The 221,432-nt window shown below is 72.8% G+C and carries 217 protein-coding genes, 1 tRNA gene and 1 riboswitch (1 of these 219 running past the window's edge); of the genes, 117 read left to right on the plus strand and 101 right to left on the minus strand.

The window, feature by feature from the left end:
- Nucleotides 1–142: 142 nt before the first annotated feature.
- Entirely contained in the window at nt 143–682 is a 540-nt protein-coding gene (locus ACFYZS_RS27460; RefSeq protein WP_389017933.1) for a GNAT family N-acetyltransferase, read from the plus strand.
- 212 nt (nt 683–894) lie between these two features.
- Here ACFYZS_RS27460 and ACFYZS_RS27465 read toward each other — a convergent pair whose 3' ends face one another.
- From ACFYZS_RS27465 to ACFYZS_RS27490, 6 genes are all read right to left on the minus strand, one after another.
- Entirely contained in the window at nt 895–2,430 is a 1,536-nt protein-coding gene (locus ACFYZS_RS27465; RefSeq protein ID WP_389017936.1) for a type VI secretion protein, read from the minus strand.
- Complete coding sequence (locus ACFYZS_RS27470; RefSeq protein ID WP_030157141.1) at nt 2,431–3,849, minus strand: ATP-binding protein; 1,419 nt, start codon at nt 3,847–3,849, stop codon at nt 2,431–2,433.
- Nucleotides 3,850–3,868: 19 nt separating this feature from the next.
- The gene (locus tag ACFYZS_RS27475; protein WP_389017939.1) at nt 3,869–5,431 is read right to left on the minus strand and encodes an SCO6880 family protein; all 1,563 of its coding nucleotides are present in this window, start codon (nt 5,429–5,431) and stop codon (nt 3,869–3,871) included.
- Entirely contained in the window at nt 5,428–6,741 is a 1,314-nt protein-coding gene (locus ACFYZS_RS27480; RefSeq protein ID WP_389017941.1) for a hypothetical protein, read from the minus strand. Before ACFYZS_RS27480 ends, ACFYZS_RS27475 begins: the two co-directional genes overlap by 4 nt.
- A complete protein-coding gene (locus tag ACFYZS_RS27485; RefSeq protein WP_389017943.1) occupies nt 6,731–7,579 on the minus strand; it encodes a hypothetical protein in 849 nt (282 codons plus the stop codon). The genes ACFYZS_RS27480 and ACFYZS_RS27485 overlap by 11 nt, the downstream gene beginning before the upstream one ends.
- Nucleotides 7,580–7,655: 76 nt before the next feature.
- Nucleotides 7,656–7,964 (minus strand): hypothetical protein, encoded by a 309-nt coding sequence (locus ACFYZS_RS27490; protein ID WP_008742356.1) that lies wholly within the window; start codon nt 7,962–7,964, stop codon nt 7,656–7,658.
- A 405-nt stretch (nt 7,965–8,369) separates the two neighbouring features.
- On the opposite strand from ACFYZS_RS27490, the gene ACFYZS_RS27495 reads away from it, so the two are divergent.
- The gene (locus tag ACFYZS_RS27495; protein WP_389017946.1) at nt 8,370–9,089 is read left to right on the plus strand and encodes a hypothetical protein; all 720 of its coding nucleotides are present in this window, start codon (nt 8,370–8,372) and stop codon (nt 9,087–9,089) included.
- 89 nt (nt 9,090–9,178) lie between these two features.
- Here the strand turns inward: ACFYZS_RS27495 and ACFYZS_RS27500 are convergent, their stop codons facing one another.
- Entirely contained in the window at nt 9,179–10,015 is an 837-nt protein-coding gene (locus ACFYZS_RS27500; RefSeq protein ID WP_389017948.1) for a pentapeptide repeat-containing protein, read from the minus strand.
- Between the two features lie 68 nt (nt 10,016–10,083).
- Here ACFYZS_RS27500 and ACFYZS_RS27505 point away from each other — a divergent pair, with 68 nt between their 5' ends.
- The 4 genes from ACFYZS_RS27505 (at nt 10,084) to ACFYZS_RS27520 (ending at nt 14,588) form a co-directional block, all read left to right on the plus strand.
- The gene (locus ACFYZS_RS27505; RefSeq protein ID WP_389017951.1) at nt 10,084–10,878 is read left to right on the plus strand and encodes a thioesterase family protein; all 795 of its coding nucleotides are present in this window, start codon (nt 10,084–10,086) and stop codon (nt 10,876–10,878) included.
- Between the two features lie 61 nt (nt 10,879–10,939).
- Entirely contained in the window at nt 10,940–12,586 is a 1,647-nt protein-coding gene (locus ACFYZS_RS27510; RefSeq protein ID WP_389017954.1) for a serine/threonine-protein kinase, read from the plus strand.
- Nucleotides 12,587–12,662: 76 nt separating this feature from the next.
- Nucleotides 12,663–13,673, plus strand: a complete 1,011-nt coding sequence (locus tag ACFYZS_RS27515; RefSeq protein ID WP_389018476.1) for an NlpC/P60 family protein — start codon at nt 12,663–12,665, stop codon at nt 13,671–13,673.
- 216 nt (nt 13,674–13,889) lie between these two features.
- The gene (locus tag ACFYZS_RS27520) at nt 13,890–14,588 is read left to right on the plus strand and encodes a phosphatase PAP2 family protein (protein ID WP_389017957.1); all 699 of its coding nucleotides are present in this window, start codon (nt 13,890–13,892) and stop codon (nt 14,586–14,588) included.
- A 114-nt stretch (nt 14,589–14,702) separates the two neighbouring features.
- Here the strand turns inward: ACFYZS_RS27520 and ACFYZS_RS27525 are convergent, their stop codons facing one another.
- Complete coding sequence (locus ACFYZS_RS27525; protein ID WP_389017959.1) at nt 14,703–14,936, minus strand: hypothetical protein; 234 nt, start codon at nt 14,934–14,936, stop codon at nt 14,703–14,705.
- A gap of 437 nt (nt 14,937–15,373) precedes the next feature.
- Between ACFYZS_RS27525 and ACFYZS_RS27530 the strand changes: the two genes are divergently transcribed.
- Together ACFYZS_RS27530 and ACFYZS_RS27535 are read left to right on the plus strand one after the other, a co-directional pair.
- Nucleotides 15,374–16,207, plus strand: coding sequence for a hypothetical protein (locus ACFYZS_RS27530; protein ID WP_389017962.1), 834 nt, complete (start codon nt 15,374–15,376; stop codon nt 16,205–16,207).
- Nucleotides 16,208–16,348: 141 nt separating this feature from the next.
- Nucleotides 16,349–16,501, plus strand: a complete 153-nt coding sequence (locus ACFYZS_RS27535) for a hypothetical protein (RefSeq protein ID WP_362180578.1) — start codon at nt 16,349–16,351, stop codon at nt 16,499–16,501.
- A 15-nt stretch (nt 16,502–16,516) separates the two neighbouring features.
- Here ACFYZS_RS27535 and ACFYZS_RS27540 read toward each other — a convergent pair whose 3' ends face one another.
- Nucleotides 16,517–16,915: a metal-sensitive transcriptional regulator gene (locus ACFYZS_RS27540; RefSeq protein WP_389017965.1), complete on the minus strand. Its 399-nt coding sequence runs from the start codon at nt 16,913–16,915 to the stop codon at nt 16,517–16,519.
- A gap of 205 nt (nt 16,916–17,120) precedes the next feature.
- Between ACFYZS_RS27540 and ACFYZS_RS27545 the strand changes: the two genes are divergently transcribed.
- Both ACFYZS_RS27545 and ACFYZS_RS27550 read left to right on the plus strand, forming a co-directional pair.
- Nucleotides 17,121–17,741: a DUF47 domain-containing protein gene (locus ACFYZS_RS27545; RefSeq protein WP_030157116.1), complete on the plus strand. Its 621-nt coding sequence runs from the start codon at nt 17,121–17,123 to the stop codon at nt 17,739–17,741.
- Nucleotides 17,742–17,746: 5 nt separating this feature from the next.
- Entirely contained in the window at nt 17,747–18,748 is a 1,002-nt protein-coding gene (locus ACFYZS_RS27550) for an anion permease (protein ID WP_389017968.1), read from the plus strand.
- A 186-nt stretch (nt 18,749–18,934) separates the two neighbouring features.
- Here the strand turns inward: ACFYZS_RS27550 and pstB are convergent, their stop codons facing one another.
- The 7 genes from pstB to mshD form a co-directional block, all read right to left on the minus strand.
- Complete coding sequence (gene pstB, locus ACFYZS_RS27555) at nt 18,935–19,711, minus strand: phosphate ABC transporter ATP-binding protein PstB (protein ID WP_389017971.1); 777 nt, start codon at nt 19,709–19,711, stop codon at nt 18,935–18,937.
- Between the two features lie 30 nt (nt 19,712–19,741).
- Complete coding sequence (gene pstA, locus ACFYZS_RS27560) at nt 19,742–20,824, minus strand: phosphate ABC transporter permease PstA (protein ID WP_389017974.1); 1,083 nt, start codon at nt 20,822–20,824, stop codon at nt 19,742–19,744.
- Nucleotides 20,824–21,813 (minus strand): phosphate ABC transporter permease subunit PstC, encoded by a 990-nt coding sequence (gene pstC, locus ACFYZS_RS27565; RefSeq protein ID WP_376011839.1) that lies wholly within the window; start codon nt 21,811–21,813, stop codon nt 20,824–20,826. Before pstC ends, pstA begins: the two co-directional genes overlap by 1 nt.
- A gap of 127 nt (nt 21,814–21,940) precedes the next feature.
- Complete coding sequence (gene pstS, locus ACFYZS_RS27570) at nt 21,941–23,080, minus strand: phosphate ABC transporter substrate-binding protein PstS (protein ID WP_389017977.1); 1,140 nt, start codon at nt 23,078–23,080, stop codon at nt 21,941–21,943.
- Between the two features lie 329 nt (nt 23,081–23,409).
- The gene (locus ACFYZS_RS27575; protein ID WP_389017980.1) at nt 23,410–24,366 is read right to left on the minus strand and encodes a CHAD domain-containing protein; all 957 of its coding nucleotides are present in this window, start codon (nt 24,364–24,366) and stop codon (nt 23,410–23,412) included.
- Nucleotides 24,347–26,629, minus strand: coding sequence for an RNA degradosome polyphosphate kinase (locus ACFYZS_RS27580; protein WP_389017983.1), 2,283 nt, complete (start codon nt 26,627–26,629; stop codon nt 24,347–24,349). Before ACFYZS_RS27580 ends, ACFYZS_RS27575 begins: the two co-directional genes overlap by 20 nt.
- Before the next feature lie 272 nt (nt 26,630–26,901).
- Nucleotides 26,902–27,834, minus strand: coding sequence for a mycothiol synthase (gene mshD, locus ACFYZS_RS27585; RefSeq protein WP_389017985.1), 933 nt, complete (start codon nt 27,832–27,834; stop codon nt 26,902–26,904).
- Between the two features lie 175 nt (nt 27,835–28,009).
- Here mshD and ACFYZS_RS27590 point away from each other — a divergent pair, with 175 nt between their 5' ends.
- A complete protein-coding gene (locus ACFYZS_RS27590; RefSeq protein ID WP_389017988.1) occupies nt 28,010–29,824 on the plus strand; it encodes a bifunctional metallophosphatase/5'-nucleotidase in 1,815 nt (604 codons plus the stop codon).
- Between the two features lie 112 nt (nt 29,825–29,936).
- Here ACFYZS_RS27590 and ACFYZS_RS27595 read toward each other — a convergent pair whose 3' ends face one another.
- Nucleotides 29,937–30,719 (minus strand): alpha/beta fold hydrolase, encoded by a 783-nt coding sequence (locus ACFYZS_RS27595; protein ID WP_389017991.1) that lies wholly within the window; start codon nt 30,717–30,719, stop codon nt 29,937–29,939.
- Nucleotides 30,720–30,848: 129 nt separating this feature from the next.
- Here ACFYZS_RS27595 and ACFYZS_RS27600 point away from each other — a divergent pair, with 129 nt between their 5' ends.
- Nucleotides 30,849–31,418 carry a TetR family transcriptional regulator gene (locus ACFYZS_RS27600; RefSeq protein WP_389017994.1) on the plus strand — a complete coding sequence of 190 codons (570 nt, stop codon included), beginning with the start codon at nt 30,849–30,851 and terminating at the stop codon, nt 31,416–31,418.
- A gap of 104 nt (nt 31,419–31,522) precedes the next feature.
- Nucleotides 31,523–32,398 carry a phosphatidylinositol-specific phospholipase C gene (locus ACFYZS_RS27605; RefSeq protein ID WP_389017996.1) on the plus strand — a complete coding sequence of 292 codons (876 nt, stop codon included), beginning with the start codon at nt 31,523–31,525 and terminating at the stop codon, nt 32,396–32,398.
- On the opposite strand, the gene ACFYZS_RS27610 is transcribed toward ACFYZS_RS27605, so the two are convergent.
- From ACFYZS_RS27610 to ACFYZS_RS27630, 5 genes are all read right to left on the minus strand, one after another.
- Nucleotides 32,378–33,829 (minus strand): sensor histidine kinase, encoded by a 1,452-nt coding sequence (locus ACFYZS_RS27610; protein ID WP_389017999.1) that lies wholly within the window; start codon nt 33,827–33,829, stop codon nt 32,378–32,380. The genes ACFYZS_RS27605 and ACFYZS_RS27610 overlap by 21 nt on opposite strands.
- Nucleotides 33,826–34,578, minus strand: a complete 753-nt coding sequence (locus ACFYZS_RS27615; protein ID WP_389018002.1) for a response regulator transcription factor — start codon at nt 34,576–34,578, stop codon at nt 33,826–33,828. Before ACFYZS_RS27615 ends, ACFYZS_RS27610 begins: the two co-directional genes overlap by 4 nt.
- A gap of 54 nt (nt 34,579–34,632) precedes the next feature.
- Entirely contained in the window at nt 34,633–35,751 is a 1,119-nt protein-coding gene (locus tag ACFYZS_RS27620; protein ID WP_389018005.1) for a S1C family serine protease, read from the minus strand.
- A 131-nt stretch (nt 35,752–35,882) separates the two neighbouring features.
- Complete coding sequence (locus ACFYZS_RS27625) at nt 35,883–36,905, minus strand: LacI family DNA-binding transcriptional regulator (RefSeq protein ID WP_030157095.1); 1,023 nt, start codon at nt 36,903–36,905, stop codon at nt 35,883–35,885.
- Nucleotides 36,906–36,929: 24 nt separating this feature from the next.
- The gene (locus ACFYZS_RS27630; RefSeq protein ID WP_389018008.1) at nt 36,930–37,745 is read right to left on the minus strand and encodes a response regulator transcription factor; all 816 of its coding nucleotides are present in this window, start codon (nt 37,743–37,745) and stop codon (nt 36,930–36,932) included.
- A 457-nt stretch (nt 37,746–38,202) separates the two neighbouring features.
- Between ACFYZS_RS27630 and ACFYZS_RS27635 the strand changes: the two genes are divergently transcribed.
- The 13 genes from ACFYZS_RS27635 to ACFYZS_RS27695 all read left to right on the plus strand — a co-directional run bounded on the left by ACFYZS_RS27635 (nt 38,203) and on the right by ACFYZS_RS27695 (nt 48,127).
- Nucleotides 38,203–38,457 carry a MoaD/ThiS family protein gene (locus ACFYZS_RS27635; protein ID WP_030157092.1) on the plus strand — a complete coding sequence of 85 codons (255 nt, stop codon included), beginning with the start codon at nt 38,203–38,205 and terminating at the stop codon, nt 38,455–38,457.
- Between the two features lie 10 nt (nt 38,458–38,467).
- Nucleotides 38,468–40,261, plus strand: coding sequence for a hypothetical protein (locus ACFYZS_RS27640; protein ID WP_389018011.1), 1,794 nt, complete (start codon nt 38,468–38,470; stop codon nt 40,259–40,261).
- A gap of 99 nt (nt 40,262–40,360) precedes the next feature.
- The gene (locus ACFYZS_RS27645; RefSeq protein WP_389018014.1) at nt 40,361–41,071 is read left to right on the plus strand and encodes a DUF2993 domain-containing protein; all 711 of its coding nucleotides are present in this window, start codon (nt 40,361–40,363) and stop codon (nt 41,069–41,071) included.
- 162 nt (nt 41,072–41,233) lie between these two features.
- Nucleotides 41,234–41,317 carry a putative leader peptide gene (locus ACFYZS_RS27650; RefSeq protein ID WP_350206375.1) on the plus strand — a complete coding sequence of 28 codons (84 nt, stop codon included), beginning with the start codon at nt 41,234–41,236 and terminating at the stop codon, nt 41,315–41,317.
- Nucleotides 41,318–41,494: 177 nt separating this feature from the next.
- Complete coding sequence (locus ACFYZS_RS27655) at nt 41,495–42,340, plus strand: sulfurtransferase (RefSeq protein ID WP_389018017.1); 846 nt, start codon at nt 41,495–41,497, stop codon at nt 42,338–42,340.
- A gap of 65 nt (nt 42,341–42,405) precedes the next feature.
- On the plus strand, nt 42,406–42,696 hold the full coding sequence (locus ACFYZS_RS27660) for a DUF1416 domain-containing protein (RefSeq protein WP_046778630.1): 291 nt from the start codon (nt 42,406–42,408) through the stop codon (nt 42,694–42,696).
- 56 nt (nt 42,697–42,752) lie between these two features.
- Complete coding sequence (locus ACFYZS_RS27665; RefSeq protein ID WP_389018479.1) at nt 42,753–43,109, plus strand: DUF3099 domain-containing protein; 357 nt, start codon at nt 42,753–42,755, stop codon at nt 43,107–43,109.
- Nucleotides 43,110–43,243: 134 nt separating this feature from the next.
- A complete protein-coding gene (locus tag ACFYZS_RS27670) occupies nt 43,244–44,017 on the plus strand; it encodes a hypothetical protein (RefSeq protein ID WP_389018020.1) in 774 nt (257 codons plus the stop codon).
- Nucleotides 44,014–44,829, plus strand: coding sequence for a hypothetical protein (locus tag ACFYZS_RS27675; protein WP_389018023.1), 816 nt, complete (start codon nt 44,014–44,016; stop codon nt 44,827–44,829). Before ACFYZS_RS27670 ends, ACFYZS_RS27675 begins: the two co-directional genes overlap by 4 nt.
- On the plus strand, nt 44,826–45,752 hold the full coding sequence (locus ACFYZS_RS27680; RefSeq protein ID WP_389018025.1) for a hypothetical protein: 927 nt from the start codon (nt 44,826–44,828) through the stop codon (nt 45,750–45,752). The genes ACFYZS_RS27675 and ACFYZS_RS27680 overlap by 4 nt, the downstream gene beginning before the upstream one ends.
- A 275-nt stretch (nt 45,753–46,027) precedes the next feature.
- Complete coding sequence (locus ACFYZS_RS27685; RefSeq protein WP_389018028.1) at nt 46,028–46,600, plus strand: FABP family protein; 573 nt, start codon at nt 46,028–46,030, stop codon at nt 46,598–46,600.
- Nucleotides 46,601–46,692: 92 nt separating this feature from the next.
- Nucleotides 46,693–47,148, plus strand: a complete 456-nt coding sequence (locus ACFYZS_RS27690; protein WP_389018030.1) for a Fur family transcriptional regulator — start codon at nt 46,693–46,695, stop codon at nt 47,146–47,148.
- A 10-nt stretch (nt 47,149–47,158) separates the two neighbouring features.
- Nucleotides 47,159–48,127, plus strand: coding sequence for a YgfZ/GcvT domain-containing protein (locus tag ACFYZS_RS27695; protein WP_389018033.1), 969 nt, complete (start codon nt 47,159–47,161; stop codon nt 48,125–48,127).
- A 19-nt stretch (nt 48,128–48,146) separates the two neighbouring features.
- Here ACFYZS_RS27695 and dtd read toward each other — a convergent pair whose 3' ends face one another.
- A complete protein-coding gene (dtd, locus tag ACFYZS_RS27700) occupies nt 48,147–48,572 on the minus strand; it encodes a D-aminoacyl-tRNA deacylase (protein ID WP_389018036.1) in 426 nt (141 codons plus the stop codon).
- A 162-nt stretch (nt 48,573–48,734) separates the two neighbouring features.
- Between dtd and ACFYZS_RS27705 the strand changes: the two genes are divergently transcribed.
- The 8 genes from ACFYZS_RS27705 to ACFYZS_RS27740 all read left to right on the plus strand — a co-directional run bounded on the left by ACFYZS_RS27705 (nt 48,735) and on the right by ACFYZS_RS27740 (nt 54,100).
- Nucleotides 48,735–49,370, plus strand: a complete 636-nt coding sequence (locus tag ACFYZS_RS27705; protein ID WP_389018039.1) for an AmfC protein — start codon at nt 48,735–48,737, stop codon at nt 49,368–49,370.
- Between the two features lie 83 nt (nt 49,371–49,453).
- Nucleotides 49,454–50,698, plus strand: a complete 1,245-nt coding sequence (locus ACFYZS_RS27710) for a GNAT family N-acetyltransferase (RefSeq protein ID WP_389018042.1) — start codon at nt 49,454–49,456, stop codon at nt 50,696–50,698.
- Nucleotides 50,699–50,712: 14 nt separating this feature from the next.
- On the plus strand, nt 50,713–51,483 hold the full coding sequence (locus ACFYZS_RS27715; protein WP_389018045.1) for a putative protein N(5)-glutamine methyltransferase: 771 nt from the start codon (nt 50,713–50,715) through the stop codon (nt 51,481–51,483).
- A gap of 132 nt (nt 51,484–51,615) precedes the next feature.
- Nucleotides 51,616–52,113, plus strand: a complete 498-nt coding sequence (locus tag ACFYZS_RS27720) for a helix-turn-helix transcriptional regulator (protein WP_389018048.1) — start codon at nt 51,616–51,618, stop codon at nt 52,111–52,113.
- Between the two features lie 10 nt (nt 52,114–52,123).
- The gene (locus ACFYZS_RS27725) at nt 52,124–52,543 is read left to right on the plus strand and encodes a VOC family protein (RefSeq protein WP_389018051.1); all 420 of its coding nucleotides are present in this window, start codon (nt 52,124–52,126) and stop codon (nt 52,541–52,543) included.
- 51 nt (nt 52,544–52,594) lie between these two features.
- Nucleotides 52,595–53,005: a helix-turn-helix domain-containing protein gene (locus ACFYZS_RS27730; RefSeq protein ID WP_030858640.1), complete on the plus strand. Its 411-nt coding sequence runs from the start codon at nt 52,595–52,597 to the stop codon at nt 53,003–53,005.
- 26 nt (nt 53,006–53,031) lie between these two features.
- Nucleotides 53,032–53,610 carry a hypothetical protein gene (locus ACFYZS_RS27735; RefSeq protein WP_389018054.1) on the plus strand — a complete coding sequence of 193 codons (579 nt, stop codon included), beginning with the start codon at nt 53,032–53,034 and terminating at the stop codon, nt 53,608–53,610.
- A 142-nt stretch (nt 53,611–53,752) separates the two neighbouring features.
- A complete protein-coding gene (locus ACFYZS_RS27740) occupies nt 53,753–54,100 on the plus strand; it encodes a DUF2516 family protein (protein WP_389018056.1) in 348 nt (115 codons plus the stop codon).
- Between the two features lie 69 nt (nt 54,101–54,169).
- Here the strand turns inward: ACFYZS_RS27740 and ACFYZS_RS27745 are convergent, their stop codons facing one another.
- The 3 genes from ACFYZS_RS27745 to ACFYZS_RS27755 all read right to left on the minus strand — a co-directional run bounded on the left by ACFYZS_RS27745 (nt 54,170) and on the right by ACFYZS_RS27755 (nt 57,806).
- Nucleotides 54,170–55,471: a PP2C family protein-serine/threonine phosphatase gene (locus tag ACFYZS_RS27745; RefSeq protein ID WP_389018059.1), complete on the minus strand. Its 1,302-nt coding sequence runs from the start codon at nt 55,469–55,471 to the stop codon at nt 54,170–54,172.
- A 234-nt stretch (nt 55,472–55,705) separates the two neighbouring features.
- Complete coding sequence (locus tag ACFYZS_RS27750) at nt 55,706–56,767, minus strand: NlpC/P60 family protein (protein WP_389018062.1); 1,062 nt, start codon at nt 56,765–56,767, stop codon at nt 55,706–55,708.
- 226 nt (nt 56,768–56,993) lie between these two features.
- Nucleotides 56,994–57,806 carry a class I SAM-dependent methyltransferase gene (locus ACFYZS_RS27755; RefSeq protein WP_389018064.1) on the minus strand — a complete coding sequence of 271 codons (813 nt, stop codon included), beginning with the start codon at nt 57,804–57,806 and terminating at the stop codon, nt 56,994–56,996.
- A 251-nt stretch (nt 57,807–58,057) separates the two neighbouring features.
- On the opposite strand from ACFYZS_RS27755, the gene mshA reads away from it, so the two are divergent.
- Together mshA and ACFYZS_RS27765 are read left to right on the plus strand one after the other, a co-directional pair.
- A complete protein-coding gene (gene mshA / locus ACFYZS_RS27760) occupies nt 58,058–59,440 on the plus strand; it encodes a D-inositol-3-phosphate glycosyltransferase (RefSeq protein WP_389018067.1) in 1,383 nt (460 codons plus the stop codon).
- A complete protein-coding gene (locus tag ACFYZS_RS27765; protein WP_389018070.1) occupies nt 59,433–59,921 on the plus strand; it encodes a YbjN domain-containing protein in 489 nt (162 codons plus the stop codon). The genes mshA and ACFYZS_RS27765 overlap by 8 nt, the downstream gene beginning before the upstream one ends.
- 25 nt (nt 59,922–59,946) lie before the next feature.
- Here ACFYZS_RS27765 and ACFYZS_RS27770 read toward each other — a convergent pair whose 3' ends face one another.
- Complete coding sequence (locus ACFYZS_RS27770) at nt 59,947–61,230, minus strand: MDR family MFS transporter (RefSeq protein ID WP_389018073.1); 1,284 nt, start codon at nt 61,228–61,230, stop codon at nt 59,947–59,949.
- 164 nt (nt 61,231–61,394) lie between these two features.
- Between ACFYZS_RS27770 and ACFYZS_RS27775 the strand changes: the two genes are divergently transcribed.
- Nucleotides 61,395–62,153: a phosphoglyceromutase gene (locus ACFYZS_RS27775; RefSeq protein ID WP_389018076.1), complete on the plus strand. Its 759-nt coding sequence runs from the start codon at nt 61,395–61,397 to the stop codon at nt 62,151–62,153.
- Between the two features lie 271 nt (nt 62,154–62,424).
- Nucleotides 62,425–63,342 carry a hypothetical protein gene (locus tag ACFYZS_RS27780; RefSeq protein ID WP_389018079.1) on the plus strand — a complete coding sequence of 306 codons (918 nt, stop codon included), beginning with the start codon at nt 62,425–62,427 and terminating at the stop codon, nt 63,340–63,342.
- Nucleotides 63,343–63,446: 104 nt separating this feature from the next.
- Here the strand turns inward: ACFYZS_RS27780 and ACFYZS_RS27785 are convergent, their stop codons facing one another.
- Together ACFYZS_RS27785 and phoU are read right to left on the minus strand one after the other, a co-directional pair.
- Complete coding sequence (locus ACFYZS_RS27785) at nt 63,447–63,596, minus strand: hypothetical protein (RefSeq protein ID WP_199813613.1); 150 nt, start codon at nt 63,594–63,596, stop codon at nt 63,447–63,449.
- A 129-nt stretch (nt 63,597–63,725) separates the two neighbouring features.
- Nucleotides 63,726–64,403, minus strand: a complete 678-nt coding sequence (phoU, locus tag ACFYZS_RS27790) for a phosphate signaling complex protein PhoU (protein WP_385582929.1) — start codon at nt 64,401–64,403, stop codon at nt 63,726–63,728.
- A gap of 216 nt (nt 64,404–64,619) precedes the next feature.
- Here phoU and ACFYZS_RS27795 point away from each other — a divergent pair, with 216 nt between their 5' ends.
- Together ACFYZS_RS27795 and ACFYZS_RS27800 are read left to right on the plus strand one after the other, a co-directional pair.
- The gene (locus ACFYZS_RS27795) at nt 64,620–65,846 is read left to right on the plus strand and encodes a sensor histidine kinase (protein ID WP_389018084.1); all 1,227 of its coding nucleotides are present in this window, start codon (nt 64,620–64,622) and stop codon (nt 65,844–65,846) included.
- A 36-nt stretch (nt 65,847–65,882) separates the two neighbouring features.
- Nucleotides 65,883–66,563 (plus strand): response regulator transcription factor, encoded by a 681-nt coding sequence (locus ACFYZS_RS27800; protein WP_007265514.1) that lies wholly within the window; start codon nt 65,883–65,885, stop codon nt 66,561–66,563.
- Between the two features lie 85 nt (nt 66,564–66,648).
- Here ACFYZS_RS27800 and ACFYZS_RS27805 read toward each other — a convergent pair whose 3' ends face one another.
- A complete protein-coding gene (locus ACFYZS_RS27805; protein ID WP_389018087.1) occupies nt 66,649–67,329 on the minus strand; it encodes a DUF461 domain-containing protein in 681 nt (226 codons plus the stop codon).
- A 659-nt stretch (nt 67,330–67,988) separates the two neighbouring features.
- Between ACFYZS_RS27805 and ACFYZS_RS27810 the strand changes: the two genes are divergently transcribed.
- From ACFYZS_RS27810 to ACFYZS_RS27835, 6 genes are all read left to right on the plus strand, one after another.
- Complete coding sequence (locus ACFYZS_RS27810; protein ID WP_003953493.1) at nt 67,989–68,471, plus strand: CarD family transcriptional regulator; 483 nt, start codon at nt 67,989–67,991, stop codon at nt 68,469–68,471.
- Between the two features lie 246 nt (nt 68,472–68,717).
- Nucleotides 68,718–69,464, plus strand: coding sequence for a 2-C-methyl-D-erythritol 4-phosphate cytidylyltransferase (ispD, locus tag ACFYZS_RS27815; RefSeq protein WP_389018090.1), 747 nt, complete (start codon nt 68,718–68,720; stop codon nt 69,462–69,464).
- Nucleotides 69,454–69,984: a 2-C-methyl-D-erythritol 2,4-cyclodiphosphate synthase gene (ispF, locus tag ACFYZS_RS27820; RefSeq protein ID WP_389018093.1), complete on the plus strand. Its 531-nt coding sequence runs from the start codon at nt 69,454–69,456 to the stop codon at nt 69,982–69,984. Before ispD ends, ispF begins: the two co-directional genes overlap by 11 nt.
- A 97-nt stretch (nt 69,985–70,081) precedes the next feature.
- A complete protein-coding gene (cysS, locus tag ACFYZS_RS27825) occupies nt 70,082–71,482 on the plus strand; it encodes a cysteine--tRNA ligase (RefSeq protein WP_389018096.1) in 1,401 nt (466 codons plus the stop codon).
- 101 nt (nt 71,483–71,583) lie between these two features.
- On the plus strand, nt 71,584–72,555 hold the full coding sequence (gene rlmB / locus ACFYZS_RS27830) for a 23S rRNA (guanosine(2251)-2'-O)-methyltransferase RlmB (protein WP_123513824.1): 972 nt from the start codon (nt 71,584–71,586) through the stop codon (nt 72,553–72,555).
- Between the two features lie 158 nt (nt 72,556–72,713).
- A complete protein-coding gene (locus ACFYZS_RS27835; RefSeq protein WP_389018099.1) occupies nt 72,714–74,273 on the plus strand; it encodes a DoxX family membrane protein in 1,560 nt (519 codons plus the stop codon).
- An 84-nt stretch (nt 74,274–74,357) separates the two neighbouring features.
- On the opposite strand, the gene ACFYZS_RS27840 is transcribed toward ACFYZS_RS27835, so the two are convergent.
- The 3 genes from ACFYZS_RS27840 to ACFYZS_RS27850 form a co-directional block, all read right to left on the minus strand.
- Nucleotides 74,358–75,137, minus strand: a complete 780-nt coding sequence (locus ACFYZS_RS27840; protein ID WP_389018102.1) for an NDP-sugar synthase — start codon at nt 75,135–75,137, stop codon at nt 74,358–74,360.
- A 54-nt stretch (nt 75,138–75,191) separates the two neighbouring features.
- Nucleotides 75,192–75,605: a hypothetical protein gene (locus ACFYZS_RS27845; protein ID WP_030157024.1), complete on the minus strand. Its 414-nt coding sequence runs from the start codon at nt 75,603–75,605 to the stop codon at nt 75,192–75,194.
- Nucleotides 75,606–75,784: 179 nt separating this feature from the next.
- Complete coding sequence (locus tag ACFYZS_RS27850; RefSeq protein ID WP_099891170.1) at nt 75,785–76,873, minus strand: ABC transporter ATP-binding protein; 1,089 nt, start codon at nt 76,871–76,873, stop codon at nt 75,785–75,787.
- Between the two features lie 167 nt (nt 76,874–77,040).
- On the opposite strand from ACFYZS_RS27850, the gene ACFYZS_RS27855 reads away from it, so the two are divergent.
- The 3 genes from ACFYZS_RS27855 to ACFYZS_RS27865 all read left to right on the plus strand — a co-directional run bounded on the left by ACFYZS_RS27855 (nt 77,041) and on the right by ACFYZS_RS27865 (nt 78,734).
- Nucleotides 77,041–77,712, plus strand: coding sequence for a hypothetical protein (locus ACFYZS_RS27855; RefSeq protein WP_389018106.1), 672 nt, complete (start codon nt 77,041–77,043; stop codon nt 77,710–77,712).
- Nucleotides 77,713–77,754: 42 nt separating this feature from the next.
- A tRNA-Thr gene (locus tag ACFYZS_RS27860) sits at nt 77,755–77,832 on the plus strand.
- A 230-nt stretch (nt 77,833–78,062) separates the two neighbouring features.
- Entirely contained in the window at nt 78,063–78,734 is a 672-nt protein-coding gene (locus tag ACFYZS_RS27865) for a histone deacetylase (RefSeq protein ID WP_389018109.1), read from the plus strand.
- Nucleotides 78,735–78,789: 55 nt separating this feature from the next.
- On the opposite strand, the gene ACFYZS_RS27870 is transcribed toward ACFYZS_RS27865, so the two are convergent.
- Nucleotides 78,790–80,172, minus strand: a complete 1,383-nt coding sequence (locus ACFYZS_RS27870; protein WP_389018112.1) for an NAD(P)/FAD-dependent oxidoreductase — start codon at nt 80,170–80,172, stop codon at nt 78,790–78,792.
- A gap of 193 nt (nt 80,173–80,365) precedes the next feature.
- Between ACFYZS_RS27870 and ACFYZS_RS27875 the strand changes: the two genes are divergently transcribed.
- From ACFYZS_RS27875 to ACFYZS_RS27885, 3 genes are read left to right on the plus strand one after another with little or no spacing between them, the layout of a single operon-like run.
- Nucleotides 80,366–81,052: a DsbA family protein gene (locus tag ACFYZS_RS27875; protein WP_389018115.1), complete on the plus strand. Its 687-nt coding sequence runs from the start codon at nt 80,366–80,368 to the stop codon at nt 81,050–81,052.
- Nucleotides 81,053–81,057: 5 nt separating this feature from the next.
- A complete protein-coding gene (locus tag ACFYZS_RS27880; protein ID WP_389018118.1) occupies nt 81,058–81,951 on the plus strand; it encodes an aminoglycoside phosphotransferase family protein in 894 nt (297 codons plus the stop codon).
- 36 nt (nt 81,952–81,987) lie between these two features.
- Entirely contained in the window at nt 81,988–82,479 is a 492-nt protein-coding gene (locus ACFYZS_RS27885; protein WP_389018121.1) for a GNAT family N-acetyltransferase, read from the plus strand.
- A gap of 28 nt (nt 82,480–82,507) precedes the next feature.
- On the opposite strand, the gene ACFYZS_RS27890 is transcribed toward ACFYZS_RS27885, so the two are convergent.
- Together ACFYZS_RS27890 and ACFYZS_RS27895 are read right to left on the minus strand one after the other, a co-directional pair.
- Nucleotides 82,508–83,011, minus strand: coding sequence for an FBP domain-containing protein (locus ACFYZS_RS27890; RefSeq protein ID WP_389018123.1), 504 nt, complete (start codon nt 83,009–83,011; stop codon nt 82,508–82,510).
- A 68-nt stretch (nt 83,012–83,079) separates the two neighbouring features.
- The gene (locus ACFYZS_RS27895) at nt 83,080–84,072 is read right to left on the minus strand and encodes a zinc-binding dehydrogenase (protein ID WP_389018482.1); all 993 of its coding nucleotides are present in this window, start codon (nt 84,070–84,072) and stop codon (nt 83,080–83,082) included.
- A 98-nt stretch (nt 84,073–84,170) separates the two neighbouring features.
- Here ACFYZS_RS27895 and ACFYZS_RS27900 point away from each other — a divergent pair, with 98 nt between their 5' ends.
- A complete protein-coding gene (locus tag ACFYZS_RS27900; RefSeq protein WP_389018125.1) occupies nt 84,171–84,854 on the plus strand; it encodes a pentapeptide repeat-containing protein in 684 nt (227 codons plus the stop codon).
- A 56-nt stretch (nt 84,855–84,910) separates the two neighbouring features.
- Here the strand turns inward: ACFYZS_RS27900 and ACFYZS_RS27905 are convergent, their stop codons facing one another.
- The 4 genes from ACFYZS_RS27905 to ACFYZS_RS27920 form a co-directional block, all read right to left on the minus strand.
- Nucleotides 84,911–85,414, minus strand: coding sequence for a hypothetical protein (locus ACFYZS_RS27905; RefSeq protein ID WP_389018127.1), 504 nt, complete (start codon nt 85,412–85,414; stop codon nt 84,911–84,913).
- An 83-nt stretch (nt 85,415–85,497) separates the two neighbouring features.
- Complete coding sequence (locus tag ACFYZS_RS27910; RefSeq protein ID WP_389018129.1) at nt 85,498–86,670, minus strand: M4 family metallopeptidase; 1,173 nt, start codon at nt 86,668–86,670, stop codon at nt 85,498–85,500.
- Between the two features lie 179 nt (nt 86,671–86,849).
- Nucleotides 86,850–87,491, minus strand: coding sequence for a response regulator (locus ACFYZS_RS27915; RefSeq protein ID WP_389018132.1), 642 nt, complete (start codon nt 87,489–87,491; stop codon nt 86,850–86,852).
- On the minus strand, nt 87,488–88,726 hold the full coding sequence (locus ACFYZS_RS27920) for a sensor histidine kinase (protein ID WP_389018135.1): 1,239 nt from the start codon (nt 88,724–88,726) through the stop codon (nt 87,488–87,490). Before ACFYZS_RS27920 ends, ACFYZS_RS27915 begins: the two co-directional genes overlap by 4 nt.
- A gap of 238 nt (nt 88,727–88,964) precedes the next feature.
- Between ACFYZS_RS27920 and ACFYZS_RS27925 the strand changes: the two genes are divergently transcribed.
- On the plus strand, nt 88,965–89,531 hold the full coding sequence (locus ACFYZS_RS27925) for a heme-binding protein (RefSeq protein ID WP_389018138.1): 567 nt from the start codon (nt 88,965–88,967) through the stop codon (nt 89,529–89,531).
- A 42-nt stretch (nt 89,532–89,573) separates the two neighbouring features.
- Complete coding sequence (locus tag ACFYZS_RS27930; RefSeq protein WP_389018140.1) at nt 89,574–90,998, plus strand: M1 family metallopeptidase; 1,425 nt, start codon at nt 89,574–89,576, stop codon at nt 90,996–90,998.
- Nucleotides 90,999–91,260: 262 nt separating this feature from the next.
- Here the strand turns inward: ACFYZS_RS27930 and ACFYZS_RS27935 are convergent, their stop codons facing one another.
- Nucleotides 91,261–91,836, minus strand: a complete 576-nt coding sequence (locus ACFYZS_RS27935; RefSeq protein ID WP_030156998.1) for a TerD family protein — start codon at nt 91,834–91,836, stop codon at nt 91,261–91,263.
- Nucleotides 91,837–92,007: 171 nt separating this feature from the next.
- Here ACFYZS_RS27935 and arfB point away from each other — a divergent pair, with 171 nt between their 5' ends.
- Nucleotides 92,008–92,433 (plus strand): alternative ribosome rescue aminoacyl-tRNA hydrolase ArfB, encoded by a 426-nt coding sequence (gene arfB / locus ACFYZS_RS27940; RefSeq protein WP_389018143.1) that lies wholly within the window; start codon nt 92,008–92,010, stop codon nt 92,431–92,433.
- Between the two features lie 26 nt (nt 92,434–92,459).
- Here the strand turns inward: arfB and ACFYZS_RS27945 are convergent, their stop codons facing one another.
- Nucleotides 92,460–93,029 carry a flavin reductase family protein gene (locus ACFYZS_RS27945; RefSeq protein ID WP_389018146.1) on the minus strand — a complete coding sequence of 190 codons (570 nt, stop codon included), beginning with the start codon at nt 93,027–93,029 and terminating at the stop codon, nt 92,460–92,462.
- Between the two features lie 313 nt (nt 93,030–93,342).
- Between ACFYZS_RS27945 and cdgB the strand changes: the two genes are divergently transcribed.
- A complete protein-coding gene (gene cdgB, locus ACFYZS_RS27950) occupies nt 93,343–95,106 on the plus strand; it encodes a diguanylate cyclase CdgB (RefSeq protein WP_389018149.1) in 1,764 nt (587 codons plus the stop codon).
- 68 nt (nt 95,107–95,174) lie between these two features.
- A complete protein-coding gene (locus tag ACFYZS_RS27955) occupies nt 95,175–96,197 on the plus strand; it encodes a CBM35 domain-containing protein (RefSeq protein WP_389018152.1) in 1,023 nt (340 codons plus the stop codon).
- A gap of 70 nt (nt 96,198–96,267) precedes the next feature.
- Here ACFYZS_RS27955 and ACFYZS_RS27960 read toward each other — a convergent pair whose 3' ends face one another.
- The 3 genes from ACFYZS_RS27960 to ACFYZS_RS27970 form a co-directional block, all read right to left on the minus strand.
- Nucleotides 96,268–97,185 carry a 1-phosphofructokinase family hexose kinase gene (locus tag ACFYZS_RS27960; RefSeq protein ID WP_389018155.1) on the minus strand — a complete coding sequence of 306 codons (918 nt, stop codon included), beginning with the start codon at nt 97,183–97,185 and terminating at the stop codon, nt 96,268–96,270.
- Between the two features lie 116 nt (nt 97,186–97,301).
- Complete coding sequence (gene nagA, locus ACFYZS_RS27965; protein WP_389018158.1) at nt 97,302–98,453, minus strand: N-acetylglucosamine-6-phosphate deacetylase; 1,152 nt, start codon at nt 98,451–98,453, stop codon at nt 97,302–97,304.
- A complete protein-coding gene (locus tag ACFYZS_RS27970) occupies nt 98,453–99,385 on the minus strand; it encodes an ROK family protein (RefSeq protein WP_389018485.1) in 933 nt (310 codons plus the stop codon). Before ACFYZS_RS27970 ends, nagA begins: the two co-directional genes overlap by 1 nt.
- 211 nt (nt 99,386–99,596) lie before the next feature.
- Between ACFYZS_RS27970 and ACFYZS_RS27975 the strand changes: the two genes are divergently transcribed.
- From ACFYZS_RS27975 to ACFYZS_RS27990, 4 genes are all read left to right on the plus strand, one after another.
- Complete coding sequence (locus ACFYZS_RS27975) at nt 99,597–100,898, plus strand: extracellular solute-binding protein (RefSeq protein WP_389018161.1); 1,302 nt, start codon at nt 99,597–99,599, stop codon at nt 100,896–100,898.
- Between the two features lie 50 nt (nt 100,899–100,948).
- Nucleotides 100,949–101,185: a DUF3263 domain-containing protein gene (locus tag ACFYZS_RS27980; protein ID WP_030156982.1), complete on the plus strand. Its 237-nt coding sequence runs from the start codon at nt 100,949–100,951 to the stop codon at nt 101,183–101,185.
- A gap of 264 nt (nt 101,186–101,449) precedes the next feature.
- On the plus strand, nt 101,450–102,298 hold the full coding sequence (gene otsB / locus ACFYZS_RS27985) for a trehalose-phosphatase (protein ID WP_389018165.1): 849 nt from the start codon (nt 101,450–101,452) through the stop codon (nt 102,296–102,298).
- 134 nt (nt 102,299–102,432) lie between these two features.
- Nucleotides 102,433–103,038, plus strand: coding sequence for a hypothetical protein (locus ACFYZS_RS27990; RefSeq protein WP_389018168.1), 606 nt, complete (start codon nt 102,433–102,435; stop codon nt 103,036–103,038).
- Nucleotides 103,039–103,063: 25 nt separating this feature from the next.
- On the opposite strand, the gene ACFYZS_RS27995 is transcribed toward ACFYZS_RS27990, so the two are convergent.
- Together ACFYZS_RS27995 and ACFYZS_RS28000 are read right to left on the minus strand one after the other, a co-directional pair.
- Complete coding sequence (locus ACFYZS_RS27995; protein ID WP_389018170.1) at nt 103,064–104,503, minus strand: trehalose-6-phosphate synthase; 1,440 nt, start codon at nt 104,501–104,503, stop codon at nt 103,064–103,066.
- A 45-nt stretch (nt 104,504–104,548) separates the two neighbouring features.
- Nucleotides 104,549–105,499: a glucosyl-3-phosphoglycerate synthase gene (locus tag ACFYZS_RS28000; protein WP_389018173.1), complete on the minus strand. Its 951-nt coding sequence runs from the start codon at nt 105,497–105,499 to the stop codon at nt 104,549–104,551.
- A 218-nt stretch (nt 105,500–105,717) separates the two neighbouring features.
- Nucleotides 105,718–105,867, plus strand: a riboswitch (SAM riboswitch).
- Nucleotides 105,868–105,884: 17 nt separating this feature from the next.
- Between ACFYZS_RS28000 and thrC the strand changes: the two genes are divergently transcribed.
- From thrC to groL, 4 genes are all read left to right on the plus strand, one after another.
- Nucleotides 105,885–107,159: a threonine synthase gene (thrC, locus tag ACFYZS_RS28005; RefSeq protein ID WP_383517023.1), complete on the plus strand. Its 1,275-nt coding sequence runs from the start codon at nt 105,885–105,887 to the stop codon at nt 107,157–107,159.
- 33 nt (nt 107,160–107,192) lie between these two features.
- On the plus strand, nt 107,193–107,471 hold the full coding sequence (locus tag ACFYZS_RS28010) for a MoaD/ThiS family protein (RefSeq protein WP_389018176.1): 279 nt from the start codon (nt 107,193–107,195) through the stop codon (nt 107,469–107,471).
- A 383-nt stretch (nt 107,472–107,854) separates the two neighbouring features.
- Nucleotides 107,855–108,058, plus strand: a complete 204-nt coding sequence (locus ACFYZS_RS28015) for a cold-shock protein (RefSeq protein ID WP_005315736.1) — start codon at nt 107,855–107,857, stop codon at nt 108,056–108,058.
- Between the two features lie 366 nt (nt 108,059–108,424).
- Nucleotides 108,425–110,047: a chaperonin GroEL gene (groL, locus tag ACFYZS_RS28020; protein ID WP_389018179.1), complete on the plus strand. Its 1,623-nt coding sequence runs from the start codon at nt 108,425–108,427 to the stop codon at nt 110,045–110,047.
- A gap of 85 nt (nt 110,048–110,132) precedes the next feature.
- On the opposite strand, the gene ACFYZS_RS28025 is transcribed toward groL, so the two are convergent.
- The 3 genes from ACFYZS_RS28025 to ACFYZS_RS28035 are packed head-to-tail and all read right to left on the minus strand — an operon-like array spanning nt 110,133 to nt 111,387.
- A complete protein-coding gene (locus ACFYZS_RS28025) occupies nt 110,133–110,672 on the minus strand; it encodes a Uma2 family endonuclease (RefSeq protein ID WP_389018182.1) in 540 nt (179 codons plus the stop codon).
- A 14-nt stretch (nt 110,673–110,686) separates the two neighbouring features.
- On the minus strand, nt 110,687–111,022 hold the full coding sequence (locus ACFYZS_RS28030) for a helix-turn-helix domain-containing protein (RefSeq protein ID WP_389018185.1): 336 nt from the start codon (nt 111,020–111,022) through the stop codon (nt 110,687–110,689).
- Nucleotides 111,019–111,387: a type II toxin-antitoxin system RelE/ParE family toxin gene (locus ACFYZS_RS28035; RefSeq protein ID WP_389018188.1), complete on the minus strand. Its 369-nt coding sequence runs from the start codon at nt 111,385–111,387 to the stop codon at nt 111,019–111,021. Before ACFYZS_RS28035 ends, ACFYZS_RS28030 begins: the two co-directional genes overlap by 4 nt.
- A 111-nt stretch (nt 111,388–111,498) precedes the next feature.
- Between ACFYZS_RS28035 and ACFYZS_RS28040 the strand changes: the two genes are divergently transcribed.
- Nucleotides 111,499–112,098, plus strand: a complete 600-nt coding sequence (locus tag ACFYZS_RS28040; protein ID WP_389018190.1) for a phosphoribosylanthranilate isomerase — start codon at nt 111,499–111,501, stop codon at nt 112,096–112,098.
- A gap of 22 nt (nt 112,099–112,120) precedes the next feature.
- On the opposite strand, the gene ACFYZS_RS28045 is transcribed toward ACFYZS_RS28040, so the two are convergent.
- Nucleotides 112,121–113,764, minus strand: a complete 1,644-nt coding sequence (locus ACFYZS_RS28045; RefSeq protein WP_389018193.1) for a serine/threonine-protein kinase — start codon at nt 113,762–113,764, stop codon at nt 112,121–112,123.
- Nucleotides 113,765–113,853: 89 nt separating this feature from the next.
- Nucleotides 113,854–114,192 (minus strand): protease inhibitor I9 family protein, encoded by a 339-nt coding sequence (locus ACFYZS_RS28050; protein ID WP_389018196.1) that lies wholly within the window; start codon nt 114,190–114,192, stop codon nt 113,854–113,856.
- A gap of 381 nt (nt 114,193–114,573) precedes the next feature.
- Between ACFYZS_RS28050 and ACFYZS_RS28055 the strand changes: the two genes are divergently transcribed.
- Both ACFYZS_RS28055 and ACFYZS_RS28060 read left to right on the plus strand, forming a co-directional pair.
- The gene (locus tag ACFYZS_RS28055) at nt 114,574–115,755 is read left to right on the plus strand and encodes a S8 family serine peptidase (RefSeq protein ID WP_389018199.1); all 1,182 of its coding nucleotides are present in this window, start codon (nt 114,574–114,576) and stop codon (nt 115,753–115,755) included.
- Nucleotides 115,756–115,832: 77 nt separating this feature from the next.
- Nucleotides 115,833–117,233 carry a PQQ-binding-like beta-propeller repeat protein gene (locus ACFYZS_RS28060; protein WP_389018202.1) on the plus strand — a complete coding sequence of 467 codons (1,401 nt, stop codon included), beginning with the start codon at nt 115,833–115,835 and terminating at the stop codon, nt 117,231–117,233.
- On the opposite strand, the gene ACFYZS_RS28065 is transcribed toward ACFYZS_RS28060, so the two are convergent.
- The 3 genes from ACFYZS_RS28065 to ACFYZS_RS28075 form a co-directional block, all read right to left on the minus strand.
- Nucleotides 117,220–117,576, minus strand: a complete 357-nt coding sequence (locus tag ACFYZS_RS28065) for a Uma2 family endonuclease (protein WP_389018205.1) — start codon at nt 117,574–117,576, stop codon at nt 117,220–117,222. The two genes, ACFYZS_RS28060 and ACFYZS_RS28065, sit on opposite strands and share 14 nt — an antisense overlap.
- A gap of 138 nt (nt 117,577–117,714) precedes the next feature.
- On the minus strand, nt 117,715–117,972 hold the full coding sequence (locus tag ACFYZS_RS28070) for a DUF397 domain-containing protein (protein WP_389018206.1): 258 nt from the start codon (nt 117,970–117,972) through the stop codon (nt 117,715–117,717).
- Nucleotides 117,956–118,792 carry a Scr1 family TA system antitoxin-like transcriptional regulator gene (locus ACFYZS_RS28075; RefSeq protein ID WP_389018209.1) on the minus strand — a complete coding sequence of 279 codons (837 nt, stop codon included), beginning with the start codon at nt 118,790–118,792 and terminating at the stop codon, nt 117,956–117,958. The genes ACFYZS_RS28070 and ACFYZS_RS28075 overlap by 17 nt, the downstream gene beginning before the upstream one ends.
- A gap of 115 nt (nt 118,793–118,907) precedes the next feature.
- Between ACFYZS_RS28075 and ACFYZS_RS28080 the strand changes: the two genes are divergently transcribed.
- Nucleotides 118,908–119,126: a hypothetical protein gene (locus tag ACFYZS_RS28080; protein WP_229338428.1), complete on the plus strand. Its 219-nt coding sequence runs from the start codon at nt 118,908–118,910 to the stop codon at nt 119,124–119,126.
- Nucleotides 119,123–119,665, plus strand: a complete 543-nt coding sequence (locus ACFYZS_RS28085; protein ID WP_389018212.1) for a hypothetical protein — start codon at nt 119,123–119,125, stop codon at nt 119,663–119,665. The genes ACFYZS_RS28080 and ACFYZS_RS28085 overlap by 4 nt, the downstream gene beginning before the upstream one ends.
- Here the strand turns inward: ACFYZS_RS28085 and ACFYZS_RS28090 are convergent.
- From ACFYZS_RS28090 to ACFYZS_RS28105, 4 genes are all read right to left on the minus strand, one after another.
- Nucleotides 119,655–120,068, minus strand: a complete 414-nt coding sequence (locus ACFYZS_RS28090; protein WP_389018215.1) for a PIN domain-containing protein — start codon at nt 120,066–120,068, stop codon at nt 119,655–119,657. The two genes, ACFYZS_RS28085 and ACFYZS_RS28090, sit on opposite strands and share 11 nt — an antisense overlap.
- Nucleotides 120,065–120,337: a CopG family transcriptional regulator gene (locus tag ACFYZS_RS28095; RefSeq protein WP_389018488.1), complete on the minus strand. Its 273-nt coding sequence runs from the start codon at nt 120,335–120,337 to the stop codon at nt 120,065–120,067. Before ACFYZS_RS28095 ends, ACFYZS_RS28090 begins: the two co-directional genes overlap by 4 nt.
- Before the next feature lie 142 nt (nt 120,338–120,479).
- Entirely contained in the window at nt 120,480–121,070 is a 591-nt protein-coding gene (locus ACFYZS_RS28100; RefSeq protein ID WP_389018218.1) for a GNAT family N-acetyltransferase, read from the minus strand.
- A 26-nt stretch (nt 121,071–121,096) separates the two neighbouring features.
- Nucleotides 121,097–121,831 carry a DUF4232 domain-containing protein gene (locus ACFYZS_RS28105; protein WP_389018221.1) on the minus strand — a complete coding sequence of 245 codons (735 nt, stop codon included), beginning with the start codon at nt 121,829–121,831 and terminating at the stop codon, nt 121,097–121,099.
- Nucleotides 121,832–122,045: 214 nt separating this feature from the next.
- Here ACFYZS_RS28105 and ACFYZS_RS28110 point away from each other — a divergent pair, with 214 nt between their 5' ends.
- A complete protein-coding gene (locus tag ACFYZS_RS28110; protein ID WP_389018224.1) occupies nt 122,046–123,362 on the plus strand; it encodes a helix-turn-helix domain-containing protein in 1,317 nt (438 codons plus the stop codon).
- A gap of 51 nt (nt 123,363–123,413) precedes the next feature.
- On the opposite strand, the gene ACFYZS_RS28115 is transcribed toward ACFYZS_RS28110, so the two are convergent.
- The 3 genes from ACFYZS_RS28115 to ACFYZS_RS28125 all read right to left on the minus strand — a co-directional run bounded on the left by ACFYZS_RS28115 (nt 123,414) and on the right by ACFYZS_RS28125 (nt 126,921).
- Nucleotides 123,414–124,898, minus strand: coding sequence for a PTS transporter subunit EIIC (locus ACFYZS_RS28115; RefSeq protein WP_389018227.1), 1,485 nt, complete (start codon nt 124,896–124,898; stop codon nt 123,414–123,416).
- A 98-nt stretch (nt 124,899–124,996) separates the two neighbouring features.
- Complete coding sequence (murQ, locus tag ACFYZS_RS28120) at nt 124,997–125,956, minus strand: N-acetylmuramic acid 6-phosphate etherase (RefSeq protein ID WP_389018231.1); 960 nt, start codon at nt 125,954–125,956, stop codon at nt 124,997–124,999.
- Complete coding sequence (locus tag ACFYZS_RS28125; RefSeq protein ID WP_389018234.1) at nt 125,953–126,921, minus strand: MurR/RpiR family transcriptional regulator; 969 nt, start codon at nt 126,919–126,921, stop codon at nt 125,953–125,955. Before ACFYZS_RS28125 ends, murQ begins: the two co-directional genes overlap by 4 nt.
- A gap of 102 nt (nt 126,922–127,023) precedes the next feature.
- Here ACFYZS_RS28125 and ACFYZS_RS28130 point away from each other — a divergent pair, with 102 nt between their 5' ends.
- The 4 genes from ACFYZS_RS28130 (at nt 127,024) to ACFYZS_RS28145 (ending at nt 130,508) form a co-directional block, all read left to right on the plus strand.
- Nucleotides 127,024–127,401, plus strand: a complete 378-nt coding sequence (locus ACFYZS_RS28130) for a hypothetical protein (protein ID WP_389018237.1) — start codon at nt 127,024–127,026, stop codon at nt 127,399–127,401.
- A gap of 7 nt (nt 127,402–127,408) precedes the next feature.
- Nucleotides 127,409–127,678: a DUF4031 domain-containing protein gene (locus ACFYZS_RS28135; protein WP_030156937.1), complete on the plus strand. Its 270-nt coding sequence runs from the start codon at nt 127,409–127,411 to the stop codon at nt 127,676–127,678.
- 152 nt (nt 127,679–127,830) lie between these two features.
- Nucleotides 127,831–128,979 carry a hypothetical protein gene (locus ACFYZS_RS28140; RefSeq protein WP_389018240.1) on the plus strand — a complete coding sequence of 383 codons (1,149 nt, stop codon included), beginning with the start codon at nt 127,831–127,833 and terminating at the stop codon, nt 128,977–128,979.
- Nucleotides 128,967–130,508 carry a caspase family protein gene (locus ACFYZS_RS28145; RefSeq protein WP_389018243.1) on the plus strand — a complete coding sequence of 514 codons (1,542 nt, stop codon included), beginning with the start codon at nt 128,967–128,969 and terminating at the stop codon, nt 130,506–130,508. Before ACFYZS_RS28140 ends, ACFYZS_RS28145 begins: the two co-directional genes overlap by 13 nt.
- Here the strand turns inward: ACFYZS_RS28145 and ACFYZS_RS28150 are convergent.
- Both ACFYZS_RS28150 and ACFYZS_RS28155 read right to left on the minus strand, forming a co-directional pair.
- Entirely contained in the window at nt 130,498–131,709 is a 1,212-nt protein-coding gene (locus ACFYZS_RS28150; protein ID WP_389018490.1) for a Cmx/CmrA family chloramphenicol efflux MFS transporter, read from the minus strand. The genes ACFYZS_RS28145 and ACFYZS_RS28150 overlap by 11 nt on opposite strands.
- A gap of 56 nt (nt 131,710–131,765) precedes the next feature.
- Entirely contained in the window at nt 131,766–132,434 is a 669-nt protein-coding gene (locus tag ACFYZS_RS28155) for a hypothetical protein (protein ID WP_389018245.1), read from the minus strand.
- A gap of 117 nt (nt 132,435–132,551) precedes the next feature.
- Here ACFYZS_RS28155 and ACFYZS_RS28160 point away from each other — a divergent pair, with 117 nt between their 5' ends.
- Nucleotides 132,552–133,256 carry a copper homeostasis protein CutC gene (locus tag ACFYZS_RS28160; protein WP_389018248.1) on the plus strand — a complete coding sequence of 235 codons (705 nt, stop codon included), beginning with the start codon at nt 132,552–132,554 and terminating at the stop codon, nt 133,254–133,256.
- A gap of 89 nt (nt 133,257–133,345) precedes the next feature.
- On the opposite strand, the gene ACFYZS_RS28165 is transcribed toward ACFYZS_RS28160, so the two are convergent.
- Nucleotides 133,346–135,331 (minus strand): HelD family protein, encoded by a 1,986-nt coding sequence (locus ACFYZS_RS28165; RefSeq protein ID WP_389018493.1) that lies wholly within the window; start codon nt 135,329–135,331, stop codon nt 133,346–133,348.
- Nucleotides 135,332–135,749: 418 nt separating this feature from the next.
- Here ACFYZS_RS28165 and ACFYZS_RS28170 point away from each other — a divergent pair, with 418 nt between their 5' ends.
- Both ACFYZS_RS28170 and ACFYZS_RS28175 read left to right on the plus strand, forming a co-directional pair.
- On the plus strand, nt 135,750–135,935 hold the full coding sequence (locus ACFYZS_RS28170; protein ID WP_389018250.1) for a hypothetical protein: 186 nt from the start codon (nt 135,750–135,752) through the stop codon (nt 135,933–135,935).
- A 108-nt stretch (nt 135,936–136,043) separates the two neighbouring features.
- Nucleotides 136,044–136,919: a glycosyltransferase family 87 protein gene (locus ACFYZS_RS28175; protein ID WP_389018253.1), complete on the plus strand. Its 876-nt coding sequence runs from the start codon at nt 136,044–136,046 to the stop codon at nt 136,917–136,919.
- Here ACFYZS_RS28175 and ACFYZS_RS28180 read toward each other — a convergent pair.
- From ACFYZS_RS28180 to ACFYZS_RS28205, 6 genes are all read right to left on the minus strand, one after another.
- Nucleotides 136,821–137,102: a hypothetical protein gene (locus ACFYZS_RS28180; RefSeq protein ID WP_389018256.1), complete on the minus strand. Its 282-nt coding sequence runs from the start codon at nt 137,100–137,102 to the stop codon at nt 136,821–136,823. The genes ACFYZS_RS28175 and ACFYZS_RS28180 overlap by 99 nt on opposite strands.
- A gap of 57 nt (nt 137,103–137,159) precedes the next feature.
- A complete protein-coding gene (locus ACFYZS_RS28185; RefSeq protein WP_389018259.1) occupies nt 137,160–138,815 on the minus strand; it encodes a DNA repair helicase XPB in 1,656 nt (551 codons plus the stop codon).
- Nucleotides 138,816–138,880: 65 nt separating this feature from the next.
- On the minus strand, nt 138,881–141,439 hold the full coding sequence (locus ACFYZS_RS28190) for a tetratricopeptide repeat protein (RefSeq protein WP_389018262.1): 2,559 nt from the start codon (nt 141,437–141,439) through the stop codon (nt 138,881–138,883).
- 203 nt (nt 141,440–141,642) lie between these two features.
- The gene (locus ACFYZS_RS28195; protein ID WP_389018264.1) at nt 141,643–142,923 is read right to left on the minus strand and encodes an LPXTG cell wall anchor domain-containing protein; all 1,281 of its coding nucleotides are present in this window, start codon (nt 142,921–142,923) and stop codon (nt 141,643–141,645) included.
- A 308-nt stretch (nt 142,924–143,231) separates the two neighbouring features.
- Nucleotides 143,232–143,834, minus strand: a complete 603-nt coding sequence (locus ACFYZS_RS28200) for a DUF4291 domain-containing protein (protein WP_389018267.1) — start codon at nt 143,832–143,834, stop codon at nt 143,232–143,234.
- Nucleotides 143,835–143,876: 42 nt separating this feature from the next.
- Nucleotides 143,877–146,348 carry a helicase-associated domain-containing protein gene (locus ACFYZS_RS28205; protein WP_389018270.1) on the minus strand — a complete coding sequence of 824 codons (2,472 nt, stop codon included), beginning with the start codon at nt 146,346–146,348 and terminating at the stop codon, nt 143,877–143,879.
- 107 nt (nt 146,349–146,455) lie between these two features.
- Between ACFYZS_RS28205 and ACFYZS_RS28210 the strand changes: the two genes are divergently transcribed.
- Nucleotides 146,456–147,466: a hypothetical protein gene (locus ACFYZS_RS28210; protein ID WP_389018273.1), complete on the plus strand. Its 1,011-nt coding sequence runs from the start codon at nt 146,456–146,458 to the stop codon at nt 147,464–147,466.
- A 125-nt stretch (nt 147,467–147,591) separates the two neighbouring features.
- Nucleotides 147,592–148,245, plus strand: a complete 654-nt coding sequence (locus ACFYZS_RS28215) for an HAD family hydrolase (RefSeq protein ID WP_389018275.1) — start codon at nt 147,592–147,594, stop codon at nt 148,243–148,245.
- 12 nt (nt 148,246–148,257) lie between these two features.
- On the opposite strand, the gene ACFYZS_RS28220 is transcribed toward ACFYZS_RS28215, so the two are convergent.
- Nucleotides 148,258–148,509 carry a hypothetical protein gene (locus ACFYZS_RS28220; RefSeq protein WP_389018278.1) on the minus strand — a complete coding sequence of 84 codons (252 nt, stop codon included), beginning with the start codon at nt 148,507–148,509 and terminating at the stop codon, nt 148,258–148,260.
- Nucleotides 148,510–148,709: 200 nt separating this feature from the next.
- Here ACFYZS_RS28220 and ACFYZS_RS28225 point away from each other — a divergent pair, with 200 nt between their 5' ends.
- Entirely contained in the window at nt 148,710–149,093 is a 384-nt protein-coding gene (locus tag ACFYZS_RS28225; RefSeq protein WP_030012939.1) for a cold-shock protein, read from the plus strand.
- Between the two features lie 80 nt (nt 149,094–149,173).
- Here the strand turns inward: ACFYZS_RS28225 and ACFYZS_RS28230 are convergent, their stop codons facing one another.
- The 4 genes from ACFYZS_RS28230 to ACFYZS_RS28245 all read right to left on the minus strand — a co-directional run bounded on the left by ACFYZS_RS28230 (nt 149,174) and on the right by ACFYZS_RS28245 (nt 152,779).
- Nucleotides 149,174–150,049, minus strand: coding sequence for a 1,4-dihydroxy-6-naphthoate synthase (locus ACFYZS_RS28230; protein ID WP_389018280.1), 876 nt, complete (start codon nt 150,047–150,049; stop codon nt 149,174–149,176).
- Nucleotides 150,036–150,770 (minus strand): futalosine hydrolase, encoded by a 735-nt coding sequence (locus tag ACFYZS_RS28235; protein ID WP_389018283.1) that lies wholly within the window; start codon nt 150,768–150,770, stop codon nt 150,036–150,038. The genes ACFYZS_RS28230 and ACFYZS_RS28235 overlap by 14 nt, the downstream gene beginning before the upstream one ends.
- A 13-nt stretch (nt 150,771–150,783) precedes the next feature.
- On the minus strand, nt 150,784–151,269 hold the full coding sequence (locus ACFYZS_RS28240; protein ID WP_030156903.1) for a hypothetical protein: 486 nt from the start codon (nt 151,267–151,269) through the stop codon (nt 150,784–150,786).
- Between the two features lie 136 nt (nt 151,270–151,405).
- Complete coding sequence (locus ACFYZS_RS28245; RefSeq protein ID WP_389018286.1) at nt 151,406–152,779, minus strand: MFS transporter; 1,374 nt, start codon at nt 152,777–152,779, stop codon at nt 151,406–151,408.
- Between the two features lie 380 nt (nt 152,780–153,159).
- Here ACFYZS_RS28245 and ACFYZS_RS28250 point away from each other — a divergent pair, with 380 nt between their 5' ends.
- From ACFYZS_RS28250 to ACFYZS_RS28270, 5 genes are all read left to right on the plus strand, one after another.
- A complete protein-coding gene (locus tag ACFYZS_RS28250) occupies nt 153,160–154,068 on the plus strand; it encodes a DUF3027 domain-containing protein (protein ID WP_389018289.1) in 909 nt (302 codons plus the stop codon).
- A gap of 114 nt (nt 154,069–154,182) precedes the next feature.
- Nucleotides 154,183–154,401 carry a hypothetical protein gene (locus tag ACFYZS_RS28255; RefSeq protein ID WP_030156898.1) on the plus strand — a complete coding sequence of 73 codons (219 nt, stop codon included), beginning with the start codon at nt 154,183–154,185 and terminating at the stop codon, nt 154,399–154,401.
- A gap of 132 nt (nt 154,402–154,533) precedes the next feature.
- Entirely contained in the window at nt 154,534–156,039 is a 1,506-nt protein-coding gene (locus ACFYZS_RS28260; protein ID WP_389018292.1) for a flotillin family protein, read from the plus strand.
- A gap of 50 nt (nt 156,040–156,089) precedes the next feature.
- Entirely contained in the window at nt 156,090–156,644 is a 555-nt protein-coding gene (thpR, locus tag ACFYZS_RS28265; protein WP_389018294.1) for an RNA 2',3'-cyclic phosphodiesterase, read from the plus strand.
- 210 nt (nt 156,645–156,854) lie between these two features.
- Nucleotides 156,855–157,844, plus strand: coding sequence for an aldo/keto reductase (locus ACFYZS_RS28270; protein ID WP_389018297.1), 990 nt, complete (start codon nt 156,855–156,857; stop codon nt 157,842–157,844).
- 70 nt (nt 157,845–157,914) lie between these two features.
- On the opposite strand, the gene ACFYZS_RS28275 is transcribed toward ACFYZS_RS28270, so the two are convergent.
- Both ACFYZS_RS28275 and ACFYZS_RS28280 read right to left on the minus strand, forming a co-directional pair.
- Entirely contained in the window at nt 157,915–158,499 is a 585-nt protein-coding gene (locus ACFYZS_RS28275; RefSeq protein ID WP_389018300.1) for a Uma2 family endonuclease, read from the minus strand.
- 107 nt (nt 158,500–158,606) lie between these two features.
- A complete protein-coding gene (locus tag ACFYZS_RS28280) occupies nt 158,607–159,290 on the minus strand; it encodes a GDSL-type esterase/lipase family protein (protein ID WP_389018303.1) in 684 nt (227 codons plus the stop codon).
- A gap of 76 nt (nt 159,291–159,366) precedes the next feature.
- On the opposite strand from ACFYZS_RS28280, the gene ACFYZS_RS28285 reads away from it, so the two are divergent.
- On the plus strand, nt 159,367–160,374 hold the full coding sequence (locus tag ACFYZS_RS28285) for a WD40 repeat domain-containing protein (RefSeq protein ID WP_389018305.1): 1,008 nt from the start codon (nt 159,367–159,369) through the stop codon (nt 160,372–160,374).
- Nucleotides 160,375–160,378: 4 nt separating this feature from the next.
- Here the strand turns inward: ACFYZS_RS28285 and ACFYZS_RS28290 are convergent, their stop codons facing one another.
- Together ACFYZS_RS28290 and ACFYZS_RS28295 are read right to left on the minus strand one after the other, a co-directional pair.
- A complete protein-coding gene (locus tag ACFYZS_RS28290) occupies nt 160,379–161,743 on the minus strand; it encodes an MFS transporter (protein ID WP_389018308.1) in 1,365 nt (454 codons plus the stop codon).
- 26 nt (nt 161,744–161,769) lie between these two features.
- Nucleotides 161,770–162,207, minus strand: a complete 438-nt coding sequence (locus ACFYZS_RS28295; protein ID WP_030156888.1) for a MarR family winged helix-turn-helix transcriptional regulator — start codon at nt 162,205–162,207, stop codon at nt 161,770–161,772.
- A 118-nt stretch (nt 162,208–162,325) separates the two neighbouring features.
- Here ACFYZS_RS28295 and ACFYZS_RS28300 point away from each other — a divergent pair, with 118 nt between their 5' ends.
- Nucleotides 162,326–162,508, plus strand: coding sequence for a hypothetical protein (locus tag ACFYZS_RS28300; RefSeq protein WP_030156886.1), 183 nt, complete (start codon nt 162,326–162,328; stop codon nt 162,506–162,508).
- 26 nt (nt 162,509–162,534) lie between these two features.
- On the opposite strand, the gene ACFYZS_RS28305 is transcribed toward ACFYZS_RS28300, so the two are convergent.
- Entirely contained in the window at nt 162,535–163,989 is a 1,455-nt protein-coding gene (locus tag ACFYZS_RS28305; protein WP_389018311.1) for an NCS2 family permease, read from the minus strand.
- A 150-nt stretch (nt 163,990–164,139) separates the two neighbouring features.
- On the opposite strand from ACFYZS_RS28305, the gene ACFYZS_RS28310 reads away from it, so the two are divergent.
- The 3 genes from ACFYZS_RS28310 to ACFYZS_RS28320 all read left to right on the plus strand — a co-directional run bounded on the left by ACFYZS_RS28310 (nt 164,140) and on the right by ACFYZS_RS28320 (nt 168,457).
- Nucleotides 164,140–164,445, plus strand: coding sequence for a DUF2530 domain-containing protein (locus ACFYZS_RS28310; protein ID WP_389018314.1), 306 nt, complete (start codon nt 164,140–164,142; stop codon nt 164,443–164,445).
- 105 nt (nt 164,446–164,550) lie between these two features.
- A complete protein-coding gene (locus tag ACFYZS_RS28315) occupies nt 164,551–167,019 on the plus strand; it encodes an HAD-IC family P-type ATPase (protein ID WP_389018316.1) in 2,469 nt (822 codons plus the stop codon).
- A gap of 10 nt (nt 167,020–167,029) precedes the next feature.
- The gene (locus ACFYZS_RS28320) at nt 167,030–168,457 is read left to right on the plus strand and encodes an MFS transporter (protein ID WP_389018319.1); all 1,428 of its coding nucleotides are present in this window, start codon (nt 167,030–167,032) and stop codon (nt 168,455–168,457) included.
- Nucleotides 168,458–168,485: 28 nt separating this feature from the next.
- Here the strand turns inward: ACFYZS_RS28320 and ACFYZS_RS28325 are convergent, their stop codons facing one another.
- The 4 genes from ACFYZS_RS28325 to serC all read right to left on the minus strand — a co-directional run bounded on the left by ACFYZS_RS28325 (nt 168,486) and on the right by serC (nt 174,643).
- Complete coding sequence (locus ACFYZS_RS28325; protein WP_389018322.1) at nt 168,486–171,662, minus strand: sacsin N-terminal ATP-binding-like domain-containing protein; 3,177 nt, start codon at nt 171,660–171,662, stop codon at nt 168,486–168,488.
- Nucleotides 171,663–171,802: 140 nt separating this feature from the next.
- Entirely contained in the window at nt 171,803–172,429 is a 627-nt protein-coding gene (locus ACFYZS_RS28330) for a class F sortase (protein WP_389018325.1), read from the minus strand.
- Nucleotides 172,422–173,225 (minus strand): hypothetical protein, encoded by an 804-nt coding sequence (locus tag ACFYZS_RS28335; RefSeq protein ID WP_389018328.1) that lies wholly within the window; start codon nt 173,223–173,225, stop codon nt 172,422–172,424. The genes ACFYZS_RS28330 and ACFYZS_RS28335 overlap by 8 nt, the downstream gene beginning before the upstream one ends.
- 296 nt (nt 173,226–173,521) lie before the next feature.
- Nucleotides 173,522–174,643 carry a phosphoserine transaminase gene (gene serC / locus ACFYZS_RS28340; protein WP_389018331.1) on the minus strand — a complete coding sequence of 374 codons (1,122 nt, stop codon included), beginning with the start codon at nt 174,641–174,643 and terminating at the stop codon, nt 173,522–173,524.
- Between the two features lie 85 nt (nt 174,644–174,728).
- On the opposite strand from serC, the gene ACFYZS_RS28345 reads away from it, so the two are divergent.
- Genes ACFYZS_RS28345 through ACFYZS_RS28355 form a run of 3 tightly spaced genes read left to right on the plus strand, consistent with a single transcriptional unit; the run spans nt 174,729 to nt 178,833 of the window.
- Nucleotides 174,729–177,458 carry an FAD-binding and (Fe-S)-binding domain-containing protein gene (locus tag ACFYZS_RS28345; RefSeq protein WP_389018334.1) on the plus strand — a complete coding sequence of 910 codons (2,730 nt, stop codon included), beginning with the start codon at nt 174,729–174,731 and terminating at the stop codon, nt 177,456–177,458.
- A 47-nt stretch (nt 177,459–177,505) separates the two neighbouring features.
- Nucleotides 177,506–178,462 carry a DMT family transporter gene (locus ACFYZS_RS28350; RefSeq protein ID WP_389018337.1) on the plus strand — a complete coding sequence of 319 codons (957 nt, stop codon included), beginning with the start codon at nt 177,506–177,508 and terminating at the stop codon, nt 178,460–178,462.
- A complete protein-coding gene (locus tag ACFYZS_RS28355; RefSeq protein ID WP_389018340.1) occupies nt 178,462–178,833 on the plus strand; it encodes a DUF1801 domain-containing protein in 372 nt (123 codons plus the stop codon). Before ACFYZS_RS28350 ends, ACFYZS_RS28355 begins: the two co-directional genes overlap by 1 nt.
- A 21-nt stretch (nt 178,834–178,854) precedes the next feature.
- Here the strand turns inward: ACFYZS_RS28355 and ACFYZS_RS28360 are convergent, their stop codons facing one another.
- Entirely contained in the window at nt 178,855–179,832 is a 978-nt protein-coding gene (locus ACFYZS_RS28360) for a helix-turn-helix transcriptional regulator (protein WP_389018343.1), read from the minus strand.
- A gap of 39 nt (nt 179,833–179,871) precedes the next feature.
- Between ACFYZS_RS28360 and ACFYZS_RS28365 the strand changes: the two genes are divergently transcribed.
- Nucleotides 179,872–180,324 (plus strand): hypothetical protein, encoded by a 453-nt coding sequence (locus ACFYZS_RS28365; RefSeq protein ID WP_389018346.1) that lies wholly within the window; start codon nt 179,872–179,874, stop codon nt 180,322–180,324.
- 58 nt (nt 180,325–180,382) lie between these two features.
- Here ACFYZS_RS28365 and ACFYZS_RS28370 read toward each other — a convergent pair whose 3' ends face one another.
- Entirely contained in the window at nt 180,383–181,996 is a 1,614-nt protein-coding gene (locus ACFYZS_RS28370) for an alpha/beta fold hydrolase (protein ID WP_389018349.1), read from the minus strand.
- A 372-nt stretch (nt 181,997–182,368) separates the two neighbouring features.
- Between ACFYZS_RS28370 and ACFYZS_RS28375 the strand changes: the two genes are divergently transcribed.
- The 7 genes from ACFYZS_RS28375 to ACFYZS_RS28405 all read left to right on the plus strand — a co-directional run bounded on the left by ACFYZS_RS28375 (nt 182,369) and on the right by ACFYZS_RS28405 (nt 191,344).
- Nucleotides 182,369–183,169, plus strand: a complete 801-nt coding sequence (locus ACFYZS_RS28375; protein WP_389018352.1) for a TIGR03084 family metal-binding protein — start codon at nt 182,369–182,371, stop codon at nt 183,167–183,169.
- On the plus strand, nt 183,166–184,995 hold the full coding sequence (locus ACFYZS_RS28380; protein WP_389018355.1) for an acyclic terpene utilization AtuA family protein: 1,830 nt from the start codon (nt 183,166–183,168) through the stop codon (nt 184,993–184,995). The genes ACFYZS_RS28375 and ACFYZS_RS28380 overlap by 4 nt, the downstream gene beginning before the upstream one ends.
- Nucleotides 184,992–186,590, plus strand: a complete 1,599-nt coding sequence (locus ACFYZS_RS28385) for an acyl-CoA carboxylase subunit beta (protein WP_389018358.1) — start codon at nt 184,992–184,994, stop codon at nt 186,588–186,590. Before ACFYZS_RS28380 ends, ACFYZS_RS28385 begins: the two co-directional genes overlap by 4 nt.
- An 8-nt stretch (nt 186,591–186,598) precedes the next feature.
- Entirely contained in the window at nt 186,599–188,566 is a 1,968-nt protein-coding gene (locus ACFYZS_RS28390; RefSeq protein ID WP_389018361.1) for a biotin carboxylase N-terminal domain-containing protein, read from the plus strand.
- On the plus strand, nt 188,563–189,735 hold the full coding sequence (locus tag ACFYZS_RS28395) for an acyl-CoA dehydrogenase family protein (protein ID WP_389018363.1): 1,173 nt from the start codon (nt 188,563–188,565) through the stop codon (nt 189,733–189,735). Before ACFYZS_RS28390 ends, ACFYZS_RS28395 begins: the two co-directional genes overlap by 4 nt.
- Before the next feature lie 248 nt (nt 189,736–189,983).
- Nucleotides 189,984–190,721: an enoyl-CoA hydratase family protein gene (locus ACFYZS_RS28400; RefSeq protein WP_389018366.1), complete on the plus strand. Its 738-nt coding sequence runs from the start codon at nt 189,984–189,986 to the stop codon at nt 190,719–190,721.
- Nucleotides 190,709–191,344 (plus strand): TetR/AcrR family transcriptional regulator, encoded by a 636-nt coding sequence (locus tag ACFYZS_RS28405; protein WP_389018369.1) that lies wholly within the window; start codon nt 190,709–190,711, stop codon nt 191,342–191,344. Before ACFYZS_RS28400 ends, ACFYZS_RS28405 begins: the two co-directional genes overlap by 13 nt.
- 96 nt (nt 191,345–191,440) lie before the next feature.
- Here ACFYZS_RS28405 and ACFYZS_RS28410 read toward each other — a convergent pair whose 3' ends face one another.
- A complete protein-coding gene (locus ACFYZS_RS28410; RefSeq protein ID WP_229338527.1) occupies nt 191,441–192,547 on the minus strand; it encodes a citrate synthase 2 in 1,107 nt (368 codons plus the stop codon).
- A 200-nt stretch (nt 192,548–192,747) separates the two neighbouring features.
- On the opposite strand from ACFYZS_RS28410, the gene pdxH reads away from it, so the two are divergent.
- The gene (gene pdxH, locus ACFYZS_RS28415; RefSeq protein WP_389018372.1) at nt 192,748–193,410 is read left to right on the plus strand and encodes a pyridoxamine 5'-phosphate oxidase; all 663 of its coding nucleotides are present in this window, start codon (nt 192,748–192,750) and stop codon (nt 193,408–193,410) included.
- A 377-nt stretch (nt 193,411–193,787) separates the two neighbouring features.
- Nucleotides 193,788–195,107, plus strand: a complete 1,320-nt coding sequence (locus tag ACFYZS_RS28420) for a PAS domain-containing protein (protein ID WP_389018375.1) — start codon at nt 193,788–193,790, stop codon at nt 195,105–195,107.
- 30 nt (nt 195,108–195,137) lie between these two features.
- Here ACFYZS_RS28420 and ACFYZS_RS28425 read toward each other — a convergent pair whose 3' ends face one another.
- Entirely contained in the window at nt 195,138–195,893 is a 756-nt protein-coding gene (locus ACFYZS_RS28425) for an SIS domain-containing protein (RefSeq protein WP_389018378.1), read from the minus strand.
- 210 nt (nt 195,894–196,103) lie between these two features.
- Here ACFYZS_RS28425 and ACFYZS_RS28430 point away from each other — a divergent pair, with 210 nt between their 5' ends.
- Together ACFYZS_RS28430 and ACFYZS_RS28435 are read left to right on the plus strand one after the other, a co-directional pair.
- Nucleotides 196,104–196,796 (plus strand): metal-dependent transcriptional regulator, encoded by a 693-nt coding sequence (locus tag ACFYZS_RS28430; RefSeq protein ID WP_389018381.1) that lies wholly within the window; start codon nt 196,104–196,106, stop codon nt 196,794–196,796.
- A gap of 324 nt (nt 196,797–197,120) precedes the next feature.
- Complete coding sequence (locus tag ACFYZS_RS28435) at nt 197,121–198,005, plus strand: alpha/beta fold hydrolase (RefSeq protein WP_389018384.1); 885 nt, start codon at nt 197,121–197,123, stop codon at nt 198,003–198,005.
- Between the two features lie 91 nt (nt 198,006–198,096).
- Here ACFYZS_RS28435 and ACFYZS_RS28440 read toward each other — a convergent pair whose 3' ends face one another.
- From ACFYZS_RS28440 to ACFYZS_RS28450, 3 genes are all read right to left on the minus strand, one after another.
- Entirely contained in the window at nt 198,097–199,767 is a 1,671-nt protein-coding gene (locus ACFYZS_RS28440; RefSeq protein ID WP_389018387.1) for a transporter, read from the minus strand.
- Complete coding sequence (locus tag ACFYZS_RS28445) at nt 199,764–200,606, minus strand: ABC transporter ATP-binding protein (protein WP_389018390.1); 843 nt, start codon at nt 200,604–200,606, stop codon at nt 199,764–199,766. Before ACFYZS_RS28445 ends, ACFYZS_RS28440 begins: the two co-directional genes overlap by 4 nt.
- Nucleotides 200,607–200,745: 139 nt before the next feature.
- A complete protein-coding gene (locus ACFYZS_RS28450) occupies nt 200,746–201,426 on the minus strand; it encodes a bifunctional DNA primase/polymerase (RefSeq protein ID WP_389018496.1) in 681 nt (226 codons plus the stop codon).
- Between the two features lie 220 nt (nt 201,427–201,646).
- On the opposite strand from ACFYZS_RS28450, the gene ACFYZS_RS28455 reads away from it, so the two are divergent.
- Complete coding sequence (locus tag ACFYZS_RS28455) at nt 201,647–203,026, plus strand: transcriptional regulator (RefSeq protein ID WP_389018393.1); 1,380 nt, start codon at nt 201,647–201,649, stop codon at nt 203,024–203,026.
- A 125-nt stretch (nt 203,027–203,151) separates the two neighbouring features.
- Nucleotides 203,152–204,546 carry a hypothetical protein gene (locus ACFYZS_RS28460; RefSeq protein WP_389018396.1) on the plus strand — a complete coding sequence of 465 codons (1,395 nt, stop codon included), beginning with the start codon at nt 203,152–203,154 and terminating at the stop codon, nt 204,544–204,546.
- Between the two features lie 36 nt (nt 204,547–204,582).
- Here the strand turns inward: ACFYZS_RS28460 and ACFYZS_RS28465 are convergent, their stop codons facing one another.
- Nucleotides 204,583–205,860 carry an ABC transporter substrate-binding protein gene (locus tag ACFYZS_RS28465; RefSeq protein ID WP_389018399.1) on the minus strand — a complete coding sequence of 426 codons (1,278 nt, stop codon included), beginning with the start codon at nt 205,858–205,860 and terminating at the stop codon, nt 204,583–204,585.
- 196 nt (nt 205,861–206,056) lie between these two features.
- On the opposite strand from ACFYZS_RS28465, the gene ACFYZS_RS28470 reads away from it, so the two are divergent.
- Together ACFYZS_RS28470 and purU are read left to right on the plus strand one after the other, a co-directional pair.
- On the plus strand, nt 206,057–206,503 hold the full coding sequence (locus ACFYZS_RS28470) for a hypothetical protein (protein WP_389018499.1): 447 nt from the start codon (nt 206,057–206,059) through the stop codon (nt 206,501–206,503).
- 28 nt (nt 206,504–206,531) lie between these two features.
- A complete protein-coding gene (purU, locus tag ACFYZS_RS28475) occupies nt 206,532–207,407 on the plus strand; it encodes a formyltetrahydrofolate deformylase (RefSeq protein WP_389018402.1) in 876 nt (291 codons plus the stop codon).
- A gap of 69 nt (nt 207,408–207,476) precedes the next feature.
- On the opposite strand, the gene ACFYZS_RS28480 is transcribed toward purU, so the two are convergent.
- Nucleotides 207,477–208,760 carry a maleylpyruvate isomerase N-terminal domain-containing protein gene (locus ACFYZS_RS28480; protein WP_389018405.1) on the minus strand — a complete coding sequence of 428 codons (1,284 nt, stop codon included), beginning with the start codon at nt 208,758–208,760 and terminating at the stop codon, nt 207,477–207,479.
- Entirely contained in the window at nt 208,757–209,335 is a 579-nt protein-coding gene (locus tag ACFYZS_RS28485; protein ID WP_389018407.1) for a sigma-70 family RNA polymerase sigma factor, read from the minus strand. The genes ACFYZS_RS28480 and ACFYZS_RS28485 overlap by 4 nt, the downstream gene beginning before the upstream one ends.
- A gap of 302 nt (nt 209,336–209,637) precedes the next feature.
- Between ACFYZS_RS28485 and ACFYZS_RS28490 the strand changes: the two genes are divergently transcribed.
- Complete coding sequence (locus tag ACFYZS_RS28490; protein ID WP_389018410.1) at nt 209,638–210,156, plus strand: EF-hand domain-containing protein; 519 nt, start codon at nt 209,638–209,640, stop codon at nt 210,154–210,156.
- Nucleotides 210,157–210,260: 104 nt separating this feature from the next.
- On the opposite strand, the gene ACFYZS_RS28495 is transcribed toward ACFYZS_RS28490, so the two are convergent.
- Both ACFYZS_RS28495 and ACFYZS_RS28500 read right to left on the minus strand, forming a co-directional pair.
- Nucleotides 210,261–211,532, minus strand: coding sequence for an acyltransferase family protein (locus ACFYZS_RS28495; RefSeq protein WP_389018413.1), 1,272 nt, complete (start codon nt 211,530–211,532; stop codon nt 210,261–210,263).
- A 128-nt stretch (nt 211,533–211,660) separates the two neighbouring features.
- Complete coding sequence (locus ACFYZS_RS28500) at nt 211,661–213,220, minus strand: class I adenylate-forming enzyme family protein (protein ID WP_389018416.1); 1,560 nt, start codon at nt 213,218–213,220, stop codon at nt 211,661–211,663.
- Between the two features lie 143 nt (nt 213,221–213,363).
- On the opposite strand from ACFYZS_RS28500, the gene ACFYZS_RS28505 reads away from it, so the two are divergent.
- From ACFYZS_RS28505 to ACFYZS_RS28520, 4 genes are all read left to right on the plus strand, one after another.
- The gene (locus tag ACFYZS_RS28505; protein ID WP_389018419.1) at nt 213,364–214,566 is read left to right on the plus strand and encodes an amidohydrolase family protein; all 1,203 of its coding nucleotides are present in this window, start codon (nt 213,364–213,366) and stop codon (nt 214,564–214,566) included.
- Entirely contained in the window at nt 214,566–215,720 is a 1,155-nt protein-coding gene (locus tag ACFYZS_RS28510) for an acyl-CoA dehydrogenase (RefSeq protein WP_389018422.1), read from the plus strand. The genes ACFYZS_RS28505 and ACFYZS_RS28510 overlap by 1 nt, the downstream gene beginning before the upstream one ends.
- A gap of 5 nt (nt 215,721–215,725) precedes the next feature.
- Nucleotides 215,726–216,628: an acyl-CoA dehydrogenase family protein gene (locus ACFYZS_RS28515; protein WP_389018425.1), complete on the plus strand. Its 903-nt coding sequence runs from the start codon at nt 215,726–215,728 to the stop codon at nt 216,626–216,628.
- A 353-nt stretch (nt 216,629–216,981) separates the two neighbouring features.
- The gene (locus ACFYZS_RS28520; protein WP_389018429.1) at nt 216,982–217,416 is read left to right on the plus strand and encodes an ATP-binding protein; all 435 of its coding nucleotides are present in this window, start codon (nt 216,982–216,984) and stop codon (nt 217,414–217,416) included.
- A 169-nt stretch (nt 217,417–217,585) separates the two neighbouring features.
- Here ACFYZS_RS28520 and ACFYZS_RS28525 read toward each other — a convergent pair whose 3' ends face one another.
- A complete protein-coding gene (locus ACFYZS_RS28525) occupies nt 217,586–218,251 on the minus strand; it encodes a response regulator (protein WP_389018432.1) in 666 nt (221 codons plus the stop codon).
- Nucleotides 218,248–219,426, minus strand: a complete 1,179-nt coding sequence (locus ACFYZS_RS28530) for a sensor histidine kinase (RefSeq protein WP_389018434.1) — start codon at nt 219,424–219,426, stop codon at nt 218,248–218,250. Before ACFYZS_RS28530 ends, ACFYZS_RS28525 begins: the two co-directional genes overlap by 4 nt.
- A gap of 148 nt (nt 219,427–219,574) precedes the next feature.
- Between ACFYZS_RS28530 and ACFYZS_RS28535 the strand changes: the two genes are divergently transcribed.
- Nucleotides 219,575–220,159 carry a hypothetical protein gene (locus tag ACFYZS_RS28535; protein ID WP_389018437.1) on the plus strand — a complete coding sequence of 195 codons (585 nt, stop codon included), beginning with the start codon at nt 219,575–219,577 and terminating at the stop codon, nt 220,157–220,159.
- 79 nt (nt 220,160–220,238) lie between these two features.
- On the opposite strand, the gene ACFYZS_RS28540 is transcribed toward ACFYZS_RS28535, so the two are convergent.
- Together ACFYZS_RS28540 and ACFYZS_RS28545 are read right to left on the minus strand one after the other, a co-directional pair.
- Nucleotides 220,239–221,027, minus strand: a complete 789-nt coding sequence (locus tag ACFYZS_RS28540; protein ID WP_389018502.1) for a VOC family protein — start codon at nt 221,025–221,027, stop codon at nt 220,239–220,241.
- 97 nt (nt 221,028–221,124) lie between these two features.
- A protein-coding gene (locus ACFYZS_RS28545; RefSeq protein ID WP_389018439.1) for a cyclase family protein crosses the window boundary here: on the minus strand, nt 221,125–221,432 show its 3' portion. 619 nt of this gene lie beyond the right edge of the window; the window shows 308 of its 927 coding nt (coding positions 620–927); its start codon lies off the right edge, out of view; the stop codon is at nt 221,125–221,127.

The raw sequence follows: 221,432 nt of genomic DNA on the forward strand, positions 1-221,432 counted from the left end.
GACCCTGTGGGAGAGTAGGACGCCGCCGAACAATCATTGTGGGAAAGCCCCGCACCAGCCCTTCACGGGTTCGGTGCGGGGCTTTTCTGCGTTTACGGGCACGTGGTCCTGTGATTGGATCCGGGGCATGGATCAGTTTGTGATGCGTGCAGTGCGTGCCGACGAATGGGAGAAGGTCAAGGAGCTGCGGATCGTCGCGCTCAGAGACCCGGCGGCGCCGGTGGCCTTCCTGGAGACGCTGGAGCAGGCCGAGGCCAGGGCGGACGAGTTCTGGCAGGACCGGGCGAGGGGCGCTTCGCACGGGCGTCATGCACGGCAGTTCGTGGCCGAGGCGCCGGACGGGGAGTGGGTCGGGTCCGTGACCGTGCTCGTCGAGGAGGGCGGGACCACCGATTTCTTCGAGCGCGCCGTCGAGCAGACGCAGGGGCACCTGGTGGGCGTGTTCGTACGTCCCGAGCAGCGGGGTACCGGGGTGACCGAGGGGCTTTTCGCGGCCGCGCTCGAGTGGGCCTGGTCGTTGGAGGGGCCGGCGCTGGAGCGCGTACGGCTCTTCGTGCACGAGGAGAATGCGCGGGCCGCGGCCTTTTACCGGCGCTTCGGGTTCCGGGCGACCGGGGAGGTACTGCCGGTGCCGGCGGACCCGGGGGCCAAGGAGTTCGAGTACGTGTTGCCGCGTCCCTAGGGGGTGTCCGCAAAGTAGCGCCGTGCGCCCGCAGGGCGCTCACGCGGCGTCCGGTGCGTGCTCTCGGTGTGCCGGGCGGAAGCCCGTGTACTGGACGTACTCGGGATTTCGCCCGGTGCGCCGAGAGCGCGTGCCGGGCGCCGCGGGGCAGGCGGGACTTTGCGGACACCCCCTAGCGCACCCCCTGGCGGACACCCCGGAGCGGACGCTCCCTAGTGCTGGAGGGCCGCCGCCTCCGGCCAGCGGTCGCGGGCCTGTTCGCGGCTGCGGCACAGGGCGAGCAGGGGGAGGGCGCCCTCCTGGAGGAGCTCCGGGAGCTGGGGGATCGGGGCCACGGCCGCGACGTCCTCCAGGACCAGGGTGAGTGGTGGGTCGAGCCGGCCGTGGGATGACCGTGCGGCCATGCGGCGGCCGTGCTCGACCACGCTCGCGGCGAGTGCGGTGAGCAGTGGCATCGCACCCGGGTGGGTACGGGGATCTTCCAGCGATTCGCCCACCAGGTAGAGGGTGCCCCCTTCGGCCACGAACGATGCCAGCGTCAGTGCATCTGTTCGGTTCGGGTTGCAGGCCTCGCGGATGTGGATCGACGTCAGGCAGGAGAGGGCACGGGCCGTCAGGTGCTGGGCCTGCTCGCGGCGTTCGGGGTGCGCGGTGAGGGCGCTCTCCAGCTCGCCGGCGGCGCCGGGGGCGGCTTGGGGGTGCGTACGGAGAATGCGGACCGGGTCCTGGGCGCTGTTGCCCTGGGCCCAGCGGTGCAGCTGCTTGAACGGGCGGTCGTCGAGGGCCGCGGCCTGCAGCCAGCTGCGCAGGAGCGTTTCCGCCGTGTCGGCGATGGCCGCGTCCATACGGGCCTGGGGGCGTACGGGGGCCAGGAGGGCGACGGCGCGGGCGGCGGCGGTGTCGCGGTCGGTGCAGGCGTCGGCGGGGTTCCAGTGCATGCGGGCCGGGGTGTCGCAGAGGTGCGAGGGGTCGTAGAGGAGGACCGGGCCGAGTTTGGCGCGGGCGTCCTTGGTCTCCGCCCAGAGGACGGGGGAGGAGGTCACGACCAGGGCCGCGCCCTCGGCTGCCGCCAGGGCCTGGAGGGCCAGGGGGTGGCGCTCGGCCGGGTGGCCGTAGGTCATGCGGGTGTTGCGGTCGCCATCGCCGTTGTCCGCGGCTCTGCCCCCGTGTCCCCGTGCCTCGAATGCCGGCGGGGCCGGATGGGGCACCGGGGCCGGTGCGGGCGGCGCGGGTACGTGGTGCGGCAGCGGCGGGGCGTGCTGCGGAGCGGTCGGGGTCGGGATCGTGGGGCCGGCGCCGATGGGGGCGCCGCCTCCGTGCCCCCGGGCCTCGAAGGCCGGAGGGGCCGGATGCGCCGCCGGGTGCGGATCGGCGGGGACGGGCGGCGGGCCCGGCTTGGCGCGGCGGGATCTGGTGCGGGCGATCACACCCATGACGAAGATCGTCAGCACGAGCAGGATCAGGAGCTGGCTGATGAACAGGCCCCAGAACAGGCCCCAGCCCGAGAGGGCCGACGGGGCCGTGTCGGGCCAGGCTCCCGGGATGTCGTGCGGTTGAGCTATCAGGGCGCGGACCGCGCCCGCGGTGCGGGTGAACGTGACCGTGGACGGCCAGGCGCCCTTCGAGAAGAGCGCGGCCAGGCCCGTCGACGTCCAGACCAGGGTCGCCAGGCCCAGGAGGAACGCCAGGAGGGCGATCAGGAGTCCGTCCGGGATGCCGCCCGGCTTGCCGTTCCGCTCGTCGTGCATTTACGCCACCGTCGTCGCCGAGCCCGGGCCGCCGTTGCGGTGGCGTTCCATGAGGAGGGCTCTTTCCTCCGCCTCCAGTTCGGCTGCCAGCAGGTCGTCGGGGAGCTGGGGCCCGGACGAGGACTCCGTCATGGCGCGGTCCGTGTAGACCAGGGGGCGTTCGGCCTCCGTGATGAGGTGTTTGACCACCTGGACGTTGCCGTTGACGTCCCAGACGGCGATGCCGGGGGTGAGGGTCGGGATGATCTCCACGGCCCAGCGGGGGAGGCCCAGGACGCGGCCCGTCGCCCGGGCCTCGTCCGCCTTCTGTGCGTAGATCGTACGGGTCGAGGCCATCTTGAGGATGGCCGCGGCCTCGCGGGCGGCCGCGCCGTCGACCACGTCGGACAGGTGGTGGACCACGGCGACGAAGGACAGGCCGAGGCGGCGGCCGAACTTCAGCAGGCGCTGGAACAGCTGGGCCACGAAGGGGCTGTTGATGATGTGCCAGGCTTCCTCGACCAGGAAGATGCGCTTCTTGCGGTCCGGGCGAATCCACGTGTGTTCCAGCCAGACGCCCACGATCGCCATCAGGATCGGCATTGCGATCGAGTTGCGGTCGATGTGGGAGAGGTCGAAGACGATCAGCGGGGCGTCGAGGTCGATGCCCACCGTCGTGGGGCCGTCGAACATGCCGCGCAGGTCGCCGTCGACCAGGCGGTCGAGGACGAGGGCCACGTCGAGGCCCCAGGCCCGTACGTCGTCTATGTCGACGTTCATGGCCTCCGCGGACTCGGCCTCCGGGTGGCGGAGCTGTTCCACGATGTCCGTGAGGACCGGCTGGCGGTCGCGGATCGTGTCGACGACGTACGCGTGCGCGACCTTGAGGGCGAAGCCGGAGCGTTCGTCGAGGCCGTGGCCCATGGCGACTTCGATGATGGTCCGGAGCAGCGCGAGCTGGCCGGTCGTGGTGATCGCCGGGTCGAGGGGGTTGAGGCGGATCCCGTCGTCGTTGGCGGCGATGGGGTCCAGGCGGATGGGGGTTATCCCCAGCTGCTGGGCGATGAGGTTCCACTCGCCGACACCGTCCTCGCCCTGGGCGTCGAGTACGACGACCTGGCGGTCCCGGAAGCGGAGCTGGCGCAGGACGTACGTCTTCTCCAGGGCGGACTTGCCGTTGCCGGACTCGCCGAGGACCAGCCAGTGCGGGGCCGGCAGCTGCTGGCCGTAGAGCTGGAAGGGGTCGTAGATGTAGCCCTTGCCGCTGTAGACCTCGCGTCCGATGATGACGCCGGAGTCGCCGAGTCCGGGGGCGGCGGTGGGCAGGTAGACGGCCTGCGCCTGCCCGGTGGAGGTGCGTACGGGCAGGCGCGTGGTCTCGACCTTGCCGAACAGGAAGCTGGTGAAGGCGTCCGTCAGAGCGGACATGGGATCTCGCATGGGCGGCACTTCCCTCCAGCTAGCGTCGGATGCCGGTGGCGAACGGCAAGGTGTTGACGAAGGCGCGGTGGTGCTCGCGGTCGCACCACTCCAGCTTCAGGTAGGACTTGCCCGCCGAGGCGCGGATGGTGCGCTTGTCGCGGGCGAGGGCCTCCGGGGATCGGGAGGACACCGTGATGTACCCGACCAGGTTGACTCCTGCCGCACCGCTGGCGAGATCTTCACCCCTCTGGTCGAGCCGGCCGTGGGCGGCGATGTCGCGGGGGTCGACGGTGCGGTTCATCTTGGCGGCGCGGCTGGCGTCGGCCTCGTCGTTGGTCTTCTCGGTGAGCATGCGCTCGATGGCCACCTCGGTGGGCTCCAGATCCATGGTGACGGCGACGGTGCGGATCACGTCGGGGGTGTGGACGAGGAGGGGGGCGAGGAAGTTGACGCCGACGGGGGTCATCGGCCACTCCTTCACCCAGGCCGTGGCGTGGCACCAGGGGGCGCGGGTGGAGGACTCGCGGGTCTTGGCCTGGAGGAAGGTGGGTTCCACCGCGTCGAGTTCGGCGGGCCAGGCGTTGCGCTTGGTCATGGCCTGGATGTGGTCGATGGGGTGGTCCGGGTCGTACATGGAGTGCACGAGGGAGGCGAGGCGGCCCTGGCCGAGGGGCTGGCGGACGCGGATGTCGGCCTCGGCGAGGCGGGCGCAGATGTCGGTGAGCTCGCGGGCCATGACGATGGCGAGGCCGGCGTCGCGGTCGAGCTTGCGGCCCTTGTGGGGGGTGCCGGCGCGGGCGATGGTGTGGGCCTCGGCGGCGAGTTCGCGCGTGTAGTGCATGCAGGCGACGAGGTACGCGCGGTGCTGCTCGGAGGAGGTGGAGACCATCGACTGGAGCTGGTCGTAGGAGTCGCGCAGCCAGACGGGGGCGCCCGCGTCGCCGCGCTGGGCGACGTCCTTGGCGTGGGCGTCCGGGTCGGCGGGGAGCGTACGGGCGAGCATCTGGAGGCGGGTGACGAAGCCGTCGCCGTTGGCCACGTGCTTGAGGAGGGTGCCGAAGCGGTCGACGAGGGCTTCCTGGTCTTCGCTGTCGCGCAGGCCGACGCCGGGGCCCTCGATCTCGATGGCGGCGGTGACGGTTCTGCGGTCGGCGTGGAGGAGGACGGCGATCTCGTCGGGGCCGAAGGGGGCGGCGAGCCAGTTGATCCGGCCGATGCCGGGGGGCGGGCCGACCTCGACCTCGCGGCCGTCGGCGGCGCGGACTCCGGCCTCCATGGCGGAGGAGCGGTACGTGGTGCCGCGGCGCAGGGTGCGCTTGTAGCTGCGGTTGATCTCGAACCACTTGTAGAAGGTGCGGCCCTTGTACGGGACGTACACGGCGGCGAGCGCGAGCATGGGGAAGCCGGCGAGGCTGACGATGCGCAGGGTGAGGTCGGGGACGAGCAGGCCGCTCATCATGCCGAGGAACGCGCCGACGATGATCAGGGCGATCTCGCCGCTCTCGCGGTTCTTGCCGACGATCGCGTTCGGCCGGGCCCGGCCGATGAGATACGTGCGGCGGGGCGCGATCGGGTGCAGCTGGTGTGACTGGGTCGTCAACGCCCGTCACCTCCTGTGTTCCTCGTACTCGATCCGGAGCGGGGCGCGGGTGCGGCGGAGGGTGCGGATCCGCCGCCGGAGGTGGGGCGGCTGCTGTGGGCGGCCACGCCTCCGGAGAGGGGGTTGGCGGGGCGGGGGGCGCTGGAGCCGCCGCCGTCTCCGCCGCCGCGGTGGGCGCCGCGGCTGCTGTGGGTCTTGATGCCCTGGGATACGAGGGAGGCCGGGGAGCTGATGACGGCGGCGGCCTGGGCGCCGTCGGTGGCCTTGCTGCGGTTGGAGCGGGCGGAGGCGATCTCGTCGCCGAAGCCGGGGACGAAGCGGTAGATCATCGCGGAGGCGAAGATCGCCAGGAGGATGATCGCGAGGCCGGAGACCACGGCGGAGAAGGCGTTGGGGCCCTTCTCGCCGGCGAGGGCTCCGGCGAGGCCGAGGACGATGACGATGACCGGCTTCACGAGGATGACGGCGATCATGATGCCGGCCCAGCGGCGGACGTGGCCCCAGAGGTTGCGGTCGACGAGGCCGGCGTAGACGACGACGCCGAGGAGGGCGCCGACGTAGAGGAGGGCGGCCCGGATGAAGAGCTCGAGGAAGAGGACGCCGGCGGCGAGGACGGTGACGAGGGAGACGACGATCAGCATGATCGGGCCGCCGCCGATGGAGTCGCCCTTCTTGAGGGCCTCGATGAAGGAGCCGAAGAAGACGTCGGTCTGGCCGCCGCTCGCCGAGGCGATGACTTCTGTGACGCCGTCGGTGGCGGAGACGACGGTGTAGAGGATCAGGGGGGTGAAGGCGGAGGCGAGGACGGTGAGCCAGAGGAAGCCGACGGCTTCGGAGATGGCGGTGGTGAGGGGGACGCCGCGGATGGCGCGCTTGGCGACGGCGAAGAGCCAGAGCACGAGGGTGAGGATGGTGGAGGCGGCGAAGACGACGGCGTACTGCTTGAGGAAGGCGCCGTTGGTGAAGTCGACGTTGGCCGTGCCGTTGACCGCTTTGCTGAGCTCGGTGACGATCCAGGCCGCGGCGTCGGCGCAGCCCTTGGCGAGGGAGGCGAGGGGGTTGAGGGCATCGGCCGGGTCGCTGGGCGCGAGGCCGGTGCGGGGGGCGCCTGCGGCGCCGTCGCCACGTTCGCAGTAGTCCTTTGCCGGGCCCCGGATGAGGTCGCAGGGGTCGTTGCTCGCCTGCGGGCTGGGTGTCGCGGACGGGTCGGGTGTGGGAGCGGCGACCGCGCGGGTGGCCAGGAGGACCGCTGTGGTCTGCAAGGCGGCTACGACGGCGGCGAAGGACAAGCTGCGACGGCTAGCGTGCATAGGTGAGCCCCCCGAACTGCGACACGGCGGCGGCCATCTCCTCGGCGGAGGCGGCCCTCTGGTCCCGGCCGACCGGGGCCGGGCCGTCCTTCTGCGTGAAGTCGGCGACGCGCCAGTCGCCGTTGTTCCAGCGGAGCTCGAAGGTGTTGGTGTACCAGCTCTCCGCGACCGGGTTCTTCGAACCCTCGCCCGCGAGACCGAACAGGGTCGAGTGCCAGACGGAGACGGTCGCGGCGTCGGTGGAGAACTTCTCCACCTTGGTCCCGACAGGACTCGTACGGGAGATGAACTGGAGGCCCTTCGGGGCCTTGCCGGCGGAGTCGAGGCCGATGCGTGCCAAGAACTGCCCGTCCGTGTAGACCCGGTCGAGGTCGCTCTGGCGCGCGGCGGCCACGTTCGGCACGTAGACGGCCTGGACGATGGCCTTTCTGCGGGCGCTGTCGAACATGCCGTCAGAGCCCAGTGCGACCGCGAAGTTGGCGGCGGCGGACTGGGCGCCCTGCTCGGTTTGGGCGAAACCGGAGGGGATTCCGCCGTTCTTGCCGTCCACCGGGCGGGTGCCTGTTGCCGCTGTGGAGGTGGCCGCCGGGGGGGATTGGTCGGCCGGGGTTTCGGGGGCGTCTCCGGATTGGTTGGCGAACGCGATCGCGGCGATCAGGAGGACCACCACGCCGACCACCGTGACCAGGCCGCGCGAGGCGCGCGGGGTGCGGCGGGGCGGGGCGCCGTACGGGTCGGAGGCGGAGTCGGGGAGGCGGGTGCGGGTCTGGCCCGTGCCGCCGATCTCGCCGTACCCGCTGCCGCCGGCGCCGCCGCCGTACTGGTCGTCGTTGCTCATTCCGTGTCCGCCCCCTCCGCCTCGTACGACGGTAGCGCTGGTTGTCTTCAGGTCCGGCAGCCGGTGGGCGGCCCGGCTAGACGGCCATTCCGTAGACGATGGTGAAGAGGGTGCCGAGGGAGCCGATGATGAACACGCCGGTGAGTCCGGCGACGATCAGGCCCTTGCCTTGCTCCGCGCTGAAGGTGTCGCGCAGCGCGGTCGCGCCGATGCGCTGCTTGGCCGCGCCCCAGATGGCGATGCCGAGGCAGAGGAGGATCGCGACGGCCATGACCACCTCGATCATGACCTTCGCTTCATTGCCGAGACTGCCGAACGGCCCCCAGTTCGGGGCGATTCCGCCGATGATGGTGGTGATGTCGCCCTTTTCGGCTGCCAGGATCATGTAACTCACCGCCCCTGTATGGGTAGTTCCGGTAGCCCGTGCCCGACGGCAGGGGTCACGCACTATCTTCGCTGATGAAACCGGCGTCGTACGTCGACTTGACGGCTCTCTTTACCCGATCTCCCGCCCTTCGACCCGTCCGTGCGCTCTGACCTGGGCACGGGCGGCGGGTACGCGAGAGAACATATGGTCACTCTGTGTATCACGGGGGGTGACCCCGGGCAATGATTGCCCTCTCGGCATGCGGGCGGCCGCTCGGGTGGCCGCCGTTCGGCGCAGTGTGCGGGCGTGTCGTTGGGCCGAGTCGCTGACGTTGGTCCGACATTCCGTCAGTCGTTCCATCCCTACGGGGGGTTGTGGGAGATGCTCCGGCCCGTTCGGTAGGACGACGCGAGGAGTGGACGGATGGGTTCCGCAGTGCATTTGGGTCGGCGTGCGTGGCTGGCCACTGGGTTTGCAGTTCCGCTGGCGATCGCGCTCGCGGGCACCTCGGTTCCGGCGATGGCCGCCGCCCAGGGGACGGGTGCGGCGATCGCGCCCGGCTGGAGCAGCGCCAAGTGTCCGGAGCCGGACGCGAGGACGTTGCCGGCCAAGGCGCCCGGCAAGGCTGCGAAGTCCGCGAAGTCGGCGAAGGCGGCCAAGGCGGCCAAGGCCAGGAAGGCGGCCAAGCCTGCGAACCCGTGCGGGCCGAAGGGGGATCGGGGGCCCCAGGGGCCCAAGGGCGACCGGGGTCCGAAGGGTGACCGGGGGCCCCAGGGGCCCAAGGGTGACCGGGGTCCGAAGGGCGACCGGGGCCCGAACGGGCCGCACGGGCCGTGCGAGGACATCGACACGACCCTGGGGCAGAGCGACACGGAGTTCAGCGCCGTGCTGCACCGGGGGCGGACCTCCTTGGGCGCACGGGAGACCTCCCCGGTCGGTTCGTACACCTGGAGGGACCTCACGACGCAGCTCAACCCGGGGCACCCGCGCAACGCGTGCGGGGTGTCGGTGAACACCGTGGGCTACACGGTCTACGTGAAGGTGCTGACGACCACGGGCGACGTGTTCGAGAACCAGTGCACGTACACGCCGGCGGCCGCGCTCACCTGTCCCTCGGGCTGGACGGCGATCATCAGGCCGTGACCGGCTGAGAGCGCGGGTGCCGGTGCCGGCAGCCGGCAGCCGGTGTCGGTGCCGGCAGCCGGCAGCCGGTGTCGGTGCCGCTGCCGGATCTACGCGGACCAGTGGGCGGGGCGGACCAAGGTCGACGGGATCTTGGTCGCCGCGTCGCCCCGGGCCGCGGCCAGCTGGGGCTGGGTCAGGAAGAGGGCGTCGCGCAGGTCCGCCCCGCGCAGGTCGGCGTCGCGGAAGTCGGCGCCGATGAGGTCCGCGAGGCGCAGGTCGGCGCCCTTGAGGTTCGCGGCGATCAGGTAGGCGCCGCGGAGGTTGGCCCCGCGCAGGTCCGCGCCCGCGAGGCGGGCGCCCATGAGGTCGGCCCCGCGGTGGTTCTTCTTGCGGGCCGGGGCCTTGGCGCGGGCCAGTTCGCTGGCGTGCAGGAGGAGCGTGTTGACGCGCCGGCGCAGCGCGTCGACGTCCAGGGCGGCGAGGGCGTCCGCGTCGGCCGCGGTCCAGCGAGCGGTCTCCGTCTGTGCGTCGCGCAGGTCCGCGTGGAGCGGGGCGGCCGCCGGGAGGGTGAGGGCCTCGGTGACGTAGAAGAGCAGCTCGTGCAGTTGCCGCAGGACCGGGAAGACCTCGTACATCGCGCGGGCCGTGCCGGGGTGGGTGCGCCAGTCACGGCCGCCGAAGGTGACCTGGGAGACCTGCTGGCCCGCGCCGAAGCAGTCGAAGACGGTGCAGCCCTGGAAGCCCTTGTCGCGCAGGCGGGTGTGGATGCCGCAGCGGAAGTCCTGCCGGAGGTTCTTGCAGGGGGTGCCGGCGGCCTTGTTCACGGCGAAGTCGTTGGACTTGGCGAAGGGCAGCGCGACGCAGCAGAGCGCGAAGCAGTTGGAGCAGTCCGCCTGCAGGACGGGCAGCTCGGGGAGGGCGGGCGTGGCGGGGTTGGAGGACACCCCTCCATTGTGACCGGTCGCGGGTGGGGGTCTGGCGGGGCGGGTTACCTGTGGGTAGCGTCTCGGTCATGGCGATCTCCGAGGCGTTCTTCGAGCGGGTCGATGCCGGGCGTTTCCTGGCCACCGAGTACACGCGCGGGCCGTGGGACCCGGGCTCGCAGCATGCCGGGCCGCCGGCCGCGCTGCTCGGGCGGGCCGTGGAGGAGCGGGAGGGCGCCCGTGCGGACATGCGGATCGCGAGGATCACGTACGACATCCTGCGGCCGGTGCCGATCGGTCCGCTGGAGGTCACCACCTCGGTGCTCCGGGCCGGGCGCGGTACCGAGGTGGTCGAGGCCGCCCTCGCCCCGGCCGGGGCCGCGCCGGTGATGCTCGCGCGGGCGCTGCGGATCCGGGTGGCCGGGGAGGCCGTACCGGGGGTGGCGCCGGGGCCGCAGCTGCCGCCGCCGGGGGAGGTGGGGCCGACGCCGTTCTTCCCGGTGCCGTGGGAGACGGGCTACCACTCGGCGATGGAGACCCGGTTCACCGAGGGCGCGTTCGTGGCGCTGGGGCCGGGCACCTGCTGGATGCGGATGAAGGTGGCGCTCATCGCCGGGGAGGAGACCAGGCCGCTGGACCGGGTGCTGGTCGCCGCCGATTCGGGCAACGGGATCAGTTCGGTGCTGGACTTCGGCCGGTACGTGTTCGTCAACGGAGACCTGACCGTGCACCTGCACCGCCACCCGGTGGGCGAGTGGGCCTGCGTGGAGGCCCGTACGAGCGTGGACGCGGCCGGGATCGGGCTCGCGGACGCCCGGCTGCACGACGAGAAGGGGCCCATCGGGCGGAGCGCGCAGAGCCTGTTCGTCGCACCGCGTTCCTGAGCTCGCGGTCCAGGTCAACCCGCCTGCGTGGTACGGGAGTCGGTGTGGCAGGCTCGTGCCGGTGGAGGCCCTGAGAGACGTCGATCCCGCCCGTATCGGGGCGCATGCGCTGCTGGCCCGGCTCGGTGCCGGAGGGATGGGGCAGGTGTACCTCGGGCGCTCGCCCGGCGGCCGCCTGGTGGCGGTGAAGGTGATCCGGGACGAGATCACCGGGCATCCGGAGGCCCTGGCCCGGTTCCGGCGCGAGGCCGAGACCGTACGGGCGGTGCGGTCGGCGTACACGGCGAACCTGATCGACGCCTCGCTGGCGGCGCCGCCGTTCTGGCTGGCGACGGAGTACGTGGCGGGGCCCACGCTCGGCCGTGCCGTGGCGGAGCGCGGGGGTTTGCCCGCGCAGACCTGCCGGCGGCTGTTCGCGGCCCTGGCGGAGGGGCTGGCGAGCGTCCACGCGTACGGGGTGACCCACCGGGACCTCAAGCCGCAGAACGTCATCCTGGGCGCGCAGGGGCCGCAGCTCATCGACTTCGGCATCGCGCGGGGGATCGGGGAGACCGCCCTCACCCAGGACGGGCAGGCGCCGGGGACACCGGGGTACACGGCGCCGGAGGTGCTGCTCGGCGCCGGGGCGGGGGCCGCGGCGGACGTCTTCGCGCTGGGCGCCACGCTCGCGTACGCGGCGACCGGGCGGCCGCCGTTCGGTACGGGCGCGGCGGCGACGGTGGGCTACCGGGCGGTGCACGAGCCGATCGACGTGGCCGGGGTGGAGCCGGGGCTGGCGGCGCTGATCGGGGCGTGCGTGGCGAAGGACCCGGCGGCGCGGCCGGCGCCGGCCGAGGTGATCGCCCGGTGCGGGGTGCGGGACGCGCTGATCGACGATCCGGTGTACCTGGGGCTGGGGGCGCTGGGCGAGGCCGTGCCGGTGCACGAGATGCGCACGCAGGGCCCGGGACTGCCGTCCGGCTACACGCCGACGCAGTACGCGGCCGCGGCCGCGGCGCCGGCGCCGGCGCCGCGCGCGGGGCGGCGTACGGCGTGGGCCGCCGCGGCGGTGGCGGTGGTCGCGGCGCTGTCCCTGGCCGCGTGGAAGCTGCTTCCGATCGACGGGAGCGGTGAGAAGGGGCAGGGCCAGGGCGGGGGCGCCGCCGCCACGCCCCCGGCATCGCAGGGCGTGGCCGCCAAGCCGCCCGCCGAGTACATCGAGGGCAACCAGATCTCGCGCTATGTGTGGCTGCCCTCCACCGATCCCGAACGCGCGGCGCACGGTACCGGCGCGTGCAACATCGGGGCGGAGCAGAAGCCGCCGGGCGCGGACCTGCAGACCGGCGCCGAGGTGTCGGGGAAGTCCGTGACCATCAGCATGCGCGTCAAGTACGCCGAGAACAGCAAGACCAAACCCGACCCGTACTACGTGTCGGTGGCGGTCAGGTCCCCGCACGACCTCGATCCGCAGACCGGGGAGCCCTTCCCCATGGACAACCGGGCGGTGGGCTTCACCAGCAAGCCGATCGACATCTACGGCAAATGGAACACGGGCGAGTTCCTGACGCTCACGTACCCGGACGATTTCGCGGAGCACGTCAACGGCAAGACGCGCCCCGGTGTGCCCCTGGCCAACGACCCTGGGGACTGGACGGTGGTCTTCTACCACGTCGAGGATGACCCTGCGAAGTACGCGAGCATCCACTGCACGGGCTTCCAAGCGGGCTAGTGGATCGGGCGACACGGGCGAATCGCACGTGAAAGCGACGGGGATGGGGGAGTGTTGACGGGTGCGCAGATTCTGGATGGCAGGCGGGATCGGGATCGGGCTGTGTCTGAGCTTCCTCGTGCTGATCGTGGTGGGGACGTACTCGGCCGCGGCCGGCCTCGCCGGGGCCGGGGCGGCCGGGGGCCGCGCGCTCGGGCTGGCCAAGGGGGCCGTGCCCGCCAAGTACCAGAACCTGGTGCAGAAGTGGGGCACCCTGTGCCCGGCCATGACCCCGGCGCTGCTGGCCGCCCAGCTGTACTCGGAGAGCGGCTGGAATCCGAACGCCGTCAGCCCGGCGGACGCCCGCGGCATCGCGCAGTTCATCCCGGGCACCTGGGCCGGGCACGGCATCGACGGGGACGGTGACGGCGACCGCGACATCTGGGACCCCAACGACGCCATCCCCTCGGCGGCTTCGTACGACTGCGAGCTGGCCAAGGACGTGGCGGGCGTGCCGGGGGACGCGACGAGCAACATGCTCGCGGCCTACAACGCGGGGGCGTACGCGGTCATCAAGTACGGCGGCGTGCCCCCGTACAACGAGACCCAGGGGTACGTGAAGGCCATCACGACCCTCGCCAAGAGCTTCGAGCGGCCCGTGGGGCGGGTGGCGCCTTCGCAGCAGGCGGCCGGGGCGATCTACTTCGCGCAGAAGCAGTTGGGGACCCCGTACCTGTGGGGTGGCAACGGGACGCCGGATCAGGACGGGCGCTTCGACTGCTCGGGGCTGACCAAGGCCTCGTACGAGTCGGTGGGGATCGAGCTGCCGCGGGTGGCCAACGACCAGTACAACGCCGGTCCGCATCCCTCCCGCGACGAACTGCTCCCCGGCGACCTGGTGTTCTTCTCCGATGATCTGACGAACTCCCGGGCGATCCATCACGTCGGGCTCTACGTCGGCGGCGGATACATGATCAACGCCCCGTACACCGGGGCCGTGATCCGGTTCGACAAGATCGACACCCCGGACTACTTCGGTGCGACGCGTGTCACCAAGGACGGGGCCGCGGCCCTGCCCGACCGGGCCGCCGACGCCAAGTCCTCGTAATCCCGCCACCATTGCCACGCTGCGTTAACCCGAGGCCCTGAGCTGCGACGATGAGTCTCTCTTGGATAACGTTGCCGTGATCATTCCGTGGAGAGTGGAACGTGGCGTTCAGAACGGGCGTTCCATGGACGCAGGCTTGATCAACGGGGGGGTTCAGGGGCGCACACCGCCGTGCGCCCGAGGGGAACCGCGCAAGGGCTAAGGGGCCGCATCGCCATGGCTGGACTCACAAACGGTGGGCCGAACGTGGACGTAAGCCTGCTGTACGACATCAACGGGCTGGCGCGGCACGCCCCGGCCTCGGTCGACCGGGCCGTCGGCCTCGTCGGCTCGTACGGGATCCCGCTGGCCCTGGTGCTCCTCTTCCTGTGGTGCTGGCACGGTACGCGCCGACAGGACGAGGCCGCGGCCGCCGAGTCGTTCGCCGCCCTCGTATGGGCCCCGCTCGCCGCCGCGCTCGTCCTCCTCGTCAACGTCCCGCTGCGCGCGTTCGTCGCCCGGCCCCGGCCGTTCGCCGCGCACGACGGCCTGGACGTGCTCGCCCCGTACTCCGGCCCCGGCGACTTCTCCTTCGTCAGCGGCCACGCGGGCCTCGCGATGGCCCTGGGCGTCGGCCTGTTCCTGGCCAACCGGAAGCTCGGGCTCATCGGGATCGGCCTGGCCCTCGCCGAGGGCCTGTGCCGGGTGTACCTCGGCGTCCACTACCCCACCGACGTCATCGGCGGCTTCGCGCTCGGCACCGCCGTCGTCCTGCTGCTCGCCCCGCTCGCGATGGCGCTGCTGACCCCGGTGGTGCGGGCGGTGGCCCGCTCGCCGCGCGTCGGCCGGCTGGTCCGCGCCAAGCGGCGCGCCCTGCCGCGTCCGGTGGACCTCGCGCAGCCGCAGGCCCCGCACGAGAGCGACCTCGCGGCGTAGGCCCGTCTCACGCTCGCCCGTAGGCGTCCCATACGGAGATCAGGACCGCCGCCAGCAGGCACAGGCCCGCTACGCCGAAGCGCAGGCGGACCGCCCTCGGGCGGGGGCGCGGGGTCACGGGTCGCCGCTCTCCGCGCCGTGGCCCTCCGAGTCCTCCTCGCGGCGGTACCGCGAGCGCAGCCACAGACCGGTGGCCACGGCGGCCGCGGTGGTCGCCCCGATGGCCAGGGCCACGTCGGCCGGGCCGTCCGCCGAACCCGTCGGGCGGGCCGAGGCCGCGGCGGCGGGCGTGAGCGTGATGAGCAGGGCCCAGAGGAGGGCGGCGACGCGGGGTGCGGGTCCTGGCATGCATCCAGGGCATCCGCTCCCGGGTGCCCCGGCCAGCCGGGCCGTCCGAACGGGCGACCCGCCGGGGCCCGCGCCGGCCCCGGGGACTCAGACCGCGGTGTGCCGGTCCGCGTCCCTGCGGGCCAGATCGCGGGAGCGGCGGGCCGGGCCTCTCCAGCCGCAAGTGCACGAGGCCAGGCAGAAAGCCCCCCGCTCGGCGGTGCTCGTGGTGTGGCCGGTGGGCCCGGTGGGTGGCCGCTCCACGGGTCGGGAGTGCGGCGCGACGTCAAGCGGAGGGACAAGCGACGCTTTGCTGTGCGAATCCACACCACCACGGTACCCGGGCGCGGAAGGGCCCGGGACGGCGGCGGCCCGTGACGGGAAACCCCGGACCTCGTTAACCGGAGCGGGTGGGGGCCTCGGGCAAGCAGCGGTCATGCGTTGGGGGTTGGCAGGCGATGGTGGTGCACCAGCACAGGCGGCGGCGCGGGCGTGCGGGTGAGGCGGTGCTCGCCCTCGGCATGGCCGCGACCGTGGCCGCGATGAGCGGGTGCCAGGGCGCGGACCGGGCCGACGGCCGGCCGCCCGCCGACGCGGCCGCGACCGTACGGGGAGCCGCCGACCGGCTGGCGCAGACCGGCAGCGCGCAGGCCCGTACCGCGATGGAGATGGCCACGGGCGGGACCCGGGTCACGATCCGCGGCGAGGGCGGGGTCGACTTCAAGAACCGGATGGGCCAGCTGCTGGTGATGCTCCCCGCGGACGCGGCCGGCAAGGACGAGCACCGGCCCATCACCGAGCTGCTCGTCCCCGGGGCCCTCTACATGAAGAACCGGGGCGCGGGCGTGCCCGACGACAAGTGGGTCCGGGTCGACACGACGGCCCTCGCCGACGGGAACCTGGTCACGGGCGGGGCCACCGATCCGCTGGCCGCGGCCGAGCTGCTGCGCGGCGTGCAGGAGGCGACGTACGTGGGCGAGACCGAGGTGGCGGGCACCAAGGTGCGCCACTACCGGGGGACCACCGACATCGGCCGGGCCGCGAAGAACGCCTCACCGGCGGTCAAGGGGGCGCTGGAGGCGGCGGCGAAAGGGTTCAGCAAGGACGCCGTCCCGTTCGACGCCTACCTCGACGAGGAGGGCCGGCTGCGGAAGGTCCGGCACCGCTTCAGCTACGTCAACAATGGCGTGATCGACGTCTCCTCGACCACGCTGCTCTACGGATTCGGGACGCCGGTGAAGGTCGTATTGCCCGCAAGCGGGGACATTTACGCCGGGAAGATCGCCGAGTAGCCGGCCGGACGGTGCCGGGGCGGGGCGATCGGGCCATGGGCCGGTATCCGGAAATGGTCCATCCGTGTCATGCGCACAGCGCCCCGCCCTCCCTACGCTGAGACGGCCCCTGACCGATGACGGCAGATCGAGGTGACACGCGTGACTCCCGCAGGCGCTACGACGGTGCAGGACCACGTGGCGCTCGCCGAGATCGAGCTGTGCGGCGAGCTGATCATCGCGGCGTCCGCGGCGGACGAGGAGCGGCTCAGCCAGGACCGGATCGACGAGGTCCTGATGGGGCTCGGGCTGTAGCCGCCGCCGTACCGGTCAGGTGCGCAGCAGGCGCGCGATCGCCTTCGTCGCCTCTTCGACCTTGGCGTCGATCTCGTCCCCGCCCTTGACGGCCGCGTCGGCGACGCAGTGCCGCAGGTGCTCCTCGAGCAGCTGGAGCGCGAAGGACTGGAGGGCCTTCGTGCTCGCGGAGACCTGGGTGAGTATGTCGATGCAGTAGACGTCCTCGTCGACCAGCCGCTGCAGACCGCGGATCTGGCCCTCGATCCGGCGCAGCCGCTTGAGGTGCTCGTCCTTCTGGTGGTGGTAGCCGTGCACCACGCCGGCGCCGGCGGCGGTGCCGCCTGCGGTGCCGGTGGCAGTGGCCGTACCGGCGGTCGTTCCGGTACCGGTGGTGACTTCGGCTCCGGAGCCCTCCGCCTCGATGGCAGTCATGCGTCCTCCCGTGGTCCGGATCGAGGGGGTGCATACCCCTCATGGGTATAGGGTACTGGGCCCCCGACGGCGCGTCGGGGGCCCGTGGTCCTCACTCTGCCTGATGGAGGACACTGGGGAACCGCCCGGAACCGCCGGTTAGCCCTGGCCGGGGGATGCGCCTAGCATCAGCCTGACCGAATCCAATGCACCCCGAGGACCTCACGTGCGATTTCGTCTGACCCCCAGGGAGACGAGCTTCTACGACATGTTCGCCGCATCCGCGGACAACATCGTCACGGGCTCGAAGCTCCTGATGGAACTGCTCGGAGCGGATTCCTCCGCCCGGGCCGAGATCGCGGAGCGGATGCGGGCAGCCGAGCACGCGGGGGACGACGCCACCCACGCGATCTTCCACCAGCTGAACTCCTCCTTCATCACGCCGTTCGACCGCGAGGACATCTACAACCTGGCCTCGTCGCTCGACGACATCATGGACTTCATGGAGGAGGCCGTCGACCTGGTCGTCCTTTACCAGGTGGAGGAGCTCCCGAAGGGTGTCGAGCAGCAGATCGAGGTACTGGCGCGCGCGGCCGAGCTGACCGCCGAGGCCATGCCGCACCTGCGGACGATGGACAACCTGACCGAGTACTGGATCGAGGTCAACCGCCTCGAGAACCAGGCCGACCAGATCCACCGCAAGCTGCTCGCACAGCTCTTCAACGGCAAGTACGACGCCATCGAGGTGCTGAAGCTCAAGCAGATCGTCGACGTGCTCGAAGAGGCGGCCGACGCGTTCGAGCACGTCGCGAACACGGTGGAGACCATCGCGGTCAAGGAGTCCTGAACCTCGTGGACACCTTCGCTCTGATCGTGACCATCGGTGTCGCGCTCGGTTTCACGTACACCAACGGTTTCCACGACTCGGCGAACGCGATCGCGACCTCCGTCTCGACCCGCGCGCTGACCCCGCGAGCCGCCCTCGCGATGGCCGCGGTGATGAACCTCGCCGGCGCCTTCCTGGGCAGCGGCGTCGCCAAGACGGTCAGCGAGGGCCTGATCGAGACGCCCCAGGGCAACCGGGGCATGTGGATCCTGTTCGCGGCCCTGGTCGGCGCGATCGTGTGGAACCTGATCACCTGGTACTTCGGGCTCCCCTCGTCCTCCTCGCACGCATTGTTCGGCGGCATGGTCGGCGCGGCGCTGGCCGGCGGCACCGAGGTCATCTGGTCGGGAGTCGTCGACAAGGTCGTCATCCCGATGTTCGTCTCGCCGATCGTCGGCCTGCTCGTCGGCTACCTGGTGATGGTCGCCATCCTGTGGATGTTCCGCCGGGCCAACCCGCACAAGGCCAAGCGCGGCTTCCGTATCGCGCAGACCGTCTCCGCGGCGGGCATGGCCCTCGGCCACGGCCTCCAGGACGCGCAGAAGACGATGGGCATCGTGATGATGGCCCTGACCATCGCGGAGCTGCAGACCGAGGGCTCCGAGATCCCGGTCTGGGTCAAGATCGTGTGTGCCGTGATGCTCTCGCTCGGTACGTACGCGGGCGGCTGGCGCATCATGCGGACCCTCGGCCGCAAGATCATCGAGCTGGACCCGCCGCAGGGCTTCGCCGCGGAGACCACCGGTGCCTCGATCATGTTCGGCTCGGCGTTCCTGTTCCACGCGCCGATCTCCACCACCCACGTGATCACCTCGGCGATCATGGGCGTGGGTGCGACCAAGCGGGTCAACGCGGTCCGCTGGGGTGTCGCCAAGAACATCGTGCTGGGCTGGTTCATCACGATGCCGGCCGCGGCCCTGGTCGCCGCCCTCAGCTTCTGGATCGTGGACCTGGCCTTCGTCGGCTAGAGCGCTTCGGCGGCCGGAACGCTTCGGCGGCCGGACGCAGGGATCGGGAACGAAAGCGGGCCGGCTCCCCCCACCCAGGGGGAGCCGGCCCTTTTCTTTCGCCTTGCGGTGGCACCGCCATGCAGCACCGCAGGACGTTCGGACCACGCGGCGGAGCCGCATGATGTCTCGTCGGAGGGCTTCGGCCTAGCCGAAGCGGCCCGAGATGTAGTCCTCGGTCGCCTGGACGGACGGGTTCGAGAAGATCCGGTCCGTGTCGTCGATCTCGATGAGCTTGCCGGGCCGGCCGACCGCCGAGAGGTTGAAGAACGCGGTGCGGTCGGAGACGCGGGCGGCCTGCTGCATGTTGTGCGTCACGATGACGATCGTGAAGCGCTCCTTGAGCTCGCCGATCAGGTCCTCGATCGCGAGGGTGGAGATCGGGTCCAGGGCCGAGCAGGGCTCGTCCATCAGCAGGACCTCCGGCTCGACCGCGATGGCGCGGGCGATGCACAGACGCTGCTGCTGGCCGCCGGAGAGGCCGGAGCCCGGCTTGTTCAGGCGGTCCTTGACCTCGTTCCAGAGGTTCGCGCCCTTCAGGGACCGCTCCACGATGTCCGTGAGCTCGGACTTCTTGAAGCTGCCGTTCAGCCGCAGGCCCGCCGCCACGTTGTCGAAGATCGACATGGTGGGGAAGGGGTTCGGACGCTGGAAGACCATGCCGACCGTGCGGCGGACCGCGACCGGGTCGACACCGGTGCCGTACAGGTTCTCGTCGTCCAGGAGCACCTTGCCCTCGACGCGGCCACCGGGGGTGACCTCGTGCATGCGGTTCAGGGTGCGCAGGAAGGTGGACTTGCCGCAGCCGGACGGGCCGATGAAGGCGGTCACCGAGCGCGGCTCCACGGTCATCGAGATGTCGTCGATGGCCTTGTGGGTGCCGTAGAAGGCGGACAGTCCGCTGACGTCGATTCGCTTAGCCATGAGGGGTCACTTCGCTTTCAAATAGTCGCGTCAGCGACCGGTCTTGGGGGCCTTCCAGCGGGCGATGCCGCGGGCCACCAGATTGAGGATCATGACGAAGGCGATCAGGACGAGCGCTGCGGCCCATGCCCGGTCGTAGGAGGCGTCACTGCCGACCTTGTACTGCTCCCAGATGTACAGCGGGAGCGAGGACTGAGCACCTTCGAAGGGGTTCGGGTTGATCAGCTGGGTACCGAAGACCAGCAGCATGATCGGCGCGGTCTCGCCGGCGATGCGGGCGACGGCCAGCATGAGGCCGGTCGCGATGCCGCCGATGGCGGTGGGGAGCACGACCTTGAGGATCACGCGCCACTTCGGGACACCGAGGGCGAGGGCGGCCTCGCGCAGCTCGTTCGGGACGAGCTTGAGCATCTCCTCGGTGGAGCGGACCACGACGGGCATCATCAGGATCGACAGCGCCATCGCGCCGGCGAAGCCGGACGGGCCGAAGCCGAGCGCCAGGTTCCAGGTCGTGAGGATGAACAGACCCGCGACGATGGAGGGGATGCCGGTCATGACGTCGACGAAGAAGGTCACGGCCTTGGCGAGCTTGCCGTTGCCGTACTCGACCAGGTAGACGGCGGTCAGCAGGCCGATGGGCGCGGCGATCGCGGCTGCCAGGGCGACCTGCTCGATGGTGCCGAGCAGCGCGTGGTAGACGCCGCCGCCCTGCTCGAAGCTGGTGACGCCGTTCATCGAGTGGCTGAGGAAGTCGCCGTCGAGGGCCTTGATGCCGCGGCTGACGGTGGTCCAGATCAGCGAGAGCAGCGGGATGACCGCGAGGACGAAGCAGACCCACACGAGGGAGGTCGCGACCCGGTCCTTGGCCTGGCGGCGGTTCTCGACGACCGCGCTGGCCGTGTAGGTGATCGCGATGAACAGGATCGAGGCGATCAGGCCCCACTGGATCTTGCTGTGCAGGTCGGCGACGACGCCGATGCCGCAGCCGAGGGCGATCGAGAGGACCGCGACGGCGGCCGGGGTCCAGCGGGGGAGGCCGCCCCGGGTGAGGCCGGCGGGAGCGGCGGACTTGGGGGCCCGGGCGGGCCGCTGGTCCTGGAGTGCGTGGCTCATCAGGCGTTCGCCCCCGAGAAGTCCTTGCGGCGAGCGATGATCAGGCGAGCTGCACCGTTGACCAGCAGGGTGAGCAGGAAGAGGACCAGGCCGGAGGCGATCAGCGCGTCACGGCCGAATTCGTTGGCCTCGTCGAACTTCGCGGCGATGTTCTGCGCGAAGGTGCCGCCGCCCGGGTCCAGGATGTGCCCGTTGATCAGGAAGCTCGGGGAGAGGACGGTCGCGACGGCCATGGTCTCGCCGAGGGCGCGGCCGAGGCCGAGCATCGAGGCGGAGATGACGCCGGAGCGGCCGAAGGGCAGCACCGACATGCGGATGACCTCCCAGCGGGTCGCGCCGAGGGCCAGGGCGGCCTCCTCGTTCATGCGCGGGACCTGCAGGAAGACCTCGCGGCTGACGCTGGTCACGATCGGCAGGATCATGATCGCGAGCAGGATGCCGACGGTGAAGAGCGAGCGGGCGACGCCGACCTGGGTCTTGTCGAAGACGTAGGTCCAGCCCATGTACTCGTCGAGCCAGAGGTTGAGGCCCCCGAGCTGCGGGACGAGGAAGAGGGCGCCCCAGATGCCGTAGATGATCGACGGTACGGCGGCCAGCAGGTCGACCACGTACGCGATGGGAGCGGCCAGCTTGCGCGGCGCGTAGTGCGAGATGAAGAGGGCGATGCCGACAGCGATCGGAACCGCGATGGCCATCGCGATGATCGAGCTGACGACGGTGCCGAAGAGCAGGACGGCGATGCCGAAGACGGGGGGGTTGGCCGACGCGTTCCAGTCGAAGGTGGTGAGGAAGTTGCCCTCGTTCTTCGACAGTGCGATCGAGGCACGGTAGGTGAGGAAGATGGCGATCGACGCCATGATCACCAGGAGCAGGATGCCGGATCCCTTGGAGAGACCGGCGAAGATCTTGTCACCGGCACGGCCGGTGGACCTTGCGCTCTTGGAGACAGGCGGAGCCTGGTCTATCTGGGTGGGTGTGGTGGAAGCCATGATCTTTCCGGTCTGGGTGGGGGGCCATGCCCCCTGGCGGCGGTGCACCGGATCCCCTGGGTGGAGGGGAGGGTCCTCGGGGCGGGGCCGATCGGACGGGATCGGCCCCACCCCCGAGGCTCAGTGATTAGGACAGCGAGTTGATGACTTCGCGGACCTTGGTGTTGATCTCGGCCGGGATGGGCGCGTAGCCGTTCTCGGAGAGGACCTTCTGGCCCGCGTCCGAGGCGGTGTAGTTCAGGAAGGACTTGACGGTGGCGAGCGTCTCGGGCTTGTTGCCCTTGTCGCAGACGACCTCGTACGTCACCAGGACGATCGGGTAGGCACCCTCGGCCTTGGTGGTGTAGTCGAGCTTCAGCGCCAGGTCGGAGCCGGTGCCGGCGATCTTGGCGGCGGCGATGGCCTTGGAGGCGGACTCGGAGGAGGCCTTGACCGGAGCGGCGGCGCCCGTGTTCACGTCGACCGTCTTGATGCTCTGCGAGGAGGCGTAGGACAGCTCGAAGTAGCCGATCGCGCCGTCGACGGCCTTCACCTGGGAGGCGACACCGGCGGAGCCGGTCGCGCCCTGGCCACCGGGGGCCGGCCACTTCTTGGCGGCCTCGTACGTCCAGGCCTCGGGAGCGGCGGCCTTGAGGTACTTGCCCAGGTTCTCGGTGGTGCCCGAGTCCTCGGAGCGGTGGAAGGCCTGGATGGCGGTGGGGGGAAGCGCGACGCCGGGGTTCAGCTTCTTGATCGCCTCGTCGTCCCACTTCTTGATCTTGTCGTTGAAGATGTTGGCGATCGTGGGGGCGTCCAGGTTCAGCTTGTCCACGCCGGCGACGTTGAAGCCGAGCGCGATCGGGCCGCCGACCATCGGCAGGTCGATGCCCTGACCGCCGGTGCAGATCTTCTTCGACTCCTCGACCGCCTCGGGCTTCAGCGCCGAGTCCGAGCCGGCGAAACCGACGGTGCCCTGGTTGAAGGCGACGATGCCCTCACCGGAGGAGGAGGACTTGTAGTTGACCTCGACGCCGGGGCAGGCGGCCATGTAGGCCTTGACCCACAGGTCCACGGCGTTCTTCTGGGCGGAGGAGCCGGAGGCAAGGAGCTTGCCCTTGGCGTCGCCGCACTTGATGTCGCCCGCGGCGGCGGCCGACGGCTGGCCGCTGGCGGCGCCGCCATCCTTCGTGTTGTTGTCCGAGCCGCACGCCGTGAGGACCAGGGCGCCGGACACGACAAGCGCCCCGAGGGCGGAGGCACGAAGCATGTTCTTGCGCTGAAGCTTCACTTTCGGGTGTTCCTTCCAGAAGCCGCCGGCCGCTTTCTGTGTCGGGGCGGCGTGCGAAGAGGACTACGTCGGATGCACGGCGTGTCATTCGATCTGGTGGACGACGCGCTCCGTGCACCACTGAAATTAGGCAGATCAGGTGAAGCGGCCGACCGGGGCAAGTGAACGGACGGTGAACCGTGGCGGACGGCCTGGTGTGGATGGCCGGGTTTGAGCCGGAGTGTCATCCGCCGTTGTCCCGTCGTTACCGTTATGTGACCCCCAAAGGGGTCGGTCCCCGGATCCGCCGCGGACCCGGGGGTGGCTGATTCTTTTCGGTCGCGGCCCGGTCAGGGGGCGGCGGCCGCCACCGGCTGCCACAGGCCCTGGAACGTGAACCGGGCCGCCTCCACCTCGTGCCGCTGGTCGGCGTGGAGCACGCCCAGGGCGTATGCCGTCGCGGGGGCGATCCGCGGGGTACGGGCCGCGGTGGCCGAGGCGGCCGCGGCCTCGGCGGCGTCGCGGTGGCGGTCCAGGGCCTCGCCGGCCGCCGCAAGCCGGGCCACGTCCTCGCCCAGGGCCTCCCGGGCGTAGCGGTGGACCCGCAGCAGCCGGCGCACCTCGTGCCAGGAGCCGTCGTGTTCGGCGTTGTACGGCTGGGACTCGGCGGCGTGCGGCAGCGCCGAGACGGCCGCCGCCAGCCGGGTGTGGGCGACCTCCGCCAGCGGGATCAGGACCTCCTCCACCCGCCCGCGGGCCGCGACCGGCTCCAGCGGCACCTCGGAGGCCAGTACGGCCACGGCGTCCGCGACCGCGTGGAACCGGGACGAGCCCAGCGCCTGCAGGGTCGCCGAGTGGGCGCGGGTCCGGGCCAGCGTGAGCTGCCGCTCCAGCAGGGCCCCGGCGCGCGCCGAGCCCACCGTCAGCGCGCCCGCGGCGGCCCGGGGCGCGGGCACCTCGGGGGAGCCCGACAGCCGGTGCAGCGCGTCCAGCAGCCGGGTCAGCCGGGCGGCGTACGCGTGCTCGTCCGCCAGGGTCGAGGACAGCCACACCAGCTCGGTGCGCAGCCCGTCGGCCCAGGAGGACTCGGTCACCACCCGGAAGGTGGACAGGGACCCGCTGATCCGGCGCGCAGCCCCCCGCAGGCTGCGCGCCGCATCGCTGCCCTCCGCGGCGTCGGCCCCGCTCTCCTCGTGGAGGCGGAGCCCGCGCAGGAAGGCGGTGGCCTGGGCCCGCAGGTACGTGCCGAGCACGTCACCCGCGGAGCCCTCTCCACGCGCTGTCAGGTCATGGTTTGGCAGAGCCACGCCGGCGCCTCCGGGCGTCTATGAGCATCTCCTGAACGTGCCGCAGCGGCTGGCCTTCGTGGTCCGTGCTGTGCCGGGTCCATTCGCCGTCCGGGCCCAGGTGCCAGGAGGAGGTGGCGTCGGACATGCCGGTCTCCAGCATCCGGTCCAGTGCCGCGCGGTGGGCCGGGTCGGCGACCCTGACCAGTGCCTCGATGCGGCGGTCGAGGTTGCGGTGCATCATGTCGGCGCTGCCGATCCACACCTCGGGCTCGCCGCCGTTGCCGAAGGCGAAGACCCGGGAGTGTTCCAGGAAGCGGCCGAGGATCGAGCGGACCCGGATGTTGTCCGAGAGCCCGGGGACCCCGGGTCGTACGGCGCAGATGCCGCGGACCCAGATGTCGACGGGCACTCCCGCCTGGGAGGCCCGGTAGAGCGAGTCGATGAGCGCCTCGTCGACGATCGAGTTCATCTTGAGGCGCACGTACGCGGGGCGGCCGGCCCGGTGGTGGGCGGCCTCCTTGTCGATCCGTGCGATCAGGCCGTCGCGCAGCGAGCGCGGGGCCACCAGCAGGCGGCGGTAGGTCTCGCGGCGCGAGTAGCCCGACAGCCGGTTGAAGAGGTCGGAGAGGTCCGCGCCGACCTGCGGGTCGGCGGTGAGCAGGCCGAGGTCCTCGTACAGGCGGGCGGTCTTGGGGTGGTAGTTGCCGGTGCCGACGTGGGAGTAGCGGCGCAGCGTGTCGCCCTCCTGGCGGACCACGAGCGACAGCTTGCAGTGGGTCTTGAGGCCCACCAGGCCGTACACGACGTGGCAGCCGGACTCCTCCAGCTTGCGGGCCCATTTGATGTTGGCCTGCTCGTCGAAGCGGGCCTTGATCTCGACGAGTACGAGGACCTGCTTGCCGGATTCGGCGGCGTCGATCAGGGCGTCCACGATCGGGGAGTCGCCGGAGGTCCGGTACAGCGTCTGCTTGATCGCGAGGACGTCCGGGTCGGCGGCGGCCTGCTCCAGGAAGGCCTGCACCGAGGTGGAGAAGGAGTCGTACGGGTGGTGCAGCAGCACGTCCCGCTCGCGCAGCGCGGCGAAGATGTCGGGCGCGGAGGCGGACTCGACCTCGGCGAGGTCGCGGTGGGTGCCGGCGACGAACTTGGGGTACTTCAGCTCGGGCCGGTCCAGGGAGGCGATGCCGAAGAGGCCGGTCAGGTCCAGCGGGCCGGGCAGCGGGTACACCTCGGCGGCGGAGACGTTCAGCTCCTGGACGAGGAGGTCCAGGACGGCGGGGTCGATGGACTCCTCGACCTCCAGGCGCACCGGCGGGCCGAAGCGGCGCCGCATGAGCTCCTTCTCCAGGGCCTGGAGCAGGTTCTCCGCGTCGTCCTCCTCGACCTCCAGGTCCTCGTTGCGGGTCACCCGGAACATGTGGTGGTCGAGGACCTCCATGCCGGGGAAGAGCTCCTCCAGGTGCGCGGCGATGACGTCCTCGAGGGGGACGTAGCGCTGCGGGGAGGCTTCCAGGAAGCGCGAGAGCAGCGGCGGGACCTTGACGCGCGCGAAGTGGCGGTGGCCGCTGACGGGGTTGCGGACGACGACCGCGAGGTTCAGCGAGAGCCCCGAGATGTACGGGAAGGGGTGCGCGGGGTCCACGGCCAGCGGGGTGAGCACCGGGAAGATCTGGTTCCGGAACAGCGTGAAGAGGCGGGCCTGCTCCTTCTCGGTGAGGTCCGGCCAGCGGATGAGGTGGATTCCCTCTTCGGCGAGCTGCGGGGAGATGTCCTGCTGGAAGCAGGCGGCGTGCCGGGCCATGAGCTCGCGCGAGCGGGTCCAGATCAGGTCCAGCACCTCGCGGGGCTGGAGGCCTGAGGCCGAACGGGTGGCGACGCCGGTCGCGATGCGCCGCTTGAGGCCGGCGACGCGGACCATGAAGAACTCGTCGAGGTTGCTCGCGAAGATCGCCAGGAAGTTGGCGCGCTCCAGGAGCGGGGTCGCCGGGTCCTCGGCCAGCTCCAGGACCCGCTCGTTGAAGGCCAGCCAGCTGCGCTCGCGGTCGAGGAAGCGCCCCGGGGGGAGCTCGTCGCCGTCCTTGTCGTCGTAGGCGTCCAGGTCGGCGTCGAGATCGGGCGCGAGGCCGGGCTGGATGCCGGAGTGCGGGCGGTGCGCGGCTATGGAGCCGATCCGCGCGGGCTTGGCCGCCGGGCCGGGGGCGGCCGCGGAGGCGTCGGCAGACGTGTGAGACGGGTGCTGGGCGGGGACCTCGGTGGGGCCTGCGCTGGGCTGGGGGCTCATGACTCCATTGTTCCGCGCAGGGGGCAGGACAGGCGCGTCGGACGGGTTCGCCGTCAGTCGGAGTCGGGGCTGCATGCGGGGAGAGTCGCAAGCGCGTATGAAGGTCCGGTGAATGCCGCATGGCTTCCAGGCTCCGGATGGTGCACGAGTACGTCTTTTACGTCGTTTCCGCGCCCGGAATGCACCAACGCATCCGCTGTGCGCGGGGGGAGCCGTGGTATCGCGGGTCGGGGGCCGCCCGCGGGGCGCCCCCGACCCTGCGTGCTGCCCGGCTAGCTCTCCGTGCGGTACATCAGGTCGACCTCGTGGGTGCTGAAGCCGAGGCCCTCGTACACGGCGAGGGCCGCCGGGTTGTCGGCGTCCACGTACAGCATCGCGGTGGGCAGGCCCGCCCCCGCGAGGTGGTTCAGGCCGATCGCGGTGAGGGCCTTGCCGAGGCCGCCGCCCTGGGCGCCGGGGCGGACGCCGAGCACGTAGACCTCTCCGAGCCGCTCCTCGGCGTGCACCTTCGTCCAGTGGAAGCCGATCAGCTCCCCGTCGCGCTCGGCGAGGAAGAAGCCCTTGGGGTCGAACCAGGGCTGCGCGATCCTGTCGTTCAGGTCCCGCTGCGTCAGTGAGCCCTGCTCGGGGTGGTGGGCGAAGGCGGCCGCGTTCACCGCGAGCCAGGCCGCGTCGTCCCGGCCGGGCACGAAGGTCCGTACGGTCACCCCGGCGGGCAGCGCCGCCTCGGGCAGCGCCGGCCCCTCCGGTCCCAGCGGGCGGCGCAGCTGGCGCAGCTCGCGGAACAGGGTCAGGCCGAGCACCTGTGCGAGGTGGCGGGCGGCTGACTTGCCGCCGTGCGCCCACACGCGGATCCGCTTGCCCGAGGCGGCCAGCAGGGCGGAGCCCAGCGCCCGCCCGTGCCCGCGCCCGCGCAGCGCGGGATGGACGACGAGCTCGGCGGCGGGGGCCTCCACCGGATCGGTGTCCTCCAGTTGTCCGTAGCCGGCGAGCCGGCCCTTCTCGGTGAGCAGGAAGTGCCGGATCCCCTCGCGGCGGCCGCCGCGCAGCTGGAGGCGGCCCTGCTCGGACACGGCGGTGGTGCCGTCCGTGCGCGCCGCGTCCTCGATGAGGGCGAGCACCGCGTCGGCCTGTTCCTCCGTCAGCTCGTCGAGGGTCTCAATCTGGCGTCCCGGCTCCAGGGCCGCTGCTGCGTCGTCAGTCATGCGTCGAGCCTACGACCGCGGGGGGCGGCCGCGGTGGTGTGCGTGCGGGGCAGCGACGGTGAGCCGTCTTCTACGTGTAACCAGTCCGACACCCGTACCCCCTGTCGTGCTACGCGCGTTGACCATAGGCTGCCGCCGACCTCCCGAGTTTTACCGCTGTCCAAAAGGGGACTAAATGTCAGCGACGCCACAACGGCACCGCCGAACCCGCCGGTTGACCTTCGCCGCCATCGCCGTCACGGCCGGTGCCGGAGCGATGGTCGCGGCCGCACTGCCGGCCGGTGCCGCGAGTGGTGGCGGTGCGGCCAAGAGCCGCACCGTCGACGTGCAGATGCTGTCGTTCAACGACTTCCACGGCACCCTGGAGCCCCCGCAGGGCTCTTCCGGCACCGTGACCGAGCGTCAGCCGGACGGCACCACCAAGGCGATACCCGCCGGTGGTGTCGAGTACCTGGCGACCAGCCTGCGCGAGGCCCGCAAGGGTCACGAGTACTCCGTCACGGCCGCGGCCGGCGACATGATCGGCGGCAGCCCGATGCTGTCCGGTCTCTTCCACGACGAGCCCACCGTCGAGGCCCTGAACAAGCTGAAGCTGGACGTCAGCAGCGTCGGCAACCACGAGTTCGACGAGGGCAAGGCCGAGCTGCGCCGCATGTCCTACGGCGGCTGCCACCCGGTCGACGGCTGCTTCGAGGAGGGCAAGGAGTTCACGGGCGCCGAGTTCAAGTACCTCGCGGCGAACGTCACGGACGAGAAGACCAAGCGTCCGATGCTGAACCCGACCTTCATCTGGCAGAAGGGGGACGTGAAGATCGGCTTCATCGGCGTCACCCTGGAGGGCACGCCGGACGTCGTCACCGCCGACGGGGTCAAGGGCCTGAAGTTCGGCGACGAGGTCGAGACGATCAACAAGTACGCCGCCGAGCTGAACAAGCAGGGCGTCAAGTCGATCGTCGCGCTCATCCACGAGGGCGGCCTGCCCGCCAACGGCGCCTACAACTACGACTGCGACGTCCCGGGCGCCGGCGCCGGCATCTCGGGCGCGATCGTGGACATCGCCAAGAACGTGGACCCGAAGGTCGACGCGCTGGTGACCGGCCACACGCACCAGGCGTACGCCTGCAACATCCCGGACCCGGCGGGCAACCCGCGCATGGTGACCTCGGCCGCCTCGTACGGCCGCCTGTTCACGGACACCACGCTCACCTACGACCGCCAGACCAAGGACATCGTCCGCACGGCGGCCCTCGCCCCGAAGCCGGTCAACAAGGTCGTCACCCGGACCCAGCCCAAGGCCCCGGACATGACCGAGCTGATCACCCGCTGGAACGCGCTGGCCGCCCCGGTCGCGAGCCGTCCCATGGGCTACATCTCGGCGGACATCGCGGGCCGCGGCTCCGAGGCCCCCGAGAAGCCGCTCGGCGACATGATCGCCGACGCGCAGCTGGAGGCCACGGCCCCGGCCGCCAAGGGCGGCGCGCAGCTGGCCATCATGAACCCGGGCGGCATCCGTGCCGACCTGGCCTACAAGGCCGCGGGTGGCGAGGGCGACGGCGTCGTGACGTACGGCGAGTCCTACACGGTCCAGCCGTTCAACAACCTGATGAACGTGGTGGACCTGACGGGCGCGCAGCTGATCACCGCCCTCCAGCAGCAGGTCAGCGGCACGGTCAACGGCCCGAACCCGAAGATCCTGCAGGTCTCGAAGGGCTTCACGTACACCCTGGACATGACGAAGACGGGCGCGGACCGCATCGTCGTGGACTCGGTGAAGCTGAACGGCGCGGCGATCGACCCCGCCAAGACCTACCGGGTCGCGATGAACGAGTTCCTCGCGGGTGGCGGTGACGGCTTCACCGTCCTGAAGGACCACAAGAACAAGCTGGTCGGCGTGCCCGACCTGGAGGCCTTCAACGCCTACCTGGGGAAGTCGACGGAGGCGGCCCCGCTCGCCCCGCCGGCGGCGGACCGCATCACGGTCGTCAAGTAACACCTGCCCGGTCTTCCACCGGCACCTGGTACGCCCGAAGGGGCGGTGGGCCTTCCCGGCCCGCCGCCCCTTCGGCGTGTCCGCCCCGGACCCCCGTACCGGAGCGGGGCGGTCACAGGCCCGCGAGGAACTTGCGGACGGCCTCGTGGAACTCCTCGGGGTGGGTGAACGGCAGGAAGTGCTCCGCGTCCACAGGCGTGTACGAGGTCCCGGGCCGGCGCGCGACCATCGCGTCGGCCGTCTCCCGCCCGAGCGTCTGGCTGCGCGTGCCGTGGACCAGCAGCGCCGGGCAGTGGCTCCCGAGCCAGGTGTCCCAGTGGTCGCCGCGGCAGGCCTCGGCGGAGTCGATCATGTCCTGCGGGTGGAAGGGCAGCCGCCAGCCGCCGTCGGGGAGCGGGCGCAGCGCCTGCGCGACGAACTGAGAGCCCACCGGCCCGGCCGCGGCGAGGAGTTCCTCGCGGGTGGGGGCGGTGTACCGCATGTCGCGCAGGAAGCCGAAGAGCGCTCCCGCCGTGTCGGGTTCGATCTGCACGGTGGCGTCCACGTTGACGAGGGCCGCGATCCGGTCGGGGTGGGCGGCGGCCAGGTGGTAGGCGTTGAACCCGCCGAGGGAGTAGCCGAGGACGGCGACGGGTGCGTCCAGGCCGAGGTGGTCGAGGAGCGCGACGGCGTCCGAGAGGTAGCCCTCGCGGGAGTAGTCGGCGGCCCGGTCGGAGTCGCCGTGGCCGCGCTGGTCGGGGGCGACGACCCGCCAGTCCTCGCCCAGGGCGTCGGCGAGGCCGGCGAAGGCGAGGCCTTCGGACATGCCGCCGTGCAGGGCGAGCAGCGGGCGGCCCGGGCCGCCGAAGTCCAGGTACGACAGTGTGCGGCCGTCGATCGTCAGCGTGTGGCGCATGGCGTGGCTCTCCCCTGTGGGTCATGCGTGACGGTGCGGTACGCGGATGAGCCTGCCAGGATTTGGGCAAGCGCGCAATACGTCTGTCTTGCGCGCTCGCCCAAAATCCGTCGCGGATACGATCCCGGCATGGGAAATCGCGAGGACCTGCTGGCCGGAGCGCGCCGCTGCCTGGAGGAGAAGGGCTATCTGCGCACGACGGTGCGGGACATCGCCGCGGCGTCGAAGGTGTCCATGGCCGCGATCGGCTACCACTTCGGCTCGCGCGAGGCCCTGCTCAACCTCGCCCTCTTCGCCGCCATGGACGAGTGGGCCGCCGGCTCCGGCCGGCTCGCCGGCCAGGGCGCGACCACCGCGGAGCGGTACGCCGACACCTGGGACCGCAAGATCCGCGACTTCGGTGACATGCGCTGGCTCTGGACCGCCTCCGTCGAGGCCTTCGTCCACGCCCAGTCCTCGCCGGAGCTGCTCGCCACCCTCGCCGACAACCAGCGCCAGGCCCGCCGCATGGTGGCCGCGCAGCTGCGCGGGGTCCCCGTCGACGCGGTCGCCGAGGAGGACGTACGGGCCCTCGGGTCGGTGCACATCGCGCTGCTGAGCGGGGTGATGGTGCAGGCGCTGACCGACCCGGAGCAGGCGCCGACGGGCCGGGAACTCGCCCAAGGCCTGCGCGCCATGGCCGAGTTGCTCGAAAGCTAGGGGCTACCGAAGGGTAGTAATGGCGCGTCCCGCACGCCAGAATCCCGGGGGCACCACCCCAGCGGAGGCTGGGAGTCCATCACCGGGTCGGCAAAGGGGCGGGCATGGCACTGGATCGTCGGGCATTTCTGGTCGGGGCGGTGGCGGCGGGCGCGGCCGCGGCCGCCGGACTCGGAGCGGCGGGGCCGGCCTCGGCCCGTACGCTCGGCACGCAGGACTGGATGGCCGGGCTCGGGGACGCGACCGCCCTCCAGCGGATGACGATCCCCGGCACCCACGACTCGGGCGCCACCAAGGGCGGGCTCTACGTCGCCTGCCAGAACACCTCGATCGCCCAGCAGCTCGACTCGGGGATCCGCTTCCTGGACGTCCGCTGCCGCGTCACCGGCGGCTCCTTCGCCATCCACCACGCGGCGTTCTTCCAGGACCTGATGTTCGGGGACGTCCTCGTCGCCTGCTGGAACTTCCTGGCCGCGCACCCCTCCGAGACCGTGCTGATGCGCCTCAAGCAGGAGTACTCGCAAGACAGCGACGCCACCTTCCGGGCCGTGTTCGACGACTACCTGAACAACCGCGGCTGGCGGCCCCTGTTCCACATCGCCGACACCCTGCCCACCCTCGGCCAGGCCCGCGGCAAGGTGGTCCTGCTCGCCGACAACGGCGGCCTGCCGGGCCTGCGCTACGGCGACGGCAACGTCTTCGACATCCAGGACGACTACAACACCGAGCCGTTCGCCAAGCGCGGCCGGATCGAGAACCAGTTCCGCAAGGCCGTCCAGCAGCCCGGGAAGCTGTTCGTGAACTACGTCAGCACCGCCGCCTACATGCCGCCGCGCTGGAACTCCGACCGGCTCAACCCGCAGGTGCACTCGTTCGTCGACGGGGGCGAGCTCGCCGGCCGGACGGGGCTCGGGATCGTCCCGATGGACTTCCCGAACACCCGGTCCGGACTGGTCGACTCACTCATACGGCACAACTGACGGCTGCCGCGGCTGCTCCGGCGGCGGCGCCGGGGCGCCCGGGATGCGGAGCACCGCCTCCGTGCCCGGGCCGCCGCCCGGGGCCGCCCGCAGCTCGACGCTGCCGCCCGCGCGCCGCACCGTACGGTCCACGATCGACAGGCCCAGCCCGCTGCCGGGCAGGGCGCGGGCCGAGGAGGAGCGCCAGAACCGCTCGAACACGTGCGGCAGGTCCTCCGCCGGAATACCGGGACCGTGGTCGCGCACGGTCAGCTCGCCCGCCCGCAGCGAGACCTCGACCGCGCCGCCCGGCGGGCTGAACTTCACCGCGTTGTCCAGGACGTTGACCACCGCCCGCTCCAGCGCCGCCGCCTCGCCCCGTACGTACCAGGGCTCGATCTCGTCCGTGAAGTGCAGCTCGGGGCCGCGCAGCCGGGCGCGGGACAGCGCGCTGTGCGCGATCTCGTGCAGGGCCACCACCTCCAGCTTGGCGGGCGGGGCCGCGTCCGGGCGGGACAGCTCCTGCAGGTCCCCGATCAGCGCGGCCAGCTCCGTCATCTGCGCCTTGACCGAGGCCAGCAGCTCCTTGCGGTCCTCGGGCGGGATGGCCCGGCCGGTCTCCTCGCTGCGCGCGAGCAGCTCGATGTTGGTGCGCAGCGAGGTCAGCGGGGTGCGCAGCTCGTGCCCGGCGTCCGCGATCAGCTGGGCCTGCCGCTCCTGGGAGGAGGCGAGCGCCGCCGTCATGGAGTTGAAGGACCGCGACAGGCGGGCGATCTCGTCGTCGCCCTCGTCGGGGATCCGTACGGTCAGGTCCTCGGTCCGGGCGATGTGCTCGACGGCGCCCGTCAGCTCGTCGACCGGCCGCAGCCCCGTACGGGCCACCCACAGGCCGGCGACGCCCGCGCCGGCCACCCCGATCCCGGAGACCAGGATCAGCACCCAGGCCAGGGTGGACAGCGGCTTGTCGATGTCGGCCAGCGGCCGGGCCACCGAGACGGCGAAGACCGGGGCGCCGGGCTCGGTCCGGGCCGCGAAGGTGTAGACGCGCATCCCGACGCCGTCGTCGGTCGTCGCGTCGTGCAGCGCCTTGGCCTTGAGGCCCGCCGCGACCCTCTTGTCCGTGTCCGTCACCGGCAGGTCGGTCTGGCCGCTCACCCAGCAGTGGCCGCCGTCCGCGGTGACGATCTGGACCGTGGCGTTCAGGTTCTCGGCGATGTCCCGCTGGGCCTGGGTCGGCGGGCGGGCCGGGCAGCCCTGGCGCAGCCGCTCCAGCACCTGCGCGGTCGGGTTGGTGGACATCAGGGACTGGTTCAGCTGGTTGCCCAGCTGGGCCTGCACCATCACCCACGACACCGCGGACACGGTGGCGACGGCCAGGGCCACGGCCGTGGCCACCAGCAGGGCGATGCGGGAGCGCAGCGGGAGCGCGCGGAATCTGGCCGCGGGGCTCACTCGGGACCTCCGGAGTCGCCGGCCCCGGCGGTGCGCAGGACGTAGCCCACCCCGCGCACGGTGTGCACCAGGCGGGGCTCGCCCCCGGCCTCGGTCTTGCGGCGCAGGTACATGACGTACACGTCCAGGGAATTGGAGCTGGGTTCGAAGTCGAAGCCCCAGACGGTCTTGAGGATCTGCTCGCGGGTCAGCACCTGGCGCGGGTGCGCCAGGAACATCTCCAGCAGCGTGAACTCGGTGCGGGTCAGTTCCACCTGGCGCCCGGAGCGGGTGACCTCGCGGGTGGCGAGGTCCATGCGCAGGTCGCCGAAGGCGAGGGTGTCCGTCTCCTCGTGGCCGTCGGCGCCCGGCCGCGGGGCGGCGTACGAGCTGCGGCGCAGCAGGGCGCGGACGCGGGCGAAGAGCTCGTCGAGCTCGAAGGGCTTGACGAGGTAGTCGTCGGCGCCCGCGTCGAGGCCGGTGACGCGGTCGCCGACGGTGTCGCGGGCGGTGAGCATCAGGATCGGGGTGGTGCTGCCGGAGGCGCGCAGCCGGCGGGCCGCCGTGAGGCCGTCCATCCGGGGCATCTGGATGTCGAGGACGATCAGGCCGGGGTCGTAGGAGGCCGCCTTCTCCAGCGCGTCGAGCCCGTCGACGGCGGTCTGCACGGCGTACCCCTCGAAGGCGAGGCTGCGGCGCAGGGCCTCCCGCACGGCCGGCTCGTCGTCGACGACGAGGATGCGGTGCGGGTCGCCTTCGGCCGGATTCATCTTCGGTCCCCCAGGGGTGGTCGTGATCGGTCGTACCAGGCTCGCACGGGTCGCCTAGTACGAGGTCCCGAAGCCGTCGGCACCGCCGTTGCCGCTGTCGCCGCCGCTGTTGTTGCCGCCGGCTCCTCCCGGGCCGCCCTTGCGGAGGGAGTCGAGGTCGGCCTTGATCGTGTTCACGGGGATGGCGAAGCCGAGGCCGACGCTGCCGGCGCCGGAGCTGTCGCTGGAGGGGGAGTAGATCGCGGAGGGCATGCCCACGATCTCGCCGTTCATGTTGACGAGGGCGCCGCCGGAGTTGCCCGGGTTGAGGGAGGCGTCCGTCTGGATGGCCTTGTACGAGGTGGTGTTCGACCCGGTGTTCCCGTTGAACTGCCGGCCGTCGTACGAGAACGGCCAGCTGCCGCCGCGCTGGCGCTGGGGCGACTGCTGCTCGGACTTGGGCACGTTCACCTCGCGGTTCAGGGCGGAGACGATGCCGCTGGTGACCGTGCCGGTGAGGCGGTCGGGGGAGCCGATGGCGACGACCTGGTCGCCGACCTTGAGGTTGTCGGAGTTGCCGAGCTTGGCCGGCTTGAGTCCTCTCGCGCCCTGGAGCTTGATCAGGGCGAGGTCCTTGGCGGGGTCGGTGCCGACGGTCTTGGCGGTGTACTTCTTGCCGTCGCTCATCGTCACCTGGATCTCGGTGGCGCCGTCGACGACGTGGTTGTTGGTGACGATCTCGCCGTCGGCGGTGACCACGACCCCGGAGCCGGTGCCCTGGCCGGAGCCGGTGCGGGTGTCGATCCGCACGACGGAGGGGCTGACCTGCTCGGCGACGCCGGAGACGGTGCCGGTGCTGGACTGCGAGACGTTGGTGCCGTTGATGCCGCCGCCGGTGCGGTCCTGGGCGGCGAGCAGCTGCTGGACGCCGGCGGCGGTGCCGCCCCCGATGACGGCGGCGGCCAGCGCCACGGCCGCGAGCAGCGCGACGGGCCGCTTGGCCCGGGCCGCGTGCGCGGGTCCTTCGGGGGCCGCCGGCGCCGGAGGCGGCTGGTGCGCTTCGTGCCATCCGGGCGCGGCCTGCGCCGCCGGCGGCGGGTAGGCGGGCGGCGGCGGGTAGTCCCCGAAGCCGGCGCTCTGGGTCGGGCGGTTCTCCTGCGGGTACTCGCCGTCGCGGCGGAAGCTCTCGGTCATGGTGATGACTCTGTCCCCGGATCATGAGAGCTTCCTGAGTCCCCGCTGAGAAGCCCGACAGAACCGCGTATGCCCGAAATAAGCCCGCACGGGGCCACCAGGGCCGAGCGGTGCGAGGGCTGCGTGGAGAATCAGCGGCAGCCGCAGGAGCGGCGGATCACCAGGGCCGACGGGAACTGCTTCAGGCGTTCGCGGCGGGAGCCGGCCACCCGCAGGGCGTCGTCCAGGACGAGGTCCACCGCGGCGCGGGCCATCGCCGGGCGGTCCGAGGCGATCGTCGTCAGCGGCGGGTCCGTCAGGGCCGCCTCCTTGACGTCGTCGAAGCCGGCCACGGCCAGCTCCCCCGGCACGTCGATCCGCAGCTCCCGCGCCGCCCGCAGCACGCCGATGGCCTGGTCGTCCGTGGCACAGAAGATGGCCGGCGGCCGGTCCGGGCCGGAGAGGACCTCCAGCGCCACCCGGTAGGCGTCGTAGCGGTTGTACGGGGCCTCGAAGAGGCGGCCTTCCGTCGAGCGGCCCGACTCCTGCATCGCCCGGCGCCAGCCCTCCACGTGGTCGGCGACCGGGTCGCCGACCGACGGGGTGTTCTCCACCCCGCCGATGCAGGCGACGTACTCGTGCCCGTGCTCCAGCAGGTGCCGGGTGGCGAGCTGCGCGCCCCCGATGTCGTCCGTGACGACCGCGACGTCGTCGATGGCCTCCGGACGCTCGTGGAGCAGGACGACGCGCGCGTCCCACGCCTCGATCTCCGAAGCCGCCCGCTCGCTCATGCCCTGGCTGACCAGGATCAGGCCCGAGACCCGCATCCCGAGGAAGGCCCGCAGGTAGTGCACCTCGCGCTCGTCCCGGTAGTCGGAGTTCCCGACCAGGACCATCTTTCCGCGCTCGGCGGCGGCCTGCTCGACCGCGTGGGCCATCTCCGCGAAGAACGGCTGCCGCGCATCGGGGACGATCATGCCTATGAGGTCGGTGCGCCGCGACGCCATCGCCTGCGCGACCCGGTCCGGGCGGTAGCCCAGCTCCTTGATCGCGGCGAGTACACGCTCGCGCGTGGCCGGGGCGACCGGCCGGGGTCCGTTGTTGATGACGTAGCTCACGACGGCGGTAGACGTACCCGCAAGTCGTGCAACGTCATCCCGCGTCACCTTGGCCACGCTCGGGAGTCTACGCGGGGTGACCTACCTCTGGGCAGGCCGTCCTGCCGACTGGACGATCACAGGAGGTTCCTCCATACGGGGGACGCCGGCCGCGGACTGGGCCGCCGTCTGCGCCGCTGCCTTGGCGGCCGCCTGGGCCGCCGCCTCCGCGGCCGCCCGCTCGACCTTCTCCGGCGTGACGAAGCGGTAGCCGACGTTGCGGACCGTACCGATCAGCGACTCGTGCTCGGGGCCGAGCTTCGCGCGCAGCCGCCGTACGTGTACGTCCACCGTCCGGGTGCCGCCGAAGTAGTCGTAGCCCCACACCTCCTGGAGCAGCTGGGCGCGCGTGAAGACCCGGCCCGGGTGCTGGGCGAGGTACTTGAGCAGCTCGAACTCCTTGAAGGTGAGGTCGAGGACGCGCCCCTTCAGCTTCGCCGAGTACGTCGCCTCGTCGACCGACAGGTCGCCGTTGCGGATCTCCATCGGGGAGTCGTCGGAACCGAGCTGCTGGCGGCCGGTGGCGAGGCGCAGCCGCGCCTCGACCTCGGCCGGGCCCGCGGTGTCGAGGAGGACGTCGTCGATGCCCCAGTCGGCGGTGACGGCCGCGAGGCCGCCCTCCGTCACGACGAGGATGAGCGGACAGCCGGGTCCGGTGGAGCGGAGCAGCTGGCAGAGCGAGCGCACCTGCGGCAGGTCGCGGCGGCCGTCGACGAGGATGACGTCCGCGCCGGGGGTGTCCACGAGGGCCGGGCCCTCGGCGGGGGCCACCCGCACGCTGTGCAGCAGCAGGCCGAGGGCGGGCAGCACCTCGGTGGACGGCTGGAGGGCATTGGTCAGCAGCAGGAGGGAGCTCATGCCCGACCACCTGCCCCTGCCCAGGTCGGGCGTTCGTACACGGTTCGCTGGTCCATCACGTCGGTTCCTCCTCGGTCCCGTCGAGGACGTTCGCGGTACTGCTTCGTACGTGGTGCGGTGTGGTGCTCCGCCGGGCCCCGCGCCCTGAGGTCCGGACGGCCACACTGTTCTCGGTCCGTTCAACGTGCTGAAAGCACAAAAGGACCCGGGGGCAACGTTGCCCGGATCCTCTCGCCAGCAGAATAGCCCACCCGCCGCTGCGTGGCCGAGGCTCCGCCCCCTCCGCTTCTGTGGTTCCTGCCACCCTTACGACCAGCTTATGCCCCGGTTTCACCGGATCGATGGACGTACGGGTGGCCGCCCGGGCGCACGCGGGGCGCGTGGAGGCACACCGGACCCGGCGGCCGGAGGGTTCATCATGGAGGCCGACGGTAGAGAGCCGACGATAGGAGCTGCAGTGGCAACCGGAACCATCCGCTACTGGGCGGCGGCCAAGGCCGCGGCCAAGACGGCGGAGGAGCCGTACTCGGCGCGGACCCTGGCCGAGGCGCTCGACGCCGTGCGGGAACGCCACCCCGGTGAGCTGACCCGGGTCCTGCAGCGCTGCTCCTTCCTCGTGAACGAAGAGCCCGTGGGCAAGCGCCCGCACGATGCCGTACCGCTGACCGAGGGGGGCACCGTCGAGGTGCTCCCGCCGTTCGCGGGCGGGTGAGCGGAAACCGATGAGCACTCCCGAGGAACAGCGGCAGCAGCAGCGCCAGGAGCCGGACCCGTACGGGACCCAGACCTGGCAGTCGGACACCTGGGAAACCGGCTACCAGCCGGTCCAGCAGCCGCCGGGCGCGCAGCCGGGCCCGCAGGCGGCGCCCGAAGGGTGGTTCCGCGACGAGGCTCCGGCCGCGGCGCAGGGGCCGGACCCGCAGGCGCAGGGCTGGTCCCAGGCGCCCCAGGTACCGCAGGCGCCCCAGGTACCGCAGGCCCCCGCGCCGTGGCCGGAGCCCTCCGGCGCGGAGCAGCCCGCCTACCAGCAGCCGGTCGCGCCCGAGGGCTGGTTCCGCGACGAGGCGCCCGCCGCCCCCGGCGCCCCGGCGACCGGCTGGGCGCCGGGCCCCGAGGCCCCGGCCGCCCCCGCGTCCGGCTGGCAGCCGGCCGGTGAGGCGCCCGTCGCCGGCTGGGCGCCGGGCGGCGGGTCCTGGGCCGAGGGTTCCGCCGCGGAACAGACGGCGTACCTCCCGCCCCAGCCGGCCGCCGCGGAACAGACGGCGTACCTGCCGCCCCAGCCGGCCGCCGCGGAGCAGACGGCGTACCTGCCGCCGTACCCGGGCCCCGGCGCGGCCGAGCCGCAGCCGCAGCCGCAGCCCGTGGCTCCCGAGGGGTGGTTCCGGGACGAGGTGCCCGCCGCGCAGGCTCCGGCCGCGCAGGCGCCCGCCGCGGGCGGCGACTGGGCGCTCGGCGGCACCGGCGCGGCCTGGGCCGACGGGTCCGCCGCCGAGCAGACCGCCTACCTCCCGCCGCAGGCCGCCGCCCCGGCGGGCGGCGCCGCCGAGGAGACCGCCTTCCTGCCGCCCTACCCGGGACCGGCCGCGGACGACCTCCGGCCGGCCGCCGGCGGGGCGCGGACCCCGGAGCCGACGGGACAGCCCGGCCCCGAGGAGCCGGCCGCCGGCCTCCGGGCCGAGGCCGCTTCCGCGGCTCCCGTACCCGCCGAGGGCGAGGATCCCGCGTACTCCCCGCCGACCCTCGGGGGGAACACGCTGCGCGCCGTCGATCCCGCCCAGGCGCGCGCCGAGGGGCGCTCGCCGATCATCGACCCCGGGCCGCAGCCGGCCATACTGACCGCCGCTCTCGGGCTGCTGCTGGCGGGTGCGGCCGCCGTCGGGGACTTCGCCCTCCTCGCGCCGCTGATCGTCCTCCAGGGGCTCACCGCGGCCGGCTGGTTCCGGCTCAACGGCATGTGGCCCGCCCGCCAGGGCATCGCCCTCGCCTTCCTCGGCGCCCTCGTCGCCGACGCGGCCGTGCTCGCCGTGGACGACACGTACGGCCCCGGCGCGATCATCGGCACCCTCGGCGCCTGGGTGCTGCTCACGCTGGTCCTCCAGCTGCGCAGCCACGCCGACCCCGACGAGCGGATGTACGGGCTGATGGCCTCCGTGGCCTCCGCCGCGCTCGCCATCGTCTGCGCCGGCTACCTGGCCGCCGGTTCCGCCGCCGTCAGCGTCGGGGCCGCGGCCGTCGCGGTCGCCGTGTTCACCCGCGCGCTGCCGCTGCCGACCCCGGCCTCCGTCGGCGTCTCGCTGGCCGCCGCCACCGGAGCCGGCATCGCCGTCGGCGGGCTGACCTCCGTCGGTGTCGGCGGGGCGCTGCTCGGCCTGGCCGCCGGGGTGTGCGCGCTGATCGGGCTGCGGGTGGCCGCCTACGACTACCCGTCCAAGTTCGTCCACATGACGGCCGGTGTCGCGCTGCCGCTGGCGGCCGCCGCTCCCGCCGTCTACCTGATCGGGAGGGTGGTCGGCTGACGCGGGGCGCGGGGCGGGCCCGGCCCCGGACCTGACGGCCCCCGTACGGCCGTCCATGGTCCACTAGAACGCACGTACCGGTCTACAGGGGGAGGGCACGTGCGGTTCCTGCGCGTCGTTGTGATCATCGGAGTGGTGCTGGGGGCGCTGTTCGCCGGCGTCGACCGCTGGGCGGTGAACTACGCCGAGAACCGGCTGGCCGAGCGCATACAGGCCCGCCAGGGGCTGGCCGGGTCCACGGAGGTGGACATCCACGGGTTCCCGTTCCTGACCCAGGCGCTCAGCCACGACCTCGACCGCGTCGACGTGAGGCTCAAGGGCGTCGAGGCGGTGTCGGACGGCCGCAAGACGCGGCTCTCGGAGCTCGACGCCGGCTTCCACGGCGTGAAGCTGAACGGGGACTACAGCGGGGGCACCGCGAAGCGGGCCGAGGGCACGGCCCTCGTCACGTACCGGGACCTGACCGAGGCCTCGCAGACCGGTGTGACGGTCACGTACGGCGGGGCGCCCGGCAAGGTGAAGGTGACGGCGGCCGTGGAGGTCCTCGGCCGGAAGCTCACCCCCGGCGTGGTGTCGACGGTCACGCTCGTGGACGCCCCCGGCGGCGGCAAGATGGTCCGCGTCCGGGCCGACGAGGTGCCGGGCGAGGGCCTGCCGGGGATCGAGAGCGCGGTCCGCAAGAAGACCGACTTCGACCGCCGGCTCGACAGCGGCCTGCCGTCCGGGCTGGGGCTCACCGCGCTGACCTCGGACGAGACCGGCGTACACCTCACGCTGAGCGGTACGAACGTGGTGCTGGCCGGATCGTGAGACGGCGCCGTCCGATCCGTAGAAGGGCGGGCGCCGCCAAGGCCCCCGGAGGCGGTGCGGCGGCCGCCCGGGCGCATATGCATCCCAGTATCCGGACGATCCTGTCTCGGAATATGACACACCGGTGACAGGGCGGCCGATTCGTCCCTACGATCCATGGCTATGAAGCATCAGCAGGCGGACCTCACGAAGCGACGGGCAGTAGACCTGTGTCGCGTCGCCGCCATGCTCTGTCGATCCATGTGACCTGTGAGCGCTTCCGCTCCATCAGCCGGACGACCGTCCTTCCCGCGTGACCGCACCGCAGCCGCCCCCTCCTGCCCGCTGACGCCTCCCCGCGCAGGGCCCGAGGAAGCCGCCCGCAGCGGTACGCACCAGGAGTACCCGCAGATCCCGCCGCACACTGCCCCGGAGGAGAACACCATGAGCCGCAGCGACGTCCTCGTAGACGCCGACTGGGTCGAGGCCCACCTGAACGACGCCGACGTCGTCATCGTCGAGGTGGACGAGGACACGTCCGCGTACGACAAGAACCACATCACCAACGCCGTCCGGATCGACTGGAAGCAGGACCTCCAGGACCCGGTCCGCCGCGACTTCGTGGACCAGGAGGGCTTCGAGAAGCTCCTCTCCGCCAAGGGCATCTCCAACGAGGACACGGTCGTCCTCTACGGCGGCAACAACAACTGGTTCGCCTCCTACGCCTACTGGTACTTCAAGCTGTACGGCCACCAGGACGTCCGCCTCCTCGACGGCGGCCGCAAGAAGTGGGAGCTCGACTCCCGCGACCTCGTCGACGGCACCGAGGTCCCCAACCGCCCGGCGACCCAGTACAAGGCCCAGCCGCAGGACGCCTCGATCCGCGCCTTCCGCGACGACGTCGTGGCTGCGATCGGCGTCCAGAACCTGGTCGACGTCCGCTCGCCCGACGAGTTCTCCGGCAAGCTGCTCGCCCCGGCGCACCTCCCGCAGGAGCAGTCGCAGCGTCCCGGCCACGTGCCGAGCGCCCGCAACATCCCGTGGTCGAAGAACGCCAACGACGACGGCACGTTCAAGTCCGACGAGGAGCTGACGGCCCTCTACCAGGCCGAGCAGGTCGACCTGGCGAAGGACACCATCGCGTACTGCCGCATCGGTGAGCGCTCCGCGCTCACGTGGTTCGTGCTGCACGAGCTCCTGGGCCAGGAGAACGTCAAGAACTACGACGGCTCCTGGACCGAGTACGGCTCGCTGGTCGGCGTGCCGATCGAGCTCGGCGCCAACAAGTAGTTCCGCCGGGTACGCGACGCCCGCCCCCGTAGACCGTACGACTCTCCAGGACAGGACAGAGAAACATGTGTGGAGCACAGATCGGCGGGCCCGACCTCGCCACGCTCAAGCCCGGTGAGACCGCCATCCAGGGCCAGGTGACCAAGAACGGCGAGCCCGTCAGCGGGTACGTGCGCCTGCTCGACTCGACCGGCGAGTTCACGGCCGAGGTCCCGACCTCGGCGACCGGCCAGTTCCGCTTCTACGCGGCGACCGGCTCGTGGACCTTGCGCGCGCTGGTTCCCGGCGCCCAGGCGGACCGCGCCGTGGTCGTGGCCGAGGCCGGCGGCGTGACGGACGTGGCGATCGCGGTCTGAGCACCGCACGCCTGAATGACCGGCCGAAGGGCCGCACCCCCGGGGGTTGGACGCCACTGGAACGGGGTGCGGCCCTTCGTGCCGTCGCGGCCCTTCGCGCCGTGCGCGCCGTGCGCCGGCGGCCCTACCCTGGAGGCATGTACGCCCGGCGGCGTCGCGCCTACTTCGTCCTCATGGGCGGATGCGTCTTCCTCTTCGTGTCCGCCTGGTCCTTCGTGCGGCTGTTCTCGGTCGAGGCGGCCGTGGCCCTGTGCGTGGTCGCCATGGTCATCCCGCCGGTCGCCGCGATGATCGCGAACCGGCGCGGCCCGGAAGACCGCTGGTGGGACGACCCCTCGGGCGACCCCAAGTCCGACGAGTGGTGGGACGAACTGGACGGAAAGCGTCGCAACGAGGACCGTCGCGAGGACTGAGGTGCGCGCGGGCGCGGCCGGGTTAAGGCCGAGATAAGAATGTGATCGGAGCATCTACAACCACCCCCGTTCTGTACAGGTCATCGGTGTGCACGGGTACTCACCCGGTGCCTCATGTCCTGTGGGGGACTTCCTTGGAACACGAACAGACCCTTCCCGAGCAGCCGGAAGGGGAGGAGACCGCAGTCCGCCGTCCGCGCGCCGGCCGCCGTACGGTCCTCCTGATCGCCGGCGCCGCCGTGCTCGGCGTGCTCGCGGGCACGGTCACCGGCTACGCGATCCAGTACGACCGCGAGCCCACGCCCCTGCCGCCGCTGGCGCAGCAGAAGATCGACCAGCCGAAGCCGCAGGCTCCGAACGAGTCGACCAGCACGCGCTCCATCAACGCCAACCGCTGGCACAAGACGGACGACGACCTGACGAAGCTCCTGATCGAGGCCCCCTCCGGGGCGAAGGTCACCTCCTCGGGCTACGAGTCTCCGGACGAGTTCTCCGCGGACTACTACAAGCAGCCCAACCAGGGCCTCGGCTTCCTGCTCCGCAAGGACATCCGGCGGATCGCCAGCCGCCGGTGGTCCGAGGACGACCGGAACTACATCTCGGTGCAGCTGTTCCAGTTCGCCGACCGCGCGGGGGCCGACGCCTACCAGAACGACAAGGACTACCTGGAGAAGAAGGAGTACGCGGGCAACAGGGGCAAGGACCTGCCGGGCGTGCCCGCGGCCTACGGACATCTCTGGATCGACTCCGAAGCCCATGAGAAGCCCGGCTACTACCCGGTCCGTTCGTCCCGGGTCATCGCCCGCCGCGGCGACGTCGTGATGGAGATCGAGTACACGAACAACCGCGGCGCCATCGACGAGAACACGGTCGTCGAGCTGGCCAAGCGGCAGTGGGAGCGCCTGTGAACGACCAGCAGAACGAGGACCCGACCGCCCCGGCGACGGACGGGACCCCGGCCCCGGTGGCGCCGCCGCGCGCGGCGAAGCGCAGGACCGTGGCGCTGGCCGCCGGCGCCGCCGCACTGACCGTGCTCGCGGCGGGCGCCCTCTGGGCGTCCGCTGCGGTCGCCGACGCCGACCGCAGCGCGCCGACCCGGTACTGGCTCGCCGCGGGCCCCACGCCCAGCGCCTCGCCGGAGCCGGTCCCGGCCGTGCCGTCGAACGGGCTCACCGGCAAGCTGATGCCGCTGCCGGTCAACTACAGCCTCGGCCCCGACATGGGCGCGGACGGCAACGACTTCTACGTGTCGGGCGAGCGGGCGATCGAGGCCTTCAAGGACGCGCGCTCCGGGCTCTCCGGCGCGCAGCGGGAGCAGCGGGACAAGGCGCTGGCCGACCTGAAGCTGAAGGGCATGGCCGGACGCAGCTACGGCAAGGACCACCTCGGGCTGGTGGCGGAGGTCCGCCTCACCCAGGCCGATCCGTCGGCGCTCGCCAAGTTCTCGGACGTCACCAAGAAGATCCTCGAACTGGTCGGCGACGACCGCCAGGCGCCGAAGGCGGACGGCTTCCCCGACGCCAAGTGCGCGCTGCAGAAGGTGGGCGACCCGGACGGGAAGGAGAAGGAGGAGATCGACACCATGTACTGCGTGGCGGTCCAGGGCGACGTCCTCGTGGACTTCCGGGCGTACGGGATCCCGCCGTTCTCCGCCACCGAGGTCGTGGAGCTGTTCAAGCAGCAGATGAACCACCTGAAGTCTCCCGGGGAGTCCGTGTGACCGAGCAGAACACCGCCGAGACCGCCCCGGTGGCCCAGACCTCCCCGGTGGCGGACACCGTTCCGGTGGCCGACACCGTGGCCGAGGCCGTCCCGGTGGCCGAGGCCGCCGTACCCGCCGCCGCGCCCAAGGACCGCCGCAAGCTGTTCGCGGCGCTGCGCTGGACGGCCGCCGTCCTCGTCTTCGCCGCCGTCGGCACGGGGGTCACGTACGGGATCGCCCGGCCGGAGCGCACCGACATCCCCGGCCTGTCCACCCGGGACGACGGCCGCTGGACGTACCCGACCCTGGCCAAGCCCGCCCTGCCCGCCGGCGCCCCGCTGGCCAAGGGCCCCGACAACAAGGCCGGGACGCACTACGCGCCGCTCACCGGCCTGCTGCTGCCCGCCCCCGAGGGTGCCAGGCCGGACGAGGGGGTCAAGACGGACAAGGACGGGGCCGTGTCCGTCGACGCCTTCCTGGAGGAGTACGCGCCGGACGGCCGGGCGAAGCTCAAGGAGGGCCTGGAGCACGAGGGGCTGCGCCAGATCGTCGGCCGGGGCTGGACCATGCCCGACGGCACGCGCACGCACGTCTACCTGCTGCGCTTCCACGCCGAGGGCTTCGTGGACGCCTTCCGCGGCTGCACCGTCAACATGCAGCTGGCCGGCGCGCCGGTCCTGGAGATGGACCTGTCCTGGAAGGACGTCAAGGGCAAGCAGCCCAGCCCGGAGCGGCCGATCGCCGGGTACGCCGGCGGCCTCGACGCCCGCCAGGTCAACCTGTACCAGGAGCCCCGGCCGGCGGGCGGCGACGAGCAGACCAGGCTCGGGTGCCTCCAGGCGGGTGACGTCCAGGGCGTGATCATCCAGACGCGGAAGTCCGGCGCGGCCACCGTTCCCTTCCACCAGACGGTGATCCTGCAGAGCCAGCTGCTGGGCTGACACCTGACGGGAAAAGCCGTGCGGCCTACCTCACGGAGTGCGCCGGTCCCCGGGCCAGTAGGCTTGGGGACCGGCCCCGTACACGCCCACATCACTTCGAGGAGCACCCCGTGCTTGAGGCATTCTTCACCTCCCTGCTGGTCCTGGTCTGCGTCGGCGTGCTCGCCTTCACCGGCCTCGCAGTGAAGAAGCTGTACCAGGGCCAGCGCTGATCCTCGGATCGGCCGCCGTCCCGGACCCGGAACCCCTCCCACAGATCGCCTGAGCAGCCACACATGATCCAGATCCCGTCCGACCTGAACCCGGGCCTCGTCCCCCTCGCCTTCCTCCTCGGTACCTGGGAGGGCGCGGGCGTCTTCGACTTCCCCGGTGAAGAGAAGTGCAACTTCGGCCAGGAAGTCGTCTTCAGCCACGACGGCCGGGACTTCCTGGAGTACACCTCCCACAGCTGGGCCCTCGACGCCGAGGGCAACAAGGTGCGGCCGCTGGAGTCCGAGTCCGGCTACTGGCGCATCGACAAGGACCGCAAGGTTGAGGTCGTCATGGTCCGCGACCAGGGCGTCGTCGAGGTCTGGTACGGCGAGCTCGCCGACCAGAAGCCCCAGATCGACCTGGTCACGGACGCCGTCGCCCGGACCGCCGCCTCCGGCCCGTACAGCGGTGGCAAGCGGCTCTACGGCTACGTGAAGAGCGACCTGATGTGGGTCGGCGAGAAGGCCACCCCGGACGTCGAGCTGCGCCCGTACATGTCGGCCCAGCTCAAGAAGGTCGTCACCCCGGAGGAGGTTGCCGAGATGGCGCGCAACCTCCCGGACATGCCGGACGACGGCATCGCCTTCTTCCGCTGAGGCCCGAGCCGGAGCCGAAGCCGGCAGACGGTGCGGGAAAAGGGGATCGCGGGCTCGGCCCGCGGTCCCCTTCGCGCGCTTACACTGGCCGGGTGGGGAGCATCGGAGACACCGAGAGTGCCGACTGGAAGAGCGACCTGCGGCAGCGCGGATACCGGCTGACCCCGCAGCGCCAGCTCGTGCTGGAAGCGGTCGACAGCCTGGAGCACGCGACGCCGGACGAGATCCTCGCCCAGGTACGCAAGACCGCCTCCGGGGTCAACATCTCCACCGTCTACCGCACGCTGGAGCTCCTGGAGGAGCTGAAGCTGGTCTCGCACGCCCACCTCGGGCACGGGGCCCCCACCTACCACCTCGCCGACCGGCACCACCACATCCACCTGGTCTGCCGCGAGTGCACCGACGTGATCGAGGCGGACGTGGACATCGCCGCCGAGTTCACCGCGAAGCTCCGCGCCACCTTCGGTTTCGAGACCGACATGAAGCACTTCGCGATCTTCGGGCTCTGCAAGAAGTGCGCCGCCAAGCACCAGGACGCCCCGTCGTAGGCTTGGTGGCATGACCAGCAGCCCCTTGCTCCATCTCCCCGGCGCCGTACCGGCCGAAGGCCGCGACGAGGGCGTCGCAGCCCACTACGGAGAGCTGTACGGCGAACAGCGCGCGCTCGCCGACGGCCGCGGTTTCGTCGACCTCTCGCACCGCGGAGTCGTCACCGTCACCGGACCGGAACGGCTGAGCTGGCTGCACCTGCTGCTCACCCAGCACCTGACGGAACTCCCGCCCGGGCAGGCCACCGAGGCGCTGATCCTCTCCGCCAACGGCCACATCGAGCACGCGCTCTACCTCGTCGACGACGGCGAGACCGTGTGGGCGCACGTGGAGCCCGGCACCCAGGAGGCGCTCGTCGCCTACCTGGAGTCGATGAAGTTCTTCTACCGCGTCGAAGTCGCCGACCGCACCGCCGACTTCGCCGTCGTCCACCTGCCGGCCGGCTCCATCGCCGAGCTCGCCAAGGAGCACCCCGTACGGGAGACCCCGTACGGCCGCGACGTCTTCCTGCCCCGCGCCGAGCTGGAGGCCTTCGCCGCCGCGCACGGCCCGGCCGCAGGCCTCCTCGCGTACGAGGCCCTGCGCGTCGAGGCGCACCGGCCGCGGCTCGGCCTGGAGACCGACCACCGCACCATCCCGCACGAGCTGGGCTGGATCGGCAGCGCCGTACACCTCCAGAAGGGCTGCTACCGCGGCCAGGAGACGGTGGCGCGCGTCCACAACCTGGGGAAGCCCCCGCGCCGCCTGGTCTTCCTGCACTTGGACGGCTCCGAGGTGCTGCTCCCGGCGCACGGCACGCCGATCCGGCTCGCCGCCGACGGGGAGGAAGGCCGCCAGCTGGGCTTCGTGACCACCGCGGTCCGCCACCACGAGCTCGGCCCGATCGCGCTCGCGCTGGTCAAGCGGAACGTGCCGGTCGACGCCCCGCTGCTGGCCGGCAACACGGCCGCCGCGCAGGAGGTCGTCGTAGCGCCGTGACGGCGGCGCCACGGCACCCCTAGATGTCGATGACGATGGTGAACGGGCCGTGGTTGGTCAGCGAGACGCGCATGTCCGCGCCGAACCGGCCCGTCTCCACCGTCGCCCCCAGCGCGCGCAACTGCGCGACGATCTCGTCGACCAGCGGCTCGGCGACCTCGCCCGGCGCCGCCGCGTTCCAGGTGGGGCGCCGGCCCTTGCGGGCGTCCCCGTAGAGCGTGAACTGCGAGATCACCAGCAGCGGGGCGTTCACGTCGCTGCAGGACTTCTCCGCCTCCAGGATCCGTACGGACCACAGCTTGCGCGCCAGCTGCGCCGCCTTCTCCGGGGTGTCGTCGTGGGTCACCCCCACCAGCACGCACAGCCCCTCGCCGACGATCTCGCCGACGGTCTCGCCGGCCACGACGACGCTCGCGCCGTCCACCCTCTGCACCACTGCTCGCATACCACCTGTGTATCAGGCGTGCACCCATCAGGGGCCGATCGGGTGGAGTGGGACTGCACCTGCACCACGGAGAGTGGCACGATGCACGCAGGCGGTGCTTCCCCCCGGTCCCACGGGCCGGGGGAGACCCCATGCACCGGTCGAGGGGACGGACACGTTCACATGAATACTTCTGGTACCTCCGTACCTGCAACACCCGTACCGGCATCATCCGCGGCCACCGCGACGGGCAGCGCGGTCCGACCACCCGCGCAGCGCACGGGCGGTGAGCAGGCGCCGACCACGCCCGCGACCGCGTCCGCCGCCGGCCCCGCCACCGCGCTCGGGCTGCCGGAGCTGCGTACGCTGCGCCGCGACGCGCAGCGGGACGAGGCCGATCTGAGCTACGTGCGCAGACTCCTCCAGGGCCGCATCGACATCCTGCGGGCCGAACTGGCCCGGCGCAGCGACCCGGAGGCCCCGGTGACCCCGGAGCCGCCGGTGGTGGACCGGCTCTCGGAGATCCTCGCCGACGCGCCCTCCAGCCGCAGCGCCTCCGCCCGGCACGTGACGCTCTGCACCCCGCACAGCGAGGAGTTCCGGCTGCTGGCCGCGGAGATGCTGTCGGACGTGGAGCTGTCGGACCTGGCGGCCCGCACCGACGGCGAACTGCACGACGCGATGGGCCGGTTGGTGGGGTACGAGCAGCAGGTCTCGCGGCGCCGGCAGCAGCTGCAGCGCACGGCGGACGACTGCAGTGCGGAGATCACCCGGCGCTACCGGGAGGGCGAGGCGCAGGTGGACGACCTGTTGGTGTAGCCCGCGGGGGTTGCCCGTCCGGCGTGGTCCGGCGCGGGTAATTCGCGCGACGAGGACCGGAGCGGCGGTTAGCGTGGCCGGTTATGAGTGCTGCCGTCCGGCCCATCGCCGAATCCGAATTCCCCGAATGGCTGCGAGCCGTGAACAGCGGCTTCCTGCGCCCTGAACCCGCCACCGCATCCGAGATCGCCCAGCGGGCCAAGCACACCGACTTCGCCCGCACGCTCGGCGCCTTCGACGAATCCACCGGCCGCTGCGTGGCCACCCTCCGCTCCTTCGCCCAGGAGCTGACCGTCCCGGGCGGGGCGAGCGTGGCCGCGAGCGCCGTCACCAACGTCGCCGTGCTGCCCACGCACCGCCGGCGCGGTCTGCTGACCCGGATGATGGCCGGCGAGCTGGCGGCCGCGCGGGCACGCGGCGACGTCGTGTCCACGCTGATCGCCGCCGAGTACCCGATCTACGGGCGCTACGGGTACGGGCCCGCCGCATCGATCGCCGAGTGGGAGATCGACGTGAGCCGCACCGGGCTCGACCCGCGCTGGTCGGGGCCCGCGGACGGCGGCCGCATCGAGCTGGTGGACGCGGCCGGGGCGCGCGCGATCGGCCCCGGGCTGCACGAGCGGCTGCGGGCGGTCTCGCCCGGCACGGTCGGCCGGAACGCGCGCTGGTGGAACCTGGCCACCGGAGTGGAGGAGATGGCCACCCGCCCCTACAAGGACAAGTTCCACGCCGTGTACCGGACGGCGGAGGGCGAAGCGGCCGGCCTCGCCGTGTACGGGGCGGACGACCACTGGACGGACGGGAAGGTCCCGCTCAACACCGTGCAGGTCAAGGACCTGATCGCGGTCACCCCGGAAGCGCAGCGCGCGCTGTGGCACTTCCTGTGCTCGATCGACTGGGTGCTGAAGGTCCGTACGGGCTACCGCGCCCCCGACGACCTCGTCGCCCGGCTGCTGCCCGACCCGCGCGCGGCCGCGATCGTGACGGCCTCGGACTTCCTGTGGGTGCGCGTGCTGGACGTCGTACGGGCGCTGGGCGCGCGGACGTACGCGGTGCCCGGGGTGCTCGTACTGGAGGTCGCGGACCCGGCCGGTCCGGCCGCCGGGCGCTACCGTCTGGACGCGGGCACGGGGGAGTGCGCGGCCACCGAGGAGCCGGCGGACCTGCGGCTCGACGCGTCGGCGCTGGGCTCCCTGTACCTCGGCGACGAGTCGGCGGTGCGGCTCGGCGCGCTCGGGCGGATCGTGGAGGAGCGGCCGGGGGCGCTGGCGCTCGCGGACGCGGTGTTCCGCACGGCGCGCCGCCCGTGGTGCCCGGACATCTTCTGAGAGAGACGGAATCAGTGACTTCGATTGTGGAAACCCTGCGGGCGGCGGGCTGCGTCTTCGCGGAGGAGGAGGCGGAGCTGCTGACGGCCGCCGCCGAGGACGACGGGCGGCACCTGGCGGACCTGGTGGCCCGCCGGGCCGGCGGTGAACCGCTGGAACACGTCGTGGGCTGGGCCGAGTTCTGCGGGCTGCGCATGCGGGTGGGCGAGGGGGCGTTCGTCCCGCGCCGGCGCACCGAGTTCCTGGTGCAGGAGGCCGTGGCCCTGGGCCGGCCGGACGCCGTCGTCCTGGACCTGTGCTGCGGGGTCGGCGCGCTGGGCGCGGCGGTGGCGGCGCAGCTGGGCCGCCGGGTGGAGCTGCACGCGGCGGACATCGACCCGGCGGCGCTGGCGTACGCGCGGCTGAACGTGGCCCCGTACGGCGGGCGGGTCCACGAGGGCGACCTGTACGCGGCGCTGCCGGACTCGCTGCGCGGGCGGGTGGACCTGCTGCTGGTCAACGCCCCGTACGTGCCGACGGAGGAGATCGGGCTGCTCCCGGCGGAGGCCCGTGACCACGAGCCGCTGACCTCGCTGGACGGCGGCCCGGACGGCCTGGACATCCACCGCCGGGTCGCGGCGGGGGCGCTGCCCTGGCTGGCCCCGGGCGGTCGCCTGCTGATCGAGACGAGTGCCCGCCAGTCCCCCCGTACGGCCTCGGCCCTCGCGGCGGCGGGCCTGGCGGTCCGCGCCGCGACCTCGGAGGAGCTGTACGCGACGCTGGCGATCGGGACGCGCGGGGTCTAGGCGGTGGGGCCGGCCGGTCCGGCGGGCCCGCTCCGGACAACGCGGCGGCGGGGCAAGCGAGTTGGCGGCGGGCTCCCGGCCGGCCGGGGGCACGGGCTCCCGCCGGCGCCGCGCCCGCCTTACGCTGGCAGGGTGACGCTCGATGACCTCAGACGGCTGCGCCGGGCCCGGGACATGATGGACCGCGAGTACGCGCGGCCCCTGGACGTGGCCGAGCTGGCGCGGGTCGCCCTGATGTCGCCGGGGCACTTCTCCCGCAGCTTCCGGGCCGCCTTCGGCGAGACCCCGTACAGCTACCTGATGACCCGCCGCGTCGAGCGGGCGAAGGCGCTGCTGCGGCGGGGGGACCTGAGCGTGACGGAGGTCTGCTTCGAGGTCGGCTGCACCTCGCTGGGCTCGTTCAGCTCCCGCTTCACCGAGCTGGTCGGCGAGAGCCCGAGCGCGTACCGGGCCCGCGGGCACGAGCCGGGCGCGGCCATCCCGGCGTGCGTCGCCAAGATCCTCACGCGGCCGGTCAGGAACGGCCCCGCCACGAGCGGGCCGGCGGAGAGCGGGCCGGTCGAGAGCGGGCCGGCCGAGAGCGGAGGGGCGCGGAGCGGCCCGGAAGCGGAATCCGCCGCCCGCGCTTAGCGTCGTTCGCATGGAAATCAAGCTGTCCCAGTGCTTCATCGCGGTCGACGACCACGACAAGGCGCTGGCCTTCTACCGCGACGCCCTCGGCCTCGAGGTGCGCAACGACGTGGCGTTCGAGGGGATGCGCTGGGTGACCGTCGGCTCGCCGGCGCAGCCGGACGTCGAGATCGTCCTCGAACCGCCGGCCGCGAATCCGAACGCCGCGCCCGCCGACCGGCAGGCGATGGCCGAACTGCTCGCCAAGGGCATGCTGCGCGGCGTGATCTTCTCCACCGACGACGTGGACGCCGCCTTCGAACGCATCCGGGCGGCGGGCGGCGAGGTCCTCCAGGAGCCGGCCGACCAGCCGTACGGCGTCCGCGACTGCGCCTTCCGCGACCCGGCCGGCAACATGCTCCGCTTCAACCAGCCCCGCCCGCGTGGGTGATTTTGCAAGCAGCTGCTTGCAATAGTTAGCAAGGTGCGGCAGGATCGGGGCATGGCATCGCTCAACGTCGGAAATCTCGGCGAATACCTCCGCGAGCAGCGGCGGCAGGCCCAGCTCTCGCTGCGGCAGCTGGCCGACGCGGCGGGGGTGTCGAATCCGTACCTGAGCCAGATCGAGCGCGGGCTGCGCAAGCCGAGCGCGGACATCCTGCAGCAGCTCGCCAAGGCGCTGCGGATCTCCGCGGAGACGCTGTACGTGCAGGCCGGGATCCTCGACGAGCGCGATCGCGACGAGGTCGAGACGCGGGCCGTCATACTCGGCGACCCGTCCATCAACGAGCGGCAGAAGCAGGTGCTGCTCCAGATCTACGACTCGTTCCGCAAGGAGAACGCGGCCGAGGCCGACCCGGCCGATCCGTCCGACCCGCCCGGCGGGGACGACGCGATGCACCCTACGAACTGAACTGTGATCCGGGAGGACCAGCCACCATGGCCATCGCCGATGACCTGAAGAAGACCCTCACCGACCCGACGCCGCTCTACTTCGCCGCCGGCACCGCCGACCTCGCGGTGCAGCAGGCCAAGAAGGTGCCCGGGCTCATCGAGCAGCTGCGCGCCGAGGCCCCCGCGCGCATCGAGGCCGTGAAGAACACCGACCCGAAGATCGTGCAGGAGAAGGCGCGCGAGGCGCAGGAGGCCGTCGCCGCCAAGTTCGCCGACGTGCTGACCGCGATCGACCCGAAGAAGCTCGGGGAGACCGCGCAGGACCTGGCGCTGCGCGGGGTCGGCGTGGCCGCCGAGTACGCGGTGCGCGCCAAGGAGACGTACGACAAGGTCGCCGAGCACGGCGAGCAGGCCGTGCGGACCTGGCGCGGCGAGGTCTCCGAGGAGATCGTCGACATCGCGGTCGCCGTCGAGCCGAAGCAGGAGCAGGTGCCGGCGCAGGAGCAGCCGGAAGAGCCCGCGGCCGCCGACGCCTCGGCCGAGGAGAAGCCCGCCGCCCGGCGCAACGCGGCCCGCAAGAACAACGTGAAGAAGGCCGCCGTCGTCTCCGGCGACGAGGGCTGAATCCCGGACGGGAATCGAATGGCGTGACGGCGGGCCGGGCACCAGTGGGGTGTCCGGCCCGTTGTTGTTCGGGAGGACCGCTCTGCCGGTAGCGTGGAGGCAGGCGGCATCAGGCGTGCGAGCGTGAGAAGGCGGTCAGGCGATGTTGATGAACGGGTTCGATAACGGAGTGCTTCCGTTGCTCGGGTTCGCCATGCTGGCACTCGCCGTCGTGGCCTTCGTCCTCGCGCTGCTGGCCCGCGAGGACGCGTACCGTGCCGCCGACAAGCAGACCAAGACGTTCTGGCTGGTCATCCTCGGGGTCACCGTGCTGGTGGACTTCTTCCTGGGGATGCTGTTCCTGGAGATCGCCGGTCTCGTGGCCACCATCGTGTTCTTCGTCGACGTGCGCCCGGCCCTCAAGCAGGTCTCGGGCGGCGGGCGGGGCGGCCGGCGCAGCGGCGGGAGCAGCAGCGACGGTCCGTACGGCCCGTACAACGGCGGGCGCTGAGCCTCCGGGCCCCCTGGGGGGCGTCGTCAAAGTCCCTTCTGGCCGGCGGGGCTACTTTGACGACACCCCCTAGGACTCGTTGCGCGAGAGCAGCACCACGGCCACGTCGTCGGTGAGCTCGCCGCCGTTGAGGCGGCGGGCCTCGGTGACGGAGGCCTCCAGCAGGCCCTCACCGCTCAGGCCGCGGTCGAGGTGCCGGTTGATCATCTCGACCATCCCGTCCTGCCCCAGCCGCTCCTTGCCCTCGCCGATGCGGCCCTCGATCAGCCCGTCGGTGTAGAGCATCAGGCTCCAGGTGCCGCCCAGCTCCACCTGGCGGCGCGGCCAGCGGGCCTTGGGCAGCAGGCCGAGCGCCGGGCCGCTGTTCTCGTACGGGAGGAGCTGCGCGCGGCGGCCCGGCCGGGATATCAGCGGGGCCGGATGGCCGGCCAGGCACAGGCCGGCGCGGCGGCCGTCGGGGGAGATGTCCACCGTGCACAGGGTCGCGAAGATCTCGTCGCCGGGGCGCTCCACCTCCAGGACCTCCTGGAGGGTCGACAGCAGGTCGTCGCCGCACAGGCCGGCCAGGGTCAGGGCGCGCCAGGCGATCCGGAGTTCGACGCCGAGGGCCGCCTCGTCGGGGCCGTGGCCGCAGACGTCGCCGATCATGGCGTGGACGGTGCCGTCGGGGGTGCGGACGGTGTCGTAGAAGTCCCCGCCGAGGAGGGCGCGGCTGCGGCCGGGGCGGTAGCGGGCGGCGAACCGGAGGTCGGAGCCTTCGAGGAGGGGGTTGGGGAGCAGGCCCCGCTCCAGGCGGGCGTTCTCCTGGGCCCGCAGTTTCGATTCTGCGAGCTTGTACTGGGCGATGTCCGCCCGTTTTCTCTCCACCGCGTAGCGGATCGCCCGGCTGAGCAGCCGGCCGTCGAGCTCGTCGCGGAAGAGGAAGTCCTGTGCGCCGACCCGTACGGCCTCGGCGGCGCGCTCGGCGTCGGCCTCGGCGGTGAGGACGAGCACGGCGTGGCGGGGCGCGATCCGGAGCACCTCGCGCAGGGTGTCCAGCTGGTCGACGACGGCGGTGCGCGAGCCGCCCGCCGTCGTGGATCCGGCGGCGGGGAGGGAGAGGTCGAGCAGGATGCAGTGCACGTCGGGGGTGAGCAGGCGTGCGGCCTCGGTGAGGTTGCGGGCGGTGCGGAGCCGGATGCGGTGCCGGTCGGCGTCGAGGATCTCGGGCACGGTCAGCCCGCCCGCGGGGTCGTCCTCGATCACCAGCAGGGTGAGGGACGCCTGGGGTGCGGTGGCGTGCGCGGCGGTGGCGTGTGCGGCCGTCGGCGGGGTTGCCTGAGCGCTCTCGGTGGCGGGGGTGTCCCTCTGCCGCGGTACGGGTACGGCCATCGTCTCCGGTTCCTTCCCTCCCCCCGAGGGTGCGTCCGGCAGACCCTAGCGGGCGGTGGCCTGGGAGCGGAATGGCGTTCTGCGCCAGGGCCGCAGGCATATGCCGTTATCGCGGGGGAAAGTCCGCCTCACTGAGTACCCACTGAATGAGAAACGTCACGGCGACGGCGATCGCCGTCCCGCCCACCGAGACGTCGTCCGGCCCTGCGGGGTTCCCTCACCTCGGGGCCGCGGTCACGCGTCGGGGCGGACCACTGCCTTGATCGGCATCGAGCCGGCGCCGGCCAGGGTGACGTTGCGGCCCGGGCGGGGGGCGTGGATCATCGCGCCGTCGCCCACGTACATGCCGACGTGGCTCGCGTCGTCGAAGTAGATGATCAGGTCGCCCGGCCGCATGTCCTTGATCGCGACCTTCGGCAGCAGCCGCAGCTGCTCCTGCGACGTGCGCGGGATGCCCTTGCCGGCCGCCCGCCAGGCCTGCGAGGTGAGGCCGGAGCAGTCGAACGAGGACGGGCCCTCGGCGCCCCACTCGTACGGCTTGCCCATCTGCGCCGTGGCGTACTGGACCGCCTTCTTCCCGGACTCCGACGCCGAGCTGTTGATCTCCTTCAGCACGCCGGTCGACAGCCAGGCGGTCTGCGCCTTGTACTGCGCTTCCTGCTCCAGCTGGATCAGCCGGGCCTTCTCCTCGGCCTGCAGCTTGCTCTCCAGCGACTCCGCCGACTTGATCTTCTCCTCGATCTGCTTCTTCGAGGTCTCCTGCTTGATCCGGTTGGCTTCGAGCTTCTCCCACTGCGCGCTCGCGTCCCGCGCGTACTGCTGCAAGTCGCTCTGCGTGCGGTTCATTTCGGAGAGCAGGTCCGTGGTCGCCTTCTCGCCCTGGCGGATGCGGTCCGCCCCGTCGAGGAACTGGCTGGGGCTGTTGCTCAGGGCCAGTTGCGCGCCGGCCGGCATCCCGCCCGAGCGGTACTGGGCGCGCGCGGCGGCCCCCGCGCGGTTCTTCAGGGCCGTGATCCGGTCCTGGCCGGCCACCACCTGCTTGGCGATCTCGACGATCTTGGCGGACTGCGCCTTGGTCTCGCTCTCCGCGAGGTTGTACGCGTCCGTCGCCGTGCCCGCCTGGCGGTACAGCTCGTCGATCTCCTTGCGCACCTGCTCAAGGGACTTGGCGCCGGGCTCGGGCATCGGCGTCGCCTGGGCCGTGCCCGTCATGGCCGACACCGCCAGCAGCGCCGTCGCACACAGCAGGGTGAGAGCGGACGCACCCCTCCATCGCCTGCGCTCCACGGTCCCCATGGTCCCCCCAAGGTGCCCCGAGTCGGATCCGGTATCAGATCTGACTATTCATCAGTAACTTTGCCCTGCCTTCGGGATGGTGCCACGAGTGGGTGAATTCCAACACCCTCACGGATGTCATCCCGATCTTGGCTCCGGTCGTGGATCCGGCCCCGCCCAGTCCCCCACACCCATCCCCGACGACTCAACGGGCCACCCCGGCGACCGGTTCCCCGCCGCGCCACATTCACCCCGCCGGGCGCAACGCCTCCCAGCGCACGGTCAGTTCCCCCTGCCGCCACCGCACCGGCCCGTCCGCCAGCGGCCAGTCCGCGGCCAGCGCCCGCGCCGTCCGGATCCAGCGCTGCCGTGCCCCGTACGAGGCGTACGGGGCGGCCGCCGCCCACGCCCGGTCGAAGTCGCGCAGGAACGCGTGCACCGGTTCCCCCGGAACGTTGCGGTGGATGAGTGCCTTCGGCAGCCGCTCCGCCAGGTCCGAGGGGCGCTCCAGAGAGCCCAGCCGGGTCGCGAACGTCACCGTGCGCGCCCCCTCGGGCCCGAGCGCCACCCACACGTGGCGCCGCCCGATCTCGTCGCAGGTCCCCTCGACGAGCAGCCCGTCCGGGGCCAGCCGCGCGCACAGCCGCTCCCACACCGCCGCCACCTGCTCCTCGTCGTACTGGCGCAGTACGTTCGCCGCACGGATTAGCGTCGGCCGGGCCCCGCCCTCCAGCGGAACCTCGAACCCGCCGTGCCGGAAGCTCAGCCCCTCCCGCTCGTACGGCTTCGCCCCCGCGACCCGCGCCGGCTCGATCTCGATGCCGACCACCCGCACCCGCGGCGCCGCCTCCCGCAGCCGGGCCAGCAGCTCCACCGCCGTCCACGGCGCGGCCCCGTACCCGAGGTCCACCGCGACGGGGGCCTCGGAGCGCCGCAGCACCGGCCCGTGCGTGGCCGCGATCCAGCGGTCCATCCGGCGCAGCCGGTTCGGATTCGTCGTCCCGCGCGTCACCGTGCCCACGGGGCGGCGCGGGGGCGGGGCGGCGGAGCGGGAGGACATGCGCCGAGCGTATGCGGAGCGCGCCCACCTGACGGAATCCGCCCCCCGGACGGGCCCCGGGCGCAAACGCCGGGGAAAAATGCTCGCTCCCCCGGAATGCGGGACGCGGCCATCCGGGTTGCACTCCTTGAAGGGCGCCCCGCGCGCTCCTTCCGTCATGCCCTGTCCGTGTCCGTCCGCGCCCCGCCGGTGGTCCCGTCCCTCCCACCGCGCGCCGTCCGAGTGTCGTCCGAGCGAGAGGAACTGCTCCCTTGAGCCAGTACGTGTCCCGCCTCGGCGGCAGCCTCGGCGGCCGCATCGCCGCCGCCCGCGGCACCCGCCACGATCCGCCGCGGCTGCGCCTGCCGGCCGTCGGCCACCACCGCAAGCCGCGCCGCGTGGCCATGCTCAGCGTGCACACCTCACCGCTGCACCAGCCCGGCACCGGCGACGCCGGCGGCATGAACGTGTACATCGTGGAGCTGGCCAAGCGCCTCGCCGCGATCAACATCGAGGTCGAGATCTTCACCCGCGCCACCGAGGGCGGCCTGCCGTCCGCGGTCGAGCTGGCCCCCGGGGTCCTCGTACGGCACGTGGACGCGGGCCCGTACGAGGGCCTCGCCAAGGAGGAGCTCCCGGCCCAGCTGTGCGCCTTCACCCACGGCGTCATGCAGGCCTGGGCCGGCCACCGGCCCGGCTACTACGACCTCGTCCACTCCCACTACTGGCTCTCCGGCCACGTGGGCTGGCTCGCCGCCGAACGCTGGGGCGTCCCCCTCGTGCACGCCATGCACACCATGGCCAAGGTCAAGAACGCCGCGCTCGCCGAGGGCGACACGCCCGAGCCCGCCGCCCGCGTCATCGGCGAGACCCAGATCGTGGCCGCCGCCGACCGGCTCATCGCGAACACCACGGAAGAGGCCGACGAGCTCGTCCGCCACTACGAGGCCGACCCCGGCAAGGTGGCCGTCGTCCACCCCGGCGTGAACCTCGACCGGTTCACCGTCGGCGACGGCCGGGCCGCCGCCCGCGCCCGCCTCGGCCTGCCGCAGGACGCCGTCATCCCGCTCTTCGCGGGCCGCATCCAGCCGCTCAAGGCCCCCGACATCCTGCTGCGCGCCGTCGCCGAGCTCGTCGACCGCGACCCGACGCTGCGCCGGCGCCTCTTCGTCCCCGTCGTCGGGGGGCCCAGCGGCAGCGGGCTGGCCAAGCCGGAGGGGCTCCAGAAGCTGGCCGCGAAGCTCGGCATCGCCGACATCGTCCACTTCCACCCGCCGGTCCGCCAGGACGCCCTCGCCGACTGGTTCCGGGCGGCGTCGGTGCTGGTCATGCCCTCGTACAGCGAGTCCTTCGGGCTCGTCGCGATCGAGGCGCAGGCCACCGGCACCCCGGTGCTGGCCGCCGCGGTCGGCGGGCTGCCCGTCGCCGTCAACGACGGGGTGACGGGGATCCTCGTACCCGGGCACGACCCGGTGGACTACGCGCGCGAGCTGCGTCGCTTCGTGGACGAGCCGGGGCTCGCGGACCGGATGGGCGCCGAGGCCGCCCGGCACGCCCAGTTCTTCGGCTGGGACACGGCGGCGAGCGGCACGGCGGACGTCTACACCGCGGCGATGCATGATCACCGCCGTCGCGTACGCTCCCACCATGGCTGACACCGCCGCGATCATCGAGAGCACGCTGACCGAGGCCGGACTGGGCTGGGAGAGCCCCGAGCCCGGCTCGTACGTCGTCCAGCTCCCCGGCACGCGCAAGCTGTCCACCACCTGCTCGCTCCGGGTCGGCCGGCACTCGCTGTCCGTCAACGCGTTCGTGATCCGCCACCCGGACGAGAACGAGGCGGGCGTCCACCGCTGGCTGCTGGAGCGCAACCTCAAGCTGTACGGGATGGCCTACGCGGTCGACGCGCTCGGCGACGTCTACCTGACGGCCCGGCTCCCGCTCTCCGTCGTCACCCCGGAGGACCTGGACCGGCTGCTCGGCACGGTCCTGGAGGCGGCGGACGGTGCGTTCAACACGCTGCTGGAACTGGGCTTCGCGAGCGCGATCCGGCGCGAGTACGAGTGGCGGGTCTCGCGCGGCGAGCCGACGCGCAACCTGGACGCCTTCAAGCACCTGACGCGGCCGGCGTCCTGAGCGAGGCCCGGGCCCGGGCCCAGGCCTAGGCCTCGGCGGCGGCCGGGGTCGGGACCAGGGCCGGGGCGGCCGGAGCCGACGCCGAGACCACCGGCGCGGGCTCGCTCTCGGCCAGTCTCCGCATCAGCAGCCAGTACCCCAGCGCCGCCACCGTGCCCAGCACGGCCACGGACGCCCAGAGCCAGCCCGCCCCCCACCGGTCGATCATGAAGCCGGCCATCAGCGGCGCCACCAGCGCCGCCACCGCCCAGGACATCGTGTACATGCCCTGGTAGCGGCCGCGCCCGTGCAGCGGGGAGAGCCGGGCGACCAGGCCCATCTGGGTCGGGGAGTTGACGATCTCGGCCAGCGTCCACACGCACACCGTCAGCCCCATGCTCCACACCGACCCGGCGAAGGCCGTCAGTCCGAACCCGTACCCGGCCAGCAGCGCCGAGACCACCAGCAGCTTCTGCGGGTCGCCCTTCTCGATGAAGCGGGTGACCGGGAGCTGCAGCAGCACGATCAGCACCCCGTTGACCGCGATGACCAGCCCGTAGTCCCCGGCGGAGAACCCGCCCGCGCCCATGGCCAGCGGCAGTCCGAACGAGCCCTGCGTGAAGATCAGCGAGATCAGGAACGACAGCCCGACCACGCCCATGAAGCGTCCGTCCCGCAGCACCGTCCCGAGCCCGATCTCCGGCTCGGCGGCCGCCTCCTCGGCGGCGGTCCGCTCCGGCCGCGACTCGGGCAGCTTCACGTACACGAGCACCGCGCAGACCAGCGTCAGCGCCGCCTCGCCGAGGAACCCGGCCAGGTAGCTGTACTCGGCGACGAAGCCCGCCGCCGTCGCCGAGACGGCGAAGCCGAGGTTGATCGCCCAGTAGTTCAGCGCGAAGGCCCGGACCCGGTCCTCCGGCCGGACGATGTCCGCCATCATCGCCTGCACCGCCGGGCGCGAGGCGTTCGAGGTCATGCCGACCAGCAGCGCCACCGCCGCGATCGCCGCCGGGTGCTCCATGAAGCCGAGCAGCGCCACCGAGAACGCCGTCGAGGCCTGGGCCGCCAGCAGCGTGGGGCGCCGGCCGAGGCGGTCGGTCATCACGCCCGCGCCGAGCGAGGAGACGACCCCGCCGAGCCCGTGCAAGGCCACCACGAGTCCCGCGAAGGAGGCCGAATAGCCGCGGTCCACGGTCAGGTACAAGGTCATGAAGGTGGCGACGAAGGCCCCGAGCCTGTTCACCAGGGTGCTGGTCCACAGCCACCAGAACTCGCGGGGGAGGCCGGCCACGCTCTCGCGTGCCGCACGTCTGAGACTGTCAGCGGACATGACGGATTCCCCCCGGTAATGTAAGTGGCTCTCCTGCTCATCGCACCCTACGGGTGGGGGGTGGGCGGAGGCCATCGGATTGACGCACACCGTCAATCCGCGGCCGGTCCGCGGCCGTGGACCACGCGCGCGAGCGCTCCCGCTCGTCCATTAGGCTCGTACGCATGGCCGACGCACCGTACAAGCTGATCCTCCTCCGCCACGGCGAGAGCGAGTGGAACGCGAAGAACCTGTTCACCGGCTGGGTGGACGTCAATCTCAACGAGAAGGGCGAGAAGGAGGCGGTCCGCGGCGGTGAGCTGCTCAAGGACGCCGGCCTGCTCCCCGACGTCGTGCACACCTCGCTCCAGAAGCGCGCGATCCGCACCGCGCAGCTGGCGCTCGAGGCCGCCGACCGCCACTGGATCCCGGTCCACCGCTCCTGGCGCCTGAACGAGCGGCACTACGGTGCGCTCCAGGGCAAGGACAAGGCCCAGACCCTCGCCGAGTTCGGCGAGGAGCAGTTCATGCTGTGGCGCCGCTCGTACGACACCCCGCCGCCGGCCCTCGAGGACGGCACGGAGTTCTCGCAGTCCGAGGACCCGCGCTACGCGACCATCCCGCCGGAGCTGCGCCCCAAGACGGAGTGCCTGAAGGACGTCGTCGTCCGCATGCTGCCGTACTGGTACGACGGCATCGTCCCGGACCTCCTCGCGGGCCGCACGGTCCTGGTCGCCGCGCACGGCAACAGCCTGCGCGCGCTGGTCAAGCACCTGGACGGAATCTCCGACGCCGACATCGCGGGCCTGAACATCCCGACCGGCATCCCGCTCGCCTACGAGCTCGACGCCGAGTTCAAGCCCCTCAAGCCGGGCGGCACCTACCTCGACCCGGCCGCCGCGGCCGCCGCCATCGAGGCCGTCAAGAACCAGGGCAAGAAGTAGTCCTGACGCACGAACGAGCCCCCTACCTGCTGGTTCTCGGCAGGTAGGGGGCTTCTCGCTGCCCCGGGCCGGGCTCGGCCACTGGTTGTCGTAGCAGCCGAAGACTTGGTCGCCCGGGTGGATCAAACGGTCACCTGCGCGGGTCAAGGAGCGGGTCGCCGGGGTGCGGGGTGCGGGGGGTGAGGGTCCGATGGGCACGCGGGCCGACCGGTCCCGCATTCCCTCGTCCTCCGCACGAGCCCCGGCTCACCGCGGGGAAGGAACTCGCTCCGTGAACCAGAAGCCCGTTTCCCAGCGCTCCCGCGCCCCCCGCCGGGTGCTCCTCGCCTCCGCCCTGGCGGCCGTGGCCCTCTCCGGCCAACTGCTCACCATGGCACCCGGGGCACTCGCGTACGACGGCCCCCACGGTGGGGGTGACAGGCCGGGCTCGGGCTCCGGCTCGGGCTCCGACGGCCCCCACGGCGGTGGTGACAGGCCGGGCTCGGGCTCCAAGGACAAGGAGCCGCAGGCGCCCACCGTCATCCACGGCCTGCGGGACTTCACCGCGGACGGGTTCTTCACCGCGCCCGAGGGCGTCACCTCGGTGCACGTCCAGGCCTGGGGCGGCGGAGGCGGCGGAGGCGGCGGCGGTGGCGGCGCGAGCGCGGAGCTGACGGGCAACGGCGGCCAGGGCGGCGGCGGCGGAGCCGGCGGGTTCACCTGGTGCGTCATCAAGGTGAAGCCCGGCCAGAGCTACACCGTGGACGTGGGCGGCGGCGGCGGAGCCGGGGCCGTCGGTCCCGGCGCGCCCGCGGGCGGCAACAACGGACAGCCCGGCGGCACCGGCGGGACCGGCAGCCCGACCACGCTGACCTCCTCGGCCGGCATCCAGCTCAGCGCCACGGGCGGCACCGGCGGTGGCGGCGGTGGCGGCGGCACCGCTACGACCGGCACCCCGGGTACGGGCGGCGCCGGCGGCAACGGCACCTGCAACAGCCTCGACGTGACGAACCGCACCGGGGCGAGCGGCCAGAGCGGCGCCCAGGGCGGCGTGGGCGGGGCCGCCGTCGACGGCATCGTGCAGCTGCCCGCGACGAACACGGGCGCGGGCGGCAACGGCGGTGGCGGCGGGGCCGGCGGCGGCACCACCGGCGCCGCGGGCAGCCCCGGCGGCGTGGGCGGCAACGGCTACCTCGTCGTGTTCTGGTAGGTCAGGCCGCAGAAAGGCCCCCTGCCTGCGGATCTCCGCGGGCAGGGGGCCTTCCCGTGCTGCCGGTGCCGTGACGGCCGGACCGCCGAACCGATTCGGCGGGGTCAGCCCCCGCACTGGCAGGGCGCGCCGGACTGGCAGCCGCAGCCGCAGCCGGAGCCGCAGCCGCAGGCCGCGAGCAGCGGGAGCCGCAGCGGTTCGGGCCGCGGCTGCTGCTCGTGCTCCGGGGTGATGGGGACGGGGGAATCGGGCATGGATCCTCCTCGCGGGCGGCGTGCGTGGCGTCTTACCGGTACGTCTCGTACGCAAGGCCTCTTACTGCCTTCGCCCTCATTCATGCCCAGCCGCACCGGCGCGTCAACGGCGCATTGGAGCAGAGCGCCTCAGACGCCCTCGACCACCGTCGGGGCCTGCAGCTCGTCCGCGTGCTCGCCCGTCACCAGGTAGACCACGCGCTTGGCCACCGACACCGCGTGGTCCGCGAAGCGCTCGTAGTAGCGGCCCAGCAGGGTCACGTCCACCGCGGTCTCGATGCCGTGCTTCCAGCGGTCGTCCATCAGGTGCTGGAAGAGCGTGCGGTGCAGCTGGTCCATCTCGTCGTCGTCCTGCTCCAGCTGGAGGGCCAGGTCGACGTCCTTCGTGATGATGACCTCGGCCGCCTTCGCCATCAGGCGCTGCGCCAGCTGCCCCATCTCCAGGATGGTCGCGTGCAGGTCGCGCGGGACGGCGGTGTCCGGGAAGCGCAGCCGGGCCAGCTTCGCCACGTGCTGGGCCAGGTCGCCCGAGCGCTCCAGGTCGGCCGACATGCGCAGCGAGGTCACCACGATGCGCAGATCGGTGGCGACCGGCTGCTGGCGGGCCAGCAGCGCGATGGCGCGGGCCTCCAGGTCGTGCTGGAGGTCGTCCACCTTCTGGTCGGCGGCGATGACGCTCTCGGCGAGCTTCAGGTCGGCGTCGAGCATGGACGTGGTGGCCCGCCCGATCGCGGAACCGACGAGCCGGGCCATCTCGACCAGGCCTTCCCCGATCGAGTCCAGTTCCTCGTGGTACGCGTCACGCATGGCTTGTCCCTCTCTTGCCTACTGCCTCTGCTGCCCGTGTGGGACGGGCCGGGGCGGCCTCGTGCCCCCACGTTGACACGTTGGGGCGCAAACGCGTCCGACTCCGGCATCACAAGTGAATCAACCCCGTCGCCACGGTGAACTCTGGGCGACGACTGTTCGAGGTGCCACCCGAACGGCTGTGGAAGTGCCATCGGGCCTGCTTAACCTTGAGGCATGGACGTGAACGCGGCGGTCGCCGCAGCTGCAGCGATCGCCGGTCTTTGCACCGGTGTGATCGCGATGCTGGCGTTCCGCTGGAGCGAGCGCGACCAGGCCCGCCCCACCCGGAGCTCCATGCGCCCCGACATCAACGCGGTGCTCCCGCCCGGCGTGGACACCGTCCTCTCCGTGCTCCGCTCCTCCGCCGTCGTGCTCGACGAGGGCGACGCGGTGGTCAAGGCCAGCTCGGCGGCGTACGCCCTCGGACTGGTACGCGGCGGCAAACTGGCCGTCGAGCCCATGCTCCACATGGCCCGCGACACCCGCCGCGACGGGGAAATACGCCAGGTCGAGCTCGACCTGCCCCGGCGCGGCACCGGCCGCGGCGAGGCGCTCGCCGTCTCGGCGCGCGTCGCCCCGCTCGGCTCCCGGCTGGTCCTGCTCCTGGTCGAGGACCTCACCGAGGCCCGCCGCATCGAGGCCGTACGGCGCGACTTCGTCGCGAACGTGTCGCACGAGCTGAAGACGCCGGTCGGAGCCATCTCGCTGCTGTCCGAGGCCGTCATGGACGCCTCCGACGACCCCGAGGCGGTCAGCCGCTTCGCCGGCCGCATGCAGATCGAGGCCGCCCGCCTGATCAACCTCGTACAGGAGCTCATCGACCTCTCCCGGGTGCAGAACGACGACCCGCTCGAGGACGCGGAGCCCGTACGAGTGGACACGCTGGTGGCCGAGGCCATCGACCGCTGCCGCCACACGGCCTCCTCCAAGCAGATCACCATGGCCGCGGGCGGCACCGCCGACCTGCGCGTCTGGGGCAACCGCGGCCAGCTCGCGGCGGCCCTCGGGAACCTGGTGGAGAACGCCGTCAACTACAGCCCCGCCCGCACCCGCGTCGGCATAGCCGGACGCAGGGTCGCGGCACCTGGGGGAGACTTGATCGAGATCGCCGTGACCGACCAGGGCATCGGCATCCCGGAAAAGGACCGCGAGCGCATCTTCGAGCGCTTCTACCGCGTGGACCCGGCCCGCTCCCGTGCCACGGGAGGAACCGGCCTCGGCCTTGCGATCGTGAAGCACGTGGCGGCCTCGCACGGCGGGGAGGTGTCCGTCTGGAGCTCGGAGGGTCAGGGCTCCACGTTCACCCTGCGCCTGCCGGAAGCAGCTGCTCCGGCACCCGCACCCGCGGCCGCCCCGGCCGCGGAGCCGGCCCCCGCACCAAGCCACCCCACCCCTGCCTGAACAAGAACCAGCCATTCCTGCCCCGGAGGTCCTTCCGTGACCCGAGTGCTCGTCGTCGAGGATGAGGAATCCTTCAGCGACGCCCTGTCCTACATGCTCCGCAAGGAGGGCTTCGAGGTCGCCATCGCCGCGACCGGGCCCGACGGGCTCGACGAGTTCGAGCGCAACGGCGCCGACCTCGTCCTCCTCGACCTGATGCTCCCCGGCCTGCCCGGCACGGAGGTCTGCCGGCAGCTGCGCGGCCGCTCCAACGTGCCCGTCATCATGGTGACGGCCAAGGACAGCGAGATCGACAAGGTCGTCGGGCTGGAGATAGGAGCCGACGACTACGTCACCAAGCCCTTCTCCTCGCGGGAGCTGGTCGCCCGCATCCGCGCGGTCCTGCGCCGCCGCGGCGAGCCGGAGGAGGTCACCCCGGCCGCGCTGGAGGCCGGCCCCGTACGGATGGACGTCGACCGCCACGTGGTCACGGTCGCCGGGGCCAAGGTGGACCTCCCGCTGAAGGAGTTCGACCTGCTGGAGATGCTGCTGCGCAACGCGGGCCGCGTCCTCACCCGCATGCAGCTGATCGACCGGGTCTGGGGCGCCGACTACGTCGGCGACACCAAGACGCTGGACGTCCACGTCAAGCGCCTGCGCGCCAAGATCGAGCCGGACCCGGGCGCGCCGCGCTACCTGGTCACGGTCCGCGGCCTGGGCTACAAGTTCGAGCCGTAAGCCCGCGGCGGCAGTGAGCACGCGCATACGAAAGGGCCCCGTCCGCTTCTGCGGACGGGGCCCTTCCGTACGTGGTGCCGCGGGCTCAGTGGCCGGCGCTGTGCGAGGGGGAACCCGACGGGGTGCCCGAGGCCGCACCGGCCGGGGTGCCGGAGGCGGCGCCCGAGGGGGTGGTGGCCGGGGAGCCGGAGGGGCTGCCGGACGGCGTGCCCGAGGCCGCGCCCGACGGCGTGGCGCCGGGGGCGGCGACCGGGGCCTCGGTCGGGCCGAAGCCCGCGTACATGCCGGCGTCCGGGACGACGAAGGCGGCGATCGGCACGTCACCCGCGGTGCTCAGCTGGAAGACGAGCTCCTGCGCGTTGCCCCGCTGCACGGTCTCGGCGCCCTCGATCACGGCGGAGGGGTTCCCCTTGCCGCCCAGGACGATCGAGCCGCCGGCCGGCACGGTGACCTTGGAGGCGCCCTCCGCGGGCTTCAGCACGACCTTGGCCTTGCCACCCGCGAGGGTGATGGCGTCAAGCGTCTGCGGCCGGACGCCGCTGTTGAAGACCGTCGCGGAGACGGCGGCCGGGCCCTTCTTGTCCTTCTCGCCCTGGGTGATCACCAGCGCGTTCTGGATCTTGATGTCGCCCTTGGTGACGGCGGCGTTGTCCGGCTTGATCTGGAGCGTCTCCGCGTTGTTGCCTGCACCGCAAGCGGCCAGCGAGGCGATCGAGAACACGATGGCAGTGGCGGCGAGGGCGCCGCGTCGAAGGCTGCGGCTCACGGCGGCGGCAACTCCTTGGACGTACGGAACGGAAGGGTGGGCAGTCTCGGAGCGGCCGAGGTAAAGCCGCCCTAAGGGTGTGTCAGCGCGCTTAGGTTACCGAGCCGCCGCCCCGCCCCCGCACCCGACCCTCCGCAGCGCACGGGCCGCCCTGCACCGGCTCCGCGATCTTCCATTCCCCCCGCGGTTCACCCGGCTCTTCCGGCTGCCGTTCCCCCGTCCTTCCGCCGTCCTTGCGTCCGGCACTTCCCGCGCCGTTCATCCGCCGATCATGTGCCGCCCGCATATCGTCCGCCGGCCCTCCGGTGATCAATTCCGGGATTCCTTCGAACGGCCCTCGGTGATCAATTCCGGATTGGGCCGGAACCGCTCCGTACGGGTGGTCGCCAGTCGAACGGAGTAGTTCGGTTTCCCGGCTTCGAAACCGGCAAAACGGGACGTACATCACACTGACGGGATCCGCGCCCGGGTGTAGCGTGGCCGTTTCGCCCGGTCCGCACAGCGCCTCCGACCTGCGAATACCCCCCTCCGGAAGCCCTTCGCAGCACGTTCGTGTCGCTGTTGTCAAGCCCCGAGATGTGCCCTGACCTGCGAAAACGCCATTCATAACAGTCAGTTCTCGTGTTACCCTGGATAGCCACGGAAGGGGTACCTGTCACATGACGTTCAAGGTTGGCGACACCGTGGTCTATCCCCATCACGGGGCCGCGCTGATCGAGGCCATCGAAACTCGCCAGATCAAAGGCGTGGACAAGACCTACTTGGTGCTCAAGGTCGCCCAGGGCGACCTGACGGTTCGTGTGCCTGCGGACAATGCGGAGTTCGTCGGCGTTCGCGACGTAGTCGGCCAGGACGGGCTGGACCGGGTCTTCGAGGTGCTTCGTGCACCGTATGCCGAAGAGCCGACGAACTGGTCCCGGCGCTACAAGGCAAATCTGGAGAAGCTCGCTTCTGGCGATGTCATCAAGGTCGCCGAAGTGGTGCGTGACCTGTGGCGTCGTGAGCGTGAGCGCGGGCTTTCCGCGGGCGAGAAGCGCATGCTCGCGAAGGCGCGCCAGATCCTGGTGAGCGAGCTCGCGCTCGCGGAGAACACCAACGAGGACAAGGCCGAGGCCCTCCTCGACGAGGTTCTCGCGTCCTGACGCGAGAAAACCTTCACACAGTTGTGCCGCGGTGCCCGATGACAAGCCCTCTCCTCCACGAGAGGGCTGTTGCCGGGCGCTGCGGCATGTCTGTACCCACACCTTTGCTGCACTTTTTCCACCGGCGTGCCGGGTCCTGACAGCCTGCTCGACCGGTCGTCACGGAAGGGGCGAGGGCGTCGCACCCGGCACCCTTCAGGCCATACCCATGTCGGCCGAAGTCACAAACCTGGCTCGGAGCTACTGATGTCTGACGAATCGCGCCCCCACCGCACCGCCGCGGTGATCCCGGCCGCCGGCCGCGGGGTACGCCTCGGTCCCGGCGCCCCCAAGGCCCTGCGGGCCATCGGCGGCACCCCCATGCTCATCCACGCCGTCCGCGCGATGGCCCGCTCCCGGGCCGTGTCCCTCGTGGTGGTCGTGGCCCCGTCCGACGGCGCCGCCGAGGTGCGCCGACTCGTCGACGAGCACGCGCTGCCCGAGCGGACCGAGATCCTGGTCGTCCCCGGCGGCGAGACCCGTCAGGAATCCGTACGCGCCGGCCTCGCCGCGCTCCCCGCGGACGTCACCTCCGTCCTCATCCACGACGCGGCCCGCCCGCTCGTCCCCGTGGACACCGTCGACTCCGTCGTCGAGGCCGTGCGCGAGGGTTCGCCCGCCGTCGTACCGGCCCTGCCGCTGGCCGACACCGTCAAGGAGGTCGAGCCCGGCGGGCCCGGCGAGCCCGAGCCGGTCGTCGCCACCCCCGAGCGGGCCCGGCTGCGCGCCGTGCAGACCCCGCAGGGCTTCGACCTCGCGACCCTCGTACGGGCGCACGAGGCCATCGCCGTCAACGGCGAGGGCGCCACCGACGACGCCGGAATGGTGGAACGGCTCGGCATCACCGTCATGGTGGTCCCCGGCCACGAAGAGGCCTTCAAAGTCACCCGCCCGCTCGACCTGGTCCTCGCCGAGGCCGTACTCGCCCGCAGGAGGGCCACCGATGCCTACTAGCCCCGCAGGTTCCGAGACGCCCGCCGGGGCGGCCGCCGGGCCCGTCATCCCGCTCGTGGGGATCGGCACCGACGTGCACGCCTTCGAGGCCGGGCGCGAGCTGTGGTGCGCCGGACTGCTCTGGGAGGGCGAGGACGGCCTCGCCGGGCACTCCGACGGCGACGTCGCCGCCCACGCCGCGTGCGACGCCCTCTTCTCCGCCGCCGGCGTCGGCGACCTCGGCGCGCACTTCGGGACCTCCCGCCCCGAGTGGTCCGGCGCCGCCGGCGTCACCCTCCTGGCGGAAGCCGCCCGCATCGTCCGCGCCGAGGGCTTCGAGATCGGCAACATCGCCATCCAGGTGATCGGCGTCCGCCCGAAGATCGGCAAGCGGCGCGAAGAGGCCCAGAAGGCGCTGGCGGCGGCCGCCGGGGCCCCCGTCTCCGTCTCCGGCACCACCACCGACGGCCTCGGCCTCACCGGCCGCGCCGAAGGCCTCGCCGCCATCGCCACCGCACTGGTGTACCGGACGAATTCCTAGCCGGACCGCACCCGGAGCACACCTCTTCCGCAACAAAGCACCCCCGCGCCCCGAAAGGGTCGCGGGGCACTGCTACGGGCCCACTACCCTGGATGCCGTGACTATTCGCCTGTACGACACCAGCGCCCGGCAGATCCGCGACTTCACCCCGCTCGTTCCGGGCTGCGTCTCGATCTACCTCTGTGGCGCCACCGTGCAGGCGGCCCCGCACATCGGGCACGTGCGCTCGTACCTGAACTTCGACATCATGCGCCGCTGGTTCACCTACCGCGGCCTCGACGTCACCTTCATCCGCAACGTCACCGACATCGACGACAAGATCATCGCGAAGGCCGAGCTCCAGGGCCGCCCCTGGTGGTCCATCGGCTACGACAACGAGCGGGCCTTCAACGACGGCTACGACGCGCTGGGCTGCCTCCCGCCCACGTACGAGCCGCGCGCCACCGGCCACGTGCCCGAGATGATCGAGATGATGCGCGCCCTCATCGAGCGCGGCCACGCCTACGAGGCCGACGGCAGCGTCTACTTCGACGTGCGCTCGTTCCCGGGCTACCTGGAGCTGTCCAACCAGGACATCGACGATCTGCGCCAGCCCAACGAGAGCGGCATCACCGGCAAGCGCGACCCCCGCGACTTCGCCATGTGGAAGGCCACCAAGCCCGGCGAACCCGACTGGGAGACCCCGTGGGGCCGCGGCCGTCCCGGCTGGCACCTCGAATGCTCCGCGATGGCGCACAAGTACCTCGGCAGCGCCTTCGACATCCACGGCGGCGGGCTCGACCTGATCTTCCCGCACCACGAGAACGAGATCGCCCAGGCCAAGGCCTTCGGCGACGAGTTCGCGCAGTACTGGGTCCACAACGCCTGGGTCACCATGTCCGGCGAGAAGATGTCGAAGTCGCTGGGCAACTCGGTGCTCGTCTCCGAGATGGTCAAGGCCTGGCGCCCCATCGTCCTGCGCTACTACCTCGGCACCCCGCACTACCGCTCGATGATCGAGTACAGCGAGGAGTCGCTGCGCGAGGCCGAGTCCGCGTTCGCGCGCATCGAGGGCTTCTACCAGCGCGTCATCGAGAAGGCCGGCAAGGCGGTCGACCCGGCCGCCGAGGTCCCGCCCGCCTTCGCCGAGGCGATGGACGACGACCTGGGCGTCCCGCAGGCGCTGGCCATCGTCCACACCACGGTCCGCCAGGGCAACAGCGCCCTCGCCGCCGACGACAAGGACGCCGCCATCGCCCGGCTGTCCGAGGTGCGGGCCATGCTCGGCGTCCTCGGCCTGGACCCCCTCGACCCGCACTGGGCCGGGGAGTCCGACCGCGGCGAGGACCTGCACGGCGCCGTCGACACCCTCGTACGCCTCGTCCTGGAGCAGCGCGAGTCCGCCCGGGCCCGCAAGGACTGGGCGACCGCAGACGCCATCCGCGACCAGCTCCAGCAGTCGGGCCTGGTCATCGAGGACAGCCCCACGGGACCGCGCTGGTCGCTCGGCCCGCGCTGAGCCCCCGGCACCCGGAGCAGTCCGACTGTGCCGCCCGGCGCTCCGGGCGGCACACTCTTCATACGTACATATCGCAGCATCAACGAAAACAGGTAGAGGTCATGGCCGGGAACAGCCAGCGCAGGAACCGCCGCACGTCCAACAAGAAGGGCGCCACGGTCGGCAGCGGTGGCCAGCGGCGCAAGGGCCTCGAAGGCAAGGGCCCCACGCCCAAGGCCGAGGACCGCAAGAAGCACAAGGCCAACCGCATCGCCAATGCCATGGCCCGGCAGGCCGCCAAGCGCCGCCCCGCCCCGCGCCGCGGCGGCCCCAAGGGCACCAGCGAGATGGTCGTCGGCCGCAACCCGGTCTTCGAGGCGCTGCGCGACGGCGTCCCCGCCACCACCCTCTACGTGCAGCAGTTCATCGACAACGACGAGCGCGTCCGCGAGGCCCTCCAGCTCGCCGGCGAGCGCGGCAACATCAACCTGATGGAAGCCCCGCGCCCCGAGCTCGACCGCATGACCAACGGGCTCAACCACCAGGGCCTGGTCCTGCAGGTCCCGCCGTACGAGTACGCGCACCCGGAGGACCTCACCTCCGCCGCCTACGACGAGGGCGACGACCCGCTCATCGTCGCCCTCGACGGGGTCACCGACCCCCGCAACCTCGGCGCGATCGTACGCTCCGTCTCCGCCTTCGGCGGTCACGGCGTGGTCATCCCCGAGCGCCGCGCCGCCGGTATGACCGCCGGTGCCTGGAAGAGCTCGGCCGGCACCGCGGCCCGCACGCCGGTCTCCCGCGTCACCAACCTGACCCGCGCCCTGCAGGACTTCAAGAAGGCCGGCATCGCCATCGTCGGCCTCGCCGCCGAGGGCACGCACGAGGTGCAGGACCTGGAGGCGCTCGGCGGCCCGGTCGTCATCGTGGTCGGCTCCGAGGGCAAGGGCCTCGGCCGCCTCGTGGGCGAGAACTGCGACTACCTCGTGCGCATCCCGATGCCGGGCGGCGCCGAGTCGCTCAACGCCGGTGTCGCCGCGGGCGTCGTGCTCTACGAGGCGGCCCGCCGCCGGGCCACCCGCGGCCGCGTCTGACCCCCGGGCGGCCCCGCCGCCTTGATCCACTTGGCTCATGGAACGTGACCCGTGAGCATGCCACCCCGCCCGATTCGGGCGGGGTGGCTTGATCTTGACGGGTCTCGGACACATCCCTGCTGTCAAGGCAGTGTCCTAAACACTGATCACTCGGTTAGATGAGTGTGGACACCAGAACGTCAGGGTTCGACGACCAGCCCGCGCTGAGCATGGTCAAGGTGCCGTGCGACCCCGCACAGGTCATCGTCAACCACGCCAGCTTCCGCGTGCGGCTCGCACCGAGCCCGAGCGCGCGTTCCAAGCCCGCGAACGCCCCCGGCCGCGTGCCCGTCCTCGGCGGCGCCGTGGTCGCCGCCGCTGCTGGCGCGGGCCGCCGCCGGGCCCCCGTCGTCTGGAGCGGCAAGTCCGCCCCCGGCGACACCGCCGCCATGGGCGGACTTCTCCAGGCCGTACGCGAACACGGGCGCGGCCACGAGGAGTTCGACGGCGGCGCCACCCAGACCATCCCCCGTGTCGACCTCGCCCACGACCTCGCCGAGGACACGCTGGCCACGCCGACCGTCATCGGCCAGCGCACGTACGGAGACCCGGACGAGACCCGTCCGCTGGCGCCCGTGCGCGACCTCCCGTACGACCCCCGGTACGGCGGCGCCGGACCGTACGACGGCCCCGGCGGCGGGCCCGCCGCCGACTCCCGCCGCGCCCCCTCCGACACCCGCGGGCAGGCCTCGTACTACCCCGGCCGCCGGATGAACCTCGGCGTCGTGCTGCTCCCGCTGCGCGTCTTCCTCGGCTTCATCTGCATCTACGCCGGCATGGGCAAGCTGTGCGACCCCGTCTACTTCGACGGCGGCGAACGCGGCTCCATGGTCACGTGGCTGCGCACCCTCCACCCGTGGGCGCTCGCCGAACCCCTGCGCGACTTCGCCCTCGCCCACCCCGTCGGGGCCGGGCTCAGCGTGGCCTTCCTCCAGGTCGTCGTCGGCGTGCTGACCGTCCTGGGCCTGTGGCAGCGGTTCGCCGCCTGCATCGGCGCCCTGCTGTCGGCCGCACTGCTGATGACGGTGAGCTGGAAGACCGTCCCCGCGTACGACGCCCCCGACATCATCTACCTCGCCGCCTGGAGCCCGCTGATCATCGCCGGCGCCCCCGTCTACTCCCTCGACGGCCGCCTCGCCGGCGAGGCCTGGCGCACCCTCGGGCCGCGCTCGGAGATCTGGCGGCTGCGGCGGCGGGTCCTGCGCCGCGGAACCATCATGGCCACCGTCGTCTGCGGACTCACCCTCCTGATCGGCTCCCTCCTCGGCGGCGCCGTCCGCTCCACCACCGTGGTCACCGTCCCCGGGCCCGGCCAGGCCCCCAGCAACTACCTGCCCGGCTCCCCGCTGCCGCAGGCCCCCGCCGACAAGCAGCCGCGGCAACAGCAGCAGCCCGCCACCCAGCAGCCCTCCAAGGCCGCCGAGCCCAGCGCCAGCGCCTCGGCGCCGGCCGCCAAGTCCGGGCGCGGCTCCACCGGTTCCACCGCCAAGGCGACCGCCGGCACCGGCTCGCAGTCGCCGACCGCGACCCGCGGCTCCGGCAGCGGCCAGAACTCGGGCAGCTCGCCCAAGCAGTCCACCCCGAAGCCGCCGTCCTCCAGCTCCGGCAGCGGAGGCGGCAGCGGCGGCGGGGACCCGGCCCCGAAGAAGCCCGGCCTGGTCGGCGGCCTCCTCGGCTGACGAGGCAACACACAGGGGCCCGGCGCGCACACGGCGCGCCGGGCCCCTTTCCGTGTTCCGCGGCGCCGATACCGCCGCACGGCCTCAGGAGCCGCTCTGCGCGGCCAACTCCCTTGCCGCCTCGGTCAGGTCCTTCGCCGTGTCGATGGCCCGCCAGTAGGCCCCCTGCGGCAGCGGGAAGCCCGCCAGCCGCCGCTCCCGGGCCAGCCGCGGGAACGTCGTACGCTCGTGGTCGCCCAAGTCCGGCAGCAGCGCCGCGAATTCCGGGCCGAAGACGTACACGCCCGCGTTGATCAGATAGGGCGAGGGCGGGGACTCGATGAAGTCCAGCACCTGCCCGAACTCGTTGGTCTCCACCGCCCCCCACGGGATCCGCGGCCGGGCCAGCGCCAGCGTCGCCGTCGCGCCCCGCTCGGCATGGAACTCCGCCATCTCGCGCAGCGAGAACCGGGTCCAGATGTCCCCGTTCGTCGCGTACCAGGGCCGGTTCGGGTACGGCAGGTGGCGGGCCGCGTACTTCAGCCCGCCGCCGCGCCCCAGCGGCTCCTCCTCCACCACCGTGGTCACCCGCAGCGGCAGGTCCGCCTTCGCGAGCCACTCCTGGAGCACCTCCGCGAGGTGCCCGCACGACACCACGGCGTCCGTCACCCCCTCGGCCGCCAGCCAGGCCAGCTGGTGCCCGATGATCGGCACCCCCGTCCCCGGGATCTCCACCATCGGCTTCGGCCGGTCGTCCGTATACGGACGCAGCCGCGAACCCTGGCCGCCCGCCAGGACGACCGCCTGAACAGGCGCCTGGGCGAGGGAGGCCGGGTACGCGGCCGCGGAAACGGAGGAGCGGGACACGGGGGGTACGTCGGTCATGGCCGCCACAGTAGAGGCCCCGACGCGGGGGAGAACGGCGACGCCCGTCAGCCGTCAGCCCATCGAGGCGACGCCGGTCGCGTACGCGGTGTCGCAGACGGGGCGCGCGAAGGACTGCGCCTTCGTCGGGCCGTACACGTCGACGGCGGCCCGGCCCAGCGCCCGCGCGATCCCCACGCAGTGCTCGGCCAGCGACGGGCGCCGGTCGACCTCCTGCTGGAGGTGCGTCAGGACGTCACCCGGCGCCTCGCCCTGCTGGAGCTCGCCCAGCAGCTTGTCGCGCAGCACGTCCTGCGCGGCGCGCGGCTTCGCGGGGACGGAGACGTCCTCGGCGGACGCGGTCAGGATCTGGGAAGGCGTGTTGTCCGCCCAGGGGACCATGGTGACCGCGAGGGTCCCGGACAGGACCAGGACGACGGGCAGGACCAGGGCGAGGGAACGGCCGATACGGCGGGCAGTGTGGGTCACGAGGGCGAGAGTAGCGCTCGGTGAAGATTTGGCGACATTTAGTCACCCGGTCGGGGGATGGTTCGACGTGGCTTTTCGAATTAAGGGTTGACGGGAGGGGCTGAATGGCCCGGTCTGCCCCGGATGGCGGACGGGGACGCCCCCCGAAAGGAGCGCCCCCGTCCTCGCACGCTCACGGGTCAGCCGGAGAGCCGCTCGCCCGAGGAGGTCGAGAAGACGTGGATCTCGCCGGCCCGCGGCACCACGTGCAGCGTCGAGCCCTTCTCCGGAACCTGGCGGCCGCCCACGCGCACGACGATGTCCTGCGCGCCCTCGGCCTCCGTGGTGCGGCCGTAGACGTAGCCGTCGGCGCCGAGCTCCTCGACGACGTTGACGGTGATCGTCAGGCCGCCCTCGGTGCCGATGTCGAAGTGCTCGGGGCGCACGCCGACCGTGACGGTGCGGTCGCCCGCGTCCGCGGCGGCGGACAGCGCCTCGCGCGACACCGGGACGACGCTGTCGCCGAACTTCACGCCGCCGTCGGCGATCGGGACCTCGACCAGGTTCATGGCCGGGGAGCCGATGAAGCCGGCGACGAAGAGGTTGGCCGGGCGGTCGTACATGTTGCGCGGGGTGTCGACCTGCTGGAGCAGACCGTCCTTGAGGACCGCGACGCGGTCGCCCATCGTCATGGCCTCGACCTGGTCGTGGGTGACGTAGACGGTGGTGATGCCGAGGTCGCGCTGGAGCGCGGCGATCTGGGTGCGGGTGGACACGCGGAGCTTGGCGTCGAGGTTCGACAGCGGCTCGTCCATGAGGAACACCTGCGGCTTGCGGACGATGGCGCGGCCCATCGCGACGCGCTGGCGCTGGCCGCCGGAGAGCGCCTTCGGCTTGCGGTCGAGGTACTGGGTGAGGTCGAGCATCTTCGCCGCGTCCTCGACCTTCCTGCGGATGGTCGCCTTGTCCTCGCCGGCGATCTTGAGCGCGAAGCCCATGTTGTCGGCCACGGTCATGTGCGGGTAGAGCGCGTAGTTCTGGAACACCATCGCGATGTCCCGGTCCTTGGGCGGCAGGTGGGTGACGTCGCGGTCGCCGATGCGGATGGCGCCGCCGTTGACGTCCTCCAGGCCGGCCAGCATGCGCAGCGAGGTGGACTTGCCGCAGCCGGAGGGCCCGACGAGGACGAGGAACTCGCCGTCCTCGATGTGCAGCTCCAGCTCGTCGACGGCGGGCTTGTCGCCGCCGGGGTACAGCCGGGTCGCCTTGTCGAAGGTGACAGAAGCCATGGTGATGAATCCCTTCTACCGGCAGGAACGTGCCGGACGATCCGAGTGGAAGGTCTAGTCCAGTAAGGAGGACTCCGCCCGACGCTACCCCGCGGCTCCCCGTCCTGTCAGCACCCCGGCCCCCGTGACTTCCGCCTCTGTCGCACCCGTCTGCTTGGCTGCACCCCATGAGCGTCCACGACCTGATCCGCGTCCTGCCCGACATCCCCACCCTCCGCGCCCGCTGCCGGGCCATGGCGGCACTGGAGTTGCTGATCGGCGGCAACGCGCAGGGCGGCTACTTCTCGTACGTGCCGGCCTGGGGCCCCGGCGAGGAGGTCGCGCTCATGGACAACGGCTCGGGCGACGAGTACGCCATCGCCTTCACCCCGGACGGTGTCTTCGCGCGCGGCTTCGACCACGAGTCCCCGATGAGCCCGTGGGGCGACGAGGAGACCGCACTGTGGCCCGGCCTGGTGGACACCGTGCCGGAGGTCTTCCGGCCGTGGGTGACGGAGCCCGCCTTCTGCGTCGAGGAGGGCGTGCTCCAGGCGACGGCGGTCTTCTGGCGCGAGACCTCCGACACCGCTTGGCGGGCGGGGCCGGTGGAGGTCCCCGCGGGCGCGGACGACGGCGCGGGGCACCTCTTCGCCGTCCTGGCGGCGGGTACCCCGGAGGCCTACCGCGCCTTCGCCGAGGACTATTACGAAACGACCCTCGACCCCGCGGCGATAGACCACGTCTGGAACCTCCGCCCCCTGACGCCCACCGTCCTGAAGGCCCTCAACCCCAACCTCACCCCCGCCCGTGCGGCCGCGGTGGTCGGCCGGATCGGGTACCCCGGGGGCGGGACAACGTGATGGCCCGGGGGATGGGCCGCTGTGTAAAGTGAGGGCGGTTACGCCTCCTTAGCTCAGTCCGGCCAGAGCAACGCACTTGTAATGCGTAGGTCGTCGGTTCGAATCCGACAGGGGGCTCCAATGAAATCCCAGCTCAGGTCTTCGCTGAGCTGGGATTTCGTGTTTCAGCGGATCTTGTGGCGGCGCCGGGTGCGGAGAGCACGAGCCGGCCGTGCACACCCGCACGGATACGACAAGACCGAAAGCCGCTCCGTGTCATGGTGACGACGACGCGGGGGACCGGCGCGTCATACGGCATTCCGTGAGGGCGGACCGATGGCGGCCCTCACCACATCCCCGAGGAAACGCGCATGACCGTGCACACCGCGGCGCCGCTCGACGGAGCGCCCTCCATTCCCGAGCGGGTCTGGTACGCCTCGTACGGGTCCAACATGCACATGGACCGCCTTGCCGCCTACATCGCGGGAGGAACGCCCCCCGGCGCCGCGCGGACGTATCCCGGCTGCCGGGATCGGCGGGCGCCGGAGCGGTCCGTGGCGGTGGAGTTGGCCGGCCGCCTCTACTTCGCGACCGAGTCACCCGTGTGGACGGGAGGTCGCGGGTTCTACGATCCGACCGCCCCGGGCCGTGCGCGTGGACGCGCGCACCTGGTGACCGTTGGTCAGATGTCCGACATCGCGGCACAGGAGATGTACGAGGAGCCGGGGGGCGACCTCGACCTGACGACGGTGCTCCGGGAGGGCCGCCACGAGGTCGGGCCGGGACGGTACGAGACCCTGATCTGCCCGGGCACGATCGAGGGCATCCCCGTGCTGACCTTCACGGCGCCGTGGACGCTCCAGGACGTGGACGTGCTCATGCCGTCCGCGGCGTACCTGCGGTACCTGGCCGGCGGACTCCTGGAATCGGGCCCCTGGGAGGAGCGGGACATCGCCGACTACCTGGCCTCCTGCCCGGGCGCCGCGGGCAACTGGACGGCCCGGCAGGTGCTGGGGCTGCTCACCGCGGGCACCGGCCGGTGACGACGGGCCCGCCGAAGGCCCCGGCCGGGTGGGCGGGGCCTTCGGGCGGTTCGGGTCAGTGGCGGCCCGAGATGCGGTTGGCCAGGCGGGCCAGGGGGGTTGTCGTCGGGGTGTGGGTGGCCGCTTCGCGGCGGTCCGCCTCGCGGTAGGCCGCGTAGAGGGCCTGGACTCCCAGCCAGCGGAAGGGTTCCGGTTCCCAGCGGCGGACGCGGTGGTCGACCCAGGGGAGGGTGGTGAGCTCCGTGGAGCCCCCCAGGACCAGGTCGCGCAGGGTGCGGGCCGCGAGGTTCGAGGTGGCCACGCCCGAGCCGACGTAGCCGCCGGCCCAGCCGAGGCCCGTCGTGCGGTCCAGGGTGACCGTGGCGCACCAGTCGCGGGGGACGCCGAGGACGCCCGACCAGGCGTGGGTGATCTCCACTCCCGTGAGGATCGGGAAGAAGGAGGTGAGGAGGGCGGTCAGGGACGTGATGGTCGATTGCTGCGTGGTGCCGTCCGTGTCCGTGCGGGAGCCGAAGCGGTACGGGACGCCCCGGCCGCCGATCGCGATGCGGTCGTCCGCGGTGCGCTGGGCGTACATGTAGGCGTGGGCCATGTCGCCGAGGGTGCAGGCGTCGGACCAGCCGATGCGGGACCACACCTCGGGCGGCAGCGGGGCCGTCGCGATCATCGAGGAGTTCATCGGGAGCCACGAGCGCTTCTGGCCCTTGAGGGCGGCGGTGAAGCCCTCCGTGCAGCGCAGGACGTACGGGGCGCGGACGGTGCCGTACGGGGTGATCGCCCGGCGGGGGGCGATTTCCGTGACGGGCGTGGACTCGTGGATGACCACGCCGAGGCGTTCGCAGGCGGCCGCCAGGCCCTTGACCAGTTTGAGCGGGTGGATGCGGGCGCCGTGCGGGGTCCAGCTGGATCCGACCGCGTCGGCGATGTCGATGCGGGCGCGGGTGTCGGTGGCGTCGTAGAGCTCGCGGTCGGTCTCGCCGAAGGCGAGTTCGGCGGTGTGGAAGGCCTTCAGGCGGCTCAGCTGGGCGGGGGTGCGGGCGACTTCGAGGACGCCGCCGCGGTGGATGTCGGCGTCGATGGCTTCCTTGGCGGCCACGTCGATGACCTCGGTGACGGTCTCGTTCATGGCCTGCTGGAGGCGGAGCGCCGCTTGGTGGCCGTGGAGTTCGGCGTACCGGTCGCGGCCGGCGATCCCGTTGTAGAGCCAGCCGCCGTTGCGGCCGGAGGCCCCGTAGCCGCAGAACTTCTGCTCCAGGACGGTGACGCGCAGGTCGGGGGCGGCGGTCTTGAGGTAGTACGCGGTCCACAGGCCGGTGTAGCCGCCGCCGACGATGACGACGTCGGCCGTGGCGTGGCCGGTGAGGGGGGCGCGGGGTGGCTGGTGGGTGGCGGTCTGATCTGTCGCGTACCAGAAGGAGATGCCGCCGTTGATCGTCATGGGGAGTTGGTACAGGGCGTTCCGGAGGGGTGTCCAGGTACCGGATGCCGGGTTTCGGGGTGCGAGAGGCGGCCTTTTGGCTGATGTGGCGGGGGCGGCGGGGTCCGTAGGGTGCCGGATGGGTGTTTTGTGCCGGTTCAGAGAGGTTTGTTGCGTGGTGGAGATACGGAGGGCAGGGCGTGCGGGGCGTGTCGTGGGAGCGGTCGTGGCGGCGGCCCTGCTCGTCGGGGCGGCGGCCGGCTGCGGCGCCGGGGAGGGGTCCGGTGCGGGGGGCGCGGTGGTGCGGACGAGCCCGATCGCCGGCCGCCTGGCGGAGCTGCCGGCCGCGGTCGACGGGGCGAAGGTCGTCGTCGGGGATCCGGCGGCGCCGCGTACGGCGCAGGTGCTGGTGGATCCGCGGTGCGGGTACTGCGCGAGGTTCGAGGGGGCGGGCGGTGAGGTGCTGTTGCGGCTGGCCGCCGAGGGGAAGGTGAAGGTCGAGTACCTGCTGGCGTCGTTCCTGGACCGGGGCGGGGCCGGTGGTTCGGTGCGGGCCGTGAACGCGCTGCGGGCGTCGGTGGAGGCGGGGAAGTTCGCGGAGTACCAGGCGGCGGTGTTCGCGAGCCTGCCGAAGGCGGGGTTCACGGACGGGCACCTGCTGGCGATCGCGGCCGAGGTGCCGGGGCTGCGCGGGGAGGCGTTCGACCGGGCGGTCGCGGAGCAGACGTACCGGGAGTGGGTCGGCGAGGCGGAGGAGGCGTTCGAGGCGACGGGGGCGCAGGGGACGCCGATGGTGCTGGTCGACGGGAAGCCGGTGGGGTCGAAGGACGGGGCGATGTTCGACGCGGCGGCGTTCGCGGCGGCGCTGGAGGCCGTCGGGATCGACGGTGCGGCAGCCTAGCTCCCATGGTGGAGATTCCGGACGGGCTGGTGCGGGCGCAGGTCGGGTACGAGGGGGACGCGGGGCGGGAGTTCATCGCCGGGCTGCCCGCGTGGGCGGCGGAGTTCCTGGAGCGGTGGGACCTTCGGCGCACCGGGCCGGGGATGCACGGGGTGACGGCCCTGGTGCTGCCGGTGGAGCGGGCGGACGGGTCGGCGGCCGTGCTGAAGCTGGGGCGGGTGGACGAGGAGAGCGTCGGGGAGCCGCTCGCGCTGCGCGCGTGGGACGGGCGGGGCAGCGTACGGCTGTTGGAGCACGACGCGGCGACCGGTGCGCTGTTGCTGGAGCGGCTGGACGAGCGGCGCCCGCTGTCGGGGCTGGCGGAGCGGGATGCGCGGCAGGCGGTGCGGGTGGTGGGGGAGTTGCTGGCGCGGCTCACCCGGGTGCCGGCTCCGGCCGGGGTGCGGGGGCTCGGGGGTGTGGTGGCGGGAATGCTGGAGTCCGTACCGGCGGCGCTGGAGCGGGTGGCGCGCGGGCGGGCGCGGGGGCTGGTGGCGGACTGCGCGGCGGCGCTGGCGGAGGTGGCGGGCGAGCCGGGGGACCGCTTGCTGCACTGGGACCTGCACTACGGCAACGTGCTGGCGGGCGGCCGGGAGCCGTGGTTGGCGATCGACCCGAAGCCGCTGGCGGGCGATCCGGGGTTCGAGCTGCTGCCGGCGATCCGGAACGCGTTCGCGGCGGACGAGGTGCGGTGGCGTTTCGACGCCCTGACGGCGGCGCTGGGCCTGGACCGGGACCGGGCCCGCGCGTGGACGCTGGGCCGGGTGCTGCAGAACTGCCTGTGGGACGTGGAGGACGGGGAGCCGGAGCCGGAAGAGGAGCAACTGCTGGTGGTGGAAGTCCTGCTGGGCCGGCGGTGACGGCCTGATCGGCAAGGCACCCCCTAGGCTGCTCGCATGATCCGTAGCGCTGTCGTCGAAGACGTTCCCGTCATCCACGCGATGATCCGCGAGCTGGCGGAGTACGAGAAGGTGCCGCACGAGGCGCGGGCCACGCCGGAGCAGTTGCGGGAGGCGCTGTTCGGGGAGCGGCCGGCGGCGTTCGCGCACATCGCGCAGACGGAGGACGGGGAGGCCGTCGGATTCTCGGTCTGGTTCCTGAACTTCTCGACGTGGCGCGGGGTGCACGGGATCTACCTGGAGGACCTGTACGTACGGCCCGGCGTGCGCGGCGGCGGCCACGGGAAGGCGCTGCTGGCGGAGCTGGCGCGGATCTGCGTGGAGCGCGGGTACGAGCGCCTGGAGTGGGCGGTGCTGAAGTGGAACGCGCCGACGATCGCGTTCTACGAGGCGTTGGGGGCGCGGCCGCAGGACGAGTGGTCCGTGTACCGGCTGACGGACGAGGCGCTGCGGCGGCTCGGCGCGGCGCCGGACCCGGTCCGGGGCTGAGGCCGCCGCGCCGGGTCCGGGCGCCGCGTCAGGCGGTGATCTTCGCCGTGAAGGAGTCGAGGTTGGCGCGGGTGCGCTCGACCTTCTCGGCGAGCGTGAGCGTCTCCTCGTACCGGCCCGCCCGCAGCTTCGGCTGGCGCTTGCCCCGGACGTAGAGGGAGCAGGCGAGGTCGGAGCAGACGTAGATCCCGACGGTGTTGCCCTCGCGGCCGCGGGCCCCGGCGAGGGGGGCGACCAGGAGGGAGACGCCGGAGGCGGCGTGCCCGGTGAGGCAGATCTGGCAGACGCTGGACTTGAGGGCGCTGGTGCGGCTCACGCCCGGGACGCGCAGGGTGATGCCGACGGGGGTTCCGTCGGCGTCCCGGCGCACGAGGTGGGCGCGCAGCGGCGCTCCTGGGTCGACCCAGCCGAGGAAGTCGAGGTTTTCCCAGGGGAGTTCGCTGAAGTCCAGCGGGAGCTTGAGGCGTGCCGCCTCGCCCTTCGTGCAGTTCACGAAGGAGGAACGGATCTGTTTTTCGGTGAGCGGGTCCACGTGGGTGGACGGTACGTGGGGATACGGGGCGCTGTCATCCGATATTGCCGGTGGGGGGCCGGTGCCCGTCAGGGTTCGAGGACGACCTTGCCGGTGGTGGCGCGGGTCTCCAGGGCGTGGTGGGCGGAGGCCGCTTCGGCGAGCGGGTAGCGCTGGAGGGCGGGCCGCAGCCGGCCGGCGGCGGCTTCGGCGAGGGCGCGGGTCTCGAGCAGGCGCAGGGGGTCTTCGCCGCCGGCGCGCCGGAGCATGGCCGGGCCGAGGACGTTCTCGGTGGTGATCCCGCGGGCGGTGAGGCGGGCGCGGTCGGCGTCGGTGAGCGGGATGGGGCCCGCGGACCAGCCGAAGACGAGGTGGAGGCCGCCGGGGGCGAGGAGGTCGAGGGCGGCGCGGGCGACGGGGCCGCCGACGGAGTCGAAGAGGACGGTGGCGCCGGCGGGGTGGGCTTCGCGTACGGCCCGCGGCCAGTCGGGGGCGGTGTAGTCGAGGGCGAGGTGGGCGCCGTTCGCGGCGGCCAGGGCGGTTTTGGCGGGGCCGCCGGCGAGGGCGACGACGGTGGCGCCGGCGTTCCGGGCGTACTGGACGAGCAGGGTGCCGATGCCGCCGGCGGCGGCGGGGACGAGGACGGTGGAGTCCGGTCCGAGGTCGGCGAACTGCAGGATCCCGAGGGTGGTGCGGCCGGTGCCGATCATGGCGACGGCCTGGGCGGGGTCGAGGCCGGGCGGTACGGGGTGCAGGCGGTCGGCGTCGGCGACGGCGTACTCGGCGTAGCCTCCGGGCGCGAAGCCGAGGTGGGCGACGACCTGGCGGCCGAGCCAGGCGGGGTCGGTGCCGGGGCCGAGGGCGTCGACGGTGCCGGCGACCTCGCGGCCGGGGACGGTCGGGAGCTCGGGGAGGGCGTGGACGGGGCTCCGCACGCCTTGGCGCAGGGCGGTGTCGAGGAGGTGGACCCCGGCGGCGGCCACCGCGATGCGGACCTGGCCGGGGGCGGGTACGGGGGTCGGGGTGCGCTCCAGGGTGAGGTTCTCGGCGGGGCCGAAGGCGTGGAGGCGGATGGCGCGCATGGTCTGCGAGGTGTCCATGGCGACAGGCTCCGACCTCAAGCATGGTTGAGGTCAAGGCTTCCGCGGGCGTTGTCAGTGGGGCGGGGGACGATGGGGGAATGGCGCGCAACGGACGGCAGGGGCAGCGGGAGACGGTGAAGGCGGCGCGGCGGCCGGAGGTGCGGCTGCCGGAGCTGAGCGGGTGGCGGGGCGGTGGGCTGGAGCCGGACGGGGACTACGACGGGCTGGAGTTCGCCGACCTGGATCTGGCGGGGCAGGAGGGGATCGGCGCCCGTTTCATGGACTGCGCGCTGCGGCGGTGCGCGCTGGACGGGACGGGGCTGGCGAAGGCCCGGATCCTGGACTCGGTGCTGGAGGGGGTCCGGGGGGTGGGGACGGACCTGTCCGGGGCCTCGCTGCGGGACGTGGAGCTGGTGGAGGCGCGGCTCGGCGGCGTGCAGTTGCACGGAGCCGTGCTGGAGCGGGTGGTGTTCCGCGGCGGCAAGATCGACTACCTGAACCTGCGGAAGGCGCGCCTGAAGGACGTGGTCTTCGACGGGTGCGTGCTGGTGGAGGCGGACTTCGCGGGTGCGGTGCTGGAGCGGGTGGAGTTCCGCGGGTGCGCGCTGCGGGGGACCGATTTCACGGGGGCGCGGATGGCGGACGTGGACCTGCGGGGGGCCGCGGAGCTGGGCATCGCGCGCGGGGTGGAGGCGCTGTCCGGCGCGGTGATCAGCCCGCCCCAGCTCTTCGACCTGGCCCCGGCCCTGGCGGCCCAGCTGGGCCTGCGCGTGCTCGCGTAACCCCGCCGGCCGGCCCGGGATCGGCTGCGCCCGGGATCGGCTGCGCCCGGGATCGGCTACGCCGGGACGCGGGGGAAGCGGGACTGGAGGGTCCAGATGACGGGGTTGTCGGCCAGGGTGTCGTGCATGTCGGTCAGGTCCGCGATCAGGTCGTGCAGGAAGTCGCGGGCTTCGCGGCGCAGCAGGCGGTGGCTGAAGGTCAGCGGCTCCTCCTCCGGCGGCATCCAGTCGGCCTCGATGTCCACCCAGCCGAAGCGCCGCTCGAAGAGCATGCGGTCGCTGGACTCGGTGAAGTCGAGTTCGGCGTACTGCCGGTTGGCGGCGCGGCTGCCGCGGGGGTCCTTGTCGAGCTGCTCGACGATGTCGCACAGCGCCCAGGCGAAGTCCAGTACGGGAACCCATCCCCAGGCTGTGGACACTTCCCGGTCCTTGGCGGTGTCGGCGAGGTAGACGTCCCCGCAGAACAGGTCGTGGCGCAGCGAGTGGACGTCCGCCGAGCGGTAGTCGGTCTGCGGGGGGTCCGGGAAGCGCCGGGAGAGGGAGTAGCCGATGTCGAGCACGTACCCGATGGTGTCACGGGTGCGGCGTGACGGTGTTACCGGTGCGCGGCGGTCCCTGTCCCGGCGGTGGCCGTGCGGCCGCGTCAGCGGACGTTGACGGCGGTCCAGGCGGCGGCGACCCTCCCGTACTCCGCGCTCGCCGGGCCGTAGAGGTCCGCGGCGGCCCTGAGGGTGGCGGTGCGGGCGCGGGCGTAGTCGGTGGTGGAGGTCATGTACAGGCTCAGGGCCCGGTACCAGATGCGGACGGCCTTGTCCTGGCCGATCCCGAGCAGCTTCGAGCCGTCGTACGTGGGGGAGTCGTACGCGATCTTGTTGATCTCCTTGGGGCCGCTGCCCTCGGCGAGGAGGTAGAAGAAGTGCCGGGCGGGTCCCGATGCGGCGTACGCGTCCAGGGTGCCGATGTCGCGTGACCAGTAGTCGCGGGAGTGGCCGTCGAGGCTGGGGCGGTCCATGCGGCGCAGGGGGCCGTCGGCGAAGACGCGTTCGCCGATGAAGTAGTCGCCGACGTCGGTGGTGTTGTCGGCGAAGAACTCGATCGCGGTGCCGAGGATGTCGGCGGTGCCCTCGTTCAGGCCGCCGGGTTCGCCGGCGGAGCCGAGGCCGGCGGTGGAGGCGATCACGCCGTGGGTGAGCTCGTGGCCGACGATGTCGAGGGTGGCGAGGGTCTTGCCGGTGACGGGGTCGTCGCCGTAGCTGGCGCAGAAGCAGCTCGGGTCGAAGAAGGCGTTGGGGTGGTTGCTGCCGTAGTGCACCCGGGAGGTGACGCCGGTGCCGTCGCCGCGGATGCCGTTGCGGCCGAGGACGCCCTTGTAGAAGTCCCAGGTGACGGCGGTGGCGTAGTGGGCGTCCACGCCCGCGGACTGGCGGTTGGCGGGGGTGCCGGTGCCGCCCCAGTCGTTGTCGGGGTCGGTGAAGAGGGTGCCGCCGCCGGTCTGGTTCATGGCGTCGAGGGTGCGCTGGTTGCCGCGGCCGGGGTCGCGGAGCTGGTAGGCGCTGCCCGTGAAGTAGGTGCCGAGGGGGACGGTGCCGGCGTGCTGGCTGTGGCCCGTGCCGGTGGCGGCGCCGGGACCGGGGCCGATTCCGCTTCCGATCCCGATCACGGTGCCGGCGGGGCCGCCGGCGCCGGTGCCGGCAGTGCCGTACGGGGTCCGGGCCGCGGCCGTCGCCGGGGCTGTCACCGCCGTGGCCGTCAGGACGGCGGCCGTCCCGAGGAGGACGGCGAGGCGGGTGCGGCGAGAGGACGTGGGGTGGGTCACTCGGGCTCCTTCGCGGTGGCCGGGGTGGCGGCGCGAGAGAGCGTGACAGGGCGGGGCCCGGCTTTGGCAGGTCTACGACAAAGTTTCCCGGGGATCCCGGAACGGTTGTCCGAACACGCCCCGCCCGGTGTCCGGATCCCGCCCCGCCGGCGCGGCGGCGGCCCGCCGCCGCGGGCCCGTCACGGCAGGAGGCGCTGCTCCTTGGCCACCGAGACCGCCCCCGCCCGGGTGTCCACGCCGAGCTTGTCGTAGATGCGGCCCAGGTGGGTCTTGACCGTGGCCTCGCTGATGAACAGGGCCCGGGCGATGTCCCGGTTGCCCAGGCCCCGGGCCAGCTGGCCCAGGATGTCCAGTTCGCGGTCGGTCAGCGTCGGGCGCGAGCCCCGCAGCTGGGCCATCACGCGGCTCGCCACCGGCGGGGAGAGCGTGGTGCGGCCCGCCGCCGCCGAGTGGATCGCCGCGAACAGCTCCTCCGGGCGCTCCGCCTTCAGCAGGTAGCCCGTCGCGCCCGCCGCGATCGCCCGGGTGACGTCCGCGTCCGTGTCGTACGTCGTCAGGACCAGGACGTGCGGCGGGTCGGTCACCGCCGTGATGCGGCGGGTGGCCTCGACCCCGTCGATGCCCTCCCCCAGCTGGAGGTCCATCAGCACCACGTCCGGGCGCAGCTTCGCAGCCAGGGCGACGGCCTCCTCGCCGCTGCCCGCCTCGCCCAGCACCTCGATGTCGGGCGCGCTGCCGAGCAGCGCCAGCAGGCCGGCGCGGACCACCGCGTGGTCGTCGCAGAGCAGGATCGTCGTCATCGGGCCGGTTCCGGTCGTCATGCGGGGGGCTCCAGGGGGATGGCCGCGGAGAGGACCGTGCCCTCGCCGGGGGTGGATTCGAGGGTCAGGGTGCCGCCGAGCTGCCGGACGCGGGCGCGCATCGCCGGGAGCCCGTGCCCGCGGTCGCCGGCCGCCTCCCGCGGCTCGGTGAAGCCCTCGCCGTCGTCCGCGACGTCCAGGACCACCTGGTCGCCCAGGAAGCTCAGGGTCAGGGCCGCGGTACGGGCGTGCGCGTGCTCCCGTACGTTGGCCAGCGCGCCCTGCGCGATCCGCAGCAGCGCCGACTGGACCCGGTCCGGGAGCGGGGCCGGGGTGCCCTCCAGGTGGAAGCGGACCTCGAGGTCCGGGCCCGCGTCGAGCGCGCGCAGCGCGTCCGCGAGGCCGCCGCCCCCTTCGAGCTCCGGCGGGGCCAGGTCGTGGACGAGGCGCCGGGCCTCCGCCAGGCCGCGCGCCGCGATGCCGGTGGCGGTACGGACGTGCGCGCGGGCGGTGGCCGGGTCGCTGTCCCAGGTGCGGTCCGCGGCCTGGAGCAGCATCTGCTGGCTGGACAGGTGCTGGGCGAGCGTGTCGTGGATCTCCATCGACAGCCGCTGCCGCTCGGCGAGGGTGCCCTCGCGGCGCTCGGTGGCGGCGAGTTCGCGGCGGGTGCGGATCAGGTCGTCGATCAGCGCGCGCTGGGACTCGGCCTGGCGCTCCATGTGGACGAAGACGGCGGTGGCCAGGGCCGCGATCGCGGGCGGGGCCAGCAGCAGGTTCGGGTCGAACTCGCGCGAGAGCTTGAGCTGGGCCGCCACCACGAACACCGTCAGCAGGGCCACCAGGACGATCGCGGCGCGGGGCGGCAGCGTGCGCAGGGCGGTGAAGAAGAGGGGGACGGCGCACCAGGCGAAGCTGGGCGCGAGGACGACCAGGACCACCCAGGCCGCCACCACCAGTCCGAGCCAGAGCAGCCGGCGCACGGTGGGCGCGGCCCCGAGCGCGGGCCCGAGCACGTACAGCAGGGCCAGCGTGATGCTGAGGGCGATGATCCACGGGGTGCTGGGCGAGCCCGGGTGGCGCAGCAGGAAGCGGGCCACCGAGGCGCCGAGGAGCAGGAAGAACGCCGTGTGCATGACGGCGGCCAGGGCCCGCGTGTCCGCCTTCCCGGGCGTCCCCGCGGAACCTCCCGGCGCTCCGAGCGCACCTGCCGCACCCGGCACCGGCGCCGGCGGTGGTACGCGGCTCACGTGGCTCACGGCGGGCTCCCGGGTCGGTGTCTGGCTCCTCCATCGTGCCTGGTCGTACACGATGGCGCCGACCATCCCATCCGTGCGCGCACCCCGGCCGCATCGACCGATCGGTTGACCCCCGGGTCAACCGGTGCGGCAGCCGGCGCGAGCCGGTACGCGGACGGGTCGGGGCCGGGTACGGCCCCAGGCTTGGAGCAGCAGGACGAGCCGACGTACTCAGCCGACGCACCCAGGAGCAGCAGACATGAACACCCGCACCCGCGTTCTCACCGGTACCGCCCTCGCCGTCGCGCTCGGCGCCGGGACCTTCGGCGCGGTCAGCGCCAGCGCCGCCCAGGCCGAGAGCGCCCCGGCCGCCGTCGCCGCCGCCGCCGCGAAGAAGGACGGCGGGGCGGACGAGAAGAACTTCACCACCACGACCCACCTCACCGTCGACGCCGCCACCCGCGCCGCGCAGGCCGCGCTGGACGCCGCGCAGAAGGAGAACCAGAAGGTGACGGTCGCGGTCGTGGACCGCAACGGCAACACCATCGTCACCCTGCGCGGCGACGGCGCGGGCCCGCAGTCCTACGAGTCGGCGCAGCGCAAGGCCTTCACCGCCGTGTCCTGGAACGCCCCGACCTCGGTGCTCGCGGGCCGCCTCGCCCAGACCCCGAACCTGAAGGACATCCCCGGCACCCTCTTCCTCGGCGGCGGCACCCCGGTGCAGGCCAAGGGCGCCCCGGTCGCCGGCATCGGCGTGGCCGGCGCCCCGAGCGGCGACCTGGACGAGAAGTACGCCAAGGCCGGCGTCGACTCCCTGGAGAAGTAATCACCCCGAAGTACGACATCGGGCCCGCATAGGATCGGGCGCGTGGATCACCGCCGCGCGCTCTCCCGCCTCGCCGCCGCCGCTCCTGCAGCCGCCGCTGCCGCCCTGCTCGCCCTCACCACGGCGTGTACGGCCGACACGGTGCAGGGGCGGCCCGGTGCGTCCGGGCTGCGGGACCCGTACTTCCCCAAGGCCGGCAACGGCGGCTACCAGATCGAGCACTACGACCTGGACCTCGGCTACGACCCGGCCGACGGGGAGCTGAACGGCACGGCCGTCATCACGGCCCGCGCGCAGCAGGGGCTCAGCTCCTTCAACCTCGACCTCGCCGGCCTGCAGGTCGAGGACGTCACCGTGCAGGGAACGGGCGCCCGGTACAACCGGACCGGCCGGGAGCTGACGGTGCGCCCCGCCAAGGACCTCAAGAAGGGCGAGGTCTTCCGTACGGAGATCGACTACCGCGGCAGGCCGAAGCCCATCGAGGACGCGGACGGCTCCAAGGAGGGCTGGATCGCCACGGCCGACGGGGCCGTCGGGGTCGGCGAGCCGATCGGGTCGATGGCCTGGTTCCCCGGCAACCACCACCCCAGTGACAAGGCCACCTACGACATCGCCTTGACCGTGCCCGAGGGCTACGAGGCGGTCTCCAACGGCGAGTTGGCCTCCCGGACGGTGGCCGGCGGCGGGCGGACGCGATTCGCCTGGCACAACCCGGAGCCCATGGCGAGCTACCTGGCCACCGCCGCGATCGGGAAGTTCAAGGTGACGACCGGCCGGACCCCCTCCGGGGTCGCCCTGTACGAGGCCGTGGCGCCGGCCGAGGCGGCCGCCGCCGCCCCCGCGCTGGCGAAGCTGCCGGAGATCGTGGAGTGGGGCGGCCGCAGGTTCGGCCCGTACCCCTTCGGGACGGCCGGGGCGATCGTGCTGCCGGCCGGTTCCCTCACGTACGCGCTGGAGACGCAGACCAAACCCGTCTTCTCCGGCGCGCCCGACGAGGACCTCGTCCTGCACGAGACGGCCCACCAGTGGTTCGGTGACTCGGTGTCACCGAAGTCCTGGAAGGACATGTGGCTCAACGAGGGCTTCGCGACCTACGCCGAATGGCTGTGGTCCGAGGACCACGGCGGGACCACCGCCCAGCAGCACTTCGACGCCTACCTCAAGGGCGACACCGACGTGGTCGACGACGCGGACGCCGACTGGGCCGCCTTCCCGCCCGCCGACCCGCCCAGCGCCAAGGACATCTCCGAGACCCCCGTGTACGTCCGGGGCGCGATGGTCCTCCAGCGGATCCGGCAGGAGGTCGGCGACGAGAAGTTCTTCGCCCTGCTGCGCGGCTGGGCCACCGACCACAAGTACGGCAACGCGAGTACGGCCGACTTCACCGCGTACGCGGAGCGGTCGACGGGGCACGACCTGAAGAAGGTCTGGGACGTCTGGCTGTACGGGGAGGGCCGGCCCAAGTAGGCGCCGGCGCCGCTAGGGGGTGTCGTCAAAGTCCCTTCTGGCCGGCGGCCCCGCCCTCGCGGGCGGACGAAGCTACTTTGACCGAGCTCGAAGAAGGCGTGGTCGGTGGCGTAGAGCGCGGCGATCTCGGTGAGGACCGGGCCCGGCAGGGCGCCGTCCACGGGTGCGAGCGGTTGCAGGATCACCTGCCGAACCGCAGCGAAGCCCCCTCCCCGGACGGCCGGGAGGGGGCTTCGCTGCGGTTCGGCAGGCGGGCTCAGCCTCAGACGTTGACGCCGAAGTCCTGGGCGATGCCGGTCAGGCCGGAGGCGTAACCCTGGCCGACCGCGCGGAACTTCCACTCGGCGCCGTTGCGGTAGAGCTCGCCGAAGACCATGGCGGTCTCGGTGGCCGCGTCCTCGGAGAGGTCGTAGCGGGCGATCTCGGCGCCGCCGGCCTGGTTCACGACGCGGATGTACGCGTTGCGGACCTGGCCGAAGTTCTGGCTGCGGGCGTCGGCGTCGTAGATGGAGACCGGGAAGACGATCTTGTCCACATCGGCCGCGAGGGTGGCGAGGTTGACGTTGATGGACTCGTCGTCGCCGGAGCCCTCGCCGGTGCGGTTGTCACCGGTGTGGACGATGCTCTGGTCCGGGGTGGACTTGTTGTTGAAGAAGACGAAGTGACCGTCGGAGACGACCTTGCCCATTGCGTTCACCGCGATGGCGGAGGCGTCCAGGTCGAAGTCGACACCGGTCGTCGTACGGACGTCCCAGCCGAGGCCGACCGTGACGGCGCTGAGGCCGGGGGCCTCCTTCGTGAGCGAGACGTTGCCGCCCTTGGACAGGCTTACTGCCATTTTGACTGGTGTCCCTTCGTCTTCAGATGGCCGCGAGATCGTGGCCAAGGTACCGCTGACCTTCATAACGCGGGGAGGGGGCCGGTAGGTTCCGCGCGGCGGAACAAGGAGGCGAAACGCGGTGGCGAAATACGGGTGACGGGCATCGCGCGGGGCGGGATCATGGGGGGCATGCCTGGTCCTCATGTCATCCGCGGTTCGGTCGTGCTCCCCGAGGCGGAGCTCGCCTGGCGTTTTTCGCGATCCTCCGGGCCGGGCGGGCAGCACGTGAACACGTCGGACTCGCGCGTGGAGCTCCTGTTCGACCTGGCGGCGACCAAGGCCCTGCCGGACGTCTGGAAGGAGCGGGCGCTGGAGCGGCTCGCCGCCCGGCTGGTGGACGGGGTGCTGACCGTACGGGCCTCGGAGCACCGGTCGCAGTTCCGCAACCGGGAGATGGCGCTGGTCCGGATGGCGTCCGTGCTCGCGGAGGCCACCGCCCCGCCGCCGAAGGCCCGCCGCGCCACGAAGATCCCCCGGGGGATCAACGAGCGCCGACTGCGGGAGAAGAAGGCCCGCGCCGAGACGAAGCGCGGCCGCACCGGCCGCGACTGGTAGCGGCGCCGCGCGGCGCCGTCGGCGGTTCAGCCCGCCAGATGGCGGTAGCGGCCGCGGAAGTACGTCAGCGGCGGGGAGTCCGGGGACGGGAGCGCAGCGGTCAGGACGCGGCCGATGACCAGGGTGTGGTCGCCCGCCTCGACGCGGTTCTCCGTACGGCATTCGAGGGTGGCCAGCGCGCCCGTCAGCAGCGGGGCCCCCGAGACCTCGCCGCGGCCGTAGGGCAGGTCCGCGAAGAGCAGCCGGTCGCTGATGCGGTTCTTCATCGAGAACCGGCTCGCCACCTGCACCTGGTGGTCGGCGAGCACCGAGACCGCCCACAGCGGCTGCTCCGCCAGCAGGTCGTCCATCCGGGAGCCCTCGCGCAGGCTCACCAGCACCAGCGGCGGGTCCAGGGACACGGACATGAACGCGGTCGCCGTCATGCCGACGTCCTCGCCGTCCGGGCCGGTCGGCGTCAGGGGCGGTTCGTGCGCGGTGATCAGGCACACGCCCGCCGCCAGTCGGGACATCGCGGCACGGAACTCGTCGTTGCTCACGCCCTCAGGATGAAGGGTGGCGGGGATGGGCACGGGTACAGGGGTCGTCTTCGGCACGTTCGGAACGCTAGTCTCGCCCTCCCGCGCCGCACATCGGGCCCGAGTCCGAGCCGCGTCCCGGCCCGTTGACCTAGGCCGCCCGGGGCTCGGGCGTATCGTTTGCTCCCGAGAAGGCCGGGGAGCGCTCCCATGTGACACGGCCCCCGTTGCCCACCTTTATTCATCTCATGTGACTTGAGTCACAGAGGGCAAGATTTGTTGACCCTGTGTACCTGCGGCACAGCTCACTGTGATTCAGTGGACGGGACACCGCAACGAAACGCCGATGACAAACCTGGAGTTGCTGTCGAGGTCTCGGGGAGAGCGAGCAATGGAGACCGAGTCGGAGCCGTACGTCCGTCTTGCGACCCTGCGGCAGCTTCACCAGGTGGTGGCCGAGCTCAACACGGCCAGGAGCCTGGCGGACACCCTGCAGACCGTCGTGGACGGCATTGTCGTGGGCCTCGGCTACGAACTCGCCTGTGTCAACCTCGTACGCCCTGACGGGGACCTCGTCGTCGCCGCCTTCGCCGGCGACCCCGCCGCCGAGGCGCTGATCACCGGCCGCGTCGGCTCCCGCGCCTCCTGGGAACGCCGTCTGACGATGGGTGAGAGCTGGGACGGGCTCCGCTTCATCCCGCACACCGAGGGCTGGGTCCTCCTCGAGGACGACGTGCCCCAGTGGCACACGGACGGACCCGATCCGCGCTTCGCCGACGAGTGGCACCCCGAGGACCGGCTCTACGCCCCCATGTACGCGTCCGGCGGGGAACTTCTGGGTGTCATTTCGGTGGACAGACCGCGCAACGGGCGCCGCCCCGGCGCGTGGGGGCGCGAGGCGCTCCAGATGTACGCCTTCCAAGCGGCGATTGCGATCAGCAACGCACGGCTGCGCGCCAACATGCAGCGGGCCCTGGTCCGACTGGAGCGCGAACAGCAGGCGCTGCGCGCGAGCGAGGAGTCCTTCCGGCAGGCCTTCGAGTACGCGCCCAGCGGCATGGCGATCGCCGAGATGGGCGGGGACCAGCACGGGCGGCTGCTGCGGACCAACGACGCGCTGTGCCGCCTGCTGGGCCGGCCCGCCTCCGTGCTGCGCCGGTACTCCTTCTCCGACCTGGTCCACCCCGAGGACATCGGGACCCTGCTGCGGACCTCCGCCGAGGGCGGCCGGGCCGAGCTGCGGCTCGGGCGGCGCGACGGCACGTATGTATGGGTCTCGCTGCGCAACTCCGTCGTCGCGGACGCCGCCGACGGGCCGCGCTTCCTGCTCACGCACGTCGAGGACATCGAGGAGCGCAAGCGCCACGAGCTCCAGCTCGCCCACCGGGCCAGCCACGACTCGCTGACGGGCCTGCCCAACAGCGCCGAGCTGCGCTCCCGCCTCGGGGCGCGGCTGTGCCGCAGGCCCCAGTCGGTCCGCGCCACCGCCGTGGAAGCGCTCGACGCGGCGTACGAGGGGCACGGGGCGCACGGCGGACACGGCGGACACGGCGGCGGGATCGAGGCGGGTGGTGCCGTCGGGGAGCACGGCTTTCGGCCCGACGCCTACCCCGAGCCCTTCGAGTACCCGGGCGCCCCGGTCGTGCCCGCACCCGGTGTCCCGGGGGTTCCCGGGCCCGGCGGACCCGGCGCGGGCCCGGGCCCGTACGACCACCACGTGCACACGGTCGCGCCCGCGACGGACGTCGACGACGGGACGAAGGGGCTCGCGGTGCTCTTCTGCGACCTCGACGGGTTCAAATCGATCAACGACCGGTTCGGACACCACACGGGTGACGCGGTCCTGATCGAGGTGGCCCGGCGGCTGACGACGGGCGTCAGGGACGGTGACACCGTCGCTCGGCTGGGTGGTGACGAATTCGTCGTCCTCGCGGACGGACTGGGCGCGGCCGACGCCGCCGACCTGGCCGTCCGGCTGCGCAACGCCATCATCCCGCCGATCCGGGTGGACGGCCGCGCGGTCCGTGTGGGCGCGAGTTTCGGCATCGGCTGGGCCAGCTGCGGGATGTCGGCGGACGAGGTGCTGCGCTCCGCCGACCAGCGGATGTACATCGAGAAAAGGTCCCGCTCCAAGGCACACCGCCGGGCCGGCTGAGGCGATCGGCCGCCCGTGGGTGCACGTGTTCGGGGTAGGCTCCCGTGGGTCGAAAGGAGTGACCTGCGATGACGACGCCCGCGAACCACGGCCCGAACAGTGGGGCGAACAAGCCCGAGGACGACGATCCGTTCGGCTATCTCTACGCGGACGGCCAGGCCGCCGGAGCCACCCCGCCCCCACCGGGCGGTGGATACGGCTACCCCGGCCCGACGGTCGGTGGGCAGCCCGGCGTGCAGCCCGGTGTCCCCCGTACCTCGTACAACCAGGTGCGCACGGTCGGTGAGCGGACGTACGGCGGCCAGCGCGGCGCCCAGGTTCCGCCGCAGCAGCAGCCGCCGGCCTACCAGGCCCAGTACCAGGCCCCGGAAGCCCTCCAGGCGGGCGGCTACGGGGTTCCGCCGCAGCAGGGGCAGACCACGACGACGATCCCCGCGCCGGGCGGCCACGGCGGCAGCGGCGGAGGCGCCGGCTCCAGCCGCAAGGGCATGCTCATCGCGGCGGTCGCGGTGGTCGCCGCGGTCGCGATCGGCATCGGCGCGGCCGTGACCTTCGGCGACAAGGACAAGGACAAGAACGACAAGGGCAGCGCGACGGGCGGGCAGCAGTCCGCGCAGCCGCAGAACTCCTCGTCGGCCCAGCCGAGCCCCTCGCAGTCCGCGGAGGCCCCGCTGCCCAAGGCGGACGCCTCGGGCGCGGGCATGTCCCTCACGGGCGGCGCGCACCTGGAAGCCACCGTCCCGGGCGCGAAGAGCGCGGGCGGCCAGTACGTGGGCGGTCTGAACGCCGCCGGTGCCGCGGCGACTTGGACCGTGGACGTGGCCAAGGCGGGCCAGTACAAGCTGAAGATGGTCTACGGGGTGCCCGGCAAGGACGCCAGCACCACGCTGACCATCAACGGCGAGGCCCAGTCCCGGCCGATCAACATGAAGAACTTCTCCGGGGCCAAGCCGGGCGAGTGGGACAAGGGCTGGACCAACACCTGGTCGCTCGTGACGCTCAAGCAGGGCACGAACACGGTCAAGATCTCGTGCGAGGCCGGGAACCAGTGCGAGGTCAACCTCGACCAGCTCTGGCTCGAGAAGGGCTGACCGGCCCGCCCGCAACGGCCGGGCCCCAGGCCGCGTCCAGGCCGTGTCTTTCGGATCAGGCCGGGACGGCCTAGCGCGCCGTCAGCTTCACCGACCCCCGTACCTCCTCGTAGGTGCGGGGGTCGAAGTCTCCCGCCGTCGGGGCGTGGACCGTGGCCGCCGAGAGGGCGACCGCGCGGGTCAGGCGGGCCGGCCAGTCCAGGCCCTCCGTGAGGGCCGACAGCAGGCCCGCCACGGCGGAGTCCCCGGCTCCGGTCGGGTTGCCCGTCAGGGCGCGCGGCGGGGCCGCCTCCCAGGTGCCCTGGGCGGTGGCCGCCAGCAGCCCACCCGGGCCGAGCGAGGTCACCACGGCGTGCGCGCCGCGGCGGCGGGCGTCGCGGGTGGCCTGGAGGGGCTCGCGGGAGCCGGTCAGCTCGGCGAGTTCGGCGGCGTTCGGCTTGATCATCTCGGGCCGGGCGGCGACCCCGCGGCGCAGGGCCTCCCCGCTGGTGTCCAGGAGGACCGGGACCCCGGCCGCGCGGGCGGCCCGTACGAGCAGGGCGTACGCGCCCACCGGCACGCCCGGCGGGAGGCTGCCGCACAGGGCCACCGCGGCGGCCCCGGCCAGCAGCTCCTCGTAGCGCCCGAGGAAGGCGGCCCATTCCGCGGAACCGATCAGCGGGCCCGGCTCGTTGAACTGCGTGGTGTCCCCCGAGGACTCGTCGACCACGGCCAGGGTGCGCCGGGTGGTGCCCGAGCAGGGGACCAGAGCGTCCGTCACCCGCGGGGCGCCGGCGAGCAGTTCGCGTACGACGGCGCCCGTGCGGCCGCCCGCGAAGCCGGTCGCGGTGACCTCGTGGCCGAGCGCGGCCAGCACCCGGGCGACGTTGAGCCCCTTGCCGCCGGGCCGCTCGCTCACTGCGGTGACCCGGTGCGAGGCGTGCGGAATCAGCTTCGGTACATGGTGGGTGACGTCGAGTGCGGTGTTGAGCGTCACGGTGAGGATCATGGCAGGCCCCGGTCTCGGTGTGTGCCGGGATCATGCCAAACAGCAGTGCGGGCGGCCCAGTCCCGCGGGCCGCCCGCTTCCCTCCGTACCCGCCCGGACCAGCGCCGCGGCCTTCGTCAGACCAGCGGGTCGACGATCCACTCGCCGCGCCGCATGACGCCCTTGACGTCGAACTCGGCGTCCAGGACGACCAGGTCGGCGTACTTGCCCGGCTCCAGCGAGCCGACCTCGTCGTACAGGCCGATCAGCTTGGCCGGATTGGCCGAGATCGCCTGCACCACGGACTCGACGGGCAGCTTGTCCAAGGTCACCGACCGCTTGAAGGCGGTGTCCAGCGTCAGCGTGGAGCCCGCGATCGAACCGCCCTCGACGAGGCGGGCCACGCCCTCCTTGACCTCGACCTCCAGCGGCCCCAGGTGGTAGATCCCGTCGCCGAAGCCCGCCGCGTCCATCGCGTCGGTGATGAGCGCCACGCGGTGCGCGCCCGCGTGGTGGAAGGCCAGCTCCAGCATCGCCGGGTGCAGGTGGGTGCCGTCGTTGATGAGCTCGACGGTGACCCGCTCGTCCTCCAGCAGCGCGGCGATCGGGCCGGGCGCGCGGTGCTCCATGCCGGGCATCGCGTTGTAGAGGTGGGTGGCGACGGTCGCGCCCGCGTCGATGGCCTGGCGCGTCTGCTCGTACGTGGAGTCGGTGTGGCCGATCGCGGCGATGACCCCGTGCTCGGCCAGCAGCCGTACGGAGTCCAGCCCGCCGGGGAGCTCGGTGGCGAGGGTGAACATGCGGGCGGCGCCGTGCGCGGCGTCGATGAGCTTGCGGACCTCGGCCGGGTCGGGGTCGCGGAGCAGGTCCTCCTTGTGCGCGCCCTTGCGGCAGGGGTTGATGAACGGCCCCTCGAAGTGGATGCCGGCGATCTCGCCCGCCTGCGTCAGTTCGGCGAGCAGCCCGGCGCGGCGGGCCAGTTCGTCCAGGTCGCCGGTGACGGTGGAGGCGACGAGCGTGGTGGTGCCGTGCTCGCGGTGGGTCCGTACGCCCTTGAGGACCTCCTCGGCGGTGCCGGAGGTGAAGGAGGCGCCGCCGCCGCCGTGGTTGTGCATGTCCACGAAGCCGGGGACGAGCCAGTGTCCGGACAGGTCGACGGTCCGCGCGCCCTCGGCGGCGCTGCCGGCGATGCGCTCGCCGTCGACGATGACGCGGCCGCCCGCCACGGTCCCGGTGGGCAGGACCACCCTGGCGCCGGAGAGAACGGTGCTGTGTGCGCTTCCGGACATCAGGCAGGTACCTCCGTGGCGAGTAGGTCCCAGGCGAGCAGCCCTGCGCCCAGGCATCCGGCGGTGTCCCCGAGGGCCGCCGGAACGATGTCGGGCAGCCGCTGGAACGTCACGCGCTCCTCGACGGCCTTCCGTAGTGGTGTGAACAAGGTTTCCCCCGCCTCGGCGAGCCCGCCACCGATGATCAGCGTGCGCGGGTCCAGCAGGGTGATCGCGGTGACCAGGCCGTCGGCGAGGGCGCCGACGGCGGCCTGCCACACCTCGCGGGCGCGCGCGTCACCGGACTCGACGGCCTTGGCGCAGTCCGCGGCGTCCGCGGCCGGGTCGCCGGAGGCGGCCGCCCAGGCGCGGCTGACGGCGGAGGCGGAGGCGAGGGTCTCCAGGCAGCCGTACTGCCCGCAGCCGCAGGCGGGGCCGCCGGGGCGGACCACGATGTGGCCGATCTCGCCCGCGTAGCCGTGGGCGCCGGCCTCGATGCGGCCGGCGATGCCGATGGCGCCGGCGATGCCGGTGCCCAGGGGGACGAACAGGAAGCGGTCGGCGCCCCGGCCGGCGCCGATGCGGCCCTCGGCGAGCCCGCCCGTGCGGACGTCGTGGCCCAGGGCGACCGGGATGCCGCCGAGCCGCCCGCTGAGCAGCTCGCGCATGGGCACGTCGCGCCAGCCCAGGTTCGCCGCGTAGACGGCGATCCCGTTCTCGGCGTCGACGATGCCGGGGACGGCGACGCCGGCCGCGACGGCGGGCACGCCGAAGCGCTCGCGGCCGAGCCCGGACAGCTCGGCGGCGAACTCCAGGATCGTCTCGACGACGGCGTCGGGGCCCCGGTCGCGGCCGGTGGCGCGGCGCGCCTCGTACAGCAGCGTGCCGTCGTCGGCGATGAGGGCGGCCTTCATCCCGGTGCCGCCCACATCGAGGGCGATGACGTGCTTCACGGCGTGTTTCACGGGTTTCACAGGTGACAGTCTCGCGTGCTCGGCGGGGAAAGGTCTAGTCCATTGGAGGGGATTGTTGAGCGGCCATACAAAATCGAAGGCCTTGGTCGGGCGACGAACCGGACACCGTGCGTTCCGGATGTGGACGAGCCGCCAAAGTGGTGTAGACCTTACGTGGATCGTACGTACAACAAGGGGTGGATCGAGAACTGTGAAGGGCCGTTACCTGAGCCTGGCCGCGACCGGCGCCGCGCTGAGCCTGACCGCCGCGGCACTGACCGGCTGCGGAGCCGTGGGGAGCCTCACCGGGGACAACGAGGTGACCCTGCGGGTCGTGGCGGCCGACTACGGGGACAATCCGCAGAACTCCTCGGCGGGCTACTGGAAGGACCTCGCCGCGGGCTTCCAGAAGGACCACCCCGGCGTCAAGGTCGAGGTCAGCGTCTACTCCTGGTCCGAGGTCGACGCCAAGGTCGCGGAGATGGTCAAGGCCGGCAAGGCCCCCGACATCGCGCAGATCGGCGCGTACGCCGACTACGCGGCCGCCGGCAAGCTGTACACGGCGGAGGAACTGCTCTCCGTCAGCACCGAGGCCGACTTCCTGGCGCCGCTCGCGGACGCGGGCAAGGTCCGGCGGGTCCAGTACGGCATGCCGTTCGTGGCCAGCACCCGCCTGCTCTTCTACAACGAGAAGCTGCTGACGGACGCCGGGGTCGTGCCGAAGGACGCCAAGGGCGGCTGGCAGCCGAAGAGCTGGACCGACCTGGAGGCCGCCGCGAAGAAGCTCAAGGCGGCGGGCGTGGCGACGCCGTTCGCGCTGCCGCTGGGCCGCGAGGAGGCCCAGGCCGAGTCGATGATGTGGATGCTCGCGGGCGGCGGCGGCTACACCGACAACGAAGAGGCGTACGCGATCGACTCCGCGGACAACGTCAAGACGTTCGAGTTCCTGCGCGACAAGATGGTCGGCCAGGGGCTCACCGGAGCGCTCGAACCGGCCAAGACGGACCGGCAGGCGGCGTTCGACGCCTTCACGCGGGGCGAGGTCGGCATGCTCAACGGCCACCCCACGCTGGTGAAGCAGGCGGCGGAGAAGGGCGTGAAGTTCGGCATGGTGGCCATGCCGACCGCCGACGGGACCGAGCACCCCACGATGGGCGTCGCGGACTGGGTGATGGCCTTCAAGAACGGCCACCGCAAGGAGTCCGGGAAGTTCCTGGACTACCTGTACGAGGCGAAGAACGTGACGACGTTCACCAACAAGTACGACCTGCTGCCGGTCACGACGACCGGCTACCGGGCCATGGACGCCAGTACGGGCGGCTCCGCCACGCAGCTCAAGACCTTCCTGCAGGCGCTGCCGAACGCGCGGCTCTACCCGGTCGGCAAGAAGTCCTGGGCCGGGGTGAGCGAGGACGTCAAGCAGAACATCGGCAAGAGCGTCCAGCCGGGCGGGCAGCCGGCGAAGGTCCTGGAGGACATCGCGGAGTCGGCGCGCAAGGCGGACGCGCAGTAGACCGGGGGCGCGGCCGGGGCGCTGTCGGAGGGCGGCGTTAATCTGGCGGTATGACGGACGACGTGGGGCTGACGGCCACCGAGGCCGCGGTGCTCGCGTACGAGGGACGCACCTGGCCCGGGCCCGGGGCCAAGGAGCGCGCGATACGGGAAGGGCTGGGGATGACCCCGGTCCGCTACTACCAGCTGCTCAACGTGCTGATGGACGACCCGCGCGCGCTGGCCCACGCCCCCGGCACCGTGAACCGGCTGCGCCGCATCCGCGAGGCGCAGCGGGCGAGGCGCTAGGGGGTGTCCGCAAAGTAGCGCCGTGCGCCCGAAGGGCGGTCCCGCGGTGTCCGGTGCGTGCTCTCGGTGTGCCGGGCGGAAGCCGGTGTACTGGACGTACTCGGGATTTCGCCCGGTGCGCCGAGAGCGCGTGCCGGGCGCCGCGGGGCAGGCGGGACTTTGCGGACACCCCCTAGGGGGTGTCTCGCCGAGGCCCGGCGGCGGGGCGCCCGGGGTGCGTGCGCGCCGTAGCCGTGGCCCGGCGGGGCCGTTAGGGTCGTCCGTATGGGGAGCCATCCGCACGACTTGCCGATGCCCGTCACCGCTGCCGGACGCGAGGGCCTCGAAGCCCTGCTCCGCGCACCCCGCCGTTCCGTGGTCGCGCTCGACTTCGACGGCACCCTCGCCGAGATCGTCCCCGATCCGGACCAGGCGCGGGCCCACCCCGGAGCCGTCCCGGCCCTCTCCGCACTCGCCCCCGAGGTCGACTCGGTGGCCGTGATCACGGGCCGTCCGGCAGGCGTCGCCGTGCGCTACGGGGGCTTCGCCGGAGTTCCCGGGCTGGAGCACCTCGTCGTCCTCGGCCACTACGGCGCCGAGCGGTGGGACGCGGTGACCGGCATCGTCCACGCGCCGGCCGAGCACCCGGGCGTGGCCGCCGTACGGGCGGAGCTGCCCGGGTTCCTGGACTCCATCGGGGCCTGGCGCGGCACCTGGATCGAGGAGAAGGGCCGGGCGCTGGCCGTCCACACCCGGCGCGCCGCCGACCCGGACGCGGCCTTCGCCGCGCTGCGCGAACCGCTGGCCGAGCTGGCGGCGCGGCACGGGCTGATGGTGGAGCCGGGGCGGGCGGTGCTGGAGCTGCGGCCGCCGGGGATGGACAAGGGCGTGGCCCTGACGGAGTTCCTGGCGGAACGGGACGCGGAGGCGGTCCTGTACGCGGGCGACGACCTCGGCGACCTCGCCGCGTACTCCGCGGTGGAGAAGCGCCGGGCCGACGGGCTGCCTGGGCTGCTGGTGTGCAGCGGCTCGGCCGAGGTGCAGGAACTCGCCGCCCGCGCCGATCTGGTCCTGGACGGCCCGTCCGAGGTCGTCGCCTTCCTGGCGGCCCTGGCCGGGGCCATCCGCTCCTGACGCCCGGGTGCCGCGCCCGCGGCGCCCGGTGTCCGGTACGCACGCACCCACGGGCCCGGGTACCCGGGTACCCAGCCGGTTTTTGAGTACGCGCGCTCATGATCCGCCGCCCGGCCGCTCCTATCGTCGACCGCATGGACACGGACCCGACCCCCGACACCGAGACCGCCGCGAGCACCCGCGGCTTCACCGGCTGCGCGGTGGCGCTGCTCGTCGCCGCCGTTCTGGCCCTCGTGGGAGCCACGGCGCTGGCCGAGATCGGGAAGGGCCTGCAGGGCGGCGGGCACCTCGACAACGGCGCCACCTCCGGCAGCGTGTCGGACCCGCTCGGCGCCGGCGCGACCGCCCGGTACATCGACGACCTGGAGGTCACGGTCGGCAGGCCGCGCCGCGAGGCCGGAGGCGCCTACCGCTTCACCGTCACCTACGCCAACGGCACCGACGAGGTGCTGAAGCCGGGCGGCGGGTCGAAGAGGACCGCCACCAGCACCATCGCCGACGCCCCCGTCGTCGTGCGGCCGGGCAGGTCCTCCGACGGCCACCCGTCCGACTCCACGCTGACCTGGCTCAACGAGGACGAGGCGGCCGCGGCCCTCATGCCGCCCCTGGCCGAGGGCGGCAAGCGGACCGTCCAGGTGAGGGTCGTGCCCGACAGGCGGGGGACCCCGGTCACGGTCGAGGTCCGCCCCCCGTCCGCGAGCTACCGCGAGAGCGCGTACTGGCAGTTCGACCTGGACTGACCCGGCCTGATCGGCAAGACGCCCCCTAGACCTCGCGGAGGGCGTCCAGCTGGGCCGTGAACCAGTCGGTCGGGGGGAGTGCCGTGGCGGCGGCGGCCAGGCGCTTCGTGCGCTCCAGCCGCTCACCCGCCGGCATGGACAGCGCCGCGTGCAACGCCCGCGCCGTCGCCGACACGTCGTACGGGTTCACCGTCAGCGCGTCCTCGCGGAGTTCCCCGTAGGCCCCCGCCCCGGTCGACAGCACCAGCGCGCACCCCGCGTCCGACACCACCGGGATCTCCTTCGCCACCAGGTTCATCCCGTCCCGGACGGGGTTCACCAGCGCCACGTCGGCCAGCCGGTACGCGGCCAGGGAGCGGGCGAAGTCGTCCTTCACCGACACCAGCACCGGCTGCCAGTCCTCCGTGGCGAACTCCTCGTTGATCCGGTCCGCCAGCTCCCGCACCGCCTGCGTGTAGGACCGGTACACCGCCAGGTCCTGGCGGGAGGGGTACGCCGAGGCCAGGTGCACCACCCGGCCGCGCCACTCGGGGTGCTCCGTCAGCAGCTCCCGGTACGCCAGCAGCCCCCGGATGATGTTCTTCGACAGCTCGGTCCGGTCCACCCGGACGATCGTCTTGCGGTCCCCGACCTCCGCGCGCAGCGCCGCCAGCTTGTCGCCGACCTCCGGCCGGTGCGCCAGCGCCCGCAGCTCGTCCTCGTCCACGCCCAGCGGGTACACGGCCACGTCCGTGTGGCGCGTGGGCCCGCCCGCCCTCCGGTGCTGAACCCCGCGCCGCGGGTCCCCGGTCGGGCGGGCCGTGCCGCTCGCGTCGTCGATGTGCGCGCCGGCCGTGAAGGCGTCCGCCCACGCCCAGGTGTGGAAGCCCGCGATGTCCGCCCCGAGCATCCCCCACACCAGCTGCGAGCGGATGTCGTCGGGGAGCATGCCCAGGAACTCCGGCGAGGCCCACGGGGTGTGCGTGAAGTGGCTGATCCTCAGATCGGGCCGCAGTTCGCGCAGCTCACCGGGGACCAGCGCCAGGTGGTAGTCCTGCACGAGCACGGCCGCGCCCTCGCCCGCCTCCTCGGCCAGCGCCACCGCGAAGGCGTGGTTGTACGCGACGTACGAATCCCACTGACGGCGGAACCCCGCGTCGAAGACCGGCTCGCGCGGGATGTCGTACAGGTGGTGGTGGGTGAACCACAGCACCGAGTTCGCGATGCCGTTGTACGCGTCGTCGTACGTCGTGGGATCGATGTCCAGCATCCGGACGCCGGGCTCGGAGACGCCCCGGCGGACCGCCTCCCGGTCCGCGTCCGACAGCGCCGCGCAGATCCACAGCGCCTCCGGCTGGCGGGCGAGGGCCGCGGAGAGGCCGGAGACGAGTCCGCCCCCGCCGCGCCGGGCCGTGAGGGTGCCGTCGTCGTCGAGTGCGTAGGAGAGCGGGCCGCGGTTCGCTGCAACGAGTACCTGGGAAGCCATGCGGCGAACCTAGCCCGGGGCCCGCCCGCTCAAACGTCAGTTCCCTCACGCCACCCGGCGGCCGGAGTACTCCTTGATCCCGGCCATCGGCGGACGCTCCTCGGTGTCCACGGGGTACGTGCGCGGCACGAACCCGTCCGGACCGCGCTCGAACTGCGTCAGCTCGGGCCGTGTCAGATGGCCGCGCGAGAGCCGCAGCTGAGCCGTCCGGTAGATCGCCGCGGCCATCCGGCCGAGCGCCTGGCCGTCCTGGTGGCGGTGGAGCCGTACGCCCACGTCCACCTGGGCCAACGCGTCCAGTCCGACGGTGTGCAGCGCGTCCACCAGCAGGCCGAGCTCGACTCCGTACCCGACGGGGAAGGGCAAACGTTCCAGCAGGGTCCGGCGCACGGCGTACTCGCCGCCCAGCGGCTGGACGAAGCCGGCCAGCTGCGGCCAGTGCAGATTGAGGAGGGGGCGGGCGACCAGCTCGGTGACCCGGCCGCCCTGGCCGGGGGCGTCCCCGAGCGGGCGGTCGTACATCGCCTTGACGAACTGCACGTCCGGCTCGGTCAGCAGCGGGCCCACGATCCCGGACACGAAGGCGGAGGAGAAGTCCCGCAGGTCGGCGTCGACGAAGCAGACCACGTCCCCGGTGGTCGCCAGCAGCGAGCGCCACAGCACCTCGCCCTTGCCGTGCGCGGCCGGGATCCGCGGCAGGATCTCGTCGCGGTGCACCACCCGGGCGCCGGCCTTCGCGGCCACCTCGGCGGTCCGGTCGGTGGAGCCCGAGTCGATCACCAGCAGTTCGTCGACCAGCGGCAGCGGCAGCCCGTCGATCAGATCGCGCCGGATCACCTCGACGATCGCGCCGACCGTCTCCTCCTCGTCGAGCGCGGGCAGGACGACGCTCACCGTGGTGCCGGCCGCCCGCTTGGCGGACAGCAGCTGGTCGAGCGGTCGGTCGGCCGCGGACCAGGAGCGGTCCGCGAACCAGCGCTCCACCTCTTCCAGCACGTTCAGCACTCCCTGCTCGTCCGTCGGTCGTCCGCCGGTCGTCCGTCACTCCTCGGCGGTTTCGGCCGAAAAGTGATCCATCTCGCGGTTCGGACGGCTGTCTCAACCACCCGGACCTTCAGTTACAGTCTTGAACAACGCGAAGGACCACCGCATGCCGGGGGTCCCCGCGCACAAACGCCCGGACGCGCCGCAGAGCGCGCGGCCCGGTGCCATACCGCTCATCCAGAGGGGCAGAGGGACACGGCCCGTTGAAGCCCCGGCAACCCTCCAGTCGGTTCTCGCGCTTGCTTGCAGCAGCGGGGTCCCCGGCTAGGGAAGGTGCCAATTCCGTCTCATGGCGAAGTGCGCCATGGGGAAGATGAGGAGAAAGGGCCTCGCCATCATGGCTGCACAGACTGTTGCCACCTCTGTCGATCTCGGACCTGCCACCGGCCTCTCGTGTCGTGAGTGCGGTACCCGTTTCGAACTCGGACCCATCTTCGCCTGCGTCGAGTGTTTCGGTCCGCTGGAAGTCGCCTACGACCTTCCCACCGGTGACCCCGAGGCGCTGCGCGCGGCGATCGAGGCCGGCCCGAACAACATCTGGCGCTACGCCCCGCTGCTGCCCGTCCCCGCCGACGTGGCCTCCAAGCCCAGCCTGAACCCCGGCTTCACCAAGCTCGTGGACGCGGCCAACCTGGCCAAGGAGCTGGGCGTCACCGGCAAGCTGTACGTGAAGGACGACTCCGGCAACCCGACGCACTCCTTCAAGGACCGCGTCGTGGCCATCGCCGTCGAGGCCGCCCGCGCCTTCGGCTTCACCACCCTGTCCTGCTCCTCCACCGGCAACCTGGCCGGCGCCGTCGGCGCCGCGGCCGCCCGGGCCGGCTTCCGCTCCTGCGTGTTCATCCCGCACGACCTGGAGCAGGGCAAGGTCGTCATGGCCGGTGTGTACGGCGGCGACCTCGTCGGCATCGAGGGCAACTACGACGACGTCAACCGCTTCTGCTCCGAGCTCATCGGCGACCCGCTCGGCGAGGGCTGGGGCTTCGTCAACGTCAACCTGCGCCCCTACTACGGCGAGGGCTCCAAGACGCTGGCGTACGAGATCTGCGAGCAGCTCGGCTGGCAGCTGCCCGACCAGATCGTCATCCCGATCGCGTCCGGCTCGCAGCTCACGAAGATCGACAAGGGTCTGCAGGAGCTGATCAAGCTCGGCCTCGTCGAGGACAAGCCGTACAAGATCTTCGGCGCGCAGGCCGAGGGCTGCTCCCCGGTCTCCACCGCCTTCAAGGCCGGCCACGACGTGGTCCGCCCGCAGAAGCCGAACACCATCGCCAAGTCGCTGGCCATCGGCAACCCGGCCGACGGCCCGTACGTCCTGGACATCGCCCGCCGTACGGGCGGCTACGTCGAGGACGTCACCGACGAGCAGGTCGTCGAGGCCATCAAGATCCTCGCGCAGACCGAGGGCATCTTCGCCGAGACCGCGGGCGGCGTGACCGTCGGCGTGACGAAGAAGCTCATCGAGAACGGGCAGCTCGACCCGGCGCTGACCACGGTGGTCCTCAACACCGGTGACGGCCTCAAGACCCTGGAGGCGGTGGCCGCGGACAGCGGGCAGACCGCCACCATCCGCCCGAGCCTGGACGCGTTCCGCGCCGCCGGCCTGGCCTGATCCACACCTGCAACCCGGAAAGGCAGTAGCGCCATGAGCGTCAACGTCCGCATCCCCACCATCCTGCGCACCTACACCGGCGGCCAGGCCGAGGTCACCGCCGAGGGCGCGAAGCTCTCCGAGGTCATCGCCTCCCTAGAGGCGAACCACCCGGGCATCGCCGCCCGCGTCCTGGACGACCAGGGCAAGCTGCGCCGCTTCGTGAACGTCTACGTCAACGACGACGACGTGCGCTTCGAGGGCGGTCTGGACGCGCTGACGCCGGACGGCGCGGGTGTCTCGATCATTCCCGCCGTCGCGGGCGGCTGCTGACACGCGAAAGCCCAGAATTACCCCCTCCGGTAAAAGCGGAGGGGGTAATTCTGCTTGGTTGGGCGCGGTAGAGTTGGGGAAGTCCCCTCCGCTGTTCTTGCCCGCCGCATATGAGCGGGTCGCGTGATGGTTGACATTGAGTCAATGTGCGAGTGCGGTATGGGGCTTTGGCGAGATATGCCGGGTCCGAGTTGCCCGGGAATATGCCAACTTTTCACTCTATTTCAATGTATCCCCGTGTCCAGAATTCTCGTCGGATTGACCTGTTGCAGACAGCAGCGGTGCAGATACATTCAGCCCCGGTCGAGGCGTTCCGGCGCAAGTTCTGACCCGGGACCGCGAAGTGCGGTCCTGCGCAAGGGCCAGTAATAGGGGAGTTAGGCATGGCTCAGGGCACCGTCAAGTGGTTCAACGCGGAGAAGGGCTACGGCTTCATCGCGGTCGACGGTGGTGCGGATGTGTTCGTCCACTACAGCGCCATCCAGATGGACGGGTACCGCACCCTTGAAGAGGGTCAGCGGGTCGAGTTCGAGATCTCGCAGGGCCAGAAGGGTCCGCAGGCGGACATGGTCAAGCTCGCCGTCTAGCCCCGGCGCGACCGACCACCGACGCATACACACGAAGGGCCCGTACCTCGGAGGAGGGGTACGGGCCCTTCGTGCTGCCCGGGATCCGGCCGGGGGTCCGGCCCGGGCGCGGGCCGGACGCGGGCCGGGCGTTCACCCAAGCCGCTTGCACTCGGAGGGGTCGAGTGCTAATCATTGGCGTTAGCACTCTCCTGGTGAGAGTGCTACTACACAGGACCGGGTCGGTGAGGCCCGCAGGGTCCGGCGGGAAGGAACCGCCGGGCACGCAGGCCGTCCGTCGCGGGCGCGGGCGCGGTCCGGAGCAATCCAACCCTCCCCTCGTACCGACGGTGCAGGGGGAACCCCAGTCCTGGAGGACCACTTCAGATGGCCAAGATCATTGCGTTCGACGAGGAGGCCCGGCGCGGTCTCGAGCGCGGGATGAACCAGCTCGCCGACGCCGTCAAGGTCACCCTCGGCCCCAAGGGTCGCAACGTCGTCCTTGAGAAGAAGTGGGGTGCCCCCACGATCACCAACGATGGTGTCTCCATCGCCAAGGAGATCGAGCTCGAGGACCCGTACGAGAAGATCGGCGCCGAGCTGGTCAAGGAAGTCGCCAAGAAGACGGACGACGTCGCGGGCGACGGTACGACCACCGCCACCGTGCTCGCCCAGGCGCTCGTCCGCGAGGGCCTGCGCAACGTGGCCGCCGGCGCCAACCCGATGGCCCTCAAGCGCGGCATCGAGAAGGCCGTCGAGGCCGTCTCCGCCGCCCTGCTCGACCAGGCGAAGGATGTCGAGACCAAGGAGCAGATCGCTTCCACGGCCTCCATCTCCGCCGCCGACACCCAGATCGGCGAGCTCATCGCCGAGGCCATGGACAAGGTCGGCAAGGAAGGCGTCATCACGGTCGAGGAGTCCCAGACCTTCGGTCTGGAGCTCGAGCTCACCGAGGGCATGCGCTTCGACAAGGGCTACATCTCGGCGTACTTCGCCACCGACATGGAGCGTATGGAGGCGTCGCTCGACGACCCGTACATCCTGATCGTCAACTCGAAGATCGGCTCGGTCAAGGACCTGCTGCCGCTCCTCGAGAAGGTCATGCAGTCCGGCAAGCCGCTGCTGATCATCGCCGAGGACGTCGAGGGCGAGGCCCTGTCGACCCTGGTCGTCAACAAGATCCGCGGCACCTTCAAGTCCGTCGCCGTCAAGGCCCCGGGCTTCGGCGACCGCCGCAAGGCCATGCTCGGCGACATCGCCATCCTCACGGGCGGCACGGTCATCTCCGAGGAGGTCGGCCTCAAGCTCGAGAACGCGGGCCTGGACCTGCTCGGCCGCGCCCGCAAGGTCGTCATCACCAAGGACGAGACCACGATCGTCGACGGTGCCGGTGACAGCGACCAGGTTCAGGGTCGCGTCAACCAGATCCGCGCCGAGATCGAGAACTCCGACTCGGACTACGACCGCGAGAAGCTCCAGGAGCGCCTCGCGAAGCTGGCCGGCGGCGTGGCCGTCATCAAGGCCGGCGCCGCGACCGAGGTCGAGCTCAAGGAGCGCAAGCACCGCATCGAGGACGCCGTTCGCAACGCGAAGGCGGCCGTCGAGGAGGGCATCGTCGCCGGTGGTGGCGTGGCCCTGCTCCAGGCCTCCGCGGTCTTCGAGAAGCTCGAGCTCTCGGGTGACGAGGCGACCGGCGCCAACGCCGTGAAGCTCGCCCTGGAGGCCCCGCTCAAGCAGATCGCCGTCAACGGTGGTCTCGAGGGTGGCGTCGTCGTGGAGAAGGTCCGCAACCTGACCGTCGGCTGGGGCCTGAACGCCGCGACCGGCGAGTACGTGGACATGATCGCCGAGGGCATCATCGACCCGGCGAAGGTCACCCGCTCCGCGCTGCAGAACGCGGCGTCGATCGCGGCCCTCTTCCTCACCACCGAGGCCGTCATCGCCGACAAGCCCGAGAAGGCCGGCGCGCCGGCCGGCGGCGGCATGCCGGGCGGTGACATGGACTTCTGATCGGCCCCCGGCTGATCGGCTGTTCTTCGACCGAGGGCGGCACTCCCCATGCGGGGGGTGCCGCCCTCGGGCGTTTCCCGGCCCCCTAGAAGCCGGTGGTGTCGAGCTCGAAGCCGAAGGGCTCCGGGATCTGCAGGGGCTTGCCGAAGGACACCGTCGTACGGGAGCGGTATCCGTTCGGAGAGGGGTCCCGGAAGCAGGTGATCTCCGAGTCCTGCATGTCGATGACCAGGTAGACCGGGACGAGCTGTCCGTAGACGTCCAGCTTCTCGGTCCAGTCGGCGTCCTTGGCGGAGGTGGACGTGAACTCGGCCACCAGGGAGAGCGCCGCTGCGTCCGCATGGCGGCCCTCGCCCTCGAAAGCCGATTCGTCCGCCACGAACAGGCTGAGCCCGTAGGCGCGCTCCGCTGCCGAGAACCGGAAGAGGAAGGGTGCGGTCTCCGCGATGTGGCCGTCCGGGGCGTGGCACTCCAGTTCTCGGCGCAGCGCGCGCAGCGGGCGGGAGCAGCGCAGCTCGGGCCAACGCGAAACGATGATCTTCCCTCGGGTGAGTTCGGCCTTGAACCCGTCCGACGTGTCCATCTCCTCGGCGGTGCGCAGGAGGTCCTCGAACGCGGTCAACATCGGGCGCCTTCTGCCTATGCCGCTCGGCGCGCGACGAACGTGACCTCTTCGTGGTCCTCGCCCAGGGCGATGTTCAAAGAGGCGTCCAAGGCGTGCGCGAGGCGACGCAGGAGGGGGAGCGTGGGTACGGCGTCGGCGCCTTCCACGCGGGAGATCTTCGCCTGGGTGAGCCCGGCTCGCTCGGCCAGCTGGGCCTGGGACAGCCCCAATGCCTTCCGGCGGTCGTACACGGCCTTGGCGAAGGCCATGGCCAAGCGGATCTCGGCCCTCTCGGCCTCGATCTCGGCAGGCTCGGCGTACTCGGTCGTGGCCTTCTTCTCGCGGGCCAGCTTCCAGCGGGCGTGGTTCATGACGCGTCCCCTTCCTCGCCGCGGCTGTACGTGGTGTGGGCCGGGCCGTGCTCCCTTTCGCACACGATACGGGCGGCCACGGCCCGGCTGACTTCGCTCGACTCGTGCATCCGCGTCTTGCGGAAGACCGTGAGCAGCACGATTCTCCGGCCCGGCGCGAACCAGTAGGCGATGCGAGTGGCCACGCCGTCCAGCGTGGGCCGCAGCTCGTAAACCCCGTCCTTGAGTGGACGGGCGAAGGGCATGGGAGTGAGGACTCCGTGGACGCTCAGCAGGTCCGCATACTCCTCGACCTTTCGGTACTGCCTGATCGGCAGCAGTTCGAGCCAGGTTCGCACCTCCGGCTCCACCTCGATCAGATGCATGCGGCGACCGTATTATGTCGTCGACGACATAATACGCGTCATCGGGATTACGTGACCCCTTCGCATGAGGTGGTCCTTCATCGTTGACGGGGGCTTTGGTTGACTGGGGGGATGAGCGAGCTGTTCGTGAAGATCTGCGGTCTGAAGACCGGGCCGGACGTCGACGTGGCCGTGGCGGCCGGGGCCGATGCCGTCGGCTTCGTCTTCGCCGCCGGGAGCCCCCGTACGATCGCCGCCGCCGCGGCGCGGGAGCTCGCGGCCCGGGTACCGGCCTCGGTGCTGACCGTCGGGGTGTTCCGGGGGCAGCCGGTCGAGGAGGTGCGGCGGCTGGCCGAGGAGAGCGGCGTACGGGGGGTCCAGCTCCACGGGGACGAGGGGCCCGAGTACTACGAGGCGCTGCGCGCCGAGGGCCGGACCCTGCTGCGGGCCACCGCCGAGCACGTGAAGCGCTGCGGGGAGTACGGGGAGGACCTGCTGCTGCTCGACGCACCCGACCCCGGCTCCGGCAAGCCGTGGAACTGGGGCTCCGCAGAGTTCACCGCCCCGGAGGGCCGCTGGCTGCTGGCCGGCGGACTGACGCCCGGGAACGTGCGGGAGGCCGTGGAGACCACCGGCGCCTGGGGCGTGGACGTGTCCAGCGGGGTCGAGCGGGAGCGCGGCGTGAAGGACCCCGCCCTGATCCGCGCCTTCATCGAGGCCGCCCGCGGCTGACTCCGCCGCGGGCGGGCCGCCGTCAGGCCGCGCGCCAGACCGTCATGTCCGCGGTGATCCAGCCGGGCAGGTCGGGCAGCCGCACGACCGGCTTGGTCTGGATCACGAGCAGTGCGACGTCTCCCGAGGGGTGCCGGACACAGATCTCGGTGCCGGGAGCCGATGCGGCCAGCGGGAGCGTGTGCTGGTTGGAGGCCTTCGTCATGAGGCCGCACGTGTCGAGGTTGCCGGTGCCGGGATCGGCGAACAGCTGGACGATCACGCTCGTGTCGCTCACCAGCTCACAGCTGTTCTTCTCGCAGTCCAGGCGGATGTCCCCCGTGCGGTCCTGCCGCTTGACCGGTTCCTTGATGCCGATCGAGGTCTTCTGGTCCAGCCAGACCTGGGGGTAGGGGAAGGGCGCGGGCGGCTTGGCGGCCTTGGGTGCACTCGATGCGGACCCGCCGGACCCGCTCGATCCGCCGGCTCCTGCTGCCCCACCGGCACCGGCGGATCCTGTGGCCTTGCCGCCATTCGCCGGGCCGGAGGACGTGGCCTCGGCCGCGCGCCGCTCGCGGGCCCGGTCCGCCGCGTCCATGACCGTCCAGGCCAGCCCGGTCAGCAGGACGGCGGACACCGTCACCACCGCGCCGACGATCAGAGCGGTACGCCGCCTGCGCACCCGCTGCTCCTCCGGCGTCAGCGGCAGCGTGACCGGCGGCTGCCAGGCCATCGGCGCCGCGTCCGGTGCCAGGGCGCGTGTGTGTACGGAGGTGGGGTGCGGGACCGGGGCCGGGACCACCGGCTCCGGTCCCGCCACCTCCCGCCAGACGGCGGGACCGCCGCCCGCGTCCGCGTCCTTGCCCAGCCGCTGCCTGCACCACGCCACGATCTCCGCCGGGGTGGCGCGATCGTCCGGGTCGGCTGCCAGACACCGGGCGATCAGCGGGCGCAGCGACTCCGGCAGCCGGGACAGGTCGGGCTCGGAGTGCACGATCCGGAACAGCACGCTGACGGAGGGGCCGTCCCCGTACAACGGCTCGCCCAGCGCGGCGAACGCCGCCGTCTGGCCCAGGGCGAAGACATCGGTGGCCGTCGTGGTCTCGCCCGCCAGCGCCTGCTCGGGGGCCATGTACTGGGGCGTGCCGATGGCGCTGCCCGTGGCGGTGGGCGAGGTGGTGCCGGATGCCAGCGAGATGCCGAAGTCGATGACCCGGGGCCCGTCGGCGGCCAGCAGTACGTTCGACGGCTTCAGATCGCGGTGCACGATCCCCGCACCGTGGATGACCTCCAGGGCCTCGGCCACCCCGGCCACCAGCCACAGCACCGCGGGCACCGGCAGCGGCCCGCGCCGGGCCACGGCCTCCGACAGCGAGGGCCCCGGCACGTACACGGTGGCCAGCCAGGGCGGCGTTCCGTCGACGTCGGCGTCGATCAGCTCGGCGGTGTACGCACCCCGGACCCTTCGGGCCGCCTCCACCTCCCGGCGGAAGCGCCGTCGGAACGCCGGGTCCTCGGCCAGTTCCGGCCGCACCACTTTGATCGCGACGGGGCGGCCGCCCCGGGTGTGCGACAGGTAGACCCGGCCCATGCCGCCCGCGCCGAGCCGGGCCGCGAGGCGGTATCCGGCAACGGTGTGCGGATCGTCCTCCCGCAGGGGCTGGAACACCTCGGTCGCGCTGTTCATCGGTCTCCCCCCGACTCCCCCGATCAACCGATGGGTTGATCATCCTCACCCTAAGTGGCGGGCGGGGAGCCGAGGCGGCCGGGCGCCCGTCAGCCGGCCGAGGCGGTGCCGTCCTGCTCGACGGTCTCGACGCCCGGCAGTGCGTGCAGGGCCACGAGCTGGGCGGGGCTGAGCGGGGCGGCGAAGCCGTGCAGGGTGGAGTCGTAGACGTGGACCGGGGTGGCACCGACCTGCCGCGCCACGTCGGCCGGGTCGAGGTCCCTGCTCACGGTGACGATGTACGTGGGGTGGTCGGCGGGGGCCGCGTACGGGGCCGCGTACGGGACCGGCTCGCGCACGGCGGCCGTGGCCGCCGACGCGGGCAGGGCGGAGAAGGCGGCGAGTACGACGACGGCTGCGGGCAGGGCCCGGCTCGGACGGGTGCGCATGGGGCGAGGCCATCACGTGCGACGCCGCAGGTCAACGACGTCGGCGGGGGTGGCGGGGGCACCGGGGGCGCACCTGCCGTGCGCTCCCTGGTGTGGGGGCGGGCCGTACGGGTGATCTTGCCGGAGTTCCGCGGGCCGTACGGGCCGCGGCCGCGCGGGGCACGGCCTTGACGGCACAGGGGGATAACCCTTTCTGCAGCTTGTGCGACAGGGCGTGTTGACGCGGGCGGCGGGCGATCGGCCGGGCGGGCGGCGGTGGTTCATGACGCGCCGGGGTGGCACCGATGGAAGGGAAGGCCGCCCTCGCAGACGCATTCGTCCTGGTAGGGGCGGTTCCTTCATGCCGACTTTCCGTTCCGCCCCCTTCAGGGAGTTCCTTCCATGCGCCTGCTCGCTCGCCTGGCCACCGCCGCCCTCCTGACCGTGCCCCCGATCGCGGCCGGCACGGCCGCCGCGGACACCCCGGAGCCGACCCCGGTGCCGCTGCACACCGCCGCGAACGCGGTGCCCGGCCAGTACATCGTGACCCTGGAGAAGGGGCAGGACGCGGCGAAGGTCGCGCAGAAGCTGGGCCTGAAGCCGACGTTCGTCTACTCGAAGGCGATGACCGGCTTCGCCGTCCCGCTGACCCCGCTCCAGCTGCAGATCGTCCGGGTGAGCCTCGGCGTGAAGTCCGTGGAGGAGGACGCCGCGGTCCAGTCCGTGCCGCAGCCGACCCGGACCCCGGGGACGCGGGCGCCGTCCTCGTCGTGGGGCCTGGACCGGATCGACCAGAAGGAACTGCCGCTCGACAACAGCTTCTCCACCGAGGGCAACGGCGCCGGGGTGACCGCGTACATCCTCGACACGGGCATCGACTACGCGCACGACGAGTTCGGCGGGCGCGCCACCTTCGGCTACGACGCCATCGGCGACGGGCGGCTGGGGGCGGACTGCCAGGGCCACGGCACGCACGTCGCGGGCACGGTCGCCGGCAAGACGTACGGGGTGGCGCGCAAGGCGAACCTGGTCAGCGTCCGCGTGCTCGGGTGCGACGGCAAGGGCACCTGGTCGGGGATCATCGCGGGCATGGACTGGGTGGCGAAGAACGCCAAGCAGCCGGCCGTGATGAACGCCTCCCTGGGCGGGGACCTGTCGAAGGCAGTCAACGACGCCGCGGACGCGGTCACCACCGCCGGTGTGCTGCCGGTCGTCGCGGCGGGCAACTCCGCGAAGGACGCCTGCGGCGTCTCGCCCGCGTCGGCCTCGCTCGTGGTGACGGTGGCGGCGACCAACGAGTGGGACGAGGAGACCTCCTTCTCCAACTGGGGCCAGTGCGTCACCCTCTACGCGCCCGGGCAGGCGATCGTCTCCGCGAAGCTGGGCGGCGGCAGCGTGGCCCTCGACGGCACGTCGATGGCGGCGCCGCACGTCGCCGGTGTGGCCGCCCTCTACAAGCAGGCGCACCCGACCGCCGCCCCGGAGGAGGTCGCCGAGTACCTGGAGCAGGAGTCGACCAAGGACGTCCTGAAGAGCCTCAGCCCGGCCTCCCCGAACAAGCTGCTGTACACCGCCGGTCTCTGACCGCCGGAGGGTTCCGGAGCGTCTGACGAACCCGGCCCGCAGCCCGTTCGCGGATAGGCTGCGGGCCGAGGGGGATCATGGACACGCCACCGCCGCTCGTGGAGCGGCTCCGGGACCACGTACGGCTGGCCGCGGCCTGCGCGCTCGGCGCGGTCGCGGTGCTGTACGCCGTCCTGTGCATGAAGTTGACCGTCGTGGACATGTCCGACGGCGCGTGCAGCTACGGCGGCTGCCCGCGCGGGCTGGGTCCGCTGGTGCTGTGGACGCTGGTCACCGGCCTGGCCGCGGGCGGGCTGTGGTCGTCGGTCGTGAAGGACCGCGGACACCGGTCCGGCGCCGGCTGGACCGTCGCCGTCGCCTTCGCGCTGCTCGCGCTGTGGCCCGGCTGGCTCGGCTTCTCCTGGCTGCGCGGCCCGCACATGGACCTCTTCTCGTACCAGGCCCCGCGGAGTTCGGCAGTCGGCAAGCCGCTCGGCTCCTGGGCGGGGCCCCCGGCCACGGGGTTCGTGGTCCGGGCCGGTGCGGACGGTGTGACCGGCTACGACGGGGAGGGCCGCCGCGGCTGGAGCCTGCGGGTTCCGGCAGGTGGGGCGGTGTGCGCGATGAGCGCGGACAGCCCTTCGGGTACCGGTCTGTTGACCTTCGCCACCGTGCTGGACGGCTGTGGTGGCCGCCTGGTGGCGGTGGACGTCACCTCCGGCAAGCAGCTCTGGACGACGAACATCCCGCACCTCGTGGGCCGGCCGGCTGCGGGAGGCTCCCTGGCCGTGACCGCGACCGCGGACGCCGTTCTCGCCTACGACCTGGCCACCGGCGCCGAGCGGTGGCGCTCCCCGCTGCCGGCGGGCGCCGTCGCCCTGGAGGTCGCCGCGGGCCCCGACCGGGTCCTGCTGCTGGCCCGGACCGACGCGGGAGTCGAGCTGTTCGCGCTCGGCGCCCGCACCGGCGCCGTCGCCTGGCGGTTCCCGATGCCGGTCGGGTACGAGTCCCCGCGCATCGTGTCGGCGTCCCCGGCCGCCGCCGTCGGGGACGGCCGCCTGCTGGTGTTCGACGAGGCGGGCCGCCCACGCGCGCAGTCGCGGGAGCCGTACGTCCCGACCACGGGCGAGACGGAGTGGCTGGTCGCGGACGACGTGCTGTACGCGTCGGTCCCGGAACGGGAGGAGCGCGAGGTCCTGGCGGCGTTCTCGCTCAAGGACGGCCGCCACCTGTGGACCCGCGACTTCGACGAGCAGTGGCGGATCCGCGCCCTGGCCGCCGACGGCCGGTCGGGCCGGATCGCCGTGGTCACCGAGGGCGCGTACACCCACCTCTGGCACCTCGACCCGCGGACCGGGAAGCCGGAGGGCGAGTCGACGGTCCTGCGGGGCCTGCGGCTGGGCGAGTCGTTCGTCCTCCACGGCAGGACGTTCGTCAACCTCGACGACGACACCCGCCTCCCGCCGATCTTCGACGTGGCCCCGACTATCGGCTGGTGAGGGACTGGGTGTCGAGGGTGATGCCCACGGGGGCGGGGATCTCGACGGTCGCGCCGTACGGGAAGGCTGGGTCGAGGCGGTAGGTGCCGCCTTCGGGCTCGCTGTGGACGGTCAGGGTGTCCTGGTCCCGGTCGATGAGGAGGAAGGCCGGGATGCCGGCCGCTGCGTATCCGTCCCGCTTCTTGCGGCGGATCCGCTGGTTGGCGACGGGGTCGCGGGAGGTCACCTCCAGCACCATAAGCACCCCTGCGGGATTGGACCACTCGCCGTGACCGGCCAAAGTCCCGAGGGGGGCCAGAGCGCCGTCCGCCCGCTGCTCCATGCACTGTCGCAGTACCCACATGATGATGGTTCCGTGGTCACCGTCGCGCGTCGGCTTGACCACCAGTCGTCCCCCGATGAATTAGAGCGTCACGGTTTCGGGCGCGCCGTGCTCAAGCGCCTCGAACTCATCGAGGGTCATCTCCACGTACGGCTCGGTTCAGCCGAGGCCGGCGATGAACGCCGTCCAGGCCGGGCCGGTGAAGGTGAGGTGGGGGCCGTCCAGGACCTTGGAGTCCCGGACGGGGACGAGGTCGGGGTGGCCGTCGGCGATTTCGAGGCAGTCGCCACCGCTGCCACCGCTGTACGTGGACTTGCGCCAGGTGGCCATCTCCAGGCAGCTGCCTCCGCTGCCGTCGCTGTAGCTGGACTTGTGCCAAACGGCCGCCGACAGATCGTAATCAGGCTGCTGTTTCACGTTGGTACCCCTCCGCTACGGACTCGATCAAGGCCAGCGATTGCGCGGGAGGCAGCGCACTGGCCGTGAGGAGATCGTAGGTCAGGAAGTGACGAGAGACCGTGGCGGGATCGTCGAACAGCTGGCCCGTACCGTTGCCTTGAACGTAGGCGAGCGTGGGTGCGTCCTCGAACGACATCAGCTGAAGCGAGCCGCCCATCGCTGCGTGGGCCCCTGCTTGAAACGGGATCACCTGGATGATGATCCGGTGCTCCCGGATCAGTTCCATGATGCGCCCCAGAGCCTCTGCCATGACGGTCGGCCCACCGACCTCGCAGCGCAGTACAGCCTCGCCGAAGACGCACCACAACAACGGGGTTGTTGGATCATGGAGCAGGGCGGCCCTGGCCAGCCGGTTCGTGACCAGCTCTTCGATCACCTGCCCTGGCGCCGTGGGCTGATACGCGCGACAGACGGCACGTGCGTACGCCTCGGTCTGGAGCAATCCAGGGATGGTCTGCGGCGCGTACTCCCGGATCCCGGTTGCCAGAGCTTCGGCCTCGGCCGCCGCCGCGAAGTGGTCCGGGTACTTGGACTTGGCCGCCGCCCCGCAGTTGCGGACGAAGAAGCCGTCCGTGCCCAGGATGTCGTCGATCTGCCGGGCGAATTCGATGTGCATCCGCCGCGTGCCGGCTTCGAGCTGGCCGATGAACGAGCCGCTGACGAAGAGGGGTTCGCCCAACTCGGCCTGGCTGAGGCCCGCGCGTTCGCGCGCCACCCGCAGTTCGGCGCCGAGCAGGGCGCGGGGTGAGGAGGACGGGTCGAGGTTCTTACCTGCCATGGCAACTCTCCTGGCAACACGTGCCGTTGTTGCGGTGTCCGTATGGAAAGGCTAGCGAGCGCGCCGCCACTCTGTGTGTCGAAGCCGAACACTCAGAGTAGAAAGGTGACATGTCATGGTGCTCAGTCCTCAGGAGCGGATGCAGGCCGCGGAGGAGGCCGTGCGACAGCTCAAGGACTCGCTGACCGGGGTCGGGGTCGTGTTCCCGTCCCTCGGGGTGGACGGGGTCTCGGCGGCCGGTACGTACGGGCTGCCGCTGGTCGATCTCGGCCGCTGCAACCTCGACACCGCGCTCCGGCTGGCCGCCGTGCTCCACGAGCGGGCGCACCCGTGATCGAGGGCGGGGCCGCCGAATGGGGCTTCGAACTCGGATGGAAGCTGCGGGGGCTGGAGCACGCCCTCCTCGGCAGTGGATGGAAGCGCGGGGGCAGGGGGCGCTCCATGCCGGGCGTGCAGCGGTTCACGCTGGTCCACTGGCCGGTGGGGGAGAGCACGCGGTTCGAGGACGCCCGCTACGACGGGCTGAAGAAGGAGCCGCCGCAGGGCTGTGAGGTCGAGGAGATCGGCGGGCGCTTCGGGCTGCGCTGCGAGCGGCCCGGCGCGCGGCTGCTGGAGGCGGTGGCCGAGCTGTGCGGGGAGGTCCGGGCCGGACACGGGCTGCTCATGACCGACCTCGGGATCGAGAGGCTGTGGGAGTGGTCGGCGGACGGCACGGACGGCTGGGGCGCGGAGATCGTGGGCCAGCTGCTCCTGATGGCCGCCGAGCGGGGCCCGCGCCTCGGCTACGGCGTCGATGACCTGGTCCGCTTCCTGCGGACCGCTGCCGGTTCGGGCCGTGACGGGTCGGGCCCCGCGGGGGTGGTCAGACCTTGACCGCGGCGAGGCGTTTGCCGCAGAGGGCCGTCAGGTCCTCCGGGTCGGAGGTCAGGACGGTGACCGGCCCGGGCGCCGCGAGCGCGGTCGCGGCGAGCATGGCGTCGATGGCGTGCTTGTGCCCGTGCAGTCCTGCTTCGCGGAGCAGGTCGGTGGCATGGTGGGCGATCTCCTCCGTGACGGGTTCGACCACCACGCGGGACAGCGCCCAGTTCAGTGCCGGCACGTTGATCTGCGGGTGGATCACCTCGGCGAGGGTGGCCGTGCTGGTGATGACCCGCAAGTCGTCGGCGAGGGCGAGGGCGAGCCACCGCGTGATCACGCGGTCCCGAAGTACGGCCTTGGCGAGTCCCTCGCTGTCGAGCACGAGCGTGCCGGCCGGTGTTGCCGCCTGACGGGTCATGAGGCCTTCCTCTCCGGCTGGCCGTCAGCGGTCTGCTCGGCGCGGGCGCGCCGCTGGATCTCGCGCGTCGCCTCGATCTCCTTCTCGGTGATGGGCCCGTGCTCCGCCTCGGCGACGGCGATGAGCTCGGCGAGGTTGTCGCGCTCGATCTGGCGGGTCACGGCGGCGGTGACGTAGGCGGATAGGCCGGAGGAGTCACTGAGTGCGCGAGCGGCCTCGGCGACGTCGCGGGGCATCGAGATCGAGTACGTCTGGGTGGGCTCGCTCAGGCCGCCCATGCGCCGTCCGATGCCACCGCCGTACCCGGCGTGTGGGGTGAGGGAATACATGTGCATAGGCTGATGGCATATGCCGACGCGCGGCGCGTTCACAGCCGTGCGTTAGCTCGATGGTGTGATCATGCGGCCGGCTTCAGGCGGGGACCGGGCCGTCCGTGCTCAGGCGGGCGTGGAGGTGTTCGTCGTGCCAGCCGTCCGCGTGGAGGAGCGCGCCGCGCATGGTGCCCTCCAGGGGGAAGCCGGCCTTCTCCGCGATGCGGCAGGAGGCCGGGTTGGCCACGGAGTGGGTGATCCGCAGGCGGTGCAGGCCGAGCTCCTCGAAGGCCCAGCGGCTGACCCGGTCCGTTGCAGTGGCCATGACCCCGCTGCCGCGGCCCGCCGGCAGCAGCCAGTACAGGAACTCCCCGCTGCCGCCCGCCAGATCGAGGTCGGCCAGGCCGATCAGGCCGACGGGCAGGCCGCCCGCCTCCGGGGCGATCGCCCAGATCGCGGCCTTCTCCGCCTCCCAGTTGGCGCGGTAACGCGCGATGCGCTCCTCGGCCCGGGCCTCGGTGAACCGGCCCGTGCGGTTCCAGTGCTGGATGTCCGGGTCCGTGCCGGAGGCGACCAGCGAGGGGGCGTCGTACGGCTCCCAGGGCCGCAGGAGCCACCCGCCCGGGAGCCCGAGCACGGTCTGGGGCAGCGCGCTCATCCGGCCGGGCGGGACGACGGGGGGTATCTCCATGCCGGAGAGTATGCCGAGGCTCCGGCTCAAGAGCCCAGCGCGTCCTCGATGTTCTGCTGCCAGTACGTGACCGTCAGCGAGCTGTCGTAGTAGACGCCCTTGGCCGGCAGGGGCGGGGTGGCGGACGCGCCGCCGCTGCTGTTGGGCGTGCGGCCCTGGAAGGCGATCGTGAGCTTCTGTCCGGTCGTTCCGCCCTCGCCGCTGCCGTCGGCCGCCGCCAGCATGGCCGCCGCGTGGCCCGACTGGCCGGGCGCGAGGGACACCACGGCCTGGGGGCGGGTCTCCTGCCGCGGGCCCGGGGCCCACTGCATCTCGTCGAAGCGGAGGACCGGGTAGTACGTCAGGTCGCAGGACTTCGAGCCGGTGTTCTTCACCGAGATCAGCATGTGGTTGAGCGGTCGGGCGACCGGCTGGACGGTCACCTCGGTGTTGGAGCCGTTGCACAGGACGCGGTTGCCCGCGGCGGCGGCCGGGTCCGACGAGCCGCCCTTCGCCTCTCCGGATCCGGAGCCGGAGCCGGTGCCCGAGCCGGTGCCCTTGCCCGTGTCGGTACCGGTCTTCGTGGAGCCCGGGGCGGGGGTGCTCGGGGCGGGGCTCGTGGCGCCCGTCGGCGAGGGGGTCGCCGTGGCGGAGTCCGAGGCGGTCGCGGCTCCTCCGTCCTTGAGGCCCGTGCCGTTCTGGCACGCGGTGAGGGCGAGCGCGGCGAGGGCGACGGCGGCGGCGAGACGTCGGGTCGTACGAGTGGTGCGGAGCGCGGTCATGGCTGATTGCCTTTCATATGGCCCGGCAGGGGCGGCGGTCCGTCGGGACCGGGGCCGGGGGCCGTGTGCTTGGATGACCTCAGCCTGTGCGGTGATCCGTCCCAGCCGCGGCACCCGAGGGGCGGTCAGGGACGCTGGGATGCCGAAGCAGGCTCTGAGCTGCTGAAACAGCTTGTTGCTGGGATGCGTGACGGGACACGGGGTGGGAGGAACGGTGTCGGAAGACACTGCTGATGCCGGGTTCGCCCGGCTGCTGCGAGAGCTGAAGGACCGGTCCGGGCTCAGCTACGGAACGCTCGCCAAACGGCTCCACATGAGTACGTCGACCTTGCACCGGTACTGCATCGGCGACGTGGTCCCCGCGGACTACGCACCGGTCGAACGGCTCGCCCGCCTCTGCAAGGCATCGCCCGAGGAACTCGTCGAACTGCACCGGGCCTGGGTGCTGGCGGACGCCAACCGCCCGCGCAAGGGCGGTGAGCCGGGCGGCAGGACACCGGGCGCGGAGGCGCCCGCAGAGACGCTTCCGGCGGAGTCGCAGGACCCGGCGGACCCGGCCGAGCCGCTTGTCGAGCCTGCCGGTCCTTCCGGTCCGCCCACGCCGAACGGGCGCCGCCGGATCCGCACGGCCGTCCTCGTCGGGATCGCCGTGGCCGTCGTGGCCGGGGCGGTGGCGCTCATCGCGTACCTGCCGACACGAGACGGCGACGTCCGGGAGCGCCCCGCCGGTGCCGCGTCCCTCGCGGACGGCGCGGGACGGCGTACGGACGGCGGGACGACGGGGGCGTCCGAGGCGGCACGGCCGGGAGCCTCGCCCTCGCCCTCGGACTCCGCGCCGGCGGCCGGCACCGCTCCCACCGCCTCGACCGCCCCCACCGCGAGCCCGTCCCCCGCCGGTCGCGGCGGCGACACCGCGTCCGGTACGCCGGTGAAGGTGACCACCCAGCCCTACACCTGGGAAACACCGTGCGACCAGCACTACCTGATCGAGAGGCCTCCGGCCCAGGTGTCCCCGCCGCCTCTGGAACGGGACGCGCCCGCGTGGGTGGGGGCGGTCGGAGCCGTCTCCGCGGGCGGGCAGTACGTCACGCTGACCCTCCAGGGCACCGGCAAGGACACCGTGGTCCTGGAGAGCCTGACCGTCCGCATGGCAGGCAAGCGTGCGCCGCTCGCCTGGAACGACTACGCCATGGGCTACCCGGGCGTCGGCTGCGGCGCCGGGGTGCCGACGCGCTCGTTCACCGTCGCCCTCGACGCCGTGCGCCCGGCCGTCGTACCCGAGGCGGGGCAGCCGAACTTCCCGTTCAAGGTGAGCGAGTCCGAACCGGAGGTGTTCTACGTCAAGGCCGACGCCTCCGCGTACGACGTGAGCTGGTACCTGGAGCTCGCCTGGTCGAGCGGGTCCCGCCACGGCACCGTCACGATCGACAACAGCGGAAAGCCCTTCCGTACCAGCGGTCACAACGGGCGGCCCGGCTACGAGTTCCCCCTCGGCGGCGACGGCTGGGTCCCTGCGGGAACGACTTCCTGACCGGCCGGACCGCCATGTCGGACGAGGGCGCAGGCGTAGGCGTCGGCGCCGTCAGGTCATCGCCGGTTCCTTGTCGGCGTCCGCGGTCGGGGCGGCGTCCGCCACGGGCTGCGGGTCGGTGTTGAGCTCGGTCAGCATCTGGCGCGTGAAGCCGAAGAAGTACGTGGCCGCGAAGCCCACGACGTAGCCGGTCAGCAGGCCGCCCGCGTAGATCGCGAGGTTCGGGCCCAGCCCCGAAGGCCCGTCCAGCAGCGGGAACAGGGCCCAGCCGGACGGCCCGATGGCCGTGGCACCGAAGGCGACCCCGAGCTGGTTGAACAGTCCGACGAACGCCCCGCCCGCCGCCCCGCCCACGCAGGCGGTGACGAAGGGGCGGCCGAGCGGGAGCGACACCCCGTAGATCAGCGGCTCGCCGACGCCCAGGAAACCCGCCGGGAGCGCGGACTTGATGGTGGTGCGCAGGGACCGGTTGCGCGGCAGCCGGCAGTACACCGCGAGGGCAGCGCCGACCTGGCCCGCGCCCGCCATGGCGAGGATCGGCAGGAGGGCGGTGTGGCCGGTCTGCTCGATGAGGGTGGTGTGGATGGGGATCAGCGCCTGGTGCAGGCCCAGCATCACGAGCGGCAGGAAGAGGCCGCCCAGGACGAGGCCGGCGAACGCGCCGCCGCCGGCGAGCATCCACGTGGCGAAGGAGCCGATGGCCGCGGCGACCTCACCGGCGAGGAACATCAGACCGAAGATCGTCACCAGTCCGGAGGCCAGGACGGTGAGGGTGGGGGTGACCAGGGCGTCCACCGACTCCGGGACCCACCTGCGGCACAGCTTCTCCACCCGTACGGCGAGGAACGCGGCCGCCAGGGCCCCGAGGACCCCGCCCTGGCCGGGGGAGAGGTGCTGGCCGAAGGCGTCGATCTTCGCGACCCCGGGGAAGACGATGATGGCGGCGACGGCCCCGCCCAGGATCGGCGTGCCGCCGAACTCCTTGGCCGTGTTGTAGCCGACGAAGACCGCGATCAGCGACATGAATCCGGAGGCGATCGCGGCGAGCGCCGGGACGACGGCCGGCAGCCAACCGGTGTTGAGCAGCACGCCGTTCAGGCCCGCGATGATGCCGCAGCCGATGAGCGCCGGGATCAGCGGGACGAAGACGTTCGCGATGCGGCGCAGGAACAGTTTCACCGGGGTGCTGTTGCGGGCCTTCTGCTCCTGCTTCAACGCGGCGCCCCGGTCGGCGAGTTCCCCGGCGGTGACCGGGGCCTGGGCGGCGCGGGGGGAGCGGCCCTCCTCGACCAGCGCCTCGAACTCCGGGGTCACCCGGGCGACCGTCCCCGGCCCGAGCACGATCTGGTACGTCTCGTCCTCGACGACGCCCAGCACCGCGGGCAGCGCCCGCAGCCCCTCGTCGTCGACCAGCGAGCGGTCGTTCAGCGTGATGCGCAGGCGGGTCATGCAGTGCGCGATCGAGCCGATGTTGTCCGGGCCGCCGACCAGGGGGAGGATCGCGGCGGCGGTGGCGCGGTTCTTGTCAGTGGACATGTGGTGATCGCCTTGCGTCGGGGAAACGGGGCAGTCAGCAGGTCGGCAGGTCAGCAGGTGGGCAGGTCGGCAGAACGGCAGGTCGGCAGAACGGCAGGTCAGAGGCCCGGGGCGGGCGTGCGGGCCAGGGCCAGGGCCTCGCGGAGGTGGCCGCGCGCGGCCGTGAGCAGTCCGGCCGCCGCCGGGCCGTCCACGCCGCCGAGCAGGACGAGTACGGCCTGCTTGACCTCGCCGCCGGTGGCGTCGAGCGCGGCCTCGATCTCCTCGTCCGGTGCGCCGGTGGCCAGCGCCACGATGCGGCGGGAGCGGGCGCGCAGCTTCTCGTTGGAGGCGCGCAGGTCGACCATCAGGTTCCCGTACGTCTTGCCGAGCCGGATCATGGTGATGGTCGAGACGAGGTTCAGTACGAGCTTCTGCGCGGTACCGGCCTTCAGCCGGGTGGACCCGGTCAGCAGCTCGGGCCCGGTGACCACCTCGATGCCGTGTTCGGCGGCCGCGGCGAGTGCGGAGCCGGCGTTGCAGGACAGGCCGACGGTGAGCGCGCCGCGCGTACGGGCGTACTCGACGGCGCCGATCGCGTACGGGGTGCGGCCGGAGGCGGAGACGCCGATGACGGTGTCGTCCGGCCCGATGTCCAGCGCGGCCAGGTCCGCGGCGGCCAGCTCCGCGGAGTCCTCGGCGCCCTCCACGGACCGGACCATGGCGCCGGGCCCGCCCGCGATCAGGCCGACGACCTGCGCCGGGTCGGTGTTGAAGGTGGGCGGGCACTCGCTGGCGTCCAGGACGCCCATCCGGCCGGCCGTGCCGGCGCCCGCGTACACGAGCCGCCCGCCGCGGGCCATCCGCGGCGCGATGGCGTCGATCGCGGCGGCGATCTGCGGCAGCCGCGCGGCGACGGCGGCCGGGACGGTGGCGTCACCGGCGTTCATGGTGCGGGCGATGTCGAGGGTGGGCAGCCGGTCGATCTCGGCCAGTTCGGGGCGGAAGGCCTCGGTGGTCAGGGTGTCGAGCTGGGCGCGGAGTGCGGCGTACGAGCCGTCGGCGTACGGGCCGGTCATGGGCGGGGGCTCCTGGCGGATCGGCGGGGGGCGAGTGCCTCGTACGAGGCGGCGAGCGCGGGGGCGGCGGTCTCGTACGTCCGCTGTGCGACGGCGACGAACAGGCAGTCGACGACGAGGAGCTGGCTGGTCCGGCTGGACATGGCGGCCGGGCGCAGCCGAGTCTCGCGGGCGGCGGAGGTGGCCAGTACGAGGTCGGCGTAGTGGGAGACGGGGGCGTTCGGGCGGCCGGTGAGCGCGATGGTGGTGGCGCCGCGCTCGAAGGCCGTGCGGAGGGGGTCGATCACGTCGCCGGTGGCGCCGGAGTGGGTGATCGCGACGGCCGCGTCGCCCGGGCGCAGCTGGACGGCGCCGGTGACGGCCAGGTGGGGGTCGCCGTGGGCGTGGGCGACGAGGCCGATGCGCAGCAGTTTCTGGGCCAGGTCCTGGCCGACGAGTGCGGAGGCGCCGACGCCGTAGATGTCGATCCGGCGGGCCGTCGCGAGCGCGGTGACGGCGGCGGCCAGTGCGGTGAGGTCGAGTCCGGCGGCGGTGTCGGCGAGGGTCTGGGCCTCCTCGTGGGCCAGTTTGGCGACGACGTCGGCGATGGGGTCGTCGACGGCTATGTCGGCGGTGACGGCGGGGGCCGCGCCGGACTCCTGCTGCGCGGCGAGCGCGGCGAGGGCCAGCCGCAGGTCGCGGTAGCCGGGGTAGCCGAGGAGGCGGGCGGCGCGGACGACGGTGGCCTCGCTGGTGCCGGTGCGCGTGGCGAGCGCGCCGACGGTGAGGCGGGAGCAGCCGGCGGGGTCGGCGGCGACGGTTTCGGCGACGGCCCGGACGGAGCGGGTCATGGAGGGGCCGAGCGCCCGGATCCGGGCCCGCAGGGCGCCGGGGGCGGGGGCATCGGCGGCCGGGGCATCGGCGGCCGAGGCCGGAGCCAGAGCCGGGGCCGGGGTGCTGGAAGTTTCCTTCACATCGCCGCTCACACCTGAAAGCTATTTTCGGGCGTGGGGGCCGTCAAGGCGCCATGAGCCCCCGTGTCGAAATGACCTTCGTCAGTGTGGGCCATACGGGTCCACAATGGGCGCATGGACCACGCGACCCCCCTGGAGCAGGCGCTGCACGTCGCCCGCGCACTTGTGCTCGCCGATCTCGCTGCGGGCGAGGTCGCCGACGCCGATGTCGTCTCCCTCGTCGAGGACTCGGTCACGCACCGCCGGTGGTGGGTGGAGCAGTGGCCGGAGGGGGTCGACTACCTCGCCGGGCTCGTCGCCCAGGACGTACAGGACGCGCTGCTGGAGAAGTACGGGCGCTGGCCGCTGTGCCCGGTCTGCTCACACGGCGATCCGCACGCGCTGGACGTGGAGCCGGAGTTGGGACCCGATCCGCACTGGGTGTGCGGCAAGGCAGGGGTGAAGGTCGCCGCGGTCGGCGGCCTCGGCCCCGTGTTCGGCGCCGGCCGGTGAGCCGACGGTGACGCTCTACATCGACCCGCCGACCTGGCCGGGCCACGGCCGCATGTGGTCGCACCTGGTCAGCGACGTCTCGTACGAGGAGCTGCACGCCTTCGCGGCATCGATCGGCTGCCCGGCGAAGGCGTTCGAGCGGGACCACTACGACGTGCCGTCGCACCGCTACGCGGACGCGGTGGGCGCGGGCGCGGTGGAGATCGGCAGCAAGGAACTGGTGCGCCGCCTGACGGCCGCGGGCCTGCGCCGCCCGAAGGGCCGCCCGGCGGCGTAGCGGGGCGGCGTAGCGGGGCGGATGCGCCCCGAAGGCGCGCTCCGGCAATATGACGGTCGGTCATATGCCGTGCGGGCAGGAGGATTTGCTGCATTAGGATGACCCGCGAATCTGCCACTCGCAGTTGCCTGAGGGGGATCGTGCGTCGGTCAGTGCTGTTCGTACACGGGACCGGAGTGCGGGAGGTCTCGTACAAGGAGACCTTCGCCGCCGTCCGGACCCGCCTTGACGAGATCCAGCCCGGGCTGGAGGTCCGCGGCTGCTTCTGGGGACGCGAGCAGGGGGCGTCGATGGCCCTGGACGGAGCCTCCGTCCCCCGCTACCGGCAGTCCCGGGGCGGCACGGCGGACGACGACGCCGAGATCGAGGTCTGGGGGGTCCTGTACGGCGACCCCTGGTACGAGCTCCGGCTGCTGGGCCTGGCGCCCGCTCCGTCTTCGAGCCTGGGTTTCGGGCTGCCGGCCTCCGAGGAGTTCCTCGCTGACGTCACCGAGTACGACCCGGCGCCCGAGGTGGTGGAGGCCTTTGACGCGCGGGGGCTTCTCGGGGACTTCACCGAGGCCTTGCGGGCCGTGGTGCGGGCGCCCGAGTTACTCGCCGCCGCTGCCACGGCGGACTCCGACGGGACCGAGCACCGCAGGACGGTGGCCCGGGCCGTGATCGCCATGACGATGAACCTCGCGGACGAACGGGGCGTGGAGGTCTCCGGCATCGTGCGCGACGAGCTCCTCGCCGAGCTCAGCACCGATCTGTACGCCGAGGGCCGTTCCGTCATGGGACTGCTCGGGAAGGTGCTCGCCAGGCCGGTGGGCCGGCGCGGCCGGTCCCGGCGCGGGGCCTGGAGTGACTCGGCCCTGCCCATGGTCGGGGACATCCTGCGCTACCAGGCCCGGGGCCAGGGCGTGCGCGACCACATCAAGCGGACCGTCGAGAACACCCCCGGGGACGCGATCACCGTCATCGCGCACAGTCTCGGAGGCGTCGCGTGCGTCGACCTGATGGTGCGCGAGCGGCTGGATCGGGTGGACCAGCTGATCACGGTGGGCTCCCAGGCGCCGTACTTCTACGAAATCGGCGCCCTGGTCTCGCTGGAGCACCCCGAGACGCTGCCGCCCCGCTTCCCGGCGAAGTGGCTGAACATCTACGACGACCGCGATTTCCTCGCGTACCAGGCCGCGGAGGTGTTCCCGGGCCGTGCCGAGGACCGCCCCGTCGACAACCGGCAGCCCTTCCCCTGGGCGCACACGACGTACTGGTCCAACCCCGAGGTGTGGGACGCGGTCGGCTCATGGCTGAGGTGACCGGCCCCGACCCGGCGCGCGTGCACGCCGTCGTGGTCGGCATCGAGCACTACCGGCACTTCGGGGGCAGGGACCTCGCGGGCGCTGCCGCCGACGCGATGCGGTTCGCCGTCTGGCTGCGCCGCCGCGGCGTGCCGGCGGAGAACATCACGCTGCTGCTCACCCCGGTCGACACCTCGTGGGCCGCTCTCAACGCGCAGGCGCTGGAGCACGACCTGCGGATCATGCCGGTCACCTCCCGCGACCAGATCATCGACAGGCTCGCCCCGTCGCAGACCCCGGCCGAGGGCGACGTCCTTTACGTCTACTGGGGCGGCCACGGCCTGCTGGACCGGGGCGACCGCAGGTTGCTGCTCTGCCCGGACGCCTCGGAGGCGGACCTGCGCTGCCTGGACTTGATGGACGTACGGGAATACCTGGCCCGGCCTGACGTGGCGCGCTGTCGCCGACAGGTCTACCTCGTGGACGCGTGCGCGACCTTCGTCCAGGACAACCAGAACGGGCCCGCCGTGATGGCGCTGCCCAGGGGCCGGCGGATCACAGTGGAGCAGTTCATGCTGCTGGCCGTCGCGTCCGGGCAGGCGGCGATCCAGCGCACCACGGGGCGGACCGGTGCCTTCTCGACCGCCGTCATGGACTGGCTGGAGAAGAACTCGCCCGGTCTCGACACCGACCTGGACGCGCTGGTGGCACACGTCAAGGAGCACTTCACCGGGTACCGGACCGGCAGGGGTGCCCGGCAGCTCCAGACCCCGGTGACCTTGGTGATCCAGCCCTTCGGGGGTGATGCGGAGATCCTGCAGGGGCCGCCGGCGGCCTCGGAGCCGAAGGCGTCGGCCCCGAAGGCGGCGCAGCCGGCGAAGCGGCGGGTCGCCCTCTGGGCGGGGGCCGCCGCCGTGGCGGTCGCCGCCCTGGTCGCGACGCTGGCGCTGAACGGCAGACCGGGCGGCGGTGCGGCCGGGCAGGCCGCGCCGGACGGCCGGACGGTGCAGCAGTCGACTCCCTCGGCCTCGCCCTCGGCCTCCGCCTCGCCGTCCGCCTCGTCCTCCGCGTCACCCCCGGCCGCGCCGTCGGCGAGCAGCATCGCGCCGGGTGCTCCGGCCCCGTCAGGGGCGACGACACCGCAGGCGCAGGCCGCCGGGGCGGGCGCCGCGGGAGGTACGGAGTCGTGCGCCGGCTTCCACACCGCGGATGATCCGAAGGTGAGCGAGCGGCCCTGCGTCGTGAAGGAGGGCACGACGGTCTCCATGCGCGCCTACGTCAGCGCCACCGTTGCGACCAAGGTGACCGTGTACCTCTGGCTGACCCTCAAGGACGGCAACAAATACCTGTATCCCACGGGTGGGCAGGCGAAGACCTGGACCCTCACCGCGGGCTCGGAACCCAAGGCGCTGACGGAACGGGTCGCTCTGTCGCTCACCCCCGGTACCGACTACGAAGTACACGTCAGCACCAAAGTCGAGGGTGCGACCGCGCCGAAGGTGACCAACCCGGAGGTGACCGGGCACGGGCAGTGGTTCACGTACTGACCGTGTCCACCGCCGAGGGGGCGGGCGAAGCCGCGACGATCCGGGTCACGGGCGGTGTACGCCGGTGCAGGCGCAGGGCGATCGCGCCCAGGGCGATGGCCGTCACCGTCATCGCCGCGCCCGCCCAGGCGGTGGCGGCGAAGCCGCGGCCGGCGTCGATCACCGTGCCGCCGAGCCACGGGCCGCCCGTGTTGCCCAGGTTGAACGCCGCCGTCGTGGTGGCGCCGGCCAGGGTCGGGGCCGCGCCCGCCACGTTGAACATGCGGGCGTTGAGCGCCGGCGCCGTGAAGAACGCCGAGACGCCCATCAGGAACGACAGGCCGACGGCCGCCACCGCCGAGGAGGCGAACAGGGCCAGCGCGACGAGGAAGAGGGTCGACGCGGTGATGCCCCACAGCATCACGCCGAACAGGTGGGCGTCGGCGATCCGCCCGCCGACGGTCGTGCCGACGAGCGCGCCGACCCCGAACAGCGCGAGCACCCACGGCACCCAGCCGGCGTCCAGCCCGGCGACCTCCGTCAGCAGCGGCGACAGGTAGCTGAAGGCGCAGAAGACCCCGCCCGCGGCCAGCGCCGTGACGCCGATCGACAGCCACACCTGGCGGTCGCGGTAGATGCGCAGCTCCCGGGCGAGGGTGGGGCGTACGGCGGGCCGCGGGATGTCCGGGATCAGCGCCAGGATGCCGACGAGGGCGACCGCCGAGGCCGCGCCCACCGACCAGAACGCGGACCGCCAGCCCAGGTGCTCCCCGAGGAAGGCGCCGGCGGGGACGCCGAGGACGTTGGCGATGGACAGGCCGCCGATCATGACGGCCATGGCGCGGGCCCGCTGGTCCTTGTCCACCATGGCGATGGCGACGGCCGCGCCGACCGCCCAGAAGCCGGCGCAGGCGAGCGCGGCGACGATGCGGGAGGCGAAGAGGAGCTCGTACGAGGGAGCCAGCGCGCCCGCCACCTGCCCGAGGCCGAAGAGGCTGATGAGGGCGATGAGGGTGGTGCGGCGGGGGAGCCGCAGGGTGGCCACCGCCAGCAGCGGCGCCCCGACGACCATGCCGATCGCGAAGGCCGATATGAGCAGGCCGGCCTGCGGGATGGTGACGTCCATGTCCCGCGCGATGGGCGGCAGCAGCCCCGAGAGCATGAACTCGCTGGTCCCGAGCGCGAAGACGGCCAGGCCGAGGACGTAGACGGCGACGGGCATGCGGGAGCGTGCTGCGGCGGAGGGCATGCTCTGCACGAACCGCCGCGAAGCGGATCTCATTCCCCGGCGGCGGGACCGGTGGTCAGGACGGCGAGCTCGGCGGCCAGGTTGCGGCGGGCCGGGGCCTCCCAGTGCGCGGCGCCGTACGGGGTGCGGAAGAGGCGGGGCAGGCCGAGCAGCTGGCGCAGTACGGCGGCCCGGCCGGCGCGGAAGGCGTCCTCGGGGACGAAGCCGTACTCGGCGCGGACGGCGGCGACGTACGCCGCGTACGCGTCGGGCGCGCCCGCGAGCACGGCCAGGTCGGCGTCGCAGAGCACCTCGCCGTTGGTGTCGCCGGGGGCGGGGTCGTGGGTGACGGTGAGCCGGACCAGGCGGGCCACCTCGGCGGTGCGGGCCGCGTCGATGCCGAGCTCGGGCAGGGCGCGCTCGGCGAGGGCGGCGCTGCGCTCCTCGTTCTCGGAGCGGTCGGGGCGGTAGACGGCGTCGTGGAACCAGGCGGCGAGCTCGACGGCGGCGGGGTCGGCGGCGTGCGCGGCCAGTACGTCGATCCGTGCGAGTACGTCGGCCAGGTGCGCGGTGGTGTGGTAGCGGCGCTGGGGCTCCGCCCAGGCGGCGAGGAGCCGGTCGGCGTACGGCTCGGGATCGTGGTCGGCGGCGGCGGCGCCGGCCGCGGCGGTGGTCGCGTGCCAGCGGGCGCGGAGCGGGGCGGTGTCCATGCGGTCCATGCGCACATTGTGCGGGTGGCGTGATTGTGCTGGTGGAGGGTGGGCGGAGGCCCGTACTCTAGATATTGGACTAGACCTATTTTCCATACCAGCAGCTTTCCGGAGGAGTGGGGCCCAATGAGCAACCGTGCAGTCCTGGAGGTGATCGCCCTCGACGTGGAGGACGCGGTCGCGGCCCGGGCGGGTGGGGCGGACCGCCTCGAACTGGTCACCGACATGGCCGCCGACGGGCTCACCCCGCCGCGCGAGACCTTCGCGGCGATCAGGGCGGCGGTCGACATCCCGCTGCGCGTGATGCTCCGTACGGCCGACGGCTTCGCGGCGGGCTCGGCCGCGGACGTGGAGCTGCTGGCCGCCCGGGCGCGGGCGCTGCGGGCGGAGGGGGCGGACGAGTTCGTCCTCGGCTTCCTGGCCCCGGACGGCGGCCCGGACCTGGCCGCGATCGAGGCGGTCGTGGGGGAACTGGACGGCTGCAAGTGGACCTTCCACCGGGCCATCGACCGGGCCGCGGACCGCGACCAGCTGCGCAAGGCGCTCGCGGAGCTGCCGGAGTCCGCCGGGCCGGACACGTACCTGACGGCGGGCTCGGCGGCCGGGGTCGACGACGGTCTGCCGGTGCTGCTGGCCGAGGCGGCGCGGCGGGGCGAGCCGGGGTACACCGCGCAGATCCTGGTGGGCGGCGGGCTGGCGCTGTCCCACCTGCCGGTGCTGCGCGCGGCGGGGATCGACGCGTTCCACATCGGCGGCGCGGCCCGCCCCGACGGCTGGACGGGCCCGGTCTCGGCGTCCGCGGTCGAAGACTGGCGCACCGCCCTGTCCTGACACCGGGGCCGCGCCCCGGAGCCCGGGAGGGGGGCGGCCGGGGCGTGCCTGCGGCCCCTACGACGGGGCCGGGGCGCGGCCCGCGGCCCCTACGAGGCCAGCGCCGGGGGCAGGGGATCCGCGTGGAGCAGGGTCAGGCCCGACACCGCGCGGGTGAGGCAGACGTACAGGCGCCGCAGGCCGGTGCGCTCGTCCGGCTCGCCCGCCACGATCGCGGCGGGCTCGTCCAGGACCACGTAGTCGTACTCCAGGCCCTTCGCCAGCGAGGCCGGGACCAGGGTCAGGCGCGACTGGGCCGTCGTCTCCTCGCCGGGCGAGAGGTACGCCATGCCCGCCGCCTCCAGCGCCCGCGCCAGCTCCGGGATCCGTGCGTCCGCCGCGATCAGGCCGATCGAGCCCTCGTGGCCGAGCGAGGCGCGGCAGGCCTCGATCACCGAGGCGGTCAGGTCCGAGGGGTCCGCCGCCGGCGCGACGAGCAGCGAGCCCGGCGTCTCACGCACCGAGGAGACCGCGGCCAGACCCGGCGAGATCGACGGCAGCAGCCGTGAGGCGTACGCGATCACCTCGCGCGGCACGCGGAAGCCGGCCGTCAGCTCCTCCAGCACCGCCTCCGGCTTGCCCAGGTGCGCCAGCGCCTCGTCCCAGCTGCGGGTGGCCCACGGGGTCGTGCCCTGCGCGAGGTCGCCCAGGACCGTCGCGGAGCCGGTCGTGCAGCGCCGCCCCACCGCCCGGTACTGCATCGGCGACAGGTCCTGCGCCTCGTCGAGGACGACGTGGCCCAGCGAGTGCGTGCGCTCCACCAGGTCGGCCGCCTCGTCGATCAGGACCAGGTCGGCCGCCGACCACTTCGCCGACTTCACGCTGCGGAAGGGCTTCGCCCACAGCAGCAGCTCCTGCTCCTCCTGCGAGAGCACCCCCTGCGCGTGCTCGGCCAGGAACTCCGCGTCCGACAGCAGGCGCAGCACCAGCTTCGCCGGGTCCACGGCCGGCCACACCGCCTTGACCGCGGCCTTCACGGCGGCTCCCCGGGCCACCGAGTCCTGGACGCGGTCGTCCGGCGCCTCGCCCGCCTGCTCCATCCGTACGAGCACGGTGTGCGCGATCCGCTGCGGCAGCGCGTCGCGGGCGGCGCCGTAGCGGATGTCCCGGTCGAGGAGTTCGGTCACGATCTCCTCCAGTTCGTACGCGGGCACCCGCCACCGGCGCGAACCGCGCACCACCATCAGCGGCTCGGCGGGCGGGGTGACGTGCGAGCGGACCGCCCGGCGCAGCACCTGCGCCATGCGGGCGTCGCCCTTGACCACGGCGGTCGCGGCGGCGTCGGTGCCGCGGATCTCCAGGCCGTCGCGGGAGACGAGGTCCTCGACGGTGGCCTGCTTGACCTCCAGCTCGCCCAGGGCCGGGAGGACCTGCTCGATGTAGTGCAGGAAGGAGCGGTTCGGCCCGATGACGAGCGTGCCGGTGCGGGCGAGCCGCTCGCGGTGGGCGTACAGCAGGTACGCGACGCGGTGCAGGCCGACCGCCGTCTTCCCGGTGCCGGGGCCGCCCTGCACGCAGACGGAACCGGACAGGCCGGAGCGGACGATCTCGTCCTGCTCGGGCTGGATCGTCGCGACGATGTCGCGCATCGGGCCGACGCGCGGGCGCTCGATCTCCTGCTGGAGCAGCTTGCTGACGGCGGCCGCCTCCGAGGGGTCGGAGAGGTGCTCGTCCTCGTACGCGGTGAGCTCGCCGCCCGTGTAGCCGAAGCGGCGGCGCAGGGCGATGTCCTGCGGGTCGTTCTTGGAGGCCCGGTAGAAGGGCTGGGAGACGGGGGCACGCCAGTCGATCACCATCGGATCGCCGTCGGCGTCGTGGACGTGGCGGCGGCCGATGTAGAACTGCTCGCCTTCCGCGCCCTCGGCGAGGTCCGCGCCGGGTGCGTGCAGGTAGTTGAGGCGGCCGAAGAAGAGCGGGGTGTGCGCGAGGTCGGCGAGGGCCTTGATCCGGTCGTCGATCTGGGCCTGGAGGACGATCGCGTTGACCCAGTTCGCGGTGACGTCGCGGATGTCGAGGGCCTCGACGTCCTCGCGCATGGCGCGCAGCGCGGCGCGGGAGGCGGTGAGGTGGGCCTGCTCGCGGGCGAGGGGGTGGGTGGCGGAGTCGCTGTCGATGCCGGTCTCGGGGGCGTGCGCGGACACGGGAATGCCTCCAGCTGCTGATCGGTACGGAACGATGCCCGCCGGTTTCCGTCCGGCGGGCGGCTCTCCCCGAAACGGCGGCGGGAGGCGGCAAGAGCGGAGATTGTAGTCAGCGCGGGGGCGCGGCGCGAACGGATTCCGCGGCGGGGAGTCCCTCTGGAGGGGTAGGCCCGTCCGGGTGTCGTACCGGGGGGTGTCAGACCTCGGGCAGAGCCACTAGGGGACGGCATGGGCCGGGAGGAGTAGGCGGGCGGCCCTGCGATTCCACCCGGAGACCGATGTGATATCCGGGACGAAAACGCACCATGGATACATGAGCACCGCAACCTTCACCCCGATCCAGGGCGGCCGCCCTAGCGGCGCCACCGCCACCTCCGACTCCCGCCCCCGCCACCTGGTGGGCAATGCCCTGCGCGCCGCGAAGGTCTTCGCCGCCGCGGCCGTGAGCGTGGTCGTCCTCGGTGAGTACGCCGAGGACGCGGGCGTCATACGCCGCTGATCTCGGCCCCCTGCCGCGCCCCGGGGCTGTCGTACGGCCGCCCGGGCCGGGCGGCGGGCTGGCCGGATAGCGGCGGGGCGCCCGCGGTGATCCACTAGGGTCACGCGCGTGACCCGGAGTCTCCCTTCCAGCCCCCCGACGCCGCCCCTGGTCGGCGTGCTGGTCGCGGGCTCGCTCCTCGTGCTGGGCGTGCTCTGCATCGTGGTGCGGATCCCGATCGCCGACGGCCTCGCCGCCGGGTTCAGCGCCGCGGAGTGGCGCCCTCCCGCCGCGTACCCGCCCTTCGCGGCGATCCTGTTCACCCCGGCCGCCTGGCTGCCCGCGGGCGTCCTGAAGGCCGTGTTCGTCCTCGGCAACGCCGCCCTGTTCGCCCTGCTGATCCTGATGTCCTGCCGCCTCGCGGGACTGCGGGCCCGGCCCGGGCCCGTCCTGGCCGCCACCATCGCCGGGCTGTGGGTGGAGCCGCTGTTCCAGAGCCTGCTCGCCGGGCAGATCAACCTGGCGCTGGGCTGCCTGGTCCTGTGGGACCTGCGCCGTCCCCGCGCGGCCCTCGGCAAGGGCTTCGCGCTGGGCACCGCCGCCGGGATCACCCTGACCCCGGCGCTGCTCATCCCGTACCTGCTGCTGACCGGCCGGATCCGGGCCGGGCTGACGGCCCTGGGCGCCCTCGCCGGGACCGCCCTGCTCGGGCTGCTGGTCCTCCCGCAGGACTCCGCCGAGTTCTGGGCCCGCCACCTGCCCGCCCCGGGCCGGACCCCGCTGCCGGACTGGCCGCACCTGTGGATCTGGGCCGTCCCGCTGCTCGCCCTCCTGGCCCGGGCGGCGGCCCGCCGCCGCCCGGAGCCAGGGCAGGACCTGGTCCCGGTCCCCATCCCGGTCCGAAGGTCACCCCTCGGGCAGCAGGATGTCCGTGTCGTCGAAGATCCTCAGTACCACGAGCAGCAGCCGCCCCCGCGACACCATGTACTCGGCCACGATCTGTGAGGTGAGCCGGATCTCGCGGTCCTGCTCGCCTGCTCCTATCGGCCGCGACAGCTCGGTGTACGGATCGCGCGCCAGGATCTCGACGGCCTTGTCGAACGAGGCGCGGCGCGACGGATCCAGCCGGTCCCGGTCACGTCCCGCAGACTCCGTGTAGAGGACGTCGTAGATCTCCTGATGCGTCATGCGTCTCTCCCTGCCGGATTTACGTCTCTTCCAGCGTAGTGCCAGGGCCCTGGCCGGTCAGTCCGTCGGGCCGTCGGTCGTCAGGAGTTGGTCGGCGTCCATGATGCGGTAGGCGTAGCCCTGTTCGGCCAGGAAGCGCTGGCGGTGGGCGGCGAAGTCCTGGTCGATCGTGTCGCGCGCGACGACCGAGTAGAACCGCGCCTCGTGGCCGTCCGCCTTCGGGCGCAGTACGCGGCCCAGGCGCTGCGCCTCCTCCTGGCGGGAGCCGAACGTACCGGACACCTGGATGGCGACCGTGGCCTCGGGCAGGTCGATCGAGAAGTTCGCGACCTTCGACACCACCAGCACGCTGATCTCGCCCTCGCGGAAGGCGTCGAAGAGCTTCTCCCGCTGCGCGTTGGAGGTCTCGCCCTTGATGACGGGCGCGTCCAGGTGCTCGCCCAGTTCGTCGAGCTGGTCGATGTACTGCCCGATGACCAGCGTCTGCTCGCCCTTGTGCTTGGCGACGAGCGCCTCGGTGACCTTCCGCTTCGTCGCCGTCGTCGCGCAGAAGCGGTACTTCTCCTCCGTCTCGGCGGTCGCGTACGCCAGCCGCTCGCTCTCGGTCAGGTTCACCCGGACCTCGACGCAGTCCGCCGGCGCGATGTAACCCTGCGCCTCGATCTCCTTCCACGGCGCGTCGAACCGCTTCGGGCCGATCAGCGAGAACACGTCCGACTCGCGGCCGTCCTCGCGGACCAGCGTCGCGGTCAGGCCGAGCCGCCGCCGGGCCTGGAGGTCGGCGGTGAACTTGAAGACCGGCGCCGGCAGCAGGTGCACCTCGTCGTAGAGGATCAGGCCCCAGTCCCGGGAGTCGAACAGCTCCAGGTGCGGGTAGACGCCCTTCCGCTTCGTCGTCAGGACCTGGTACGTGGCGATGGTGACCGGCCGGATCTCCTTGCGGGTGCCGGAGTACTCGCCGATCTCCTCCTCCGTCAGGGAGGTCCGCTTGACCAGCTCGTGCTTCCACTGGCGGGCCGAGACGGTGTTCGTGACCAGGATCAGCGTCGTCGCCTTGGCCTTCGCCATGGCCCCGGCGCCGACCAGCGTCTTCCCGGCGCCGCAGGGCAGCACGACCACGCCGGAGCCGCCGTGCCAGAACCCCTCGACGGCCTGCTGCTGGTACGGCCGCAGCGCCCAGCCGTCCTCGACGAGGTCGATGGCGTGCGCCTCGCCGTCGACGTACCCGGCCAGGTCCTCGGCCGGCCAGCCCAGCTTCAGCAGGGTCTGCTTGATCTGCCCGCGCTCGGAGGGGTGCACGGCGACGGTGTCGGGGTCGAGCCGGGCGCCGACGAGCGGGGTGATCCGCTTGGAACGCAGGATCTCCTCCAGCACGGGCCGGTCGGTGCTGGTCAGGACCAGCCCGTGCACGGGGTGCTTGGAGAGGGTGAGGCGGCCGTAGCGCGCCATCGTCTCGGCGACGTCGACGAGCAGCGCGTGCGGGACGGGGTAGCGGGAGAACTCGACGAGCGCGTCGACCACCTGCTCGGCATCGTGCCCCGCGGCCCGCGCGTTCCACAGGCCGAGCGGGGTGATCCGGTAGGTGTGGATGTGCTCGGGGGCCCGCTCGAGCTCGGCGAAGGGGGCGATGGCCCGCCGCGCCGCACCGGCGAGCTCGTGGTCGACCTCGAGAAGCAGTGTCTTGTCGCTCTGGACGATGAGAGGCCCGTTCACAAACGTCCCTTTCCTGCGGGGGGTGGCCGCCCGGGCGCGGACGGCCAAACCTCCAGTCTGCCGTATCAGGGGCCCGGTGTGGCGGGTCCCGATCCCCGGAGCCACTCGGGCAGCTGGCGCGTGCGCCATCTCCCGGTCTCCTCGTGCAGCCGCAGGGCCTGGGTGTGGAGGTACTCGTCGCCGGTTTCCCGGAAGGCGGCGGCGGACTCCCCGAACGCGTCCTGAGCCGCTGCGAGGCCGCCGGTGTGCCGCAGGGCCAGGCCGAGGTTGAGCAGGGCCTTCGCCTCGTGGTGGCGCTCGCCGAGCTGCCGGTAGAGGGCGACGGACTCCGTCTGGGCCCGTACGGCGTCCTCGTACAGGCCGGTCAGTTCCAGGGCCGTGCCCAGGTTGGTCAGCGCCATCGCCGCGGTGTGCGGGTCCCCGGTCCTGCGGCTCGTCTCGACCACCGATTCGAGCGGGTCGAGCGCCTCCGCCGCCCGGCCGGCCTGGATCAGGACCAGGCCCAGGTGGCTGCGCGCCTGGGCCGCCATGTGCTCGTCGCCCAGCGAGTCCAGGATCTCCAGGGCCTTCATGAGCCGGTCGACCGCCTCCTGGGGTCCGCGTCCGTCGCGGCCCATGGCGAGGGCCAGCCCGCTGTTGGCCAGGGCGAGACCGGAGCCGTACCGGTCCCCGGTCTCCTCGGCCGCGGCCAGCGCGTCTTCGTGGGCCTCGGCGGCGGCGCCGTACTGTCCCATGTCGCGCAGCACCATCCCCAGGTTGTTGAGGGCGGTGCCCTCGCCCCTGCGGTCTCCGGCCGCCCGGCAGATGGCGATGTCCTCGGCGAAGGCCTCGGAGGCCTCCGGGAGCCGGCGCAGGTCGTGCAGGGCCTTGCCGAGGTTGTTGTACGCCATGCCCCGGGCGCGCGGATCGCTGTCCGGCGGATAGCGGTCCAGGGCCTGCCGGAGCAGGTCGACCGCCTCCTCCGGCCGGTTCATCTGCTGGTGGGTCAGGCCGAGGTTGGTCAGGGTGGCGGCCGCGGCGAAGGGGTCCCCGTCCCGTTCGTGCAGGGCCAGGGCCTCCTGGTACGAGGCCGAGGCGGCGTCGAAGAGGCGCAGCTCGCGCCGGGCCGTGCCCAGGTTGTTCAGGATGCTCGACTCGGTGGCCCGCAGCACCGGATCCGGTGAGGCGCGGACGGCCCCGAGGGCGGCGACGGCCAGTTCGGCGTACTCGTCGAAGTGGCGGCGCAGGGAGTGGAATTCCAGCAGGGAGGAATGGAGTCGGACCAGCGCCTCGGGCCGGGCCAGCCCCGGTGCGGCGAGGGCCGCGGCGCGCAGGTTGTGGCGTTCGGCGTCCAGCCAGGCCAGGGCCGCGTCCCGGTCGGGGAAGAGGGGGTCGGGCGCGAGCCCGGCGTCCACGTGGGTGTCGGCGGCGTGGGCGCCCGCCAGGTAGTGCAGGTACAACCGGTCGGTGGCCGCCTCCTGTTCGCCCGGCTCGTCCCGGGTCCGCCGCAGTTCGTCCGCGTACAGGCGCATGAGGTCGTGCATGCGCCAGCGCCCGTACGAGGACCCGGGCTCGATGAAGTGCCCGCGGGCGAGGGGCAGCAGCAGGTCCTCCGCGTCCTGGGGCTCCGTACCGGCCAGTCCGGCCACGGCCTCGGTGGCCAGGTCGGGGCCCGGGTTGAGGGCCAGCAGCCGGAAGAGCCGGGCCTGCTCCGGCCCCAGGTGCCGGTACGAGAGGTCGAAGGCCGCGCGGACGGCGAGGTCTTCGCGGCTGAGCCGCTCCAGCCGGCGCCGGGCGTCGCCGAGGGCCTTCGCCATGGAGTGCAGCGGCCGCGTGGGGATGTCGGCCAGCAGGGCGCTGACGACGGAGAGCGCGAGGGGCAGCCGCCCGCAGAGGACCGCCAGCTCCTCGGCCGCCGCCGGCTCGTCGGTGACCCGGGTGTCGGAGGGGCCCACGACGCCGCGCAGGTTCCGTCCGATGAGGCCCACCGCCGCCTGCTGTCCGAGGACGGAGAGGTCGAGCACGCGGGCCCCGAGGTCGCTCAGGGTGTGCCGGGAGGTGATCAGTACGGGGACGGCAGGGTCGCCGGGCAGCAGGGGACGGACCTGGGCGCTGTCCATCGCGTTGTCCAGGACCACCAGGATCCGCCGCCCGTCGGCCGCGTAGGCGGCGAGGACGGACCGGTACAGGGCGGCCCGCTCCTCCACCTCCTGCGGGACGTGCTCGTGCGGGACGGCGAGGGCGCGGAGCAGGGATCCCAGGGCCCGGTGGGCGCCGACGCGCCGCCGCTCGTCGTAGCCGAACAGGTCGATGAACAGGACGCCGCCCGGCACGAGGTCCGCCTCCCCGAGTGCGCGGTGGGCCACCTGGACGGCGAGCTCGGTCTTGCCCACCCCGGGCAGCCCCGCGATCACCCGGCGGGCGGCGGGGGCCGCGGACCCGTCGGGCCGGAGCGCCGCGAGCAGGGCTTCCTCCTCCGCCTCCCGGCCCGTGAAGGCGGGGGACGGGGCGGGCAGGCCGGTCAGGGCGGCCGGGATGGTGGCCGGGAGCTGGAGGGTCACGTTGGCGCCCTGCACCACGGCGTTGAAGTACACCCCGCCGCCGATGTGGTTGCGGATGCCGTGCCTGTCATCTGAACCGGTCATACGTCCAACGGTAGGAGTCCGGCGCGCGGTTGGGGGGTGAATGATCGACTTTCCTTCGAGGCCGAACGGATCGGCCGCGGCCCGCCGGGCGCCGGGCCGCGCGGCCCGGTGAACGCGAAGGCCAGCTGAACGCGAAGGCCCAGTGAACGCCGAAGGGGCCCGGCACGTGGTGTGCCGGGCCCCTTCGCGGTTCAGCTCCTGCTTCAGCCGCGGACGGCGCGGCGGCGGCGGGCGCCGAGCCAGGCGGCGGCCCCGCCGAGGCCGACGAGGACGGCGGCCAGGCCGGAGTACAGGCCGGTGTTCGAGTCGGCGCCGGTCTGGGCCAGCGAGCCCGAGGCGCCGGTGGCCTTGGTGTTCGTGGTGGTGTTCGCCGCGACCGCGGTGGCGGAGGACGAGGCCGAGGCGGACGGGCTCGCGGACGGCTGCGTGGTGGCGGACTTGCTCGGGGTCGGCGAGGGCGACGTGGTCGCGGTGGCCGGGGCGAGCTGGAACTTCGTCTCGGCGCCCGCGAAGTCGTAGGTGTTGCCCTCGGCCAGGCCGACGCCCGCCTGCAGGGTGACGTCGGTGGCCTTCTTGTAGTCCGTGTTCGGGCCGAACGAGGTCCGCAGGTGCAGGACGCGCTCGCCGGAGGCGGCGCTGAAGCCCTTCGGGATCGTCGGCAGCGTGAAGTTGTAGGGGTCGGCGGTGCTCACGCCCTGCCACTTGCCGTCGACCAGCATCTCCAGCTGGAGGTTGGGCACCTTGACGTCGGTGCCGAAGTTCACGCCCAGCGAGGTGCGCAGCGCCGTGTTGAACTCGCCGTCCCCGGTGAGCCGGTAGCTCAGGTCCATCTCGCGGCACTGGAGCGCCGGGACGCCCTTGCAGTCGCCGACGTTCTTGAACGAGGTCTCCAGCTTGCCGGTCTTGACCGACGGGTCCGTCTTGAAGGCCAGGGAGGCGATGCCGCTCTGCGCCACCTCGCCCGCGTAGCTCGTGGCCCTCAGCGTGAAGTCGCCGTTGGTGGTCGGGTAGCTCTTGCCGAGGCCGATCGTGACCTTCCAGGTCATCTTGGCGCCGGCCGGGATCTCGAAGCCCTCGCCGCCCGACTTGCCCGCCGGGTGGAACATGCCCTGCCACTCGCCGTCCTGCTGCCCGATGAGGGACTCGGTCGCCGGCGCGGTCACGCCCTCGACCTTGAAGACGACGTCGCTCTGCTGGAGCGGGCTCGCACCGGCACCGTCCAGGAGCAGCCACGGGTGGAAGGAGCTGGGCTTGTCCGTGGTGTTGGTGGCCGTCAGCTCGAAGGTCTCCGTCGCACCGCCGCGGGTCAGCGGGCCGCTCGGCACCGGGGCGCTCATCGTCATCTTCAGTGCGTTGTGGTTGCCGTCCTCGGCCGGAGCGGCGTACGCCGACAGCGGCATCAGGACGGTACCGGCGACAGCGACGACGACGGCGGTGGCGGCCGCGGAGCGGAGGGTGCGGCGGGTGGTGGTGCGAGCGGACATGGTGGACTCCCCCCAAGGAATCACGAAGGCAGGCGAGCAGCGCAGAGCGGTGGCGGCCGGCAGGGCATACGGAAGAGGACGTGCGAGGTGCCGCGGCGGAGCGCCGGTGGCGGGTGGTGCGGGGTTCTCGCTCCGGCGCCGGTTCGACTTCCTCGGCCGCTTGCTGCGATGAACTGATCTTCACACATCGCGGATCACCAATCCATCGCCCGTGTGTCACCGCTCTGCAACAGGGGTCGCAGGGCCTTCCAACCCCTCTGAGCTGCGAAAACGATGCCTCGCATTCCGCTTTCGGACCCCGGCGCCCGTCACGCGCCCAGGTGCTCCAACGGCCCCGCCGGGTACGGGGTTTCCACCGGCAGCAGCGCCCGCGCCGCGGCCTCGTCCCCCGAGCGGACCAGGCCGTGGATCTCCCGGGCCAACGGGGTCACGTCGCGGATGGAGACCGTCCACTCGTCGGCGTACGCGCGCGAGGCCGGCCCGGACAGGCCCAGCTGGAGCGAGCGGTGGGCCAGCGGGTTCAGGTGCAGATCGCGCTCGGGGTCCCACTGGACGCGGGCGGGGGAGTCGCGCAGGGCCCGCTGCCAGGCCTCGTGGTCGGCGTGGGTGCCGTGTTCGTAGTGCGACAGGCAGGCGTGGCGCAGCGCGTGGTCGAAGCCCTCGCGGGTGATCTCGACGGCCAGCACCGTCTCCTGGTCGGCCTTGGTGGCCCAGCCGCAGCGGTACATCATCCACAGGAACGACGGCTTGATCCACGTCATCCGCTCCCGCTTCCAGGCGGGCGGGAACCGGCCGTCGCGCGCCGCGGGCAGCCCCAGTCCGGGTGCGTACGCCTGGTAGACGGTCACCGTGGTGTCGGTGTGCGCCGCCCTGATCCGCCGGTCGGGCCGATTGCCCCGTACTTCTCGCATGCGGCAAGGGTGCGCGGCCCGGACCCCGCGCCGCCAGCCCTTTTACATGTGCTCCTCGGCCAGTTCCGCGACCCCCGTGATCCGGTGCAGCGCGTACGTCCGCACCTCGTCCGCCGTGTGGTCGTACCCCGTGACGAAGCCGCCCTCCACCCGGACCGGGGCGATGACCCGCTGGCTCGCCGCGCCGTCCGCGTTCACGTACCCGATCCACACCGCCGACCCGGTCAGCGCGGCCGCCTGCACCGTGGCCAGGGTCTCCGCCGCGCTCGTACGCGGGAGTTCACCCGGCACCACGGTTGCCGCGGCCGGCTCCTTGCGCACCGCCGTCGCCGCCAGATCGCCCGCGCGGATCGCCCGTACGGCCGCCCCCAGCAGCGTCGTGTCCGGTACCGGAGGCCCGTCCGGCACCGGGACCGGCGCCGACCGCGCCGGCGTCCGGTGGGCGTCGGCCCGCGTCACCACCACGTCCCCGGTCGGCGACTCCGCCGCCGGGGCGTAGCCCATCGCCCGCAACCCGTCGAGCAGCGCGCCCGGTTCGGCCTGCGCCGCCAGCACCGTCGGGGCCAGCCGCCGCAGCCCCAGCCCGGCGGAGCGCCGGTCGGCCAGGATCTCGTTGAGCATGCCGTCGTCGTCGCAGCGCACGTACGAGGACGCCACGCCGACCCGCAGGTGCCCGTGCCGCCGCGCCACGTCGTCGATCAGGTAGGCCAGCGGCTGCGGAACCGGCGTGATGCTGTGCTCGGCGAGGAAGGCGTGCAGGTCGGAGGCGGTCCGCCCGGAGTCCAGCGCCCGCCGTACGGAACCGGGCGTGAAGCGGTAGACGGTCGCCCCGCCCTTGGACTCCACGTCCGCGAGGACGGCCAGCACATCGCCGAGCCCCCGGCGCAGCGGCCCGGGCGCCACCGCCGTCAGGTCGGCCTGGAGCAGTACGTGGTCCACCGGCTCAGGAAACAGCGGCGCGAGCAGCGGCGCGGGATCGCGGTGCTCCAGCAGCGCGCGGCCGTGCGTCGCGAGCGCGCCGCGGCCGGTCACCCCGAGCACCTCGGCCTCGGTCAGCGTCCACCGCGCGAGGCGGGCGCGCAGCACGCTCGTCCCCCGTACGGGCCGCTCCCAGTCGAGCCGGGCGAGCAGGGTGTCGGCGTCCGCGGAGGCGCCCTCGGGCAGGGCGGCGAGGAGGTCGAGGACGCGCCGGCGGATCTCGGGGGCGGCGGAGCGGTCGAGTTCGGGGCCGAGCGCGGACAGGGTGCGGCCCTTGGCGTCCTGATCGCCGACCAGGCCGGCGGTCCGGGTGGCCGCCAGCCAGGCCTCGGCGAGGACCGACCACCGCTCGGCGGGTGGGAGTTCGACCCAGTCGTCGAAGGCGGGGGTGGGCGCGTACCGCTCGTCCGCCTCCCCGTCGCTGGCCAGCAGCCCGGCCGCGTAGGCGAGCTCGACCCAGAACGCGGCCGCCGGCTCGGTGGCGTCCAGCGTCGCCGCGGTCCGCTTCAGGTCCCGTACGGACAGTCCGCCGGCCCGCAGCACGGGCGGGCCGGTGTGCTCCCAGGACTTCACCAGTTCCTCGACGGTGGCCAGCGCGGCCAGCGCCTGCCCCGCCGCGTTGGCGTCCACAAGCTGTGGACGGTGCTCGCGGTCGGCGGGCACGGCCGGGGCCAGGGGCTCCGTCGCCCGGTGCGCGAGGCCGCCCCGCAGGTGCAGCGCCACCTCGCGGGGCAGTACGACGGTCCGCGCCGAAGCCGGCAGCAGCAGCCCGCGGTCGCGCAGCCAGCGCACGGGCGGGGTCGGGTTCGGCGTGACCTCCCCGTACGGAGGCCCCCACACGAGCCTGCCGAGCACCTGGTGGGCCTCCGCCGGGGCCTCGTCCAGCAGTGCCGACATCCGCTCCGGGTCGGTGAACAGGCCGGTCAGCGCCTTCACGGCGGACACCGGGTCGTGCGTGGCGGGCAGTCCGGCGGCCGCCACGATCTCCTGGATCCGGGTCGGCGACATCCCGGCGGTGGCCTCGGCGACCGTCGGTCCGAGCCCGGTCGGGGAGGGCCGGCCGGCGGCCGGCGCGAGCAGCTCGCGGGCCGTGCGGACCAGCCGCAGCCGCTCGTCGTCGCCCCACACCAGGGCCTGGTCGCGCAGGGTGGCCACGGCGCGCGGGAGCTCGGCGCGGGCGCCGTTGTCCTCGCGGGAGCCGGATGCGCTGCCGTGCTCGCCGGCGAGCAGGGACTCCAGGACCGGGTACGGGCACGGGTCCGGGGCCACCGCGAGGGCCTCCGCGGTCTGCAGCGCGAACCGGTCGAGCCGGTCGAGCGCGCGCACCACCGAGGCCCGGGTGCCGGCCCGGGTGGCCAGCTGCGTGATGTCGCCCGGCACCGGGCCGAGCAGGTCCGGGCGCGCGTGCAGCAGGGCGGCGAGCGACGCGTCGTCGCGGGCGCGCAGCGCCTCGGCGAGGGAGCGCGGGGCGCTGCTCGCTGTGGCGCTTCCCGCAGCACTGCTGGGCTCGGGCAGCTCAGGCACGGTCGCCTCCATGGTCGCGTCGGCCGGTCCCCATCCGGCCAACGGTATCCGCTGAGCCCTCGGCCGCTCCACGGGCGCACGCGCTACCTTTCGGGAGGGTGGTACGGGAGGAGCCGGGCATGGGGATCGAGAGCGACCATCTGGTCTACGAATATCTGAGCCGGGTCGGGGACTTGGCGCAGCGGCGGCAGCTGTCCTCCGGGGACCGGATGCGGCTGGTGGCGGGGTTGCGGGACGAGATCGACCGGCGGCGCGCCAAGTACGAGCCGGAGACCCCGGCGGCCGTCCGGCGCATCCTGGAGCGGATCGGCACGCCGGAGGAGGTCCTCGACGGCATGGGCGCGTCGCCGGCCACCGAGACGCGGGCCGCCACCCCCGATCCGGCCCCGGCGGTGCCGACCCAGCGGGGGCCCGGCCGGCTGCTCCGCAAGTCCGTGCCGGAGCCGCGCCCGGCGGACACCGCGCCCGCGCCGCCGCACCTGGCCGGGCTGGACGAACTCGGTGCCGACGGCGGGGCGGAGCCCGACTGGTGGCGCGTCGCGCCGGGCCCCTACGGCGCGGGTCCGCAGGTGGAGGGCTTCGCGGGCGGGATCGAGATCCCGGAGCTGTTCCGGCACCCGGTGGACGAGGAGAAGCCGGAGCAGGCGGCCGGTCCGGGCGGGGCGCCCGCCGCCGAGGGCGGTTCGTCCGTACGGGGCCTCCTGCGGTTCCTGAAGCAGCGCCGGCAGGCCAGGGCGCAGGCGGCCAAGGCGGCGGCCGCGCCGGATGCGCAGGCCGCGCCCGGCGCCGCCGCGCGACCGAAGCCGCACGCCTTCCTGCTGCTGGCCGCGGCCGTGCTCGTGGCGGGCGCGGTCACCGGCTCCTGGCTGCTGCTGATCGGCGGCTGGCTCCTGGCGTACGCCTCGCGGGTGCTGGGGCCGGCCGAGCGCAAGGCGGTCGTGTTCGGGCTGCCGGGGGCCGTGTTCGCGGGCGCGGTGGTGTGGCTGTGGGGCCGCCTGGAGGGCCGCTGGGGCACACCGTTGACCGACGAGGGGCTGGGCGTCGTCTTCCAGGGCATGTGGCCCTGGCTGGCCCGGGGCGCGGCCGTCGCCTCGGCCCTCTACCTGGCCTGGCGCTCCCGCCGCCGCTGAGGCCGCAGGTCCGTCCGGCGGACGCCACGGGGACGGGCGCCGGCGCGTCCCCGAATTCACCGTCCCGTAAGGCGGCGCCACGTCGGTGTTCCCGCCCGTCCGGGGCTGCTCGGCACAATGGGGGCATGAGCTCCGAGACCCCCGCCGTGCCCGCCGTGCCCGCCCAGCTGACGGTCGGCTTCGACCTCGACATGACCCTCATCGACTCGCGCCCCGGAATCAAGGCCGCCTACCAGGCGCTCTCCGCCGAGACGGGTACGTACATCGACGCCGACGAGGCGATCACGCGGCTCGGTCCGCCGCTGGACGAGGAGCTCGCGTACTGGTTCCCGGAGGCGGAGATCCCCGCCATGGCCGACCGCTACCGGGAGATCTACCCCACACACGCCATCGAGCCCACCCCCGCGATGCCCGGCGCCCGCGAGGCGATCGAGGCCGTCCAGGCGCTCGGCGGCCGCGCGATCGTCGTCACGGCCAAGCACGAGCCCAACGCCCGGCTGCACCTCGCGCACCTCGGCATCGAGCCGGACGCGGTCATCGGCTGGCTGTGGGCCGAGGCCAAGGCGGGCGCCCTGCGCGAGTACGGGGCGCAGGTCTACGTCGGCGACCACGTCGGCGACATCCGCGGGGCCCGTACGGCCGGCGCGCTGTCGGTGGCGGTGCCGACCGGCCCGTGCCCCGAGCCGGAACTGCGGGAGGCGGGCGCCGACGTGGTGCTGCCGGACCTCACCGCGCTGCCGCAGTGGCTCGCGGAGTACGTCCGCACGCAGGCGGCCTGACCCGACGGGGAGTCAGGCCTGGGAGGCGCGGGCGGCCCTGCGCTGGGCCGCTGCCGAGCGCAGCACGCCCGCCGCCGAGATCAGGAAGCCGATGCCCATCAGCATGCACACGGCCCACGCGTACGACGGGAACGGGTCCACGTCCAGGAACAGCGGGGCCATCGTCGCGAGGGTCGCCACGGCGCCCACGATGAACACGACGCCACCGGCGCGCACCAGGCCGTCGCCCGGCCGCGCTTCGTCGGAATGAGGAGTAACAGTCACCTCACCAGGGTAGTTCCCTGGCCGAAGCAGCCGACAGCGCAGCAGAAATGCGAAGACCGGTGAAGGACCGGGGAACGTCTTGTCTCCTGTGAAACGCCCACTAGCCTGGACACGGCGGGTCACCATGACCCGCTGCGCTGTTGTCCGGACCCGCCGCGCGGCGTCCCGGACCCCGACGAGCACAAGGACAGAGGACGGACGTGCCTACCGGCAAGGTCAAGTGGTTCAACAGTGAGAAGGGCTTCGGCTTTCTCTCCCGCGACGACGGCGGAGACGTCTTCGTCCACTCGTCGGTGCTCCCGGCCGGGGTCGACGCCCTCAAGCCCGGCCAGCGCGTCGAGTTCGGCGTCGTCGCCGGACAGCGCGGTGACCAGGCACTTTCCGTGACGGTGCTGGACCCGGCGCCCTCGGTCGCGGCCGCTCAGCGCCGCAAGCCCGACGAGCTGGCCTCGATCGTGCAGGACCTCACGACCCTGCTGGAGAACATCACTCCGATGCTGGAGCGCGGCCGCTACCCCGACAAGGTGCACGGCACGAAGATCGCCGGCCTGCTGCGCGCGGTGGCCGACCAGCTCGACGTCTGAGCCTTCCGCGTCCGTTCGTACGACGGTGCCCCGGCCCTCCCGAGAGGGCCGGGGCACCGTCGCAGGCGGCCGGAAAACGGCTACGGGAAGTCCAGCGCGTTCGGCGCGATGGCCGGTACCAGACCCTCCGCCGCGGCCCGCGTCAACAGCCCGCGCACCGCCGCGTACCCGGCATCGCCCAGATCGGCGGTGAACTCGTTGACGTACAGCCCGATGTGCTGGTCGGCGACGGCCGGGTCCAGCTCCTGCGCGTGGGCGCGGACGTACGGGCGGGAAGCCTCCGGGTCCTCCCAGGCCATCCGGACCGACGTACGGGCCGACTCGGCCAGCGCGCGCAGGGTCTCGGCGCCCAGCGAGCGCTTCGCGATGATGGCGCCGAGCGGGATCGGCAGGCCGGTGGTGGACTCCCAGTGCTCGCCCATGTCGGCGAGGCGGTGCAGCCCGTAGTCCTGGTAGGTGAACCGGGCCTCGTGGATGACCAGTCCGGCGTCGACCCGGCCGTCGCGGACCGCCGGCATGATCTCGTGGAACGGCAGGACGACGACCTTGCCGACGCCGGCCGGCAGCACGTCCGCGGCCCACAGCCGGAACAGCAGGTAGGCGGTGGAGCGTTCGCTGGGCACGGCGACGGTCTTGCCCGCCAGGTCCACACCGGCCTCGCGGGTGAGGACGAGGGGCCCGCAGCCGCGCCCGAGCGCCCCGCCGCACGGCAGCAGCGCGTACTCCTCCAGCACCCACGGCAGCACGGCGTACGACACCTTCAGCACGTCCAGCTCGCCGCGCTCGGCCATGCCGTTGGTGATGTCGATGTCCGCGAAGGTGACGTCGAGGGCGGGCGCGCCCGGGACCCGGCCGTGCGCCCAGGCGTCGAAGACGAACGTGTCGTTCGGGCAGGGCGAATAGGCGATGGCGAGCGGTCCGGCGGGCGTTCCGGCGAGCCGTTCAGCGGTGCTCATGGCGTTCTCCCCAGGTGACGAGTACGGGCCCCAGGGCGCGGAATCCGGCGGTGAGCGCGGCCAGCGCGTCCCCGATCCGCCAGGCGTCGCGGTCGCGGGGGCCGACGGCATTGGACACGGCGCGGATCTCCAGCACGGGCAGCCCGTGCGCGGCGGCCGCCTCCGCGACGCCGAAGCCCTCCATGGCCTCGGCCCCGGCGAGCGGATGCCGGGCGGCGAGCCGGGCCGCGCCCTCGGCGGTGCCCGTGACGGTGGAGACGGTCAGCACGGGCGCCAGCAGCGCCCCGGTGGCCTCGGCGGCGCGGGCGGCGAGCTCGGCGGGCGGCAGGTGCACGCTGTGCCCGAAGCCGAGCTGCTGTACGTCGAGGAAGCCGTCGGGGGTCTCGGCCCCGAGGTCGGCGGCGACGAGGGCGTCGGCGACCACCAGGGAGCCGACCGGGGCGGCGGGAGCGAACCCGCCGCCGATGCCGGCGGAGACGACGAGGGAGTAGTCGGCCAGCGCGAGGGCGGTGGCCGTGGCGGCCGCGGCGGCGGCCGGCCCCACCCCGCCGACGAGGACGTCGGCGGCGAGGCCGGGCAGATCGCGCCGGGAGAGGAGGTAGCCGCCGGGAAGGGCGCGCGGCTCCGGCGTGACCGGGTCCTGATGAGGGGTGGGCCCGGTCAGGCCACTGACGACGGAGTCTGCCTCCGCCGCCACCGCGGTCACGATGAGCGCGCGCACCGTCGGTACGTGGCTACTTGAGCTTGACGTTGTAGGCCCAGACGGCGAGGGGCTTGCCGTCCTCGCCCACCTGGACGATGTTCAGCTTCTTGGAGGACGGGGCCTCGCCCTGGCCGCCGGTGGCGAAGAGGTCGGCGCCGGGGAAGCTGCGGTAGGTGTTGGAGGAGGGCTCGGTGATCGGCTGGCCGTCCAGGACCGCCTGCCACCGCTTGCCGTCCTCGACGACGTCCGGCTCGACGCCCAGGCGCAGGGTGTCCCCGCGGCCGTAGTCGATGGTCTTGGCGTCCTTCATGTCGGTGAGGCACTCCTGGACCTTGTCCATGGAGAGCTCCTTGGCGTCGGAGCAGACGGCCTCGGTGGACACCGACGACGTGCCGACCGTCACGGTCGCCAGCGGCGTCGGCTTGTCGCAGGCGGAGAGGAGGAGGAGGCCGGCGGACACGGCTCCGAGGGCCGCGACGCTGCGGCGGCCCCTACCCGAGAAAAGCGGTGCGGTCATGAGCCGAAGGCTATCGGGCCACCCGGCTCCGCCGCCGCACGGGGGTGTCCGTGGCCTGCCGCGCGGCGCGCGGCCCGCCGGACGGGGCTGGTTTGCCCCGATCGGGGCGTGTCCGTCCCCGATCGACGCGACCTTCCTACGCCACTCGGGGGCGCGGGGAACCCGGATGGCGGTGGCGGGGGGCGGTCAGGCGCCCGCGCAGGGCCATCGTGGTGCCCGCCGCGACGATCGCCGCGGCCACGGCCATGCCCAGGACCCCGTTCAGCGGCAGCGCGATCCCGATCGCGCCGCCCAGCACCCACGCCACCTGGAGCAGCGTCTCCGATCGGGCGAACGCGGACGTCCGGACGGCCTCGGGCACGTCCCGCTGGATCATCGCGTCCAGCGACAGCTTCGCCAGCGCCTGGCAGAAGCCCGCCGTGGCCCCCAGTACGGCCATGAACAGCCCGCTGAAGAACACCGCCGCCAGGATCGCGACCGCCAGGGTCAGCGAGAGCACCGACGCGATGATCGTCTCCGGGGCCCGCGCCCGCAGCCACGCACCCACCGCCGTCCCGCAGGCGTTGCCGACGCCCGCCGCAACGCCCACGATGCCCAGCGAGACGGCCGCGCTCTGCCCGGCGAGCGGGTGCTCGCGCAGCAGGAACGCCAGGAAGAAGATCAGGAACCCGGACAGCGCGCGCATCGAGGCGTTCGCCAGCAGACCGCAGAGCACCGACGGGCTCACCGTGCGCAGGCCGGGTTTGCGCGAATGCGGCTCGTGCGTGGAGAGCCGCGCCCGCCGCTCGCCCTTGGCCTCGTCCACCTTGTGCGGCAGCGAGAACGCCGCGAACGTGCCCCAGACGAAGATGGCGCAGGCCCCGTACAGCGGCCACGGCGGTCCGATGGCGTGCAGCCCCGCCGCGACCGGAGCCGCCGCTCCGGTGGCGAGCAGGCCCGCCAGGGTGACCCGGGAGTTCGCCTTGACGAGTGAGAAATTCGGCGGGAGCAGCCGCGGCACCACCGCGCTGCGCACCACCCCGTACGCCTTGGACGCGACCAGTACGCCCAGCGCCGCCGGATAGAGCTCCAGCCCGCCCGTGGCCACCGCGCCCGACATCATCACCGCGAGCAGCGCCCGCGCGAGCATGGCGCACGCCATCGCGGCCCGCCGGCCGTGCGGCAGCCGGTCCAGCGCCGGGCCGATCACCGGGGCCAGGACCGTGAAGGGGGCCATGGTGATCGCCAGGTACAGGGCGACACGGCCGCGTGCCTCGTCCGTGGGTACCGAGAAGAACACCGTCGAGGCCAGCGCCACTGTGATCATCACATCGCCGGCGCCGTTGATGGCGTGCAGCTCGATCAGCTTGCCGAGACCCGATTCGCCGGCCCCGTGCGCGTGCGTGGCCCGCCGGATCCCGCGCGCCGTACCCGTGAAGGGGCGCTGCAGGGCACGCCCGACGGCCCGGCCGGCCCGCCTGGCCGGTCCCGAGCCGTCGCGGGACGACCGTACGGGTGCCACACCCGCCATAGTGCCCCACCGACCCCTCCCGGTCCCGTCCCGGCGCGTTACGGGCGCCCGACGGATCGCCGTCGGGCCGGCGTCGGGAGGTCGTAGGGGCGATGTCGGCACGCGGTCTCGTCCGCGAATCGGACCTTGCATGTGGGCCCAAGGCGTCGGAGGAGGTAGCGTGCGTAGCGCGCCACCGGCGGTTGCTCTCGGCCGCGCGCCTCTTCGCGATCCCGCAGAATGGATTGCAGGTAGGTGCGCCCGAGGCCGATCGGGTGCGGACGTCGACGCGGCCCTCTGGTCCGCTCCGCCCGCGCCACGTACGGACAGGACCGACGGGTCGTTCAGGACGACAGTACGGACGGCGCACTCGTGAGACGGCGTAGGAGAGAACGAGACCTGTGAGTGCTGCGACGACGCGAAGCCGTACCCCCGACCGCCTGTGCGCCGAGGCGGTAGACCTCGCCCGCACGGCGGCCGAGGAAGCCGCCGCTCCCTCCGTGGTGGGCGAGCACGTCTCCGCCGTGGCGGAGGGTGACCGGGTCGTCACGCACTTCTTCGAGTGCAAGGACCCCGGCTACCGGGGCTGGCGCTGGGCCGTCACCGTCACGCGCGCCTCCCGCGCCAAGAACGTCACCCTCGACGAAACGGTGCTGCTCCCCGGCGACGACGCGCTGCTCGCCCCCGAATGGGTGCCGTGGAGCGAGCGGCTGCGCCCGGGCGACATGGGCCCCGGCGACCTGCTGCCCACCGACGCCGAGGACCTGCGGCTGGAGCCGGGCTGGTCCGGCGAGGACGCCCCGCCGCCGAACTCCGTCGTCTCCACCGAGATGGCCGAACTGGTCGAGGCCGAGGACGCCGACGTCACCGACCGCGCCGTGGTCCCCGTACGGGGCTCCATCACCTCCGTCGCCGAGGAGCTCGGCATGCGGCGCGCCCGGGTGCTGTCCCGGTACGGGCTGCACAGCGCCGCCGACCGCTGGGACGAGTCCTTCGGCGCCAAGACCCCGATGGCGCAGGCGGCGCCCGCGTCCTGCGTCTCGTGCGGGTTCCTCGTCGCCATCGGCGGCTCGCTCGGCCAGGCCTTCGGCATCTGCGCCAACGAGTTCGGCCCGGCCGACGGACACCTCGTCTCGCTCTCCTACGGCTGCGGCGGCCACTCGGAGGCCGCGGTCATGCCGAAGCCGCTGCGCCCGGCGCCGCCGGTGCTCGACTCGATGGCCACGGACGCCTTCCCGCTGCGCCCGACCCCCGACACGGGCTCGGTCCCCTCGGCGGACCTCCCCGCCGCGGACCTGGGGCACTCCTAGGGGGTGTCGTCAAAGTCCCTCCGGCCCCGCCCTCGCGGGCGGACGAAGCTACTTTGACGACACCCCCTAGCCGTACGGGGCGACGGCCGCCCCCCGGCGGCGTACGCTCGCCCCATGGGGGAAGACGGCATGGTGGGGCTGGACGGCCGGGTGACCGGGACGGTGGGCCCCGGGCTCGTGGGCGAGGTCATCGTCCGCATCCGGGGCGGCGCGGAGCACTTCCTCGCCCATCCGGCGCACGGGACGGGCCGGCTGCCCGTCGGGACGGTCGTGACCGTCGTCGAGTACCTGCCGCCGCGCACGGTGTACGTGATGGCGGCGTACGACAACTGAGCCCCGTCGCGACCTGCGCGGATGTGGTTCGTATCAAGATGGCGACAAGAAACCCCCCACGTCTTCTTAACGGCCCCGCACAGGAGCACACTCGCCCTCGTCAGTGTCGAACGGCACTGCGATAAGGGGGCGTTGCCGATGGCTATCGGCGTCGTGGCGGGAATCGTTCTCGTCGCAATCCTGGCTTTGATCGGCCTGTTCAAGCTCATGTGGCGGGTGGCCGAACCGAACGAGGCACTCGTCATCTCCGGCTCCACCCACCGCACCGAGGGCATCGGCGAGGGCATGGGGTTCCGGATCGTCACCGGGCGCGGAACCCTCGTGGTCCCCGGCGTCCAGGCGGTGCGCAAGCTCTCGCTGGACCTCAACGAGACCCAGCTGAACGTGGACTGCGTGACCCACCAGGGCATCCCGCTGCGGGTGAAGGGCGTCGTGATCTTCAAGATCGGCGACGACCTCGTGTCCATCGCGAACGCGGCACGCCGCTTCCTGGACCAGCAGAAGATGATGCCCGAGCGGGTGCACATCGTCTTCGCGGGCCATCTGCGGTCCATCGTGGGCGGGTTGACGGTCGAGGACATGATCCGCGACCGCGAGAAGCTGACCGGGCAGACCCGGGCGGCCTGCGGTACGGAGATGGAGAAGCTCGGCCTCATCGTCGACTCGCTCCAGATCCACGAGATCGAGGACCCCACCGGCTACATCAAGAACCTGGCGATGCCGCACGCGGCCGCCGTCCAGCGGGACGCGCGCATCGCGCAGGCCGAGGCGAACCGTTTGGCCACCGAGGCCGAGCAGACCGCGTTCGCGCGGATGGCGGAGGCCACCCGCGACAGCGAGATCCTCCAGGCCGGCTACCAGGCCGAGCGCGACAAGGCCGCCGCGACCGCCCGCCAGGCGGGCCCGCTCTCGGAGGCGGCGGCCCGCCAGGAGGTCGTCGTACAGGAGACCCGGGTCGCCGAGCTCGAAGCGCACCGGCGCGAGCAGCAGCTCCAGGCGGACGTGCGCAAGCCCGCGGACGCGGCGGCGTACGAGACCCGCACCCGCGCCGAGGCCGAGCGCGACGCCCGCATCTCGGCGGCGCAGGCCAAGGCCAAGGAGACCGAGCTGGCGGCCGCGGCCGAGGCCACGCGCGTGACCACGGCGGCGACCGCGGACGCGGCGGCCACCGAGGCCCGGGGCCTGGCGGCCGCGAAGGCCACCCGGGCGACCGGTGAGGCCGAGGCCGCGGCCACCCAGGCGAAGGGCCTCGCGATCGCGGCGTCGGCGAAGGCCAAGGGCCTGGCCGAGGCCGACGCGATCAAGGCGCGGGCCGCCGCACTGGCCGAGAACCAGGAGGCGGTCGTCGCCCAGCAGCTCGCCGAGAACTGGCCGGCGATCGTGGAGGCGGGCGCGGGCGCCTTCGGCAACGTGGAGCACATGGTGCTCCTGAACGGCGCCGAGGGCATGTCGGAGATGTTCGCGAAGGCGCTGACCATGGGCGGTACGGGCCTGGGCCTGGCCCGCCAGCTGCTCTCGTCGATGTCCCAGCCGGACACCAGGCCGGACACCCGGCCGGCCGCCCCGGACACCACCGCCGTGAACGGCAGGACGGCGGCGTCGTCGACGGCCCAGCAGATCCCGATCGCGGACGCGTAACCCGCAGCCGGGCGCGAGTCCGACCCGTCGACCGGGTTAGGCTCGCGCCCATGAGGCTGTTCGCCGCGGTGATGCCGCCCCAGGAAGCGGTCGAGGAGCTGAGCCGGGCCGTGGCTCCCCTCCGGGACGACCGGCTGCGCTGGACGGGGGAGGCGGGCTGGCACTTCACCCTCGCCTTCATGGGCGAGGTGCGCGAGGAGCTGCTGCCGGACCTGCACGCCCGGCTGGCCCGCGCCGCCCACCGCACCGAATCCTTCGGCCTGCGCATCCACGGCTCCGGGCACTTCGGCGACCGCGCCCTGTGGGTCGGCGCCGCCGGCGGGCTCGACCCGATGCGGATGCTCGCCGAGCGCGCCGACGCCGCCGCCCGCCGGGCCGGGGTGCCGATGGAGCAGCACCGCCGCTACACCCCCCACCTCACCCTGGCCCGCAGCCGCACCGGCGCCGACCTGCACCCGTACACCCTGGCCCTCGCGGGCTTCGAGGGCACGCCCTGGCGGGTCGGGGAGCTCAGCCTGGTCCGCAGCAACCTCCCGACGGCCGGGGTGCCCGGGGAGCAGCCCCGCTACGAAGTGGTCGGGGCCTGGCCCCTGGCCGCCTCCTGACGCCCCTCGGTACGGGAACCCGCGCCGCCCGCGTTACGCTCGACGGGTGGATCCCAAGACCCGAAACCGTGTGATGGCCGGTGTACTCGTGCTGATGTTCGTCGTCGTGGCCGTGGCAGCCGCCGTGGGCCAGTAGCCCGCCCCCGGACGCCGACCGCGCCCGCGGGGGGCCTTGCCTGGAGTGGACTCCAAGCAGTTGGCTTGGGGTCCATGAAGTACACACAGCTCGGACGCACCGGACTCAAGGTCAGCCGACTCGTCCTCGGCACGATGAACTTCGGTCCGCAGACAGACGAACCCACCAGCCACGCGATCATGGACGCCGCGCTCGACGCGGGCCTGAACTTCTTCGACACCGCCAACGTCTACGGCTGGGGCGAGAACAAGGGCCGTACCGAGGAGATCCTCGGCACCTGGTTCGCCCAGGGCGGCGGCCGGCGGGACAAGACCGTGCTGGCCACCAAGGTGTACGGGAACATGGCCGGCGAGGGCGACCCGTGGCCCAACTACGACCGGCTCTCGGCGCTGAACATCCGCCGGGCCGTCGAGGCCAGCCTCAAGCGGCTCCAGACGGACTACATCGACCTCTACCAGTTCCACCACGTCGACCGCCGGACCCCCTTCGAGGAGATCTGGCAGGCCGTCGACGTGCTGATCCAGCAGGGCAAGGTGCTGTACGCCGGGTCGTCGAACTTCCCCGGCTACAAGATCGCCCAGGCCAACGAGACGGCCGCCCGGCGCGGTGCGGTCGGGCTGGTCAGCGAGCAGTGCCTGTACAACCTCGCCGAGCGGCGCGCCGAGATGGAGGTCATCCCGGCGGCGCAGGAGTACGGCCTCGGCGTGATCCCGTGGTCCCCGCTGCACGGCGGGCTGCTCGGCGGCGTCATCAAGAAGGAGGTCGAGGGCGGCCGCCGCGCCTCCGGGCGCTCCGCGGACGCCCTGGCCAACACCGCCGTACGGGCGCAGGTGCAGGCGTACGAGGACCTGCTCGACAAGCACGGCCTGGAGCCCGGCGAGACGGCCCTGGCCTGGCTGCTGACCCGGCCCGGGGTGACCGGGCCGATCGTCGGACCCCGTACCGGGGAACAGCTCGAGAGCGCCCTGCGCGCGCTGGAGCTGGAGCTGCCGCAGGAGGTGCTCTCCGGCCTGGACGAGATCTTCCCCGGCCCGGGTGCCTCGCCGGAGGCCTTCGCCTGGTGACCGGGCCGGCGTGACGGCGCGACCGGTCCGCGCCCCGGTGCGGGGCGCGGACCGGGACGCGGGGCGCGGATCAGTCGCGAGGGAACTCGGAGGTGTCGAGGCTGAGTCCCACGACCGTGTCCGTGAGGTCGATCTCGTCACCGAATGCGATCTTCGTCTCCGTGGCGTAGTCCCCGTCCTTGGGCTGCGTGTACAGCAGGGAGCGGCGGACGTACGGATCGACGATGAGGTAGGCGGGCACCTCGGCGGCGGCGTAGGCCGCCTTCTTGGGGCCGTAGTCGTTCGCCGCGGTGCCCTTGGAGATCACCTCGGCGACGAATTCCACGTCCTCGTGGCGCCAGCGGCCGGCCTCGCTCCTCTCCGCTCCTTCGGCCATGGCCGTCACGTCGGTGGCAAAGCCGTTCAGGTGGCCGGGGTAGTCGATGCGGACATCGGACTTCAGTTGCTTTCGCGGGTACTTGGCGCGCAGCTGCTCGATGATGTCCAGGATGATCTCCCAGTGCGTGTCCCGCTGCGGCGACATGTAGACGGTCCCCTCGACGATCTCGACCTTCAATCCCTCGGGGACGGGCTCAAGCGCCTCGAACATCTCGTCCAAGGCCTGCTCGCTGCTGATGTCGGCCATCTCGATCCTGCCGGTCTCTACGACGGTCATCGTGGCGCTCCTCCCCGCTGCCGCGCAGTCGCGGGCAGCCGCGTAGTACAACGATACGCACGGGGAGCGGGTCACGGAGGGAACGCCGGGTGTGGCCCCGAGGGCCGTCAGGGCATCCGGTACGGGCCGCCGATGCCCCAGGCCTGGTGCAGGACCGCCGCGAACTCGCCGGCCAGGCGGTGCTCGCCGGAGGCGTTGGGGTGGGTGCCGTCGTACGTGTCGTGCGCTATCTCGTACGCGGCCGGGCGCGCGGCCAGCAGGATCGGCGAGGCCTCGGTCGACAGGTCGGCGACGGCCTTCGCGAGGAGCTCGTTGAACCGGGCCACCTCGGCCGCGAACGGCGCGTCGGAATCGGCCCGGACGTTCGGGATGACGGGGAGCAGGACCATCCGGATGCCGGGCCGGGCGGCCCGGGCCTCGGCGATGAAGCGGCGGGCGTTGGCCGCGGTCTCCTCGGCGGCGGTGTAGAAGCCCAGGTCGATCAGGCCGAGGGAGACGAGCAGGACGTCGGGCTCGCCGGAGCGCACGGCGGAGCCGATGAGGGGGGCCATGTGCTGCCAGCCCTCGCCCCAGCCGGCGAGGTGGCGGCGGGCGTCCTCCGGGAAGCCGGGGTCGGCGTAGGCGTGGCTGGTCGGCTCGTTCGCCGCGGTGTCGAAGAGCGCGGTGCGCGGGCCGACGATCTCGTACGGGCCGCCCGGGACGCGGCCCAGGTGCTGCCACATCCGGTAGCGCCAGGTGTAGTCGCCGGCGCGCCCGATGGTCATGGAATCACCGACGAACATGAAACGCATCCGGTCATCATCGCGGATCACGCGCCGGGCGCCCCTGTGATGCCGGACACGCGGGGCGGGCTGGCAGGCTTGGGGTATGCGCCTGCTGCCGTTGACCGCCGTCATTGCCCTTGTCGTGCTGCCGGGTTCGGCCGCCGCCGCTGCCGAGTCGGCGCCCGCCGGGGCCTCCGGGTTCACGATCACCGATCCGCGGATCAAGGAGTCGAGCGGGCTGGCGGCGAGCCGGATCCACCCGGGCGTCTACTGGACGCACAACGACAGCGACGACGGCCCGTACGTGTACGCGGTGGACTCCGCGACCGGCAAGACCGTGGCCCGGGTGACGCTGACCGGGATCGGGACCCCGCGCGACGTCGAGGCCATCTCGCTGGGCCCGGACGGGCAGCTGTACGTCGGCGACATCGGGGACAACCTGAACGGGACCTGGGACCACGTCTGGATCTACCGCTTCCCGGAGCCGAAGCAGCTGGCCGATGTCACGGTCAAGGCCGAGCAGTTCACGGTGAAGTACGCGGACGGGGCGCGCAACGCCGAGGCGCTGATGGTGCATCCGGTGACGGGCCGGGTGTACATCGCGAGCAAGAGCGAGGACAAGGGCGGGCTGTACGAGGGGCCCAAGGAGCTGTCGGCCTCGGGGACGAACGTGTTCCGGCGGGTGGCTGACCTGCCGTGGGTGACGGACGGGGCCTTCTCCCCGGACGGCGGCCGGCTCACGCTGCGCGGCTACTTCTTCGCGAAGACCTATCCCTGGAAGGACGGGAAGCCGGAGGGCGAGGGCGAGCGGGTGGACGCGCCGTGGCAGGGGCAGGCGGAGTCGGTGACGTACTCGGCGGACGGGTCGACGCTGCTGTTCGGATCGGAGGGCGAGTCGAGCCGGGTGGTGGCGGTCCCGGTGAAGCCCGCGTCCGGCGGCTCCGCCACCCCCGCTCCCGGCAAGCCCGGTGCGACCCCGGCGGCCGGCTCCCCCGCTCCTGCGGGCGAGCAGGGCGGGGGCGGCTTCACCAAGGGCGCGGCCGTGCTGGCCGTGGGCACGGCCCTGGTCCTCGGCGCCAAGCGGCTCTTGCGCCGCAGGCCGCGCGACTGACGTACTACGCCGCGGTGACCAGCTCGCGGGGGCGGGCCGACGGGACGAAGGTGACCCCGTGGCGGCTTACGCTCAGGCGGAGGTTGCCCACCCGGGAGAGGATCGCCGCGATCGCCGCGGCCGCGGCCAGGGAGACGAGGCCGCCCGCGGCCATGCCGATCCGGGCCCCGTACGTGTCCGTCACCCAGCCGACGACCGGCGCGCCGATCGGGGTGCCGCCGGTGAACACCATCATGTAGAGCGCCATCACCCGGCCCCGCATCTCGGGGTCGGTGGCCATCTGGACGCTCGCGTTGGCGGTGACGTTGACCGTCAGCCCGAACATCCCGATCGGCACCAGCAGCGCCGCGAACAGCCAGAACCCGGGCGCGAAGGCCGTCACGACCTCCAGCGCGGAGAACAGCACCGCCGCCGCGACCAGCAGCCGCAGCCGCGAGTGTCCGCGCCGGGCCGCCAGCAGGGCGCCCGCCAGGGAGCCCGCGGCGATCAGCGTGTTGAACAGTCCGTACGTGCCCGCGTCCCCGTGGAACACGTCGCTGACGAACGCCGACAGCCAGATCGGGAAGTTGAACCCGAACGTGCCGATGAAGCCGACCAGCACGATCGGCCAGATCAGCTCGGGGCGGCCGGCGACGTACCGCAGGCCCTCCCGCAGCTGGCCCTTGGCGCGCGGCTGCGTCTCGACCGGGTGCAGTTCGCGGGTCCGCATCAGCAGCAGGCCGGCGACCGGCGCGGCGAAGGACAGCCCGTTCAGCAGGAAGGCCCAGCCGACGCCTACGGCGGTGATCAGCACACCGGCGATCGCCGGGCCGACCAGCCGCGCGGACTGGAAGTTCGCCGAGTTCAGGCTGACGGCGTTGGCGAGCTGCTCCTTGCCGACCATCTCGGAGACGAAGGTCTGCCGCGCGGGGTTGTCCACGACGGTGACGAGGCCGAGCAGGAAGGCCGCGAGGTACACGTGCCAGACCTGGACGTGTCCGGCGAGGGTGAGCGCGGCCAGCGCGACACCGGTCAGGCCCATCAGGGTCTGGGTGGCGATCAGCAGCGGCCGCTTGGGCAGCCGGTCCGCGAGTACGCCTCCGTAGAGGCCGAACACCATCATCGGCAGGAACTGCAGGGCGATCGTGATGCCGACCGCGGAAGCCGAGCCGGTGAGGGACAGGACCAGCCAGTCCTGGGCGATGCGCTGCATCCAGGTGCCGGTGTTGGAGACGGCCTGTCCCGTGGCGAAGAGCCGGTAGTTCCGGATCTTCAGCGAGCTGAACATCGAGTTGTTCTTGCCCGTGGAGCGTGTGGAGCGCGTCGTGCGCCCGGTGGTAGTGGTGGATGTATGGCCGGGTGCGGAGTCTGCTCCGTTTCCCGTACTCAAAAGCGTTCGCCTCCTGGCGTCGTCCGTTACAAGTGCGCGAGCTTCTCCAGGACGGGCGCGGCCTCGCGCAGCTTGGCCCATTCGTCCTCGGTGAGCTCTGCCGCGAGCCCGGCCAGGAAGGCGTTCCGCTTGCGACGGCTCTCTTCGAGCATCGCTTCGGCCTCCTCGGTCTGGGTGACCACCTTCTGGCGGCGGTCGTCCGGGTGCGGCTGCAGCCTGACCAGTCCCTTGGCCTCCAGCAGCGCCACGATGCGCGTCATCGACGGCGGCTGGACGTGCTCGCGCCGGGCCAGCTCACCGGGGGTGGCCTGGCCGCACCGGGCGAGGGTGCCGAGGACCGACATCTCGGTCGGGCTCAGCGATTCGTCGACGCGCTGGTGCTTGAGGCGCCGGCCCAGCCGCATGACGGCGGAGCGGAGGTCGTTCACGGCGGCAGCGTCGTCGCCATGGGTAAGGTCGAGCATCTCTTTAGACTACCTCATTACTCTCGCTAAGGAACGCAGGTGAAGCGTGTCACTCGTACGGGTGAGTCCGCAGCGGAAAGTGACACGCGTCCACGTCCCGTGCCACGACTCTTTCGGCATGGGGACACACGTGCTGAGCATGCGCATAGACGGGGAGCTGCTCGACCGCCTCCGGACTCATGCGGCGAAACGCGGAATGAGCGTCCAGGACTATGTCGTCCGGACGCTCATTCGCGATGACTTCGACGAGCGCTTCAAGGCGGCCGTCGACGAGACGGAGAAGTTCTACGGGCTCACGTGAGCACGTGAGCGCGAGCCCGTGGACGCTTACGTGAGGCCGAGGGCCGGCATCGCGTAGTAGAAGACGAACACCGCCGACACGACGTACAGGGCCGCCGGGACCTCACGGCCCCGGCCGGTCGCCAGCCGCAGCACGCAGAAGGCGATGAAGCCGAAGCCGATGCCGTTGGTGATCGAGTACGTGAAGGGCATCATCACCATGGCCAGGAAGGCCGGGACGGCGATGGTGAAGTCGCTCCAGTCGATGTCCCTGACCGAGCCCGCCAGGATCAGGAAGCCCACCGCCACGAGGGCGGGGGTGGCCGCCTGGGACGGGACCATGGTGGCGAGCGGGGTCAGGAACAGCGCCACGGCGAAGAGGCCGCCGGTCACGACGTTCGCGAGGCCCGTGCGGGCGCCCTCGCCGACACCGGCCGTGGACTCCACGAAGCAGGTGGTGGCCGAGGAGGAGGTGGCGCCGCCGGAGGCGACGGCCAGGCCGTCGATGAGCAGCACCTTGTTGATGCCGGGGAAGTTGCCGTCCTTGTCGATCAGCTTCGCCTCGTCGCCGACGCCGAGGATCGTGCCCATCGCGTCGAAGAAGCAGGACAGCAGCACGGTGAAGACGAAGAGGATGCCGGTCAGCAGCCCGACCTTGCCGAAGCCGCCGAACAGGCTGACCTGGCCGACGAGCCCGAAGTCGGGCGCGGCCACCGGGTTGCCCGGCCACTCGGGGACGGTCAGGCCCCAGCCCGAGTCGGGCAGCCCGACGATCAGCTGGACGGCCACGGCGATGACGGTCATGACCACGATGGAGATCAGGATCGCGCCGGGCGTCTTGCGGATCAGCAGGGCGAGGGTCAGCAGGACGCCGACGATGAAGATCAGGACCGGCCAGCCGTGCAGGTGGCCGCCGGTGCCGAGGGTGAGCGGCACGGTGGTGTGCGCGGCGTCCGGGATGCGGGTGACGAAGCCCGAGTCGACCAGGCCGATCAGCATGATGAACAGGCCGATGCCGATCGCGATGCCCTTGCGCAGGCCGAGCGGGACGGCGTTCATGACCCGCTCGCGCAGGCCGGTCGCCACCAGCAGCATCACGACGAAGCCGGCCAGGACCACCATGCCCATGGCATCGGGCCAGCTCATGCGCGGGGCCAGCTGGAGCGCGACGACGGTGTTCACGCCGAGGCCGGCGGCGAGCGCGATCGGGACGTTGCCGATGACGCCCATGAGGAGCGTGGTGAAGGCCGCGGTCAGGACGGTGGCGGTCACGAGCTGGCCGCTGTCGAGCTGGTGGCCGTACATGTCCTTCGCGCTGCCCAGGATGATCGGGTTCAGCACGATGATGTAGGCCATCGCGAAGAAGGTGGCGAAACCGCCGCGGACCTCGCGGGCGACGGTGGAGCCGCGCTCGGAGATCTTGAAGTGGCGGTCCAGGGCGGACCCGCCGCGGGGAGCGGGGTCCGGGAGGGTGGGCGCGGGGGCGGGAGCCGGCGTGCTCATGCGGTCCTCTGGTGTCTTCATTGCGGGGGCATTGGGGGATTCATACGAAGAAAATGGGCCATGCCCACACCGTTTCAGTATGAACACATGAACGAAACCCCGTCCATCTCCGCGCGTAGACCCGGTTTCGGGCCACCTAGACTTGGGGCCATGGCGAAATGGACAGCGAAGCACGAGGCGCCCGAGCCCCTCGAGGGCCCGATCGTCGCGACCGTCACCGGCGGCACGATCCTCTGGTTCGCGATGTTCGTCGTCCAGCTCCCGTTCTACGGCTGGTTCGCCGACCGTGACCTGCTGTGGTGGGTCTGGTGCTGCGCGGCCGGCGGGTTCCTCGGCCTGATCGGCCTCTGGTACGTCCGGGGCCGCGACGCGGCCCTCAAGCGGCACGCCGCGGCCGCGTCGGCCGCCTCCGCCGCGTCCGCCGCGCGGGACGAGGAGAGCGGCACCGCCGGCTGAGGCGTCGGGGGCAGGGGGACCAGGGGACGATTCGGGTCATCCCGAAGTCGGATCTTCGGACTTCTCGGCGGGTGAAGCGGTAGAACCCCCTTTACCGTCGAAAGCATGACGCAGCGGGCAGAGATCGAACCGGGCGGTTCCGAGCCGGGTGGCGGCGGCCCCGGCGGCGCGGCCATCGACGCGGGAGCCGAGCTGGATCCGGTACACCCGGTCCGGCCCCCCGCACCACGGTTCAAGCCCGCCGGGCTGACCACCGCCGAAGTCGCCGAGCGCGTCGCCCGCGGGGCCGTCAACGACGTGCCCGTGCGCAGCAGCCGCTCCACCGCCGACATCGTCCGCGCCAACGTCTTCACCCGGTTCAACGCCATCATCGGCGTGCTCTGGGTGGTCATGCTCATCGTCGCGCCGCTCCAGGACAGCCTCTTCGGCTACGTGATCATCGCGAACACCGGCATCGGCATCATCCAGGAGATGCGGGCCAAGAAGACCCTGGACAGCCTCGCCGTCATCGGCGAGGCCAAACCCAGCGTCCGACGCGACGGTCGGACCGCCGAGATCTCCACCTCCGAGATCGTCCTCGACGACGTCATCGAGCTCGGACCCGGCGACAAGGTCGTCGTCGACGGGTCCGTCGGCGAGGCCGACGGCCTGGAGATCGACGAGTCCCTGCTCACCGGCGAGGCCGACCCCGTCCTGAAGAAGCCCGGCGACCCGGTCATGTCCGGGTCCTTCGTCGTCGCCGGCGGCGGCGCGTTCACCGCCACCAAGGTGGGCCGCGAGGCCTACGCCGCCCAGTTGGCCGAAGAGGCCACCCGCTTCACGCTCGTCCACTCCGAGCTGCGCTCCGGCATCTCCACCATCCTCAAGTACGTCACCTGGATGATGATCCCGACCTCGATCGGCCTGATCATCAGCCAGCTCGTCGTCAAGGACGACAACCTCAAGGACGCCATCGCCCGCACCGTCGGCGGCATCGTCCCGATGATCCCCGAGGGCCTGGTCCTGCTGACCTCCGTCGCCTTCGCGATCGGCGTCATCCGGCTCGGCCGCAAGCAGTGCCTGGTACAGGAACTGCCGGCCATCGAGGGCCTCGCCCGCGTCGACGTGGTCTGCCTCGACAAGACCGGCACCCTCACCGAGGGCGGCATGGACGTCACCGAGCTCCGCCCGCTCGGCGGCGCGGAGGCCGCGTACGTCAAGAAGGTGCTCGGCGCGCTCGGCGAGTCCGACCCGCGCCCCAACGCCAGCCTCCAGGCGATCATCGACGCCTACCCGGACAGCGCCGAGTGGCGCTGCACCGAGTCCCTGCCGTTCTCCTCCGCCCGCAAGTACAGCGGCGCCAGCTTCAGCGAGGGCGACGGGGAGAACAACACCTGGCTGCTCGGCGCCCCCGACGTGCTCCTGCCGGCCGGAGACCCGGCCCTCGACGAGATCAACGTGCTCAACGAGCAGGGCCTGCGCGTCCTGCTGCTCGCCCGGGCCGCGTGCGAACTCGACGACCCGTCCGTCGGCGCCGGGGCCAAGCCGACCGCCCTGATCGTCCTCGAACAGCGCCTGCGCCCCGACGCGGCCGACACCCTGCGCTACTTCGAGGACCAGAAGGTCCACGCGAAGGTCATCTCCGGTGACAACGCCGTCTCGGTGGGCGCGGTGGCCGGCAAGCTGGGCCTGCCGGGCGCCGAGAACACCGTCGACGCGCGCAAGATGCCCACCGACCAGGCCGACATGGCCAAGGTGCTCGACGAGAACGCCGTCTTCGGGCGGGTCACCCCGCAGCAGAAGCGCGACATGGTCGGCGCGCTGCAGTCCAAGGGCCACACGGTCGCGATGACGGGCGACGGCGTCAACGACGTCCTGGCCCTCAAGGACGCGGACATCGGCGTCTCGATGGGCTCGGGCTCGGAGGCGACGCGGGCGGTGGCCCAGATCGTCCTCCTGAACAACAGCTTCTCCACCCTCCCCTCGGTGGTCGCCGAGGGCCGCCGGGTCATCGGCAACATCACCCGGGTCGCCACCCTCTTCCTCACTAAGACCGTCTACTCGGTGCTGCTGGCGATCCTGGTGGTCTGCTTCCAGGTCGAGTACCCCTTCCTGCCGCGCCACCTGACGCTGCTGTCCACCCTCACCATCGGCATTCCGGCCTTCTTCCTGGCCCTGGCGCCGAACAAGGAGCGCGCGAAGCCGCACTTCGTGAAACGGGTGATGCGGTACGCGATCCCGGGCGGCGTGATCGCCGCGGTGGCCACGTTCGTCACGTACCTGGTCGCCCGCCACCACTACACCGGCCCGGAAGCCCTCCAGGCCGAGACGAGCGCGGCGACGCTGACGCTGTTCCTGACCTCGATGTGGGTCCTGGTGATCATCGCCCGCCCGTACACCTGGTGGCGGGTGGCCCTGGTCGGCGCGATGGGCGCCGCCTTCCTGATCGTCCTCGTCGTCCCCTGGCTCCAGGACTTCTTCGAGCTGAAGCTCGTCGGCACCGAACTCCCCTGGACGGCGGTCGCCATCGCCGCGGCCGCCTCGGCCCTGATCGAGGTGACCTTCCGCTGGGTCAACCGCAAGTTCCCCGCCTAGGACCGGCGCCATGAGCCGGGACCGCGGGACGGCGACCCTGGCCCTGCTGTCCTTCGCCATGCTGATCGTCTCGCTCGACCAGTACATCGTCGTGGTGGCGCTCCCCGACATCGCCCGGGACCTGGGCTACTCCGCGCAGACGCTGCAGTCCGTCATCAGCGCCTACGCGGTGACCTCGGCCGGCTTCCTCCTGTTCGGCGGGCGCGCCGCCGACCTGCTCGGACGGCGCCGCGTACTGGCCACCGGGCTCGGGCTGTACGCCGTCGCGGCGCTCGCCGGCGGCCTCGCCACCGCGCCCGGCACGCTGCTCGCGGCCCGCGCCGTCCAGGGCCTCGGCGGTGCCCTCGTCTTCCCCACCACCCTGGCCCTCGTCAACACCACCTTCGCCGAAGGACGCCCGCGCAACCGCGCCCTGGGCATCTGGGGCGGCGCCGGTGCGGCGGGACTGGTGATCGGGGTGCTGCTCGGCGGCCTCCTGACGCAGGCCTTCGGCTGGGAGGCGGTGTTCCTCGTCAACGTCGCCCTGGCCGGGCCCGCGCTGCTGCTCACCTTCGTGGTGATCGCGCCGGACGGTCCGCGCGAGAGCGGCCGCGCCTTCGACCTGCCCGGTGCGCTCGCCGTCACCGCGGGCGTCACCCTGATCGTGTTCGCCCTGGTGCAGGGCCCCGCACTGGGCTGGCTCTCGCCGGGCCTCCTCGCCGTCGCGGCGGCGGGCCTGCTGCTGGTCGCCGCCTTCGCCGTCATCGAGCGGCGCAGTCGGGACCCGCTGATCCCGCCCCGGCTGCTCGCCAACCCCCACCTCGTCACCGGCGTCGTCATCGCGTTCATGTTCATGGCGACGTTCGGCTCGGTGCTCTACTTCCTGTCCCTCTACTTCCAGGAAGTCCTCGGCTACGACGCCCTGCAGACCGGCGCCGGCTTCCTCCTCCCCACGGCGGTGGTGGTCGCCGGCTCGACGACGGCGGGCCGGCTCGTGACGCGGTTCGGCCTCAGGGCCACGCTGAGCGTCGCCCTCGCCGTCGGCGCGCTCGGTGCCGTCGCCCTCGGCTTCGCCGTCGCGCCGGACGGCTCGTACGCGGAGCTGGTCCCCGGCCTGGTGGCCCTCAGCACCGGCGACGGCATCGTCTTCACGGCCATGTTCATCACCGCCGCCACCGGCGTCCCCGACCGGGACCAGGGCACCGCCTCGGGCATCGCCTCCACCGGCTCGGGCGTGGGCGCGGCGGTCGGCCTGGCCGTCCTCGTCCTGATCGCGACCGCCGGTCTCGGGGGCCTGTCCGGCGAACGGCTGCGCGCCGCCACCGCCGAGGGGATCAGCACCGCCCTCTTCGTGGTGGCGGGCGGCATCGCCCTGACCTTCCTCACGGCCCTGACCCGCTGCCCGACCCCGCCCGGACCGGCGCCGGCACCCGTCCCGTACCAGACCCGCCGGTGCTGAGAGCAGTACCCGTACGGGTGAGGGGCCGTCAGTCGAACCAGCGGTCGCGGGCCAGTTCCGCCGTACGGGAGGGGTCCTCCAGGAGGGCGGCCACCTCGAACCGGCGGGGCCACTGGTCCGCGGCCCAGGCGAGGCCGGCCGCCACGCCCTCCAGGGTCGCGGCGTGGAGGGTGCCGTCCGGAGTGCGGCGCCAGTCGAGTTCCACGCCGCCCGCGATCAGCTCCTCGTGCTCCAGGTAGGTCTCCGGGGTCGAGGGGCCCAGCAGGATCCGGACCGACTCCGGGACCTCGTGCTCCTCGCCCGGCGTCGTGACCTCCGCCGGGACCGTCTCCGAGAGCCGGCGGACCTGGAGCAGCTCCGCCAGGTCGGCCGCGCGGGCCGGGGCCACCGGCAGGAGCGGGAGGCCCGCCGTGAGGGGCAGCAGGTCCGGGGCGTCCGCGATCAGCGCGTCCGCCGCGTCGACCACCACGACCTCCCCGTCCACCACCGTGCGCAGCTCGTCCGGGAGCGTGACCTGCTCGGGGTCCAGATCGGCCAGGGCCCCGTACAGGGCGTGCAGCTGGCGGTCCGACACCTCGCGGTCCGGGTCGGCGAGGCGGCCCAGGAGCTCGGCGGCGCCGCCGGGTTCGTCCAGCAGCGCCGGCACCGTCGTGCGTACGCCGAGCGCGCGCAGGACCTGCTCGTCCTCGAAGCCCGTCGCGTCCGCCGGGGTGTAGAGCCCCGCCAGCAGCGGGTCGCCGCCCGCCGCGCGCAGCCCCGCCGGGCGGCGGCCGTCGAGCACCGGGTGGTCGCGCAGCCACCAGGCGGTGTACGGGCGCACCGACTGCGTGGTGCCGTCCGGCAGCAGCACCCGTACGGGCTGGGTCAGCGCGTCGCGCAGCGGGGGCTGCGCGAGCATGGCCAGGGCCTGGGGCCAGCAGTCGTCGTCGACCAGGTCGAGGTCGCGGACCGCGACGAGTTCCGTGGCCACGGGCGGCAGCGGGGTGTCGGGGAGCTGGTCCAGTACGTCCTCGCACCACACGTCCACCGCGTCCAGCAGCCCCGCGTCGTCGGGCTCCGCGAAGTCCCCGTCGCGCGGCTCCAGTTCGTCCGGGTCCAGCACCACGTCGGTGGCGCGGACCAGCTGGAAGGCGGCCAGCACCCCGCAGGCGGTCAGCGGCTGCGCGCCCCACTTCCCGGCCAGTTCACCGTCCACGTAGGGGATTTCGTCCTCGCGGATCACCGAGGCCAGCGGCGAGCCCGGCAGCAGCAGCTCGCCCGCGGGCGTGAGCTCCCCGTCCTCGTCCGGCAGGGCCAGCGCGCCCAGCCACGGCTCGTCGCCCGGAGCCAGGTCGGCGTCGCGGACCAGGCCCAGGACCACCTCGGCCAGCTCGTCGGCGTCGAGGGCGTCCTCGTCCCAGATCTCCCCGGCGTCGAGGGAGGCGGCCACCGCCGCCCGTACCTGCGGGGTCGTCAGAACCGCGCGGGGCGTGGCCGGGAGCGCGCCGAGGCGCTCCAGCAGCGGGTGCGCGGCATCTGGGTGGGCCACCTTCAGCCCCATCCGGGCCAGGTCCTTCGGGGTGTCCGCGCCGGGCAGCAGCACGTGGCGGGGGCCGATCGTGGTCCGCCCGTCGGCCAGCGGCACGGGCAGGCCCGAGAGCCGGTCCGGGTCCACCCCCGCCAGGGTTTCGTACAGCCGGTGCCACCACTCCGGGCCGCGCTCGATGCCCGCGATCCGCTCGATGGCGTCGCCCAGCGGCAGCCGGCCCACGCCCAGCGTGCGCAGCTCGGGCCGGCGCTCCAGCCCGGCGGGCAGCAGCGTCGGCAGCACCTCGGACAGGACCCGTACCGTCTCGGCGCCCGCGCCCTCCACCACCTCGGCCTCGAAGGGGCGCAGGGCGGCCCGCTCCTCGGCGTGCTCGGCGTGCTCGGCCGGGGCCGCCGGGGCGAGGAACGCCGTACGCGGCAGCCGCTGCAGCACGGCCGCGCGCAGCGCCCCGTCCAGCGGGCCCTGGCCGAGCGGCCCCGGTACGAGGTCCACCAGCGCGGTGCTCACCGGGTCCCAGGCGCCCAGCAGTTCGGCGTACGCGTCGGCCGCGCGCTCCACCAGGAAGTCGGTCAGCGGCCCCGGCGCGGGGTGCCGGCGGGCGGTGTCCAGCGGCAGCGTGGCGATGAGCAGGGCGGGGATGCCCAGCGGCTCGTCGGTCGGGGTCGGCGCGTGCACCACGCTCGCGGTGGCCGGGCGTACGGGGGCGCCCTCGGTGTCCACGGGCACGGCCCAGGACACCGTCCAGACGGGGCGCAGCCGCTCCTCGACCGGCCGGTCCGCGAGCAGTGCCCGCTCGATGGGGCCGCTGTGGCGGACGGTGCGCCAGCGGCGGGTCTCGCCGGCGCCTCCCGCCGCGTCCTCGATGACCGTGTACGGGCCCTCGTCGCGGCGGCGGAGCGTACGGGTCCCCTCCTGCGGGCTCTCCACGACGATCTCGGCGAGCCCCGGCAGGGTCAGCAGCAGCGCGTCGTCGATGCCGGCCAGCAGCCGCTGCACCAGGTCCCCGGCGGCGGCGTCGCGCAGCGGGAGGACGACCACGGTGTCGTAGCCCTCGGGGGCGGTGCCCTCGGCGGGCAGCGGCAGCCGCAGCAGCGGGACGTGCCCGTCGCGGCGGCGCAGTTCGTCGCCGAGGCCGGGGCTGCCGTTGGCGGCGTCGCGGGCCAGCTCGCGGGCCTCGGCCAGGGACCAGCGGACGCCGCCGTGGCGGCCGAGTACGGCGGGCTCGTCGGAGACGGCGAGCACGGCCGCGAAGCCGACGCCGAACCGGCCGACGGTGTCGGCGGATCCGGTCGCCGCGGCCGGCCCCGCAGGCCCCGCCGCCCCCGCGGGCTCCCGCTTCGCGGAGGCCCGCAGGGTGCTCAGCGACTCCACGCCCGTCGCGTCCAGCGGGGCACCGGTGTTGGCGACGGCCAGCACCCCGTGCCCGCCCTCGCCGGAGTGCAGGGTGAGCCGAAGCCGGCCGGGCACCTTGGCCCGGGCCGCGGCGTCGGCGGCGTTCTGCGCCAGCTCGACGACGAGCCGGTCGCGGTAGCCGCCGAGGGCCAGGTCCTCCTCGGCGTTGGCGTCCTCCCGGAAGCGGGCCGGGCCCGCGCCCCAGGCGTCGAGCACCCCGCGCCGCAGCCGGGCCGTGCCGAAGGGGTCCACGCCGCCCTGGGCCGCCGTCACTCGCACGCTCACGCCGCTGCCTCCATGCTGTCCTGCACTGCGCTGCACCGCATTCACCGGAATGCCGAATGCCGAGGCCCTGAAGGTATCGCGTACGGGTCCCGCGGGTCGGGGCGGCCGGGCCCACACGGGGCCGTCGCGCCGCCGCTTCCTCAGGCCCGGCCGGTGAGGTGCGCGAAGACGACGACGTTGGAGTCCCAGTGGCGGTCGGGGGTGAGGCTGCCGCCGCAGGTGATCAGGCGCAGCCGGGCCGCGCCGTGGGTGTCCCCGTAGACCTTGTCCGTGGGGAAACGGTCCTTCTTGTACGTGTCGACCTCGTCGACGGCGAAGACGGCGGTGGTGCCGTCGGCCCGGTGGACCTGGATCTTCTCCCCCTTCTTCAGGGTCTTGAGGTTGAAGAAGACGGCCTTCGGGGCCTGCGGGGTGTCCATGTGGCCGACGATGGCCGCGGCGCCCGCCTCACCCGGGGTCGGGCCGTCCTTGTACCAGGCGGCGTCGTCCGGCTTGGCGAAGTCCGGCTCCTGCATCTCCCCTTGGGGGTCGAGGCCGACGGCGTCGAGCGGCGCGTCGACCTTGATGTCCGGGATCGCGATGCGGTCCGGGACGGAAGGGGGCAGCACGGAGGCCGCCTTCGCGGCCGCGGTCTCGTCGGAGCCGCTGCTCGCCGAGGCCGAGCAGCCGCAGGCGAGTACGGCGGTGAGGGCCGCGGCCCCCGCCAGGGCGGCGGCGCGGCGTGCGCGGCCGCCCCGGCGGGAAGGGGTGGACCGCCGCTCAGGCACGGGTCGTGGCTTCCGTCGCGTCCGCCGGCGCCTGGCCCGTGTTGACGGAGCCCTTGGGCAGTTTGTGCTCGCTCGGCTTCAGCGGGGTCACCGGCTTGACGTCGGGCTTGCCGCCGCCGCCCGCCTCGGTGGAGAACTTCACGGTGTCGAACTCCTTGCCGCCCGCGAAGGCGTGCACGCCGTAGTACCCGGTCTTGACCCCCTTGGCGACGACGGCGGTCCCGGTCCAGGTGCCGTGCCCGTCGCCCTTCAGGTCCACCCGGCCGCCGAACGCGTCGGAGGTGACGTACGCGTCCTTCACCCCGGCCGCCGTCTTGATCGTGACCCCGATCCTGTCGCCGGGGCGGCCGGAGTCCGCGGACAGCTTCAGGGAGGACGTCGGGGCGGGCGGCGGGGTGTCGGCCTTGACGGTCAGCTGCGCGGTGGCCTGGAGCTTGCCGCCGTCCGGGCCCGTACCCGTCAGGCTCACGCCGTAGTTGCCGTCCGCGACCTTGGCGATCCTCGCGGTGCCGGTCCAGACGCCGTCGCCCGCCGGGCTGAGCTTGACGTCCTCCAGCGCCTTGGAGGAGACGGACAGGGCGGTGGAGCCCTTGGGGGCCTTCACGGTGACCTTGACCTCGGCGCCCGGCTTGCCGGAGGAGACGGACAGCAGCAGGGACGCGGAGCTGTCGCTGCTGCCCGCGCTGTGGCTGCCGGAGGGGGACGGGCTCGAATCGGCGGCGAACACGGGGGCGGCGGCGCCGAGGGCCAGCGTCGAGGTGAGGGCTACGGCTGCGAGGGTGACTGCCTTGCGCATGGGATTCCTCCTGAACGGGAGGCCGGGGTTCCTTCCCGGCACACCTGACATGAGGGGCATTCCGGGCGCTTGGTTGCGGGTCCGCGCGGGCCCTCGCGGGGCACCTGCCGAAGGTCCTTCGGCATAAAGCCGCAGGCCGCGCACCCGCCAAGGGGGCGCCGTTTACGGGCTCTTTGCCCCGATTTTTGGGACCAAGGTCCCGGGCGTCCGGGCGTCCGGGGCGTTCCCGGCACAACGACGGAGCCCCCGGCGACAGGGGGTCGCCAGGGGCTCGTACGGTGCCGCTCAGGCCGTGGTCAGAGCTGCTCGATGACGTAGTCGATGCACGCGGTCAGCGCCTGCACGTCCGCCGGGTCGATCGCCGGGAACATGGCGATGCGCAGCTGGTTGCGGCCGAGCTTGCGGTACGGCTCGGTGTCCACGATGCCGTTGGCGCGCAGCACCTTGGCGACGGCGGCCGCGTCGATGTCGTCCGAGAAGTCGATCGTGCCGATGACGGCGGAGCGCTTGTCGGCGTCCACGACGAACGGGTTCGCGTACTTCGACGCCTCCGCCCAGCCGTACAGGTGGCTCGCGCTGGCCGCCGTACGGCCGGTCGTGAACTCCAGGCCGCCCTGGCTGTTCATCCACTTCAGCTGCTGGTCCAGCAGGAAGAGGGTGGACAGGGCGGGGGTGTTGTACGTCTGGTTCTTCAGCGAGTTGTCGATCGCCGTCGGCAGCGAGAAGAACTCCGGGATGTGCCGGCTGCCGGAGGCGTGCACGCGCGCCGCCCGCTCCAGGGCCGCCGGGGAGAACGCCGCCAGCCACAGGCCGCCTTCGGAGGCGAAGGACTTCTGCGGGGCGAAGTAGTAGACGTCGCTCTCGGTGATGTCCACCGGCAGACCGCCGGCGCCCGAGGTGGCATCCACCAGGACGAGTGAACCGGCGTCGGCGCCCGCGACGCGCTTGACCGGCGCCGCCACACCCGTCGAGGTCTCGTTGTGCGTGTACGCGTACACGTCGACGCCCGCTTCGGCCACCGGCTCGGGGTGCGTGCCCGGCTCGGAGGAGATCACGGTCGGCTCGTCCAGCCACGGCGCGAGCTTCGCGGCCTTGGCGAACTTGGAGGAGAACTCGCCGAAGGTGAGGTGCTGGGACTTGCGCTCGATGAGCCCGGCGGTCGCGATGTCCCAGAAGGCGGTGGAGCCGCCGTTGCCCAGGATCACCTCGTAGCCCTCGGGGAGGGAGAACAGGTCCCGGACGCCGTCCCGCACCGAGCCGACCAGGTTCTTGACCGGGGCCTGGCGGTGGGAGGTTCCGAGCAGGGAGGTACCGGTGGCGGCGAGGGCGTCCAGCGCCTCGGTCCGCACCTTGGAGGGGCCCGCGCCGAAGCGTCCGTCGGCGGGCTTGATGTCAGCGGGAATCTGGATCTCGGCCACGAGCGGAGCGTATCGGGTCCCGGTCCACCCCTCGGAGGCGCGTCCACCCGATGAGACGGCTCCGACCGGTGGCAGGGTGGGGGCCGTGACGTCACCCGGTGAACTCGAACGGACATTGCGGGAGGAGCTGCGCGGGGAGGTGGACTTCGGGGCCGCGGCCCGCGCGCTCGCGACGATGGACGCCTCGAACTACCGGCGGGTGCCGGTGGGGGTGGTCCGGCCGCGCGACGCCGAGGACGTGGCGGCCGCCCTGCGGATCTGCGCGGACGCGGGCGTGCCCGTCGTCCCGCGCGGCGGCGGGACCTCGATCGCCGGGCAGGCCACGGGCATCGGCGTGGTGCTGGACCTGACCCGGCACATGGACGCCCTCGTGTCGCTGGACCCGGCCGCCCGCACCGCGGTGGTCCAACCGGGGCTGGTGCTCGACCGGCTGCGCGAGGCGGCCCGCCCCTACGGGCTCACCTTCGGCCCGGACCCCTCCACGCACTCCCGCTGCACGCTGGGCGGGATGATCGGCAACAACGCGTGCGGAGCCCACTCGGTGGCCTGGGGGACCACCGCGGACAACGTGTCGGAGCTGGCGGTGACGGCGTACGGGGGCGCGTCGTACCGGCTCGGGACGGGCTGGGCGGGGACGCCGCAGGGCCTGCGGGAGCTGGTGGCGGGGAACCTGGCGGTGCTGCGTACGGGGATGGCGGGAGGCTTCTCGCGGCGGATCTCCGGATACGGCGGGCTCGACGCGCTGCTGCCCGAGCGGGGCGTGCAGGCCGCCCGGGCCTTCTGCGGGAGCGAGGGCACGCTCGGGGTGGTGACCGAGGCCGTCGTACGGCTGGTGGAGGCGCCGCACGCGCCGGCGCTCGCCGTCCTCGGGTACGCGGACGAGAGCGCGGCGGCGGACGCGGCGGCCGGGCTGCTGGGCTTCGGACCGCTGACGGTGGAGGGCATGGCGGCCGACCTGGTGGGCGCCGCTCCCGGGCTGCCGAGGGGTGGCGGGTGGCTGTTCGTCGAGATGCCGGACGAGGGGGCGGCCCGGTCCCTCGTACGGGCCGCCGACGCGGTGGACTCGGTGGTGGTCACGGACCCGGCGGGGCAGCGCGCGCTGTGGCGGATCCGCGAGGACGCGGCGGGCACGGCGACGCGGACGCCCGACGGGGGCATGGCCTGGCCGGGGTGGGAGGACTGCGCGGTCCCGCCGGCCCGGCTGGGCGCGTACCTGCGGGAGTTCCGCGCGCTGCTGGCGCGGCACGGGCTGCGGGGGACCCCGTACGGGCACTTCGGCGAGGGCTGCGTGCACGTGCGGATCGACTTCGACCTGGTGTCCGAGGCGGGGATCGCCCGCTTCCGCTCCTTCTCCGCCGACCTGGCGGACCTGGTGGTCTCCCACGGCGGCTCGCTCTCCGGGGAGCACGGGGACGGGCAGGCGCGGGCGGAGCTCCTGCCGAGGATGTACGGGCCGGAGGTGATCCGGCTCTTCGGCGCGTACAAGGACGTGTGGGACCCGGCGGGCGGGATGAACCCCGGCATGCTGGTCCGCCCGGCCCGCCTGGACGAGAACCTCCGCTTCGCCGTGCTGCCGGCGACCCCGTTCGCGGGGGAGGTGGCCCGCTGCGTGGGCGTCGCGAAATGCCGGTCCGCCGACGCGGCCGGCCCGGCGGTGATGTGCCCGTCGTACCGGGTCACGGGGGAGGAGCGGCACTCCACGCGCGGCCGGGCGAGGCTGCTGCACGAGATGCTCGCCGGGGAGATCGTGCGGGACGGCTGGCGCTCGCCGGAGGTCGCGGAGGCGCTCGACCTGTGCCTGGCCTGCAAGGGATGCCGGAGCGACTGCCCGGTGGGGGTGGACATGGCGTCGTACAAGGCGGAGTTCCTGCACCGCCACTGGGCGGGCCGCATCCGCCCGCCGTCCCACTACACCCTGGGCGGCCTGCCCGCGTGGCTGCGCCTGATCGCAGCCCTCCGCGCCGCGCCCCTGGCCAACGCGGCGGCCCGCCGCCTCCCGCTCCCGGGCCTGGCCCGGGCCCGCCCGCTGCCGCCGCTGGCCGTCGAGCCCTTCACCCGCTGGTGGCGCAGGTCGGGCCGCCCCGGTCCGGAAGCCGGCCCGCAGGGCGCGGCGCGCGTCACGCTCTGGCCGGACACCTTCACCGAGCACCTCGCCCCCGAGGCGGGACGCGCGGCCGTCACGGTCCTGAGGGACGCGGGCCTCGCCGTGTCCCTCCCGCCGAAGGGGGTCTGCTGCGGGCTGACCTACGTCTCCACCGGCCGCCTCGACCGCGCGCGGGCCGTCCTGCGCCGCACCCTCGACGCCGTGGGAGACGTTCGAGGACCCGTGACGGTCCTCGAACCCAGCTGCGCCGCCGCCCTGCGCACCGACCTGCCCGCCCTCCTGCCCGACGACCCGCGCGCGGAGCGCCTGGCGACAGCCGTCCGCACCTTCGCCGAGACCCTCGAGGAGTACGCGCCGCAGTGGCGGCCGCCCCGCCTGGACCGCCCCGCCGTCGGCCAGACGCACTGCCACCAGCACGCCGTCCTCGGCGACGACGCCGACCGCAGGCTCCGCGAGCGCGCCGGCCTGGGCGGAGAGCTCAGCGGAGGCTGCTGCGGCCTGGCCGGGAACTTCGGCTTCGAGCCGGGCCACCACGAGGTGTCCGTGGCCTGCGCCGAGGAACAACTGCTCCCCGCCCTGCGCGCGGCCCCGCCCGGGGCCGCGATCCTGGCGGACGGGTTCTCGTGCCGTACGCAGATCAGCCGGCTCGCCGGGCTGCCCGACGGCAGCCGGGCCCGCCACCTCGCGGAGCTCCTGGCGGAGGCCCTGTAAGCCAACACACGCCGTCGCGGCCCTTACGCACCCCTTAGTCTGGATTAATGCCCGCAACCTCGCCCAAGTCCGACCGCGCCGCCCCGGCGCCCGCCGACCTCACGACGACCCCGGCCCTCCCGACGACCGCCGCCGGCGTCGCCCCGTCGCGCTTCGGCCCCGTCGCACTGGTCATCGCCGCGGGCATCTCGGTGCAGTTCGGCGCCGCCCTCGCGGTCAAGATCATGCCGGGGGCGGGCGCCGCGGGCGTGGTCACGCTGCGGCTCGCGGCCGCCGCGCTGGTGCTGCTGGTCCTGTGCCGCCCGAAGGTCCGCGGGTACTCGCGCGCCGACTGGGGCACGGTCGTCGCCTTCGGCGTCGCCATGGCCGGCATGAACGGGCTCTTCTACCAGTCCATCGACCGCATCCCGCTCGGCCCGGCCGTCACCCTCGAAGTGCTCGGCCCCCTCGTCCTGTCGGTCGTCGTCTCGCGCCGCCTGGTCAGCCTGCTGTGGGCGGGCCTGGCCCTCGCCGGTGTCGTCCTGCTCGCCGGCCACGGCGGCGGCAGCGGCTTCGGCGGCCTCGACCCGCTCGGCGCCGCCTTCGCGCTCGGAGCGGGCGCGATGTGGGCGGCGTACATCGTGTTCAGCGCGCGTACGGGCCGCCGCTTCCCGCAGGCGGACGGGCTGGCCCTGGCCATGGCGGTGGCGGCGGTGCTCTCGCTGCCGCTGGGCGTGGTCGAGGCCGGTTCGGCGCTCCTCGTGCCGAGCACGCTGGCGCTGGGCTTCGGCGTCGCCGTCCTGTCCTCCGTCCTGCCGTACACCCTGGAGCTGCTGGCGCTGCGCCGCGTCCCCGCCCCGACGTTCGCGATCCTGATGAGCCTGGAGCCGGCGATCGCGGCCACGGCCGGGTTCCTGGTCCTGCACCAGGCGATGTCGGCGATCGACGCGCTGGCGATCGCGCTGGTCATCGCGGCGAGCATGGGCGCGGTCCGCTCCCAGACCCGGAAGGCGGCCGCCGCCTGATGCCGGCGACGGCCGAGGTCGACGCGTACCTCGAACAGGCCCCGGAGGCCCGCCGCGAGGCGCTGACGCGCCTGCGCGAGCTGTGCCTGGCGGAGCTGACGGGCTTCGAGGAGGTCATGGCGTACGGCATGCCGATGTACGTACGGGCCGGCGCCGAGGCGGGGGAGGTCGCCTGGGCGAACCAGAAGCAGTACATCTCGGTCTACCTGATGCGGACGGACGTACGGGACGCCTTCGCGGACCGCCTGGCCGGCCACGACACGGGCAAGGCGTGCCTGCGCTTCCGCCGCCCGGAGACGGTGGACTTCCCCCTCCTCCGCGACCTCCTCCGCGCCACGTCGTCGGCACCCCCGGGCCCGATCACCCCCTAGGGGGTGTCTTTCGGATCCGGGTCAGCCGCCGTACCGGGCGGTCATCGCACCCAGTGCGTTCCGGATGCGGGACCTGAGGGTCGGTGGGGCGAGTACCTCCGCGTCCGGGCCCAGGGACAGGAACTGCTCCTCGGCCTGTTCCTGCGACTCGATCGGGAGGAGCGCCCGGGTCCAGCCCGGCAGTTCCGGGTCCGGGGCGCCGGTGGCCAGGGCCCGCGCCTGGGCGCCGGTGAGGCGCGCCGCGGCGCGCGGGGAGAGGCGTACCAGCGCCTCCTCCGGGTGGAGCCGCGCGTGGAACTCCTCCTGGGTCCGCTGCCAGTACCCCGCCAGGTCGAAGCCCCGCGGCGGCTCCGCGCGATCCGCCGTCTCCCGCACCGACAGGACCTGGTCCACCCGGTACGTCCGCGGCTCCGCCGCGCCCTCGGGCCCCGACGCAGCCGCCACCAGGTACCAGCGCCCCGCCTTCAGCACCAGCCCGTACGGCTCCAGCCGCCGGTCCACCTCCTGCGGCTCCTTCCAGCGCCGGTAGCGGACCTCGATCACCCGCCCCCGCCACACCGCGTCCGCGACCCGCGCCAGGTACGGGGTCTCCTCGTGCTCCGCGTACCAGCCCGGCGCGTCCAGGTGGAAGCGCAGCCTCATCCGGTCCGCCTGCTCCCGCAGCTCCGCCGGGAGCGCCGCCCGCAGCTTCAGCTGGGCCGCCGACAGGGCCCGCCCGAGCCCGAGTTCCGCCGCGGGCCCCGGCATCCCGGTCAGGAACAGCGCCTCCGCCTCGCCGGTGCTGAGCCCGGTCAGCCGCGTCCGGTAGCCGGCCAGCAGCTGGTAGCCGCCGCTGTGCCCGGCGTCCCCGTACAGCGGGACGCCCGCCGCGGCCAGCGCCTCCGCATCGCGGTAGACCGTGCGTACGGACACCTCCAGCTCCCGCGCGAGCTCGGCGGCGGTCATCCGCCCCCGGGTCTGGAGCAGCAGCAGCATCGACAGCAAACGGCTCGATTTCACTGACACAGGATGTCAGTGGAGTGCTCCTACGGTCCTCGCATGAACGACTTCGACTTTCTCCTCGGCACCTGGGACGTCACCAACCGCCGGCGCACCGACTTCCTCGACCCCGACGCCGAGTGGGAGGAGTTCCCGGCCGTGAGCCGGGCCTCCCGCCACTTCGACGGCGCCGCCAGCTTCGACGAGATCGAGTTCCCGACCAAGGGCTTCGCCGGCCTGACCCTGCGCCTGTACGACCCGGAGCGCGAGCAGTGGTCGCTGTACTGGGCGAGCCGCCGCACCGGCACCCTCTTCCCGCCGGTGCTCGGCCGGTTCACGGAGGGCACCGGCGTCTTCGAGGGCGAGGACACCTACGACGGCAAGGCGGTCCGCGTTCGCTTCGTGTGGTCGCGGATCGCGTCGGGCGCTCCCCGGTGGGAGCAGTCCTTCTCGGTCGACGAGGGCGCCACCTGGCTCCTGAACTGGACGATGGACTTCGCCCGTCACGCGTGAACCCGCACGCCCGCTCCGCCGGCCACGGGGGTGCTCGGCGGGGCGGGGTGCCCGGCGCTCAGCCCAGCGGCAGGTCCAGGTAGGACGGCGTGGCCTCCGGGGAGGTGAAGGCCAGCGTCGCGCGCGGCAGGTTGGCGTCCCCGTAGAAGGGGTCGCGGGCGTCGATCACCAGCATCAGCCGGTGCCCGCGCGGGACGTCGTACGCCGTCGCCTGGAGCTCGAGGTCGGCACTGACCAGGCTGTCGGGCGGCGAGTCGAGGTCCGTGTACGGGGCGTGCGTGATGATGTGCCCCGTCCCGTCGGGCGCCACCGCGAGCAGGTACGCGACGAACGCCGAGTCCGGGTTCGCGGTCCGGTACGTGACGCGCAGCCGCGGCGTGCCGCGCAGCCGGGCGGTCTCGGCCTCCGGGTCCGCCGTCCAGACGGCGGCGACGGTGCGGTCGATGTCGTCGGTGCGGTACGCCTTGGGGCGGCCCGCGATCTCGTCGTACCCGGAGCGGACGATCTCGTCGGCCACGGTCGCCGGGGTGTCCACCCCGCACAGCACGCCCGCGCTCCAGCCGGCCTCCGGGCGCTCGGTGAGTTCCCCGCCGCTCGCCAGGTGCAGCCGGCGCACCTGTTCGGTGACGGATTCCCAGGTGGGGCGGGGTTCCAGGGTCTGGCCCCACATGACCTCGCTGAGGACCTGGCCCTCGTCGTCGATGCCGTTGTCGATGTCCCTCAGGTGGTGGTCGAACCAGCGGTGGGCGTTCGTCCAGATCCGGTTGGGCAGGCCGATCATGCCGGTCATCTCGGGGCCGGAGTGGTCGCCGATGGACAGGTCGAGGCGCTTGGGGCCGGTGAGCTCGTTGAACAGCCTCAGGGTCTGGTTGCCGGGGAAGAGCGTCTCGTGCCAGGCGTGCGCGAAGTAGACGGGCACCTGGCGCCGGTTGAGCTCCTTGACGTGGGTGAACGGCGAGCGCTGCTCGGCCCAGCGCAGGGTGCCCTGGATGTCGCGGCCCGCGAGGACGTTCTCGAACACGCTCTGCGTCTGCGGGCTCAGCCGGGCCTTCGAGGCCGCCTTGAGCAGCGCCTCGACGCCCGCCACGTGCCGGGTCCGGTTCTCGTAGAAGGCCTCGCCGAGGTCGCCCCAGGTGCTGAGCGCGACCACGGCGTCGACGCGCGTGTCGTGTGCGGCAACGAGCTGGCTGATGCCGGAGCCGTACGAGTCCCCCAGGAAGCCGATCTTCGTGACCGGGCCGGCGGTGCGCTCGATGAGGTGGTCCAGGGCCCGGCTGCCGTCGGCGACGTCGAGCGGGCCGGCCACGTCGACCTGTCCCTCGGAGCCGGCGAAGCCGCGGGTGCTGTAGGCGAGCACGTTGTAGCCGCGGGCCGCGAAGACGCTGGCCTGGACGGCGTACGGGAGCCAGCCGTGGTTCGTCCACGGCGAGGGCATCACGATCACCGGCCGCGGCCGGCCGCCGTTGTGGCGCCAGAGCGCGGCGTCGAGCAGGTCCCCGTCGGAGCCGGCGACCTTGACCCGGCTGAAGACGGCGACGGACCGGGCGTCGGCGACCTCCGCGGCGCGGGCGGGGGCGAGGCCCGTGACGTCGCCGGTCTCGAGCGCGGCGACGAACGCCGTGAGGGTGGTCGCGTCGAGTTCGGGATAGAGCGAGAAAGCAGCTGAGACCACGTCGGTTCATCCTCTTCGTCGGGTGACGTTCTTCGTCGGGTGACGTTCGGCGAGTGACTTCTTCGAGTGCCTGCTTCGCGAGTGCCTTCGGCGCGGGGGGAGTTCGCGGGGGACGAAGCGTTCAGTATCGAGGCGACATCGGCCGGGTTCCGCCGCTTTCCGGCGTACGGCCTGAATCGCCCCCTCCGGGTGGGCGGCGGCGGGGCCCGCCGACCGGCCCGGGGCCGGTGTCGAACGCCAAATCGCCCTTGGGTCCCGTCAGTTGGCCGTGGTGGCGCGAAGGGAACGCTCGTCGGGCAAATCATGCAAGCATGCTTGATTGTTTTGTGCGCGGCTGCCAGTCTTCCCCTCACGCCGAAAGGGGAGCCCGCCGTGCTCGATCCGTCAGCTGTCGCCGTCTTCGCCGATCTGCGCGAGGAAGGCCTCGCGCTCGAAACCCTGGTACGGGACCTGCCCGCCGCCGGCTGGGCCGGGCCCACCCCCGCGAGCGGCTGGACCGTCGCCCACCAGATCGCCCACCTGCACTGGACCGACCGGGCCGCGCTGGTCTCCCTCACCGACCCCGAGGGCTTCGCCGCGTTGGTCGAGGAGGCGGTCAAGGCACCCGAATCCTTCGTGGACGAGGGCGCGGAGGAGGGCGCCGCGCTGCCGCCCGCCGAACTGCTGGCCCGCTGGCGCGCCGGGCGCGCCGCCCTCGACGAGGCGCTCGCCGCGGCCTCGCCCGACGCCCGCTTCCCCTGGTACGGGCCGCCGATGAAGGCCGCTTCCATGGCCAGCGCCCGCCTGATGGAGACCTGGGCGCACGGCCAGGACGTCGCCGACGCCCTCGGCGTACGCCGCACCCCGACCGCGCGGCTGCGGCACGTGGCGCGGATCGGCGTACGGGCCCGCGACTACGCCTTCGCCGTACGGGGACTGCCCGCACCCGCTGCGGAGTTCAGGGTGGAACTCGTACCCCCGGACGGCAGGGAGCCCTGGACGTACGGGCCGCCGGACGCGGCGGACCGGATCACCGGGCCGGCGCTCGACTTCTGCCTGCTGGTGACCCAGCGGGCCCACCGCGCCGACCTGGCCCTGACCGCGACCGGCCCCGACGCCGACCGCTGGCTGGACATCGCCCAGGCCTTCGCGGGCCCGGCGGGCCCCGGCCGCGCGCCGGGGGCGGCCCGATGAGCGGCGGCCGGCGGCCGCTGCGCGTCGGCAACGCCTCGGGGTTCTACGGGGACCGCTTCAGCGCGTTCGAGGAGATGCTGACCGGGGGGCCGCTGGACGTGCTGACCGGCGACTACCTCGCCGAGCTGACCATGCTGATCCTGGGCCGCGACCGGCTGAAGTCACCGGACCTCGGCTACGCCAAGACCTTCCTGCGGCAGCTGGAGGAGGGACTCGGGCTCGCGCACGAGCGGGGCGTGCGGATCGTCGCCAACGCGGGCGGCCTGAACCCGGCCGGACTGGCCGACGCGGTGCGCGCGCTCGCCGCCAAGACCGGGGTACCGGTGTCGGTCGCCCACGTCGAGGGCGACGACCTGATGCCGTTCGCGCAGGGGGCGCTGACCGCGAACGCGTACCTCGGCGGCGCCGGGATCACGGCCTGCCTGCGGGCGGGCGCGGACGTGGTCGTGACGGGCCGGGTCACCGACGCGGCCCTGGTCAGCGGCTCGGCGGCCTGGTGGTTCGACTGGGCTCCGGACGACTACGACCGGCTGGCCGGGGCGGTGGTCGCGGGCCATGTCCTGGAGTGCGGAGCCCAGGCCACCGGCGGCAACTACTCCTTCTTCACGGCGCACGACGTCCGCCGCCCCGGATTCCCGCTGGCCGAGATCGCCGAGGACGGCTCGTCCGTGATCACCAAGCACCCGGGCACGGGCGGGGTCGTCTCGGTGGGCACGGTGACGGCCCAGCTCCTGTACGAGACCCAGGGCCCCCGCTACCTCGGCCCGGACGTGACGGCGCGCCTGGACACGGTCCGCCTGGCGCAGGCGGACGCGGACCGGGTGTCGATCTCCGGAGTCGTCGGGGAGCCCCCGCCCGCCACCCTCAAGGTGGGGGTGACCCGCATCGGCGGCTGGCGCAACGAGGTGGTCTTCGTCCTGACGGGCCTGGACATCGAGGAGAAGGCGGCGCTGGTCCAGGCGCAGTTGGCGGACGCGCTGTCCCACGTGGCCACGGCGGACTGGACGCTGGCCCGCACGGACCACGAGGACCCGGAGACGGAGGAGACGGCCAGCGCACTGCTCCGCCTGGTGGTCCGCGACCCGTCTTCGGACCGGGTGGGCCGCGCCCTCACCTCGGAGGCCATCGAACTGGCCCTGGCCAGCTACCCGGGCTTCCACGTGACGTCCCCGCCGGGCCCGGCCCAGCCGTACGGCGTCTTCACGTCGTCGGCCGTCCCGTCGGCGGCCGTCCCCCACGTGGCGGTCCTCCCGGACGCCACGCGCCACCCGGTCCCCGCGGGAGCGGACTTCTCGGGAGCGGACCTCTCGGGAGCCGACCTCTCGGGACCGGACCTCTCGGGAGCCGACCTCTCGGAACCGGACCTCTCGGCCCGTCCCGTGTCCGAGGACCGCGCGCCCGTGGGCGGAGCCCCGCCCACGGCCGGGCAGCTGACCGGCGCCGCGCCCGCGGAGCCGGTCACGCGCGCCCCCCTCGGCCGACTCGTCGGCGCGCGCAGCGGCGACAAGGGCGGCGACGCCAACATCGGCGTCTGGACCGAACGGGACGACGTCTGGGAGTGGCTGGAGTCCACCCTCACCGCCGAGGCCCTCCAGGCCCTGCTCCCCGAGACCGAGGGTCTGCCCGTCACCCGCCACACGCTCCCCAACCTCCGCGCGCTCAACTTCACCATCGCCGGAATCCTCGGCGCCGGCGTCGCCTCGGCCCACCGCTTCGACCCCCAGGCCAAGGCCCTCGGCGAATGGCTTCGCGCCCGGCACGTCGACATCCCCACCCGCCTCCTGACGACGCACCTCCCGCTCACCCCGGAGGGGACCGCCCCATGACCCGCCTCACCACCGCCGTCGACCCCCACGCCCCCGACCACCTCGCCCACCACGCGGCCGCCACCGCCCGCCTCGCCGAGCTGGACGCCGAGCACGCCAAGGCCCTCCTCGGCGGCGGCGAGAAGTACACGGCCCGCCACCGGGGCCGCGGCAAGCTCCTCGCCCGGGAGCGCGTCGAACTGCTCCTCGATCCGGACACCCCGTTCCTGGAGCTGTCCCCGCTCGCCGCCTGGGGCAGCGACTACCCCGTCGGCGCCTCCATGGTCACCGGCATCGGCACGGTCGAGGGCGTCGAGTGCCTGATCACCGCCAACGACCCCACCGTCCGCGGCGGCGCCTCCAACCCCTGGACCCTCAAGAAGGCCCTCCGGGCCAACGAGATCGCCCGGCAGAACCACCTGCCCTGCATCAGCCTCGTCGAGTCCGGCGGCGCCGATCTCCCCTCCCAGAAGGAGATCTTCATCCCGGGCGGCGCGATCTTCCGCGACCTGACCCGGCTCTCGGCCGCCGGCATCCCCACGATCGCCGTCGTCTTCGGCAACTCCACCGCCGGAGGCGCGTACATCCCGGGGATGTCCGACCACACCATCATGATCAAGGACCGCTCCAAGGTGTTCCTGGGCGGTCCGCCGCTCGTCAAGATGGCCACCGGCGAGGAGAGCGACGACGAGTCCCTCGGCGGGGCCGACATGCACGCCCGCACCTCCGGACTCGCCGACTACTACGCCCTCGACGAGCACGACGCGATCCGCCAGGCCCGCCGGGTCGTCGCCCGCCTGAACCACCGCAAGCCGCACCCCGATCCGCAGCCCGCCGAGGAGCCGAAGTACGACCCGGAGGAACTCCTCGGCATCGTCCCCGCGGACCTCAAGACCCCCTTCGACCCCCGCGAGGTCATCGCCCGCATCGTCGACGGCTCCGACTTCGACGAGTTCAAGCCCCTGTACGGCACCAGCCTGGTGACTGGCTGGGCCACCCTCCACGGCTACCCGGTCGGCATCCTCGCCAACGCCCAAGGCGTGCTGTTCAGCGCCGAGTCGCAGAAGGCGGCCCAGTTCATCCAGCTCGCCAACCAGCGCGACATCCCGCTCCTCTTCCTCCACAACACCACCGGCTACATGGTCGGCAAGGAGTACGAGCAGGGCGGCATCATCAAGCACGGCTCGATGATGATCAACGCGGTCTCCAACTCCCGCGTCCCCCACCTCTCCGTCCTCATCGGCGCCAGCTACGGAGCCGGCCACTACGGCATGTGCGGCCGTGCCTACGAGCCCCGGTTCCTCTTCGCCTGGCCCAGCGCCAAATCCGCCGTCATGGGCCCGGCCCAGCTCGCCGGGGTGCTCTCCATCGTGGCCCGGCAGTCCGCCGCCGCGAAGGGACAGCCGTACGACGAGGAGGCCGACGCCGGGATGCGCGCCTTCGTGGAGGCGCAGATCGAGTCCGAGTCCCTGCCGATGTTCCTGTCCGGGCGGCTGTACGACGACGGGGTCATCGACCCGCGCGACACCCGTACCGTCCTCGGCCTGTGCCTGTCGGCCGTCCACAACGCCCCCGTCGAGGGCGCCCGCGGCGGCTTCGGCGTCTTCCGGATGTGAGCCCGCACATGACTCAGCAGCCCATCACCTCCCTCCTCGTCGCCAACCGCGGCGAGATCGCCGTACGGATCTTCCGCACCGCCCGTGCCCTGGGCCTGGCCACCGTCGCCGTCCACTCCGACCCCGATGCCGACGCCCTGCACGTACGGGAGGCCGACGCGGCCGTGCGCCTGCCCGGCGCCGCACCCGCCGACACCTACCTGCGCGGCGAGCTCGTCATCAAGGCCGCCCTCGCCGCCGGCGCCGACGCCGTCCACCCCGGCTACGGGTTCCTCTCCGAGAACGCCGGCTTCGCCCGCGAGGTCGTCGCCGCCGGGCTCACCTGGATCGGCCCGCCGCCCGAGGCCATCGAGGCCATGGCCTCCAAGACGCGGGCCAAGGAGCTGATGCGCGCCGCCGGGGTCCCGCTCCTCGACCCCGTCGACCCGGCGGCCGCCACCCCCGCCGACCTGCCCCTGCTCCTCAAGGCCGCCGCGGGCGGCGGCGGGCGCGGCATGCGCGTCGTACGGGACCTCGACACCCTCAAGGAGTCCCTGGACGCGGCCTGCGCCGAAGCGGCCTCCGCCTTCGGCGACGGCGAGGTCTTCGCCGAGCCCTACGTCGAGCGCGGCCGCCACGTCGAGGTCCAGATCCTCGCCGACTCCCACGGCACCGTCTGGGCGCTCGGCACCCGTGACTGCTCCCTCCAGCGGCGCCACCAGAAGGTCATCGAGGAGGCTCCGGCGCCCGCTCTGCCGGACAGCCTGCGCGAGAGCCTCCACGCGGCCGCCGTGGCCGCCGCCCGCGCCGTCTCCTACCAGGGCGCGGGCACCGTCGAGTTCCTCGTCACCGCCGACGGGCGCCCCTACTTCCTGGAGATGAACACCCGCCTCCAGGTGGAACACCCCGTCACCGAGGCCGTCTTCGGCCTCGACCTCGTCGCCCTGCAACTGCGCATCGCCGAGGGTGCGGCCCTGCCGCTGACGCCGCCGGAGTCCAGCGGGCACGCCGTGGAGGCCCGCCTCTACGCCGAGGACCCCGCCCAGGACTGGCGCCCCCAGACCGGCGTCCTGCACACGCTCGCCGTCCCCGGTGGGGGGCCCCTCGGCGAAGCCGGGGGAACGGTCCGCGTGGACACCGGGTTCGCCGACGGGGACACCGTCGGCATGCACTACGACCCGATGCTCGCCAAGGTCGTCGCCCACGCCCCGACCCGGGCCGAGGCCGTGCGCGCCCTCGCCCACGCCCTGGCCGCAGCCCGCATCCACGGGCTCACCACCAACCGCGAACTCCTCGTACGCTCCCTGCGGCACCCGGAGTTCGCGGCCGGTCAGCTCGACACCGGGTTCTACGAGCGGCATCTCGCCGCCCTCACCGAGCCCGCCCCGGACACCGCCGACCGCACCGCGCTGGCCGCCCTCGCCGCAGCGCTGGCCGAGGCAGCCCCCGCGCCGGGCGCGTCGCTGGCCCTCCGGCTCGGCGGCTGGCGCAATCTCCGCTCCCAGCCGCAGACGCGGCGCTACACCGTGGCCGGCACCGAGTACGAGGTCCGGTACAACCCCCTCGACCCCGAGGACCACCCCGGTGTGCGAGTCCTGTCGGCCGAGCGCCACCACGTCGCCCTCGAAGTCGATGGCGTGCGGCGGCTGTTCCACGTGAAACACAATTCGAACAAGCCGGAGGTGTACGTGGACTCGCCCTTCACCGGCGCCCACACCCTCACCCCCGTACCCCGGTTCGCCGATCCCCAGGACCGCACCGAACCCGGCTCCCTGCTCGCCCCCATGCCCGGCACCGTCGTCCGCGTCGCCGAGGGCCTCGCCCCCGGCGCCGCCGTCACCGCCGGGCAGCCCCTGCTCTGGCTGGAGGCCATGAAGATGGAGCACCGCATCGTCTCGCCCGCCTCCGGCACGCTCACCGCGCTCCACGCCACCCTCGGCCGCCAGGTCGAGTTCGGCGCCCTGCTCGCCGTAGTCCAGGAGGAACCGCCAGCATGAGCCCCGCCACCAGCACCACCGTCGAGACCGAGGAACACAGGGCGCTGCGCACCGCCGTCGCCGCACTCGGACAGCGCTACGGACGCGAGTACCTCTCCCGCGTCGCCCGCGAGGGCGGCCACCCCGACGAGTTGTGGGCCGACGCCGCCAAGCTCGGCTACCTCGGGGTCAGCCTCCCCGAGGAGTACGGAGGCGGGGGTGGCGGCATCGCCGAACTCTCCATCGTCCTCGAGGAACTGGGCGCCGCGGGCTGCCCCCTGCTGATGATGGTCGTCTCTCCCGCCATCTGCGGCACGGTCATCTCACGCTTCGGCACCGAGGCCCAGAAGCGGGCCTGGCTCCCCGGCCTCGCCGACGGCAGCCGCACGATGGCCTTCGGCATCACCGAACCCGACGCCGGCTCCAACTCCCACCGCATCACCACCACCGCCCGCCGCGACGGCGAGGAGTGGGTGCTGACGGGGCGCAAGGTCTTCATCTCCGGCGTGGACATCGCCGACGCCACCCTCATCGTCGGACGCACCGCGGACGCCCGCACCGGAAGCCTCAAGCCCTGCCTGTTCATCGTCCCGCGCGATGCCCCCGGCTTCTCCCGCTCCGTGATCGACATGGAACTCCAGGCGGCGGAGAAGCAGTTCGAACTGGTCCTGGACGAGGTCCGGCTGCCCGCGGACGCCCTGGTCGGAGACGAGGACGCCGGCCTGCTCCAGCTCTTCGCCGGGCTCAACCCCGAACGCATCATGACCGCCGCCTTCGCCATCGGGATGGGCCGCTACGCCCTGGCCAAGGCCGTCGACTACGCCAAGAGCCGCCAGGTCTGGAAGGAGGCGATCGGCGCCCACCAGGCCATCGCCCACCCCCTCGCCGCGGCCCACATCGACCTCGAACTGGCCCGCCTGATGATGCAGAAGGCCGCCCACCTGTACGACGCGGGCGACGACATGGGCGCCGGCGAGGCCGCGAACATGGCCAAGTACGCTGCCGCCGAGGCCTGCGTGAAGGCCGTTGACCAGTCCGTCCACACCCTGGGCGGAAACGGCCTCACCCGTGAGTACGGACTGGCCGCCCTGATCACGGCCTCCCGGGTCTCGCGCATCGCCCCGGTCAGCCGCGAGATGATCCTGAACTTCGTCTCGCACCAGACCCTGGGCCTCCCCAAGTCCTACTAGCCTGGCCACCGGCCGGGGGTGGGGACGGGGTGGGGTGGTGCCCGGGGCTCAAACGAGATGATTCGGCGCGAACCCCCTTGCGCCACCAAAGCCTCCCTCAGGCGCCGAACATCGAAGCCCGCCCCGGACACCACCCCACCCCGTCCCCGCCCCCGGACGGCACCGGTGCCGTCCCCGGCACCTCGGCCCGCCGGGCGCAGGGCCGCGGGGAGCCGCCCACCACCCGCACAACCTCCGGAGGACATGGCATGACCCGCCCCGTCGGCGCCGCGCAAGCGCTCGGCATCACCACCCTCACGCTCGACTCCCCGGCCAACCGCAACGCGCTCTCCGCCGACCTCGTCGGCGAGCTGCGGGCGGCCCTCGCCGCGGCGGCGGCGGACCCCGGGGCCCGGGCCATCCTCCTCACCCACACCGGCAACACCTTCTGCTCCGGCGCCGACCTGAAGTCCCCCTGCGACCCCGCCGACTTCCTCGCCCTGCTCCGCGAGATCGCCGAGCTGCCCAAACCGGTCGTGGCCCGCGTCACCGGACACGTCCGCGCGGGCGGCCTCGGCCTCCTCGGCGTCTGCGACATCGCCGCCGCCGGGCCCGCCTCCACGTACGCCTTCACCGAGACCCACCTGGGCGTGGTCCCGGCCGTGATCTCCGCGCCGCTGCTCCCGCGCCTGGACCCGCGCGCGGCGGCCCGCTACTTCCTCACCGCCGAGGCCTTCGACGCGGCCGAAGCCGCCCGGATCGGCCTGCTCACCCTGCACGGCGAGGACGTGGACCAGGTCCTCGCCCCCGTGCTCGCGGGCCTGCGCAAGGCGGGCCCGGAGGCCCTCGCCGCCACCAAGGAACTGCTCACCGCCCCGGTGCGGGCCGTCCTCGCGTCGGACGGCGCCGCGCTCACGGAGCTGTCCGCACACCACTTCGGCTCCGCCGAGGCCCGCGAGGGCATCACCGCCCGCTTCGAGCGCCGGGACCCGTCATGGGCCCTGTGACCGACACCCGGTCCACCGAGGACGACCGGAGCGGACCCGAGGCCCCGTCCGGCCCCAAGCAGGCCCGCAGCCGCGTCACCCGCCGCCACCTCCTGGAGGCGGCCGTCGCCTGCCTCGCCGAACAGGGCTGGGCCGGCTCCACCGTGGCCGTCGTCGCCGAGCGGGCCGGAGTCTCCCGCGGGGCGGCGCAGTACCACTTCCCGACGCGCGAGGACCTCTTCACCGCCGCCGTCGCGTACGTCTCCGAGGAGCGCTCCGCCGCCCTGCGCGACCTCTTCCAGGCCGGGCCCGCCGCCCGCCCCGCCGTGGTCGAAGCCCTCGTCGACCTCTACACCGGAGCCCTCTTCCGCGCCGCCCTCCAGCTGTGGGTCGCCGCCTCCAACGAGGAACAGCTGCGCCCCCAGGTCGTCGAACTGGAGGCCCGCGTGGGCCGCGAGACCCACCGCATCGCCGTGGAACTGCTCGGCGCGGACGAATCCGTCCCCGGTGTACGGGAGACCGTGCAGGGCCTCCTCGACATGGCCCGGGGCCTCGGCCTGGCCAACGTCCTCACCGACGACACGGCCCGCCGCGCCCGCGTGGTCGCCCAGTGGTCCCGGATCCTGGACGCCGCCCTCGGCTGAACGCCGCCGCCTCGAACGCCGAGGGCGCCGCACCCCGTACTCGACGGGATGCGGCGCCCTGACCGGCGTACGGGCGTACGGGCGTACGCGGCGAACTCAGGCCGTGTCGGCGATGTCCGCGTAGCCCTCGATCTCGCGCGGGTCGCGGCGCCCCGGGCCGATGTAGCGCGCCGACGGCCGCACCAGACGGCCCGTGCGCTTCTGCTCCAGGATGTGCGCCGACCAGCCGGCGGTCCGGGCGCAGGTGAACATCGAGGTGAACATGTGCGCCGGGACCTCCGCGAAGTCCAGCATGATCGCGGCCCAGAACTCCACGTTCGTCGCGAGCACCCGGTCGGGGCGGCGCGCGTGCAGCTCCTCCAGCGCGGCCTTCTCCAGCGCGGCGGCCACCTCGTAGCGCGGCGCGTCCAGCTCCTTGGCCGTGCGCCGCAGCACGCGGGCGCGCGGGTCCTCGGCCCGGTACACGCGGTGCCCGAAGCCCATCAGCCGCTCGCCCTTGTCCAGGGCCTTCTTCACGTACGCCACGGCGTCGCCGGTGCGCTCGATCTCCTCGATCATGCCGAGGACGCGGGACGGCGCACCGCCGTGCAGCGGCCCGGACATGGCGCCGACGGCACCGGACAGGGCCGCGGCCACGTCCGCACCGGTCGAGGCGATCACGCGCGCGGTGAAGGTCGAGGCGTTCATCCCGTGCTCGGCGGCCGAGGTCCAGTACGCGTCGACGGCCTTGACGTGCTTGGGGTCCGGCTCGCCCCGCCAGCGGATCATGAACCGCTCGACGACGGACTCGGCCTTGTCGATCTCGCTCTGCGGCACCATCGGCCGGCCCTGCCCGCGCGCGGACTGCGCGACGTACGACAGCGCCATCACGGCGGCGCGCGCGAGGTTGTCGCGGGCGGTCTTCTCGTCGATGTCCAGCAGGGGCTTCAGGCCCCACACGGGGGCGAGCATGGCGAGGGCGGACTGCACGTCGACGCGGATGTCGCCGGAGTGCACGGGGATGGGGAAGGGCTCGGCGGCGGGCAGGCCGGGGTTGAACGCCCCGTCGACCAGCAGGCCCCAGACGTTTCCGAACGAGACGTGCCCGACGAGATCCTCGATGTCGACGCCGCGGTAGCGGAGCGATCCGCCTTCCTTATCCGGTTCGGCGATCTCGGTCTCGAACGCGACGACCCCTTCGAGCCCGGGTACGAAGTCGGACATCAGGCGGCTCCTCAGATAGTGCGAACACGCGCGGCTCCCGGCGTGACTCGCGGTCCGGCGCGGTCATCCCCGTTGATGCCCGGCACGGCCGTCGGTCACCCGCGTGGGGACCTCCGGACCGGCCCCAAGATTTTGGCTGTTCCGGATGGCAGGCGGAAGCGTGACATACGGCACACTGCCGCGAGCACTCCTGCGGCAGGATGGCACGCGTGACCGACCAGGACATTGACCCCGCCACGATGCGCAAGCAGTACCGCTCGGAGATCGTCCACGAGGACGGCCTCGCCGAGGACCCCATGCGGCAGTTCGCCGAGTGGTTCCAGCAGGCCGCCGACTCGCACCTCTTCGAACCCAACGCGATGGTCGTCTCGACCGCAACCCCCGACGGCCGTCCCAGTTCCCGCACGGTGCTGCTGAAGCAGTTCGACGAGCGGGGATTCGTCTTCTACACCAACTACGGCTCCCGCAAGGGCCGCGAGATCGACGCGAACGCGCACGTCTCGCTGCTCTTCCCCTGGCACCCCATCTCCCGCCAGGTCATCGTCACCGGCACGGCCTCGCGGATCGGCCGCGACGAGACGGCGGCGTACTTCCGCTCCCGCCCGCACGGCTCACAGCTGGGCGCCTGGGCGAGCGAGCAGTCCCGGGTGATCGCCTCCCGGGCCGAGCTCGACCGCCGCTATCAGGAGCTGGCGGAGCGCTACCCCGAGGGCGAGCAGGTCCCCGTTCCGCCCGAGTGGGGCGGCATCCGGGTCGTCCCCGACGGGATCGAGTTCTGGCAGGGCCACGAGAACCGGCTCCACGACCGGCTGCGCTACGTCCTGGAGGACGGGAAGTGGCGCCTGGAGCGGCTCTGCCCGTAGCCGCCGGCCGTCACCCGCGCGAAAACGCAGACGACCCGCGAGCTCGGGTTTCTCTCCTGCAGTGAGAGAAGCCGGCCGGACGTACCGGCGAGCCCGCGGGTCGGGTGACTGCTTGGGATTGGCGCCTGGCTACCCGCCGGGCACCGCACTGGGTGCGTGCGACGACGGGCCCTTAGCCCGCAGCCACCTCACGCGTCCGGTTTCCGTACATTTCGGGAACCACCTCCCTTCTCGTGTACGGCAGAGCCTAGAACCGCTCCCCGAGGTCCTCAAGTGATTTATTTCGGGGCGATTCGGGGAATGCGGTGTGGGCTGCGTCACGTTCCAGTTGAATGATCTGACGTGCCGCACACGCGAACACCTGCAGGGGGTGCCAGGTGAGTGCTTCCGGACGTGGTGAGACCACCGACGATCTGCTCGCAGCGCTGCTCGACGGGATGGACGCCGCCTTGTGCGCGTTCGACTCCGACGGCGTGATCACGCACTGGAACCGCGAGGCCGAGCGGATCCTCGGCTGGAGCGCCGCCGAGGCGGTCGGGCGCAAGGGCTTCGCCGGGTGGGCCGTGCGCGCCGCCGACGCACAGGACGTGGAGGAGCGGCTCATGTCCGCCCAGGACCTGCCGGGGCGGCAGGTGCACGAGTTCGCGCTGCTGACCAAGGAGGGCGGCCGGGTGCTCGTGCGGACCCAGTCCGCCGGGGTGCCCGGGGCGGACGGGAAGCCCGCGGGGGTGTACTGCGCCTTCAGCGAGGTGCACGCCCAGATCGACCTGGAGCGGTCCATCGCACTGAGCGAGGCGCTGATGGAGGACGCCTCGTGGGGTGTCGTCCTCGTCGACGTGGACCTGCGGCCCGCCGTGGTCAACGCGCACGCCGCCCGCGCCTTCGGCTCGGGGCGCACCGCGCTGCTCGGCCGACCGCTGGGGGAGCTGCTGGCCCAGGGCGTGGAGGAGCTGGAGGGGGCGCTGCAGCACGTGCTCGCCGAGGGGTCCCCGCCCGCGCCCATGGAGCTGTGGGTGTCGGTGCGCACACCGGAGGGGGTGCGGCGGCGGTGCTGGCGGTCGGGGTTCCTGCGGCTGGGCTCGCCGCTGGCGGAGGAGCCGGTGCCGCTCGGGGTCGGCTGGCTCTTCCAGGACATCACCGAGGCCCGGCAGGCCGCGCTGGACACGGCCCAGCTGCGGTTCCGCGCCGGCCAGCTGCACCGCTCGGGCCGGGCGGCCGCCGAGTGCGAGGACCCGGCCGAGGCGGCCGCCGTACGACTGGACTTCGCGCTCGCCGGCTTCGCCGAGCACGCGCTGCTCGACGTACTGGAGCAGTCGGGCGACCCGGACCGGCGCCGGCTCGTACGGATGGCGGCGTCGCCACCGCTGCTGCCGGGGGCGGAGGCGATCTTGGCCCGGTACGAGCCCGGGCACCCGGCGCTCCAGGCGCTGGACCGGATCGGCTCGGTCCGTACGAGCGCTCCGCGCGGGGAGGCGGCCGGCGGCTGGGCGCGGGAGCGGCAGTGGCCCGAGGACGCGGCGCACGTGCTGTGCACGGTGCTGCGCAGCCGCGGGCGGACCGTGGGGGTGCTGACCTTCGTACGGGCCGCTTCGCGGGCGGCCTTCGAGCAGGCGGACGCGGCGTACGCGGAGGAGGTGGCGGCCCGGGTGGCCGCCGACCTCGACCTGGCGGCCCGGCCGCGGCCGGGCCGGGCCTAGAAAATGTCCGGATCGGGCCGGGACCGCGGCTCAGTGGCGGAAGAAGATCCGGTCGCCGTACTCCTTCAGGACGCGGCCGTTCCATTCGTGGCCGCCGTCCACGTTGCCCGAGCGCAGCAGCGGGGGCTCCAGGCCGCGGGCGGCCAGCTCGCCGGCGGCCGCCGCCATGACGGCCTGCATGATCGCGCTGGTCACGACGGTGGAGGCGGGGGCGAACGGCGCGTCGATGCCGTCCAGGCTCAGCTCCGCGTCACCGACCGCGATCTTGCTGTCGAGGACGATGTCGCAGTGGTCCTTGAGGAAGGTGCCGGAGACGTGCCGCGACTTGGTGCCCGTCGCGTAGGCCACCGAGGTCACGCCGATCACCTTCAGGCCGAGGGCGCGGGCGTTCATGGCCATCTCCACCGGCAGCGCGTTGCGCCCGGAAAGGGAGATGATCACGAGCACGTCGCCGTCGGTGGCCGGGCTGCTGTCGAGGACGGCCCCGGCGAGGCCGTCGACCCGCTCCAGGGCGCTGCCCAGGGTGGCCGGCATGACGTCGATCCCGACGGTGCCGGGGACCGCGAGGAAGTTCACCAGTGCGAGGCCGCCCGCCCGGTAGACCACGTCCTGCGCGGGGAGCGAGGAGTGCCCGGCGCCGAAGGCGAAGAGGCGGTTCCCGGCGGCGACGGCCTCGGCGATGGCGGCGCCGGCCTCCGCGATGTGCGCGGCCTCCTCGTCCCTCACCCGCTCCAGGAGTCCGATCGCGGCGTCGAGGAACTGACCGGCCAGCTTGCTCTCGCTCATACGCCGATGGCCCTTCCAGAGGTGGGGTTCGTCCGTGTCCGCCGCTCACCGTGCGGTCTGGACCAAGGGCGTGTCAATACGAACGTCAATCCCGGTCCGGGAGCGCCCGGGGATGTCCCGGGCGGGGCTTGACGTCCGGCACGGGACGGTTGTCGGCGCGATGCGTCAGAATTGGGTGCAGGGCCAGCGCACGATATCCGAGGGGCACGAATGTCCGGACTGATCGATACCACGGAGATGTATCTCCGCACCATCCTCGAGCTGGAAGAGGAAGGCGTGGTCCCCATGCGCGCCCGCATCGCCGAGCGGCTCGACCAGAGCGGCCCGACGGTGAGCCAGACGGTGGCGCGCATGGAGCGCGACGGCCTGGTGGCCGTGGCGAGCGACCGCCACCTGGAGCTGACGGAGGAGGGGCGGCGGCTGGCGACGCGCGTGATGCGCAAGCACCGGCTCGCGGAGTGCCTCCTCGTCGACGTCATCGGCCTGGAGTGGGAGCAGGTGCACGCGGAGGCCTGCCGCTGGGAGCACGTGATGAGCGAGGCGGTGGAGCGTCGGGTGCTGGAGCTGCTGCGCCACCCGACCGAGTCGCCGTACGGGAACCCGATCCCGGGGCTGGAGGAGCTGGGCGAGAAGGCCGAGGCGGACCCGTTCCTGGAGGACGGCATGGTCAGCCTGTCGGAGCTGGATCCGGGGGCGGACGGCAAGACGGTGGTCGTGCGCCGGATCGGGGAGCCGATCCAGACGGACGCCCAGCTGATGTACACGCTGCGGCGGGCGGGCGTGCAGCCCGGCTCGGTGGTCAGCGTGACCGAGTCGCCCGGCGGGGTGCTGGTCGGCAGTGGTGGCGAGGCCGCCGAGCTGGATTCGGAGATCGCCTCGCACGTGTTCGTGGCCAAGCGCTGACGGCCTCCACACAGGCGAGCGCGCGGCGCTGTCGGTGGTGGGCCTGTCGGTGGCGGCACTGTCGGTGGTGGGCTGGGGCGGTCCCGGCGCCTTGCGGCGCCGGGACCGGTCCTCCCCTTTGCTGACCCGGAGCCCCGAGCTCTCAAGGTCATCCCCTCGGACCGTCTTCCCCGAGCGGCCCGCCTCCCTGTTGAAAGGATCTCCATCGGCAGCGGCGGCCAATCCTTGAGCAAGGTCACTCGAAAGAGCGGTGTTGAAGACGAGAACCCCGTTTTCGAATACGGGTTCGATAGTCTGGCCGCGAGCGAAGGGGGTGCATCTGCCGTGGTACAGCGCATCGATGTGACAGGGGCCGACGGTGTGCGCCTGGCCGCCTGGGAGTTCCGGGAATCACCCCCCACCGCGCCCCCGGATCCCGACGAGCCCCGGGTGCTGTTACTCCACGGTCTGATGGGCCGCGCCTTCCACTGGGCGGGCACCGCCCGCTGGCTCTCCGAGCACCGCCGCGTCATCGCCCTCGACCAGCGCGGCCACGGCCAGAGCGAGCGCCCCGCCGGCGGCCCGGGAGCCTCGACCCCGCTGGGGCGCGAGGCCTTCGTGGCCGATGCCGAGGCCGTCATCGAGCAGCTCGGCCTGGCCCCCGTGACCCTGGTCGGCCACTCCATGGGCGCCCTCACCGGCTGGCAGCTCGCCGCCCGCCGCCCCGACCTGGTCGAGGCCCTGGTGATCTGCGACATGCGCGCCTCGGCCCTCGGCGAGGCCTCCCAGCAGGAATGGGAGGAATGGTTCCGCCGCTGGCCCCTCCCCTTCCCCACCCAGGACGCCGCCCGCCGCTGGTTCGGCGAGGACGATCCCCGGGTGGAACGCCCCGACCCCGGCCGCGGCGCCTTCTTCGCCGAGGTGATGCACCAGGCCCAGGACGGCTGGCGCCCCGTCTTCTCCCGCCGCCAGATGCTGACCGCCCGCGAGACCTGGGTCCACGACGCGCACTGGGAGGAGCTGGCCCAGGTCCGCTGCCCGACCCTGGTCGTCCGCGGCCTCGACGGCGAACTGGGCCGCGCGGAGGCCCAGGAGATGGTCCGCGTCCTCCCGGCGGGCCAGTACGCCGAGATCCCCGACGCCGGCCACTACCTCCACTACGACCAGCCGGCGGCCTGGCGCGCCGCCCTGGAACCCTTCCTGGACCAGATCAGAAGCGCCGCCCGCTGAGAAACGCGGAAACGCGGAAACGCGGGAGGGGGTGACGGGCAGCAGCCCGTCACCCCCTCCCGTACGCGCAGCCGTACGTACGCCCGCCCGCTCAGCCCTTGCTGACCGCCAGCAGGATCTCCGGCAGCGTCCTGGCCACCGTCGGGGCGGCCAGGCGCAGGCCGGCCCAGGCCGCGAAGGTGCCCCAGGCGGCTCCCAGCGGGAGCATGATCCAGGTCAGGGACTGCTGGTCCGTCACGTTGAGGAAGACCGTCAGCGCGATCACCGGCGAGCAGATCAGCGCCGACACCAGCATGCCGCCGAAGATGCCCGCCCACGCGAGCCCGCCCTGACCCGGCGCCACGTTCTTGAACGCGCCGTCCGTCGGGATCGAGTACGCGAACCGGGCCGAGGCCAGCGCGCCCGTGCACAGCATCGAACCGAGCAGCGCCAGGGCCACCCCGAGGGCCGCCGGGAAGGCACTCCAGTTGTGCACGAGCGCCGCCGTGACCGCCGTCAGCACGACCGTGTACGGAACGGTCACCAGGGCCAGGGCGTACGCGCGGGCGCGCAGCTCCTCGAACGCCTCCCGCGGGGTCGAGATGGTCTGCGCGACCATCCAGAACGCCGAGGTGTCCTGCCCGAACTGGTTGTACATCTGCATGCCCAGCATGCCCGCGCCGAAGCAGGCCAGGTACAGCGAGCCCGTGCCCTGCAGGGCGTTGAAGACCGGGACGATCACGCCGACCGCCAGCGCCGTCACCCACGCCGACTTCGTCTTCGGGTCGCGCACCACGTACCGCAGCGCGCGCTGCATGACCGCGCCCGTCCGGCCGGCCGGCAGGAACGCCCACGCACCGGCGCCGGCCGAGCCCGCGGACTCCCGCTTGCCCGACGGCTTGGCCGCCGCGATCGTCGACCCGTCCGGGGTGACCATCAGCGCGGTCAGGCTCCGCTCCCAGAAGCGCAGCAGCAGGACCAGTGCGATGACCGTCACGGCCAGCTGGCCGGCCGCCACCCCGTACGCGCCCTCGCTCGCCGAGTCGACCATGCCGACGGCCGTCGCGGGCGGCAGCCACCGCACCACGGCCTCGGCCGGCTCCAGCTGCGCCAGACCGCCCGACTGGAACAGGCGCTGGCTCGCGAAGTTCGCCAGCTGCGCGCCGATCGCGATCAGCAGACCGCTGAGCAGCGCGAGATCGCGCCCCTTGCGGCTGGTCAGCAGCCGTACGTTGGCCGTGGCCACCGAGCGGGCCAGCGTGACGCAGCCCAGCACCATCAGCGGTACGGCCACCACGGCCGCCACGATGCCCGCCGCGCCCCGCGCGACCGCCACCACCGAGCCCACCGCCAGGCAGACCGTGAACAGCGGGCCGATGCCGACCAGCGAGGAGGCCAGCAGGGCCCGTACGAGCGGCCGCGGCCGCAGCGGCAGCATGACCAGCCGGCTCGGGTCGAGGGTCTCGTCACCGCTCGGGAAGAACAGCGGCATGAACGTCCAGCCCAGCGCCAGGATCGCGGCGAGCAGCACGACGACCGTGCCCGCGTGTGCGTTCCCGTGCAGCACGGCCAGGCCGATCATGGCGAGGACGGCCACGGCCAGCGACAGCGCCAGCGAGGTGAAGTACGCGGCCTTGCGCTTCGACGAGCCCTTGAGCCCGTTGCGGATCAGCGAGAGCTTGAGGCGGACGAAGACCGCGGTCAGGTCGAGCGCGGGAGCGGCGGACGGGGCCGTGGCCGAGGCGCGTCCGGCCGCCGGGGCGGAGGCGGATGCGGCGCTCATCGGGCCGCCTGCCCGCCGAGCCAGTCCAGGGAGTCGCCCGCGTCGCGCCCGCCCGCACCGACCAGCTCCAGGAACGCGGCCTGCAGCGAGGGCGCGTCGCCCCGTACGTCGGCCAGCGGGCCCGCGGCACGGATCCGGCCGGCGGCCATGACGGCGACCCAGTCGCACAGCGACTCGACCAGCTCCATCACGTGGGAGGAGAAGACGACCGTGGCGCCGGAGGAGGTGTACCGCTCCAGCACCCCGCGGATGGTCTGCGCCGACACCGGGTCCACGCCCTCGAACGGCTCGTCCAGGAACAGCACTTCGGGGTTGTGCAGCAGGGCGGCGGCCAGGCCGATCTTCTTCCGCATGCCCGTCGAGTAGTCCACGACCAGCTTGTGCTGCGAGCCCGCGAGGTCCAGGACCTCCAGCAGCTGCGTCGCCCGCTTGTCGGTCTCCTCGCCCGGCAGCCCCCGCAGCCGGCCCATGTAGCCGAGCAGCTCGCGCCCGGACAGCCGCTCGAACAGCCGCAGGCCCTCGGGCAGTACGCCGATCCGCGACTTCACCTCGACTGGGTCGCTCCACACGTCGTGTCCGGCGACCAGGACCCGCCCCATGTCGGGGCGCAGCAGCCCGGTCACCATCGACAGCGTCGTCGTCTTGCCAGCGCCGTTCGGCCCGACCAGTCCGATGAACTGCCCCGCGGGCAGCTCCAGATCGATCCCCGCGACCGCGACCTGGTCGCCGAAGCGCTTCCACAGGCCCTCGACCCGTACCGCCGCCCGTCCGGCGGACGGCGCGGATCGCGCACCGCCCGGTCCGTCCGTCCCACCCGTCGCAACTGCCTGGTCCGGCATGTGCGCCTGCCTCTCGTCCTGTTCCCCGTGGTCTTGCCCTCCTCACGATAGGAGGGCGGGGAGAGGGTGGGCAGTTACTTATGTCATGAGTTTCCGGGCACGAACATCCCGGTCCTGACCTGCGATCTCACGGATCCCGTCAGGCGCCCCGCCGGTCGCGGTCCGCCGCCGCCTCGCGTCCGCACGCGTACGCCAGCGCCGCGATCAGCTCCTCCGTGTCCGGCAGCCACCGGTTGGCCGGGGTGGGCCGGCGCGCCCACTGCACCGCGCCCCGGCCGCCGAAGCGGGTGGGCGGGGCGGCCACGTACTCGCCCTCGCCCCGCGCGGCCAGGTCGATCGCGGCGGGCGACCAGCCGAGCTTGCGGACCAGGTCCGGCACCTTCGCCCCGGCGCCCGGCAGGACGAAGAACAGCATCCGGTGGTCGGGCGTCAGGGCGACCGGCCCGAGGGTGCGCTCCATCCGCTCCAGGCGCGCCAGCGCCAGGAACCCGGCCGAGTCCGGTACGTCCAGCGCGTCGAACGTCCGGCCCGTCGGCAGCAGGATCGAGGCCTCGGGGCGCTTCGCCCAGATCCGCCGGACCTGGACCGCGCTGCCCGTGGCCAGCGCCGCCCAGTCCTTCACCGTGGGGTGCGCGCCGGGGGCCGGGCAGTCCTGTGCCCCGCAGGAGCACACCTCCCGCCCGTCGGCGGACTCCAGCCAGGTGCCCGCGAAGACGTCCCAGTGCCGTTCTTCCGCGTACCGCACGGCATGGTCCAGCAGCTGCTCGCCGCGCTGCTTGGGGATGGGTGCCGTCTCCGTGACTCCGATGGTCTCTTCCACGCCCATCACAACTCCCGGGGTCACTCGGGGTTACGGGCGTAAACCGGCCGGTGGGCGGAGCATCGATCCTGCATACGGGGCGCACTGGAGCACGGGTGGGGGCGCGTAGGAGGTCGGGGCGCCGGAGTTGGGTAGCGACACGACGCAGAGCGGATGATTCTCCGCAACTCAGGCGGGAAGTGATCATTCCAACGATCACCCGCGGCTACTGGGGGTTTTCATGGCAGCCAGGCCTCTCGTCGCGCGCCAGCCGAATGAACGGCTTCAGGCGCTCATCCAGGAAGCCGGGTGCTCGAACGCCGGGCTCGCCCGGCGCGTCAACATGTGCGGGGCCGAACACGGCCTCGATCTCCGCTACGACAAGACGTCCGTGGCCCGGTGGCTGCGCGGCCAGCAGCCGCGCGGCCGGGCGCCGGGCATCATCGCCGAGGCGCTGGGGCGCAAACTCGGCCGGACCGTCACCATCGACGAGATCGGCATGGCCAACGGCAAGAACCTCGCCTCCGGCATCGGCCTGCAGTTCTCCCCGACCGTCATCGGCGCCATCGAGCAGGTCAGCGAGTTGTGGCGGAGCGACGTCGGCCGCCGCGACTTCCTGTCCGGGTCCAGCGTGGCCGCCTCGGCCCTCGTCGAGCCGAGCCGCGACTGGCTGATCACCGGCGCCGACGCGCAGGTGGCGCGCACCGGCGGCTCGCGCGTCGGGATGCCGGACGTGGAGGCGGTACGGGCGACCACCGACGCCCTCAAGGAGCTCGACCACCGCTTCGGCAGCGGGCACGTGCGGCCCGTCGTCGTGCACTACCTCAACTCCGTGGTCTCCGGGCTGATCGGCGGCTCGTACCGGGAGCCGGTCGGGCGGGCGCTGTTCGCGGCGGTGGCCAGACTGACCGAGCTGGCCGGCTACATGGCGGTGGACACCGGCCAGCCGGGCCTGGCGCAGCGCTACTACATCCAGGCGCTGCGGCTGGCGCAGGCGGCCGGGGACCGGGCGTACGGGGGCTACGTGCTCGCGGCGTCGATGAGCCACCTCGCGGCGGAGCTGGGCAATCCGCGGGAGATCGCGCAGCTCGCGCGGGCCGCGCAGGAGGGGACCCGCGGGCAGGTCACGCCGCGGGTGGAGGCGATGTTCTACGCCGCCGAGGCGCGCGGGCACGCGCTGCTGGGCGACACCCGGGCGACGGCGGTGCTCTCCTCGCGGGCGGTGACGGCGCTGGAGCGGGCGGAGCCCGAGTCGGGCGACGACCCGGTGTGGATCCGGCACTTCGACGCGGCGTACCTCGCGGACGAGCTGGCCCACTGCCACCGGGACCTCGGCCAGGCGGACGCGGCGGCCCGGCAGGCGGAGGAGGCGCTGCGGGGGCTCCCGGCGGGCAAGGCGCGCCGCCGGGCGATCGGGCTGCTGCTGCTGGCGGCGGCGCAGGTGCAGCAGCGCGAGGTGGAGCAGGCGTGCCAGACGGCCGCGAAGGCGGCCGACCTGCTGTCGGGGCTCCGCTCGAACCGGGGCGCCGAGTACCTGGACGACTTCCGGAGCCGGCTCGCCCCGTACCGCGAAGAGCCGGCGGCCCGCGAATTCACCGCGCGGCTGGAGGTGGTGGCGTAGGGGGTGTCCGCGTGATCGGGGCCGGGCCCGGCCCCGATCACGCGGGGGGCCTCCGGCGGCGGGGGGTGACCGGGTAGCGTGAGCCGACGATTCGGAATACCGGAGTAGTCGGCGAAGGAGTCCCGGTGACGGAGAGCGGACAGGGCGGCGGCCCGCAGGCGGGTACGCCATGGGGTCCCGACCCGACGCACCCGCAACAGGGCCGGCCCGCGTACGGCTACCCGCAGACGCCCGCCGGGCCGGAGCCGGGTGCGCCGCAGGGCTCGCCCGGGTACGGGTACCCGCCCGTGCCGGGGCCGGCGGTGCCCGGGCACGTGGTCGGGCCCGGCTACGAGGGGCCGGGGGATCCGCACGGGCACGGCTACCCGCCGCTGCCCGAGGCGGTCACCCAGTACATCCCGCCGGTGCCCGCGGAGCCGGCGCCCGGCGGGGCCGGGGCCCCGTACCCGCCCGCCCCGGCCGCGTCCGCGCACGACGAGGGCGCGACCCAGTACATCCCGCCGGTACCGGCGGCGCCCGCGCACCACGAGGCCGCCACGCAGTACATCCCGCCCGTACCGGGGCACGACGAGGGCGCGACCCAGTACATCCCGCCCGTGCCGGCGGCGCCCGCGCACCACGAGGCCGCCACGCAGTACATCCCGCCCGTCACCGACGGGTTCGACGCGCTGTTCCGGGAGGAGGGCGGCGACGACGGGCACACGCGGCAGTTGCCGCCCGTGCAGGAGCCCGTGCTGCGGCAGCCGCCGCCGCGGGGATATCCGCCGCGCGGGCAGCGGCCCGCACCCCCTCAGGCGCCTCAGGCCCCGCAGTTCCAGCAGCACCCGCAGCCGCATCAGCACCCGCAGTACGCGCAGCCCGCGCCCCCGCCCCCGCCCGAGGCGACGCGGCGCGTGCCGGCCTGGGTGATCGCCGCCGTCGTCATCGGCCTGGCCGTCGTCGGGCTCGGCGTCGGCGCACTGCTCAGCGACGGCAAGAAGCAGAACAACGACCCCGCGGCCGCAGCCGCGACACCCACCGCCGGGAGCTCGGCCGCGGCGGCCGCCGAGGCGCCCGTGGACCCGGCCCGCTCCCAGGCCGTCCAACTGGACAAGCTCCTCGCCGACAGCAACGACAGCCGCGCCGCCGTGATCCGGTCCGTCGACGACATCAAGGGCTGCCGCAACCTCGGCCAGGCGGCCACCGACCTGCGCGACGCCGCCCGCCAGCGCGAGGAGCTCGTCACCCGCCTCCAGGACCTGAAGATGGACCAGCTCCCGGACAACGTGAAGCTGGCCGCCTCGCTGACCAAGGCCTGGCAGTCCTCCGCGGCCGCCGACAACAGCTACGCGGCCTGGGCGGACGACACCGCCGGGGACAAGAAGGGCTGCAAGGACGGGCAGGCCAAGGGCACCAACAACGCCAGTGAGGGCAACAAGGCGAGCGGCGAGGCGACCAGGGCGAAGGAGTCGGCCGCGGGCCTGTGGAACGCGATCGCGGCCAAGTACGGCCTCACCAAGCGGGACAAGTCCCAGCTCTGACCGAAGGCCGCGGCCCGGCCGCCGGCGGGCGGGGGACTACGCGGCCCGGGGCGCCTGCTCCAGGGTCTCCGTCATGTCCATCGACTGTTCGCCGCCCTGCTGGGCGACCAGCCGGCCCGACTGGACGACCTGGAAGTTGACGCGCCCGTTGACCATGCGCGGGAAGCCGGCGACGGCGCGCATGTCCCCGTACCGCCAGCTCAGGTCCGGGGTCAGGCCGCCGGTCTTGACCGGCTCCTCCTGGTTCAGCATGCGCGCCACCTTGCGCGCCGTGACGTCCTCGCCGGACTTGAACCGCTTCAGGGTCTCGCTGAGCACGGTGTACGCGATCCAGGTGGTCTGCGTCCCGCTGTCGTCCGGGTCCACGGCGTCGTTGCCGAAGGCGTGCTCGGAGATCACCTTCCGCATCGGCTCCCACAGCGCGTCCGTCGACACCGGGTACCAGCTGGCGACGTACGCGCCCTCGAAGGGGCTCTCCCGGCCGCCCGTGCGGTCGACCACGGCCTGGCTGACACTGCCCAAGACCGAGGAGATCTGCGGGTTCTTGTGCTTGCTGTCCTCGCGCCGGAACGCGTCGAAGAACGTCTCCGTGCGCTCGCCGAGCACGGCGGTCACGCAGCCCCGGTCCTTGCCGCCCGAGGAGTTGGCCAGGGCCTCGCGGGCCGGGGTGATGTAGTCCGCGGAGTCCTCGGCGGCCCGGATGTCATTGGCCTCGGGCGCCTTGTTGAGCTTCAGGCCGGCGTTCAGCAGGATCGGCATGGAGTCGCCCGCGAGGGTGTCCGGGCGGACGATGGCCACCTGGCTGCAGGCCTTGCCCAGCTGGTGCCCGGCTCCGGCGAGGAGGACGGGCTGGCCGCCGTTGACGGGGTAGGAGAGCGTGCTCTGGAACTCCTCGGAGGAGACTCCGTACCCGCCTATGAAGGGGATGCCCTCCGCTTCCAGCGGGGCCATGAAGGCGCGTCCGTGCTGGCTGTACGAGCCGACGACCGCGACGGCCTTCTCGTCTATGGCCTTGCGGGCGCAGTCGGCGGCACCGGTCGGGGTGTTCTTCTCGTTGCAGGTCAGTACGCGTAGTTTGTGCCCGTTGATACCGCCCTTGGAATTGACCCAGGCCTCATAGGCCTTGGCCATTCCCGGCATTCCCGGCATGTTGGTCGCCCGGGTGTCCTGCGGCGCGAAGGTCATGACCGTGATGGTGCCCCCGGAGCCCCCCGAGCCCCCGGGGAGCGCCCCGCATCCGGCGACGAGACACGCGCCCATCGCCGTTGCCACGAAGGTGCGGGTCGGGGAAGCCGTGCGTCGCCATTTGGTCATGTCCACGCACGCTTCCGCCCCAGGGGTAACTGAAGAGTGAGAGGGGCACAACAGGGGGTGACACGAAGGTGAATTGCCGGGGGCGGATTGCGCACAGGTGCTTCAAGATCGCGCAAGCCGTGAACGTAACATCGCAAGCGTGACATTCGCCCAAGGTTCGAAGAACTCTTCCCGCCGAGGTGGCCGCTCCTCCACCATGGGCGGCATGCCCCTGAACGACATGCCGTGGTGGCGCTGGCGCAGCAACGTGCGCTCGGCGCTTCACATGCTCTCCGACCCGGTCTTCCACGAGGAGACCTGGCTCGCCGGCGGCGAGGGGTACGGGGACGTCACCGACGCCGTCTACCGCCTCGTCGAGGACACGTGGCTCGACAGCTGGTCGGCCGACAAGTACGTCGGCACGATATTCCGCGACTCCCAGGAGGCCGCGCTCGTGGACCTCGCGGTGCTGCGGGTGCTGCGGATCCTGCACCAGGTCGGCCCCGACGCCCCCGTCTCCGCCTACCTGGAGCACCATGCCTGGCCCGAGGCGGTGCGTGCCGCGCGCGAGGCGCACGTACGGCTGGCGACGGCGGACGGGGACGAACCGGACGAGCCGCCGCGGTCGCTGGAAGTGCTGAGGATCCTGACCCGCGCGGCGTGAGCCGCGGGGTGTGAAAGGCTGTGGGGTCATGAGCGACGACCCGCAGGCCCAGGCCCCCCAGCAGTACGTACTGACCCTGTCATGCCCGGACAAGCAGGGCATCGTGCATGCCGTGTCCAGCTACCTGTTCATGACCGGGTGCAACATCGAGGACAGCCGGCAGTTCGGCGACCACGACACCGGCCTCTTCTTCATGCGGGTCCACTTCTCCGCCGACGCTCCGGTGACGCTCGACAAGCTGCGGGCCAGCTTCGCCGCGATCGGCGACTCGTTCCGCATGGACTGGCAGCTGCACCGCTCCGACGAGCGCATGCGGATCGTGCTGATGGTGTCCAAGTTCGGGCACTGCCTGAACGACCTGCTGTTCCGCTCCAGCATCGGCGCGCTTCCGGTCGAGATCGCGGCGGTGGTCTCGAACCACACCGACTTCGCCGAGCTGGTGCGCTCGTACGGGGTCCCCTTCCACCACATCCCGGTGACGAAGGAGACGAAGGCGGACGCGGAGGCGCAGCTGCTGGCGCTGGTGCGCGAGGAGAACGTCGAGCTCGTGGTCCTGGCCCGGTACATGCAGGTGCTGTCGGACACCCTGTGCAAGGAACTGAGCGGGCGGATCATCAACATCCACCACTCCTTCCTGCCGAGCTTCAAGGGCGCGAAGCCGTACCACCAGGCGCACGCGCGCGGTGTGAAGCTGATCGGCGCCACCGCCCACTACGTGACGGCCGACCTGGACGAGGGCCCGATCATCGAGCAGGAGGTCGAGCGGGTCGGCCACGAGGTGACCCCGGACCAGCTCGTGGCGATCGGTCGCGACGTGGAATGCCAGGCGCTGGCGCGGGCCGTGAAGTGGCACAGCGAGCACCGCGTTCTCCTGAACGGCAACCGTACGGTCGTCTTCGCGTAGGGGATGCTCCCGGCCCCCTGCCCCGTCGGCTCGGCGGGGGCGGGGGCAGGGGCGCGCCCAAGACACCTCCTAGAGGCGGCTGAGCGAGGCCGCCGCGAAGAGGACGTCGCGGATGGCCTCGCGGTCCCCGTGCTGGCCCACGGCCGCCTCCTCCGGTGAGATGTGCCCGGCGGCCAGCTGGCAGAACTCGGCGCCGTCCAGCGCGATCTGCGCCACCGTGTGCTCCGCCGACGGTTTCGCCGCCGGGGAGTCCAGGGCGATGTCCCAGCTGCCGCCGCCCGCTCCCTCGATCTCCAGGCGCAGGGTCCGCCCCGGTGCGCCCGCCGCGACCAGTCCGCGGACCGGGGCCGCGAGGCCGGCCCGGCGCCGGTGGGCCAGCGCGCTCGGCAGCAGCCGCGCCGCCAGGTCGATCATCCGGTGCAGGTGCGGCCCGGAGGGCGGGTCGTACGGGTAGTCCACCGCCTCCGCGATGTCCCACGCGTGGACCCAGCACTCGAAGGCCCGCTCCAGGAACGCGTCCCCGAGCGGCAGTGCGAAGGACCCGTAGTCCACCGACAGTTCGCCGACGCCCCGGCCGGCGAAGGACACCGTCCGCAGCAGCGTGTGGCCCTGCTCGCGCCACGGCTCGCGGATCTGCCGGCTGATGGGCTCCTCGGCAGAGCTCCAGAAGTGCTCGGTACGGTCCGTGGCGTCCGACGGCGCCTCCGGGCCCAGCGGGTCGTCCAGGCCCAGCGCCGTCGCGACCAGCCCGTCCACCGTCAGCAGGTGCCCGATCACCCCGGCCACCGTCGTGCGGCGCGAGCGCCGCTGCTCCTCCTCGAACCACTTCAGGCGTACGGGGGTCTGCCACTCCGAGTCGCCGAAGTCGCGCAGCAGCGCGTCGAGCCGCGCGGTCTCCGTGTCGTACGGGTTCGCCCACACCGGCACCGGGATGCGGGCGGGCCGCTTGCCGAGGCAGTCCTCCAGCACCCGCGAGCGCAGCAGCGGCTTGAGGTCCAGGCTGTCCTCGGGGTGCAGCAGGCCCACGGCATCGCGCAGCCGCAGCGCCTCCTCGGCGCACTGCGCGCACTCGGTGAGGTGGTCCTCGACGGCCTGCGTCTCCTCGGCTGAGCAGGCCGCGAGGGCCCAGGCGCCGAGCAGGGACTTCAGTACGGCGTGGGTGCGCGGCGGCTGGGGCGGCTCAGGTACGGCGGGCGGCTCGGGCAGCGGATCGGACAGCGGATCGGGCAGCGGCTGTGGTGCCTGCCGCGGATCGAGGTCGTCGGCGGCCCCGCGCGGACCCGGTATGCGCGCCGGGCCGCCCGGGCGCTGCTCCTCGTATCCCTCGTGGGGCGGGTCGGCGGGGCCGTTCATCGGGGTGTTCCATATCCTGGCGGGCCGTATCCGGGCGGAGCGGCGTCCTCCTGCGGGAGGACGTTGGCGGTCGACAGCAGTTGCAGGCCCAGGCGCAGCCGGCGCCGGGCCTCGTCCTCGCTGATGCGCAGGTCGGCGGCGGCCTGCCGGTAGTCGCGGCGCTTGAAGTACGCGAGTTCCAGCGCGGCGCGCAGCGGTGCGGGCATGGACGTGACGATGTAGTCCGCGCGGGCGGCGGCGGTGGCGCTGCGGACCTTCTGTTCGAGCTCCTCGCGCGAGCCGCGGCCGAGTTCGGCCTGGCGCAGCCGGGCCACGGCCTGGCCCTGGGTGATCCGGGCGACCCAGGAGCGCATGGAGCCCTGCTTGGGGTCGTAGGCGTCGGGGTTCTCCCAGATGTAGCCGAACACCTCGCGGGTGATGCGGTCCGCCGCCGTCTCGTCGCCGAGGACCCGGTGCGCCAGGCTGTGCACGAGCGAGGCGAAGCGGTCGTACAGCTCTCCGAGCGCGGCGGCCTCGCCGCGGGCGAGGCGCTGCTGCATGCGGCGGTCCCAGCGAGGTGGTACGTCCTTCGGCATATCTGCCCCCAGCCGTGTGTCGACGCCTCGAATGTAGTCGCCAGAGGCGGGTTCGCGCCCGTTTTGGGGGAACGGGGTCCTGGAGGAGCGCTCTGCGTGATAGGTGCGCTGCCGGGTGTGAACGGTGGGGACGGACGCGGCACATGGGCACAGGCGTACGCGCCCCGCCGCGCTTCCCGTGCGCGGGTTCGATGCGGCCACCTGCTTGACGACTTCGCTTAACGGGCAGGCCACGTAGGCCTTACGCTCCTGCCTTGTCTTGAACTGAACTCCACCGCACATGTGAAGGCGGAACGCCGCATATGGACAGCGCAGAATACGAGCGCAAGATCGCCGCCCGGTTTGCCACGTTCGACCAGGACGGGAACGGATACATCGACCGTGAGGACTTCAGCGCGGCCGCGAGGGCCGTGCTGGCCGAATTCGGCACCACCGCGCGGTCGGACAGGGGCCAGGACCTCTTCGCGGGCGCGGAGGCGTTCTGGCAGGGGATGGCCGGGATCGCGGACGTCGACGGGGACCAGCGGGTGACCCGCGAGGAGTTCATCACCGGGGCGGCGAAGCGGCTGCGCGACAACCCGCAGCGGTTCGCGGAGATCGCGCGGCCGTTCCTGCACGGGGTGATCGCGGTGGCGGACGAGGACGGCCGCGGTACGACCCCGGCGGCCGCGGCCCGCGTCCTGCGCGTCCTGGGCACCCCGCCCGAACTGGCCGAAGGGATCGCGAAGACCCTGGACGCCGACGCCGACGGCCGCATCACGGAGGACGAGGTCCTGACGGCCTTCGCCGCGTACTGCGGCGTGGAGGCCCCGGACGCGTAACGCCTTCCGGAGCCGGAGCCGGAGCCGGAGCCGGAGCCGGAGCCGAGCCCGGGCCGCGGCGCACGGCGGGTGGCCGTGGCCGCGCGCCGCGCCGGCGCCGCGTGCTACCGGACCGCCGTGCCCGCGCGGGCCAGGTCATGGCCCGCGGCCGCCGCCGGGGCTCCCGCGGCCGCATCCGTGTGCCGCGGCGGGGCCGGGCGGGCTCGGTCGATGTCCTTCAGCCGCATGGCGGGGCGCTCGACGAGGTGCCAGGAGAGCACCGCCGCGAGCAGGGTGCCGCCCGCGGCCAGCGCGAGGTAGACGCCGAAGCCCCAGCGGGCACCGCCGAGCGCGGCCACTGCCTGCTCCACGACGAAGCCGTAGATGTAGATCCCGTACGAGTAGTCGTGCTTGGCGCCCACCCGCCGGAACGGCTTGGGCAGCCGGATCGCGAGCCACAGCAGCAGGTAGGCGAAGGCCGGCACGCCGATGACGTAGAACCAGCCGTAGTGCAGGCTGGCGAGCAGGGTCAGGCCGGCGAGCACGCCCAGCGGGTCGCTGACCGGGATCCGCTCCTTGTACGCCTCGATGAGCGCTCCGAGGACGAAGGCGAAGCCGAGGTAGAAGACCCAGTTGACGACGAAGCCGCCGACGATCGGCACGTCCGGCATCCCGTCGCGCATCGGGATCTCCGTCGCGTTGGTCAGCGGGTCCGCGAGCGCCTCGGTCAGGACGAACCAGCCCAGGACCGCCGCGACCGCGAGGATGGCGCGCCGCGCGCGGACCACGCCGCCGGCCCGCGCCCCGGCGAGGACGAGCAGGGCGACCCCGAGGTAGCAGAGGACCTCGTACTCCAGTGACCACAGCGCACCGTCGAAGCTGCGGTTGTGGGCCAGCCCCTTGTGCATGGCGCCGTCCAGTACACCCGAGATGCCCCATTGGTGCACCCGGATGGCGAAGTTGGCCCTGAGGTAGTCGAACGGGCTCTCGCCGTGGTTCCAGAAGCCCGCCAGCCCGCCGTGCTGGCGCCAGTACAGGAACGGTGCCACGGCGAAGGCCGTCACCAGCAGGCACACCCACAGGCCCGGCAGCAGCCGCAGTGCCCGGTGCCACAGAAAACGCCCGATCGGGAGCCGGTTGCCGCTGCGGGTGACGAGGATGCCGGACAGGATGAAGAAGCCGAAGACGGACATCTTGCCCAGGTCGGTCTGTCCGGAGGCGAAGCTGTAGCCGAACTCGCGGGACCCGAATCCGAGGATGCGCGCGTGGGACAGCACGACGGCGGACGCGAGGAGCAGTCGCAACAGCCCCAGGCTGTTGTCCCGGCCGGAGAACAGTTCGGCGACGGTGCCGTGAGACCACCGGACACGGCTCAGGGGGGTATCGCGGACTCGCATGACGCCTCTCGCGAACGGGACCCGGAGGGGCGCTCTGCTTGTGTGAAAAGGACAAATAATTGTGACACGCGGCCCGTGTGCGCACCGATGGGCCGCCCGGAATGAGACATCCGCCACTGCCGGCAGGGCTACGCGTACCGCTCGCGCAGCTTGTACTTGAGGACCTTGCGCAGGGTGTCGTTGCGGGGGAGGGCGTCCACCAGCTCCAGCTGCTCGGGGAGCTTGTGGGGGGAGAGGCCCTGCGCGCGCAGGTGCGCCGTCAGTTCGGGCAGGGTGAGGGGGGCCGCTCCGGCGGGCTGTTCGACGACCGCGCAGACGCGTTCGCCGCGTTCCGGGTCGGGGAGGCCGATGACCGCCACGTCGGCGATCGCCGGGAGCCGGTGGAGCAGGTCCTCGATCTCCTTCGCGGAGATGTTCTCGCCCTTGCGGATGATCACGTCCTTGGTGCGGCCCGTCAGGACCAGGTAGCCGTCCCGCGTCAGGTGGCCCAGGTCGCCGGTGATCAGGTAGCCGTCGGCGTCGAAGGCCTCGGACGGGCGGTCCTCCCGGTTCAGGTAGCCCCGGCAGACCGCCTCGCCGCGCAGGCGGACCTCGCCGTCGGTGTCCGGGGGCAGGGGAGTGCCGTCCGGGGCGGTGATGCGGACCGACATGCCCGCCGGGGGGCGGCCCTCCGTCGTGGCGAGGTGCTCCGCGGTGTCGTCGGGGGCGCCCATGGTGATCATCGGGACCTCGGTCATGCCGTAGCCGTGGGTGAGCTGGCAGCCCAGCTCGCGGACGACCGCGTGGTAGATCTCCGGGGGCTTCGGGGCGCCGCCGCCCGCCAGCAGGCGGAGGGTGGGGATCAGCTTCGTGGAGGGGTCCTTGCGCTGCTCGGTGAGGAACATCGAGTAGAAGGCCGTGGAGCCGCCGGCCACCGTGACCCCGTGGCGGCGGTAGCCGGCCAGCGCGTCCGGCATCGCGAACTTCTCGAAGAGGACCGCGGGGAATCCGTACAGGAGCAGCATCACCAGGTAGTCCGGGCCGCCTATGTGCGCGTACGGGAAGGCCACCGAGCCGGTGTCGGCCGGGTCCAGGCGCAGGGCGTGGGCCAGGCAGGAGCCGCCCGCGATCAGCGAGCGGTCGGTGTGCAGGACGCCCTTGGGGTCGGAGGTGGTCCCGGAGGTCCAGTAGATCCAGCGGACGGACGTGCCCTCCGACGGGGGCGCAGGGAGTACGGCGGGGTCCGCGGCGGGGAGGGAGGCGTACGCCTCGAAGACGCCGCGCGCGCCGAGGCGCTGCGCCATCGCGGTGTGGTCGAAGCCCCGCCAGACGCCCGGGACGGCGAAGAACTCGGCTTTGGACTCGCGCAGCGCGAAGCCCACCTCCCGGTCCCGGTAGAAGGGGATCACCGGGGTCTGGACGGCCCCGATCCGGGCCAGGGCGAGGGAGAGGAGGACCGTCTCGATCCGGGTGGGCAGCTGCCAGGCGACGACGGTGCCGGGCCGTACGCCCATCCCGTACAGCCCCGCCGCGACCCGCTCGGAGCGGTCGTGGAGCTCGGCGAAGGTGAGCCTGCGGTCGTCGGCGGGGTCTTCGGCGGCCTCGATCAGCACCGTGGCGCCGGGGCTCAGCGCGGCCCGCGCCGCGACCAGCTCCCACAGGGTGGCGGAGTGGCCCAGCCGTACCGCCGTGTCCTTGGTGTCCGCCATCCCCGGCCTCCCTTAACTGACGGTGAGTCAGATCCAGCGCAGAGCGTAGGCCTCCGGCGCTTGTCGGTCCAGGGGTGGCGGGGCTAGCGTGTTTCTGACGCTCCATCAGATTCACCGGATTCATCGGCTCGCGAGGGGACACCATGGAACTGGAACTGCCTCGGATCATCAGCGTCGACGACCACGTCATCGAACCCGCGCACCTCTTCGACGTCTGGCTGCCGGCCAAGTACCGCGACCGCGGGCCCAAGGCGCTCACGGCGGGCATCGGCGAGCTCCAGTACACCGGCGGCAAGTACGTGATCTCCATGGACCCCGACGGCCCGCCGACCGACTGGTGGATCTACGAGGACCTGAAGTTCCCGTACAAGCGCAACATCGCCGCCGTCGGCTTCGACCGCGACGACATGACCCTGGAGGGCATCACCCGCGAGGAGATGCGGCGCGGCTGCTGGGACCCCAAGGCCCGCCTCGCCGACATGGACCTCAACCACGTCGAGGCCTCGCTCTGCTTCCCGACCTTCCCGCGCTTCTGCGGGCAGACCTTCGCCGAGGCCCACGACAAGGAGGTCGCCCTCGCCTGCGTGCGCGCCTACAACGACTGGATGGTCGAGGAGTGGTGCGGCGACAGCGGCGGCCGGCTCATCCCGCTCTGCATCATCCCGCTCTGGGACATCGACCTCGCCGTCGCCGAGATCCGGCGCAACGCCGCCCGCGGGGTGCGCGCCGTGACCTTCTCCGAGATCCCCACCCACCTCGGGCTCCCCTCCATCCACTCCGGCTACTGGGACCCCTTCTTCGCCGTCTGCCAGGAGACGGGCACCGTCGTCAACATGCACATCGGGTCCAGCTCCCAGATGCCCGCCGCCTCGCCCGACGCCCCGCCCGCCGTCCAGGCCTCGCTCAGCTTCAACAACGCCATGGCCTCGATGATGGACTTCCTGTTCAGCGGGGTGCTGGTGAAGTTCCCGACGCTGAAGCTGGCCTACAGCGAGGGGCAGATGGGCTGGATCCCGTACGCCCTCGAACGCGCCGACGACGTATGGCAGGAGCACCGCGCCTGGGGCGGGGTCCGCGACCTGATCCCCGAGCCGCCGTCCACCTACTACTACCGGCAGATCTTCTGCTGCTTCTTCCGCGACAAGCACGGCATCGCCTCGCTCGACGTCGTGGGCCGCGACAACGCCACCTTCGAGACCGACTACCCGCACGTGGACTCGACCTTCCCGCACACCAAGGAGGTCGCCCTCGACCACGTGAAGGGGCTGGACGACGAGACGGTCTACAAGCTGATGCGCGGCAACGCCATCCGCATGCTCGGCCTGCCCATGGACGAGAACCGCTGATGGACCTGACGTACACGCAGGAGGAGCAGGACTTCCGGGCCCGGCTGCGCGAATGGCTCGGCAAGACCCTGCCCGAGCTGCCCGCGAGGCCGTCCCCCGACGACTGGCCCGGCCGGCGCGCGTACGACGCCGGCTGGCAGCGCAGGCTGTACGACGCCGGCTACGCCGGCCTGCACTGGCCCGTGGACGCGGGCGGGCGCGGGGCCACCCCCACCCAGCACCTGATCTTCCTGGAGGAGACCGAGCGGGCCGGCGCCCCGTACGTCGGCGCCAACTTCGTCGGGCTCCTGCACGCCGGTCCCACCATCGCCGCCGAGGGCACGGCCGCCCAGCGCTCGCGCTGGCTCCCGCCCGTACTGCGCGGGGACGAGGTGTGGTGCCAGGGGTTCAGCGAGCCGGACGCGGGCTCCGACCTGGCCGCCCTGCGCACCCGCGCCGTGCGCGACGGGGACGACTACGTGATCACCGGCTCGAAGATCTGGACCTCGCACGCGGAGGTCGCCGACTGGTGCGAGCTGCTCGTGCGGACCGACCCCGCGGCCCCGAAGCACCGCGGGATCTCCTGGCTGGCCATGCCCATGGACGCGCCCGGGGTCACGGTCCGGCCGCTGCGCACCCTCGCCGGCTCGGCCGAGTTCGCCGAGGTGTTCCTCGACGAGGTCCGCGTCCCCGTCGCCAACCGGGTCGGGGACGAGAACGACGGCTGGCGCGTCACCATGGTCACCCTCTCCTTCGAGCGGGGAACGGCCTTCGTCGGCGAGGTCGTGGCCTGCCGCCGCACCCTGGGCGAACTCGCGCGCACGGCCAAGGCGAACGGCCGCTGGGACGATCCGGTGCTGCGGCGCCGGCTCGGGCGGCTGTACGGGGAGTTCGGCGCGCTGTGGCGGCTCACCCAGTGGAACGTCAGCGAGTCCGAGGCCTCCAGCGGGGTGCCGGGCGTCGGCGGCTCCGTCTTCAAGCTCGCCTACTCGCACGCGCGCCAGGAGCTGTACGACACCGCCGCCGAGGTGCTGGGCGCGGACTGCCTCGCGCTGGAGGGGGAGTGGGTCCCGGACCGGCTCTCGTCCCTCTCGTACACGATCGCGGCGGGCACCTCGCAGATCCAGCGGAACATCGTCGCCGAGCGGATCCTCGGCCTCCCGAAGGGCCGGTGAGGGCCGTGGACTTCCGGTTGACGGACGAGCAGCGCGACCTGCGGGCGGGCGTACGGGACCTGCTGGCGGGCCGCTACGGGCGCGAGGCGCTGCGGGCCTCGGTGGACGCGGGCGGGACCCTGGACCGGGGGCTGTGGCGGGAGCTCGGCGAGGCCGGGTTCTTCGCCCTGCGGCTCCCGGAGGCGCGGGGCGGGGTCGGGCTGGGGCTGCCCGAGGCGGTCCTCGTCTTCGAGGAGGCGGGCCGGGCCCTGCTGCCGGGGCCGCTCGTCGCCACGCACCTGGCGGCGGGGACGGTTGCGGGGGCCGCGGAGGGGGCCGCGGTGGTCACGGCCTTCGACCTGGGCGGGACGCTGGTGGCCCACCTCGGCGAGGCGGACGCGGTGCTCGGTGCGCCGTTGCTCCCTTCGGGTGAGCCGGTGCCCTCGGCGGACCCGCTCACCCCGCTGCACCGGGTGGCTTCGCGGCCGCCGGCCGGCACGGAGGCGTACCGCGACGAGGGCGCGCTGCTGACGGCCGCCCTCCAGGCCGGCAGCGCGCTGCGGACGGTGGAGCTGGCGGTGCAGTACGGGCGCGAGCGCGAGCAGTTCGGGCAGCCGATCGGGGCCTTCCAGGCGGTCAAGCACCTGTGCGCGCAGATGCTGGTGCGGGCGGAGGTGGCCCGTACGGCGCTCTACGCGGCGGCGGTGACGGCGGACCCGGCGGAGGTGGCCGCGGCCAAGCTGCTGGCCGACGAGGCCGCCGTGCGCAACGCCCGCGACTGCCTCCAGGTGCACGGCGGGATGGGCTTCACGTGGGAGGCGGACGTGCACCTGCACCTCAAGCGGGCCTGGGTGCGCGCCGAGCAGTGGCGGACGGCGGGGGAGGCGCAGGAGCTGCTGGCGGCGGAGCTGGCGGCGGCCTCGACGTAGCCCGATGTAGCTCCCTGTCACGAAAAGGGGCGGGACGGGGCGGGACGGGGCACGGTCGGGACGGCCCGGGACGCATGTCCGATTACAGAGAGTTGATATCGGTTTGTGTCCTTGGCCCGGCCCATTGCGGCCCGGACCGGGCGGCCTGCTCCGGTACGCTCCCGGGAATGCGAGCGGCCCAGCAGCGCGAGCGACGCGCAGTATGCACCACGCCTACTCCTTCGCGCTGGAATATGCCCGAAGCGCTTGTTGTGGTGACTGTATGTCAACCATGCTGCTCCGCAAGGGGATCACACTCGGTGATCCCGTCCTGTCGCGAGGCGAAGTGTCCGCCGGTTCGGATGGTGTGAGCGGTGCAGGTGCTTCAGGTACAGCTGGAGGTAGGACCGGATCCCGCCGAGGTCGGCCGGGCCCGCCGCTGGGCGCGGTCCCGGCTGGCGGGGTCGGGCATAGGGGATGACGAACCGCTCGCCGAGACGCTGATCCTGCTGATCTCCGAGCTGGTCACCAACGCGGTCGTGCACACCGGCTGTCCGGCCGTCCTGCGGATGCTCTTCGGGGAGCCGGGCGTACGCGTCGAGGTCGCCGACACCAGCTCCCGCGGCCCGGCCCGGCGGCAGGCCGCCGGGGACGACACGGGCGGGCGCGGGCTGGAGCTGGTGGACGGGCTGGCCGACCGCTGGGGCTGGCAGCGCGAGGGCGCGGGCAAACGGATCTGGTGCGAGATCGACCGCGCGGACAAGCCGGCGGATTGTCGGTCGACGTGGGAACCGCGCGTGTACCTCTAACGAGGTGTTGACGGCTCGTCAACTGTTGATCACCCTTGTAAGGAGCGATTCGTCGCGAGGGGACGCCAAGGGCAGACCTTGACGAGTGCGGGTCGTGGGGTGGCGGCTGCCGTGCCGCGCTCGGGGCGCGCACGACCGTACGCCGCCACCCGCTGGTTCCCGCGCAGCCTCAACCGGGCGGCGTGACCAGGCCCATTTCGTAGGCCTTGATGACCAGTTGCACCCGGTCCCGGGCGTCCAGCTTCGTCAGCAGCCGGGCCACGTGCGATTTCGTCGTCGCCACCGTGATGAACAGGTCCTGCGCGATCTCGCTGTTCGACCGGCCCCGTCCCACCAGGGTCAGCACCTCCTGCTCCCGGCCGGTGATCGCCGGAACGCGCTCGGGGGCGGGCGCCGGGCCCGCGGCGAAGTCCGCTATCAGGCGGCGCGTGACGCCCGGCGCGATGAGGGCGTCGCCCGCCGCGACCACGCGGACCGCGGCCAGGATGTCGTCCAGCGCCATGTCCTTCACGGCGAAACCGCTCGCGCCGGCGCGCAGCGCCCCGTACACGTGCTCGTCCTCGTCGAAGGTGGTCAGGATCAGCACGCGGGCGCCGTCCGGGCCGGCTGCCGTCAGGCGGCGGGTCGCCTCGATGCCGTCCATCTCCGGCATCCGGATGTCCATCACCACCACGTCGGGGGCGAGCTCGGCGCTCATGCGGACCGCCTCGGCGCCGTTCGCGGCCTCGCCCACGACCTCCAGGTCCGGGGTGTCGGCCATCAGGACGCGCAGCCCCGAGCGCACCAGGGGCTGGTCGTCGGCGAGCAGTACACGGACGTTGCCGCCGGCGTTCATTCCTTCTCCTCGGGTTGTCCGACCGGCAGGGCCGCCGCCACGCGGAAGCCGCCCCCGGGTCGTGGTCCGGCCTCGAAGCGGCCGTTCAGCAGGGCGGTGCGCTCGCGCATGCCGGTGAGGCCGAATCCGGCGCCGGGGGCGGCGCCTTCCGCGGTGCCGCACCCGTCGTCGGTGATCTCCAGGGTCAGTTCGTCCCGTCCGTACGCGATCTCCACCCGGCAGCCGTCGGCCCGCGCGTGCCGGACCACGTTGGTCAGCGCCTCCTGCACGATGCGGAACGCGGCCAGCTCGATGTCGGAGGGCAGCGGCCGCCGCTCCCCCGACCACGCCAGGTCCACCCGTACGCCCGTATCGCCCGCGGCGGCCGCGGCGAGCCGGTCGATGCCGTCCAGGCCCGGCGCGGGCGCCAGCGGCGCGGGCTCGCTGCGGCGCAGGGCGACCAGCGTGCGGCGCAGCCCGGCGAGGGTCTCGCGGCTGGTGGCCTCGATGGCCCGCAGCGCCTCGCGGGCCTGTGCGGGCTGCGTCTCGATGACCCGGCTGCCGACCCCCGCCTGGATGGCGATCACGCCGATGCTGTGGGCGACCATGTCGTGCAGCTCGCGGGCGATGCGCAGCCGCTCGTCGGTGAGGGCCTGCTCGGTGGCGCGGGCATGCGCCTGCGCGGCGGCCTGGCGGCCGCGCCGTACGGAGTCGCCGATCAGCCAGCCGAGGACCACGATCGGCAGCTGGCTCTGGGCGAGGACGCGGGCGGCGGAGCCCTCCGCGGGCACCGCGAACTGGGCGGTGATCAGCAGGAGGACGGTGATGCCGACGGCCGCCAGGGTCACCCGGCGCGAGCGGGTGGCCGCGGCGATGCCGAGCGCCACCGCGGCGGGGATCACCAGGGTGATCGTGAGGCCGGGGGCGCGGCCGAGGAAGAGCAGCAGGTACGTGCCGAGCAGCATCAGGGCGAGGGTGGTGAGCGGCGCCCGCCGCACCAGGAGGGCGGCGGTCAGCACGCCGGTGACCGCGAGGAGCGGCCCCACGTCGAAGATCTGGTCGCCGAGGCCCAGGGGGACGCGGAACGCGAGGTTCGACAGCAGGAGGGTGCCGAGCGCGGCGCCCGTCCAGAGGGCCGCGACCTGCCATCGGAAGGGCTGCCGACCCCGGCCGGCCTGCCCTGATGAGGTGTCCATGGCGCGACCCTAACGGCGGCTGCGCGTACGGACATCCGCCCTCGGGATGCATCCCGCAGGGGGGTGCCGGACCCGGTGGTAACAAGGCATTCCGCTTTCGAGGACAATTGGGGCGCACTCGACGTTACTCAGCAGTAGGAGCAAGCGCGTGAACCAGGACCGGCGCCGCCAGGCCGAGGACTTCCTGCAGCCCGACGAGCAGTTGATCGCCGTATGTGCCTGCGAACCGGGTCCGGGCGTGCCGAACCCGCCGGAGGACCTGCTCGCGCCGCCGGAGCCGGCGGCGCTCGGCCGCCGGATCGAGGAGAAGCTCCCGCGCCCCCTCCAGCAGTTCTTCAAGGCGCGCGGACACGACCCGCGCCGGGAGACGGCCGAGCGGGTCCCCGACGCGTCGGACGGCACGGGCATGGAGGGCGGCTGGCAGAGCGCGGCCGGCCGGTTCCTGATCGGCCGCGCCAACGCGCGCGGCTCGGCGACGGACGTCCTCGTGGTGACGGACCGGCGCTGGTTCGCCCTGACGGACGTCTCGCCGCTGTGGCAGTCGACGCCGGTGATGCAGCAGTACTGGGAGGTCCCGCGCTCGGCGATCACCGTCGTCCGGGCGAACGGGACGGGCCTGCTCCAGAAGGGCCGCATGCACATCGAGTTCGCCGACCTCTCCTGGGTGGCCGTCGCCGCCCTGACCCCGGCGGAGGCCCCCGCCTTCGCGGCCGCCGCGGCCCGCTACCGCTGAGACACGGGCCGTCGCCCCGGCGCGCTCGAGGCGGTGTCGCCCCGGCCGTCGGCCGGGGCGACGTGCGGCTCGGGGAGGGCTACTCCGGTCCGGCCCCGGCGATCACCGCGAAGGTGCCGCCCTGGGGGTCGGCGAGGATCGCCATCCGGCCGGCCGGCATGTCGAACGCCGGGGCCTTCACGGCGCCGCCCGCCCGGACCGCGGCCGCCTGGATGCCGTCGACGTCGTCGACGGCGAAGTACGGCAGCCAGTGCGGCGGAACCCCGGGCGGCAGCGCGGAGAGGTCCATCATCCCGCCGACCGCGCGGCCGCCGACCTTGAACTCCGTGTACCCCTCGGCGCCCGGCATGTCCGACTTCGCCGTGCTCACCGGCAGTACGGCCGAGTAGAACGCCGCGGCGACCGCCGTGTCCCCGGTGCTCAGCTCGTTCCAGATCAGCGCGCCGTGCTCGTTGACGATGCCCGCCCCGGGGAAGGTGCCGTACTGCCAGAGGCCGACGACGGCGCCGGTCGGGTCGGTGACGACGGCCATCCGCCCGAGGTCCATGACGTCCATCGGGCCCATCATCACGCTGCCGCCCGCGTCGGTGACCGACTTGAGGGTGGAGTCGATGCCGTCGGTGGCCAGGTACGTGGTCCACACGGTCGGCGGCATCGGGTCGGGGACGGAGCCGTCCGGGTTGGAGGCGCGCATGATCCCGGCCACCGGCTTGCCCTTGAGGGTGCAGACGGAGTAGCCGCCGGTCTCCGCCGGGCCGATCTCCCCCTGCCAGCCGAAGAGGTCGCCGTAGAAGTCGAGGGCCGCCTGCTGGTCGGGGACCATCAGGTCGATCCAGCAGGGGGTGCCGGCCTGGTAGGGGCCGTTCATGTCGGGCACGGATGCCTCCGGGGCTGCCGATGAGGGTTGGACGGCCGCTCCCTACCCCGCCCCCGGCCGCCGAACCGGGCCGTACGGATGAACGTGCTCAGAGGATCGCGACCGGGGCGACCGGGGTGCCGACGCCGCCAACGAAGGGCTCGGGCATGGCCGACAGCAGGAAGCCGTAGCGGTTTTCTTCTGCACAGGCTGTGGACAACCTTTCGAGGTTCCAGTTCTGGCCCTGGTGCATGCCCATCTCCACCAGGTCCAGCGCGTGCACCGGCAGCCACAGGTTCTCGATCTCCGGGGGGAAGATCTCGAAGGTCAAGGTGTCATTGGCCACCGCCGCCACGTCCCGCGCGTGGAACCACTCCGGCGTGCGGACGGACAGCCCGGGCGACGGGAAGCCGTAGC

The sequence above is a fragment of the Streptomyces sp. NPDC001903 genome (assembly GCF_042891345.1).
Lineage (GTDB): Bacteria > Actinomycetota > Actinomycetes > Streptomycetales > Streptomycetaceae > Streptomyces.

Coding starts and splice junctions, on each gene's coding strand:
- ACFYZS_RS28525 (WP_389018432.1), bottom strand. CDS start 218,251: ATGAACGCCGGCGGCAACGTCCGTGTACTGCTCGCCGACGACCAGCCC.
- ACFYZS_RS27770 (WP_389018073.1), bottom strand. CDS start 61,230: ATGTCCGCTGACAGTCTCAGACGTGCGGCACGCGAGAGCGTGGCCGGC.
- ACFYZS_RS28540 (WP_389018502.1), bottom strand. CDS start 221,027: ATGAACGGCCCCTACCAGGCCGGCACCCCCTGCTGGATCGACCTGATG.
- ACFYZS_RS28230 (WP_389018280.1), bottom strand. CDS start 150,049: ATGAGCACCGCTGAACGGCTCGCCGGAACGCCCGCCGGACCGCTCGCC.
- ACFYZS_RS27980 (WP_030156982.1), top strand. CDS start 100,949: ATGACGGACGACGTGGGGCTGACGGCCACCGAGGCCGCGGTGCTCGCG.
- ACFYZS_RS27595 (WP_389017991.1), bottom strand. CDS start 30,719: ATGCGCCACACGCTGACGATCGACGGCCGCACACTGTCGTACCTGGAC.
- ACFYZS_RS27850 (WP_099891170.1), bottom strand. CDS start 76,873: ATGGCTTCTGTCACCTTCGACAAGGCGACCCGGCTGTACCCCGGCGGC.
- ACFYZS_RS28015 (WP_005315736.1), top strand. CDS start 107,855: ATGGCTCAGGGCACCGTCAAGTGGTTCAACGCGGAGAAGGGCTACGGC.
- ACFYZS_RS27810 (WP_003953493.1), top strand. CDS start 67,989: ATGACGTTCAAGGTTGGCGACACCGTGGTCTATCCCCATCACGGGGCC.
- ACFYZS_RS28390 (WP_389018361.1), top strand. CDS start 186,599: ATGACTCAGCAGCCCATCACCTCCCTCCTCGTCGCCAACCGCGGCGAG.
- pstC (WP_376011839.1), bottom strand. CDS start 21,813: ATGGCTTCCACCACACCCACCCAGATAGACCAGGCTCCGCCTGTCTCC.
- ACFYZS_RS27840 (WP_389018102.1), bottom strand. CDS start 75,137: ATGACCGACGTACCCCCCGTGTCCCGCTCCTCCGTTTCCGCGGCCGCG.
- ACFYZS_RS28040 (WP_389018190.1), top strand. CDS start 111,499: ATGAGCGAGCTGTTCGTGAAGATCTGCGGTCTGAAGACCGGGCCGGAC.
- ispD (WP_389018090.1), top strand. CDS start 68,718: ATGTCTGACGAATCGCGCCCCCACCGCACCGCCGCGGTGATCCCGGCC.
- ACFYZS_RS28410 (WP_229338527.1), bottom strand. CDS start 192,547: ATGTCCGACTTCGTACCCGGGCTCGAAGGGGTCGTCGCGTTCGAGACC.
- ACFYZS_RS28315 (WP_389018316.1), top strand. CDS start 164,551: ATGACGCAGCGGGCAGAGATCGAACCGGGCGGTTCCGAGCCGGGTGGC.
- ACFYZS_RS27880 (WP_389018118.1), top strand. CDS start 81,058: ATGGTGGAGATTCCGGACGGGCTGGTGCGGGCGCAGGTCGGGTACGAG.
- ACFYZS_RS28160 (WP_389018248.1), top strand. CDS start 132,552: ATGAGCAACCGTGCAGTCCTGGAGGTGATCGCCCTCGACGTGGAGGAC.
- ACFYZS_RS27925 (WP_389018138.1), top strand. CDS start 88,965: ATGAACACCCGCACCCGCGTTCTCACCGGTACCGCCCTCGCCGTCGCG.
- ACFYZS_RS28320 (WP_389018319.1), top strand. CDS start 167,030: ATGAGCCGGGACCGCGGGACGGCGACCCTGGCCCTGCTGTCCTTCGCC.
- ACFYZS_RS27955 (WP_389018152.1), top strand. CDS start 95,175: ATGACGACGCCCGCGAACCACGGCCCGAACAGTGGGGCGAACAAGCCC.
- otsB (WP_389018165.1), top strand. CDS start 101,450: ATGGGGAGCCATCCGCACGACTTGCCGATGCCCGTCACCGCTGCCGGA.
- ACFYZS_RS28080 (WP_229338428.1), top strand. CDS start 118,908: ATGGTGCTCAGTCCTCAGGAGCGGATGCAGGCCGCGGAGGAGGCCGTG.
- ACFYZS_RS27660 (WP_046778630.1), top strand. CDS start 42,406: ATGTGTGGAGCACAGATCGGCGGGCCCGACCTCGCCACGCTCAAGCCC.
- ACFYZS_RS28255 (WP_030156898.1), top strand. CDS start 154,183: ATGGGGGAAGACGGCATGGTGGGGCTGGACGGCCGGGTGACCGGGACG.
- ACFYZS_RS27750 (WP_389018062.1), bottom strand. CDS start 56,767: ATGGGGACCGTGGAGCGCAGGCGATGGAGGGGTGCGTCCGCTCTCACC.
- ACFYZS_RS27480 (WP_389017941.1), bottom strand. CDS start 6,741: ATGCACGCTAGCCGTCGCAGCTTGTCCTTCGCCGCCGTCGTAGCCGCC.
- arfB (WP_389018143.1), top strand. CDS start 92,008: ATGCCTGGTCCTCATGTCATCCGCGGTTCGGTCGTGCTCCCCGAGGCG.
- ACFYZS_RS27915 (WP_389018132.1), bottom strand. CDS start 87,491: ATGACGACCGGAACCGGCCCGATGACGACGATCCTGCTCTGCGACGAC.
- purU (WP_389018402.1), top strand. CDS start 206,532: ATGAGCGACGACCCGCAGGCCCAGGCCCCCCAGCAGTACGTACTGACC.
- thpR (WP_389018294.1), top strand. CDS start 156,090: ATGAGGCTGTTCGCCGCGGTGATGCCGCCCCAGGAAGCGGTCGAGGAG.
- ACFYZS_RS27730 (WP_030858640.1), top strand. CDS start 52,595: ATGGCATCGCTCAACGTCGGAAATCTCGGCGAATACCTCCGCGAGCAG.
- cdgB (WP_389018149.1), top strand. CDS start 93,343: ATGGAGACCGAGTCGGAGCCGTACGTCCGTCTTGCGACCCTGCGGCAG.
- ACFYZS_RS27935 (WP_030156998.1), bottom strand. CDS start 91,836: ATGGCAGTAAGCCTGTCCAAGGGCGGCAACGTCTCGCTCACGAAGGAG.
- ACFYZS_RS28335 (WP_389018328.1), bottom strand. CDS start 173,225: ATGCGCAAGGCAGTCACCCTCGCAGCCGTAGCCCTCACCTCGACGCTG.
- ACFYZS_RS28075 (WP_389018209.1), bottom strand. CDS start 118,792: ATGGCAGGTAAGAACCTCGACCCGTCCTCCTCACCCCGCGCCCTGCTC.
- murQ (WP_389018231.1), bottom strand. CDS start 125,956: ATGACCGGCCCGTACGCCGACGGCTCGTACGCCGCACTCCGCGCCCAG.
- ACFYZS_RS28240 (WP_030156903.1), bottom strand. CDS start 151,269: ATGACCGCACCGCTTTTCTCGGGTAGGGGCCGCCGCAGCGTCGCGGCC.
- ACFYZS_RS28215 (WP_389018275.1), top strand. CDS start 147,592: ATGAGCTCCGAGACCCCCGCCGTGCCCGCCGTGCCCGCCCAGCTGACG.
- ACFYZS_RS28505 (WP_389018419.1), top strand. CDS start 213,364: ATGGAACTGGAACTGCCTCGGATCATCAGCGTCGACGACCACGTCATC.
- ACFYZS_RS27765 (WP_389018070.1), top strand. CDS start 59,433: ATGGCTGACACCGCCGCGATCATCGAGAGCACGCTGACCGAGGCCGGA.
- ACFYZS_RS27465 (WP_389017936.1), bottom strand. CDS start 2,430: ATGCACGACGAGCGGAACGGCAAGCCGGGCGGCATCCCGGACGGACTC.
- ACFYZS_RS27695 (WP_389018033.1), top strand. CDS start 47,159: ATGACCAGCAGCCCCTTGCTCCATCTCCCCGGCGCCGTACCGGCCGAA.
- ACFYZS_RS27620 (WP_389018005.1), bottom strand. CDS start 35,751: ATGACCGAGAGCTTCCGCCGCGACGGCGAGTACCCGCAGGAGAACCGC.
- ACFYZS_RS27600 (WP_389017994.1), top strand. CDS start 30,849: ATGGGAAATCGCGAGGACCTGCTGGCCGGAGCGCGCCGCTGCCTGGAG.
- ACFYZS_RS27580 (WP_389017983.1), bottom strand. CDS start 26,629: ATGAGCCCCCAGCCCAGCGCAGGCCCCACCGAGGTCCCCGCCCAGCAC.
- ACFYZS_RS27520 (WP_389017957.1), top strand. CDS start 13,890: ATGGCTGGACTCACAAACGGTGGGCCGAACGTGGACGTAAGCCTGCTG.
- ACFYZS_RS27785 (WP_199813613.1), bottom strand. CDS start 63,596: ATGCCCGATTCCCCCGTCCCCATCACCCCGGAGCACGAGCAGCAGCCG.
- ACFYZS_RS28010 (WP_389018176.1), top strand. CDS start 107,193: ATGAGCGTCAACGTCCGCATCCCCACCATCCTGCGCACCTACACCGGC.
- ACFYZS_RS27725 (WP_389018051.1), top strand. CDS start 52,124: ATGGAAATCAAGCTGTCCCAGTGCTTCATCGCGGTCGACGACCACGAC.
- ACFYZS_RS28470 (WP_389018499.1), top strand. CDS start 206,057: ATGGGCGGCATGCCCCTGAACGACATGCCGTGGTGGCGCTGGCGCAGC.
- ACFYZS_RS28405 (WP_389018369.1), top strand. CDS start 190,709: ATGGGCCCTGTGACCGACACCCGGTCCACCGAGGACGACCGGAGCGGA.
- ACFYZS_RS27505 (WP_389017951.1), top strand. CDS start 10,084: ATGGCGATCTCCGAGGCGTTCTTCGAGCGGGTCGATGCCGGGCGTTTC.
- ACFYZS_RS28385 (WP_389018358.1), top strand. CDS start 184,992: ATGACCCGCCTCACCACCGCCGTCGACCCCCACGCCCCCGACCACCTC.
- ACFYZS_RS28155 (WP_389018245.1), bottom strand. CDS start 132,434: ATGGACCGCATGGACACCGCCCCGCTCCGCGCCCGCTGGCACGCGACC.
- ACFYZS_RS27795 (WP_389018084.1), top strand. CDS start 64,620: ATGGACGTGAACGCGGCGGTCGCCGCAGCTGCAGCGATCGCCGGTCTT.
- ACFYZS_RS28490 (WP_389018410.1), top strand. CDS start 209,638: ATGGACAGCGCAGAATACGAGCGCAAGATCGCCGCCCGGTTTGCCACG.
- ACFYZS_RS27540 (WP_389017965.1), bottom strand. CDS start 16,915: ATGACTGCCATCGAGGCGGAGGGCTCCGGAGCCGAAGTCACCACCGGT.
- ACFYZS_RS28130 (WP_389018237.1), top strand. CDS start 127,024: ATGGACCACGCGACCCCCCTGGAGCAGGCGCTGCACGTCGCCCGCGCA.
- ACFYZS_RS28065 (WP_389018205.1), bottom strand. CDS start 117,576: ATGTGGGTACTGCGACAGTGCATGGAGCAGCGGGCGGACGGCGCTCTG.
- ACFYZS_RS28270 (WP_389018297.1), top strand. CDS start 156,855: ATGAAGTACACACAGCTCGGACGCACCGGACTCAAGGTCAGCCGACTC.
- ACFYZS_RS28150 (WP_389018490.1), bottom strand. CDS start 131,709: ATGCCCGTCGCCGTCTACGTCCTCGGCCTGGCCGTCTTCGCGCTCGGG.
- ACFYZS_RS28180 (WP_389018256.1), bottom strand. CDS start 137,102: ATGACGCATCAGGAGATCTACGACGTCCTCTACACGGAGTCTGCGGGA.
- ACFYZS_RS28100 (WP_389018218.1), bottom strand. CDS start 121,070: ATGGAGATACCCCCCGTCGTCCCGCCCGGCCGGATGAGCGCGCTGCCC.
- ACFYZS_RS28445 (WP_389018390.1), bottom strand. CDS start 200,606: ATGCCGGACCAGGCAGTTGCGACGGGTGGGACGGACGGACCGGGCGGT.
- ACFYZS_RS27650 (WP_350206375.1), top strand. CDS start 41,234: ATGAAGCATCAGCAGGCGGACCTCACGAAGCGACGGGCAGTAGACCTG.
- ACFYZS_RS28210 (WP_389018273.1), top strand. CDS start 146,456: ATGGGGATCGAGAGCGACCATCTGGTCTACGAATATCTGAGCCGGGTC.
- ACFYZS_RS28195 (WP_389018264.1), bottom strand. CDS start 142,923: ATGTCCGCTCGCACCACCACCCGCCGCACCCTCCGCTCCGCGGCCGCC.
- ACFYZS_RS27685 (WP_389018028.1), top strand. CDS start 46,028: ATGATCCAGATCCCGTCCGACCTGAACCCGGGCCTCGTCCCCCTCGCC.
- ACFYZS_RS28190 (WP_389018262.1), bottom strand. CDS start 141,439: ATGACCGGTTCAGATGACAGGCACGGCATCCGCAACCACATCGGCGGC.
- ACFYZS_RS27855 (WP_389018106.1), top strand. CDS start 77,041: ATGAGCGTCCACGACCTGATCCGCGTCCTGCCCGACATCCCCACCCTC.
- ACFYZS_RS28090 (WP_389018215.1), bottom strand. CDS start 120,068: ATGACCCGTCAGGCGGCAACACCGGCCGGCACGCTCGTGCTCGACAGC.
- ACFYZS_RS27745 (WP_389018059.1), bottom strand. CDS start 55,471: ATGGCCGTACCCGTACCGCGGCAGAGGGACACCCCCGCCACCGAGAGC.
- ACFYZS_RS27590 (WP_389017988.1), top strand. CDS start 28,010: ATGTCAGCGACGCCACAACGGCACCGCCGAACCCGCCGGTTGACCTTC.
- ACFYZS_RS27735 (WP_389018054.1), top strand. CDS start 53,032: ATGGCCATCGCCGATGACCTGAAGAAGACCCTCACCGACCCGACGCCG.
- ACFYZS_RS28060 (WP_389018202.1), top strand. CDS start 115,833: ATGGACACGCCACCGCCGCTCGTGGAGCGGCTCCGGGACCACGTACGG.
- ACFYZS_RS27755 (WP_389018064.1), bottom strand. CDS start 57,806: ATGTCCTCCCGCTCCGCCGCCCCGCCCCCGCGCCGCCCCGTGGGCACG.
- ACFYZS_RS28480 (WP_389018405.1), bottom strand. CDS start 208,760: ATGAACGGCCCCGCCGACCCGCCCCACGAGGGATACGAGGAGCAGCGC.
- ACFYZS_RS28045 (WP_389018193.1), bottom strand. CDS start 113,764: ATGAACAGCGCGACCGAGGTGTTCCAGCCCCTGCGGGAGGACGATCCG.
- ACFYZS_RS28305 (WP_389018311.1), bottom strand. CDS start 163,989: ATGAGCACGCCGGCTCCCGCCCCCGCGCCCACCCTCCCGGACCCCGCT.
- pdxH (WP_389018372.1), top strand. CDS start 192,748: ATGGCACGCGTGACCGACCAGGACATTGACCCCGCCACGATGCGCAAG.
- ACFYZS_RS28165 (WP_389018493.1), bottom strand. CDS start 135,331: ATGCGCGAGGACGTCGAGGCCCTCGACATCCGCGACGTCACCGCGAAC.
- nagA (WP_389018158.1), bottom strand. CDS start 98,453: ATGTCCGGAAGCGCACACAGCACCGTTCTCTCCGGCGCCAGGGTGGTC.
- ACFYZS_RS28400 (WP_389018366.1), top strand. CDS start 189,984: ATGACCCGCCCCGTCGGCGCCGCGCAAGCGCTCGGCATCACCACCCTC.
- ACFYZS_RS28055 (WP_389018199.1), top strand. CDS start 114,574: ATGCGCCTGCTCGCTCGCCTGGCCACCGCCGCCCTCCTGACCGTGCCC.
- ACFYZS_RS28105 (WP_389018221.1), bottom strand. CDS start 121,831: ATGACCGCGCTCCGCACCACTCGTACGACCCGACGTCTCGCCGCCGCC.
- ACFYZS_RS27485 (WP_389017943.1), bottom strand. CDS start 7,579: ATGAGCAACGACGACCAGTACGGCGGCGGCGCCGGCGGCAGCGGGTAC.
- ACFYZS_RS27605 (WP_389017996.1), top strand. CDS start 31,523: ATGGCACTGGATCGTCGGGCATTTCTGGTCGGGGCGGTGGCGGCGGGC.
- ACFYZS_RS28510 (WP_389018422.1), top strand. CDS start 214,566: ATGGACCTGACGTACACGCAGGAGGAGCAGGACTTCCGGGCCCGGCTG.
- ACFYZS_RS28395 (WP_389018363.1), top strand. CDS start 188,563: ATGAGCCCCGCCACCAGCACCACCGTCGAGACCGAGGAACACAGGGCG.
- ACFYZS_RS27470 (WP_030157141.1), bottom strand. CDS start 3,849: ATGCGAGATCCCATGTCCGCTCTGACGGACGCCTTCACCAGCTTCCTG.
- rlmB (WP_123513824.1), top strand. CDS start 71,584: ATGGCCGGGAACAGCCAGCGCAGGAACCGCCGCACGTCCAACAAGAAG.
- ACFYZS_RS28485 (WP_389018407.1), bottom strand. CDS start 209,335: ATGCCGAAGGACGTACCACCTCGCTGGGACCGCCGCATGCAGCAGCGC.
- ACFYZS_RS28205 (WP_389018270.1), bottom strand. CDS start 146,348: ATGGAGGCGACCGTGCCTGAGCTGCCCGAGCCCAGCAGTGCTGCGGGA.
- ACFYZS_RS28425 (WP_389018378.1), bottom strand. CDS start 195,893: ATGAGCGAGAGCAAGCTGGCCGGTCAGTTCCTCGACGCCGCGATCGGA.
- ACFYZS_RS28355 (WP_389018340.1), top strand. CDS start 178,462: ATGCCGGCGACGGCCGAGGTCGACGCGTACCTCGAACAGGCCCCGGAG.
- ispF (WP_389018093.1), top strand. CDS start 69,454: ATGCCTACTAGCCCCGCAGGTTCCGAGACGCCCGCCGGGGCGGCCGCC.
- ACFYZS_RS27530 (WP_389017962.1), top strand. CDS start 15,374: ATGGTGGTGCACCAGCACAGGCGGCGGCGCGGGCGTGCGGGTGAGGCG.
- ACFYZS_RS28300 (WP_030156886.1), top strand. CDS start 162,326: ATGGGGACACACGTGCTGAGCATGCGCATAGACGGGGAGCTGCTCGAC.
- ACFYZS_RS27835 (WP_389018099.1), top strand. CDS start 72,714: ATGAGTGTGGACACCAGAACGTCAGGGTTCGACGACCAGCCCGCGCTG.
- ACFYZS_RS27870 (WP_389018112.1), bottom strand. CDS start 80,172: ATGACGATCAACGGCGGCATCTCCTTCTGGTACGCGACAGATCAGACC.
- ACFYZS_RS28030 (WP_389018185.1), bottom strand. CDS start 111,022: ATGAACCACGCCCGCTGGAAGCTGGCCCGCGAGAAGAAGGCCACGACC.
- ACFYZS_RS27740 (WP_389018056.1), top strand. CDS start 53,753: ATGTTGATGAACGGGTTCGATAACGGAGTGCTTCCGTTGCTCGGGTTC.
- thrC (WP_383517023.1), top strand. CDS start 105,885: ATGGCTGCACAGACTGTTGCCACCTCTGTCGATCTCGGACCTGCCACC.
- phoU (WP_385582929.1), bottom strand. CDS start 64,403: ATGCGTGACGCGTACCACGAGGAACTGGACTCGATCGGGGAAGGCCTG.
- ACFYZS_RS28455 (WP_389018393.1), top strand. CDS start 201,647: ATGGCAGCCAGGCCTCTCGTCGCGCGCCAGCCGAATGAACGGCTTCAG.
- ACFYZS_RS28295 (WP_030156888.1), bottom strand. CDS start 162,207: ATGCTCGACCTTACCCATGGCGACGACGCTGCCGCCGTGAACGACCTC.
- groL (WP_389018179.1), top strand. CDS start 108,425: ATGGCCAAGATCATTGCGTTCGACGAGGAGGCCCGGCGCGGTCTCGAG.
- ACFYZS_RS28430 (WP_389018381.1), top strand. CDS start 196,104: ATGTCCGGACTGATCGATACCACGGAGATGTATCTCCGCACCATCCTC.
- ACFYZS_RS27515 (WP_389018476.1), top strand. CDS start 12,663: ATGGCAGGCGGGATCGGGATCGGGCTGTGTCTGAGCTTCCTCGTGCTG.
- ACFYZS_RS28500 (WP_389018416.1), bottom strand. CDS start 213,220: ATGGCGGACACCAAGGACACGGCGGTACGGCTGGGCCACTCCGCCACC.
- ACFYZS_RS28440 (WP_389018387.1), bottom strand. CDS start 199,767: ATGAGCGCCGCATCCGCCTCCGCCCCGGCGGCCGGACGCGCCTCGGCC.
- ACFYZS_RS28050 (WP_389018196.1), bottom strand. CDS start 114,192: ATGCGCACCCGTCCGAGCCGGGCCCTGCCCGCAGCCGTCGTCGTACTC.
- ACFYZS_RS28530 (WP_389018434.1), bottom strand. CDS start 219,426: ATGGACACCTCATCAGGGCAGGCCGGCCGGGGTCGGCAGCCCTTCCGA.
- ACFYZS_RS28115 (WP_389018227.1), bottom strand. CDS start 124,898: ATGTCCACTGACAAGAACCGCGCCACCGCCGCCGCGATCCTCCCCCTG.
- ACFYZS_RS28310 (WP_389018314.1), top strand. CDS start 164,140: ATGGCGAAATGGACAGCGAAGCACGAGGCGCCCGAGCCCCTCGAGGGC.
- ACFYZS_RS28280 (WP_389018303.1), bottom strand. CDS start 159,290: ATGCGTTTCATGTTCGTCGGTGATTCCATGACCATCGGGCGCGCCGGC.
- ACFYZS_RS27655 (WP_389018017.1), top strand. CDS start 41,495: ATGAGCCGCAGCGACGTCCTCGTAGACGCCGACTGGGTCGAGGCCCAC.
- ACFYZS_RS27990 (WP_389018168.1), top strand. CDS start 102,433: ATGGACACGGACCCGACCCCCGACACCGAGACCGCCGCGAGCACCCGC.
- ACFYZS_RS28025 (WP_389018182.1), bottom strand. CDS start 110,672: ATGTTGACCGCGTTCGAGGACCTCCTGCGCACCGCCGAGGAGATGGAC.
- ACFYZS_RS27495 (WP_389017946.1), top strand. CDS start 8,370: ATGGGTTCCGCAGTGCATTTGGGTCGGCGTGCGTGGCTGGCCACTGGG.
- ACFYZS_RS27615 (WP_389018002.1), bottom strand. CDS start 34,578: ATGAATCCGGCCGAAGGCGACCCGCACCGCATCCTCGTCGTCGACGAC.
- ACFYZS_RS27490 (WP_008742356.1), bottom strand. CDS start 7,964: ATGATCCTGGCAGCCGAAAAGGGCGACATCACCACCATCATCGGCGGA.
- ACFYZS_RS27995 (WP_389018170.1), bottom strand. CDS start 104,503: ATGGCTTCCCAGGTACTCGTTGCAGCGAACCGCGGCCCGCTCTCCTAC.
- ACFYZS_RS28465 (WP_389018399.1), bottom strand. CDS start 205,860: ATGACCAAATGGCGACGCACGGCTTCCCCGACCCGCACCTTCGTGGCA.
- ACFYZS_RS27895 (WP_389018482.1), bottom strand. CDS start 84,072: ATGCGCGCCATCCGCCTCCACGCCTTCGGCCCCGCCGAGAACCTCACC.
- dtd (WP_389018036.1), bottom strand. CDS start 48,572: ATGCGAGCAGTGGTGCAGAGGGTGGACGGCGCGAGCGTCGTCGTGGCC.
- ACFYZS_RS28170 (WP_389018250.1), top strand. CDS start 135,750: ATGAGCACCGCAACCTTCACCCCGATCCAGGGCGGCCGCCCTAGCGGC.
- ACFYZS_RS28495 (WP_389018413.1), bottom strand. CDS start 211,532: ATGCGAGTCCGCGATACCCCCCTGAGCCGTGTCCGGTGGTCTCACGGC.
- ACFYZS_RS27900 (WP_389018125.1), top strand. CDS start 84,171: ATGGCGCGCAACGGACGGCAGGGGCAGCGGGAGACGGTGAAGGCGGCG.
- ACFYZS_RS28285 (WP_389018305.1), top strand. CDS start 159,367: ATGCGCCTGCTGCCGTTGACCGCCGTCATTGCCCTTGTCGTGCTGCCG.
- mshD (WP_389017985.1), bottom strand. CDS start 27,834: ATGACTGACGACGCAGCAGCGGCCCTGGAGCCGGGACGCCAGATTGAG.
- ACFYZS_RS27960 (WP_389018155.1), bottom strand. CDS start 97,185: ATGATCCTCACCGTGACGCTCAACACCGCACTCGACGTCACCCACCAT.
- ACFYZS_RS28245 (WP_389018286.1), bottom strand. CDS start 152,779: ATGGCGGGTGTGGCACCCGTACGGTCGTCCCGCGACGGCTCGGGACCG.
- ACFYZS_RS27775 (WP_389018076.1), top strand. CDS start 61,395: ATGGCCGACGCACCGTACAAGCTGATCCTCCTCCGCCACGGCGAGAGC.
- pstB (WP_389017971.1), bottom strand. CDS start 19,711: ATGGCTAAGCGAATCGACGTCAGCGGACTGTCCGCCTTCTACGGCACC.
- pstA (WP_389017974.1), bottom strand. CDS start 20,824: ATGAGCCACGCACTCCAGGACCAGCGGCCCGCCCGGGCCCCCAAGTCC.
- ACFYZS_RS28350 (WP_389018337.1), top strand. CDS start 177,506: ATGCCCGCAACCTCGCCCAAGTCCGACCGCGCCGCCCCGGCGCCCGCC.
- ACFYZS_RS28145 (WP_389018243.1), top strand. CDS start 128,967: ATGGCTGAGGTGACCGGCCCCGACCCGGCGCGCGTGCACGCCGTCGTG.
- ACFYZS_RS27630 (WP_389018008.1), bottom strand. CDS start 37,745: ATGAGCTCCCTCCTGCTGCTGACCAATGCCCTCCAGCCGTCCACCGAG.
- ACFYZS_RS28200 (WP_389018267.1), bottom strand. CDS start 143,834: ATGCGAGAAGTACGGGGCAATCGGCCCGACCGGCGGATCAGGGCGGCG.
- ACFYZS_RS27525 (WP_389017959.1), bottom strand. CDS start 14,936: ATGCCAGGACCCGCACCCCGCGTCGCCGCCCTCCTCTGGGCCCTGCTC.
- ACFYZS_RS27640 (WP_389018011.1), top strand. CDS start 38,468: ATGAGCACTCCCGAGGAACAGCGGCAGCAGCAGCGCCAGGAGCCGGAC.
- ACFYZS_RS27885 (WP_389018121.1), top strand. CDS start 81,988: ATGATCCGTAGCGCTGTCGTCGAAGACGTTCCCGTCATCCACGCGATG.
- ACFYZS_RS27705 (WP_389018039.1), top strand. CDS start 48,735: ATGAATACTTCTGGTACCTCCGTACCTGCAACACCCGTACCGGCATCA.
- ACFYZS_RS27460 (WP_389017933.1), top strand. CDS start 143: ATGCGTGCAGTGCGTGCCGACGAATGGGAGAAGGTCAAGGAGCTGCGG.
- ACFYZS_RS28275 (WP_389018300.1), bottom strand. CDS start 158,499: ATGACCGTCGTAGAGACCGGCAGGATCGAGATGGCCGACATCAGCAGC.
- ACFYZS_RS28380 (WP_389018355.1), top strand. CDS start 183,166: ATGAGCGGCGGCCGGCGGCCGCTGCGCGTCGGCAACGCCTCGGGGTTC.
- ACFYZS_RS28035 (WP_389018188.1), bottom strand. CDS start 111,387: ATGCATCTGATCGAGGTGGAGCCGGAGGTGCGAACCTGGCTCGAACTG.
- ACFYZS_RS28365 (WP_389018346.1), top strand. CDS start 179,872: ATGAACGACTTCGACTTTCTCCTCGGCACCTGGGACGTCACCAACCGC.
- ACFYZS_RS27710 (WP_389018042.1), top strand. CDS start 49,454: ATGAGTGCTGCCGTCCGGCCCATCGCCGAATCCGAATTCCCCGAATGG.
- ACFYZS_RS27865 (WP_389018109.1), top strand. CDS start 78,063: ATGACCGTGCACACCGCGGCGCCGCTCGACGGAGCGCCCTCCATTCCC.